We start from the raw sequence: 227,121 nt of genomic DNA, 5'->3' as shown, positions 1-227,121 counted from the left end.
GCCGTGTGGTGCCGGGCGCCGGGGTCGTCTCGTGGGCGGTCATCTGCACCTACCCCTTATCGCGATTATTAGTTGCATTTGATTCCGGGCTCCACCATACTCGAACCATCGCTAATGCAACTCGTCGTTGCATGTATCGAATGGGGGAGTGACCGATGTCCAACACGGTGACAGCCGGGGAGCAGCAGGCGGGGGCCGGCCGGGACGGGGCCGCGCGGTCCGGAAGCCGGTCGGTGGCGGCGGGTGTGGCCGGGGTGGCGTACCTGGCCTCCTGGGCGGCCGGCCTGGTCGCGATGAGCGTGCGCCCGCTGAACGTGCCGATCGACGCGTCCAGCCCTCAGGTGGTGGCCGGGTACGCGGGTCACCTGGCGGCGGCGACCGTGCAGAACCTCCTGAGCGAGGGGCTGCCCGCGATCGCGCTTGCCGTGGTGGTGCTCTGGCTCGGCCGCGCCGTACCGGCGGGTGCCACGCGTGGCGTCGTGCTGTGGACCGGCATCGCCGCCGTGGCCGTGTCGCTGGCGCAGTGCGTTCTGGGCCTGATGCTCACCGCCTGGGCGCTGCCGGACCACCGGACCGGACTGGCGGGCGGGCTCTTCGTCGCCGTCAACCACCTGGACGGTGTGAAGATGCTGCTGCTCGCCGCCCTCGCCCTGGCCGCCGGACGAGGCGGGGCGCTGCCCCGCTGGGTCGGCGTCGTCGGAGTGGTCCTGGCGCTCTCCCTGGCCGCCTCCGGAATCGGCTATCTGCTGCTGCTCAACGGTCTGGGCGACGCGGCGTTCGTCTCCGGGCCGATCCTGCTGGTCTGGGTCTGTGCGGCGGGCCTGACCGCCCGTCGCCGGTGACTGCTGGGGACTGGTGACCGCCCGTCGCCGCTGACCGCTTGGCCCTGGTGACCACCCGTCGCCGGTGGTCCCGTCGCCCGGCCCCGGGGTTACGCCGGATGGCCGGGTGCGCGGCCTTCTCATCCACGTCGAAGGGTGCGCTTACCGAGGTCTGCTTATCATTCCAGAGCAAGCGCGGGACCCCGGAAGGGCGCGCGCCCCAACCCAAGGAGAACGTGCGCATGGCCCGTCCAGCGGTTCTTGCGGCGTCGCCCGAATCCCCGGGCCTGTCGGTGGCCCGACTGCGGGCGGTCCCGCCGGAGCGGCGGGTCCCGCTGACTGTTTTCGTGACCGTGCTGCTCCTCCTGCTGGTCCAGTGGGCGGCCTTCTTTCCCGGACTGCTCAGCCCGGACTCGTACACCTATGTCTGGGAGGTGACCACCGGCCACTGGATCTCGGACCACTCCATCGCCTACGACGCACTGCTCTGGCTCTCGCTCAAGGGGACGGGAGGCATCTGGGCGCTGACCCTCGCCCAGGCCGTCGCCGCTGCCGCCGTCACCGCCTACACCGCCGGGGGACTGCACCGGCTCGGCGCGCGGGGACGCTGGATCTGGGCGTCGGCGGTGCTGCTGGCGGTACTGCCGTCCACGGCGAGCTTCACCATGTTCGTCTGGAAGGACGTCGCCTTCTCGCTGAGCGCGCTGCTCGCCTTCGGGGCGTGCGTCCACCTGCTGGCACGGTTCCTGGAGGCCCGGCGGACCGGGCAGCGGCCCCGGCCGGCCCGGCTCGACCTGGGGATGCTGGGCCTGGGCTTCGCCGGGCTGGCGCTGTTCCGCAACAACGGCCTGCCGGTGGTCCTGGTCGCCGCGGTGGCGCTGCTGGTCTTCCTGCCGGGGATGCGCAAGGCGGTCCTGCTGGTCACCGCGGCGGCCGTGGCGCTCTACGCCCTGCTGGGGTTCGGGGTCTACCCGGCGGCCGGTGTCCGGTCGCCCCAGGGCGACTCGGTGTACGCACTGAACTTCGTGGAGATCGGCGTCGTCTACAAGGTGGACCCGAGCAGCTTCACTGCCGCTGACCTGCAACTGATGCAGAAGGTTGCCCCGCTGTCGCACTGGCGGCAGGACTCGGACTGCAGCTACGCCGATTCGCTGATGTGGGCGCCGTTCAACCCCGCCGCCGCCAACCGTTACAGCAGCCAACTGCTCGGCCTGTGGGTCCGGGTAGTGGAGCGCACGCCGCTCCAGGTGGTCCGGGCACACCTGTGCATGACCACCGTCGCCTGGCTGCCGATCGCCACCACGGACCGGACGCTGACGTATGTCACGATGCCCACGCCCTCGGGCGGACTGCCCGGCAGCTGGAGCTATCACTCCAACGCGGCGGGGATCACCGGCACCCTGCACGGCAACCCCTACCTCCCGGCGCTGAGGTCCGCTCCGCTGTCGGCGACCCTGCACCGCGAACTGAACCGGGTCTACGTCGACAGCACCCTGCCCTACCCCTCCCGGGTGATCTGGCGCGGCGTGGACTGGTGTTATCTGACCTACGGGATCCTGCTCTTCCTGGCGTGGCGGCGACGGAACCGCGCGCTCTGCGCGCTGCTGGGGGTGAGCCTGGGTCTGCAGCTCACCGTACTGGCAGCGAATCCGTCCCAGCTGGCCCGCTACATGATCGCGCCGGTCTTCATCGGGCTGATGTGCCTGCCGCTGCTCGCCCCCCGGCGCCGGAACGGCCCGCCGTGGTCGACGACGCCGGACCAGGGGACGGCGGACCAGGGCACGGCGGAATAGGGCCGGTCGGCCCGCGAAGGCCGGCCGGACAGGCCCGGGGGCGGGGGCCGCGGAGCGGATGGGTGTCAGCCGCGCGAGACCTCGGGGGTGTGCGCTCGCGCCGTGTCGAGCAGGGCCTGGAGCATGCCGTCGACCAGCGGCCGCGGCCAGCGGCCGGAGGTGGTGAGGGCGCCGATGTGGCGGCGCGGGCTGGGGCCGTGCAGCGGAAGCGTGCTGACCGGTGGCAGGCCGTTGGCCGTGCGGGGGGTGCTGGTCAAGGTGGAGCGGGGGATCAGGCTGATGCCGATGCCTGCCGCCACCAGTGACTGGGCGAAGACGAAGTCGCTGGAGCGGCAGACCACGCGCGGCCGGAATCCGGCGACCGCCGCGTAGTGGGCCAGTGCGGTGCCGGCGACCTGGCAGCCGAGGATCCAGGGCTCGTCGGCGAGATCGGCCAGGGACAGCGAGGCGCGGTCGGCCAGCCGGTGCCCCGGGGGAAGCACGGCCAGCAACGGGTCGCTCAGCAGGGGGGTCCAGCTCAGCTGACCCTCCGGGGCGTAGGGGCCGTCGAAGTGGAAGGTCAGCGCCAGGTCGGTGCTGCCGTCCCGGACATGGGCGATGCTCTGGTCGAGCTCCGCCTCGGTCACGGTGATCTCGATGCCGGAGTGGTCGGCGGTCAGCTGGGCGAGCGCCCCGGGAAGCAGTAGCTGGCCACCCGAACTGAAGGTCTCGATGCACAGACTGCCGCTGCGACCGGTGACCAGCTCGCTGATCCGGGACTGGGCGCCGGCGAGTTCCAGGGCGACCGCGTCCGCGGCCTCGACCATGATCCGACCGGGTTGGGTGAGCTGGACTCCCCGGGTACTGCGCTCCACGACGGGCAGGCCGAGCGACCGCTCCAGCGCGGCGATCTGCTGCGACACCGCGGAGGGAGTGAGCAGCAGTGCGGTGGCGGCCTTGGCGAAGCTGCCCTGCCGGGCGACTTCCCGCAGGATGTGCAGGCGACGGACATCAACCATCAGTTTTCCTTAATGCCACACCAGTAAGTCATCACTTCTGCTGGTGACCCTATCGCCAGCAGGATGGGCCCATGAATCGCCGAGCCTGGCTACTTTTCGCACTGGTGTCCGTGCTGTGGGGCATCCCGTACCTGTTCATCAAGATCGCGGTGCAGGATCTGACGCCGCCGGTCGTGGTGGTCGCGCGCACCGGGATCGCGGCCGCGATCCTGCTGCCGGTGGCCTGGCGCAGTGGTGCGCTGCGTGCCCTGCGCGGACGGGCGCGCAGCATCGTCCTGCTGACGTTCACTCATATCACCGGCCCGTTCCTGTTGATCACCTATGGCGAGACGCACATTCCCTCCTCTCTCACCGCGCTGCTGATCGCCACCCAGCCGGTGCTGATCGCCCTCCTGGCGCTGCGTAGCGGGGACGCCTCGGAGACCGTGCGGGGCAGCCGGGCGGTGGGGCTCGGCGTCGGACTGGTCGGAGTCGCCGCGGTGGTCGGCATCGACCCGAGCGGTGACCGCCACCGCTGGCTGGGAGTGGGTCTGGTGCTGCTGGCGGCCTTGGGCTACAGCGCGGCCGCGCTGCTGGTCAAGAACAGGCTGTCGGACGTGCCGCCGCTCGGCGTGGTCGCGTCGACGATGACGCTGAACACAGTGGTGCTGCTCCCGGTGGCGCTGCTGATGGCGCCGACCCGGCTGCCGAGCGCGAGTGCGGTCGGATCGGTCGCGGTGCTGGGCGTGCTCTGCACGGCGACCGCGTTCCTGGCCTACTACCGGCTGATCGCGGAGGCGGGAGCGGGTCGCGCCTCGCTGATCAACTACGCGGACCCGGTGATCGCGGTGCTGCTCGGGGTGGCCCTGCTGCACGAGGCGCTGCACTGGACCGCGGTCGGCGGTTTCGGGCTGGTTCTGTTCGGCGGCTGGCTCGCCACGAGGCGGCGGGCCGCCGAGGCAGAGGCCGCGGCGGGCACGGAGGTCGTAGCGGACAGGGGAGTGCCGGCCGGAACGGGCGCCGGGGTAGAGGCCGCAGTGGACGCCGGAGGCGCCGAGCCGGCGTCGGTTCAGCTCGCCTGCACCACACCGTGATCCCGCCCGCCGCGCCGGGGTGGCTCGGCGCGGTTCAGACGGCGGCGGGCGTGCCCCCGACCGCCGAGGGGGCTGCCCCCGAGGCAGCCGGGACGGCTTCGACGGCGGGCCGCTGGCCCGGGATCGGCAGCTGCTGCGCCGGTGCCGGGTACGGGGTGGAGATCAGCGTGTACTCCCCGCCCAGGGCCGGTACGTCGATCCCGGTCGGCTCCTGGCCGAGGGCCAGCTGCATCGCGGCCCACGGGAAGTTGACGCCGCAGCGGGACAGCTGGTGCAGTCCGCCGGAGGGACGGGTGTTGATGTCCAGCAGCACCGGTACGCCCTGGTGGTGCCGGAACTGAACATTCGTCAGGTAGGCCAGACCGAAGGTCTCGACCAGCAGCCCGGCCGGCTCCAGGTACGCCGGGTCGAGGGTGAAACCGCGGCGGCGGCCCTCCTTGCTGCGGCCGATCGCAGCGCGCAGCCGGCCGTCCGGACCGGCCAGGCAGTCCACCGACACCTCGGGGCCGGCCAGATGCGGCATCACCAGCCAGTCCACCGGCCGCTCCTCCGGATCGGCGTCCAGAGCCTGCACCACCTGGTCCACCGACACCGTCCAGCTGGGCGCGCCGGCCAGCCTGGCCAGCGAGAACGGCGTGCGCGACAGCATCCGGAAGCCCTCGCCGCCCGCGCCGGTGACCGGCTTGAGGCAGGCCGCCCCGCCGTCCGCCTCGATCTGCTCGACCGCGTGCAGCAGTTCCGCGGAGTTCCGCACCCGCCACCACGGTGGTACCGGCAGGCCCACCGCCGCCAGCTCCTGGTAGGCCGCGGCCTTGTCGGCGAACAGCTCGATCGCCGCGGCCGGCGGGCTGAGCACGGTCGTGCCCACGGCCGTGAAGTCCTGCTGCCGGGCCGCCACCGCGTGCTGGTGCAGTCGGGGCAGGAACAGCTCGATGCCGTGCCGCGTGCAGTAGTCCAGCGCGAACTCGACGTACGCCGCCGGGGAGAGCCGGTCCGGTTCCAGTGAGGACACGTCGGCGGCCCGCAGCACCGGCGAGTCGGCATCGACGTGCGTGGCGTGCACGTCGAGGGCGATCCCGTCGCGGTTCTCCCGCAACAGCCCGATGAAGAAGGCGTTCTCGGCGTAGGTGCGGTTCAGCCAGATGCGCAGCGGGTGGTTCACAGCGGTGTCTCCAGGACGAAGGCCGGCAGGGCGGGGGGAGGCTTCGTGGTGACACTGGTCCACGGCATGCGCGAGGGCGGCGTCGCGTGCCGTGGCCGTGGTCGGGTGCGACCGGACGTGCTGCGGGGGCTGGGATACCCGCGCCGCGTGGGTCGTGGGCGTATCAGATCACGCCGGGGGGTGGTTGCGCGAGTGGCGGCGACGCCATCGTCCGGTGCGACATCCGTTGTTAACACAGGACGCCGGGGCCGGCCCCCGAGCGGCTGCTTTCCGGCAGTCGCCCGGCCCTTGTCCGGCCCCCGCACTGGGCCCCCGCCCGGTCCTGCGTCAGCTCTTCCCGGTGGGGAAGTCCTCCTCGCGGAACTCGGTGAATCCGGCGGGGTCGCCCTGCTCCCGGCCGCGCAGTTCGACCCGCCGGATCTTCCCGGAGACGGTCTTCGGGAGTTCGGCGAACTCCAGCCGCCGCACCCGCTTGTAGGGGGCGAGCCGCTCGCGGGCGAAGGCCAGGATGTCGCGCGCCGTCTCGGCGGTCGGCTGGTGTCCCGGCGCCGGCACCACATAGGCCTTGGGGACGGACAGCCGGACCGGGTCGGGCGCCGGCACCACGGCGGCCTCGGCCACCGCCGGGTGCTCCATCAGCACGCTCTCCAGCTCGAACGGCGAGATGCGGTAGTCGGAGGACTTGAACACGTCGTCGGTCCGGCCGACGTAGGTGACATAGCCGTCGGAGTCGCGGAAGGCCACGTCACCGGTGTGGTAGAAACCACCGGCCGTGGCCTCGGCCTGCCGGGCGGGGTCGTCCTGATAGCCCGTCATCAGGCCGAGCGGCGCGCTGTCCAGCGGCAGGCACAGCTCGCCCTCGGCGCCGTCGGCGGTGACCACGTCGCCGGTCAGCGGGTCGACCAGGGCGATCGTGTAGCCGGGCAGTGGCAGCCCCATCGAGCCCGGCTTCACCGCCAGCCCGGGCGGGTTGCCGATCTGCGCCGTGGTCTCCGTCTGCCCGAACCCGTCCCGCAGCAGCACGCCCCAGGCGTCGCGGACCCGTTCGATGATCTCCGGGTTCAGCGGCTCGCCCGCGCCCACGAGTTCGCGGACCGCCACCTTCCACCGCGTCAGGTCCTCCAGCACCAGCATCCGCCAGACCGTGGGCGGCGCGCAGAAGGAGGTCGCGCCGTACCGCACCATCGCGTCCAGCAGCGGAACGGCGGCGAAACGCGGCTGATTGACGATCAGGATCTCCGAGCCGGCGTTCCAGGGGGCGAAGAAGTTGCTCCAGGCGTGCTTGGCCCATCCGGGTGAGGAGACGTTGAGGTGGACGTCGCCGGGGCGCAGCCCGATCCAGTACATCGTGGAGAGGTGCCCGACCGGGTACGAACGGTGGGTGTGCTGGACCAGCTTGGGGCTGCTGGTGGTCCCGGAGGTGAAGTAGAGCAGCAGCGGGTCCTCGGCGCGGGTGACGCCCTCCGGGGTGAACCGGCCGCCGTCGTGGTCGTGCGAGTCCTCGTAGCGCAGCCAGCCCCCGGGTACGGGAGAGCCGTCAGCTCCGCCCGCGCCGACCGCGATCCCGGTCCAGTCCCCGGGGACCCCGGCGAAGCCTCCGGTCAGTGCCGCCTCGGCGACCACGAAGCGGACCGCGCCCCGGGCCACCCGGTCGGCCAGGTCGGCGGGGGAGAGCAGGGTACTCGCGGGGATGACCACCGCGCCGAGCTTGATCGCGGCGAGCATGGTCTCCCACAGCGCGACCCGGTTGCCGAGCAGCAGCAGAAGCCGGTCGCCGCGCCGCACGCCGTGCGCCCGGAGCCAGTTGGCGACCTGGTCGGAGCGGGCGCTGAGCTCGGCGAAGGTCAGCGCGGTCTCGGCCCGGACCGCGCCGTCGGCGGCGAGGTCGATGACCCGCAGTGCCACCGCGTCATTGCCCTCGGCCTCACGGTCGAACCAGTCCAGCGCCCAGTTGAAGTGCTCGGCGGTCGGCCGGGTGAAGGCCCGTGCGGCGGTCAGGTCGCCGCGCCGGGCCAGCAGTTCGTCCCTGGCCGCCCTGAACTCCTCGTAGGCAGCACTGGCACTGTTCCCGACCACGGCGCTCTCCTCCCCGGTCCCGCCCCGTCGCGGGTCCGCCTGCCGCACGGTGGCAGCAGCGCGCCCGGGCGGTCAAGCCCCCACGCGGGCCGGGCGTCAGGCCGGGGGAAGCTCGTCCAGGCCCTCGGCGACCAGCTTCGCCAGGCGGTCCAGCGCGGCGTCCGCCCCTTCGGCGTCGGAGGCCAGCACGATCTCCTCGCCGCCCTCCGCGCCCAGGCCGAGCAGCGCCAGCATCGAGGCGGCGTTCACCGGGGTGCCGCCGACCTTGGCGATGGTCACCGGCACGCCGACGGAACCCGCCGCGCGGACGAAGACGGCGGCCGGACGGGCGTGCAGGCCCTCGGGCCAGCCGACGGTGACGGTGCGCTCAGCCATGGGGAGGTGCCTTTCGCTGTGACTCCGGGAAGCGTGGACCGGATCATGCTGATCCGAGTTGTCTAGACCATTCTCGCACGTTCTCGACCGGCGTCGTCCCGCTCGCCCCACCTTGCCCGGACCCGTCCGCACCCGCACCCCGAATCCCGCACCGCGACGTAATCTGGCCGTTGTGACCGAAACGCAGGACCCGGCGCCCCGCTACCCCTCCCACTGGGAGGCCGACATCGTCCTGCGCGACGGCGGGACCGCCCAGATCCGTCCGCTCACCCCGGACGACGCGGCCCGGCTGGTCGCCTTCTACACCGAGGTCTCGGACCAGTCGAAGTACTACCGCTTCTTCGCCCCCTACCCCCGGCTCTCCGACCGTGACGTGCGGCGGTTCACCCACCACGACTACGTGAACCGGGTCGGCCTGGCCGTCCTGGTCCGTGACGAGATCATCGCCACGGTCCGCTTCGACCGGATCGACGAGACCGGCAGGCCCGCCGAGTCCGGCACCGACGCCGAGGTGGCCTTCCTGGTCCAGGACGCCCACCAGGGCCGCGGCATCGCCTCCGCGCTGCTGGAGCACATCGCCGCGGTGGCCCGCGAGCGCGGCATCCGCCGCTTCATCGCCGAGGTGCTGCCCGACAACCGCACCATGGGCAAGGTCTTCACCGACGCCGGATACACCCAGCACCGCAGCTTCGCCGACGGCGTGATGCACTTCGAGCTGGACCTGGAGCCCACCGAGCAGTCGCTCGCGGTGATGCGCTCCCGTGAACACCGCGCCGAGGCCAGGTCCACCCAACGCCTGCTCGCGCCGGGCTCGGTCGCGGTGATCGGCGCCGGACGCGACCCGCTCGGGGTGGGCCGCAGCGTGCTGCGCAACCTGCTGGCCGCCGGATTCACCGGCCGGCTTCAGGCGGTGAACCGCAACGCCGAGGCGACCGAGCTGGACGGCGTCCCGGTCCGGCGCAGCCTCGCGGAGCTGCCGGACCGGGTGGACCTCGCGGTCATCGCGGTGCCCGCCGAGCAGGTCCCCGCCGTGGTCGCCGAGTGCGGCGCGCAGGGGGTCCAGGGGCTGGTCGTGGTCACCGCCGGGTACGCCGAGACCGGGATCACCGGCCGGGCCCGCCAGCGCGACCTGGTCCGGCAGGCCCGTGCCGCCGGGATGAGGGTGATCGGCCCCAACGCCTTCGGGCTGATCAACACCGACCCGGCGGTACTGCTGAACGCGTCGCTCTCACCCCAGCTGCCGGCCCGCGGCCCGCTGGGGGTGTTCAGCCAGTCCGGCGCGATCGGGGCCGCGCTGCTGGAGGCCTCGCACCGGCGCGGCCTCGGCCTGTCCAGCTTCGCCTCGGCCGGCAACCGCGCCGACGTCTCCGGCAACGACCTGCTGCAGTACTGGGAGGAGGACCAGGCCACCCGGGTGGTGCTGCTCTACCTGGAGTCCTTCGGCAACCCGCGCAAGTTCAGCCGGATCGCGCGCCGGGTCGCCGCGGCCAAGCCGATCGTGGTGATCAAGGGCGGCCGGCACACCGGCAGCGTCCCGGCCGGTCACGCGGCGGCCGTCCCCAGGATCGACGACAGCACCGCGGACACCCTGTTCGCCCAGGCCGGGGTGACCCGGGTGGACACCATCACCGAGCTCTACGACACCGCCGACCTGTTCGCCCACCAGCCACTGCCGCGCGGTGACCGGATCGCCATCGTCGGCAACTCCGACTCGCTGGGCCTGCTCACCCATGACGCGGCCCTCAGCGCGGGGCTGCACCCGCTGCTGCCGCGCGACCTCACCACCGGCGCCACCCCGGAGGACCTCACCGCGGGCCTCGGCGAGGCGATCGACAGCCCGGACAACGACACCGTGGTCGCCGTGGTCATCCCGCCCATCGGCGCCGGCGGCTTCCCCCGCTTCCCCGGCTCCGGCCTGCTGACCCCGTCGGCGCCGCCCGTCGGGCCCGCCGGTGAGCCCGCCGGGGTCGCCCCGGCCGTCGAGGCGGCGCCGTTCGCCGCCGCGCTGTCGGCTGCGGCCGAGCGGGCTGCGGCCGCCGGCAAGCCGCTGCTGCTGATCCATCTCGCCCTGCCCGAGCTCGCCGCGCGCCTCAGCGGCGCGGTGCCGGGCTACCCGCGCCCCGAGCGCGCGGTGCGGGCCCTGGCCCACGCCACCCGCTACGCGGCCTGGCGCCGGGGCAGCGCCGACACCGGCCGGATCCCCGACCTCGACCGGATCGCCGAGGCGCCGGCGCGCCGCCAGGTCGCGGACGCGCTGCTCGCCACGACGGCGGTCGACCTGGACGAGGCCGCCACCGCGACCCTGCTCGGCCACTACGGGATCGACGTGCGGCGCACCCTCCCCGCGCCGGACGAGGACACCGCCGCCCGCGCCGCCGCCGTCCTCGGCTACCCGGTGGCGCTGAAGGCCACCAGTCCGGGCCTGCGGCACCGTCCGGACCTGGGGTCGGTCCGGCTCGACCTGGCCGACGAGCACGAGCTGCGCCGCGCCCATCAGGACACCACCGCCCTGCTCGGGCCGGACGCCGGGCTGGTGGTCCAGGCGATGACCGCGCGCGGCGTCGACACCACCGTCTCCGCCACCGTCGAGCCCGCGGTCGGCGCGATCCTCTCCTTCGGGCTCGCCGGGGCCGCCTCCGAACTCCTCGGCGACCTCGCCCACCGGCTGATCCCCGCCACCGATCGCGACGTCGCCGGGCTGATCCGGGAGATCAAGGCGGCCCCGCTGCTGTTCGGCTGGCGCGGGGCGGAGCCGGTGCACACCGACGCCCTGGAGGAACTGCTGCTGCGGGTGTCCCAGCTGGTCGACGACATCCCCGAGGTCGCCGCGGTCGACCTGGAACCCGTCGTGGTCGCCCCGCACGGGGTCGCCGTCCTCGGCGCGTCGGTGCGGCTGGCCCGGCTGCCCGCCCGCACCGACCTCGGCCCGCGCACCCTCGGCTGAGCACGGCTGTTCGCCGCCTGTTCCCCGCCACGGCGGTTCGGACGGCCCGGCGACCGCCGCCGCGACCGGCCTCGCCGTCCCGGGGAACCCGTGGCGCGATGGCGCGCGGTGTCACCAGTACGTGCCAGGATGGAGCCATGGCGAAGACCGGTACGACCACCACCCAGGGGCTGCGCTCCGCGATCGAGCGCAGCGGCTACTACCCGACCCTCGTCAGCGAGGCTGTGGAGTCGGCCGTCGGCGTCGAGCCGATCTCCGCCTTCCTGGTCCACCAGGAGACCACCTTCGACGCCAACGAGGTGCGTCGGCACGTCACCGTGCTGGTGCTCACCGACAGCCGATTCATCGTCAGCCACACCGACGAGCAGGGCGCCGACGACTCCTCCCCGGTGCCGTACGCGACCACCTCGACCGAGAGCGTCCGGATCGACCGGATCTCCTCGGTGGTGGTCAGCCGCGTGGTCGCCAACCCCGAGACCTACACCAGGGGCACGCTGCCGCGCGAGGTGGTGCTCACCATCGGCTGGGGCGCGGTGTCCCGGATCGACCTGGAGCCCGCCGCCTGCGGTGACCCCAACTGCGAGGCGGACCACGGCTACACCGGCTCCGCCACCGCCGACGACCTGTCGCTGCGGGTCAGCGAGGCGGGCGACGGCCCGGAGACGGTGGCGCAGGCGCTGTCCTTCGCCCACGCCCTGTCCGAGGCCACGGTGGCCGCAGGCGCCTGAGCGCGGCCGGCCGGACAGCGGCCCGGCGGCGATCACGCCCGCACCCGACGCCCCGGGCCGCATCACCCCCGCACCGTGTCTGCCCCATGCCTCCTGCCCCCCGCTTGCCCCACGCTTTCTCCCTGCCGCCGCCGACGCCACCGACGAAGACCTGATGACGAATCCCGTACTGCTCGACCCTGCCACCGCGCCCGTGCCCGCCTACGGCCGCGCCTCGCTCTCGGACCTGTTCCCCGCCGTCGCCGGCGGCCTCGGGGTGCCGAACGTCCCGGCCACCGGGCTGGTGCTGCCACCGGCGGACCGCGTCTGCGTGCTGCTGGTGGACGGCCTGGGCTGGGAGCAACTGCGCGCGCATCCGGCCGAGGCGCCCTTCCTGACCTCGCTGCTGCCGAGCTCGCTGGCCGGCACCGGGCAGCCGTTCACGGCCGGGTTCCCGGCCACCACCGCCACCAGCCTCGCTTCGGTCGGCACCGGTCTGCCGCCGGGCGAACACGGCCTGGCCGGGTACACCGTGCGGATACCGGGTGAGCGCCGGCTGATGAACCAGCTGCGCTGGCAGCCGCATGTCAGCCCGCGGTCCTGGCAGCCGCACCCGACCGTCTTCCAGGCGGCCGACCGCGCCGGGGTGGCCACCTACCAGGTCTCCTCGCCGAAGTTCGAGTACACGCCGCTCACCGAGGTCGCCCTCTCCGGCGGCAGCTTCCTGGGCCGGCTGCCGGGCGAGGAGCGGATGGACCTGGCCGCCGAGCGGCTCGGCTCCGCCGACCGCACCCTGGTCTACACGTACTACAGCGAGGTCGACGGGATGGGCCACCGCTACGGCGTGGACTCCGACGCCTGGCGCGGCCAGCTGATGATGGTCGACCGGCTGGCCCAGCGGCTGGCGGAGCAGCTGCCGCCGCGGTCGGTGCTCTACGTCACCGCCGACCACGGCATGGTCGACATCGCGGCGCGGGACCGGGTCGACTTCGACGAGGACCCGGAGCTGCGGGCCGGCGTCGCACTGCTCGGCGGCGAGGGCCGGGCCCGGCACGTCTACACCCTGCCCGGGGCCGAGGCCGACGTGCTCGCGGTCTGGCGCGCGCGGCTGGGTGCGCGGATGTGGGTGGCCGGCCGGGACGAGGCCATCGCGGCGGGCTGGTTCGGCCCCCGGGTCGAGGACCGGGTCTACGAGCGGATCGGCGACGTGGTCGCGGCGGCGCACGGCGACATCGCCGTGATCGCCACCCGGCGCGAGCCGGGGGAGTCGGCGATGATCGGTCTGCACGGCTCGCTGGCTCCGGCCGAGCAACTGGTCCCGCTGCTCGAAGTCCGGCGCTGAGCCGCCGCGACACACGCGACAGCCCCGCGCGGAACCCGCCGCGCGCACCCCACCGACCGCACGAAAGGTGTGCCCCCTTCTCATGGCTGAGCTGGTCTTCTTCTCCGGGACGATGGACTGCGGCAAGTCCACCCTCGCCCTCCAGATGGACCACAACCACGCCGCGCGCGGTCGTCAGGGCCTGATCTTCACCCGCAACGACCGCGCGGGCGCGGCCACCCTGTCCAGCCGCCTCGGACTGGCCACCGAGGCGGTCGAGGTCGGCGACGGCCTGGACTTCCACGCCCATGTGGTGGCCGAGCTCTCGGCCGGGGGCCGGTGCGACTACCTGATCTGCGACGAGGCACAGTTCTTCACGACCGATCAGGTCGACCAGCTGGCCCGGGTCGTGGACGACCTGGGAGTGGACGTGTTCACCTTCGGCATCACCACCGACTTCCGCACCCGGCTCTTCCCCGGCTCGCAGCGGCTGATCGAACTGGCCGACCGGGTGGAGGTGCTGCAGGTCGAGGCGCTGTGCTGGTGCGGTGCCCGGGCCACGCACAACGCGCGCACCGTGGGCGGGGTGATGGTGGTCGAGGGGGCCCAGGTGGTCGTCGGCGACGTGGCCGCCGGCAGCGACGAGATCGGGTACGAGGTGCTGTGCCGCCGGCACCATCGGCGCCGGACCACCGCGGCCACCTCAGGATCGGGCGCGCTCTCACCCGACGTACTGCCGTTCGAGCCCCAGCACTCGCGCTGACGGGGTTCCCGGCAATGATGCTGACGACGCGTCAGTCGGGGAGCCGGACCACGGCGAAGGGGCCGTCCTCGGTGTCGCGCAGCAGTGCGATCCGCCCGTACGGGGAGTCCGCCGGGGCGCTCTCGACCCGTCCGCCGAGGGCCACCGCCCGCGCCGCGGTGTCGTCGGCGTCCGTCACCGCGAAGAACACCCGCCAGCGCGGCCGCTCGGCGGTCGCGGGGGCCTGTCGGATCCCCGCCACGGTGTGGCCGCCGACCTTGAGCACCACATGGTCCTCGAAGCGCTCGACCTGCGCGCGTCCCGTCTCCACCGCGGCGGAGCCGAACGTCCCGGCGTAGAAGCGCGCGGCGCCGGTCGCCGCCGGGGTGGACAGCTCGGACCAGGCAACCGCTCCGGGCTCGCGCTGCCGCCGGAAGCCGGGGTGGTCACGGCCCTGCCAGACGCCGAACACCGCTCCGTCCAGGTCGGCGGCCACCACCAGGCGCCCAGCGCTGTCGGAGTCCAGCGGCCCCAGCGCCACGGTTCCGCCGTGCTCGCGGACCCGCTGGGCGGCCTCGTCGGCGTCGTCCGCGGCGAAGTAGGTGATCCAGTCGGCCGGGCGCTCCGCCCCGGGGGGCATCACCCCGAGCCCGGCCACCGGCAGGCCGCCCAGCAGCGCCCGCACGTAGGGGCCCAGGTCCTCGGGACCGGGGGTGAAGGTCCACCCCAGCAGCGCGCCGTAGAAGCGCTCGGCGGCGCCCAGGTCGTGCGTCAGCAGGCTCACCCAGCAGGGCGTGCCCTGTGCGTGCCGCAGTTCCGTGCCGGTCACGGCGACCTCCGGTCAGGGAGACGGGTTCGCGGATCGATCGGCGTCCACGAGAGTCCACGCCGATGGTGCCACCATCGGCGGTCCGCCGCGCCCCGACGTACCGGGACGGCCCGGTGAATCCGTACGAACGGCCTGCCCGGATCCGCGAGAATGGCCCGCATGGAGACCACACCACTCCCCGCGACCCCTGTGCCGTCCCGGCTGCCGTCACCGCTGATCGCGGCCGACGAGCTCGCCGCCGCGCTGGCCGGTGACCGACCGCCCGCGCTGCTGGACGTCCGCTGGCAGCTGGGCGGGCCGCCCGGGGCGGACGACTACGCCGCGGGCCACATCCCCGGCGCGCACTTCATCGACATGAACGCCGACCTGGCTGCCCCGGCCGGTCCCGGCGGCCGGCATCCGCTGCCGGACCCCGAGGTGCTGGGCGCCGCGCTGCGCCGCGCGGGCGTCGGCGCCGACCGCGAGGTCGTCGTCTACGACGGGGCGACCTCCGCCGCGGCGGCCCGCGCCTGGTGGCTGCTGCGCTGGGCCGGGCACCGCCGGGTCCGGGTGCTGGACGGCGGTCTCGCCGCCTGGACCGCCCTGGGCCTGGCCGTGGAGCAGCCCGCGCCGCCGGCCGAGCAGGGCGACTTCGTACCGGTGCCGGGCGCGCTGCCGACGGTCGACGCGGACGGTGCGGCGTCGCTCGCCCGCACCGGACTGCTGCTCGACGCCCGCGCCGGGGAGCGCTACCGGGGCGAGGTGGAGCCGATCGACTCCAGGGCCGGTCACATCCCGGGCGCGGTCAGCGCCCCGACCACGGAGAACCTGCGCTCCGACGGCCGGTTCCGGCCGGTGGACGAGCTGGCGGAGCGCTTCGGCGGGCTCGGCGTGAAGCCGGGGGTCGAGGTGGGCGTCTACTGCGGGTCCGGCGTGACCGCCGCGCACCAGCTGCTGGCGCTGGAGCTGGCAGGGGTGAGCGGGGTGCTGTACCCGGGGTCCTGGAGCGAGTGGTCCTCCCAGCCGGACCGGCCCGCCGCGACCAGCGCCCTGCCGGGCTGAGGCGGGGCCCCGGGGCGGATCCCGGGGGCGGATCCCGGGCGACGGCCGCGCGGCACCGCGCGGCCGTCCACGACGCGGTCGCCCCGGCCGACCGGCTAGTCCTGCTTCTTGCGGCGGGTGCCGAAGACGATCTCGTCCCAGCTGGGCACCGCGGCGCGGCGGCCGGGTCGGACGCCGTCGGCCTCGGCCTGGCGGTCGGTGCTGCCGATCAGCCGGTCCCGGTGCGGCGCGGCGGCGCGCGGCATCAGGATGTCGGCATACGCCGAACCCGCTCCGGCGGCGGCCGCAGCCGGGGGCTCGGCCTGCTCCGCCTCGACGGGGGCCTCGACCGGGGGAGCCGCCGGCGGGCTCGCCACGTCGAGGAGGCTGGTCAGCGAGTCGGCAGGGGGGAGCGCCGCCGCGGCGGGTTCGACCACCGGGCGGTCGGCAACGGGACGCTCCGGCATCCGCACCGGGGGGCGCTCGGGGGCCATCGGGCGCATGCCCATGCCCCGGTCCGCTCCGGGCAGCCGGGCAATCCTGGGCACGAACGGGAAGGTCGGCTCCTCCTCGGCGCGCTGCGGGCTCTCGCCGACCAGCGACCGGGCCTCGTCGTCCAGCGGCTGCACCAGCCGGCGCGGCGGGTCGTAGGTCCACCGGGCCTGCTGGGCCTGGCCGCCGGCCCGGAACACCAGCACGATCTCCCAGGTGTTGTCGTCACGGCGCCAGGAGTCCCAGGCCTCGCTGTCCTTCTCCGCGCCGCGCAGCACCAGCCGCTCCGCCACGGCGTCGCCGAGCTGAGGTCCGGTGCTCTCGCCCTGGCGGCGGACCGTGGTCTTACGGGCCCGCTCGGCCATGAACGCGCGCTCGGCCAGCACCGGGCCCTCGAAACGGCGTACCCGCTCGACCGAGATCCCGGCCAGCTGGGCGACCTCCTCGGCACTGGCGCCGGCTCGTATCCGGGCCTGGATGTCACGCGGACGGAGGTGGCTCTCGACGTCGATCTGGCCCAGCCGGGGCCGGTCGCCCCGCACGGCGGCACGCAGCCGCTCGTCAATCGGAAGGAAGTATTCCGTCGCGTCGGCAGCTTTGAGCACCAGTCGTGAACCGTCATTGCTGACGGCTACGACACGCAGTTCGGGCACGGTTACCTCCCGGGTGGTGCCTGCCGACGTCACCTGCGTCGCTGCTCCCGTAACGAGTGTGGCGTGCCGACGGGCGGCCCACCACAACATTGCAGAGTTACCTCTAGGCGCTGCCGACGGTCGGCACCGGCCACCCCGCCTCCGCCACCGTCCGTAAGAACGGCACGCCGAGGCGACCCGCAGTCGGGCTTCACGAACAGTACTCCATTCGTGGCACCCGAGTAGTGCGGCTCGCGCCTCAAGTCTCCCCTGAATGGCCGGATTCTCAAGGGTCGCCACTCCGATGGCGGACCACCGATCGGCGGACGGTGATCATCTTCACACCTTAGGCCTGGCTGGAACTGATCGGTCACTCGAACGGTCGTACCTCATGCAGTATGGAGAAAGGCGTATATCAAGGGGTATTGGTGGAGGATCAGCGGAAAACGGATGAAACGCCCAAGCGGAGGGCGCTCGACCTGAGCCTCGTTCAGGTCGCGGCGAGCGCGCTGGCGGCCGTGGTGGCTGCGATCCTGGCGTCCGAACTCGGGGTCTACGGGACCTTCGTGGGGGCGGCGGTGGTCAGCGTCGCGGCGACCACCGGCGGCGCGGTCTTCCAGCACCTGTTCCGCAGGACCGGCGAGGAGATCCGCAGCCGGGTGCCGGTGGTGGCCGACGCGGACCAGGAGCCGGCGATCGCGGCGCCCGAGGACCACGAGGCGGGCGGGCGGCGGGGACCGAAACCAGCCATGCGGGGCGCGGGCGACCGGACCCGGGCCTTCGACCCGTTCGACCCCGGCGGGGAGCACACCCGGATGATGGCCGCGATGGCGCCACCCTCCGGCGCGGAGTCGGTGACCGTCTACCGCGGCGCCAGGCCCCGCAGGGTCAGGACCTGGAAGACCTACGCGGCGACCAGCGTGCTGGTCTTCGCGCTGGCGATGACCCCGATCGTGATCACCCAGCTGGTCACCGGCCAGACCATCTCCGACACGGTCAGGGGCGGTCCGACCGGCGGTTCGGTGGACGCGCCGCCGCAGTCCGGCAACCACTCGCCGACCCCCGGCACCGGTGCGGCGACGCCCGGCCACCCGGCCGGCGACGGCGGGACCTCCGGCAGCGCGCCGAGCGGCTCGGGGAGTGCGACGCCGAGCACCTCGCCCAGTGCCACCCCCAGCACGACCCCCAGCCCCGGGCCGAGCGGCTCGGCCACACCGTCCGCCCCGGTGACCGGTACCCCGCCGGTCACCGCGGCCGCCGCGCCCCCGAGCGCCGGTCACACTGCGTAGCCACGCGGCCGTCGACGGGGAGCACGGCGGTCGGCGGTCCGGCTGTCAGGAGCCCAGTACCCGGCGCAGGTAGTCGTTGCCGAAGCGGCGCTCCGGGTCGACCTTGTCGCGCAGTGCGGTGAACTCGCCGAAGTGCGGGTAGACGCCGGCCAGGTACTCGGCGTCGCGGGTGTGCAGCTTGCCCCAGTGCGGGCGCCCCTGATGCGCCGTCATGATCTTCTCGACCTCGGTGAAGTAGCCCTGGTCCCTGGTCCCCCGGTACAGGTGGACGGCGATGTAGGCGGTGTCGCGCTCGCTCGCGGTGGACATCCAGAGGTCGTCGGCCGGGGCCACCCGCACCTCCACCGGGAAGCTGATCTTCCAGTCGGAGCGCTCCACCAGCGCCTTCAGCTCGCGCAGCACCCCGGTCACGGCCGCGCGCGACACCGCGTACTCCATCTCGACGAAGCGGACCCGGCGCGGGCTGGTGAACACCTTGTAGGAGACGTCGGTGTAGGTCCGCTCGGACCAGGCCTTGCTGGCCAGCTTGGCTATGCCGGGGATGGTGGCCGGGAAGCGGCGGCCGACCCGGCAGGCGCCCTCCCAGACGGTGTTCGACAGGAAGTCGTCGTCCAGCCACTTCCTGAACGGCGGCAGCGGTGCGCCCGGCCCCTCGCTGCGGTTGTTGCGCTTGGTGCTGCAGCCCTCGGTGTGCGGGAACCAGTAGAACTCGAAGTGCTCGTTCCCGGTGGCCAGTTCCTCGAAGCGGTCGGTCACCTCGGCGAAGCTCATCGGCTGCTCCAGCGCGGTGAGCCGGAAGGCCGGCTCCACGCCGAAGGTGATCGCGCTGACCACGCCCAGCGCGCCCAGGCCGAGCCGGGCGCCGGCGAACAGCTCGGCGTTCTCGGTCGGCGAGCAGGTGCTGACGGTGCCGTCGGCGAGGACGATCTCCAGTCCCTTGATCTGCGCGGCCAGCGAGGCCGAGGACCGGCCGGTGCCGTGGGTGCCGGTGCTGGTCGCCCCCGCGACGGTCTGCACCATGATGTCGCCCATGTTGGTGAGCGCCAGGCCCGCGTGCTCCAGCAGCAGGTTGAGGTTCTCCAGCGGCAGCCCGGACTCGACGGTGACGGTGCCGCCCCTGTGGTCGACCTCCCGGATGCCGGTCAGCCGGTCCGGGCGGACCAGGACGCCGTCGGTGGCGGCGATGGCGGTGAAGGAGTGCGCGCTGCCGACGGCTTTGACCGGCAGACCGTCCTCGGCGGCGGCGCGGACGGCGGCGGCCAGCTCCTCGACCGAGGCGGGGGACACGGTCCGGTGCGGCCGGGCGGTCTGGTTGCCCGCCCAGTTGCTCCAGGTGGTGCTCCCGGTGTCACCCGGGTTGGTGCTGCCGCTGGTCGTCGTCGACATCTGCACGCTCCTGCTGTTCCGGTGCCGCGCGGAGGCGGCGTGCCCCGAGGAACGCCGTGGCCGCGGCGAAGCCGCCGGCGGCCACCGTCACCCAGTAACCGGCCGAGGCGCCCGCACCGTCCACCACCCACCCGGCCGCCGAGGAGCCGAGGGCCACGCCGACGGCGAGGCCCGTGGTGGTCCAGGTCATCCCCTCGGTCAGCTTGGAGGCGGGGACGATCCGTTCCACCAGCCCCATGGTGGTGACCATGGTGGGGGAGATGGACAGCCCGGCGACGAACAGTGCCGCCGCCAGGGCCACGAGGTTCTTCACGAATAGGAGGGGCAGCATACTCACCGCCATGGTGACTATCCCCACCAGGAACCTCCTGGACAGCGGTCCGTGCAGTTTCAGCGCGCCGAAGACGATCCCGGCGACACAGGAGCCGAGCGCGTAGACCGCCAGCACCACGCTGGACAGCGCCTTGTGGTGCAGATGGTCGGCGAACGCCACGGTGACCACGTCCACCGAGCCGAAGATCGCGCCGACGCCGACGAAGGTGAGCACCAGCACCCACAGTCCCGGGGTGCGGACCGCGGACCCGTTGCGGGCCACGGCGCCCGGGTGCAGTGGCGGCTCGGTGCCGCGCTGCACCGCGAACAGCAGCACGCCGGCGGCCAGCAGCACTGTCGCCACCAGCGGCCCGGCCTCGGGGAACACCGCCGTACAGAGACCCACCGAGAGGATCGGGCCGATGATGAAGACGATCTCGTCGACCACCGACTCGAAGGCGTAGGCGGTGTGCAGCTGCGGTGAGCCCCGGTAGATCAGCGCCCACCGGGCCCGGACCAGCGAGCCCATGCTGGGCATGCAGCCGGCCACCGAGGCGGTGAGGAACAGCGTCCAGGCGGGCGCGTCGAAGCGGGCGCAGAGCAGCAGCGCCCCCATCGCGGCCACGGTGATCCCGGTCGCCCGCAGGCTCACCCGGGCCTGGCCGTAGCGGTCCACCAGCCGGGAGACCTGCGGGCCCAGTACGGCGGCCGACAGGGCGAGGGTCGCCGAGACGGCGCCGGCCAGGCCGTAGTCGCCGCGCAGGGTGGAGAGCATGGTGACGATGCCGATGCCGGTCATGGACAGCGGCATCCGGGAGACGAAGCCGGCCGCGGAGAAGCCCAGGCTCCCGGGGGCGTCGAAGATCCGGCGGTAGGTGGACAGCACGGTCACTCCGTAAGGGATGGGTACACCTCTGACAGGTTACGGGGGTGGTCAATCGTTTAACCAACGGGCGGGTGATGGCAGGATCGGTGCCATGTCCGCATCGCAGATCCGCCCGTACGACGCCCTGTTGCTGCTCTCCTTCGGTGGGCCGGAGGGCCCGGAGGACGTGGTCCCGTTCCTGCAGAACGTCACCCGGGGGCGCGGCATCCCGCGCGAGCGGCTGGCCGAGGTCGGGCAGCACTACTTCCTGTTCGGCGGGGTGAGCCCGATCAACGCGCAGAACCGCGAGCTGCTGGCGGCGCTGCGCAAGGACTTCGCCGACCAGGGGCTGGACCTGCCGGTCTACTGGGGCAACCGGAACTGGGCCCCGTACCTGGTCGACACCCTGCGGGAGCTGGCCGCGGACGGCCACCGCCGGGTGCTGGTGCTGGCCACCAGCGCCTACGCCAACTACTCGGGCTGCAGGCAGTACCGGGAGAACCTGGCCGCGGCGCTCGGCGAACTGCGGGCGGAGGGCGCTCCGGGCGCCGCCGAACTGCGGCTGGACAAGCTGCGCAACTTCTACAACCACCCGGGCTTCGTCCAGCCGATGATCGACAACACCCTGGCCGCGCTTGAGGAGCTCGACGAGGGCGTGCGCGCCGGCGCGCGACTGGCCTTCACCACCCACTCGATCCCCAATGCGCTGGCGGACACCTCGGGCGCCCCCGGCGACCCGGCCCGGGGCACCCCCGGTGGTGCATACGTGGCCCAGCACCTGGAGACCGCGCGGCTGGTCGCCGAGGCCGTCGCCGAGGCGACGGGTGTGGCCGACCGCCGCTGGGAGCTGGTCTACCAGAGCCGTAGCGGCTCCCCGCAGACCCCGTGGCTGGAGCCGGACATCTGCGACCACCTGGCGGCGGAGCAGGCGGACGGTGCCCCGGCGGTGGTGATGGTGCCGATCGGCTTCGTCTCCGACCACATGGAGGTCGTCTACGACCTCGACACCCAGGCCCGTGAGCAGGCCGAACAGCTCGGCCTGCCGGTCGCGCGGGCGCGTACGGTCGGCGCGGACCCGCGCTTCGTGGCCGGACTGCGTGCCCTGGTGCTGGAACGCGCCGCGAGCGCGCGCGGCGAGCACCCCGACCGTTGCGCGCTGGGCGTGCTGGGCGCCTCGCACGACCTGTGCCCGGTCGGCTGCTGCCCGGCCGCCCGTAACCCGCTGCCGGCCGCCGCCGGCGAGGACTGGACCGACTGACCCATCCGGCCGGACCGACCCCGGTCCGGCCGCCCCGGCCGGATCCCCGGCGCGACTGAGAGGCCATCCCGTGGACGACCTGAAGGCAGAACTGCTCGACATCGCCCTGGAGGCCGCTCGCGGGGCCGGCGCGCTGCTGCGCGACGGGCGTCCGGCCGACCTCGCGGTGGCGGCGACCAAGTCCAGCTCCGTGGACGTGGTCACCGAGATGGACCTCGCCGCCGAGAAGCTGATCACCGAGCTGATCGCGCGCCGCCGCCCGGACGACGGCCTGCTCGGCGAGGAGGGCGCTGCCAGCGTCGGCAGCAGCGGGGTGCGCTGGGTGATCGACCCGCTGGACGGCACCGTGAACTACCTCTACGGGCTCCCGGCCTGGTCCGTGAGCATCGCCGCCGAGCTGGACGGGCAGACCCTGGTCGGCGTGGTGGAGGTGCCGCCGCGCGGCGAGACCGTGCACGCCGTACGCGGCGCCGGCGCCTTCCTGAATGATCGTCAGATCACCTGCGGCGAGGCGCCGGCGATGGCGCAGGCACTGGTCGGCACCGGCTTCGGCTACCTCCGTGAGCGCCGGGTCAGGCAGGCCGCGGTGGCGCAGGAGCTGATCCCGCGGCTGCGCGACATCCGTCGTGGCGGCTCGGCGGCGATCGACCTGAGCGACGTCGCCTGCGGCCGACTGGACGGCTACTACGAGCGCGGGCTCAACCCCTGGGACCACGCCGCCGGGGTCCTGATCGCCTCCGAGGCCGGCGCGCTGACCGGCGGCCGGCCCGGCGACCCGGCCTCGACCGAGCTCACCGTGGCGGCGCCGGCCGGCCTGTTCGAGCCGCTCCAGCAGCTGCTGGAGGAACTGGGCGCCTGGCACGACTGAGCGGCCGCGGAGAAGGCGCCGACGCAGGGAAGGCGCCGCAGACCAAGACGCCCCGGACGGGTGCTGCTGTCCGGGGCATCGCGCTGTGCGGGTCAGGAGTGGTGCGGGTCAGGGTGGAGGGACGGGCGGGTCGGGGTGGGTGTCGGGGCGGAGCTGTGGAGGGAGGAGCTACAGGTCAGGCGGCTTGGGCCTCGGGCCGGGCCACCGTGATGCCGTGCTCTGCGGCCAGTCGGTGCAGATCGTCGAGCTCGGACTGTTCCACCTCGGCCAGGAAGTCGTCCCCCGACTCCAGGGCGCGGCGCAGGTCCTGCTCGGCGTTCCTTATGCGCTGAAGGATGCCGGCGGTGAAGGCGTCCATGAGGCAAGACCCCCTTGCTGATGTCGGGCGACCCCGGGAGAGAACCCGGTGCGGAAGGTCACACGGCGGGCGGGTGCGAGCTCGCGTTGCGGCGCAAGCGTGATCGCGGGTGTACAGACCGTCCTCCCCCAGCCCGTATCCCGGGAAACCTCGGGGATGCCGCCAAAATCCCGGGCGTCTTCGCGCACCCCCGCCCCACCCGTCCCCGCGGACCCGCTTACCGCTGCTTTACGGCCGCAGGAGGCAGGATGGGGTGGATATCCGAGAGGCGCCCGGGGACGGGCGCCGCCGGGCTGAAGCCTTCTGAAAGGACCACTGCGGTGCGGGTTCTCGTGGTCGAGGACGAGCAGTTGCTCGCCGATGCGGTCGCCACCGGTCTCCGGCGGGAGGCCATGGCCGTGGACGTGGTCTACGACGGCCAGGCGGCCCTGGACCGGATCGCGGTGAACGACTACGACGTGGTCGTGCTCGACCGGGACCTGCCGCTGGTCCACGGCGACGACGTGTGCCGCCGGATCGTGGAGGAGGGCCTGGCCACCCGGGTGCTGATGCTCACCGCCTCCGGGGACATCAGCGACCGGGTCGAGGGTCTGGAGCTCGGAGCCGACGACTACCTCCCCAAGCCGTTCGCCTTCAGTGAGCTGGTGGCCCGGGTCCGTGCGCTGGGACGGCGCGCGACCACCCCGCTGCCGCCCATCCTGGAGCGGGCCGGGATCAGCCTGGACCCGGGGCGGCGCGAGGTGCTGCGCGACGGCAAGCCGGTCGCGCTGGCGCCCAAGGAGTTCGCGGTGCTGGAGGTGCTGATGCGCTCCAACGGCGCGGTGGTCTCCGCCGAGCAGCTGCTGGAGAAGGCCTGGGACGAGCACACCGACCCGTTCACCAACGTGGTCCGGGTGACCGTGATGACCCTGCGCCGGAAGCTCGCCGAGCCGCCCGTGATCATCACCGTCCCCGGATCCGGCTACCGGATCTGAGTCATGGATGCCACCCCGCCCACCGCGTCGCGGCCCCACGCAGCAAGGCCCCAGTCGTCCCGGAGCTGGCCCGGCGAGGAGGTCAACCAGTCGCTGCTGCCGTTCCGGCCGACCCTGCGGATCCGGCTGACGATGTTCTACGGCGGGATGTTCCTGCTCGCCGGCCTGGTCCTGGTGCTGGTGATGTACCTGTTCGTGAGCCAGTCGTTCAACGCGGCCACGCACATGCCGAGCTTCAGCTTCGCGGGCAACATCACCGTGCAGACCCCCGACGGCCAGGTGCTGAACGGCCCGCAGCTGAACCAGTGGATCGCGGACTACCAGCACGCCCACGCCGCCCAGGCGCTGCACCAGCTGATCCTCAAGTCCATAAGCGCCCTGGTCGCCCTGCTGATCCTGGCGGTCGCCTTCGGCTACGCCATGGCCGGAAGGGTGCTCCGGCCGCTCGGCCGGATCACCAGGACCGCGCAGCAGGTCGCCAGTTCCGACATGCACCGCCGGATCGAGCTGGACGGTCCGGACGACGAGCTCAAGGAACTCGCCGACACCTTCGACGAGATGCTGGAGCGGCTGGACCGCTCGTTCGAGTCGCAGCGCAAGTTCGTCGCCAACGCCTCGCACGAGCTGCGCACCCCGCTGGCGATCAACCGCACCCTGCTGGAGGTCCAGCTCTCGGACCCGGGCGCCTCGGCCGATCTGCAACAGCTGGGCAAGACCCTGCTGGCCACCAACGAGCGCAGCGAGCAGCTGGTCGAGGGCCTGCTGCTGCTCGCCGCCAGCGACAACGAACTGACCGAGCGGCGGCCGGTGGACCTGGCCGAGGTGGCCCGGCAGGCGCTGGAACAGACCCGCGCCGAGGCCGTCGACCACGGCGTGCGGCTCACCAGCGACCTGCGACCGGCCGTGGTCGGCGGCAACGGGGTGCTGCTGGAGCGGATCGCGCTGAACCTGCTGCAGAACGCGGTGCGCTACAACCAGGCCGAGGACGCCTGGGTGGACGTCAAGGTCTCGACGGTGGAAGGGGCCGGCGAACTGGTGGTGAGCAACGCGGGCCCGGTCGTGCCCGGGTATGAGTTGGAGAACATCTTCGAACCTTTCCGCCGGGTGAAGGGCAAGGAGCGGACCCGCAGCGACAAGGGGGTCGGCCTCGGCCTGTCCATCGTGCGCTCGGTGGTCCGCGCGCACGGTGGCGCCATCGAGGCCTCTGCGCGCCCCGAGGGCGGCCTGGTGATGCGGGTGCGCATCCCGGCGGGCTGAGCCCGCCGCGGAGCCGTCCTGACCGGCTTCGGGCCCGTCGACCATTGCTGTTCTGGTCGGCGGGCCTTTTCTTATGCCATCCCTACCTGCGAAGACTCCTCTTGCCAGGCCCTGTTCGAACAACCTACGGTGGCGTAACCTACGGAAGCGTAGGTGTGAATGCCCGTACCGAGAGTTGGATGCCGTGACGATCGCCCCCTCCCGTCCCGCCGGATCCGCCGCCTGGACCGACGTCCAGCTGCTGCACGCCCTGGAGGAGGTCGTCGAGCGCGAACTCAACCGCCACCTCGGGGTCGCCAAGGAGTGGATGCCGCACGAGTACGTGCAGTGGAGCAAGGGGCGCGACTTCGACGGCATCATGGGCGGCGAGGCCTGGGCCGTGGATCAGTCCCCGGTGTCCGACATCGGCCGGGTCTCCCTGGTGGTCAACCTGCTGACCGAGGACAACCTCCCCAGCTACCACCACGAGATCGCCACCATGTTCGGCCGCGAGGGCGCCTGGGGCACCTGGGTGCACCAGTGGACGGCCGAGGAGGGCCGGCACGCGATCGTGATGCGGGACTACCTGCTCACCGCCCGCGCGGTGGACCCGGTGGCGCTGGAGCGGGCCCGGATGACCCATATGGCCGAGGGCTTCGAATCGGACAACAACCACTCGATGCTGCACTCGGTGGCCTACGTCGCGTTCCAGGAGCTGGCCACCCGCATCTCGCACCGCAACACCGGCCACCACTCCGGCGACCCGGTCTGCGACCGGATGCTGGCCCGGATCGCCACCGACGAGAACCTGCACATGGTCTTCTACCGGAACCTGCTGAAGGCCGCCCTGGAGATCGCCCCGGACCAGGCCATGCGCTCCGTCGCCGACGTGGTCACCGGCTTCCGGATGCCCGGCCACGGCATGCCCGGCTTCGAGCGCGCGGCCGCGCAGATGGCCATCGGCGGGATCTACAACCTGCGGATCCACCACGACGACGTGCTGCAGCCGGTGCTGCGCCACCTCAAGGTCATGGAGATCACCGGTCTGGGCCCGGAGGGGCAGCAGGCCCAGCAGGAGCTCGGCATGTACCTGGACGGGCTGGACGCCCAGGCCACCCGCTTCGACGAGCGCAGGGCGGCCCTGCTGGCCCGCCGGGCCGCCGCCGCGGCGCAGCGCGCCTGAACCGGCGGGCCCGAACGCAGAGCGCCCGGACGCAGAGCGCCCGAACCGATCCGTGTGCGATCGCGCAAGTTCACGTTGTACGGGTAAGTCCGGACTTTTCGGAACTGTGATGAACGTCACATTTCCAGCCGGGCGTGCGCGGTTTTCGGACGATCGCTGTGTGTCACCAGGATTGGGTCGGTGACACACGGTGAGAGTCGGATTCGACGGCTCCGCTCCGGCGTGAACTCGTGGTTTCCTTGCGCTGTCTGGGATCCACCGCACTCCGGAAGTGGGTTTCCGGAGCCCATGATCACGGTAAGTGCTCAGTGGGGCGCTGGTCGACCCGGGGTACCGGCCCGGCCGGGATGCCCGTCCGATCACCTCTTTGGGGGGTGCGGAGGGTGTCGATTGAGTAACGGGCCTTGAAGTAAGGCAAAATCTCGCCCTCGGGTCGGGCACAAGTCCGGCTTCCCGCGCGTTACGTGCGCTGGAGATACCCGCAGACACCCGAAGGGGGCCCGCGACATGGCTACTGATTACGACACCCCGCGCAAGACCGATGACGACCTCAACGAGGACAGCATCGAGGAACTGAAGGCCCGCCGGAACGAGAAGTCGACAAGCTCCGTCGACGTCGACGAGTTCGAAGCGGCCGAAGGTCTCGAACTGCCCGGAGCGGACCTCAGCAATGAGGAGCTCTCCGTCCGGGTCCTGCCTCGTCAGGCCGACGAGTTCACCTGCATGAGCTGCTTCCTGGTGCACCACCGCAGCCAGCTGGCGAGCGAGAAGAACGGAAACCCCATCTGCCGGGACTGCGCGGCCTGACGGTTTCGGGTAGGGAGGTCTTCATGAGCATGAGGCCGTTCCGACAGCGAAACCGAGGCGACCGAACCGCCGGGGACGCCCCACCCCCGGCGGCCGGGGTCGCCGACAGCACGACCGGCTGGACCGGCGGTACGGACGAGAGCACGGACGAGCTCGCCCGGATCGCCGCCGAGCTGGAGTTGTGGGACGGGTCCGCCCCCGCGGACACCGTCCCGCCGGCGGAACGCCGGAAACGTATGGCCGCCCTCTCCGGGGGCCTGAAGGGCACCCTGGGCGCCGGCTGGACCAAGGGGGCGTCCCTGGTCGGTACGGGCACCAGGAGTGGCGCCCTGCGCCTCGTGGACCGGCTGATGGACGCCGCACCGCGCATCCCGGTCCGCGACATCGCCACCCTGCGCGCCCAGCACCCGAACGCGCGGACCGCGGAGGACCTCGCGGACGCGATCACCTCGGGCGCGGTGAAGGCCTCGGCGTCGGTCGGCGCCTCCGCCGGCGCCGTCGCGATGCTCCCGGTGCCGCCGGCCATGCCGGTGGAGATAGCCGCGGAACTGCTCGCCGTGGCGGCGGTGGAACTCAAGATGATCGCCGAGCTGTACCAGGTCTACGGCCAGCCCGCGCAGGGCGGCGGGGTCGCCAGGGCCCGCGCCTACCTCGCGGTGTGGTCGCAGCGGCGCGGCCTCGACCTGTCCAGGCCGAGCACGATCGTGGCCCTGTCGGCGGGAAAGGAACTCCGCGGGCAGCTGCGCAAGCGGCTCACCCGCAGCGGGCTGCGGAAGCTGCCCTCGCTCACTCCGATGATGGTCGGCGCGGTGGCCGGCGCGACGGTCAACCGCCGTGACACCGCGAGGCTCGCTGCGGAGATCCGTCGGGACCTGCGGAGCCGGCCGCCGGGGGATCCTGGGTACTGGGGTGGGGCTGCGAGTTGAGCGTGGGAGCAACCACCGGAGGCGGGGGTGCTTGCCTGTTCAGCCGTGTACGGAGTGCTTGGTTGGCAGCGCACGTTGTTGATCGAACCGAGCCTCGCGCCCCTGCGGGGGTCGGGTCTAGGCGTTTTTTGCTTCCTGGAGGGCCTTGGCGAGGGCCTCGGGGGTACGGGTGGAGAGGTAGGCGTAGGGGGTGGGGTCCTCGGGGTCGGTGATCTCGACGCGGAGGGCGGTCGGGATGTATGAGCGGAGCAGCATGAAGGCGCGGGCGTCCGCCTTGCGGGTGCGCCAGGCGAAGGCCTCCTCGCGGTTCAGCGGGTGGGCGTCGCCCAGGGCCTCGACCGGGATCCGGGCCTCGCCCGCGACCAGCAGGCCCTGCACCACGCGGATCCGGGCCGAGCCGTAGCTGCTCAGCAGCACCGCCGCCGCGGCGCCGCCGGCGACCAGCGCGATCAGACCGGGGACCGTGCCGAACAGGTAGAAGATCAGCCCGAAGGACAGCCCGCTGCCCGCGGGGAGGAGCCACCAGGTGAGCGGTGCCGTGAGGCGTTCGTCGTACATGACCCCATTGTGAGTGCCGGATGAGGTGCTCCTGAACGCGGGGTATCGTCGCGCTCGTGAGCACCGAGACCTCCCAGTCCCCGCTGTCGCCGCCGCCCGGCGCACCGGCGCCGGTACGGCACCCCGAGGCGCCCGCCCCCGGCACCCTGATCGACCCGCACTACGAGCACTGCTTCGGCTGCGGGCCGCAGCAGCCGCACGGACTGCACCTGGCCTCGCGGGCCGGGACCGGCGTCGAGGTGTTCGCCGAGTTCACCGTCGGCGTGGCGCACCAGGGCGGCCCCGGGCTGGCCCACGGCGGGGTGCTGGTCACCGCGATGGACGACGCCCTGGGGACGCTCAACTGGCTGCTGCACACCGCCTCGGTGACCGCGCGGCTGGAGACGGACTTCCGCCGTCCGGTCCCGGTGGGCGCGACCCTGCACATCCACACCTGGGTGGACGCGGTGGTCGGCCGGAAGATCTACTGCCGCGGCGAGGGCCGCCTCGGCGCCCCGGACGGGCCGGTGGCGATAACCGCGCGGGCCCTGTTCGTCCAGGTCAAGCTGGACCACTTCACCACCCACGGCCGTCCCGAGGACATCAGGGCGGCCATGGAGAATCCCGATGTCTTCAAGCGAGCCCGTGCCTTCGAGGTGAATCCCTAAGTGAACTCCCACGCTCCCGTCGACGTCCTGCTGCACCGCCTGGACCCGGAGTTGCCCGCACCCGCCTACGCCCATCCGGGCGACGCCGGAGCCGACCTTCGCACCACCGTGGACGCCGAACTGGCGCCGGGGGAGCGGGCGGTGCTGCCCACCGGGGTCGCCATCGCGCTGCCGGACGGCTACGCCGCGTTCGTGCACGCGCGCTCGGGACTCGCTGCCAGGTGCGGCCTCGCACTGGTCAATGCCCCCGGAACGGTCGATGCCGGGTACCGTGGTGAGATCAAGGTGATCGTCGTCAATCTCGACCCGCGCGAGCGGGTGGTCTTCCGCCGCGGGGACCGGATCGCCCAGCTGGTCGTCCAGCGGGTGGAGAAGGTCCGGTTCCACGAAGTGGGGGAACTTCCGGGATCGGCACGTGCCATCGGTGGCTTCGGGTCGACGGGCGGCCATGCCGCGGTTAGCATTCCGGCGGCCGGGCAGGAAATCGCTTCGGTACCCGACCGGGAAGGACAGTGACCGTGTTCCGTCGTCGCGCCAAGAGCGAGGACGCTGTCGAGCAGGGCGAGAGCCCCGCTCCGGGCTCGGAAGAGCTCGTGGACAGCGAGGACGTCGCAGGTGTGGACTCCCTGGAGGAGGACGACGCCGAGGACGCCCGGGTGGGTCTCCCGCCCGCGCCGCGTCCGAACGGCCCCTGGGACTCCACCGAGGTGGAGGACGCCGCCGAGGGGCGGGTGGACCTGGGCGGCCTGCTGGTGCCCGGAGTCGAGGGCATGGAGCTGCGGGTCGAGGTGGCCGGCGACGCGATCGTCGCGGCGACCCTGGTCCTCGGCAACAGCGCCATCCAGCTGCAGGCCTTCGCCGCCCCCAAGTCCGAGGGCATCTGGGGCGAGGTCCGCGCCGAGATCGCGTCCGGCATCACCCAGCAGGGCGGTGTCGTGGACGAGGAGGAGGGCCCGCTGGGCTGGGGCCTGCGGGCCCAGGTCCCGGTGCAGCTCCCGGACGGCACGCAGGGCGTGCAGGTGGTCCGCTTCGTCGGCTGTGACGGTCCGCGCTGGTTCCTGCGCGGGGTGATCTCCGGCCAGGCCGCCGTACAGCCGGAGTCGGCCGGCGTGCTGGAGCAGGTGTTCCGGGAGACCGTGGTGCTCCGCGGCGAGTCGCCGATGGCTCCGCGCGACCCGATCGTGCTGAAGCTCCCCGAGGACGCGAAGATGGTCGCCGACGGGGTGCCGCAGCAGCAGGCGGCACCCACCGAGAACCGGTTCAGCGGTGACCCGCTGAACCCGTTCGACCGCGGGCCGGAGATCACCGAGGTTCGCTGATCACAGAGGTTCGCTGATCACCGAGGTTCGCTGATACAGAAGTCCGCTGACCGGCGACGCACAGGCCCCCCGCTCCGGCGGGGGGCCTGCCGCGTACCCGGGCCGGGGCCGGAACGGTGGTGATCGACACTGGCGCTCGGGGGCGATCGCGTCGCACTATGGCCCGATCCGGTGACCACGCGGGCGCCGGCACCACTCCGAGGGGGAGCGATGAGCGGGAGTACCGCGTCCGAGGGCGCGACCGGGGTACTGGCGGCCGGGACGGCCATGGTCGAGGTGCGGGAGGTGACCCGGACGTTCGGCGGTGGAGCCACGGCGGTGCACGCGCTGCGCGGGGTGTCCTTCAGCGCCGGGCGCGGCAAGCTGACGGCGCTCAAGGGCCGCTCGGGCTCCGGCAAGACCACCCTGCTGAACCTCGTCGGCGGCCTGGACCGGCCCAGCTCGGGCCGGATCATGGTCGACGGCAGGGACCTCTCCGAGCTCGGCGAGGCCGGGCTGCTGGAACTGCGCCGGGACCGGATCGGCTTCATCTTCCAGTCCTTCGGACTGATCCCGATCCTCACCGCCGCCGAGAACGTCGGCGTCCCGATGCGGCTGCGACGCGTCCCGGCGGCCGAGCGTGAGGAGCGGGTACGGGAACTGCTGGCCCTGGTCGGCCTGGCGGACCACGTCGACCAGCGCCCCGGCGAGCTGTCCGGCGGCCAGCAGCAGCGGGTGGCCATCGCCAGGGCGCTGGCCAACCAGCCCGCGCTGATCATCGCCGACGAGCCGACCGGCCAGCTGGACTCGGACACCGGACGGTCCATCATGCAGCTGCTGCGGGCCGTGGTCCGCAGTGAGGGCGTGACCGCGCTGGTCGCCACCCACGACCCGCAGTTGATGGAACTGGCCGACCGGGTGCTCGACCTGCAGGACGGTCACATCGTCGAGGCGTCCTGACCGTCCGTGCGGTCCCTGCCGTCCGTGCTGTCCGTGCCGTCACGGGGGTCGAGGTCGTCGGCACCGTCCCGGTCGTCCCGGCCGGCGGGGGTGGCCTCCCCCGGGTCCTCGGTGACGCCGAGCTCGGCCAGCAGCTCGGTCCGCAGGGCGGCGAAGCCGGCCGAGCTGCGGGGCCTGGGCTCCGGCAGCCGCACCTCGCGGGCCGGGCCGAGCCGACCGTCGGTCAGGACGATCACCCGGTCCGCCAGCCTGATCGCCTCGTCCACGTCGTGCGTCACCAGCAGTACGGCCGGGCGGTGGCGGCGGCACAGCTCGCGCAGCAGGGCGTGCATCCGGATCCGGGTGAGCGCGTCCAGCGCGCCGAAGGGCTCGTCCAGCAGCAGTAGTTGCGGCTCACGGACCAGGGCGCGGGCCAGCGCCGCGCGTTGCGCCTCGCCGCCGGACAGGGTGATCGGCCAGTCGCGGGCACGGTCGGCCAGGCCGACCTCGGCCAGCGCCGTCAGCCCGGCCTCCCGGGCGCCCGCTCGTGGCAGGCCGAGGACGACGTTGTCCAGCACCCGCTTCCAGGGCTGCAGCCGGTGGTCCTGGAACACCACCGAGCGGCGCTCGGGGACCAGCAGCTCGCCGGTGTAGTCCGGGTCGAGGCCCGCCATCGCACGCAGCAGGGTGCTCTTGCCGGAGCCGCTGCGGCCGAGCAGGGCCAGGAACTCCCCCTGGTGCAGTGTCAGGTCGATACCGGCCAGCACCTCCCGGCCGTCGAACGAGCGGTGCAGGCCGGTGGCCCGGACGGCGAGGCCGCTGGGCGCCGGGGCATCGGGCGCGGTGTCGTGGTGCGCAGTGCCGTGACGTGCGCTGTCGAGTGTGGTGGTCATGGTCAGGCTCCGTTGAATCCGCGGCGCCAGACCAGCAGGCGACGCTCCAGCAGGCGGACGACGGCGTCGGCGAGCAGGCCGAGCAGGCCGTAGATGAGCAGCCCGAGCACGATGATGTCGGTGCGGTACCAGGACTGGGCCTGGTTCATCAGGTAGCCGATGCCACTGGTCGCGTTGAGCTGCTCGGCGATGATGATTACCAGCCAGGCGCTGGTCAGCGCGAACCGCAGGCCGACCAGGAAACCGGGCACCGCGCCCGGCAGGATCACGTGCCGGATCAGGCCCAGCCGGCCCAGGCCCAGTACCCGGCCGGCCTCGACCAGCCGGCTCTCCACCCCGCGGATGCCCGCGTAGGTGTTGACGTAGACCGGGCAGGCGGCGGCGAAGGCCACCAGCGCGATCTTCGGGGCCTCGCCCACCCCGAACCAGATGATCATCAGCGGCAGCAGGCCGAGCACCGGCAGCGCCCGGACGATCTGCATGGTGGAGTCCACCAGCTCCTCGCCGATCCGGAACAGCCCGGCCACGACGGCCAGCAGCACGCCCAGGCCGACCCCGATCAGCAGGCCGACGGCGACCCGCTGCAGCGAGGCCAGCAGGTTGCTGCCCAGCTCGCCGTCGCCGGCCAGCTGCCAGCCGGCCGTGGCGACCTGCGCGGGCGTGGCGAGGATCCGCGGGTTGATCTGCCCCAGCGTCCCGAGCAACTGCCAGACGGCCAGCACCAGGGCGGGGCCGGCCAGCCGGCGCAGCCAGGGCGGCAGCGGCAGCCGCCGGCGGCGGGAGCTGCCGAGGGTCGCCGCGTCGACCAGACGGAGCGCCGGAGCGCCGGGCGCGGGAGCTGTGGTGGGTGCGGGTGGTGTGGTGGGTGCCGCGACGGTGGTCGCCATGGTCGGTCCGTCCCTTCCCGGTCAGTTCTGGTTGGCTGCGACGAGGGCGCTGAACTCCTGCTCGACGTCGGCCGGGAACTCGCCGCCGACGTCGACCTTCCCAGGGAGTTGACCGTTCGCCAGGAACAGGTCCGCCTGCCGCTGCTGGGCGCCGATCACGGTCTGGTCGACCGGAGCGAACCTGGTCTCGCCGGAGTTCTGCCAGACCAGCTTCCCCACGGCGGGGGTCTGCTTGTCGACCTTGACGTAGTAGGCGTCGATCCAGGCGTCCGGATGCGACCGGGCCCAACTGGTGGCCTTGATGATCCGGCTCACCAGGTCCTTGAGCGCGGTGCGTTCGGCCGCGTTGCCGAGGGCCTGACGGCTCGCCAGGTAGAAGGCGTACCCGGAGGACACCTGGGAGCCGTTGATCAGCTTTACCGCGTCCGGATGCGCGGAGGAGTAGCTGACCAGGTCCTGGGCGGCCACCGTGGCGGCGTCCACGGTCCCGGATTCGAGCACCGAGCCGATGTTCTGCAGCGGCACGTCCACCGGGGTGACGTCCTGCTGCTTGAGGCCGGCGGTGGCCAGTGCCTGGATCAGGAAGCCCTGGTTGGCGGTGCCCTTGGAGTAGGCCACCTTGCGGCCCTTGAGGTCGGCCAGGGTGTGGATGCCCGATCCGGCCCGGGCCAGCAGGGTGTACCCGGGGCCGACGGTGTGGCTGGCCGCCACCACGTCGATCGGGAGGCCGGCGGCGGCGGCGAAGATGGCCGGGGTGTCGCCCATCACGCCGAAGTCCAGCGCCCCGGCCGAGAGCGCCTGGTTGACCAGGGGGCCGCTGTTGAACTGGTCGAACTCCACCCGGTAGGGGAGATGGTCGAGTTCGCCCGCGCTCTGCAGCAGGGTGAGCACCTGCTTGCCCTGGTCGCCGACGCGGATGGTGACCTGTCCCGGCCCGTTGCCGCCCGCGTTGGCCGAGGCGGATCCGCCGCAGCCGGTGGTCAGGGACAGCAGCAGGGCCGCGAGGGCGGGCAGGGCGAGGGTTCTGGACAGTCCGGTACGCATGGTCGTCGTCCTTGGCTCGGTCGGGCGGGAGATGGGGGTCGGGGCCGGTCAGGCCGTGGCGGCGGTGTAGCGGTTGACGGGTCGGGCGAGCCCGTAGTGGTCGCGCAGGGTCGTCCCCTGGTACTCGTGGCGGAACAGTCCGCGTTCGCGCAGCAGCGGCACCACGTGCTCGGCGAACAGGTCCAGACCCTCGGGCAGGATCGGCGGCATCACGTTGAAGCCGTCCGCCGCGCCATGGGTGAACCAGTGTTCGATGTGGTCGGCGATCTGCTCCGGCGTACCGGGCAGCACCTGGTGTCCGCGCCCTCCGCCGAGTCGGCCGACGAGCTGGCGCAGCGTCAGCCCGTCGCGTTCGGCCAGGTCCCGGACCAGTTCGAACCGGCTCTTGGCGCCGTTGATGGCCGACACCGGCGGCAGCGGCGGAAGCGGGGCGTCGAGCGGGTGGTCGGTCAGGTCGACTCCGAGCAGCGTGGAGAGGGTGGCGATCGCCCGGGCCGGGTTGATCAGCTCGTCCAGCTCCTGGTCCAGCGCCTTGGCCTCGGCCTCGGTGGATCCGATGACCGGGACGATGCCGGGCAGCACCACGATCGAATCCGGGGTACGGCCGAGTGCGGCGGCCCGGCGCTTGAGGTCGGCGTAGAACTCCTGGCCCTCGTCCAGGGTCTGCTGCGCGGTGAACACCGCCTCGGCGTGCGCGGCGGCGAAGGCCCTGCCGTCCTGGGAGCTGCCCGCCTGCACCAGCAGCGGGCGCCCCTGCGGGCCGCGGGGGATGTTCAGCGGGCCGAGCACCTGGAAGTGCTCGCCGCGATGGTTGATCTCGTGCAGCTTCGACGGGTCGGTCAGCACGCCACCGGCCCGGTCCAGCACCAGGGCGTCGTCCTCCCAGCTGTCCCAGAGCGACTCGACCACGTCGAGGTACTCGGCCGCGCGCTGGTAGCGCACCGCGTGCTCCTGGTTGGCGGTGCGGTTGAAGTTGCGGGCGGCGCGGTCGCCGGCCGAGGTGACGATGTTCCATCCGGCCCGGCCGTTGCTGAGGTGGTCCAGCGAGGCGAACTGGCGGGCCAGGTTGTAGGGCTCGGTGAAGCCGGTGGAGACGGTGCCGATCAGCCCGATCCGCTCGGTGCTCACCGCGAGCGCGGCCAGCAGCGTGAACGGCTCGAAGTGGCTGATCCAGGCGTTGCCCCGGGCCGGGTCGGGCCCCTCGACGCCGTCGGCGAGGAAGACGGAGTCGAAGCCGGCCGCCTCGGCGGTGGCCGCGAGCCTCTGGAAGTGCGCCAGTGAGGAGAGGTGCTCGGGATTGGTGCGGGGGTGGCGCCAGGCGGCCTCGTGGTGGCCGACGCCCATCAGGAAGAGGTTGAGATGCAGTTGTCGGTCGGGTGCGGACATGCGGAAGCGCTCCGAAGGCAGGAGAGGGCACGGGATCGACCCGTGCGCGGGCAGGACGGGACGTGCGGATGCCCCGGGATGGTCACGGGGTGACGGGGTGACGGATCAGACCGGGCGGCGACGGCCCGGTCCGGGGAGGATGCTGATGATCCGGGCGATGCCACAGGTGCCAGAGATCCTGGTGGTGCCGGTGATTCCTGTGGATACCGCGGCGGTGGCGTCGGGTGCGAACGGCAGCTGCGGTCGGCGGTCCTCAGCGGGACGGGAGCGCCGGTGCCGCGTGGGGACTACCGGCAGCCGGGACAGTTCGAACAGCGCGTCGATGTCATGCGCAGATCGTCGCAACCAGCCTTCGGCCGGTCAATGGACGCGTGTTACGGCGGCATGGCGTTTCCGCGAACCGCCGCCACCCGGCCTCCGGGGCGGCCGGACGGGGGTGGTGGAACAGGCCGCGGGCGTGGCGGGCGTGGCTGTGGACGAGGCCGGGGGCGCGGGGCGGGCCCCGCGCCCCGGCGCGTGCGGCTGAGAGGTGTGTGGGGTGCTACCAGATCGCGGGCTTGCGGGCGGCCCACGGACGGGCCCGCTCCAGCTGGGCGGAGAGCGAGATCAGGGTCGCCTCGTCGCCGTAGCGGCCGCCCAGCATCACGCCGACCGGCAGGCCGTCCTCGGTCCAGTGCAGCGGCAGGCTGACCGACGGCTGCCCGGTGGCGTTGTAGAGCGGGGTGAACGGTGTGAACGCGGTGATCCGGGCGAACTCCAGCTCCGGGTCCTCGTCCGCGCGCAGGCCGCCGACCAGGGCGGGCGGCTGGGCCAGGGTCGGTGTGAGGATCACGTCGTAGTCCTGCTGCAGCGCCGCCACCAGCGCGCCGACCGCGCGGAAGGTGTAGAGCGCGGTGGCGAAGTCGGGCCCGGAGACGCCCAGGCCCTGCGCCCGCAGATGCCGGGTCAGCGGCATCAGCTGGTCCTCCAGCTCGGGGGCGACCGGACGCTGGGTCGCCATCACCCCCCACACCTGCTGGAACACCCGGCGCAGGGTGTCGTCGGCGGGCAGCTCCAGGGGTTCCGGGCGGTGTCCGAGCGAGGACAGCAGCTCGGCGGCGTTCTCGGTGGCGGTGACGCAGTCGCGGTGGACCTCCAGGCCGGGCACCGGCGGGGTCGTGATCACCGCGATCCGCAGGCTGCCCGGCTCGCGGTCGGCCTGGTCGGCGAAGGTCTCGCCGGGCGGCAGAGCCGGTGCCGTGTAGCAGTCGCCGGGCATCGCCCCGGCCATCACGTCCAGCAGCGTGGCGGCGTCGGCCACGGTACGGGCCAGCGGTCCGCTGGTGCTCAGGCCGCTGATGTCGTAGAGCGTCGGGCCGCTGCTCACCCGGCCCCGGCTCGGCTTGATCCCGAACAGCCCGCAGACCGAGGCTGGGATCCGGATGGATCCGCCGCCGTCGCTGCCGTGCGCTATCGGCGCCAGCCCGGAGGCCACCGCCGCGCCCGCGCCGCCGCTGGACCCGCCGGCCGAGTACTCCAGGCCCCAGGGGGTGCGGGCGGGCGGGGCGACCTGGTTCTCGGTGTAGCTGGGCAGCCCGAACTCGGGCGTGTTGGTCTTTCCGAGCATGACCGTTCCGGCCGCGCGCAGCCGGGTGACCACGTGGTCGTCGACGTCCGGGACGTGTTCGGCGAAGGCGGCGGAGCCCAGGGTGGCCCGCACCCCGGCGACGAAGTTGAGGTCCTTGACCGGGATCGGCACCCCGTGCAGCGGCGACAGCGGCCGGTCCTCGCGGCGCGCCGCCGCCACGTCCGCCTCGGCCTGTGCCGCCTGGCTCCGGGCCAGCTCCGGGGTGACCGTGATGTACGCGCCGACGGTGGCGTTGTGCCGGTCGATGCGGTCCAGGTAGTGGTCGGTCAGCTCGACCGGGGAGAGCTTCCCGGTGCTGATCAACTCGCCCTGTTCCCGTGCGGTCAGGTCGTGGAGCTGCGTCATTGCGGATCCCCTCGCATGGTTGCGGTACTCGCTCTGTCAGCGATCCTCGCACCGGCCGGGGGGAGTGGACCAGACCTTCGATCGGCGTAGTCGAGTTGTCAAGATGTCGCTAATCCGATGGCCGGACCCGTCCTCAGCTGCTGGTCCCGTGCTGGTGTTCCCGTACTCTCGGCGGGGGACGAGCTGACGAGGAATGACGGACATGGCACGCGGCAGGATGAGGATCTATCTGGGGGCGGCCCCCGGGGTCGGCAAGACCTGCGCCATGCTCGGTGAGGCACACCGCAGGCTGGGCCGGGGCACCGACGTGGTGGTCGGGTTCGTGGAGACGCACGGCCGCGAGCACACCGCCTCGCTCATCGACGGCCTGGAGGTGGTGCCCCGGAGCACCATGTCCTACCGGGGGAGCGACTTCCCGGAGATGGACGTCGACGCGGTGCTGGCCCGCCGTCCCGCCGTGGCCCTGGTGGACGAGCTGGCGCACACCAACATCCCCGGCTCGCGCAACGCCAAGCGCTGGCAGGACGTCCAGGAACTGCTGGACGCGGGCATCGACGTGATCTCCGCGGTGAACATCCAGCACCTGGAGTCGCTGCTGGACGCGGTCGAGGGCATCACCGGGGTACGCCAGCAGGAGACCGTCCCCGACGAGGTGGTCCGCCGCGCCGACCAGATCGAGCTGGTCGACATGACCCCGCAGGCGCTGCGCCGGCGGCTGGCGCACGGCAACGTCTACGCCCCGGAGAAGGTGGACGCGGCGCTGTCCAACTACTTCCGTCCGGGCAACCTCACCGCGCTGCGCGAACTGGCCCTGCTGTGGACCGCCGACCGGGTCGACGAGTACCTGCAGAAGTACCGCGAAGAGAACCACATCGACTCCACCTGGCAGGCCCGCGAGCGGATCGTGGTCGGCCTGACCGGCGGCCCCGAGGGACGGACCCTGATCCGCAGGGCGGCCCGGATCGCCGCCAAGGGCTCCGGCACCGAGATCCTCGCCGTCTACGTGGCCAGGAGCGACGGGCTGACCGGCGCCTCGCCGCAGGAGCTGACCGTGCAGCGGGCCCTGGTCGAGGACCTGGGCGGCAGCTTCCACTCGGTGCTCGGCGACAGCGCCGCGGACGCGCTGCTGGAGTTCGCCCGTGGCGTGAACGCCACCCAGATCGTGCTCGGCAGCAGTCGCCGCAAGGCCTGGCAGTGGGTCCTCGGGCCGGGCGTGGGCGCGACCGTGGCCCGCGAGTCCGGGGACATCGACGTCCACATCGTCACCCACGAGCACGTCGCCAAGGGCAAGATGCGGCCGATGGGCCGGATCGCCCGGCTGGGCTTCGCCCGCAGCCTGTCCGGCTGGCTGGTGGGGGTGGCCGGTCCGTTCGCGTTCACCTGGATCGTCACGGCGCTGGGCGGCAGTACCAAGTCCGGCAGCACCGACATGCTCTTCTACCTCGGCCTGACCGTGGCCGCGGCGCTGCTCGGCGGGCTGTTCCCGGCGCTGGTGTCGGCCCTGGTCGGCACGCTGCTGATCAACTGGTTCTTCACCCCGCCGCTGCACACGCTCAGCGTCAACGACCCGCAGAACCTGCTGGCCATCACGGTCTTCCTGGGCGTGGCCCTCTCGGTGGCCTACGTGGTGGACCTGGCCGCCCGCAGGACCGCCGAGGCGGCCCGCAGCCGGGCCGAGGCCGAGACCCTGAGCTTCCTCGCCGGCAGCGTGCTCAGCGGCGAGAAGGCGCTTCCGGCGCTGCTGGAGCGGGTCCAGGAGACCTTCCAGATGGAGTCCGTCGCGTTGCTGGAGCGGCACGAGGACTTCGGCCCGTGGAACTGCGAGGGCGCGGTCGGACCGCACCCGGTCAGCCGCCCCGAGGACGCCGACGTGGACGTCCCGGTGGGCGAGCGGCTGGCGCTGGCCCTGTCCGGACGGGTGCTGCCGGCCGCCGACCGACGGGTGCTGGGCGCATTCGCCGCCCAGGCCGCCGTGGTGCTGGACCGGCGCCGGCTGGGCGAGGAGGCGGCCAGGGCCCGCCGCCAGGCCGAGGGCAACCGGATCCGCACCGCGCTGCTGGCCGCCGTCTCGCACGACCTGCGCACCCCGCTCGCCGGCATCAAGGCGTCGGTGTCCTCGCTGCGTGCCGGGGACGTGTCCTGGAGCGCCGAGGACGAGGCCGAACTGCTGGCCGGCATCGAGGAGGGCGCGGACCGGCTGGACCACCTGATCGGGAACCTGCTGGACATGAGCCGGCTGCAGACCGGCACCGTGGTGCCGCTGGTGCGCGAGTTCGACCTGGACGAGGTGGTGCCGATGGCGCTGCTCGGCGTCCCGGCCGGGGCGGTGCGCAGCACCATCCCCGAGGACCTGCCGATGCTCTCCGGCGATCCCGGACTGCTCGAACGCGCGCTCGCCAACGTGGTCGAGAACGCGGTGAAGTACCAGGGCAAGGGCCAGGTCCTGGTCTCCGGAAGCGTGCTGCGACTGCCCGGCAGGGGCCGCCGGGTCGAGGTACGGGTGGCCGACCACGGACCGGGGATCCCGGACGAGGCGAAGGACAAGGTGTTCGAACCGTTCCAGCGCCACGGCGACGCCCCGCGCGGAGCCGGAGTGGGCCTCGGACTCGCGGTCGCCCGCGGTTTCGTCGAGTCCATGGGCGGTAGCCTCAGCGCCGAGGACACCCCCGGTGGCGGTCTGACCATGGTGTTCACCCTGCTCACCGTCGAGCAGCCGGTCCGCAGTCCCGAGCGTTCGAAAGGCAGCGTGGCATGAGTGGTGCGACCCGGGTCCTGGTCGTCGATGACGAACCGCAGATCGTCCGCGCCCTGGTGATCAACCTGAGGGCGCGCGGCTACGAGGTCGACGCGGCGCAGGACGGCGCGTCCGCGCTGGAGCTGGCCGCCGCGCGCCACCCCGACGTGGTGCTGCTCGACCTGGGCCTGCCGGACATGGACGGCACCCAGGTGATCCGCGGACTGCGCGGCTGGACCAAGATCCCGGTGATCGTGCTCTCGGCCCGGCACGCCTCGGACGAGAAGGTCGAGGCCCTGGACGCCGGCGCGGACGACTACGTCACCAAGCCGTTCGGCATGGACGAGCTGCTGGCCCGGCTGCGCGCGGCGGTGCGCCGGGCCGCCCCGGTCGGCACCGACCCGGACGAGGCGGTCGTCAACACCGCGTCGTTCACCGTCGACCTGGTCGCCAAACGGGTGCAGCGCGACGGCGCGGACGTCCGGCTCACGCCCACCGAGTGGCACCTGCTGGAGGTCCTGGTCCGCAACGCCGGCCGCCTGGTCAGCCAGAAGCAGCTGCTCCAGGAGGTCTGGGGCCCCGCCTACGGCACCGAGACGAACTACCTCCGGGTGTACATGGCCCAGCTGCGCCGCAAGCTGGAGGCCGACCCGGCGCATCCCCGGCACTTCATCACCGAACCGGGCATGGGCTACCGCTTCGAGCAGTGATCCGGGGCGGTCGGGACGGTACCCTTCGGTGCATGAGTGCTGACAACCGCGGTGACCGGCCGCAGGGCGGAATGCTGCGCCGGATGTTCGGCCGGCTCTCCGCCAGCAACGAGGAGCTCCAGGCCGAGGAGCTGCAGGCCGAGGAGCAGCGCAGGCGGGCGGTGGACGCGGGCTGCACCCCGATAGCGGCCTGCCAGGACCGCCAGGAGGTCACCGTGACCGGCACCCTGCGCGCGGTGACGCTGCGGCCGAGGGCCGGCGTGCCCGCCCTGGAGGCGGAGCTGTTCGACGGCACCGACGCCCTGGACGTGGTCTGGCTGGGCCGTCGCGCCATCGCCGGTATCGAGCCGGGCCGCCGCCTGGTGGCCCACGGCCGGGTCAGCCACGCCCGGGGACGCCGGGTGCTCTTCAACCCCCGGTACGAGCTGCGACCCGCCGGATCGGAGTAGGTCTGTTGACCAGAGGACGACACGCCGCCGCTGAGGAAGAGCTCTCGGAGGCGGACGCGGCAGCACGCGAGGCGGCCTCCAAGGAGGCCGCCGACACCCTGAAGAAGGCCTTCGGCGGGGTACGCGGCATGGTCGACACGACGGTTCCGGGCCTGGTCTTCATCGTGGCCTACAACCTGAGCCACCAGGTCGCCACCGCCTCCTGGTGCGCGCTGGGGCTGAGCGCCCTGCTCGCCGTGGTGCGGCTGCTGCGCCGGGAGACCCTGCAGCACGCCTTCAGCGGCGTGTTCGGCGTGGCCATCGGGGCGTTCATCGCGATGAAGTCCGGCAAGGCGGAGAACTTCTACCTGCCGGGGCTGCTCTGGAACGTCGCGCTGTGCGCGGCCTACGCCGTCTCGGCGCTGGTCCGCTGGCCGGCCATCGGGGTGATGCTCGGGCCGATCACCGGCGAGATGTTCACCTGGCGGACCCAGAACCCGGGCCGGATGCGCGCCTACACCAAGGCCACCTGGCTCTGGGCGGGGCTGATGGCGGTCAAGCCGGTGCTGCTGTTCCCGCTCTACTTCTCGCACAACGTCAACCTGCTGGGCTGGCTGAAGGTAGCGCTCGGCATCCCGCCGCTGCTGCTGGCGATCTACGTCACCTGGCTGATCCTGGCCAAGGCCCCACCGCCCATCAAGGCGGAGGAGGAACAGGCCGATCCGGAACCAGCCGTCGACGAAGAAGCGGTCACCAGCAGACCCTGAGTCGCACCACCTGAGGGGCGCGGGGAACTGCGCTGCCAACCAAGCACCTCCGTAGAGGCCTGGCAACACAGTTCCCCGCGCCCCGCTGCCCTTTCAGGCCGCCGTGGTCTGCAGCAACGCTTCGAGCTCTGCCTCGCGCTCGGCGTTGGCGACGAAGAGCAGCTCGTCGCCGCCCTCCAGGGTGTCGCTGCCGCTGGGCACCAGCACCCGGCCCTCGCGGATGATCGTGACCAGCGCGGTGTCCTCGGGCCACTGGACGTCGCCGACCCGGGTGCCCACCGCCGCGGCGTCGGCCGACAGGGTCATTTCGACCAGGTTGGCCTCGCCCTGGCTGAAGCGCATCAGCCGGACCAGGTCACCGACGCTCACCGCCTCCTCGACCAGCGCGGACATCAGCCGCGGCGTGGACACGGCCACGTCCACGCCCCAGGCCTCGTTGAACAGCCACTCGTTCTTGGGGTTGTTCACCCGGGCGACCACCCGGGGCACCCCGTACTCGGTCTTCGCCAGCAGCGAGACGACCAGGTTGACCTTGTCGTCCCCGGTCGCGGCGATGACGACGTTGCAGCGCTGCAGCGCCGCCTCGTCCAGCGCGGTGATCTCGCAGGCGTCCGCGAGCAGCCACTCGGCCTGCGGTACCCGTTCCACCGAGATGGACTTGGGGTTCTTGTCCACGAGCAGGACCTCGTGGCCGTTCTCCAGCAGCTCACCCGCGATGGATCGTCCCACCGCGCCGGCTCCGGCAATGGCTACCCGCATCAGTGCTCCTCCGGACCCTTCGCGAACACGGCCTCGACGGCGGCGAGGTCGTGGGTGCGCATCATCATGTGCACGAGGTCGCCCTCCTGCAGCACCGTCTCCGACGTGGGCAGGGTGCCCACCCCGAGGCGGGTGATGAAGGCCACGCGCACCTCGGCGGCCAGCTCCAGCTTGGACAGCCGGTGGCCGATCCAGGCGGGGGCGACCGGGACCTCGGCCAGCTGGACGGTGCCGCTCGCGTCCTGCCAGTGCGGCTCGGCGCCGCTGGGCAGCAGCCGGCGCAGCATCTGGTCGGCGGTCCAACGCACCGTGGCCACGGTGGAGATACCCAGCCGCTGGTAGACCTCGGCACGCCGCGGGTCGTAGATCCGGGCCGCGACGTTCTCGACGCCGAAGTTCTCCCGGGCCACCCGTGCGGCGATGATGTTGGAGTTGTCGCCGCTGCTGACCGCTGCGAACGCGCCCGCCTCTTCGATGCCCGCCTCGCGGAGCGTGTCCTGGTCGAACCCGACCCCGGTCACCCGCTTGCCCGCGAATCCCGAACCGAGACGGCGGAACGCCGTGGGGTCCTGGTCGACGATGGCGACCGAGTGCCCCTGCTTCTCCAGGGTGCGCGCGAGGGCAGAGCCCACGCGACCGCAACCCATGATGACGATGTGCACGCCCGTCCTTCCGGAGTGATGTCCCGGCTCGATCTTGACACCGGCTTAGCGGGTGCCCGCACCAGGGTCGCACCCTCGCGCGCCAATGACACAACCGCCGTACCCTCCGAACCGGGGTGCCTACACCCGCCAATGTGCTGGTTGTGGCGCTGCGACAGCCCGAACGGCCGCTGGAGGGCGAGCGAACTCACAGCGCGACGAAACCAATCCGCAATCTTCCGGAGATCGATTCGGGTTGTTCGGCAGGTGTTTGGCTGCCAGATGCAGAGAAATCGTAGGCGCTAAGTCCGTTTCGGCCACTGGATCGATGGTCCGCCGCGCGCTGCGCCCCGGCGTGTGGGCGGTCTCGGTACCCTGGCTGCACTCAGCCGATGCCGTGAAGTCCGGCACTGCGGCGACCGACAGCAAGGACAGCCAAGCGTGACACCCCCTGGCAGGACCCCCGCGGCAACCGACGCACCCTCGCTGGTCGGGCAGCGGTTCGAGGTCGAGGTGGGCCCGGTCGCCCACGGCGGCCACTGCGTGGCCCGGCACGACGGCCGGGTGCTGTTCGTCCGCCATGCCCTGCCGGGTGAGCGGGTGCTCGTCGAGGTGACCGACGGCACCGAGGCGTCCCGGTTCCTGCGGGCCGACGCGGTGGAGGTGCTGCAGGCGTCCAAGGACCGGGTCAAGCCGCCCTGCGCCTTCGCCGGCCCCGGCCGCTGCGGCGGCTGCGACTGGCAGCACGCCACCCCGGGTGCCCAGCGCAAGCTCAAGGTGCAGGTGCTCACCGAGCAGTTGCGGCAGCTGGCGAAGCTGACCCCGGCCGAGGCGGGCTGGGACGGCAGCGTGGAACCGGTCGGCGGCAAGCTGCCGGCCGGTGTGGTGCCGCAGTGGCGGACCCGGGTGCAGTACGCGATCGACCCGGTCAGCGGTGAGGCGGGGCTGCGTCGGCACCGCTCGCACGAGGTGCAGCCGATCGACCACTGCATGATCGCCGCACCGGGCGTCAGCGAGCTGGGCGTGGAGGCGCGGTCCTGGAACGGGATGGCGTCGGTGGAGGCCGTGGCGGCGACCGGTTCCTCGGACCGCCAAGTGATCCTGACCCCGCGTGAGGGCGCGCGGCTGCCGATCGTGGAGCTGGACCGCCCGGTCTCGGTGCAGCGGATCGACGACCACGGGGGCGTGCACCGGGTGCACGGGCGCGCCTTTGTGCGCGAGCGCGCGGCCGGCCGGACCTGGCGGGTCAGCGACGGTGGCTTCTGGCAGATCCACCCGGAGGCGCCCGACCTGCTGGTCTCGGCGGTGCTGGAGGGTCTGGACCCGCAGGAGGGCGAGAACGCGCTGGACCTCTACTGCGGGGTCGGGCTGTTCGCCGGGGCGCTCGCGGACCAGCTCGGCGAGGACGGCGCGGTGCTCGGCATCGAGTCCTCCAAGCAGTCGGTGGCGGACGCCCGGCACAACCTCGCCGACCTGATCGGTGACGGCCGGGTCCGGATCGAGTGCGACCGGGTCGAGCGGCTGCTGCCGCGTACCGGGATCACCGAGACCGATCTGGTGGTGCTGGACCCGCCGCGCTCCGGCGCGGGCCGGGACACCGTGCGCCACCTGGCCGGTCTCACCCCGCGCCGGATCGCCTACGTGGCCTGCGACCCGGCGGCGCTCGCCCGTGACCTGGCCTTCTTTGCCGACGCCGGCTACCGCCCGGTCAGCCTGCGGGCGTTCGACCTGTTTCCGATGACGCACCACTTCGAGTGCGTGGCCGTCCTGGAGCCCGTGGCGGGATAGTTGCCTGCGCGTCAGCCCTTGCGTGCTAGCGGAATCGCGCTAGCTTGGAGGTATGACGAAGAAGCAGCTGAACGTGAGGGTGGACGCCACCACCGCGGAGATTGCCCGGGCCAGGGCGGAACAGGAGGGGATCAGCATGAACCAGTACATCGAGAAGCTGGTCCAGCAGGACATGGGCGAGACCGGGCGGGTCTTCCTGGACGCGGCCGCGCAGTTCATGAAGGAGTACGAGGCCGCCTTCCTCGCCGAGTTCGGTGAGCACGAGGCGACGGGCCGACGCCGTTGACCGTGAACGTCGAGATCGACCTGTCCTGGCTGCTGATGGCGGCCGAGCAGTACACCCCCGGTGACCCGCGGGTCACCGACTACGGCTCCCTGGTCGCGGCGGTGACCAGGCATCAGGCCGAGATCTTCGACGTCCTGGTCTACCCGGAGCCGGAGGACCGCGCGGCGGCTCTGATGCACCAGCTCATCCGGGTGCCCGCACTCGAACGCAACAACGAGCTGTTCGCCACCGCCGTCGCGTTCGCCTACCTGGTCGCGGGCGGCGCCAACGTCGCCACCACCACCCGCGAGATGCGCAGCCTGGCCCGCGCGCTGCGCGAGGGCCGGATCGGCGTGGACGGCGTGGCCGAACGGCTGGCCGGCTGGATCGTCGACCAGCTGCCGGACCCGGCCGGCGAGGACGGGACGGAGGGATCCGACGGCTCCGAGGGCGAGGGGGACGGCGAGTCGTCCTAGCCCGGGCCCCATCTCTGCCGACTGAACGGCCGAAGACGAGTCAACGACCGAACGACCGAAGGGCGAGGAACGGCGCGTGCTGCAGGACATCGTGGAGTACCTGGTCTGCCCCCACTGCCGGGAGCCGCTCGGGTACACGCCGGACGGTGGGGCGCTGCGCTGCGCCGATGGGCACTCCTTCGACATCGCCCGGCAGGGCTACGCCAGCCTGCTGCCCGGTGACGCGCACACCGGAACCGGGGACACCGCGGCCATGGTCGCGGCACGGGACGCCTTCCTCGGGTCCGGTCACTACGCGCCGATCGCCTCGGCGCTGGCGGCCGCCGTCCCCGGGCACGTCGACTGTGTGGTGGACCTGGGCGCGGGCACCGGTCACTACCTGGCGGCGGTGCTGGACAGCCGTCCGTCGGCGCGCGGGATCGCACTGGACATCTCCAAGTTCGCGCTGCGCCGGGCCGCGCGGGCCCATTCCCGGCTGGGTGCGGTGGTCTGCGACGCCTGGCGGCCGCTGCCGCTGCGGGACGGCTCCGCCGACGTGGTCCTGAACGTCTTCGCGCCGCGCAACGGCGCCGAGATCCGCCGGGTGCTGCGGCCCGGCGGCACCCTGCTGGTGGTCTCGCCCACGCCCCGTCACCTGGAGCCGCTGGTGCGGGAGCTGGGCCTGCTGGGTGTGGACGACCGCAAGGACGAACGGCTGGCGGCGGCGCTCGGGCCGCACCTGGACGCGGCCGGAAGCAGCGAGCACACGTTCCCGCTGCTGCTGGACCACCAGGCGGTGCGCACGGTGGTCGGGATGGGCCCCAGCGCCTGGCACACCGACCCGACCGCTCTCGCCGCGCGGATCGACGCGCTGCCCGAGCCGGTCCCGGTCACCGCGTCGATCACCCTCAGCGTGTTCACCCGAACCGGCGAACCACGCGCCGCGCACGGATGAATCGGCGTCAGGAGGGACGTTTCGCCTGCTCAGCGTGGGTGGAGCTGCGTTAGCGTCGCCGGGGTGAGCCAGCCCACCGCGCGCCCCAGCAACCCGCCCGCCGCCTCGGCCGGCAGCCCCGCCGGCAGGCCGGGCGGTGGTCCGCCGCGGGCGACGGTCTGCGAGCTGAGGCTCGGCGCGTTCAAGTCCTACGCCGGATCGGTGCTGCCGCTGGCCCCCATCACACTGCTGCACGGTGCGTCCGGAGCGGGCAAGTCCAACGCCCTGGACGGGCTGGCGGCACTGTCCGGACTGGCCGGGGGCGCCGAGCTGCCGGACGCGCTGGCGGGGGTGCGCGGCGGCCTGGCCGGCTGCGTCCCGCACGGCCAGCAGGGGTTCCGGCTGGGCTGCGCGGTGGCGGCACCGGGCGGCGGCACGGTACGGCTGGAGGTCGCGGTCCGGGTGGACGGCGGGCCGAGGATCGTCGCCGAACGGCTCACCGAGCAGTCGCCGGACGGCGGCGCACCCCGGGTGCTGCTCGCCACCGGTGCCGAGGACCCGGCCCGGAGCCGGATCAACGCGCTCTGGCACAGTGATGGACGCCAGGGTGACATCCGGGCCCCGCTGTCGGCCACCGCACTGCTGACCGCGCAGCTGCCGCTGCGGGTGGCGGGCGCCAACCCGGCCGAACGGCGGGTGCTGGCCGGCGCCGAGGCGGTGCTGACCGCGCTGCGCGAGGTGTTCCCGGTCGATCCGGTGCCCGCGCTGATGCGCGGCTGGGTGCCGGCCGCGGACGACTCCCGGCTGCGGACCTCGGCCCAGAACCTCTCGGCCGTCGTCGCCCGGATCCAGGGCGAGTGCCGGATCAGGTACGGCGTGCTGGTGCGCAGCATGCGGGCCGCGAGCCCCTATCCGGTGCGCGAGCTGCGGGTGCTGCGGGAGTCCCGGGACGGCGTGGAGCGGGTGATCGCGGCCCTGGACGAGGGCACCGCGGACCTGCTGAGCAGCGGGCTGCTGCGGCAACTCGCCTTCACCACGGTGCTGCTGACCGGCCCTGGGGTGCTCCAGATGGAATCGGCGGCCGAGGTGCCCGATCCGGAGCGGCTGCTCACCGTGCTGGCTGAGGATCTGGACGCGGGCCTGGGGGACGAACAGGTCGGAGAACTGCTCAGGGTCGCCGGGGAGGTGGTGGCGCGCGGCCATGTACGGCTGCTGGCGACGGCGCGGGAGGTTCCGGTCGCGGCGGCCAAGGAGGGGGCGCTGGCGCTGCGCTGCCGGCGCGACCCGGCGACCGGGTGCAGCGTGCTGGAGTCCGACACAATGGGCGTATGAGCGATCAGGAACGCCCGCTGGACGTCGCCGAACTGCAACGGCGGCTGCTGGACTTCGCGGTGGCCCGCGACTGGGGGCCGTACCACACACCGAAGAACCTGGTCGCGGCGCTGAGCGTGGAGGCGTCGGAACTGCTGGAGATCTTCCAGTGGCTGACGCCGGAGCAGGCGGCCGCGGTGATGCGGGAGCCGGAGCGGGCGCACCGGGTCGAGGACGAGGTCGCCGACGTGCTGGCCTATCTGCTGCAGTTCTGCACAGCGGTCGGGGTCGATCCGCTGGCGGCGCTGGCGGCCAAGATCGAGCGCAATGAGCTGCGCTTCCCGGTGGGCCGCACGCCGCCGCTGGACGGGGTCTGAGCGACGCCCCCGACCCCTGGTCTCACCCGGGCGGGTGACGGAGTTTTCCCCACCCCCGGAGTTGTCCCCAGGCGGTCGCCGATCGCGCTTCCCGGTCGCCGTCCCGGGCCACGCTGGTCCCCTGACGGAACGTCCGTCAGGAGAGACGGGTGTGGAAAGGGGAGTGGCGGCATGGACGCACAGCGGCTGATCAAGGTGAACAGGAACGCCCTCGCCGAGGCGCGGAGCATCCCTCCGGCCCTGGTCGAGGCATGGCAGGCCTGCGTGTTGACGGAGGCCGTGGCGGCGGTGGCGGCGGTGGAGCTGACCCAGGCGGCGCTGCTGCAGGGCAGCGGCTGCGGCCCCGCCGAGATCGCCCGGGCCCTCGGTGAGGCCGCCGAACACGCCGCCGCCTGTGTCGGCCCACCGCCACCTGAGGACTGGGCCGGCCCCAGTCGCGCCGAGCGGCTCGGCGAGACCGGGGACCTCGCCACCACGGTGCGGGAGCTGCGGCTGCTCATCCACGAGACCGCCGAGGCGTTGATCGTCCTCGCCTGTGGCGCGGTCGAGCAGGAGCTCTACTGGCGCTGCATCGACTCGGTGGACGCCGTGGCGGAGTGCCAGGACCTGACGACCGAGCTGCTCCGGGCACTCGACCCGGGCCGGACCGTGGCGCTGCGCTGGGAGGCGCCCAGCCCGCAGCCCGCGGACTGCGGGGGCGAGCTGTGAGCGGCCTCCCGGCGCGGCCTCCCACGCCGCTCCCGCTCCCGGCCCTGCCCGGGCGCCTGCTCTCGGCCCTGCTCCTGCTCCCGGTGCGCCTGCTCCTGTTCCTGCTCCTACTGCTCGGACCGCTGCTGCGGCTCCGCGCCCGGGTCGGACTGCGGGCCATGCGGAGGCGGCGCCTGCAGCTCGGCGTCCAGCTGCACGATGTCGGCGCTCAGCGCCGCGAGCAGTTGCTCCATCTGGGCCAGCAGGTTCTGTGGTGCGACTGGTGCCTCGGACATGGTGGGTGCGCCCCTCCTGGGTGCTGCGGACGGGGCGGCGGACTGTGCCGGTCCCGAGCGCCCAACGACCAGGGACGGCGCCTGGTCACCGTGCGTCACACCCACGGGGGACGGCACCGCCGGTCGCGCCGCTCGGCCCACGCCGTCGGCTCACACCGTGGCGGGAGGCGCGCAGCCGCGCGCAGGCCTGCGGTCCCGCGCGGCGGCGCGGTCCCACAGGCCCTCCAGCTGCGACCGGGGATCAGTTGTGCGGGGGTCAGTTGTGGGTGTGCAGCTCGGCGTTGAGGCCGCCCCAGGAGCCGGAGCGGGCGATGACCTCGACCGCGCCACTCTGCGAGTTGCGCCGGAACAGCAGGTTGTCCTGCCCGGACAGGTCCACCGCCTTGGCGACCTTGCCGTCCGGGAGGGTGACCCGGGTACCGGCGGTCACGTAGAGGCCGGCCTCGACCACGCAGTCGTTGCCCAGCGAGATCCCGATCCCCGCGTTCGCGCCCAGCAGGCAGCGCTCGCCCACCGAGACGACCTGCTTGCCGCCGCCGGACAGGGTGCCCATGATCGAGGAGCCGCCGCCGATGTCGCTGTGGTCGCCGACCACCACTCCGGCCGAGATCCGGCCCTCGACCATCGAGGTGCCGAGGGTACCGGCGTTGAAGTTGACGAAGCCCTCGTGCATCACCGTGGTGCCCACGGCGAGGTGCGCACCCAGGCGGACCCGGTCGGCGTGCGCGATGCGCACCCCGCTCGGCGCGACGTAGTCGGTCATCCGGGGGAACTTGTCGATGCCGTAGACGGCCAGCTGGCCGCCCTCCGCGCGCACCGCCAGCCGCGCTGCCTCGACGCCGTCCACCGGCACCGGGCCGATGCTGGTCCAGGCGACGTTGGCGAGCAGGCCGAAGAGGCCGTCCAGGTTCTGTCCGTGCGGCTGCACCAGGCGGTGGCTGAGCAGGTGCAGGCGCAGATAGGCGTCGTGGGCGTCCAGCGGCTTCTCGTCCAGCGACGCGATCACGGTGCGCACCGCCACGACCTCCACGCCGCGCCGGGCGTCCGTGCGCAGCGCGGCGGCTGCGCCCGCGCCGAGCGCGGCGACGGCCTCGTCGGCGGACAGCCGTACCGTGCCGGTCGGGCCGGGCGCGGCGGCCAGGGACGGCGCCGGGAACCAGGTGTCCAGCACGGTGCCGTCGGCGGCGATGGTGGCAAGTCCGGCCGCGACAGCGCCGCGGTCGGAGAGGGCAGAGGAGGAGGCAGTCTCGTTCGTCACCCCTGCACGGTAACGAATCCTGCCCCCGGCCGCCGAACCGTACCGGTGGGCGGACAGTGCGCGGTGGATGACCGGATCGGTCCGCCTCCGGACCCGATCGGGCCTTTCGATCCGTCATCCGCCCAGGCCAGACTGATGGACATGACCCGAGCACTGATTGTCATCGATGTCCAGGAGTCCTTCCGTGCCCGCTCCGAGTGGGAGCTGATCAACAACCCGAAGATCGCCGAGCCGGTCGGCCGACTGGTCCGGCTCGCACGTGAGGCCGGGGATCTCGTCGTCTGGGTGCTGCACAGCGAGCCCGGCAGCGGCGATGTCTTCGACCCGGCCCTGGGCCATGTCCGGCTGATGGACGAGCTGGATCGCCACGACGACGAGCCGCTCGTCCTCAAGACCTCGCACAACGCCTTCACCAGCACCAACCTGCAGCAGCAGCTCACCGAGCGCGGCATTCGCGAGCTGACGGTCTGCGGGATCCGCACCGAGCAGTGCGTGGAGACCACCACCCGGGTCGGCAGTGACCTCGGCTACCAGGTCACCTTCGTCCCGGACGCCACCGCCACGAACCCGATCACCCGCGGCGGGGTGACGCTCAGCTCCGACGAGATCGTCCAGCGCACCGTCTTCGCCCTGGCCGACCGCTTCGCGACCATCGCCACGGTCGACGAACTGGAGCGTGCGGCAGCGGATGCGGCACGATGACCGCACCATGACCCATGTGCTCTTCCTGCTCGTGCCCGGCGTGCATCTGCTCGATCTCGCCGGGCCCGCACAGGTCTTCTCCAGCGCCGCCGACCACGGCTATCCCTACACCCTGGGCTATGTCGCCGAGCGGCAACTGGTCCCCAGCGCCCAGGGCGCCGTGCTGCAGGCCGGGACGGAATGGCCGGACCTGGCAGTCGGTGACCTGATCCTGGTCCCCGGCTGGCGCGTCGACGGTCCGGCCGCCATGCCCCCCGGTCTGATCGGCCCGGAGCCGGTGCGCCGGCTCCGGGAGCACCACGCCGCGGGCGGCACCGTCGCCAGCGTCTGCGCCGGGGCGGAGGCCCTGGGCCGGGCCGGACTGCTCGACGGCCGGCGCTGCACCACCCACCACGACCTCCAGGACGATCTCGCCCGGAACCACCCCCGGGCCACTGTGGTCCGCGACGTGCTGTTCACCGAGGACGACCGGGTGGTCACCTCCGCCGGTATCGCCAGCGGCATCGACCTGGCGCTGCACCTGGTCGCCACCGCGCACGGGCCCGCGGCGGCTGCCAGGGTCGCCCGCGACATGGTCGTCTACGCCCGCAGAAACGGTCATGAGCCGCAGCAGAGCGCGATGTTCAGGTACCGCTCGCACCTCGACGACACGGTCCACCGCGCCCAGGACCTGATCGACGACCACTACGACTCGCGGCTCCCGCTGGCCGAACTCGCCACCCGTGTCGGCGTCAGCGACCGCACCCTGACCCGGATGTTCACCCGTGCCACCGGACTCACACCGCTGCGCTACCAGCAGACCCTGCGGCTGGAGCGCGCCGAACACCTGATCGCCCACGGGGCGACGGTCGAACGCGCCGCGCACACCGTCGGTTTCGAGGACCCGCGGATGCTGCGCCGCCTCCGCGCCCGCACCTGACGCCCGGCTGTCCGGCGGGTGTCGGCCGGTGGTTGCGGCGAGGCCTACTCTGCTGACATGGAACCTGCCGGCAGGGAGAACGGTCTGATCGACTTCGTCACCGCCGCGCCGGTCGCCGGGGCGGACGAACCCGCGTGGATCCATGGCTCACCGTCGCGGCGGCACAGCAGCGACCCGCCGATCCAGGTGCACGCGCACGACCGGCACACCTTCCTGCTGCGGCAGAGCCAGTCCGTGAACTACGAGGGGCCGTTCGTCTTCCTCTTCCTGGGGAACGAGCGGGCGCTGCTGCTGGACACCGGCGCCACGGCGGACCCGGAGCGGTTCCCGCTGCGCCGGACCGTGGACGGCATCGTCGCGGACTGGCTGGTCGAGCACCCGCGCACCGACTACCGGCTCGTCGTCGCGCACACCCACGGCCACGGCGACCACATCGCCGGCGACCCGCAGTTCGCCGACCGGCCCGGGACCACCGTGGTCGGCGTCGACGCGGCCTCGGTCGCGGAGTTCTACGGTTTCAGGACCTGGCCCGAGGAGGTGGTCGGCTTCGACCTCGGCGGCCGGGTCCTGGAGCTCACCGGTATTCCGGGCCACGAGGACTCCTCGATCGCCGTCTACGACCCCTGGTCCGGCTTCCTGCTCACCGGCGACACCGTCTACCCCGGCCGGCTCTACACCACCGACTTCCCGGCCTTCGTGACCAGCCTGGACCGGCTGGTCGAGTTCGCCGGAGCCCGTACCGTGACCAGGGTGCTCGGCTGTCACATCGAGATGACCCGTACTCCCGGCCGTGACTACCCGACAGGCTCCGTCTACCAGCCGGACGAGCCGCCGCTGCAGCTGACGACGGACCAGCTCGTCGCCGTGCGGGACGCCGCGCGCGCGGCCGTCGGCCGCCCCGGAGTGCACCGCGGCGACACGTTCGTCATCTGGAACGGGCCCTGCCACGTCGAGCAGGGCAGACAGCTGGTCCGCGCGATCACCGGCCGGCTCCGCGACCGGCTGCGCCGCAGTGGTGGCCGCTGACGCGGCCGGGGCCCGGGAAGTGGTCGCCCACCCGGGCCCCGGCCGCCGAGCGGAGCCGGTCCTGGTCAGCCTTCGGGCTTGACCTCGGTGTCGACGAAGTCGCCGATGGCCCCGAAGACCGTCCCGGGCTGCTCGATGTGCGGGAAGTGCCCGGCCTCCGGGACAGGCCGGAAGGTGCCGCGGGGGAAGGCGTCGGCCAGGGCGCGCTCGTACTCCAGCGGCACGATCCCGTCCTGCTCGCCGGCGAGCACCAGCACCGGGACGGTGACCCGGTGCAGCCGGCCGCGCAGCTTCGGGTCGTGGCAGAACGGGTCGCCCGCGTAGACCGCCAGGGTCCGCTGGTTGGCGGCCATCCCGGCCTTCTGCTCCTCGCTCAGCGTGGCCGGGTTGAGGCGCAGGTCCGGGTTGTGGAAGGCCAGTTCGCCGGTCCTGACCGGTCCGAGGTTCGCGGGGTTCGCGATCTCCAGCGGGGGCTCGGGGGTGATGCCGGTGGAGCCGAGCAGGACCAGGGCGCTGATCCGGCCGCGGTTGTCGCGCAGTCCCATCTCGGCGGCGATCCAGCCGCCGACCGAGCTCCCGGCCACCATCACACCGTCCAGGCCGAGCTCGTCGAGCAGGTCCAGGTAGGCCGAGGCCAGGTCGGCCACGCTGTCCGCCCACTCCGGGCGGGGCGTGCCGTCGAATCCGGGGTGGGTCGGGACGACCACGTACGCGTGCTGGGACATGCCGGCGGCGAAACCGGCCATCGAACGCGGTCCGGCGCCTCCGTGCAGCATCAGCACACCGGTGCCGTCGCTGTTCTCGCCGAACTCCTGGACCGTGACGGTCAGGCCGTCGCGGAGGCTGATGGTGCGGGTCGTGCTGGCGGGGGCGGAGACAGTCATGGTGAAGATTCCCTCATTGGATCGGTGGGTTGGATCGATGAGTTGGATCGATGAGTTGGATCGGTGGCGGCCGGGCGACCCGTGGCCGTCTCCGGCGGGGCTGCACCCAGATCGTGGTCGGCTCGCTTTGTGAGAGCCAACTGTCATTACTGTAGGCGGCCCGCTCGGTCTATGCAAGTGAACTCTCATGGAGAGAGTTGACTCGCCTCGTGATCCCGGGGGAAGGGGAGCACCGCCTGCCGACTTGTGCGCGCATCGCGGCATGGCGATGATCGTGTCCAACGCGGTGGACGGCAGGTCGTCCACCGCCGTCCGCAGGACCGGCGCGCCGCCGGGCTGCCGGGACTGTCGACACGGGGAACGCACGCTCCGCACCTCTGAGTTGGTGTTGTGGCGTCGGGCTGCATGGGGGAAGGGACGGCGCGCGTGCAACCGTTGGAGACAGGGGACCCTGCGGCGATCGGCTCGTACCGATTGCTGGGGCGGCTGGGTGCCGGCGGAATGGGCCGGGTCTATCTGGGGCGCAGCCCCGGCGGGCGCACCGTCGCGGTGAAGACGGTGCGCGCCGAACTGGCGTCCGACGTCGAGTTCAGGGACCGGTTCCGGCGCGAGGTCGCGGCCGCGCGCACGGTGGGCGGGGCCTGGACCGCACCGGTGCTGGACGCGGACACCGAATCGCTCTCGCCCTGGGTGGCCACCGGCTACGTGGCGGGTCCGGCGCTGTCGGACGCGGTCGCGGATTTCGGAGCGCTGTCGGAGCACGGGGCGCGGGTGCTGGCCGCAGGTCTGGCGGAGGCGTTGGCGGCCGTGCACGGACGCGGGCTGATCCACCGTGACATCAAGCCGTCCAATGTGATGCTGTCGCCGGACGGCCCGGTGCTGATCGACTTCGGCATCGCCCGGGCCATGGACGTCACCAGCGTGGGCCTCACCAGTACCGGCGTGGTGGTCGGGTCGCCCGGCTACATGTCGCCCGAGCAGGTCCAGGGCCTCCGGCTGGGCGCCGCGTCGGACGTCTTCCAGCTGGGCACGGTGCTGGTCTACGCGGTGACCGGGCGAGGGCCGTTCGTCGCGGACAGTGCAGCCGCCCTGCTCTACAAGGTGGCCCACGGGGAGCCGGAACTGGGCTCCATGCACGGCGAGTTGCGGACCCTCGCCGAAGCCTGCCTGGCCAAGGATCCGGCCGCCCGTCCCAGCCCGCAGCAGATAGCCGCGCGACTGGCACCCGGGGGCGCCTCCACGTTGATCCGCCAGGGCTGGCTGGCCGAGCCGCTGATGGCACAGCTCAGCCGCCGGATGGTCGAACTGCTCAACCTGGAAACGGTGCTGCCCGTCCCGGGTGCGCAGCAGCCACCGGCGCAGGCCGCCCCGGGGCAGGGCGAGCCGGGGCAGGGCGAGCCGCCCCGCACGTCGATGCCGCATCCGCTGACGCACCGCGAGCCCGATCCCCGCGACACGCCGCCGCCGGACCCTCGCGTACCGCAGTACGCGATGACCGGGGGCGACTCGACCCTGGCCCTGCGGGCCGGCGAACCCGTCGCCGACGGGCCGTCGTCGTCGCCGGTGACCGGCCAGGAACCTTCGGCGGGCAATGACCTCAAGTACACCCTGTTCGCGGTGCTTCTGATCGTCGCCGTGGTGGCTGCCCTCATCGCCGTCAATGCTCTCTCCTCCAACGGCGACTCGGGAGGCGGTCAGGCGAAGTCGGTGGCGGCGGTGGTGGCGTAGCGGCTCATCACCTCGGTGACCGTCTGCGGGGTCATGCCCTGGCCGTCGGCGATCGTGTCGCGCAGGTCCCGGAAGTACTGCACATAGAGATCCGGGGTGAAGGTGTTGACCATGACCATGGGCTGGTCGCCGGGGTTGGCGAAGGTGTGCGGGACGCCGGGGGGAACCATCACCAGGGTGCCGGCGGGAGCGTCGTAGTCGGTGTCTCCGACGGTGAACCTGGCTGTGCCGGAGACCACGTAGAAGCCCTCGTCGTGCTGGGCGTGGCGGTGCTGGGGCGGCCCGGCGGTGTGCGGGGCGAGCGTGATCTCGCCGATCCCGAGCCGGTGCGCGGTGGTGGCGCCGTCCTCCAGGATGCGGATCCGGGCGGGCCCCAGTTCGATCACCTCGCCACCGTTCGGGGGGACGATCGAGACGTCGGTCATGGCCTGCTCCTTTGCGAGAGTTGACTTTCGCGACTGTAGGCTGCCGCACGGCATCGTGCAAGTGCTCTCTCATAATCAGGGTTGACTTGCTATCCTGGCCGCATGCAGAAGGGCGCACCGATGACACCGCAGACCACGACCGGCCGTACCAACCAGAAGCTGCGCACCCGCGCCGCGATCCTGGGGGCCGCCGTCGAACTGATGCGCACCGGGGGTGAGGTGGCCATGCCCGATGTCGCCAGGGTCGCCCTGGTGTCCGAGGCCACGGCCTACCGCTACTTCCCGGACCTGGCCAGCCTGTTGAAGGAGGCCATGGCCGGGCAGTGGCCCACCCCCGAGGAGGCGCTGGCCTCCGTCGCCGACTCCCGCGACCCGGTCGAACGCGTGGCCGCCGCGACCGAGCACCTGCTGCGCCTGGTCCTGACCTACCAGGGCGCGACCCGGGCCATGATCGCCGCCACCATCACCCGCCCCGCGGCCGTCGGCGCCCGCCCCGCTCTGCGCCTCGGCCTGATCGACCACGCCCTCGCCCCGTTGGCGGACACCCTCGGGGCCACCGACCCGGCCGCTCTGGCGCGGTTGAAGAACGACCTCGTCGTGGTCGTCAGCGCCGAGGCCCTGTTCACCCTGACCGACCTGTGCGGGATGGACGCCGACGCCGCCGTCGCCAGCGCGGTGCACACCGCGACCACCCTCACCCGGGCCGCCGTACAGGCTCAGGCCGAAACGGCCGCGCGCACCGCCGTGGATCACTGACGCCGTGGATCGCTGACGCCGTGCATCACTGACGCCATGCCTCGCTGACGCCGCGTCGGCACCCCTGCGGTGACGTCGGCGCCATGCGGGTACGTGCGACCCGAATGGCCCTCCGCGCGGGCAGCGGGACGGGGTCGAGCCGAGAGTGGACCCAATGGCGCCGGTTCCGCGGGCGCATCGTCATCGGGTGACGGCCTGCCCCCTGCGGCCCCGGGAGACCCCGTGTCCACCTATCTGTTCAGCCTTGCCACGTGGGCGTTCCGCCGCCGTCGCCTGGTCCTCGGTCTGTGGCTGGTCGCGGCGGTCGCCACAGTCGTCCTCTCGGTCGCCAGCGGTGGCAAGACCAACGACAACTTCACCATTCCCGGCACCGAGTCGCAGCAGACCGCCGACCTGCTCAAGGCGAAGCTCCCGGCCCTGGCCGGCGGCCAGACGCAGGTCGTCTTCGCCACCCACGGCGCCGTCAGGGTCACCGACCCCGGGCCGATGGCCGGCATCGAGGCCGCGGTGGCGAACCTGGCCGAGGTCCCGCAGGTGGCCTCGGCCAGCAGCCCGTTCCAGGCGAACGCGGTCTCCCCGAACGGCCAGGTCGCGCTCGGCCAGGTGCAGTTCACCGCGGCTCCGGCGGACGTCAAGGACGCGACACTGAACGCGGTCCAGGCCGCTGTCACCCCGGCCAAGGCCGCCGGAGTCCAGGTCGAGTACTCCGGCAGCGTCTATCCGGGATGGCGGCTCGCCCCCTCGGAGCTCCCGGAGCTCATCGGCCTGGTCGTCGCCTTCGTCATCCTCCTGATCACCTTCGGGGCCTTCGTGGCCGCCGGGCTGCCGATCCTGATCGCGGTCATCGGTGTGGTCATCACCCTGACCGGGGTCACCGCCATCGCCTCGGTCGTCACCATCGCCTCGGCCTCGACGACCGTCGCCCTGATGCTCGGCCTGTCCTGCGGCATCGACTACGGCCTGTTCATCCTGTCCCGGCACCGCAACAACCTGCTCCAGGGCCGGGAACTGGAGGAGTCGGTGGGTCTGGCCGCCGGGACGGCCGGCGGCTCGGTGGTCTTCGCCGGCCTGACCGTGATCATCGCGCTCTGCGGCCTGTCCGTCGTCGGCATCCCCTTCCTCACCGTCATGGGACTGGCGGCGGCCGCCGCCGTGGGCATCGCGCTGCTGATCTCGCTGACCCTGCTCCCGGCCGTGCTCGGCTTCGCGGGGAGGAAGGTCACCCGCTTCATCGACTCGCCGCTGCGTCGGGGCCACCACGAGGACGTCGCGATGACGGCGGCCACCGAGCCGCACCGGACCTTCGGCGCGGCCTGGGCGCGCTTTGTCGTCCGCTACCGGGTGCCCACTCTCATCGGCGGTGTCGCGCTGCTGCTGCTTCTTGCGGTTCCGGCCCTGTCCGTGGTTCTGGGCCTGCCCAGCGGCTCCTCCAAGCCGACCTCCGACACCTCCCGCAGGGCCTACGACCTGACGACCGCGGCCTTCGGTCCGGGCTTCAACGGCCCGCTGCAGGTCGTGGCGGACGGTGTCACCTCGCCGGCCACGGCCCAGGACCTGGCGACCGCGCTCGCCAAGGTGCCGGGCGTCAAGGCGGCCACGCCGGCGGCCGTGACGAACGGCGTCGCCGTCATCCGGGTCGTCCCGACGACCGGCCCGAGCGACCCGGCCACCGCCGACCTGGTCAACCGCCTGCGTGACAACCGGGCCGTGATCGAGGGCACCACCGGGGCGAAGGTGCTCATCGGCGGCATCACGGCCTCGAACATCGACGTGTCCGCGAAGCTGTCCGCAGCCCTGCCGGTGTTCCTGGTGGCGGTGGTCGGCCTGGCCTTCATCCTGCTGACGTTCGCGTTCCGGACGATCCTGGTGCCGATCAAGTCGATCATCGGCTTCCTGCTGTCGGTGTCCGCCGCGTTCGGCATGCAGGTAGCGCTCTTCCAGTGGGGCTGGGGCCAGCAGGTCTTCGGCATCACCAAGGCCGAGACGATCAGCTTCCTGCCGATCATCATGCTGGCGATCATCTTCGGCCTCTCCAGCGACTACGAGGTCTTCGTGGTCTCCCGGATCAAGGAGGACTACACCAGGACGAACGATGCCCGGGGAGCGGTCGAACGCGGCACCGGGCAGGCCGCGCGGGTGGTCACGGCCGCCGCGCTGATCATGTTCTCGATCTTCGTGGCGTTCATGTTCAGCAAGGACCCCACCATCAAGGCGATCGGCTTCAGTTTCGCCGCCGGGGTGTTCCTCGACGCCTTCGTGGTACGGCTGACCCTGGTCCCCGCGGTGATGGCGATGGTCCGCGCGAAGCTCTGGTACCACCCGCAGTGGTTCGCCAAATACGTCCCCGACCCGGACATCGAGGGCGAGAAACTCCAGCACCGCCTGGCCCCGGTGGAAGACGTGACGTCCGGCCGCAGCGGCCGGTGAATCAGCGCGGCCGATCACCCGCGTCCGGCGATACTTTCATGCACGAGGTCAAGGTCAGCCCGCCCCTCGTTGGCGTATCGGCCTCGGGAGCAGCAAGGCGGGCCGTGGCCCTGCTGCCTGGCGCATCAGCGTTGCAGGAGGTCGAGGGCTTCGGTCCAGCGGTAGTGGTCGCGTCCTCCGCTCGCTTGGGGTGGGTGTGGCTTGTAGCTCCCGAATTGGACGCCCATGGCGACGAGTTGTTCACGGCTGCGGGTGTAGGCCGGGTGGGCGGCCTGGGCGGAGTTGATGTAGGGCAGCGCGACGGTGGGAATGCCGAGTCCGTAGGCCTCGGTGAGGATCGCCAGAGCCAGGGTGTCGGCGTGCCCGCTGGCCCACTTGGTGATCGTGTTGAGCGTGGCCGGCGCGACCGCGATGGCGTCGGCGGGCGGCAGCGGGCGGGGCTGGTCAGGGGTGCGCCAGGCCGAGCGGATCGGGTAACCGGTCTGGGCCTCGACGGCCGGCACGTCGAACAGCGCCAGGGCGTTGGGGGTGGCGATGACACCGACCTCCCAGTCGCTCTCCTGGGCAGCCTGGATGAGCTTGCCGACGTCGTCGGCGACACCGGAGGCGCAGACGACGACGTACAGGAACCGCTTGGCCTGCTCGGTCACACCGGCGCTCCCCACTCCCGGCACAGCTGTCTCAGTTCGGGCACCCTACCGGAGCGGTCACGTGAAGGTCTGCGGGAGGGGCGCGTTCTCGGAGGGCGCGCACAGCGCGTTCTTCCACCTCGGAGACCTGCGGGAATCTGCGAAGCTGCGCCGAGAGCTTCGATGCCGTGTGGGCGACGGCGAATCCACTACAGGAAGGGTGATCCCGTGGCGCGCACGGAGTTCTACGACGACCCGAAAGCCCCGAAGCCCAACAGCATGGTTGTTGCAGCCTCCGCCGTGGTGACGGACGACGCCGGGCACATCCTCCTGCAACGGCGGACGGACAGCGGGCCGTGGGCGCTCCCCGGCGGTGGGATGGAGCTGGACGACTCCCTGCCCGGCGCGGCAGTCCGGGAGGTCAGGGAAGAGACGGGCCTGGACGTGGAGATCACGGGGCTTGTCGGCACCTACACCGACCCACGGCACATCATCGCGTACACCGATGGGGAGGTGCGGCGGCAGTTCAACGTGTGCTTTACCGCGCGGGTAGTCGGCGGGTCACTCGCCATCTCGGATGAGTCCACCGAACTCCGGTGGGTAGCCCCGGAAGACGTGGTGGGCCTGCCCATGCACCACACGCAGCGGCTCCGGCTCCAGCACTTCCAAGAGGCAAGAGAGCATCCGTACTTGGGCTGACGAGGCCTCAGGCCGGCTGGGTCTCCCCGGAACGCATGAAAGGCCCCGGTCCCTCCCTCGCGGGAAAGCCGAGCCGGCAGCCGGTGCCTCGTGCCGGTCAGCGGGCCGTCGAGGCGGTGCCCTCGTCGCGGGGCTCCGGGGTGAAGGGGTCGCGCCGAGCGAGGGTCACCGAGAGGGGCAGCGACAGCCGTTCAGCTGCTCGGCGGCGGGCCCGTACCTGTGCTTTGGTCCGCGGCCGGAACGAGGGGAGGCGCGAGCAGCCGCAGCCGGGCCGCTCGTCGTAGCGCAGGCCCTCCGCGAGCACGGCGGCGACGACCGACCATGCGTTCGTGTCCGCCCGTCGGGGAGCGGCGAAGTCGTGGCCGGCGCAGATGAGTTGCCCGCGACAGTCCGGGCAGACGTGGCTGCGCGCGGGCCAGGGGTGGTGCTTGAAGGAGAGCCTGCACCCGACGCACACGTAGTGGAGCGGGTAGGGGTGCATGGCGTAGAAGCACATGGCTCGACACGGTACGGGACGCCTGGGTGAGATCCCACCGGGTTTCCGCTGCCGCCCAATGATCGGCGGCGGTGGGCGGGGTACTGAGCTGCTCATGGTGGGGCCGTGCTGGTGAGGTATCCCCGACCGAGAGGTCACCCCGGAAGGCCCGGCAACCCGGCCGTCAGCAGAAAAGCCAGTGGGCTGCGCCGCTCCGTCCGGCGATACTCGGTCGTGTGTTCCTGACGATCAGTACCTCCGGCTCCTCCGAGCGACCCGCCACCGACCTGGGCTTTCTGCTGCACAAGCATCCCGGCAAGGCGCAGTCGTTCGCCACCTCGCACGGCCTCGCGCATGTCTTCTACCCCGAGGCCACCGACGAGCGCTGCACCGCCGCGCTGCTGCTGGAGGTCGACCCCATCGGGTTGGTCCGGCGGGGCCGGGGCAAGGGCCGGGGCGGATCGCCCGACTTCGCGCTGGCGCAGTACGTCAACGACCGTCCGTACGCGGCGTCCTCGCTACTGGCGGTGGCTCTGAGCAGTGTGTTCCGGAGCGCCATGCGGGGCCGCTGCGACCTGCGGCCGGAGCTGGCGGCCGAGCCGCTGCCGCTGCGGATCGCCGTGCCCGCGCTGCCCGCGAAGGCGGGACAGGCCGGCGGACCGGATCTGGTCCGGCGCCTGTTCGAGCCGCTGGGCTGGCAGGTCGAGGCCGAACCGGTGCCGCTGGACCCGCAGTTCCCGGACTGGGGCGACTCGCACTACGTGAGGCTGGAGCTGAACGGCACGCTGCGGCTCGCCGACGCGCTCAGCCAGCTCTACGTCCTGCTGCCGGTGCTGGACGACGCCAAGCACTACTGGGTGTCGCCGGACGAGGTCGACAAGCTGCTGCGGGTGGGCGAGGGCTGGCTGGCCGAGCATCCGGAGCTGGCCCTGATCACCCGTCGCTACCTGGCCCGGCGCTGGTCGCTGGCGCGCAGCGCGATGGAGCGGCTGGAGCTGGCCCGGCTCGCCGAGGCCGACGACCGCGAGGTCGAGGAGATCGACAACGCGGTCCCGGAGGAGCCGGCGGAGGAGGCCGAGCCCAAGCCGACCCCGCTCGCGGTGCAGCGCCGCGAGGCGGTCCTGGAGGTGCTCCGGTCCACCGGGGCCACCCGGGTCGTGGACCTCGGCTGCGGCGAGGGGAGTCTGGTCGGCGCGCTGCTGCAGGAGTCCCGGGTCACCGAGGTCCTGGGCGTGGACGTGTCCTCGCGCGCCCTCGGCATCGCCGCACGCCGGCTGCGCCTGGACCGGATGACGGAACGTCAGGCCCAGCGGGTGCGCCTGGTGCAGGGCGCGCTCACCTACACCGACCCCCGGCTGGCCGGGTACGACGCGGCGGTGCTGTCCGAGGTGATCGAGCACGTCGATCTGCCCCGGCTTCCGGCCCTGGAGTACTCGGTGTTCGGCGCCGCCCGGCCGGCGACGGTCGTGGTGACCACGCCGAACGTGGAGTACAACGTCCGCTGGGAGAGCCTGCCGGCCGGGCACGTACGCCACGCGGACCACCGCTTCGAGTGGGACCGGGCCCAGTTCCGGGCCTGGGCCGGGAGCGTCGCCGACAGCTACGGCTACACCGTGGACTTCGCGGCGGTCGGTCCGGACGACCCCGAGGTCGGCCCGCCGACCCAGTTGGCCCACTTCACCCGCACCGAAGCGGCGGACCCCGCCCACGCCACCACCCCCACCGGCAACGACGCTGAGGCCACCCGAGACGCCGTCACCACCAACGGCACCGAGACCACCGACACCACCGAGGAGGGAGGCCACCGATGACCGACAACACCCCGACCCCCGCGCCGAGCGCCGCCCCCGCGCCGGGCACCGCCTCCGCGCCGGGCACCGCCCCCGCGCCGGGCACCGCCCCCGCGCCGGGCACCGCCCCCGCGCCGGGCACCGTCGCCGCGCCGGGCACCGCCGCCGCGCCGAGCACCACCCCCGGTGACGGCGCTTCCGCCGGCCGCGCGCTTGCCGTGCCCGACCTCTCGCTGGTCGTCCTGATCGGTACCACCGGCTCGGGCAAGTCCAGCTTCGCGGCCCGTCACTTCCTCCCCACCCAGGTGGTCTCCTCGGACGTCTGCCGGGGCCTGGTCTCCGACGACACCAACGACCAGTCCGCCAGCGCGGACGCGTTCGACGTGCTGCACTACATCGCGGGCAAGCGACTCGCGGCCGGCCGCCTCACCGTCGTCGACGCGACCAACGTGCAGCCGGAGGCCCGGCGACAGCTGGTCAACCTCGCCCGCGAGCACGACGTGCTGCCCGTCGCCATCGTCCTGGACGTCCCCGCACAGGTGTGCGCGGAGCGCAACGCCCGCCGCCCGGACCGGGCCGGCCTCGGCCCGCATGTGCTGCAGCGTCAGCAGCGGGAGCTGCGCCGTTCGCTGAGGGGCCTGGAGCGCGAGGGCTTCCGCAAGGTGCACGTCCTGCGTGGCGTTGCCGAGGTCGAGGCCGCGCGGATCGTCGAGGAGAAGCGCTACAACGACCTGCGCCACCTGACCGGCCCGTTCGACGTGATCGGCGACATCCACGGCTGCCGTTCCGAGCTGGTCACCCTGCTCGGGCGGCTCGGGTACGCGGTCACCCGGGACGCCGACGGCCGTGCCGTCGACGCGGTGCACCCGGACGGCCGGACCGCCGTCTTCGTCGGTGACCTGGTCGACCGGGGGCCGGACACCCCCGGTGTGCTGCGGCTGGTGATGGGCATGGTCGCGGCCGGCCACGCGCTCTGCGTGCCCGGGAACCACGAGAACAAGCTCGGCCGGGCACTGGCCGGCCGCAAGGTGACGGTCAGCCACGGCCTGCAGGAGTCGCTGGACCAGCTGGCCACGGAGCCGCCGGAGTTCGTCGCCGAGGTCCGGTCCTTCATCGACGGCCTGGTCAGCCACTACCTCCTGGACGGGGGACGGCTGGTGGTCTGCCACGCCGGGCTGCCCGAGAGGTACCACGGCCGTACGTCCGGCCGGGTCCGCTCGCACGCGCTGTACGGGGACACCACCGGCGAGACCGACGAGTACGGCCTGCTCGTGCGCTACCCGTGGGCGGACGAGTACCGGGGCCGCGCCCTGGTCGTCTACGGCCACACCCCCACGCCCACCGCGAGCTTCGTCAACAACACCATCTGCCTGGACACCGGCTGTGTCTTCGGCGGCACCATGACCGCGCTGCGCTACCCCGAGCGCGAGCTGGTGCAGGTCGAGGCCGAGCAGGTCTGGTACGAGCCGGTCCGCCCGCTGCTGACCGACGCGCCCGGTGGGCGGGAGGGACGGCCGCTGGCGATCGGCGACGTGCAGGGCCGGCGGATCGTGGAGACCCTGAACGGCCGGGTCGCGGTGCGGGAGGACAACGCCGCCGCCGCGCTGGAAGTGATGAGCCGCTTCGCGCTGGACCCCCGGCTGCTCGCCTACCTGCCGCCGACGATGGCCCCGGTCGCCACCTCCCATCGGGAGGGCTACCTGGAGCACCCCGCGGAGGCCTTCAAGGCCTACCGCGCGGACGGCGTCGGCGCGGTGGTCTGCCAGGAGAAGCACATGGGCTCCCGTGCCGTGGTGCTGCTGGGCCGGGACGAGGCGGCGCTGGAGAAGCGCTTCGGCGTCTCCACCGGCGGCGCGATCTGGACCAGGACCGGGCGGGCCTTCCTGGACGACGAGGCGGTGACCGGCGCGATCCTGGACCGGCTGCGGGCCGCGGCGCTGTCCTGCGGCCTGTTCGCCGACCTCGACAGCGACTGGCTGCTGCTGGACGCCGAGTTGATGCCGTGGTCGGTGAAGGCGACCGGACTGCTGCGCCGTCAGTACGCCGCTGTGGGCGCGGCCGCCGGTGCCGCCCTGCCCACGGCTCTGGCCGCGCTGGACGCCGCCCGCGCCCGGGGCGTCGGGGTGGGCGAGCTGGCGGAACGTCAGTCGGCACGCCACGCCGACGCGTCCGCCTTCACCGAGGCCTACCGGCGCTACTGCTGGCCGGTGGAGGGCGTGGACGGGATCAGGCTGGCCCCGTTCCAGATCCTCGCGGCCGAGGGGGCCAACCTGGCCACCCGTCCGCACGACGAGAACCTCGGCTGGATCGACGCCATGGTCGAGGCCGATGCCGGCGGGCTGCTGCAGCGGACCCGCCGGATGGTGGTCGACACCGGGGACGAGCAGTCGGTCGCCGAGGCGACCCGGTGGTGGCAGGAGCTGACCGACGCCGGGGGAGAGGGGATGGTGGTCAAGCCGCTGGCAGCGATGGTCCGCTCCGAGGCGGGGCGGCTGCTGCAGCCGGGGGTGAAGGTGCGCGGTCGCGAGTACCTGCGGATCATCTACGGCCCCGACTACACCCTCCCGGCCAACCTGGAGCGGCTGCGCTCGCGGACGCTGGGCCACAAGCGCTCACTGGCGCTGCGTGAGTACAGCCTCGGCCTGGAGGCGCTGGACCGGCTCGCAGCGAACGAGCCGCTGTGGCGGGTGCACGAGGCGGTGTTCGCGGTGCTCGCGCTGGAGTCGGAGCCGGTCGACCCCCGGCTCTGACCGGTCGGCCCAGGGGCGACGGCCGGTCGGGCCCAGGTGTTGGCCGGTCGGCCCCGGGTGCGGTGGACGAGGGTTCCGCCGCCCCGGGGCCGGGGCTCCGGCCGCGTGATCGCGAACCGGGCCGGGAAGCGCGCGGCGGGGGAACCGCGCACGCGGTCAGGCAGGCAGGCTCTCGCGCTCCTCCTGTGGTTCCTCCTCCGCAGGCTGCGCCCCGACCCGTCCGGCCACGGTGCGGCCCCAGGTCGTACCGGCCAGCACCAGGACCGCGCCGCAGATCCCGGCCGGGCCCGGCCGCTCGCCGCCGACCACGATCGCGCACACCGCCGCCCACAGCGGCTCGGTGCCGAGCAGCAGGCTGACCCGGGAGGGGGATGTCCGCCGCACCGCCCAGGCGTGCACGAAGAGGGCGAACACCGTGCACATCAGCGCCAGGTAGAGCAGGTCGCCCCACTGGTTCGGGCTGAACGACCGGGCCAGGGTCAGTGGTGAGGTTCCGGCGAACGGCGAGATCACCAGGAACACCAGGACGGACGCGCCGAGCTGCAGGAAGGTGAGCGACAGTGAACCGGTCCGCTGCACCGAGCGCATCCGATGGATCATCAGCAGGTGCACCGTGCGGGCCGCTGCCGCGATCAGGATCAGCAGGTCGCCGAGGGAGGGACGGGTGAATCCGCTGCCCTGGGTGAGCAGGCAGACGCCGACCACGGAGACCCCCGCCGCCGCCATGAACGCGTGCGGGAGCGGCGTGCGGGAGAGCCGGCTCTCGGCCAGCGGAGTGATGATCATGGTCATGCTGATGATCAACCCGGCGTTGGTCGCCGAGGTGTGCACCACCCCGTAGGCCTCCAGCATGAAGATCACGCTCAGCATCGCCCCCAGCACCGCACCGCCGCGGATCTCGGCCCGGGTCAGCTGCGCCAGCTGCCGCCGGCCGGCCACCAGGAGCACCGGCAGGGCCACCAGGAACCGCAGTGCCAGCAGCGCGACCACGGTGCCCTCGGTAGCGATGCTCTTCGTCGCGAGATAGCTGGACCCCCACACCAGCGCCACCAGGAGCATCGGCAGGTCGTACATCAGGAGTCGGCCGGCGGACTGCTGCCGCGCGGGGGCGGACCGGGACATGGGAGCCATCCTTGGGTCGGGGCGTACGGACGTACGGGAGGTGCAGACAGACAGGGCGCGCAGACATGCGGGGTGCGCAGACAGACGGGGCGCGCAGGGTGACGGGAAGGCCGGGGCGGTGGCCTTCCCGTCGTCGTGGGTGTGGGGGAGGGTCAGTCGGAGGTGGCGTGCAGGGCGCAGCCGACGAAAGCGCCGGTGGCCATGTTGATCACGCCGACGTTGGAGTCGACCGTGGTCGCCCGGGCGATCACCCCGCCGTAGCCGTTGACCACGGTGAACACCCCCCAGGCCACGTTCCACGGCACCGGCTCGCCGTCCTCGCCGGGGAACAGCTCGGGTACCGGGCGGATCCGCCGCTGCAGCACGAACGCGCCGTCCACGGCGTCCTTCAGCTGCTGCTGCCAGATCTCGGGGGTGGTGTCCTCGTGCCAGCCGAGCAGCACGCCCTGGCCGCCGTGCAGCAGCGTGGGCTTGAGGGCCAGGTCGTCCTGGTGCTCGGTCGCGTAGGCGAGCAGGTCCACCCGGGTGCCGTCCTCCAGGGTGACCTTCTCGTCGCGCACCATCCGGGTCCAGGGCAGGATCCGGTTCAGGCTCTCCCGCTCCTCGGCGGTGAACAGGTGCTGGTTGAGCTCGTCCGAGAGCATCGCCAGCGCGCCCTTGCTGGCGAACAGCTCCGAGTCCATCGGGGTGAAGATCTTCACCTCGCCGCGGGCGGCGGCGTCCAGGATCGGGTCCATCAGCTCCGGGGCTTCCGGGTACTCCAGCAGGTCCTCGATCAGGAACAGCCGGTAGACGATGTCCACCGCCCGCTCGCCCAGCCAGACCCGGCCGTCGCGCACCTCCAACTGCCCGATGTGGCAGGGAAGGGCGTCCAGCCCGAGCTCACGCCAGCGCTCCGCGTAATGGGCCATGTAGGGGCCGAGCGTCTCGAAGCTGCTGGGCCAGTCGGTCAGCGCGACCACCGGGAAGGAGTCGGGGGCGAAGCCGCTCTCCACGATGACGTTGTTCACCTGCTCGCGCATGGTGTCGACGTACTGGAGCCGCTGGGCCTCGGCGAAGTCGCCCAGCACCGGGTGGTCCAGCAGGGCCCGGCACATGTCGGCGTTGTCCATGCCGCCGAGGGTGCTGCCCATGTTGAACTCCAGCAGCCGGAAGCCCGACTCGTCGGTGTACATGTCGGCGCGGGCCTGCATGGTGACCGAGGTGCCCCGGCTGCGCATGATCGCCGAAACCTGGACGTCGGTCATGCCCACGGCCCTGGCGAAGGCGGCGAGGTCGCCGCCGTACACCCGCTCGGGCAGGCTCTTCAGCGCGGTGTGCAGGTTCAGCAGGTCGGACTCCAGCTGGATCCGCTCGGCGTGGCCCAGGAAGACCGGGCGGGCCAGGTAGCGTCCCATGTACTGCGCCTGCAGCAGCTTGGACTGTGGCTGGGTGCCTACGAGTTCGGGCGCCTTGGCGCCGCTGGTGACGACCGCGTCGATGTAGGCGGCGGTGATGTCCTCACGGTTCATGGCTGTCTGACCTCTCATCATCGGTTGGTGTGACGGACGGTGACGACGTGACGCAGGTCGTCGGTGAAGTCCACGGTGCGGCGGCGCAGCGGCAGTGGCAGCCCCTCGTCGGCGAGCATCGCCTCGGCCAGCGCCAGGGTCTCCGGGGCGGCGGCGTAGCGCGGGTAGAGCAGCCGGACCAGCATGTCCAGCACCTGGTCGCCGCGGAGCGCGCCGACGCCGGGCATCTCGGTGAAGAAGCGCCCGACGAAGGGCGCGGTCAGCTCCACCTGGTCGGGCTGCCAGAAGCCCTCGGCCAGGGCCCAGACCTGGTAGTTGGAGAGCTCCTCGGCGGTGGTGATCAGGTCCCAGGCGGCGCGCTTGGCCTCCGGATCGGGCCGGGCCGCACGGCACTTGGCGGCCCACTGCTCGCCCTCCGCGCTGGGGTCGGCCTGCTGGGCGGCGTCGATCCCGGCGCCGGTGAGCGCGCCGATCGCGGACAGCCGGTAGCGGATCCGCCAGCCGATTTCGGAGTCCAGCGCGATTCCGGCCGGGATCCCGGTGCCCTCGGCCCAGGCGCGGAGCTCCGCGGCGTCGGTGCCGCAGTCGACCAGGGTCCGGAAGGCGATCAGCCGCCGCTCGTCGCCGGGCTGGGTACGGTCCAGCAGCCCCCGGCAGGCCAGCCCGAGCCGGGCCAGCGCGTCCGGGCGCCCGGCCGGCTGGAGGAAGCGGTCCGCGACCTCGGTCCGGGCCTGCTGCAGCACCTCGGTGATGATCGGCAGCTCGGTCTCCACGGCCAGCATGTCGTTGGCCAGGCCGAGGTAGTCGGCGGCGGGGAAGGCGTCGTCCTGCACCGCGAGCAGCAGCGTGCCCCAGAGCATGGCCCGGTTGAGCGGGGAGAGCGTGGGCAGCAGTCCGGGCAGCGCCGCCTGCGACCGCTCGTCCAGCTGGATCTTGGCGTAGGCGAGGTCGCCGTCGTTGAGCAGCAGGAGTTCCGGGGCCGGCAGTCCGACCAGCCCGGGGACCTCGGTGCGGGCGCCGTCGACCTCGACCAGGACGGAGCTGTCCGCCTCGCCGTACAGGCCGATCCGCAGGGTGTGCGGGCGCAGCACCGGGTGCGAATCGGGGGCGGTCTGGTGCACCACCGCCGAGGTGATCAGGCCGTCGGCGACGGTGAGTTCGGCCCGCAGGGTGTTCACGTTGGACTCCCGCAGCCAGAGCGCGGCCCACCGGGTGAGGTCGGTCCCGCTGGCCTCCTGCAGTGCGGCCAGGAAGTCGGCGGAGTCGGTGGTCCCGTAGGCGTGCCGGGAGATGTAGGCGCGCAGTCCCGCCTCCAGTCCCTCCTCCCCGATCCGGGTGGCCAGTTGGCGCAGCACCGCGGAGCCCTTGAAGTAGGAGATCCGGTCGAACAGCGCCAGCCCGGCCATGGCGTCCGCCGCGTCGCCGTCCACCGGGTGGGTCGACGGGCGCTGGTCGGCGGAGTAGGCGAGGCCCTTGCGGGCGGCCGAGAAGGTGGTCAGCGCGCCCGAGTACTTGGTGAGCTGCGTGGTCAGCCGGTGGCCCATGTAGTCGGCGAACGCCTCGTTCAGCCACAGGTCGTCCCACCAGCCCATGGTGACCAGGTTGCCGAACCACATGTGCGCCATCTCGTGCGCGATGATGACCGCGCGGTCCTCCTTCTCGCCCGCGGTCGGCGTGGACTGGAACACGTAGTGGTCCCGGATCGAGACGCAGCCGGGGTTCTCCATCGCCAGACTGTTGAACTCCGGTACGAAGACCTGGTCGTAGCTGCCGAAGGGGTAGCGGGTGCCGAAGATCCGGTGGTACTCGTCCAGGCAGCGGCCGGTGATCTCGAAGACCTCCTCGGTGTCCGCGGCCAGCGCGTCCGCGATCGAGGCCCGGCAGTGCAGCCCGAGCGGGATGCCGTCGTGGACGGTGTGGAAGCCGCGGTAGGGGCCGGCGATGAGCGCGGTCAGGTAGGTGGACAGCGGCTCGGTCTCGGCCAGTTGCCAGTGTCCGGGCCCGACCTTGCTCGCCGTGCCGGTGCCGAGCACCTGCCAGTGGTCCGGCACGGTCACGTCGAAGCTGTAGCGGGCCTTGAGGTCGGGCTGGTCGAAGCAGGCGTAGATCCGCGGCGCGGCGTCGAGGAAGGCCTGGGCGTAGAGATAGACCTCGCCGTCCACCTGGTCCACGTAGCGGTGCAGACCCTGGCCTTCGTGCGAGTACTCCATCTCGGCGGTCACCACCAGCTGGTTCCGCGCCGCGAGCCCGGACAGCGGCAGCCGGCCGTCGTCGAGGTCCGCGACGTCCAGCGGGGTGCCGTTGAGCACGGCGGAGCGCAGGCTCCTCGGCTTGACGTCGAGGAAGGTGGTGGCGGCGGTGACGGCGGAGTCGAAGTCGATGGTGGTGGTGGAGTGAAACACCTCGTCGTCCGAGGTGAGGTCGAGTCGGATGTGGTAGGACCGCACCGTGAGGAGTGCGGCCCGTTCCACGGCCTCCGCTCGGGTCAGACTGGGCATGGCGGGACTCCCGCGAACTAGGCAGTGGCGTAAGGGCAGTGGCGTCAGGAGGGTGGCGTCAGGAGGGTGGGGATGGACGTGCTGGACGTCGGGGAGGGGTCGAAGTGGCGGAACGACGGGGTGGGACCGGGTCGGTCGTCTAGGCTGTGCGCTCGTGGACATCGACACGCCGGACCTGGCGGGCTTGCGAGCAGCGGTCTCCCGGTTCGCCGCCTACGGCAGCCCGGACCGGTCCTGGGCCGCGCTGCTGCGGAAGACCGAACCCCGGCTCGACCCCGCGCTGGCGGAGCACCGGGCCGCACTGCTGGCCTGGTTGAACGCCTGGGGCTGCCGGATCCGCTATCCCCGGCCGGGCGAGCCCGACGTCTTCGACGCGGGGCTCGCCGACTGGTGGGGCCGCTTCGGCGGGCGGCTGCCCGCCGCCGAGGTCTCGATGGCCGAGCTGACCGACCAGGACATCGACCGCCTGGGTGAGTGCTTCGCGGAGCTGAGCGCGATGCCGGCGGCCGCGCTGGCGAAGGGGGTTCGGCCGTTGGGGCCGACCGCCGCGGCCAAGCTGTTCCACGCGTTCCGCCCGCGGGCGGTGATGCCCTGGGACGAGGCCATCGCGGTGGGACTGCACGGCGCCCGCGGCGGCGCCGCGTTCGCCGCGCACCAGCGCCTGGGTCGGACCTGGGCCCGCGCCCTGCTGGCCGAGGCCGGCCTGGACGAGTCCGGGCTCGCCGAGCAACTGGGCCGCCCGGGGCGCCCGCTGGCCAAGATGCTCGACGACTACTGCTACCTCGTGCTGACCCGCGATGAGGTCATGGCCCGCGACGAGGCGTTGTCCGGCTGAGCGTGGTGCTGCCGCGGCCGGATGGCGGCGGCAGGGGCGCGGGCCCGCCGGGTCGGTCATGTCCGTACCGCCAGCAGCGCGTCGGCGGCCTGGCGGCTGGCCACGAACGCGGTCTTCGCCGCGCCGCCGCCCCCGCCGGTGAAGGTGAACAGGGTGTTGCCGTCGCCGACCGGCCGCAGGGCCAGGCCCGGGTCGTCGTGGTAGCAGTCGAAGGCCGTCACCGACCGCACCGCGGTGATCCGCGCCGCGGCCTCCCCGCTGAACCGGCTCCGGCCGCAGGCGACCACCCGTTCGGCCAGGGCGGAGTCCACCGACACCGTGTCGGGGTCGATGCCCCACTGGTTCCCCGGCAGGCCGAGCAGGAAGGTGTCGGCGTCCAGCGGGCGGCCGTACATCCCGGTGGTCTCGTCGACGAACACGCCGAGACCCGGCAGCCGCAGGGTGCAGACGGTGTACTGGATGACCTTGGTGCGCAGCGCCGCCTCGGGCAGGTTGCTGGCCTCCAGCAGCTGCGGGGTCCACGCGCCGGTGGCGAGGATCACCGCGTCGTACTCGTTGACCGAGCCGCCGGCCAGTCGTACGGCGGGCGCCTCGGTCACCGCGGAGACCCGTCCCCAGAGCACGGTGACGCCGCCGGCCGCGGTGAGCTCGCTCAGCAGCGCGTTCCGCAGCCGGGCCGGCGAGATGAAGCCGGCCTGACGCTCGGTCACCCCCAGGACCCCGTCGGGCAGCCCCCGGAAGGGATAGTCCGCAGTCAGCCGGTCCCGGTCGACGACCTCCGCCGACCCCGGCAGGAAGGTGTCCACGTACTTCAGGGCCGAGCCGATCTCCGAGCCCTCGGGGAGCAGGTAGACCGAGCCGATCTCCCGGTAGTCGCTCCACTCCCGCAGGGTGCTGCTGGAGCGGATCTCGGCCAGGCTCTCGGACGCCTGCCGGGCCGCCGTCAGGTCCGGGTCGAAGCCGCGCACCATCCCGCCGGACGCCCCGGTGGCGTCGTAGCCGGACCGCAGTTCGCCGACATACAGGTCCGTGCTGACCTGGGAGGTACGGGTGCGCAGCTGCCAGGCGAGCAGCGCACCGGCGACTCCGCTGCCGACGATGCCGATCCTCATGAGGTCCGCGCTTCCACCTGGAGCGCCTGCTCGGCCGCGTCCAGCGCGGCGGTGCAGTCGGCGACCTCGGTGCTGAGCGCGACGGCGAGCGCGATCCGGCCCCAGACCGTGCCCTCCGGCGGCGGCGAGTAGCTCTTGCCCGGCGTCGCCATGGCCACCGCCTTCACGATCCCGGCCGGCAGCCGGGCCTGGTCGAAGCCGACCGACTCGACCACGCTGTCCGGCTCGTCCACGTAGAAGAAGCGCACCCCGCCGACCAGTTGCCGGGTCGGCTGGAGGTTCGGCGTCAGCCCGCAGGCCGCCGCCGCGGCGGCCCGGCCCGGGTCGATGCCGGTGGCCAGCAGCCCCAGGAAGGGAATCAGGTCACCGCCGAGCCGGCCGTTGACCTCGATCAGCCGGGGACCGGCCGCGGTGAGCATGAACTCCGAGTGGGTCCAGCCGTCACGGAAGCCCAGCGCGGTGTGGGTGTCCTGCAGCGCCTGCTGGAAGTCGGGGTCCAGCAGCAGCGGGTCGGCGGCGTCCACATGGTGGCCCACCTCCTCCGCGTACGGGGGGTAGCCGACCACCTTGCGGCCCACGAACAGCGGGGTGACCTTGCCGTCCTGGACCACCGAGTCGACGCTGACCTCGTCGCCGACCACGCACTCCTCCACCAGCACCGGGTGGTCCGAGGCGTAGACCACCGGCTCCGGCGCGGGGGTGTCGCGGGTGAAGGCGAAGCGCTCCCTGAGCTCCTCCGCGTTCTCCACCCGCACCACGCCGAGGCTGGCGCCAAGACCGCGGGGCTTGAGCACCGCCGGGTAGCCGACCCGTTCCGCGGCGGCCAGCGCCTGGTCCAGGGTCTTGACCGGGAACGAGCGGGGCTGGGGCACCCCGGCCGCGTCCAGCGCGGCCCGGGTCTGCGCCTTGTCGCGCAGGCGCCAGACCACCTCCGGGTCGCCGTTCGGCAGGCCGAGCGCCTGGGCCACGTACGAGGTGGCCAGGATCCGGCTCTCGTCCCAGCAGAGCACCCCGCTGACCTGCTGCTCGCCGGACAGCCTGAGCGCCGCCTCGGCCATCGCCGGGCCGTCCAGGGTGGACGGCAGCACGGTCCAGCCGTCCAGGTACTGCTGCTCCCAGCTCGGCTCGGTGGAGTGGAACATGTGCACCCGGTACTCGGTGCTGATGGAACTGAGCAGGTACTCGCGGAACAGTTGCCAGCCGCTGGCGACCAGCAGCAGCAGGGGGCGCTCCGGAGCGCTGTCGGCGGTCATGTCGATACTCCCTCGCTGTGGGTCTCGCCTTCGGTGGTGGTGTCGTCGGCGGTCGTGTCATCGGCGGTCGTGTCGTCGCGGTAGTACCAGTACTCCGGCTCGATCATTCCGAACGGGTTCAGCGTGAATCCGCCCAGCGTGTTGGCCACCTCGAAGAGCCGCAGCGCGAAGTTGGGCACCAGCAGCACCGGCGCCTGCTCGGCGATGTAGTCCTGGTACTCGTACATGGCCTCCACGTCGTCGGTGACCAGGGTCCTGGCGATCAGCTCGTCGGCCCTGGGGTCGGTGTAGTGCCCGAAGTTGCCGCCGGCGTTGGTGGAGAACACGATCTCGCCGCTGGGGTGGTGGAACGCCCAGCCGCCGTTCCAGCAGGTCATCTCCCAGAGGCAGGGGGAGTTGGGCCCCGGTACGCAGGGCGCGTCCTCGGCGACCAGGATCGAGCCGTAGACCTCCTCGGTGCGCAGCCGGATGCCCACCGAGCCGGCGTCGTCGACCAGCTTGGCGACCAGCTGGGTCAGGGCCGGGCGGCCCTCGGCGTAGCGGAGCAGGATGTCCAGTTCGGTGCCGGCGGGTATGCCCTCGCCGGCCTGGCCGGGGCCGGTGCCCGGGTTGACGCAGACGGCCGGGGTGGTGCTGGTGTCCCAGCCGTTCTCCTCCAGCAGCCTCCGGGCCCGGCCGAGGTCGAACGGGAGCGGTCCGCCCGCGCGCTGCCGCGGCGAGACCAGGTCGGACGGCGGGTACATCGGTACCGGGCCGGTCTGCGCGAACGCGTAGCCCTGGTAGATGTCCCGGACCGCGGAGTCCTGGTCCATCGCGCTCTGCAGCGCCTGCCGGAAGTAGGTCTGCCGGAAGATCGCCCCGGCCACCGTCGGGTTGTTGAAGTTCATCGACATGTAGCGGATGCAGTAGGCCATCTGCGGGACCAGGGTGTAGTCCGCGCTGAGCGGGTTCTGCGATCCGGCGGTCGGGTCGGCGGTGCTGCCGCTGGCGAAGCCCAGCGGCAGGTAGCCGACCTGGACCCTGCCCGCACCGTGCGGCCCGGCCTTGAGCAGCTCGTACTGCTCGTCCTCGTGGTTGATCGGGATCTGCCGGAACTCGTCCAGGTAGGGCTTGTTGGGGCCGGAGTAGTGCTGGTTGGGGACGAAGGTGACCACGCCGTCGAGGGTGTAGCTCTTCAGCCGCCACGGGCCGCTGACCACGCTCCAGATCGGGCTGTCGGCCCACTTCGTGCGGTGGTCGTTGCCCTCCTCGACATGGTCGCCCTGCTCCTTCATCAGGTACGCGTAGACGGCCTCGACGTCGGCCAGGTCGCCGGAGGCGTTGGCCGGCCCAGCCTCGGTCCGGTCCCACGCCTTAGGCAGCGGGGTGATCGTGCTCAGCTGGTTGAACAGGACCCAGCGCTGCGAGTACTGCTTGTCGAAGGTGAAGTAGACGGTGTCCTCGGAGACCTTGCCGTAGGAGGTCAGGTTGTCCGGGAAGAGCCCGGGGACGTACTCCCCGTAGCGGTCGCCCTTGACCTTCATCAGATTGACCCAGAACAGCACGTTGTCCGCGCAGAGGATCTCGCCGTTGGACCACTTCCATGGCTTGACCGTGATGGTGACGGTCAGTCCGTCCTCGCTCCACACCGGCGGGGTGCCGATGCTGGTGTCGTAGTCGACGTCCGGGGAGCCGTTGGCGCCGAAGTAGTAGAGCGTGCGGAACATCAGCGCCTGGAACTCCAGGATGTTGCGGGTGCCCATCCGCTCGGCGGGGGTGAACGGGAAGATCACCGCGGGCGGGAAGCCGGGGGCGCAGGCCCAGGTGACCACGCCCCCCTGCCTGGGCTTCCCCGCCGGTTCGGGTTCGGCCGCGTTCGGCCGGGGGGCGGTCGTCGTCAGGGTCATCAGAACTCCAGGTAGTCCGAGGCGGGGGAGGTGGTGACCGGCTCCTCGCCGGGGAAGAGCTCGACCAGGCGGGAGACCCCGCGGGCGGCGTGCCGGCCGTAGCGCTCCCAGGCCTCTTCGAGGACGATCCGGCCCTCGTCGTCGAGGCGTGGGATGCTGCGGCAGTACCCGGAGATCACCTCGCCGGAGTCGCGCACCATGCAGTAGGCGAACTCCAGCGAGCCGTCGGCCGAGGCGCGGCCGGCCAGCGAGCCGCGGCGGGCCAGGCCGCCGGTGAACTCGCCCCAGAGCAGGTCGCCGTCCTGGTGGTAGGTGGCCACCCGGCCCTCCTCGCCCTCCAGTTGCGGGCGGAACCGGCGGCCGTCGTAGTTGATCAGCATGCGGAGGCCTCGCGGATCTCCAGGGTGCAGCACTTGGCGCTGCCGCCGGCCTTGAGCAGCTCGGACAGGTCGATCCCGATCGGCACGAAGCCGCGGTCGGCCAGTTCCTGGTGCAGGTGCACGGCCTGCGGCGCGAGCAGCACATGCCGGCCGTCGGAGACCGAGTTGAGGCCAAACACCGCCGCGTCCTCCTGGTTCGCCAGGATGGCGTCCGGGTAGAGGTCGCGGAGCACCTGCCGGCTCTCGGCGGAGAAGGCCTCCGGGTAGTACATGACCTCGTCGTGGTCCAGCACCGACAGGGCGGTGTCCAGGTGGTAGAACTCCGAGTTGACCAGGTGCAGGGTGACCACCTCGCGCCCGAAGAACTCGGCGGCCTCGGCGTGCGAGTCCGGGTGGGTGCGGAAGCCGGTGCCGGCCAGGACCCGCTCGCCGGTGAAGAGCAGGTCGCCCTCGCCCTCGTTGATGTGGACCGCGTCGCGCACGGTGAAGCCGTGGTGCTGGAACCAGGCCAGGTAGGCGGGGCCCTCGGGGACGCGCTGCGGGTAGCGGAAGCGGGCCGAGAGCACCCGTCCGTCGATCATGGTCGCGCCGTTGGCGGCGAAGACCATGTCCGGCAGGCCCGGCACCGGGGAGATCTCCAGCACCTCGTGGCCGAGGTCGCGGAGCAGCCCGCGGAGCTGCTCCCACTGGGTCAGCGCGAGCTCGGTGTTGGTGGGCTTGTCCGGGTGCATCCACGGGTTGATGGAGTAGTTGACGTCGTAGTGGGTCGGCGCGCACATCAGGAAGCGTCGCGGCCGGGCGGTGCGTCGGGGCGGGAGCAGGGTCGTCGATGCGGAAGGCTGGTGCACGGAGGTCCTCCGATGGTCGGTTTGTCGGGTCCGGACGGCGTGGGTCCGTCGATGGGGCCGGTTATCCGGCGAAGGTGACGTGGATCTTCGTGGCGAGGTCGTTCATGGTGTCGAGCGCGTCCTCCAGCGAGTCCCCGGTGGTCCCGAGGAAGCCGAGGATGGTGTTGCCGTGCGGGGGCCTGCGGATCAGGTCGCCGGGCCGGGCGGTGATCTTGAGCAGGAACACCTGGTCCGACTCGCTGACCTCGGCCGGCACCTCCACGTGCTCGACCACACCGGCGTCGCAGAGCAGGCACATCGCGGTGATGTGCGTCCCGTTGGGCCGGTAGTGCCGCACCGCGGGGCGCCGGCCGAGGCCGATGTCCACCACGGCCGCGATCGGGTCGTAGTCGGCGGTGGTACGGGCGATCAGGTCGAGCCCGCCGCCGCCGACCCGGGCGGCGATCTCCAGCAGGTACGGCCTGCCCTGGTGGAACCGCACCTCGGCGTGCATCGCGCTGCGGTACAGGCCCTGGGCGTGGGCGCCGGCGGTGACCACCTCGTGCACCGCGGCCAGGTCCTCCGGGCTCAGCGAGGTCGGGGCGTGGTGGACGTCGTCGTCGAAGGTGTCGCCCTCGGCGGTGATCCGGTCCACCACGGAACCGAGGTAGACCTCGTCGTCCCAGGCCAGGGCCTCGATCAGGTACTCCTTGCCGTCCAGGAAGGACTCCACCAGCAGCCCCTGCGGGCCCAGGTCGACCCCGTCCGGCTCGGCCAGTGACCAGAACATCGTGGTGATGCCCTCGGCGGCCTGGGCGTAGCGCCGCACCATCTCCTCGGCGTTGTCCACCCGGAAGACGAAGTTGCTGCCCGCGCCCATGGTGGGCTTGAGGATGACCGGGTAGCCGAAGTCGGCCGCCGCGGCCAGCGCCTCCTGCTCGCTCTCCACCAGCCGGAAGCCGGGGATCGGCGCGCCCGCCTTCTCGTGGGCCTGCCGCATCAGGTACTTGTTGCGGCTGGCACAGGCGGCCTCGACCCCGATGGTCGGCAGGCCGAGCGCCTCGGCGACCGCCGCGACGGTGATGACCGCGGCCTCGCAGAAGGTGATGACGCCGTCGAACTGCTCCTCCGCGTGCCAGGCGCGGGCCAGCTCGATGATGGCGGCGATGTCCTTGGTGCCGGCCAGCCGGTAGTGGTCCTCGGGCCAGAAGTCCTCGGTGCCTTCACCGTTGAGGACGAACAGGTCGACCCCGAGGTCCTGCACCTGCTGGTAGCGGGAGTGGTAGTAGGTCAGGTACTGCCGGGTTTCCATGGTGAGCAGCTTCATCGGGCTTCTCTCCTGCCGAGGAACATCGTGGAGACGATCAGGACGGTCGGGACGATGCCGATCAGACCGAGGGTCAGGAAGCCGGAGACCACTCCGACGTGGTCGACGACGGCGGCGACCAGCACCGTGCCCGCCGCGCTGAGCGCCAGTCCGAAGGCGTTGGCGGTGCCGAAGACCCGGCCGACCTTGTCGGCGTCGACGGCGCGCATCAGTTCGGTGCGGCTGGCCAGTCGGGCGAATCCGAAGGTGATGCCGCCGACCAGGATGCCGGGGACGATGGTCCACACCGCGATCGGCTGCACCAGCAGGGCCAGGCCGCAGCCCACGTAGCCGAACAGGATCAGATAGCGGTAGTTGACCTTGTCCTTGACCCGCTTGTAGAGCGTGGCGGCGATCATCATGCCGATGCCGGCGAGCGCGTCGACCACACCGAGCAGCCCGGTGCCCTGGTGGAACCGGTGGATCACGGCGACCAGCAGCAGTGTGTTGGTGACCAGGACCAGCACCGCGCCCAGCGAGAACAGGACGCCGAGCCGCAGCAGCGGGGCCTTGACGGTGACGGCCGGCTCGGCCGGTGCCGCCGCGTCGGTCCCGGGCTCCTCCGGCTCCGCCGCCGCGGCCGGGCGCCGGCCCATGGCGTAGAGGCAGAGCGCGGAGAAGACGAAGGTGATGCCGTTGAAGTAGAACATCGGCTGGAGGCCGACGTACTGCATCACGAAGCCGCCGACGACTCCGGAGGCCATCGCGCCGCCCTGGTAGGCGATGTCGAAGTTGGCCCCGAAGTGCCCGAGCCGGTCCGGCGCGATCCGCTCCTTGATCAGGGCGTTGCTGGCCGGCATGAACATCGCGGAGGTGACCGCGAGCAGCAGGCTGACGGCGTAGGCGCCGGCGATGCCGTTTCCGCCGAACAGCAGCCAGACCGGCAGCGCCAGCGCGGCGACCGCGCTGACCACGTCGGTGATGACACAGATGGTTCTGCGGTCGTACCGGTCGGCGAGGCGCCCGAAGAAGGACGACAGGGCGATCTGCGGCAGGGCGGTCACGATGAAGACCCACCCGACCGACATCGCCGTGCCCGAGGTCCTGAAGATGAGCAGCGACGCCGCGATGAGCTGGATGTTGTTGCCCAGGAGGGTCACGAACGTGGCGGGGAGGAAGAGGCGCTCGGCCCGGCTCGCTACCGTCCGGACGTCCGGCGCCAACGCGATGGTGGCGGTCAAGGGAGTCTCGATTCGTTGTGGTCCGTTGTCGGATCCGGTTCAGCGGGGGGTCATCCGGCGGAGCCGGTCAGCCGGGGCAGCGCGAACGGTGCGATGGCCGCCGGCGCGTCGGCCCCGAAGGCCAGGTCGACGCCGGCGCTGCGGGCCCGGTCGGTGACCTCGGTGAGGATCGGTGCCGCGCCGGCCAGCAGGGTGCGGACCTCCAGCAGCAGGTCCGCCAGGCCGGCCCGGTCGCGGCGGGCGGCGACGGCCACCGCGCTGTCACGCAGCCGTTCCAGCTGCCGGGCGATGGTCTCGGCGGCGCGCACCAGGCTGTAGTCGGACAGCTCGTAGCAGAGCCGGAACCGTTCGACCAGTGCCGCCGCCCGGCGGCGTCCTGCCTGGGAGGTCGGCAGCGGGGTGCCGCGGTCCAGGCCGTCGGTGGCCCGGGCCAGGGCGTCGGACAGCGCGCCCCAGGGCTCGATCAGCCGCTTCGCGGTCACGCTGCGCAGCTCGGCCCTGGTGAAGTTGGTGCGCTGGAACTCCGGTGCGGTGAGCGCCAGGTAGAAGCGGGCGATGTCCTGCGGAACCTCGGCCATCAGCTCGGCCGCGGTGATCAGGTGGCCGCGGCTGGTGGAGAACTTCTCGCCGTCCAGGTCATAGAACTCGTTGCAGACGCTGGTGTAGGGGGTGATGTAGCGGTTGCCGTGGGCCAGCAGGAAGGTCAGGTCCATCAGCCCCCAGTGGTACACGTTGTCGAAGCCGTGGAAGTAGACCAGCTCGGCGCCGTGCTCGGCCCGCCAGTGGGTGTCGGGCTCGTCCGCCGCCGCCGCGCCCTCGGCCTGCTCGATCGCCCAGGCGGTGCTGAGGATCGACGCGGGCATGGCCTCGATCCACGGGTACACGATCTGGCCGGAGACCTCGGGGAACGGGGCGGGGATGCCCCAGTCGCCGGGGATGGTCACCGGGATGTCCGGCAGCGGTCGCGCCAGCAGCTCACGGATCAGCTGCAGCGCGTGCGGCCGCCAGCGGTCCTGGCGCTCCTTGAACCAGGAGGTCAGCTGCTCGCGGTACTCCTCCATCGGGAGCACCAGGATCTCGACCTCGCGCAGGACCACCGGGTCGGCCGGGTCCATCGTGGAGTACGGATCCAGCAGGTCGTCGTAGCTGGTCGGGTGGCCGCAGTCCTCGCAGGCCCCGCCCCGCGAGGCGGACAGGCAGACCGGGCAGACCCCGCCGACGAAGCCGTCGTAGAGGAAGGTGCCGGAGTGCTTGGCGTACGGGAGGGTGACGGTCTTCAGCTGGAACCGGTCCGCCTGGTGCAGCCGGGTCATGAAGTCCAGCACGGTCTGCCGGTAGCGGTCGTCGATCGGCGGCATCCCGGTCATCGAGATGCCCATCAGCTCCAGCGATCTGGCGATCTCCGCCGTCGAGTTCGCGGTGAGCTGCTCGGGCGTGGTGCCGCGGCGTCTGGCGGTGGTCACCACGTAGCTCTGGCTGTCGTCGGTGCAGGTGGTGTAGACGACCGAGCGGCCGTTGGCCCTGAGGTAGCGGGCGTAGACGTCGCCGGCCAGGTAGGGGCCGGCCAGGTGGCCGACGTGCAGGTCGCCGTTGGGGGTCGGGGTCGCCGAGACGATGATCGTCCGGGGGCCGGGGGCGGTCATGACGCGTCCTGGTGCCGCGTCACAAAACCCTGCGCCAGCTCCTGGTCCCACCACAGCGCGTACATCTGGAACGGCTCGTCACCGTTGTTGACCACCTGGTGGTGGGTCTGCGGCTCGAAGTGGACCACGTCGCCGGCGGTGAAGGGGACCTTCTCGCCCTCGACGATCAGCTCGGCCTCGCCGGTGAGGGCGATCCAGATCTCGTACTCGTGGTGGCTGTGCGCGCCGGAGGCGGCGCCGGGGACGACCACGTTCCAGGAGCCCTCGAACGGGGCGTTCAACAGCGGCCAGGGGAACAGACGTTGTGCCAGCAGCTCGTTGTCGGACTTCAGTCCGGCACGGTCCAGACTGCGGATCTCCATCACAGCAGTGCTCCTTGGGTGGGTCGGGTGACGCTCTCCAGCAGCAGTCGGCCGGTGCGCCGGGCGAGCAGGTCCTGCACGATCTCCTGCGAGCGGAAGGCGACGACGCTCAGCAGCGAGTCGGCGATGCCGTGGGTGGCCTCGTTGACGCCCTGCAGGTAGACCGACGCGGTGTAGTCCTCCGGCAGCTCGACCCGGTACTGGCGGTCGACGCTGAGCGTGTCGATGCCGACGGCGGCGGCCAGGCCGGTGATCACGGCCGGCATCTCGCGGACGTAGCCGGTGCCCAGCAGCACCACGTCGCACCGCAGTTCGGTGGTGCTGCCGTTCTTGCGGTCGAAGACGTCGAGGACGACCTCGTCCTCCTCCATCCGGGCGGAGACCACCTCGGACAGCGAGGTGATGTGCAGCCGCTCGGTGCCGGTGAGCCGCTCCAGATAGGTCTCGCGGTAGAGGTTCTCCAGCATCGGCGTGGTGACGCCGGCGTAGTTGCTGCGGTGCATCCCCTTGAGGATCAGCTCGCGGGTCTCCGCCGGGGCGGAGTAGAACTCGTCGATGAAGGAGTTGTAGTAGAGCAGGTTGATGAACTTGCTGACCTCGTAGATGGGCAGGCCCACCGAGCGGGCGATCATCGTGCACTCGGCCCTGGGGAAGTCCTTGTGGACCGACCAGAGCATCTCGGCGGCGCTCTGCGCCCCGCCGATCACGGCGATCCGGTGCGCGCCGTCCGGGTCCAGCTTGCCGATCCTGGTGGCGAACTCGGTGCTGTGGATCACCCGTTCGGCGGGCAGCCCGGTGAACTCGGCGGGCACCAGGGCGTCCCGGCCGCCACCGATGACCAGGTCGCGGGCGACGATCTCGGCGCCGTCGGCGGTGCGGACGATCCAGCCGTCGACCTCCCCGCCCGCGGTGCGCCGGGGTTCGATGGCGGAGCAGCGCTTGCCGTACTGCACACGGACGTTGGGCAGAGTCTCGGCCACCCACTGGAGGTAACCGGATATCTCCAGCCGGTACGGGTTGGGGCTGCCCAGATTGATGAACTCGTCCAGATTGCCTATGGAGTGCTGGTAGTTGAGAAAGGAGTAGCGGCTGGTCGGATTCCTCGGGGTGACCAGGTCCTTGAGAAACGAGACCTGGCTCTGCGCCCAGGGCAGCAGCATCCCGCGCTGCCAGGCGGCGTCCTCGTTCTGCTCGATGACCAGGGTCCGGACGGCGAGCTCCGGGGCCAGTTCCTCCATGGCCACCGCCAGGGCCAGACTCGCGGGTCCGGCGCCGATGGCGAGGATTTCCACCTCTTGGCGATCCATTCGACCTCCTACGTTGACGGACGGGGGCCCCGCACGCGGTGTGGTGCGCGGGCCGGATTGAGAACTCAGCGGACCTGGGTGCGACCGGGGCCGGGGCCGGGCGACCGGCGGCGACAGAGGGTCCGTCGCCGCCGGCCGTACTGGTCCGGTCGGTGCGGGTCGTCCACACCCGGCTTGGCTGGGGCGGGCTGTCAGCCCTTGACCTCGTGCAGCATCGCCAGCATGAAGTCACGGGTGTCGAGGATGGCCTGGGTGAAGCCGGCCTCGATGTCGGCGCGGGAGACCTCGCCGGCCGCGAGCAGCTTCTCGACCGTCTCGCAGGTGGCCCGGGCGTGCTCCTCCTCGCCACTGGAGTCGAGGTGGATGTCGAAGAACAGGGTCTCGGCGGTCTTCTCCGGGTACCGCTCCAGCAGCGGAAGGCTGATCAGCGACAGCTGGAAGTCCGACTCGACCTCGACCGCCAGGGCGTAGCCGATGGCGTGGCCCAGCTCGGCCTGGTAGCCCGCGCTGTTCTTGGCGACGAACTCCTGTGCCGACTCCGGCATTTCTCCGAGATCGAAATCGAGGCTCTCCATGAACCGCTTGAAGATTCCCCAGTGGCTGCTCGGGGTGTTCTCCTCGCGGATGATTCCCTTGATGTACTCGCGGTACCAGTCGTTGTCGGTGGCGCGCAGGGTTTCCGGGAGGACCTTCTTGTTGAATCCGTAGTTGGAACCCCAGTAGTAGGCGCTCAGGAACTTCGCAAGTTCCGTTTCGGACAGAGTGTTTCCGAGCACCTCGACATGCATCTCATTGTCGATGTGCCCGTGGCCGCGGGCGCCGGACTTGATGAGCCGGTTCAGCCACTCCAGAGAGGACGGGTCGGCGCGGTCGTCGATTCGGCGGCCGTAGAGCCACTCCAGGTATTCGACGGTGGACTCGAAGGACTGAACGCTGGTCTCGGCCAGCAGGGAAAGCGCGGGGCCGCGCTCCAACTGCGTGTCGGTCATCGTGCTGTGCTCCTTGTTCGGTGGGGTGCGGGAGGGATGTGCTCGTGACGTTCCCGAGCCGGCCGACGGACGACTGCCGGCCGGCGCATCGCGTCACCATGGGCGACTTGTCCGGCTATTGCCGGATAAGTCGTCAGTTTGAGGGCATGCGTTCCCGAAGGATTCATGCGGGAGGTGTGTGCCTCGCGTGGAGGCGGAGGTGGAGCGGGGTGGTGCGCCTGCGGGGCGGAGCCGCCGCGGCCTCAGGTCAGGCGGACGGCTGGGTGCCGCTCACGGGCTGGCTGCCGCCGACGGGCTGGGTGTCGCCCCACTGCGAGTCGGCCACGGTCCGGACCTGCTGGACAGGTGCCCGGTGTGCGCCGGAATTCACGGATTGGACGGGGACGGCGATCGCGAGCGCAGCTATGCTGATCCCTGCGATCTTCGCGACGACATTCAGTGCGCGCTTGCTGTGTGCAGTACTCACTTGTCTTACCCCCGGAGTAGAAGAATGATGGCCTTCCGCTTTTGTCGCTCAGGCGACCGCACCGGCGCTTCCGGGCCCTGACCCGTGTTCTGCGCCTGAATCAATCGTGGCACTGCGTCAGGTCGGACCCCATTGGTTGAGGGAGTGCTGTCCACGCATTGCGCAATCACGCAGGGGGTGCACATGTGTACATCGGCGGGCATATCGGGCGGTCCAGGGGCCGGCGAGCTGTGCGACGAGGGGCTCCGGCGCTACGCGGAGGCCATTGAGACCGGCTTCATCGGGGTCAGCATGGCCCCGGAGTGCCTGATCCACTTCGGGCTGGTCTCGCTGGCCGACGACGGCGTGCTCGTCCCGGTACCCCCGACGACCGCGGCGACCCTGGTCCTCAATCCGCTGCGCCGTGCGGCGCTGGACCAGCTGGAGGTCATCGCCGCCGCGGAGAAGGCGTTCGCCGCCGCCGACCGGGTGCACGCGGTGGCCGAGCGGCACCGCGCCCCCGACGTCCGGTTGATACAGGGCGGGGACACCATCAGTTCGATCCTGCAGGCGGCCGTCGACGGCTGCCAGGACGAGCTGCTCACCATCCAGCCCGGCGGCAGACGCCCGCCCGAACTCCTGGAGCGGGCCCTCCAGAAGGAGTTGATCGCGCTTCGGCGCGGAGTGAAGCAGCGGATCATCTACCAGCACACGGTCCGCAGCCACGAGCCGACGCTGGACTACATCCGCGGCATCTCCGAGGGCGGCGCCCAGGTCCGCACCGTCGACGAGGTCATCGACCGCCTGATCATCTGCGACAGCACGGTCGCCTACATCCCCACCGGACCGCAGCGGGGCCAGGAGGCGCTGGAGGTGCGCCACCCGGCGATCGTCCGGTTCCTCGAAGGGGTCTTCAACAACGTCTGGAACCGGGCCCATCCCTTCGACATGCCGACCCCGGGGGCGGCCAAGCCGCGCATCGTCGCCACCGAGATCCAGAAGGCGATCATGCGGATGCTGGTCCAGGGCCACACCCAGACGAAGATCGCCCGGGAGCTGGGCATGAGCGCACGGACCGTCACCAGCCTGGTCGGCAAGATCTCGGAGGAGCTGGAGAGCGCGAGCCCGACCCAGCTCGGCTACCTCATCGCCACGCACGGACTGCTGGACCAGGAGCCGGGCGCGGTGTGAGCTCCGCGGGCACGGCATTCCATCAGTGCTGTGGGGCTGAGTACTTGAGTTGACTCAGGACTTGCGCCTAGCATGTCGTGCGCCGCCCCCCTGCACTGCCGCCCTGAACCGGCGCAGTGGGTGCGAGTCCCTGGGACGTACCGCACACAACCCGTCCCCGGGCAGCGATTTCTCCGGTCTTCCGGACCACTCAGGCACCTTGCCACACCTTTTCCTGCTGACACCCGCCCGCGTCCGTACGCGGGCTGATGCCACGTCAGCCTCTGCCGAGCTGGTCCCGATCCGAGAGGCAGTACCCCATGGCCCTGTCCGACACGTCCGTGCCCCGACTCCTGATCCGCTATCCGGTCCGCATCATGGTGGTCTCCGCCGGCTTCACGGCGCTCGCCGCCGCCGCGCTGGCCGCCTCCGTCCTCTTCTTCGGCCACGGCGGGCCGCCCGGCGCGGCCGCCGGGTCCCACCCCGTCGCCGCTCCGGCGCTGCCGGCGGTGTTCCGGCTGCTGACCGCGGTCGCCGTGATCGGTGGCCTGGCCCACCTCGGCGGCCGGCTCGCCCGGCGGGTCGGCCAGCCCTCGGTGGTGGGCGAGATCACCGCGGGCATACTGCTCGGCCCGTCGCTCCTGGGCCACTTCCTGCCCTCGGTGAGCCGGGCGCTGTTCCCGCTCGGCATCCGGGCCGACCTCTCCTCGCTGGCGCAGGTCGGGGTGATGCTCTTCATGTTCGCGGTCGGCGTCGAGTTCGACCCCGGGATCCTGCGGCGGCAGCGCGGCGCGATCAGCATGCTGAGCCAGGCGACGATGGTCGTGCCCTTCGCGGTCGCGGTCATGGTGGTGCCGATGCTCTACACCCAGCTGGCCGGCGCCGGTGCGAGCCGGAGCACCTTTGTGATCTTCATGGGCACCGCGATCAGCATCACCGCCTTCCCGGTGCTGGCCCGGATCGTCCAGGACCTGCGACTGACCGGGACCCGGCTCGGCAACCTGGCGATGATCTGCGCCTGCGTCAACGACGTGATGGCCTGGTGCGCGCTGGCGGCGGTGATGAGCGTGATCACGGCGGGGAGCGCGGTGGGCGCCCTGTGGCGGCTGCCGGCCGTCGCGGTCATCGCGACGCTGCTGCTGCTGGTCGTCAAGCCGCTGCTGCAGCGGGCGTCGGACCGGCTCGCCGGACGCAAGGCGTCGACCGCCGCCCGGCTGGTCCCGGTGCTGCTGCTGGTGTTCAGCCTGGCCGCGCTCACCGACCGGATCGGCGTGAACACCATCTTCGGCGCCTTCGTGGCCGGTCTGATCCTGCCCCGTGGGTCAGCCTTCCTCGGTGACGTACCGGAGCGGCTGGGCCAGTTGAACCGGGCCCTGCTGCTGCCGGTGTTCTTCGCCTCGACGGGCCTGGCGCTCGACCTCACCGGCGTCTTCACCAGGACGTCCTACCTGCTCACCGCCGCTCTGATCCTGCTGCTCGCGGTCGGCACCAAGCTGGGCAGCGCCACCCTCTGCGCGCGGGCCGGCGGGATGTCCTGGCGCGACTCACTCGGTCTCGGGATGCTGCTCAACGCCCGTGGGGTGACCGAGATCGTGGTGCTCACCACCGGGCTTCAGATCGGTGTGATCAACCGCACCGCGTTCACCATCATGGTGCTGATGGCGCTGGTCACCACCGGCATGACCGCCCCGCTGCTGCGCCGCCTCGGCCACGGCGCGCCCCTGTCGTCCTGAACGCGTCCCATCGACTCGATCTCTTCAGGCCTCGAATTCTTCCGACCTCGATCCCGCAAGGAGTTCCGCATGGACGTCATGACGGCCATCCTCACGCGTCGCAGCGAGCAGGTGCTCGCGGCTCCGGCACCGGGCGACGCCGAGTTCACCTATCTGCTGCAGGGCGCCACCGCCGCCCCCGACCACGGCAACCTCCGCCCCTGGCGCTGGATCCTGCTGCGCGACGACGACCGGGACATCCTCGGCTCCTGCCTGGCGGCCGAGGAGGACCAGCTGCCCGCCGACCAGGTGCGGGCCCGGCTGAGGCGCGCCCCGCTGGTGGCGGCGCTGGTCTTCGCCCCGCAGGAGGGTCACCGGATCCCCGAGTGGGAGCAACTGGCGGCGGCCAGCTGCATGGCGCACTCGCTGATGCTGCTGCTGCACGCGCGCGGCTACGGCAGCATCTGGCGCACCGGCCGGCTGACCCGCAGCCTCGCGGCGGGCGAGCTGCTCGGGCTCTCCGGTGCCGAACGGCTGCTCGGCTCGCTGGACATCGGTACCCCGGACCCGGCCAGGGCGCGTTCGCCACGCCGTCCGCTGGTCGAGGTCGGCGACCGGGTCACCACCTTCGAATCGGTCCGGGCCCGGCAGGTCGCCGCTGTCTGATCTCGGACTCTGATCCCGGTCGCGCGGCGGGGCCCCGCACGGGGTGCGGAGCCCCGCGGCGGCGCGCGTGGAAGTGGGGAGTGGGCCCGGATGGCGGATGCTCCGCATAATCATGCCTATCTATGTATACAATTCCTGGGTCAATGCCCCCGTCATCCCAGGAGTCCGACCATGGCCTCGAATCTGCGGCACCGGCACTTCCTCAAGGAGCTGGACTTCACCCCCGAGGAGTTCCGCTCACTGCTCGACCTCTCGGCCGAGCTGAAGGCGGCCAGGAGTGCGGGCACCGAGGAGCCCAGGCTTCAGGGCAAGCACATCGCCCTGGTCTTCGAGAAGAGCTCCACCCGGACCCGCTGCGCCTTCGAGGTCGCCGCGGCCGACCAGGGTGCGCGCACCACCTACCTCGACCCCAGCGGCTCCCACCTCGGCAGCAAGGAGTCGGTGAAGGACACCGCCCGGGTGCTCGGGCGGATGTTCGACGGCATCGAGTACCGGGGCTACCAGCAGGCGGTCGTGGAGGAGCTGGCCGCCCACGCCGGGGTCCCGGTGTGGAACGGCCTGACCGACGAGTGGCACCCGACCCAGACCCTCGCGGACTTCCTCACCGTGCTGGAGCACGGTTCCAAGCCGCTCGCCGAGACCGCTCTCGCCTATCTGGGCGACGCCCGCAGCAACATGAGCCACTCGCTGCTGGTCGCCGGTGCGCTGCTGGGCGTGGACATCCGGCTGGTCGCGCCGAAGCAGCTGTGGCCGGCCGAGGAGGTCCAGGCCCAGGCCCGGTCCATCGCCGGGTCCACCGGTGCGCGGATCACCATCACCGAGGACGTGGCCGAGGGCGTGCTCGGTGCGGACTTCGTCTACACCGACGTCTGGGTGTCGATCGGCGAGCCCAAGGAGTTCTGGGCGGAGCGGATCGCGCTGCTCCGTCCCTACCAGGTGTCCATGGAGACGCTGCGGGCCACCGGCAACCCCGGCGCGAAGTTCCTGCACTGCCTGCCGGCCTTCCATGACCTGGAGACCGAGGTGGCCCGCCAGGTCCACGCCGACACCGGGCTGACCGAGCTGGAGGTCACCGACGAGGTCTTCGAGTCGGCGCACTCGCTGGTCTTCGACCAGGCCGAGAACCGGCTGCACACCATCAAGGCCGTGCTGGTCGCGACCCTCGCCGGCTGACCCCGCCGGTGATGACGGAGTAGAGCGTGTAGATCGGCACCGAGGCCACCAGGAGGGCCAGCGCGACGAAGAACACGATCATCGCCACGGTGCCGGTCACGTCCATCAGCCAGCCCGCGGCGTCGCCCAGGCCGTTCAGCAGTTGGTGCATCGGTCGCATCCTCGTCTCGGTCGGTCCGGCCGTCCCCCACGGTAGACCCCGTCCGCCGCGCGCGCCGCAGTGCGTCGCCGTGCGGGCGGGGATGCACTATGGTTATCTCGACATCAAGATATCCTCGGTCTGACGCACAGGGAGACAGTCGTGTCCGCCAACAGCTTCGACGCCCGCAGCTCGCTGCAGGTGGGCGACGAGTCGTACGAGATCTTCAAGCTGGACAAGGTCGAGGGCTCCGAGCGCCTTCCCTACAGCCTGAAGGTGCTCCTGGAGAACCTGCTGCGCACGGAGGACGGCGCGAACATCACCGCCGCCCACATCCGCGCGCTCGCCGACTGGGACGCCACCGCCCAGCCCAACCAGGAGATCCAGTTCACGCCCGCCCGCGTGATCATGCAGGACTTCACCGGCGTCCCCTGCGTCGTCGACCTGGCCACCATGCGTGAGGCCGTCAAGGAACTGGGCGGCGACCCGGCGAAGATCAACCCGCTGGCGCCGGCCGAGCTGGTCATCGACCACTCCGTCATCGCCGACAAGTTCGGCACCAAGGACGCGTTCACCCAGAACGTCGAGATCGAGTACGGCCGCAACAAGGAGCGCTACCAGTTCCTGCGCTGGGGCCAGACCGCGTTCGACGAGTTCAAGGTCGTCCCGCCGGGCACCGGCATCGTGCACCAGGTCAACATCGAGCACCTGGCCCGCACCGTCATGGTCCGCAACGGCCAGGCCTACCCCGACACCTGCGTCGGCACCGACTCGCACACCACCATGGTCAACGGCCTGGGCGTGCTGGGCTGGGGCGTCGGCGGCATCGAGGCCGAGGCCGCGATGCTGGGCCAGCCGGTCTCCATGCTGATCCCGCGCGTGGTGGGCTTCAAGCTGAACGGCCAGCTCCCGGCCGGCGCCACCGCCACCGACCTGGTGCTCACCATCACCGAGATGCTGCGCAAGCACGGTGTGGTCGGCAAGTTCGTCGAGTTCTACGGCGCGGGCGTCACCTCCATCCCGCTGGCCAACCGCGCCACCATCGGCAACATGTCGCCGGAGTTCGGCTCCACCTGCGCCATCTTCCCGATCGACGCCGAGACCATCAGCTACCTCAGGCTGACCGGCCGCTCCGAGCAGCAGCTCGCCCTGGTCGAGGCCTACGCCAAGGCCCAGGGCCTGTGGCACGACCCGTCGGTCGAGCCGGTCTACTCCGAGTACATCGAGCTGGACCTGGCCACCGTGGTCCCCTCCATCGCCGGCCCGAAGCGCCCGCAGGACCGCGTGGTGCTGGCCGAGGCGGCCGAGAAGTTCCGCACCGCCGTGCGCGACTACATCTCCACCGACGACGAGGCGGGCAAGGAGTCCTTCCCGGCCTCCGACGTCCCTGCCGTCGGTAACGGCATCCACAAGCCGACCCTGGTCACCGCCGCCGACGGCTCGACCTACGAGATCGACAACGGCGCGGTCGTGATCGCCTCGATCACCTCCTGCACCAACACCTCCAACCCCTCGGTGATGCTGGGCGCCGCCCTGCTCGCCAAGAAGGCCGTGGAGAAGGGCCTGCACGCCAAGCCGTGGGTCAAGACCACACTGGCCCCCGGGTCCAAGGTCGTCATGGACTACTACGAGAAGGCCGGCCTCATCCCCTACATGGAGAAGCTGGGCTTCAACCTGGTCGGCTACGGCTGCGTCACCTGCATCGGCAACTCGGGCCCGCTGCAGGAAGAGGTCTCCGCCGCGGTCAACGAGCACGACCTCGCGGTGGTCTCGGTGCTCTCCGGCAACCGCAACTTCGAGGGCCGGATCAACCCCGACGTCAAGATGAACTACCTGGCCTCGCCGCCGCTGGTGGTCGCCTACGCCATCGCCGGCAACATGAACGTCGACATCACCCGCGACGCGCTGGGCACCGACGCCGAGGGCAAGCCGGTCTACCTCGCCGACATCTGGCCGTCGGAGCAGGAGATCGCCGAGGTTGTGGCCTCGTCCATCGACCAGGACATGTTCACCAAGGACTACTCGGACGTCTTCGCGGGCGACCAGCGCTGGCAGTCGCTGCCGATCCCCACCGGCAACACCTTCGAGTGGGACAGCGAGTCCACCTACGTCCGCAAGCCCCCGTACTTCGAGGGCATGGCGCACCGGCCGAGCCCGGTCACCGACATCTCCGGCGCCCGGGTGCTGGCCAAGCTGGGCGACTCGGTCACCACCGACCACATCTCCCCGGCCGGCAACATCAAGCCGGGCACCCCGGCCGCGCAGTACCTCACCGAGCACGGCGTGGAGAAGCGCGACTTCAACTCGTACGGCTCGCGCCGTGGCAACCACGAGGTGATGATCCGCGGGACCTTCGCCAACATCCGCCTGCGCAACCAGATCGCGCCGGGCACCGAGGGCGGCTACACCCGGGACTTCACCCAGGCCGACGCACCGGTGTCGTTCATCTACGACGCCGCGCAGAACTACCAGGCCGCGGGCACCCCGCTGGTGATCCTGTCGGGCAAGGAGTACGGCTCGGGCTCGTCCCGCGACTGGGCCGCGAAGGGCACCGCGCTGCTCGGCGTCAAGGCCGTCATCGCCGAGTCCTACGAGCGCATCCACCGCTCCAACCTGATCGGCATGGGCGTGCTCCCGCTGCAGTACCCGGAGGGCGCCAGCGCCGACTCGCTCGGCCTGACCGGCGAGGAGACCTTCTCCATCACCGGCGTCACCGCGCTGAACGACGGCGGCATCCCGGAGACCGTGAAGGTCACCGCAGGGGACATCACGTTCGACGCCAAGGTGCGCATCGACACCCCCGGCGAGGCGGACTACTACCGCAACGGCGGCATCCTGCAGTACGTGCTGCGCTCGCTGATCGCCAAGTAGGCGCACACAGCGGCAGTCGCCCGTGACCGCGTACCCTCCCCGGACGGTGCGCGGTCACGCGCATGTCCGGGGCCGGTACGCGGGTCAGTCGGTCATCAGCAGCCGGTGGATGCGGCGGCCGTCCCCGGTGAGGACGAAGGTCAGCCTGCCCGGGCCGTTGTAGCCGCCGGTGGTGGCGATGTCGACGGTCAGCACCGGGTGCTCCTCCAGGGCGACATGACGGATCGTCAATCGTCCGTCCAGGCCCATGAACTCGCTGCTGTTCCAGAACTCCACCCGGTCCCGGCCGACGAAGACCCGGCCCCAGTCGTCGATGGCGCAGTCGTCGATGGCGCCGTCCGTGGCGAAGAGGTCGGCGAACGCCCGCGCGTCGCCGCGCCGGACCGCGTCGACCAGCTGCCGGACCGGCCCCTCGGGGAGTTCCGGCCCGGTGTCCCGCTCCTCGATGCTCATACCCGCAGTACTCATATCCGCAGTCTCCCCGCGCGGGCGCCGCGCCGCCTCGGTCCGCGGACCTAGGCTCCGGACCTACTCTCCGGGCCGAGGCCCGGCTCAGGTGCGCAGGTAGCCGCGCAGCAGTCGCTTGCACTCGGCGATCAGCACCGGGTCGCCGTCCGGGTCGACCCGGAACGCCAGCCGCAGGATGGCGTCCGCGCACTCCAGCGCGATCCGCAGGGCCAGCCGGGGGTTGGGCCGGGGGTCCGCCGGGTCCTGGCCCTCCTCGGGGAGCAGGCCGGACGCCAGCGTCCAGAGCCGCTCGGCCACCGCGTTGTTGTTGTCCAGGACGGCGTCCAGCAGGTGGATGCTGGCCTCGTCCTCGATGCCTATCGCGCCGAAGTCCACCACGCCGAAGCCGGGCACGGACCGGCGCATCGCGACGTACTCCTCGATCGCCAGGTCCACCAGCGCGCCCACGTCGGCCGGCTGTGCGGCCTCCAGCCGGCCGGAAAGGCGCGCGACGAAGTGCTCCAGGTTGCGTTCGGCCAGCGCGCCGAGCAGCCCCTCGATGCCGGGGAAGAACTGGTAGAGCGTGCCGATCGGCACCTGCGCCCGGCGGGCCACCTCCTTGGTGGTGAGCCCGGTGTAGCCGACCTCGTCGAGGAGTTCCGCGCAGGCGTCCAGGATCCGCTCGAACCGTTCCAGGCTGCGGCGCTGGACGGGGCGTCGGCGTACTGCGGTGTGCATGCTCCCACTCTGCCGGATCAGGTGTAGCGTTGGCGAGCAGATAACGCGAGTACTACTCATGTTCATCAGGAGCGGCCCATGAACCCCACGCCCCGGCTTCCCGACTCCTTCCGCTGGGGCGCCTCGACCGCCGCGTACCAGATCGAGGGGGCCCCGGCCGAGGACGGCAAGGGTGCCTCCATCTGGGACGAGTTCACCGCCCGGCCCGGGGTGATCCGCGACGGGCACACCGGCGACATGGCCTGCGACCACTACCACCGCTACGCCGAGGACGTGGCCCTGATGAAGGGCCTCGGTCTGGACGCCTACCGCTTCTCGCTCTCCTGGCCGCGGATCCAGCCGTCCGGCGCCGGCCCGGTCAATGTCCAGGGACTGGACTTCTACGACCGGCTGGTGGACGAGCTGCTGGCGAACGGCATCGAGCCGACGCCGACGCTGTACCACTGGGACCTGCCGCAGGCCCTGGAGGACGCCGGCGGCTGGCTGCACCGCGACACCGCCCAGTGCTTCGCCGAGTACGCCGCGGTCGCCGCCGGGCGGCTGGCGGACCGGGTCAGCACCTGGATCACGCTGAACGAGCCCTTCGTGCACATGGCGTACGGCTACGCCTTCGGCGTCCACGCCCCCGGCCGGGCGCTGATGCTGGACGCGCTGCCGGTCGCGCACCACCAACTGCTGGGCCATGGGCTGGCGGTGGCCGCTCTGCGCGGGCAGGGGGCGGAGCGGGTGCTGATCGCCAACAACTGCACCCCGGTCCGGCCGGCCGGCGGGAGCCCGGCGGACCTGGCCGCCGCCGAGGCCTACGACACGCTGCACAACCGGCTGTTCAACGACCCGCTGTTCCTCGGCCGCTATCCCGACCTGTCCGCCTACGGCGTCGGCGACCCGTCCTGGGGCGGCGTGGTCCGGGACGGCGACCTGGCGGCCATCGCCGCGCCGCTGGACGGGCTCGGCCTGAACTACTACAACCCGAGCTGGATCAAGGCTCCGGACAACAAGGCTCCGGACAACAAGACGCCGGACAACAAGACGCCGCAGGCCACGGACTCCGGGCTGCCCTTCGAGCTGGTCGAGCCGGACGCGGACGCCTACCCGCGGACCGCCTTCGGCTGGCCGGTGGTGCCGGAGGGCCTGACCGAACTGCTGCTGCGGACCCGGGAGCGCTACGGCGCGGCGCTGCCGCCGGTGTGGATCACCGAGAGCGGCTGCTCGCAGCCGGACGAGCTGGTCGGCGGGGTGGTCGACGACCAGGCCAGGATCGCCTACCTCGGGTCGCACCTCGACGCGGTGGCCGCGGCGGTGGCGCAGGGCGTGGACGTGCGCGGCTACTTCACCTGGTCGCTGCTGGACAACTTCGAGTGGGCCGAGGGCTACCACCAGCGCTTCGGACTGGTGCACGTGGACTTCGCCACCCAGGTCCGCACCCCGAAGGCCTCCTACGCCTGGTACCGCGACAAGATCGCCGCCCACCGGCGCGGCGCGGCCGCCGGCGGCGCACCGAAGTGACGCGGGTCCGGGCCGCGTCCCCGGATGCCGCGTCCGAATGCCGGGTGCCGATGCTGGGTGCCCGGCTAAAACATGAGAGGAACTCATGTCTCCGGATAGCGGCTGGCCCCGGCATAGGTTTGGCAACGATCCCCCTTCAGCCTTGACGGGAGAACGGGGTATTGGCTGAGCTTAGGCTTCACAAGTTGTAGTCGAGCTCCGCCGCAACACCGCGGCAGGGCCCTGGCCGAGCCGGGGTCCGGGAGGGTGAATCATGTCCGTGGAGACGCCGGGATCGCAGTCGTCACTGCACCGCGCCAATCTGGAGCGCGTGCTGAAGGCAGTCCGGATGGCGGGGTCGCTGACCCAGGCGGAGATCGCCCGGACCACCGGACTGTCCGCCGCCACCGTGTCCAACATCGTGCGTGAACTCAAGGAGGCCGAGACCGTCGTCGTCACGCCGACCTCCTCGGGGGGTCGCCGGGCGCGCAGCGTCTCGCTCAGCGCGGACGCCGGCATCGTGGTGGGCGTCGACTTCGGCCACTCCCACCTGCGGGTCGCGGTGGGCAACCTGGCCCACCGGGTGCTGGCCGAGGAGAGCGAGCCGCTGGACACCGACGCCTCCGCCGACCAGGGCTTCGGCCGGGCCGAGCAACTGGTGGGCCGGCTGCTGGCGCAGACCGGCTTCCGCACCGACAAGGTCATCGGCGTCGGCCTGGGCGTACCGGGCCCGATCGACGGGGAGACCGGGGCGCTCGGCTCCACCGCGATCCTCCCCGGCTGGACCGGCATCGCCCCGGGCCGGGAGCTGGCCGGCCGGCTCGGCATGGCGGTGTACGTCGACAACGACGCCAACCTGGGCGCCCTGGGCGAGCTGGTCTGGGGCGCCGGGCGCGGACTGTCCGACCTGGCCTACATCAAGGTCGCCAGCGGCGTCGGCGCGGGGCTGGTGATATCCGGCCAGATCTACCGGGGGCCCGGCGGGACCGCGGGCGAGATCGGCCACATCACCCTGGACGAGTCCGGCCCGGTGTGCCGCTGCGGCAACCGCGGCTGCCTGGAGACCTTCGTCGGCTCCCGGTACGTGCTGAACCTGCTCAGCGCCAGCCACGGGCCCGACCTGACCCTGTCCAAGGTGGTGCAACTGGCCCAGCGCGGCGATCTGGGCTGCCGCCGGGTGCTGGCCGACGTGGGGCGGCAGATCGGCACCGGGGTCGCCAACCTCTGCAACCTGCTCAACCCGCGCCGGGTGATCCTCGGCGGCGACCTCGCCGAGGCCGGTGACCTGGTGCTGGACCCGATACGCGAGTCGGTGGCCCGCTACGCCATCCCGAGCGCCGCCCGGCAGCTGACCGTGGTTCCCGGCACACTGGGTGGGCGCGCCGAGGTTCTTGGAGCCTTGGCGTTGGTAATGTCCGAAATGAGCGATTCCGGGGCATTGCCCGCCGTTGAGAGCAGGGACACCACCCGTTCGGTTGCAGTCCTGCCTTCAGGAAGATAACGAATGGGTTCGGATTCGGGGTAGCTAGGTTTTACTTATTGACGTCAGACTCGCCTGGGAGGTTGACTCCCAGTCACCTCGGTCGCAAAGCAGCGGCCGCGTCAGGGAGGCACCCCAAAACATGAACACGACTCTGCGTCGCACCGTGGTCGCTACCGCCGCGGTATCCATGGCACTCGGCATGGCAGCCTGTGGCAAGGCCGGAAGCTCCAGCTCCTCCTCGTCCTCCTCTGCCGGCTCCTCCTCGTCGGCCGCCGCTGGTGGCGGCACCGGCACCATCGGCCTGCTCCTCCCGGAGAACCAGACCACCCGCTACGAGAAGTTCGACAAGCCGCTGATCGAGGCCAAGATCAAGGAGCTGGCCCCGAACGCGACCGTCGTCTACGACAACGCGGCCGGCAGCGCGGCCACCCAGGCCCAGCAGGTCACGTCGATGATCAACCAGGGCGTGAAGGTCCTGATCCTGGACGCCCAGGACTCCGCCGCCATCAAGAGCTCGGTCCAGGCCGCGGTCGCCAAGGGCATCAAGGTCATCGCCTACGACCGGCTCGCCCAGGGCCCGGTCTCGGCCTACGTCTCCTTCGACAACGAGAAGGTCGGCGAGCTGCAGGGCCAGGGCCTGCTGGACGCCCTCGGCGCCAAGGCCACCCCGACCGCCAAGGTCGTCGAGATCGACGGCGACTCGGCCGACCCGAACGCCGCCGACTTCAAGAAGGGCTTCCAGACCGCCGTCGCGGGCAAGGTCGACATCGCCTACGACGCCTCCGGCCTGTGGAAGCCCGACGTCGCCGCCCAGAAGGCCGCCGCCGCGATCACCCAGCTCGGTGCCGCGAACATCGCCGCCTTCTACTCGGCCAATGACGGCATGGCCGCCGGTATCGTCACCTCGATGAAGAACGCGGGCCTGTCCGCGCTGCCCATCGGTGGCCAGGACGCCCAGCTGGACGCCATCCAGCGGATCATCTCCGGCACCCAGAGCTACACCGTCTACAAGGCGTACAAGCCTGAGGCCGACGCCGCCGCCACGATCGCCGTGGACCTGCTGAACGGCCAGTCCATCACCGGCGTGGCCACCACCACCAAGACCAGCGGCTCCGGCGACCAGGTCCCCTCCGACCTGCTCACCCCGGTCCTGGTGACCAAGACCAACGTCGAGTCCACCGTCGTCGCCGACGGCCTCTACAGCGCCAGCGACATCTGCACCTCGGCCTACGCGGCCGCCTGCACCGCCGCCGGCATCAAGTAGGTCCGACGCAACCGCGCCCCGCACGGGAATTCCCGAGCGGGGCGCCGCGCGGGACCATGGAGGAAGCTCGCCGCCAGTGAGCCGGCGCCCTTCTCCCGTCCTGGGGTCCCGCGCGACCGTCCGTTCCAGTCTGTGTATCTGCCCGCCCGCGCCAGGGACAGCGCGGCGGGCCACCCGAGGCACCGGGTGGCAGTTATTCCCGGGGGGAACCCCCGGCCCCCAAGGAGTTGGTTCACGTGACAAGCGCACCCGTTCTGGCGTTGCGCGGGGTCTCCAAGCGGTTCGGAGCCGTCCAGGCTCTGACCGACGTCGACCTGGAGGTCCACAGCGGCGAGGTCGTCGCCCTGGTCGGCGACAACGGCGCCGGAAAGTCGACCCTGGTCAAGACCATCGCCGGAGTCCACCCGATCGACGAGGGCGTCATCGAGTGGGAGGGCAAGCCGGTGAACATCCACCGGCCGCAGGACGCCCAGCACCTCGGTGTCGCGACCGTCTACCAGGACCTGGCGCTCTGCGACAACCTCGACGTCGTCAGCAACCTGTTCCTGGGGCGCGAGCTGCTGCGCCGCGGCGTGCTGGACGAGGTGGCGATGGAGCAGAAGGCGCTGGAGCTGCTGCAGACCCTCTCCATCCGCATCCCCAGCGTCCGCATCCCGGTCGCCAGCCTCTCCGGCGGTCAGCGCCAGGTGGTCGCCATCGCCCGTGCGCTGGTCGGCGACCCCAAGGTGGTGATCCTGGACGAGCCCACCGCCGCCCTCGGCGTCGAGCAGACCGCGCAGGTCCTCGACCTGGTCGAGCGGCTCCGCGAGCGCGACCTCGGCGTCATCCTGATCAGCCACAACATGGCGGACGTGCGCGCCGTCGCGAGCACCGTGTCGGTGCTGCGGCTCGGGAAGAACAACGGCTCCTTCCCCGTGCAGGAGACCAGCCAGGAGACCATCATCGCCGCGATCACCGGCGCCACCGACAACGCGGTGACCCGTCGTCAGGCACGTACGACGGAGGCGTCGAAGTGAGCAACGGAACCGACCTCAACACGCCCGCCGTACCGGTCACCGACCCCCGGCTGCTGGTCCGCGAAGAGGGCTTCAAGGGCTACCTCACCGAGTTCAAGCGCAAGATGCGCGGCGGCGAGCTCGGCTCGCTGCCGGTCGTCGTCGGGCTGATCATCATCTGGGTGGTCTTCGGCGTCCAGAACAAGACCTTCCTGACCGCGGCCAACTTCGAGACCATCGCCTACTACATGGTGGGCATCGGCACCCTGGGCATCGGCCTGGTGTTCGTGCTGCTGCTTGGTGAGATCGACCTGTCGGTCGGCTCGGTGAGCGGGCTGTCCGCCGCGATCTTCGCGGTGCTCTCGGTCACCCACGGCATGAACATCTGGCTGGCCGGGCTGCTGACCCTGCTCACCGGCGTGGGTATCGGCGCCCTGCAGGGCTGGATCTTCGCCAAGATCGGCGTGCCCGCCTTCGTGGTCACCCTGGCCGGCTTCCTCGGCTGGCAGGGCCTGATGCTCTGGCTGCTCGGGAACACCGGCACCATCAACCTGGCCGACACCGGCTTCATCCACATCCTCGGCGGCAGCTCCTTCTTCCTCGGCGGGGACGTCGCCGGTGGCTACCTGCTGGCCGCCCTGGCCGTGGCCGCCATGCTCGGCGGCTCGCTGCTGGAGCAGAACCGCCGCCGCAAGGCCGGCGTGCCCTACCGCCCCACCAGCGAGATCGCGCTGCGCAGCGGTCTGCTCGCGGTGGCCGCCTTCCTCGCGGCCTACGTGCTCAACCAGCACGCCGGCGTGCCCAACGCCCTGGTGCTCTTCCTGGTCTGCCTGGTGATCGCGGACTTCGTGCTGCGCCGCACCTCCTACGGCCGCAAGGTCTTCGCGGTCGGTGGCAGCATCGAGGCCGCCCGTCGCGCCGGTATCAACGTGGCCATGATCCGGATCTCGGTGTTCGCGATCTGCGGCGGCTTCGCGGCCCTCGGCGGCCTGGTCATCGCCGCCCAGATCACCTCCGCCAACCAGGCCGGCAGCGACCCGATCAACCTGATGCTGGCCATCGCGGCCGCGGTCATCGGCGGCACCAGCCTCTTCGGCGGTCGTGGCACCGTCTGGTCGGCGCTGCTCGGTGTGCTGGTGATCCAGTCCATCAAGACCGGCCTCGACCTGCTCGGCCTGGCGAACTCGGTCGAGTACATGATCACCGGTGGCGTGCTGCTGGCCGCGGTGATCATCGACTCGGTGGCCCGCCGGACCCAGAAGTCCGCAGGGCGCGCCTAGTCGTCCCGTACCCGCCGGCCCAGCCGACCCGGGTCGACCTCTGAGGGGGAGGTCCGCACGGGTGCGGCCGGTGGAACCGACTGCCCGGCACCGAATCGCTCCGGTGCCGGGCAGTCTTCGTGCGTGTACTCCCGGATATCCGGTGATTTCCGCCCGGACTCCTCGTTCCGGGACAAGACGCCGCGGCCGGTCCCCACCTCGGACCGGCCCGTCTAGACTCAACCTCTCAGCTCAGCGACGAAGGAGGAACGGGTGGCCCTGCTGACCCGCATTCGGGGACCCCGCGACCTGGACCGGCTCACCCCAGGACAGCTCACCGTCCTGGCCGAGGAGATCCGTGGATTCCTGGTCGAGGAGGTGTCCAAGACGGGCGGCCACCTCGGTCCCAACCTCGGCGTGGTGGAACTGACCATCGCCCTGCACCGGGTGTTCGACTCCCCGAAGGACCGGGTGCTGTTCGACACCGGTCACCAGAGCTACGTGCACAAGCTGCTCACCGGCCGTCAGGACTTCTCCCGGCTGCGGGTCAGGGGCGGCCTGTCCGGCTACCCGTCCCGGGCCGAGTCCGAGCACGACGTGATCGAGAACTCGCACGCCTCCACCGTGCTGGGCTACGCCGACGGCCTGGCCAAGGCCAACCAACTGCAGGGCCTGACCGACCACAGCGTGGTCGCGGTGATCGGTGACGGCGCGCTGACCGGCGGCATGGCCTGGGAGGCGCTGAACAACATCGCCGAGGCCCAGGACCGCCCGCTGGTGATCGTGGTCAACGACAACGGGCGCTCCTACTCGCCCACCATCGGCGGCATGGCCAACCACCTGGCGACGCTGCGCACCACCCAGGGCTACGAGCGCTTCCTGTCCTGGGGCAAGGACGCGCTGCAGCGCACCCCGGTCGTCGGCCAGCAGATCTTCGAGACCCTGCACGGCGCCAAGAAGGGCCTCAAGGACTTCATCGCCCCGCAGGGCATGTTCGAGGACCTCGGCCTGAAGTACATCGGCCCCATCGACGGCCACGACGCCCAGGCGCTGGAGTCCGCGCTGAAGCGGGCCAAGGGCTTCGGCGGCCCGGTCATCGTGCACTGCCTCACCCAGAAGGGCCGCGGCTACCAGGCCGCCGAGCAGAACGAGGAGGACCGCTTCCACGCCGTGGGCGTGATCCACCCCGACTCCGGCCTGCCGGTGAAGAGCTCCGTCGGCCAGGACTGGACCTCGGTCTTCGGCGAGGAGATGGTCGCCCTCGGCCGCGAGCGCCGCGACCTGGTCGCGATCACCGCCGCCATGCTGCACCCGGTCGGCCTCGCCCCCTTCGCCAAGGAGTTCCCCGAGCGGACCTTCGACGTCGGCATCGCCGAGCAGCACGCGGCGGTCAGCGCGGCCGGTCTGGCCACCGGCGGGCTGCACCCGGTGGTGGCGGTCTACGCGACCTTCCTGAACCGCGCCTTCGACCAGGTGCTGATGGACGTCGCCCTGCACCGCTGCGGGGTCACCTTCGTGCTGGACCGGGCCGGGGTCACCGGCACCGACGGCGCCAGCCACAACGGCATGTGGGACATGTCGATCCTGCAGGTCGTCCCAGGCCTGCGGCTCGCCGCGCCGCGCGACGCCGACCAGCTCCGCGCCCAGCTGCGCGAGGCCGTCCTGGTCGACGACGCGCCGACGGTGGTGCGCTACTCCAAGGGCACGGTCGGCCCGGCGATCCCGGCCGTGGGCCGGATCGGCGGCATGGACGTGCTGCGGGACGGCGGCGAGGCGGTCGGCGCGGTGCGCGCGGACGTGCTGTTCGTCTCCGTCGGCGCGATGGCCGGGACCTGCCTGCAGGCGGCCGAGCTGCTCGCCGCCCGGGGCATCAGCAGCACGGTGGTCGACCCGCGCTGGGTGAAGCCGGTCGACCCGGCGCTGCCCGCGCTCGCCGCCGAGCACCGCGTGGTGGTCACGGTCGAGGACAACGGCCGGGTCGGCGGTGTCGGTGCGACCATCGCCCAGGCGCTGCGCGACGCGGGCGTGGACGTGCCGCTGCGCGACTTCGGCATCCCCCAGGAGTTCCTGGACCACGCCAGCCGCGACCAGATCATGGAACAGATCGGCCTCACCGCCCCCGCCATCGCCGAACGCGTGGCGGCCCTGGTGGTCAAGCAGCACGCCGGCGGGATCACCGTCTGACAGCTCCCCGACGGGGCTCCCGGGGCGGCGCGCACGCCACCCCGGGGGAGGCCGTCAGCCCGGCGGAGGCTGTCACCCCGGGGGAGTAGGCGGCCGCGCGTGCGCCCCGGGGATCCCCGGGGCGCATAGGGTGAGGCGTGCTGATTCTGCCCGGCGAGCGGCGCTACTGGGGGCGGCTGGTGCCGGTCCTGGCGGTGCTGGCCGCGGCCACCCACGCCGCCTCCTTCGCCCGCGCGGTGTGGAGCCCGGACGAGGGCTACCTGGCGACGCAGGCGCGGATGCTGGCCCGGGGCGGGGTGCTCTACGGCACCGTGGTCGACCGCAAGCCGCCGCTGCTGCCCTGGCTCTACCAGGGGGCGTTCGCGCTGTCCGGTTCGACGTCGCTGTGGCCGGTGCGGGTGCTGGCGATCGGCGCGCACCTGGCCACCGCCGTACTGCTGGCGGCCGTCGCGCGCGGACGCTGGGGGGACCGGGCCGGGGCCGCGGCCGGGGTGCTGTACCTGCTGCTGTCGGTCGGGCTGTCGCCCGAGGACACCCAGGCGGCCACCTTCGAGGTGTTCATGCTGCCGGCCACCGCAGCTGCCTTCTGGCTGGCGCAGAACCGCCGCTGGGCCGCTGCGGGGGCCGCGGCGGCGGTGGCCGCGCTGACCAAGCAGACCGGCGGCGCGGTGCTGATCCCGGTGCTCTGGCTGCTCTGGCGGGACAGCCGCCACCGCGCCGACGGCGGCGGGGCGGACGCCGCTCCCCGTACCGACGTCAGGACCGCTCTGCCCGCGCTGATGCTGGGCTTCGGACTGCCGGTGCTGGCGGTGGCGCTGGCCACCGGGCCGCGCGGCTTCCTGTTCTGGGTGGTCACCGGGAGCAGCGGCTACGCCTCGCTGGACGGCGCCTGGCTGCCCATGGCCGGACGGGCGCTGGGCAACGCCGGGATCCTGGCCCTGGCCGCGCTGGGCCTGCTGGTGCCGCTGGGACTCTCCCTGGCGCACCGGGCGCGCACGGCACGCCGACGCCGGCCGCCGCGCGAGGCTGCGCACCTCCACACTGTGCACCCCCACGCTGCGCACCCCCACGACGTGGACCTCTGGGTGTGGCTGGCCGCCAGTGCCCTCGGGGTGGCCACCGGACTGCACTTCTTCGGCCACTACTACCTGCAGCTGGTCCCACCGCTGGTGCTGCTGGGCGTCGCCGCGGTGGCGCGCGGCGCGGCGCGCTGGCGGCCGTTGCTGGCGTACACGGCGGTGGCGGGCGCGGTGTTCTGCGGGCTCGGCTTCCTCTGGCCGCAGCAGGCGCTGCGGCACGCCGTCTCGGTGGCCGCCGAGGTCGACCGGATGACCGCCCCGGGGCAGCCGGTCCTGGTCTGGGGGATGCACCCGGAGGTGTACTGGCTGGCCGACCGTGCTCCGGCCAGCCGCTACCTGACCGCCGGGCTGCTCACCAACTTCGCCGGCGGACGCGACCCGAACAGTGTCGGCGTCGACCGGGGCGTGCCCGGGGCCTGGGCGGTGTTCGACCACGAGATGGCCGCGCATCCGCCCGCCCTGGTCGTCGACGACTCCGGCACCGCGCCGTACGCGCCCCGCTTCATCGCCCCGATCCGGGAGCTGCTGGCCGCGCACTACACCCGGGTCGGGACGGACGGCACCGCGGTGCTCTACCGGCTGCGCGATCGGCCGGGGGGACAGCCGGGCAGAACCGCACCCGGTTCTCCCGGACCGTGAAACCCGTGGCATCCTGTCGGATGCCATCCTTTCGGGTGCATGGTTCGAATGGGAGATGAGAGCAGACGTGAAGAGCTCCGCCACTAAGAGCGACAGGCCGTCCTCGGACGCGGCGGCCCGCGGCACCGGGTCGTCGGTCCGGCGCTGGGCCGTCATCGGCAGCGGCGTGCTGGCCGTCTTCGTCGCCGCGGGTCTGGTCGGAGCCGTGGTCCGGGACCACAAGGCGAAGGTGCTCGCCCCGCCGGCCTCCGCCGCGGGCCCCAGCGCCCTCGCCGTCCCCGTGTACGGGAAGGCGCCGGTCACGCTCACCGTCTTCGAGGACATGCGCGACCCCGGCAGCGCCGCCTTCGCCAGGACCTACGACCCGATGCTGGCGCAGCTGGTCGCCTCCGGCACCGTCAACGTGTACTACCGCGAGGTCGCCGGAGTGGACGCCGCACAGGGCGGCAGCGGCTCGCTGCGGGCCGGCAACGCCCTCGGCTGCGCCCAGGACGCCAAACTCTTCAGCGACTACCGGGACGTGCTGCTGCAGAACCAGCCCGCGGTGTCCGACGACTCCTACGCCTCCGACGACCGGCTGATCAGCCTCGCCAGGAAGGTGAAGGGCCTGGACACGGATGTCTTCCGCGGCTGCGTCGACGGCAGCGACCACACCGTGTGGGTGAAGGACTCCACCAAGGACTTCAAGGCGGCCCAGCTGGGCTCCGCCCCGGTACTGCAGATGCAGGTGACCGGTCAGGACCAGCCGCAGACCCTGGTCGGCGGCGGCAGCTCGCTCACCCCGCAGCAGATCACCGCCCAGGTGATCGCCGCGGCGCAGGTCGCACCGGTGGCGAGCCCGTCCCCGTCCCCGTCCGCGTAGGGTCCTCGCCGTTGTTCTGACCCGTCCTCACCGGGAGGACGGATGAGCCAGGGGGAGCGCAGATGAGTACTGTCCAGCCGTCCGGAGTGTGGGCGACGGCCGTGGGGGTGGCCCGGATCCGGGCGCTGGAGAGCGCCCGGGGTGAGGCCGCGCTGTTCCGTGATCCGCTGGCGGCGGCCTTCGCCACCGCGGGCGGGCTGTCGCTGAGCCCGCGTACTGCGGAGACCCCGGAGCGGGAGCGTTCCGAGGCCGAGCAGGCGGCGTGGCGGCGCTGGACCGGGGTGGCCTTCTCGATCGTGGTCAGGACCAGGTTCCTGGACGACCTGCTGGACGCGGCGACCGCGGCCGGGGTACGCCAGGTGGTGCTGCTGGGCGCGGGCATGGACAGCAGGGCCTACCGGCTGGACTGGCCGGCGAAGACCAGGTTGTTCGAGGTCGACACGGCGGAGCCGCTGGAGTTCAAGGAGTCGGTGCTGCGGGCCGAGCGGGCCGAACCGGCCTGCGAGCGGATCACCGTTGCGGTGGACCTGCGCGACGACTGGCCGGCCGCGTTGCTCGGGGCCGGGTTCGACCCCGGCGCCGCCACCGTGTGGATCGCCGAGGGGCTGCTGATCTACCTCCCCGAGGAGGCCGTGGCCGTACTCCTCGGCCGCGTCGGGGAGCTCTCCGCGCCGGGCAGCCGGATGGGCCTCACCCTGGGCGGCCGTGGCGTGCTGGAGCGTTTCTCCCAGGACCGGGGGACACCCGCCGCGATGTGGGTGTCCGAGATGCCGGAGGATCCGGTCGGCTGGCTGGCCGGCCTCGGCTGGGACGCCGAGGCGTTCACCCTGCGCGAGCGCGGCGCCGCCTACGGCCGTCCGTTCAGCGAACCGCCGCAGCGCGACGAGGGCCCCGGCGGGCTCATCTCGGCGGTGCTGCGCACCCGGGACACCGACGCCCGGAGCTGAAAGCGCGACAGGGGCGTGGTGCCCCGTCCCGTCGAGCCGGGCGCGCTGGTCGCGCACCCGGCTGACGGAGCGGGGCCCACGCCCCTGTCAGGCATTACCGGTCAGGCTCGCCTCAGGCCGGGACGCTGGCGACGCCGGGGGCGAGGAACGGCTTGCCGTTGACCCGCTCGGAGACGCCGCTGCGGTCCAGGTAGGGGGTGATCCCGCCGAGGTGGAAGGGCCAGCCCGCACCGGTGATCAGGCAGAGGTCGACGTCCTGCGCCTCGGCGACCACGCCCTCCTCCAGCATCAGCGCGATCTCCTGCGCCACCGCCGTCAGGGCCCGGTCCAGGACCTGCTCCGGCGTCAGCACCACGTCGCCGACCTGCAGCAGGGCCGCGACCTCGGGGTCGATCTCCTGATGGCCGGACGCCCAGGTGTAGAAGCCGCGCTTGCCGGCCTTGACCACCCGCGCCAGGTTCTCGGAGACCGCGAAGCGCTCCGGGAAGGCTGCGTGCAGGGTCTCCGACACGTGCAGCGCGATGGCCGGGCCGACCAGCTCGATCAGCACGATCGGGGACATCGGCAGGCCCAGCGGCTCCACGCCCTTCTCGACCGCGTCGATCGGGGTGCCCTCGTCGATGACGGTCTGGATCTCGCCCATGAAGCGGGTCAGGATCCGGTTGACCACGAACGCCGGGGCGTCCTTGACCAGCACGGCGGTCTTCTTCAGCGACTTGGCCACGCCGAACGCGGTGGCCAGCGAGGCGTCGTCGGTGCTCTCGCCCCGGACGATCTCCAGCAGCGGCAGCACCGCGACCGGGTTGAAGAAGTGGAAGCCGACGACCCGCTCGGGGTGCTGCAGCTTGGAGGCCATCTCGGTGACCGACAGCGAGGAGGTGTTGGTCGCCAGCACGCAGGTCGGCGAGACCACGGCCTCGACGTCCGCGAACACCTGCTGCTTGACGCCCATCTCCTCGAACACGGCCTCGATCACGAAGTCCGCGTCGCCGAAGGCGGCGGCCTTGTCGAGCGAGCCGGTGACCAGGCCCTTGAGGCGGTTCGCGGCGTCCTGGTTGAGCCGGCCCTTGGCCTGCAGCTTGTCGATCTCGCCGTGGACGTAGCCCACGCCCTTGTCGACGCGCTCCTGGTCGATGTCGGTGAGCACCACCGGCACCTTGAGCTGACGGGCGAACAGCAGCGCCAGCTGCGAGGCCATCAGGCCCGCGCCGACCACGCCGACCTTGGTGACCGGACGGGCCAGCGACTTGTCCGGCGCACCGAACGGGCGCTTGCCGCGCTTCTGCACCAGGTTGAAGGCGTAGATGCCGCTGCGCAGCTCGCCGCCCATGATCAGGTCGGCCAGCGCCGCGTCCTCGGCGTCGAAGCCCTTCTGAAGGCTGGCTGCGTCCTTGAGGGTGGCGTCCTTGGCCGCGGCGATGATGTCCAGCGCCCGGTACGGGGCCGGAGCGGCGCCGTGCACCTTGGAGTCGGCAATGGCCCGGCCGGCCGCCACGGCGGCGTCCCAGGCCTCGCCACGGTCGATCTCGGGGCGCTCGACCACGGTCTCGCCCTTGAGCACGGTGGCCGCCCAGAGCAGCGACTGCTCCAGGAAGTCGGCCGGCGCGAAGATCGCGTCGGCGATGCCCAGGTCGAACACCTGCTTGCCCTTGAGCTGGCGGTTCTGCGAGAGCGAGTTCTCGATGATGACCGAGATCGCCTTCTGCGGGCCGATCAGGTTGGGCAGGATGGTGCAGCCGCCCCAGCCGGGGACCAGGCCGAGGAAGCACTCCGGCAGCGAGAACGCCGGGACGCCGGTGCTGACGGTGCGGTAGTCGCAGTGCAGGCCGACCTCGACGCCGCCGCCCATCGCCGCGCCGTTGTAGAAGGCGAAGGTCGGGACGGGCAGGGCGGCGATCCGCTTGAAGACGTCGTGGCCGCCCTTGCCGATGGCCAGCGCGTCGCTGTGCTCCTTGAGCACCTCGACGCCCTTGAGGTCGGCGCCGACCGCGAAGATGAACGGCTTGCCGGTGATGCCGGCGGCGGCGATCTCGCCGGCCGCGGCCTCGCGCTCGACCTGGTCCAGCGCCTCGCTCAGCCTGGCCAGTGAGCCCGGGCCGAAGGTGGTGGGCTTGGTGTGGTCGAAGCCGTTGTCCAGCGTGATCAGCGCGAAGCGGCCGGTGCCCAGCGGCAGGTCCAGGTGCCGGACGTGGGCGGAGGTGACGACCTCGTCCGGGAAGAGCTCGTGAGCGCGCTTCAGCAGCGCGGTGGTGTCGGTCATCACTTGCTTCCCTCAATGAAGTTGGGGTTCTCCCAGATGACCGTTGCGCCCATGCCCATGCCGATGCACATGGAGGTGAGGCCGTAGCGGACCTCGGGACGCTCCTCGAAGCGCCGCGCCAGCTGCGTCATCAGGCGCACGCCGGAGGAGGCCAGCGGGTGGCCGTAGGCGATGGCGCCGCCGTACGGGTTGACCCGCTCGTCGTCGTCGGCGATGCCGAAGTGGTCCAGCATCGACAGGACCTGCACGGCGAAGGCCTCGTTGATCTCGAACGCGCCGATGTCGGCGATCGTCAGACCGGCCTTGGCCAGCGCCTTCTCGGTGGCCGGGACCGGGCCGATGCCCATGACCTCGGGCTCGACGCCGACGTAGGCGTAGGAGACCATGCGCATCTTGACCGGCAGGCCCAGCTCGCGGGCCACGTCCTCGGCGGCGATCAGCGAGGCGGTCGCGCCGTCGTTCAGACCGGCCGCGTTGCCCGCGGTGATCCGGCCGTGCGGGCGGAACGGGGTCTTCAGGCCGGCCAGCGACTCCATGGTGGTGCCCGGGCGCATCGGCTCGTCGACCGTGGCCAGGCCCCAGCCGGTCTCGCCGGCCGCCTCGTTGGTGCGGCGCACCGCGACCGGCACCAGGTCGGGCTGGATCATGCCGTTGGCGTACGCCTTGGCGGCCTTCTCCTGGCTGCGGACCGCGTAGGCGTCGCAGCGCTCCTTGGTCAGGTGCGGGAAGCGGTCGTGCAGGTTCTCCGCGGTCATGCCCATGAACAGCGCCGACTCGTCGACGACCTTCTCGGACAGGAAGCGCGGGTTGGGGTCGACGCCCTCACCCATGGGGTGGCGGCCCATGTGCTCGACACCGCCGGCGATGGCGATGTCGTAGGCGCCGAAGGCGATGCCGCCGGCCACCGAGGTGGCGGCGGTCATGGCGCCGGCGCACATCCGGTCGATGGAGTAGCCGGGCACCGTCTTCGGCAGGCCCGCCAGCAGCGCGGCGGAACGGCCCAGGGTCAGGCCCTGGTCGCCGATCTGGGTGGTGGCGGCGATGGCGACCTCGTCCACGCGGGCGGGGTCGAGGCTCGGGTTGCGGCGCAGCAGTTCGCGGATCGCCTTGATCACCAGATCGTCGGCGCGGGTCTCCGCGAAGATGCCCTTCGGTCCTGCCTTGCCGAACGGGGTGCGGACGCCGTCGACGAAGACGACGTCCCTTGCGGTACGAGGCACGGTGGCTCTCCTCCCAAGTCCCCTTGTGGGGCCCAAATGACGTAGCGGCCCAGCTGGACCGAGAAGGACGCCCGTGGCCGACCACGGTGTCCTGGAACAGATGCTACCCGCTAGTAACACTTGTGAGTAGCCCCGTCCCCGGCAACCCCGCCCGCGGGTCCCGGCGGGGCCAGGAGCGGCGGGTGGAGCGGGTCGGGGTGGGGATTCCGGCGGAGGCCGGGGCCAGGGGTCGCGGCAGGTCAGGCCGGTGTCGTGAAGGCCCGGGCCAGGGCCGGGGCGGTCAGCTCCACCTGCCAGCCGCGGGCGCCGTGGCCGCGCAGCGCCTCGGCGATCGCCTCCACGGTGGCCGGGGCCGGCGGGGTCCAGGAGACCCGCCGCACCAGCTCCGGCGACAGCAGGTTCTCCTGCGGGAGGTTCAGCGACCCGGCCAGCTCGACCACCGCCTCCCGGGCGGCCGACAGCCGCGCCGCCGCCAGCGGGTCCTTCTCCGCCCAGGAGCGCGGCGGCGGCGGACCCTCGTGCGGGGCGGAGGACGGCGGCAGCTGCGCCTCGGGCACGGCGCGGGCGGTGTCGACGGCCCCCAGCCACTGCTCCAGCGCCCGGCGGTGGATCCGCGGACCGAAGCCGGGCACCCCCTGCAGGCTGTGCACGTTCAGCGGCATCGCCAGCGCGGCCGCGACGATCGCGGCGTCGGAGAGGATCCGTCCCGGCGAGACGTCGCGCTCCCTGGCCACCTTGTCCCGGGTCTGCCACAGCTCCCTGACGGCGGCCAGCTGCCGGCGCCGGCGCACCTTGTGGACGCCGGAGGTACGGCGCCAGGGGTCCACCCGCGGCGGCGGCGGAGGCGCGGCGACGATCGCGGCGAACTCCTCCCGGGCCCACTCCAGCTTTCCCTGCTCCGCCAGCTCCCGCTCCAGCGCGTCCCGCAGGTCCACCAGCACCTCGACGTCCAGGGCGGCGTAGCGCAGCCAGGGCTCGGGCAGCGGGCGGGTGGACCAGTCGACGGCCGAGTGGCCCTTCTCCAGGGTGTAGCCGAGCACGCTCTCCACCATCGGGCCGAGGCCCACCCGGGGGAAGCCGGCGATCCGTCCGGCCAGCTCGGTGTCGAACAGCAGGCCGGGCCGCATGCCCAGTTCGGCCAGGCAGGGCAGGTCCTGGGTGGCGGCGTGCAGCACCCACTCGGTGTCGGCCAGGGCCGCGCCGAGGGCGGACAGGTCGGGGCAGCCGACCGGGTCGATCAGGGTGCTGCCGGCGCCCTCGCGGCGCAGCTGGACCAGGTACGCGCGCTGTCCGTAGCGGTAGCCGGAGGCCCGCTCGGCGTCGATGGCCACCGGGCCGGTCCCGGCCGCGAACCGGGCCACCACCTCGGCGAGCGCCGCGGCGTCCGCGACCACGGGCGGGATGCCCTCGCGCGGTTCCAGCAGCGGGACCGGGGCGTCGGCCGGAGCTTCGGCCTGGACGTCGGCCGCTGCCCCCGCCCCTGCCTCGGCCTTCGCGGCGGCGGCGCCGTCCGCGGCTGCACGGTCCGAGGCCGCGTGGGCGCCGTCGGCGACGACTGCCTCGGCGGCGTGGAGCGCGGATTGGGCTTCGGCGGTGTCGGTGGTGGCTTCGCGGGCGTCGGTCACCCGGCAAGCCTACGCCCGTACGCCCCACCGACCGGAGGAGGAACGTTCCCTCGGAGGATGGGGCGCGGGTCGTGGCGACGACCCGGGGGCCGGCTCGGCGGGGCGTCGGGCCGCCGCCGGCGTCAGGTCGGGATCAGTGGATGATGCCGGTGCGCAGCGCCACGGCGACCATGCCGGCCCGGTCGCCGGTGCCCAGCTTGCGGGCGATCCGGGCCAGGTGGCTCTTGACCGTCAGCGCGGACAGGCCCATGGCGACGCCGATGGCCTTGTTCGACTGACCTTCCGCCACCAGGCGCAGCACCTCCACCTCGCGGCCGGACAGCTCGCGGTAGGCCGGCGGCGGGGGAGTGCCCGGCGCGCCCACCGCTCCGGGCGCGCCGCCGGGGCCGGTCGGTCCGCCCGGCATGCCCGGACGGCGCAGGTGGCCCGGCAGGCCGGGCCGGGTGCCCAGTCCGCTGCCGCCGTTCACCCCGGGCATGCCCGGCCGCTGCGGCAGCCCGGCGTTGACCCGGGTGCCGGTGACCACGTACCCCTTCACCCCGCTGGCGAGCGCGCTGCGGACCGCGCCGATGTCGTCGGCGGCGGACAGGGCCAGGCCGTTGGGCCAGCCCGCGGCCCGGGTCTCGGCGAGGATGGCCAGCCCCGAGCCGTCCGGGAGGTGGACGTCTGCGACGCAGATGTCGCGCGGGGTGCCGACCCGGGGACGGGCCTCGGCGAGGGATGAAGCCTCGATCACGTCGCGAACGCCCAGGGCCCACAGATGACGGGTGACAGTGCTGCGGACCCGAGGGTCCGCGACGACCACCATCGCAGTGGGCTTGGTCGGACGATAGGCGACCAGGTTTGCGGGGTGCTCGAGAAGAACAGACACCAGGCCTCCTGAGGGGATGGCGCGAAGACCCGGCCGACAGGCGCCGATGGGAGGGGTCCTCGTGTGGAAAGGGTCACTGACTGCTTCGGCACGATCAGGGTTGGGCTTTAGCGAATGATCACGATTGAGTGAGCGACAAATCGGGCGGTTCGTGCAATTTGGCCAACTCGATCGAGCGTAAGTCACTCTAAAGTGATCAAAAGTGGTCGACACGCCGAACGGCCGCCCGAGATGTCTGGATTTCTGAGAGCGTGAACCGAGGTGCGAGCACGATCCGGGTGCCGGCGGAACCGGAGTGCCGGCCACACCCGTGTGCGAGCAGGACCCGCCTTCGCATGTGGGCTGAGGTGCGGGCGTGGGCTGAGGTGTGGGCGCGGACCGGCCTGCGGAGGAAAGGCGGGCTCAGCTCGACCGGCGGCGGGTGGGCATCGGCACCACGCCGCTCGGCGTGTCCAGCGGCCGGCTCGGCGCACCGGGCCCCGGCGTCGGCGGCAGCCCGGCGCACAGGCACAGCAGCTCGCACCAGGCCCGCAGGTGCTCGGCGAAGCCGCCGCCGGTCGGCGTCCAGGAGGCCCGGATCTCGATCTCGGTCGAGCTCTCGCGGTCCGCGAGCGCGCCGAAGTACTGCGAGGAGCACCGCGACACCGTGCCACTGGGCTCGATGTAGCTCGCGCCCTGCTGCTCCAGCGCGTCCGTCAGCCAGGACCAGCCGACCTCGGAGAGCATCGGGTCCCCGCCCATCTCCGGCTCCAGCTCGGCACGCCCCAGCGTGACCAGCCGGAACTCGCCGTTCCAGGCGTCGTGCCCGTTCGGTTCGTGCAGCAGTACCAGCCGGCCGTCGGCCAGGTCCATGCCGTCCACCTCGACCGTGGCGGTGAGGGCGAAGGCGTAGGGGGCGAGCTTGCGCGGGGCCGGAGTGTCCCCGATCACCACCTCGGGACGCAGCCGCGCACCGCGCAACTGCTCCACTGCCGCCCGGAAGGCCGACGGAACGCCGAGAGCGCCGTCCTCGCTCGCTTGGTTCCCGCTGACCGCTGCCATGCCGGAAGACTAAGACGCGGGCACCTCCCGATGGCGGAGGCACCACGGGCGCGGCGCGGGTCGGCTTCCCCGCGTGCGAGGATTTGACCCGTGACCGAGACCAGCAGCGTGAGTGAGAGCAAGGGGCCGCAGGGCGGCCAGGGCCGTAGCGGGGTGCAGGACTCCGCGTTCCTGCGCGCCTGCCGGGGCGAGGCGGTGCCGCACACGCCGGTGTGGTTCATGCGCCAGGCGGGGCGTTCGCTGCCGGAGTACCTGAAGATCCGCGAAGGCATCCCCATGCTGGACTCCTGCATGATGCCGGAGCTGGTCAAGGAGATCACCCTGCAGCCGGTGCGCCGCCACAAGGTCGACGCGGCCATCTACTTCAGCGACATCATGGTGCCGCTCAAGGCCATCGGCGTGGACCTGGACATCAAGCCCGGCATCGGGCCGGTCGTGGCCAACCCGATCCGCAGCCGCGCGGACCTCGCGCAGCTGCGGGCGCTGGAGCCGGACGACGTCTCCTACGTGACCGAGGCCATCGGGCTGCTGGTCGCCGAGCTGGGCGCGACCCCGCTGATCGGCTTCGCCGGTGCCCCGTACACGCTGGCCAGCTACCTGGTCGAGGGCGGCCCGTCGAAGAACCACGAGCACACCAAGGCGCTGATGTACGGCGACCCGGAGCTGTGGCAGGAACTGCTGGACCGGCTCTCGGAGATCACCGCGGGCTTCCTCAAGGTGCAGATCGAGGCCGGCGTCTCGGCGGTGCAGCTGTTCGACTCCTGGGTCGGCGCGCTGGCGCCCGAGGACTACCGGACCCGGGTGATGCCGGCCAGTGCGAAGGTCTTCGACGCGGTCGCCGGATACGGCGTGCCGAGGATCCACTTCGGCGTGGGCACCGGTGAACTGCTGGGCCTGATGGGCGACGCCGGCGCCGACGTCGTCGGGGTGGACTGGCGGGTCCCGCTGGACGTCGCGGCGGGCCGGGTGGCGCCGGGCAAGGCGCTGCAGGGCAACCTCGACCCGACGCTGCTCTTCGCCCCCGAGGCGGCGGTGCGGCAGAAGGCCGACGAGGTGCTGGCGGCCGCCGCGGCCAGCGGTCGCGGCCACATCTTCAACCTCGGCCACGGGGTGCTGCCCAGCACCGACCCGGACGCGCTGTCCCGCCTGGTCGCCCACGTGCACGAGCACGGGCGCTGACGACGCGACAGCAGGCCATCCCTGGGGGCGCCGGGCAGACTGCCCGGCGCCCCCAGCGTTCGCGGTGAACTGAGACGGTCGGCGTGGTCGCCGACGCGGTCAGGACTCCGCGTCGGCCGCCCCGTCGGTCTGCGCTGCTGACTCGATCTCCGCCGCTGACCCGGTCTCCGGAGCGGGCCCGGTCCCCGGCCCGTCGAGGAGCGCGGTGCGGCCGGGCCGGCGGAACCTGCGGACCAGCCAGGCGATCAGTGCCAGCGGCAGCAGGAACGGGAGCGCGGCCGAGAGGCCGACCAGCAGGCCCCGGACGGCGACGTAGAGCGCGTGCCAGCCGCCGCGCAGGGCGTCCATCATGGCCGAGCCGGTGCCCTTGCCCGGAGCGGGCGCGGCCGCCGTGGCGTTGGCGTAGAGCTGCAGCGTCACCGTCGACATCGCCGTCTGCGACTGCAGCGCCTGCTGCTGGGCCTCCAGCGACTCCAGGTCGGACTCGCGCTGGGTCAGGTCCTGCTCCAGCGCCGTCACGTCGGTGATGTTCTGGGCCCGGTCGTACAGCGCCCGCACCCGGTCAAGGCTGGCCTGGGCGGACTTCACACGGCTGTCGATGTCGACGACCTGCTGGGTGACGTCCTGCGCGGCCTGCTGCTGTCCCAGCACCTGGCCCAGGCCGAGCAGTTGCTGGTAGACCGGGCCGAACGAGGCGGCCGGGACCCGCAGCACCAGCTGGGCCGTGTCGCCGCTGGAGTCGGTGGGCTGCGGCAGCGGCTGCTGCGGCTGCTGGGCGGTGGCACCGGAGCCCGCCTCGGAGCCGTACACGGGGGTGGGCACGCCCACGCCCGGGAGGTAGCCGCCGGTGCCGGTCACCTCAGAGTCGAGGTAGCCGCCCACCGCCGCGGCCAGCGCCGTGGCCCGGGCCGCGGCGGCGTTCACACTGCCGGTCCGCAGCTGGATCTGGCCGGTGTAGATCATGGACCGGGCCGCCTGCGCGGCCTGGATCTGCCCGGCCGTGAGCACGCCGGCGCCGCCCGGCGCCTTCGCGGCCGGGGCGGCGGCGTCACCCCCGGTACCGGCCGCCCCGACACCGGCCGCCCCGTTCGCCGCCGCCCTCGGCGCGGCCGCCGGGTTGCCACCCGCCGAGGCGCTGCTGCCGGAACCGGACCCGCTGCACGCCCCCAATGCCAGCCCTCCGGCCAGCATCAGCGCGCCCAGTGCCGTCGCCGACCGTCTTGCTCCACCGTTCCGGCTGCCTGTTCTGCCCCTCATCGCTGCCCCCTCGGCGCGACGGCCCGCGCGGTGCGGCCCGTCCGGCGATTGGACCGTCCGACCGGTGCCCGGGTTCCCGACGCCGCGTCACATCGAGGTCACGATCCGGGCGCTGCGGGTGCTCCAGTGGCGTGTGCGAGCGTGTGCGAGAGTGAGGGACATGCACAGTGACGCCCTGCCCCCTGTCGTCGCGCCCGGTGCCGACCTGCCCCATGTGGTCGTGGTGGGCGGCGGCATCGCCGGCCTCGCCGCCGCGGCCCGCCTCAGCGGTGCGGACGGCGGCACCCCGAGCGCCCGGGTCACCCTCCTCGAAGCCGGGGAGCGGCTCGGCGGCAAGCTCCGCTCCGGCGAGCTCGACGGAATCCCGGTCGACCTGGGCGCCGAGTCGATGCTGGCCCGGCGCCCCGAGGCGGTGGCACTGGCCCGCGCGGTCGGTCTCGGGACGGCGCTGCAGCCCCCGGCCACGGCCAAGGCGGCGATCTGGACCAGGGGCGGGCTGCGCCCCATGCCGACCGGGCACGTCATGGGCGTTCCCGGGGACCTGGACGCGCTGGCCGCCTCCGGGGTGGTCTCGCCGGCCGGGATGGCCCGGATCGCCGAGGACCTGACGATGGCGGCGAGCGAGGTGGGCGCGGACGTCGGGGTCGGCGCGTACGTCGCGGCGCGGCTCGGCCGCGAGGTGGTGGACCGGCTGGTCGAGCCGCTGCTCGGCGGCGTCTACGCCGGCCACGCCGACCTGATCTCGCTGCGCGCGGCGGTGCCGCAGCTGCTGCCGCTGGCGCAGCGCGGCGGGTCGCTGATCGCCGGGGTGCGGGAGCTGCAGGCCGCCGCCCCGGCCAACCCGGCGCCGGTGTTCCAGGGCATCGACGGCGGCATCGGGCGGCTGCCGCTCGCGGTCGCCGAAGCCTGCCGGGCAGCGGGGGTCGAGCTGCGCCTCGGGACCGGGGCGACTGCGCTGCGGCGCACCCCGGACGGCTGGACCGTGCAGACCGGCACCGGGTTGTTGCCCGCGGACGCCGTGGTGGTCGCGGTGCCCGCGCCGGTCGCGGCCCGGCTGCTGGCCGCCGAGGTGCCGGGGGCCGCGACCGAGCTGGCCGCCGTCGAGTACGCCGGGATGGCGCTGGTGACCCTGGCCTTCCGCCGCGCCGAGCTCGGACCGCTGCAGGGCAGCGGCTTCCTGGTGCCGCCGGTGGACCGGCGCACGATCAAGGCGTCCACCTTCTCCAGCAACAAGTGGGGCTGGCTCGCCGCGGCCGCGCCGGACAGCTTCGTGCTGCGCACCTCGGTCGGCCGCCACCACGAGGAGCAGGACCTCGACCTGGACGACGCCGAGCTGGTCGCCCGTTCGCTGCACGACCTCCACGAGGCGGCCGGCATCGCCGCCGTCCCCTACGCGAGCACGGTGACCCGCTGGCGCGCGGGGCTGCCGCAGTACCCGGTCGGCCACCTGGACCGGGTGGCCAGGATCGAGAAGCACCTGGCCGACGTCCCCGGTCTGGCGCTGTGCGGGGCCGCGTACCAGGGTGTGGGGATCCCCGCCTGCATCGCCTCCGGCCGGCGCGCGGCGGAGCTGGTGCGGGCGGACCTGGTGCAGGGAGCACTCCGCACGGAAGGGACAATGGAGCCATGACGGAGAGCAACGACACCAAGAGCGCCGAAACAAAGAAGAAGGCGCGGGACCTCAACGAGGTCATCCGCTACACCCTCTGGTCGGTCTTCCGGCTGAAGGACGTGCTGCCGGACGACCGCCGGGGCCACGCGGCCGAGGTCGAGGAACTGTTCGCACAGCTCGCGGAGAAGGACGTCACCGTCCGCGGCACCTACGACGTCTCCGGGCTGCGCGCCGACGCGGACCTGATGATCTGGTGGCACGCCGAGAACAGCGACGACCTGCAGGAGGCGTACAACCGCTTCCGTCGCACCGCGCTGGGCCGCGCGCTGGAGCCGGTCTGGTCGAACATGGCGCTGCACCGCCCGGCCGAGTTCAACAAGTCGCACATCCCGGCGTTCCTGGCCGACGAGACGCCGCGTGACTACATCTGCGTCTACCCCTTCGTCCGCTCCTACGAGTGGTACCTGCTGGAGGACGCCGAGCGCCGCCGCCTGCTCTCCGAGCACGGTCAGCTGGCCCGGGGCTACCCCGACGTGCGGGCCAACACGGTCGCCTCGTTCGCGCTGGGCGACTACGAGTGGCTGCTGGCGTTCGAGGCGAACGACCTCTACCGGATCGTGGACCTGATGCGCGACCTGCGCGCCTCGGAGACCCGCCTCCACGTCCGCGAGGAGGTCCCCTTCTTCACCGGCCGCCGCCGCCCGATCGGCGAACTCCTGGCCGGGCTCGCCTGAACACCCCGCCTGTCGCACCGGCACCCCGCCTGTAGTACAGGAAGCCGCACCGGCCCTTGATCCGGTGCGGCTTCCCGGCTGGTGCGGGCGACGCCGTTCAGCGGCGCAGCCGCCGCGAGCGCCCGGGACCGGCGATGGCATGGGCCAGGAACGAGACGGCGACGCCGGCGACGAAGAGCACCAGTGGCCCCAGCAGCGGCGGATAACTGCCGATCAGGTTGCCCTGGATGGTGCTGTCGGCCCAGGCGAGCGTGGCCGCCGCGCCGAGTGCCAGGGTCAGCAGCAGGGCCCAGGCCATCAACCGGTTGGCCTGCCGTCGGCGTCTGGCGGCGGTGCACCGCCAGGACTCGGTCGTGTCCGGCCGGTGGCGGCTGCGCGCCGCGCTCCAGAGCTGGTTGACCGAGGCCAGTCCGACGATGGCAGTGGACGTGATGAAGGCCGCGTCGAGGCTCATCCGTACCTCCGAAAGCCGCGAGGAGCCGGGTCCCCCGCACCCGGCTCCTTGACGCTGAGCATGTCCTCTGGCCGTGCGACGGGGAAGAGTCACCCCCCGTTTTCAGAGCTAGATTTGAGCTTTCAACGAGCCCGCTGAGCGACTTGCTCCGTTAGGCCCCTTTCGCGTCCGCGCGGTCATGTCATACTCCGCGCCTGTTCCGGCCCCGTTCACCTTTGCTCTGCGCTGTCATATCGTTCTCGTGACGACAGTCGCAACTGTGCGATGCGAGTGATGGGAGCGATGGCGGATGAGCCCGTTTCGAGGATCCGTGCCGTTCACCGAGGACTGGCGCCACTTCCGGCTGACCCGGGCCGACGGCGTGGCCACGGTGACCCTGGACCGCCCCGAGAAGCTGAACGCGCTGACCTTTGAGTCCTACGCCGACCTGCGCGACCTGCTGACCGAGCTGCCGCACCGCGGCGACACCCGGGCGCTGGTGCTGCGCGGCGAGGGCCGCGGCTTCTGCTCGGGCGGGGACGTGGACGAGATCATCGGCGCCACGCTGGCGATGCGGCCCGACGAACTGCTCGACTTCACCCGGATGACCGGGCAGGTGGTGCGGGCGATGCGGGAGTGCCCGGTCCCGATCGTCGCGGCGATCCACGGGATCGCCGCCGGGGCCGGCTCGGTCCTGGCGCTGGCCGCCGACTTCCGGGTGGTCGCCCGCTCGGCGCGGTTCGCGTTCCTGTTCACCAGGGTGGGGCTGGCCGGGGCGGACATGGGCTCGGCCTATCTGCTGCCCCGGCTGGTCGGCCTCGGCCACGCGACCAAGCTGCTGATGCTCGGCGACACCGTCGACGCCGCGACCGCGGACCGCTACGGCCTGGTCAGCGAGCTGGTCGCGGACGAGGAGCTGGACGGCGCGGTCACCGCGCTGGCCCGGCGGCTGGCCGAAGGCCCGGCCTTCGCCCTGGCGCAGACCAAGGCGCTGCTCACCCAGGAACTGGACATGAGCCTGGCCTCCTCGGTCGAGCTGGAGGCGATGACCCAGGCGCTGCTGATGAAGAGCGCCGACTACGCCGAGTTCCACGCCGCCTTCACCGCGAAGCGCGCCCCGCGGTGGCAGGGCCGCTGATCGGGCGACAGCCGAGCACGGATAGCGTACTGGTGACGGACGTACTGATAACGCTATACGGTGGGAGTGCGGCCCGGGCGGGCCGGGAGGGAGGTGCGCGGTGCGGATCGCCGTGACCGGCGGAGGCCCCGGTGGGCTCTACTTCGCCGCACTGGTCAAGCAGGGGGACCCGGCGCACGAGGTGACCCTCTGGGAGCGCAACGCCCCGGGCGACACCTTCGGCTTCGGCGTCGTCCTCTCCGACGAGACCCTGGGCGGCATCGAGGACGCCGACCCGGTGGTGCACCGGGCGCTCGCGGACGGCTTCGCCCGCTGGGACGACATCGACATCCACGTGTCCGGGCAGGTGTTCACCAGCGGCGGGCACGGCTTCGCGGCCACCAGCAGGGCCCGGCTGCTCGGCATCCTGCAGGACCGCTGCCGTGATCTCGGCGTCGACCTGCGCTTCGGCACCGAGGCCCCGCCCGTCGCCGAACTCGCCTGCGGCCACGACCTGGTGGTCGCCGCGGACGGGGTCGGATCGGCGACCAGGACCGAGCGGGCCGAGGCCTTCCGGCCCGGCCTGCGCCGGCACCGCTGCCGCTACATCTGGCTCGGCACCGACCTGCACCTCGACGCCTTCCGCTTCGAGGTGCTGCAGACCGAGCACGGCGTCATGCAACTGCACGGCTACCCCTACTCGGCCGACGCCGGCACGGTCATCGTGGAGATGCGCGAGGAGGTCTGGCGCCGGGCCGGCTTCGACCGGATGGACGAGCGGCAGAGCATCGCCGCGTGCGAGAAGCTCTTCGCCGACCTGCTGGCCGGTCACCCGCTGCGCGGCAACGACTCGCGCTGGATCGCCTTCACCACGGTCCGCAACGAGCGCTGGTACGACGGCAACGTGGTGCTGCTCGGCGACGCCGCGCACACCGCGCACTTCTCCATCGGGTCGGGCACCAAGCTCGCGATGGAGGACGCCCTGGCCCTGGCCGCCGCCCTGCGCGAGCACCGGGACCAGCCGGTCGCGACGGCCCTGGCCGCCTACGAGGCGGAGCGCCGTCCAGTGGTGGAGTCCACCCAGCGCGCGGCCACGGCCAGCCTGGAGTGGTTCGAGAATCTGGGCCAGTACCTGGGCCAGCCGGGCTGGCAGTTCGCCTTCAACCTGCTCACCCGCAGCCGCCGGATCACCCACGACAACCTGCGGCTGCGGGACCCGGCGTACGTGGCCGCGGCGGAGGCGGAGTTCGCCGAGGCGGGCACCCCGCCGATGTTCACCCCGTTCCGGCTGCGCGGTCTGACGCTGCGCAACCGGGTCGTGGTCTCGCCCATGGACATGTACTCCGCGACCGACGGCACCCCGGACGACTTCCACCTGGTGCACCTGGGCGCCAGGGCGCTGGGCGGGGCCGGGCTGGTGATGACCGAGATGGTCTGCGTCAGCGCCGAGGGCCGGATCACCCCCGGCTGCACCGGGATGTACGCGCCGGAGCACGAGGCCGGCTGGCGCCGGATCACCTCCTTCGTGCACGAGCGCAGCGGGGCGGCGGTCGGGCTGCAGCTGGGCCACTCGGGACGCAAGGGCGCGACCCGGCTGATGTGGGAGGGGATGGACCAGCCGCTGCCCGGGGAGCAGGGCTGGCCGCTGGTCGCGGCCTCGCCGCTGGCCTACCGTCCGGGCCTGAACCAGGTTCCGGAGGAACTGGACGCCGACCGGATGAGGGCGATCCGCGACCGCTTCACCGCCTCCGCGCGGATGGGCGCGGCGGCCGGCTTCGACCTGCTGGAACTGCACTGCGCGCACGGCTACCTGCTGTCCGGCTTCCTGTCCCCGCTGACCAACCGGCGCACCGACGGGTACGGCGGGGATCTTCCGGGGCGGCTCCGGTTCCCGCTGGAGGTCTTCGACGCGGTACGGGAGGTGTGGCCGGAGCAGCGGCCGATGACGGTCAGGATCTCGGCCACCGACTGGGCCGAGGGCGGCAACGGCGTCGAGGAGGCGGTGGAGATCGCCCGCGCGTTCGCCGCGCACGGCGCGGACGCCATCGACGTGTCGACCGGCCAGGTCACCCCGGACGAGCGGCCCGAGTACGGCCGCTCCTACCAGACGCCGTTCGCGGACGCGATCCGCAACCGGCTCGGGGTGCCGGTGATCGCGGTCGGCGCGGTGTCGTCCTGGGACGACGTCAACTCGCTGCTGCTGGCCGGCCGCGCCGACCTGGTCGCGCTGGGGCGGCCACACCTCTACGACCCGCACTGGACGTTGCACGCGGCCGCGGAACAGGCCTATGCCGGCCCGGGCGTGGACTGGCCGGTCCAGTACCGCGCGGGCAGCCGCAGGCCCCAGACCGGCAGGCGCCTCTAGGCACGCGAGCAACCCCGTTACTACCTCAGGGGCGCGGGGAACCGTGTGCAGATGAGCAACCACCTACAACCTGGGGGCGCGGGGAACTGCGCTGCCAACCATGCACCTCCGTGGAGGGCTGGCAGCGCAGGAAGTTGATCAAGCAGAGCCCCGCGCCCCTGAGGTAGGTGCGTGGCCGGCGTCGTGCGTTCAGTGGCCCTTCACGATGTCGGAGACATAGGCGGCGGCCGGGCCGCGTAGGCGGGAGTCGAGGTCGTGGAAGACGCGGGCGGCCCGCACCCCGGGCCAGTCCGCGGGGAGCAGCTCCGGCGGCAGCCCGGGGTCGAGGTAGGGCAGCCGGCGCCAGCTGTCCACCGCGCGCAGGTGGTCGGCGAACGCCTCCTCCGCCGGGAGGTTCCTGCGCCGGTTCCAGCGGGTCAGCACCGGTTCGTTCAGGTCCAGGAACTCCTCGTGGGACCGCGCCAGTTCGGGCAGGTCCCACCAGCGGCGCACCGCCTCCGGTGTGGCCTGGAAGGCCAGGTGCTCGGCGCGGAACAGGTCGGTGTACTCGGTCAGGCCGAGCCGCTCCAGGACGTGCCGGGTCTCCTCGTAGAGGTGCGCGGGGGCCAGCCACACCCCCGGCGACGCCGTCCCGTACCCCAGCCGGGCCAGCCGTGAGCGCAGCAGGTGCCGCTTGTTGCGCTGGCTCTCGGGCACCGAGAACAGCGCCAGCACCCAGCCGTCGGCGAGCCTCGGCGTGCGCTCGGCGTAGATCCTGCGGTCGCCGTCGGCCAGCAGCTGCCGCGCGGCGTCGGACAGCGCGTACCCCGCGACGCCGCCCAGCGGGGTGGCCACCAGGAAGCCGCGCCGCTTGAGCCGGGACACGGCGGACCGCACCGGCTGCGCCTCCACGCCGACCGTGGCCATCAGCCGGATCAGGTCGCCCACGGCGATCCACCCGCCGAGGTCGCGTCCGTGCGCGCCGAAGAAGGTGACGAGCAGTGAGCCGGGCGCGTCGGCGGTGACGACCGGGGGCGTGGTCGGGGTCGGAGCGGTCATACGGTCACTTTAGAGAGCGCAGCTTGAAGCGCTGCAGTTTGCCCGTGGGTGTGCGCGGCAGCGCGTCGCGGAACTCGATCGCCCGCGGGTACTTGTAGGCGCTGATGGCGCCCTTCACGAAGTCCTGCAGCGTCTTGACGGTGGCCTGGTCCGGCGGGACCCCGTCGGCCAGGACGACGAAGGCCGTCACCAGCTGGCCGCGCGCCGGGTCCGGCACGCCGATGACGGCGGCCTCGCGGACGTCGGGGTGGCGCAGCAACGCCTCCTCGACCTCGGGCCCGGCGATGTTGTAGCCCGAGGAGATGATCATGTCGTCGGCCCGGGCCTGGTAGTGGTAGCGCCCCTCCGGATCGCGGATGTAGGTGTCGCCGGTGAGGTTCCAGCCGTCCCGCACGTAGTCGCGCTGGCGCGGGTCGTCCAGGTAGCGGCAGCCGGTCGGGCCCTGCACGGCCAGCAGGCCCGGCGTCCCGTCCGGGACCTCCGCGCCGTCGGCGTCGACGACCCGGGCCCGGAAGCCGGGGACCGGCGTCCCGGTGACGCCCGGACGGGCGTCCTCGTCGGCGGCGGAGATGAAGATGTGCAGCAGCTCGGTCGCCCCGATGCCGTTGATCAGACGCAGGCCGGTGCGGTCGGACCAGGCCTGCCAGGTGGCGGCCGGCAGGTTCTCGCCGGCCGACACGCAGCGCCGCAGCGAGCTGAGGTCGGCCTCGTCCAGGTGGTCGAGCAGGACCCGGTAGGCGGTCGGCGCGGTGAACAGCACGCTGATCCGGTGGCGCTCGATCAAGGCGGGCAGGGTGGTCGGGCCGGGTGCCTCCAGCAGCACGCTGGAGGCACCGGCCCGGAGCGGGAAGACCACCAGGCCGCCCAGTCCGAAGGTGAAGCCGAGCGGCGGGGTGCCGGCGAACACGTCGTCGGGGGTGGGCCTCAGCACGTGCCGGGAGAAGGTGTCGGCGATGGCCAGCACGTCGCGGTGGAAGTGCATGCAGCCCTTGGGCCGGCCGGTGGTGCCCGAGGTGAAGGCGATCAGCGCGACGTCGTCGCTGGACGTGGGGACCGCGGTGAACGGGGCGCCGGACTGCTTGGCGGCCCGGTCCCGCAGCTCGTCGAACCCGGTCACCCGCAGCGGTGGGGCCTCGACCGCGAGCAGCTCGTCCAGCACCCGGGAGTCGCAGAGGGCGTACCGCACGTCGGCGATCTCGACCATGGTGGCCAGCTCGCCCCGGCGCTGGGCCGCCAGCACGGTCACCGCGACCGCTCCGGCCTTCATCACCGCGAGCCAGCAGGCCACCAGCCACGGAGTGGTGCTGCCGCGCAGCAGCACCCGGTTGCCGGGCCGCACGCCCAGTTCCTCGGTGAGTACCCGCGCGATCCGGTCGGTGTGGTCGCGCAGCTCGCCGTAGCTCCAGCCGCCGCCGTCCTCGGTCCACAGGCACGGCCGCTCGGCGCCGTGCTCGGCGATGGTGCGGTCCAGCAGTTCGGCCCCGCAGTTGAGCCGGTCCGGGTAGCGCAACTCGGGCAGGTCGAACCGCAGTTCGGGCCAGTCGTCGGCGGCCGGCAGATGGTCGCGGGCGAAGCCGTCGAGGTGTGCGGAGGGGAGCAGGTGCATGGTGGGTGGTACCCCCTCACCGTGGCGGGACCGGGTGGGTCCCGACTGCCGAAGGTGCTCAGCGTCGAACGCTTCGGTGTCGGACCGTTCGGATCCGGGACGTGCCCGGCGCCGGACGGCCTCGGCGCCGGACGTGCTCCGCCAGGCTAGCGCGTTGGTGACGGCAGTCAACCATCCGCGATATGAATGGGGAAGGCGGGGAACGCGACCGCCGGGACGGAGGGAGTCCGATGACGGCGTTCAGGCTCGACAAGGAGCAGCAGGCCTTCTGCGCCGAGGTGCGCGCGCTGGCCGTGGACCGGCTGCTGCCGCTCGCGGCGGCGGGTGAACCGGGGCGGGTGAACCGGCCGTTGCTGGCGGAGCTGGGGCGGCTGGGCCTGCTCGCCCGGTTGTTCCCCGGTGTCGGCGGTGGCATGGGCGGCGCGGGCGGCGACTCGGTCGGCGGGGGAACCGGGCACGGGCTGCGGCAGGCGGCCGCGCTCGACCTCTGCCTGCTGCGCGAGTCGCTGGCCCGGGTGTGCACCGAGGCGGAGACCGCGCTGGCGCTGCAGGGACTGGGCGCCTACCCGGTGCTGCAGAGCGGGACCGAGGCGCAGATCGCGGCCTGGCTGCCGGAGGTGGCGGCGGGCCGCGCGGTCGCCGCGTTCGCGCTGTCGGAACCGGGTGCGGGCTCCGACGCCGGTGCGCTGGAGCTGGCCGCGGTGCCGGACGGCGCCGGCGGCTGGCGGCTCAGCGGCGAGAAGCTGTGGATCTCCAACGCCCCCGAGGCCGACCTCTACACCGTCTTCGCCAGGACCGGCCCGGACGCGGGTGCCCGGGGGGTGACCGCCTTCCTGGTCCCGGCCGGCCGGCCGGGGCTCAGCGGGGAGCCACTGGCGATGCTCTCCCCGCACCCGATCGGGCGGCTGGTCTTCGACGGGGTCCCGGTCGGCCGGGACGACCTGCTCGGCGAGCCCGGCCAGGGGTTCCGGGTGGCGATGCGCACCCTCGACCTGTTCCGCCCCAGCGTCGGCGCCTTCGCGGTGGGCATGGCCCAGGCCGCGCTGGACGCCGCCCGCGACCACGCCGCCCAGCGGCAGGCCTTCGGCGGCCCGCTGCGCGACCTGCAGTCGGTCGGGCACCGGCTGGCCGAGATGGCGACCAGGACCGAGGCCGCCCGGCTACTGGTCCACGCCGCCGCCGCCGCGTACGACGAACCGGGGGAGAAGCCCACCGGCCTGCACGGCCCCACCGGACGAGCCGCGATGGCCAAGCTCTTCGCCACCGAGACCGCCCAGTACGTGGTGGACGCCGCCGTGCAGATCCACGGCGCCCGGGCACTGCGTCAGGGGCACCTGCTGGAGCACCTGTACCGCGAGGTGCGGGCGCCGAGGATCTACGAGGGAGCATCCGAGGTGCAGCTCAGCATCATCGCCCGGGAGCTGTACCGGTGAGCCGGGTCTGTGTGGTCACCGGCGGCAGCCGTGGCATCGGGCTCGCGGTGGCGGAGGACCTCTCCGCCGCCGGGCACCGGGTCGTCCTGGCCGCCCGCGACGCCGGGGCGCTCCGCGCGGCGGCGGACCGGCTGCCGGGGCCCAGCCTGGCCGTCCCCGTCGACCTGACCCTGCCCGGGGACGTGGACGCCCTGTTCACCCGGGTCGAGGAGGAGTGGGGACCGGCCGAGGTGCTGGTCGCCGCAGCCGGCGCGGGCGCGGCGGCCCCGCTGGAGCGGACCACCGACGAGATCTGGGAGGCGCAGCTCGCGGTCAACCTCACCGCCCCGTTCCGCTGCCTGCGCCGGGCGCTGCCCCCGATGCGGGCGGCGGGCTGGGGCCGGATCGTGGTGATCGCCTCGGTCGCGGCCAAGGTCGGCCAGCCGTACGTGTCGGCCTACAGCGCGGCCAAGCACGGCGTCCTCGGCCTGGTCCGGGCCAGTGCCGCGGAGCTCGCGGGCACCGGGGTGACCGTGAACGCGGTCTGCCCCGGCTACGTGGACACGCCGATGACCGACGCCACCGTTGCCGCGATCGTGGAGCGCACCGGCAGGACCGAGGAGCAGGCCCGTGCGGTGCTCGCGGGCATGCAGCCGATCGGCCGTCTGATCCGGCCGGCCGAGGTCGCCGCGGTGGTGCGACTGCTGCTGGAGCAGGAGTCGCTGAACGGCCAGGGCATCACCGTCGACGGAGGAGGAGTCCAGTCATGACGCTGAAGCGGATCAACCCACCCGAGCTGGCTCCGCCCAGTGGCTTCAGCCACGCGGTCACCGCGACCGGCGGGACCCTGGTCTTCCTGGCCGGCCAGACCGCGCTCGACCGGGCCGGCACGGTCCGCGGCGACGGCGTGGTCGAGCAGTTCGACCGCGCCCTGGCCAACCTGCTGACCGCCCTCTCGGCGGCCGGCGGTGAGCCGGCCCAGCTGGCCCGGCTCACCGTCTACGCCACCGACCCCGAGGACTACCGTGCCCATGCGGCCGAGATCGGCCGCGTCTGGCGCGAGCGGGCCGGCCGCGACTACCCGGCGATGGCCCTGATCGGCGTCGTCCGCCTCTGGGACCAGGAAGCCCTGGTCGAACTGGAGGCTATCGCCGTCCTGCCCTGACCGACCGCCCCACGCCGTCGGTGGGTACGCTGCGCCGATGAAGAGCGGGGCGATGAAGAGCAGGGTGGGGTTGGTGGCGGTGTCGGCCCTGGGGGGCGGACTGTTCGGACTGGCGACCTCGCTGATCCCGTCACCGTCGGGAGTCGGGGTCCTCTGGGTCGGCAACCTCGCCAGCCCCTGGCTGGCGCTGGCGTTCCTGTGCGGTTGGGCCTGCGGTTGGGCCCAACGGTCACGGCTGTGGGCGTCGGCATCGGGCGTTGCCGCCGAGGTCGCGTGCGTGGTCGGCTTCTACGGTCGCTTTCTCCTCGTCGACCAGCACCCCGGGCCGCGAGGACAGCACACTGCACTGCCGGCCAGGGTGTCGGACAACCTGGGGCAGTGGCTGGTGTTCATCGCCCCCTGGGTTCTGGCGGCGCTGGCGGCCGGCACCGCCTACGGCCTGATCGGCCACCTCTGGGGACGGGGCCGACGGCTTCCCGCAGGGCTCGCGCTGGGGATGCCCTTCCTGGCCGAACCCTGGGTCTGGCGCGAGGCGCTGGGCTATGACCAGGGCTCCTGGCTGCTCTGCGCGGCCGAGACCGCCGTCGGCGTGGCCATCGTCCTCGCGGTCCTGGCAGCCTGGCGCCGGGCATCCCGGGCGCCGTCACCGCACACCGCCTGACCGCGAACCCTCGGGTGGCCGCCCCGCGCGGGCGCGGGGCGGCCACCCTCCCGGCTACGCGCCCTTGGGGCGCAGCGTCAGCGAGATGGAGTTGATGCAGTAGCGCTGGTCGGTGGGAGTGCCGTAGCCCTCGCCCTCGAAGACGTGGCCCAGGTGGGAGCCGCACTTCGCGCAGCGGACCTCGACCCGGCGCATCCCCATGGTGGTGTCCTCGATGTACTCCACCCGCTCCTCGGCCAGCGGGGAGAAGTAGGACGGCCAGCCGCAGTGGCTGTCGAACTTGGTCTCCGAGCTGAAGAGCTCGTTGCCGCAGGCGCGGCAGGAGTACACGCCTTCGGTCTTGGTGTCGGTGTACTCGCCGACCCCGGGGCGCTCCGTCCCGGCCTGGCGGAGGACGGCGTACTCCTGCGGCGTGAGCTGCTCGCGCCACTCGGCGTCGGACTTCTCGATCTCGTACGGCATACCGGCCTCCGGTGCGAGGGGTGCTGACTGTCGGGGACTCAGGAGCTCAGGAGCTCAGGAGCTCAAGTGCTCGGGAGCTCAGGCGAGGTGGGCGAGGATCTCGGGGCCGAGCGAGGTGACGTCCCCGGCGCCCATGGTGAGAACAAGGTCACCGTCCTTGGCCATTCCCGCGATCAGGCCGGGGACCTCGGCCAGCGAGTGGGCCGGGACGACGTCCGTGCCGTGGCGCCGGGCGGAGTCGATGACCAGGTCGCTGGTGACGCCGGGGACCGGGTCCTCGCGGGCGGGGTAGATGTCGAGGACGACCACCGCGTCGGCGCGCGACAGTGCCTCACCCATCTCCGCGCCGAGCTGCTGGGTGCGGCTGAACAGGTGCGGCTGGAAGACGACCAGCACCCGTCCCTCGCCGGCGGCGCCGGTGATGGCGTCCAGGTCGGCGGCGATCTCGGTGGGGTGGTGCGCGTAGGAGTCGATCACCTGGACGCCGCGCGCCTCGCCCTTGAGCTGCAGCCGGCGGCGGACGCCCTGGTAGCCGCCCAGGGCCCGGGCGAGTTCGGCGGCCGGGACGCCCATGGCCGCGCCGGCGGCGAGCGCCGCGACCGCGTTGTGGGCGTAGTGGCGGCCGGGCACGGAGACGGTGAAGGTCAGCTCCGCGCCGTCGATGCGGACGGTGACCTCGCTGGTCATCCCGCGCGGGGTGATCCGCAGGATGCGGACGTCCGCGGCCTCGGACTCGCCGACCCGGACCACCGTCAGGTCCGCGCGCCCCGACACCCGCGCGGCCAGCTCGGCCGCACCCGCGTGGTCCACGTCCAGGACCAGCGTGCCACCGGGCACGATCCGGGCCACGAAGGCCTCGAACGACTCGTAGATCTCGTCCATGGACGCGTAGTTGGCGTGGTGGTCCAGCTCCACGTTGAGGACGATCGCGACCTCGGGGGAGTACTTCTGGAAGCTGCGGTCGCTCTCGTCCGCCTCGGCGACGAAGATCTCACCGGTGCCGTGGTGGGCGTTGCTGCCGGGCTCGTCGAGGTCGCCGCCGATGGCGAAGGACGGGTCGAGGTCCAGGCCGGTGAGGCTGACCGCGAGCATGCTGGTGGTGGTGGTCTTGCCGTGGGTGCCGGCCACGGCCAGGGCGCGGCGGCCGGTCATCAGTGCGGCCAGCGCGTCGGCGCGGTGGATCACCGGCAGGCCCCGCTCGACGGCGGCGACCAGCTCGGGGTTGTCCGCGCGGATGGCGCTGGACACCACGATGCAGCTGGCGCCGGCCGGCACGTGCTCGGCGGCGTGCCCGGTGAAGACCTCGGCGCCGAGCTGCTTGAGCGCCAGCACCACCGCCGATTCCTTGGCGTCGCTGCCGGACACCGTCGCCCCGCGCAGGGCCAGGATCTTGGCGAGGCCTGACATGCCCGCGCCGCCGATCCCGATGAAGTGCGGTGCGGCGAGGTCCGCGGTGCTCGCGGAGGCGCTCTGCTGGGCAGGGGACGTCACTGGTGCTCTCCCGAGTTCGGGGCGGGGCGGTCGGTCGAGCAACGATTCTGCCAGTCCCGAGGGCCCCCTTCCGCGCGGCTCGGCCCGACCCCGCCGGGCGGCGGTCTTGTTGGACGGCGGTCCTGTCGGACGGCGGTCTTGTTGGACGGCGGTCTTGTCGGACTCAGTCCTGCTGGGCAAAGAGCTGCAGCACCGGGACGCCGACCTTGTGCCGGGCCTGCGAGGCCCAGTCACGGTGGAACAGGCCCTCGATCCAGTGCGGGGCGGCCAGCACGATGACCTCGTCCGCGCTGACGTCGTCGACCACCTCGCGCAGCCCCTGCAGCGGGTTCTGCTCGACCACCCGTCCGTTGGCCTCCGCACCGGCCGTGCGCAGCTGCTCCAGCGTGTGTTCGAGACCGGCCGCGGCGGCGTCCACCGCGTCCTCGCCGCGCGGCTCGTCCCGCTCGTGCGCGGCGCGGTCCAGGTAGCCGAAGGCGACGTCGTCCACCGCGCGCAGGAACTCGTCCTGCTTGCCGCGGGGCTGCATCAGCACGTGGAAGTGGACCTTCTCGTCGCCGTGCAGGGTGGTGATCAGCTCGATGTCGGCCTCGGACAGTGCCTTCTCGATCAGCAATACGGTCGTGAACACGCGCGTCCCTTCTCGTCCGGTCCCCCGGCACCACTGTTCGGATAATGCCCGGCGGAGAGGCCGGCCACCGGCTGCCCGGATGATCTGCTTCCGCTACCCGGCAGACTTCACGCTACGGGCGTAGCGGGCGAAGAGGAAACCTTTCTCCTCAAGGAGTGACACCAGTTCCATCCGTCCCGCCGCCGCGGTGGGACCGTGGCTGATCCTGGGTGCGTCCCCGGCGGCCAGCAGCGGCGCCAGCGAGAGGCACAGTTCGTCCAGCACGCCGGCTGCGGCCAACTGGCCCAGCAGACTCGGGCCGCCTTCGGTGAGCAGCCGGGTCCACCCGCGCTCGGCGAGCACCCGTACCAGCGCGACCGGGTCGACCCGCTCGTCGCCGGCCAGCACCACCTCGGCGGCCTGCTCGGCGGCCTTGAGCGCGGCGGCCGGGGCGGCGCCGCAGGTGATCACCAGGGTGGGCGTCAGCGGCTCGGTGAACAGCGGGGCGTCCAGGTCCAGGTCCAGCCGGGTGCTGACGACCGCGATGGTGGCGGCCGGAGTCTGTCCGCGGGCGGACCGTGCGGCGGCGAAGCCGGCCCGGGCCCGGGCCGGGCGGTAGCCCTCGGCCCGGACCGTCTGGGCACCCACCACCACCACGTCCGCCAGCGCGCGCAGCACGCCGAAGATCCGCTTGTCCGCCTCCGAGGACAGCCCCTCGGACAGACCGTCCAGCCGGGCCGCCCCGTCCAGGCTGGAGACCATGTTGGCGCGCAGCCAGGGCACCCCCCGGTCGGTGGCCTCCGGATAGGCGTAGGCCTCGGCCAGCCCCTCCAGGGTGGTGAGGTCGGTCACATCCGGGCCCTCAGGCAGCAGTCGACGCATAGTGGGGAGTCTTCCACGCGGACGCGGACCGTACTCTTGGTAGCCGTGCCTGCCGCTGAACCGTCCCTCGCCCACGCGCCCGTGTCGCTCTCCGCGCGGCGGCCCGTCGTGCCCGCCGACCGCATGGTCGCGGAGATGGTGCCCCCGCCCCGGTTCCAGGGCGCGCGCTTCAGCACCTACATCCCCGACCCGACCCAGCCCAGCCAGACCGAGGCGGTCCGGGTGCTGGAGTCCTTCGCCTCCTCGCTCGGTGCCGCCGAGCCGGCGAAGAAGCGCTGGTTCGGACGCTCCGCCCCGGCGCCGACGGGGCCGGTCGGGATCTACCTCGACGGCGGCTACGGCGTCGGCAAGACCCATCTGCTGGCCTCGCTGTGGCACGCGGCCCCCGGTCCTAAGGCCTTCGGCACCTTCGTCGAGCTGACCAACCTGGTCGGCGCGCTGGGCTTCGCCCAGGCCGTCCAGGCGCTGTCCGGCCACCGGCTGCTCTGCATCGACGAGTTCGAGCTGGACGACCCGGGCGACACGGTGCTGGTCTCGACCCTGCTGAGCCGGCTGGCCGAGGCCGGGGTGAAACTGGCCGCGACCTCCAACACGCTGCCCGGCAAGCTGGGCGAGGGCCGCTTCGCCGCCGCCGACTTCCTGCGCGAGATACAGGGCCTGTCCGCGCGCTTCCGCAGCGTCCGGATCGACGGCCAGGACTACCGGCACCGGGGACTGCCGGAGGCCCCGCCGCCGTACGCCGACGACGAGGTCACCGCGATGGCCGGGCGAATAGGCGGCGGCGCCTCGCTGGACGGCTTCGACGCGCTGCTGGAGCACCTCGCGGTGGTCCACCCCAGCCGGTACGGGGCGCTGCTGGACGGCGTCGAGGCGGTCTGCCTGACCGGTGTCGCCCCGGTCCAGGACCAGGGCACCGCACTGCGCCTGGTGGTGCTGGCGGACCGGATGTACGACCGGGAGCTGCCGGTCATCGCCTCCGGCGTGCCGTTCGACGAGATCTTCAGCGCCGAGATGCTGAACGGCGGCTACCGCAAGAAGTACCTGCGGGCCGTCTCCCGCCTGGTCGCGCTGGCCCGCGACAGCGGCCGCGTCGCGGTCGGGTAGCCGCTGCGGCTCTAGTGGAGGCTGCGCCTGCCGCGTGGAGGCCGCGCCTGGCCGGTTCGGGGCCGGATTGTCAGTGCCGGGTCGTACCGTGGATGCCGTGAGACCCATCACCGATCTTGAGCGAACAGTGGCGCCCTTCGAGGTCGTCAGTCCCTACCAGCCCAGCGGCGACCAGCCCACCGCGATCGCCGACCTGGAACGCCGCATCCGCGCGGGCGAGAAGGACGTGGTCCTGCTCGGTGCGACCGGCACCGGCAAGTCCGCGACCACCGCGTGGATGATCGAGCGACTGCAGCGGCCCACCCTGGTGATGGCGCCGAACAAGACCCTGGCCGCGCAGCTCGCCAACGAGTTCCGCGAACTGCTGCCCAACAACGCCGTCGAGTACTTCGTCTCGTACTACGACTACTACCAGCCCGAGGCGTACATCGCCCAGACCGACACCTACATCGAGAAGGACTCCTCGATCAACGAGGAGGTGGAGCGGCTCCGCCACTCCGCCACCAACTCGTTGCTGACCAGGCGCGACGTCATCGTGGTCGCCTCGGTGTCGTGCATCTACGGCCTCGGTACCCCGCAGGAGTACGTCGACCGGATGGTCCGGCTCAAGGTCGGCGAGGAGATCGACCGGGACGCGCTGCTGCGCCGGTTCGTCGACATCCAGTACGCCCGCAACGACGTCGCCTTCACCCGGGGCACCTTCCGGGTCCGCGGCGACACCATCGAGATCTTCCCGGTGTACGAGGAACTCGCGGTCCGGATCGAGATGTTCGGCGACGAGATCGAGGCGCTCACCACGCTGCACCCGCTCACCGGCGAGGTGATCAGCGAGGACCGGGAGCTCTACGTCTTCCCCGCCTCGCACTACGTGGCCGGCCCGGAGCGGATGGAACGCGCCATCGCCGGGATCGAGGCCGAGCTGGAGCAGACGCTGGCCACCATGGAGAAGCAGAACAAGCTGCTGGAGGCCCAGCGGCTGCGGATGCGCACCACCTACGACATCGAGATGATGCGGCAGATCGGCAGCTGCGCCGGCATCGAGAACTACTCGCGCCACATCGACGGCCGCGACCCCGGCACCGCGCCGAACACCCTGATGGACTTCTTCCCGGAGGACTTCCTCCTGGTCATCGACGAGTCCCACGTCACCGTGCCGCAGATCGGCGCGATGTACGAGGGCGACGCCTCGCGCAAGCGGGCCCTGGTCGAGCACGGCTTCCGGCTGCCCTCGGCGATGGACAACCGCCCGCTGAAGTGGGAGGAGTTCCTGGAGCGGATCGGTCAGACGGTCTACCTGTCGGCCACCCCCGGCCCCTTCGAACTGTCGCGCGGCAACGGCCAGGTCGACCAGATCATCCGTCCCACCGGCCTGATCGACCCGGAGGTGGTGATCAAGCCGACCGAGGGTCAGATCGACGACCTGATCCACGAGATCCGGCTCCGGGTGGAGAAGGACGAGCGGGTGCTGGTCACCACGCTCACCAAGAAGATGTCCGAGGACCTCACCGACTACATGCTCAACCTGGACATCCGGGTGCGGTACCTGCACAGCGACATCGACACGCTGCGCCGGGTCGAGCTGCTGCGCGAGCTGCGGGCCGGCGAGTACGACGTACTGGTCGGCATCAACCTGCTCCGCGAGGGCCTGGACCTGCCCGAGGTCTCGCTGGTGGCGATCCTGGACGCGGACAAGGAGGGCTTCCTGCGCTCCGGCACCTCGCTGATCCAGACCATCGGTCGTGCCGCCCGAAACGTCTCCGGGCAGGTCCACATGTACGCGGACCGGATCACCCCGGCGATGGAGAAGGCCATCGACGAGACCAACCGCCGCCGCGTCATCCAGCAGGCCTACAACACCGAGCACGGCATCGACCCGCAGCCGCTGCGCAAGAAGATCGGCGACATCCTCGACTCCATCGCCCGCGAGGACATCGACACCGGCGAACTGCTCAGCACCGGTTACCGCCAGCAGGGCGGGGTCCGCGGCCAGAAGGCCCCGGTGCCGGCGCTGGGGGCGTCCCGGCAGAAGAAGGACAGCAAGGGACTGCCGGCCGCCGAGCTCGCCGACCTGATCGCCGAGCTGACCGAGCGGATGCACACCGCGGCGGCCGAGCTGCAGTTCGAGGTGGCCGCCAGGCTGCGGGACGAGGTCAACGAGTTGAAGAAGGAGCTGCGCCAGATGCGTGAAGCCGGCCAGGCCTGACGGCGGGCCGCCGCCGTCCTGGGGAGTGCGTAAGGTTCTGCTGGGGGACGGCTGTGCGGTCCCAGGAGCGGGGAGGATGCCCATCATGTCGGTGAGTCTGAGCAAGGGTCAGAGCGTCAGCCTGCAGAAGTCCGGCGGCGGGGCGCTCACCGTCGTGCGGATGGGCCTGGGCTGGCGTGCGGCCTCCCGCAAGGGGTTGTTCGGCCGCAGGGCCCGGCAGATCGACCTGGACGCGTCGGCGGTGATGTTCGCCGACCACCAGCTCTCCGACGTGGTGTTCTTCCAGCACCTGGTCAGCAACGACGGTTCGGTACGGCACACCGGCGACAATCTGACCGGCGGCGCCGGCGGTGAGGACGACGAGTCGATCCTGGTCGACCTCTCCCGGGTGCCGGCCGCCGTCAGCCAGATCGTCTTCACGGTCAACTCGTACACCGGCCAGACCTTCCAGGAGGTCGAGAACGCGCACTGCCGGCTGGTCGACGAGAGCACCGGCCAGGAGCTGGCCCGCTACAGCCTGAGCGGGGGCGGTGCGCACACCGGCCAGGTGATGGCCAAGGTGCAGCGGGACTCCGACGGCGGCTGGCAGATGTCCGCCATCGGCGCCCCGGCGCGCGGGCGCACCTTCCAGGACATGCTCCCGGCCATAAAGCCCTACCTCTGAGGGTGGCCCCGGCGTTTCTTACCCTTCCTTTACCCCACTGTTACAGTGGGCGGACGGAGGGGAGTACTCCCTGGAACGGCATCTCCGTCAGCACGGCAGTGCCTGGATCGGCTGCCCGGGGGTGCCGGCTCGTTCTCGGTGCCCGGCTTCGGGCGGGTGGGCGGGCGGAGGAGACCTCCGGCAGACCGAGACCGACTGCCGGAGGAACAGCATCATGGATGTCTCCATGGCCCTGTGGGCCACCACCGTCGGGGTGCTCGTCGCCCTGATCGCCGCCGACTTCTTCGTCGGGGGCCGAAAGCCGCACGAGGTCTCGCTCCGGGAGGCGGGGACCTGGACGGCCGTCTGGATCGTGCTGGCGCTGCTGTTCTGCGGCTTCCTGTGGTGGCACTCCGGCGCCACCCCGGCCGGGCAGTTCCTCGCCGGCTATGTGACCGAGAAGTCGCTGAGTGTCGACAACCTGTTCGTCTTCGTCCTGATCATGGCCAGGTTCTCGGTGCCCGCCGCCTACCAGCAGCGGGTGCTGATGGTGGGCGTGCTGATCGCGCTGGTGCTGCGGGCCGGGTTCGTCGCGGCCGGGGCCGCGATCATCGCCGGGTTCTCCTGGGTGTTCTTCCTCTTCGGCGGCTTCCTGATCTGGACCGCCTGGAAGCTGGTCAAGGAGGCCCGGGCCAAGGGGGTTGGCGCGGGTGGACCGCCGTCCGAGTTCGAGGAGAACCGGCTGCTGAAGGCAGTCGGGCGGCGCTTCCCGGCGACCGACCGCTACCACGGCACCGCACTGTTCGTCCGGGAGCACGGCCGCCGGCTGATGACGCCGATGCTGGTGGTCATGCTGGCGATCGGCAGCACCGACGTGCTGTTCGCGATGGACTCCATCCCGGCGATCTTCGGCCTCACCCAGGACCCGTACATCGTCCTCACCGCCAACGCCTTCGCCCTGATGGGGCTGCGGCAGCTGTACTTCCTGATCGGCGGCCTGCTGACCCGGCTGGTCCACCTGTCCTACGGGCTGTCGGTGATCCTCGGCTTCATCGGCGTGAAGCTGCTGCTGCACGCGCTGCACGAGGCCGGCGCGCACTGGGCGCCGCAGATCGGCATCCCCTTCTCGCTGGGCTTCATCGTGCTGGTCCTCGCGGTGACCACGGTCACCAGCCTGCGGGCCTCGCGCGCACCGGAGCGGCAGCGGGAAGAGGCGGAGCGGCAGCGGGAAGAGGCGGAGCGGCAGCGGGAAGAGGCGGAGCGGCAGGGCGAGGCGGCGCGGGGGCGTGCAGACGGGGCAGAGGGGGAGCGTGTCGGCGCACGGCGTGGCGGGGGCGGTGGTTACGGATGTGGATGACCTGTGCTGAAGTGGGCATGCCCATGGAACCGATGGAACGCATCTGGTATGCCGGTCCTGGCTCCCGCGGACCCGCCGGGCGCTAGTCTCGACCTGTGGTGGATCAGACGGTGCCAAGTCAGGCTGTGCCCGGTCAAGGGCGGGCAGGCCGCGGCGAGTTGCTCGAACGGGACGCCGAACTGGAGGCCGCCCGGACGGCGTTGGAGAGCCTGGCGGCACACGCTGTGCCCGCGGGGCCGGACGAGCGGCTGCTCGTCTACACCGGGGCGGCCGGGCTGGGCAAGACCAGCCTGCTCGCCGCCGTGCGCCGGGCCGCCGAGGACGCCGGCCTGCTGGTGCTCGCCGCCCGGGGTGGCGAGCAGGAGCAGCTGGCCGCCTTCCACGTGGTGCGGACCCTGCTGAAACCCCTGCTGCTGGCGGAGGGCGACCAGGGGCGGCGCGAACTGCTGGGCGGCTGGAACGAGATCGTCGGGGCGGCCGTCGGCCTCCCCGTGCTCGGTGCGACCCCCGCGCCGCCCGACCCGCAGGGTGTCCGGGACGGCCTGGACTGGGTGGTCACCAACCTGGCCTTCGCCCGCGGACCGCTGGTGCTGCTGGTGGACGACGCGCACTGGGCCGACGCCGAGTCGCTGTCCTGGCTGGCCTCCTTCGCCTCGCGGGTGGAGAACCTGCCGCTGCTGGTGGTGGTCGCCTACCGACCGGATGAACTCCCGGAGGGGGCGGAGGCGTTCCGGGGCATGGCCGGCAGCACCGGGCTGACGCCGATCGGGCTGACCCCGCTCACCCCCGAGGCGGTGGCGGCGCTGGTACGCCGGATGTTCCAGGGCCCGGAGCGGGACGTCCGGGTCGACGACGCCTTCTGCCGCGAAGTCTGGGCGGTGACCGGCGGCAACCCCTTCGAGACCGTGGAGCTGCTGGCCAAGGCACAGGAGCGGGGCCTGGCCCCGGTCCAGGAGTCCTGTCCGCTGCTGCGGGAGGTCGCCCACGCGACCCAGGGCAGCGGGCTGGTGGCCCGGCTGGAACGCCTCGGCCAGTCGGCGGTGCGGATGGCCTGGGCGGTGTCGGTGCTGGGCATCCACACTCCGCTGGAACTCGCCGCCTCGGTCGCCTCGCTCACCCCGGCCGACGCCGCCGACGCGGCCGACCGGCTGCGAGCCGCCCGCATCCTGACCGGACACCAGATCCTGGAGTTCATCCATCCGCTGATCGCCACCTCGGTGTACCGGGGCATCCCGGAGGATCTGCGCGCCGGAATGCACGGCAGGGCCGGCTGGGCGGTGCTGGGCGCCGGGCGCAGTCCGGTCACCGCCGCCCGGCACTGGCTGGAGATCCCGCCTCAGGGCGACAGTGCCGTGGTCGAGCAACTGCGTTCCGCCGCGCGGCTGTTCATGCAGGCCGGCGCACCCGAGACGGCGCAGCGCTGCCTGGCCAGGGCGCTGCGCGAGCCCCCGTCCCCGACCCAGCGGGCAGAGGTGCTGTTCGAACTGGGCTGCTCCACCCTGCTCTACGACCCGGCCTCGACAGTGGGCCACCTGCGCGCGGCACGTGCCGAACCGGTGCTCTCCGAGCAGTTGCAGGAGGGCATCACGGTACGGCTGGCCCAGTCGCTGGCGCACAGCAACAACCTGCTGGAGGCCTCCGAGACGATGGCCCGGGCGGTCGCCGAGGCCACCGACAAGCAGGCCCGGCTGCGGCTGCTGGTGTGGAACTTCATGTGGTGTGCCTTCGACGCCGACGAACGCGGCTCGGAGGAGCGTTCGCAGCGGCTCGCCGACCTCGCCCTGGAACTGGAGTACGGCACCGAGCACATCGACGTGGCCGGCCGCTATGTGCTGGGCCTGCGTGCCTGGGACGCGGTGGTGCGCGGCGAACCCGTTGAAACGGTTCGCCACTACGCGGACCTGGCGCTGGCGGAGGGTCTGCACTGGGCGGACCAGCAGTGGGGCTTCGAGGTCCCGGTGCTGGCCGCGCTCACCTACATGTACACGGACCAGGCGGACCGGGCCGTGGAGCTGTTCGAGAAGGGCATCGCCGAGTTCGAGGAGGCCGGCTGGCGCGGGGCCCATCTGGCCTTCGCGCACACCATCCGCGGCTATGTCCACTACCGCTGCGGCAACCTGGCCGACGCCGAGCGCGGCGCCCGGGAGGGTCTGGCGATCGCCAACCGCGTGGGCGAGGGCCTGCCGGTGCACTGGTACGCCGTCGGGACCCTGATCGCGGTGCTGCTGGCGCGCGGGGGAGTGGACGAGGCGGCGGAGCTGGCCCGGCGCTACCGCTTCCACGCCCCGTACTCGGCGGCCGTGGTCTTCCCGGACGCCCAGACCGTACGCGGCGGACTGCTGCTCGCCCTGGGCGAGTTCGCCGAGGCCGAGGCCGAACTCGCGGCGGCGGGAAGCCGCCTGGACGGCCGCGCGATGCGCAACCCCGGCTGGTGCGGCTGGCAGCGCGGCCTGGCGCACGCCCACGACGCGCTGGGCGACGGCGAACGGGCCCGCGCCGGCGCCGCCGACGCGCTGCGGCGCGCCGAGCGGTTCGGTGCCGCCTCGGCGCGCGCGACGGCGTTGCGCAGCTGCGCCCGGTTCGCCCCGCCGGAGCAGCGGGTGGAGCTGCTGGAGCAGGCGCTGGAACAGTTCGAGCGTTGCTCCGCCCCGTTCGAGCACGCCCGCGCGGCCCTCGACCTCGGGGTGGCGCTGCGTGAGCAGGGCCGGCACCGGGAGGCCGGCGTGCGGCTGCGCAGCGCCGCGGAGCTCGCCGAGGCCTGTGCCGCGGACGGACTGGCCGCGACGGCCCGGCTGCTGCTGGCGGCGGAGCACTGACCGCCGGGGCGGCGGACCGCCGCCCCGGGGTGTGCCGGTCCGCATCGGACCGGGATGCGGACCGGCGTCGGATCAGCCGCCGGCCGGGAAGGTCCACTGGCTGGCCCGGCCCGAGCAGCTCCCTGCCACCAGGCCCGATCCGGAGGTCCGGAAGCACTTCTTCCCGGTCTGGATGTCGGAGATGGTGCCGTTCGGGTTCGTCGACCACTGCTGCGCCGCTCCGCCGGTGCAGGTCTTCAGCAGCAGGCTGCTCCCGGACACGGCCGCGCAGAGCTTCCCCTTCTGCAGGAAGGTGCCGTCGAAGCTGAACTGCTCCCCGGCCGAACCGTCGCAGGCGGCCATGCCGAGTTTCACGCCGTTGCTGCTGCTGTCGGCCGGGTCGTTGACACAGGTGCCGGTGCCGGCGTTCTTGTACTGGCCCACGGTGATGGTGGGGGTGGCGCCGCCGTAGCACCCGCCGGTCTTGGTGTTGAAGATCGGCGTCGCGTCGTAGGGCTCGTTCTTCGGGGGGTCGATCACCACGGGTTCGAGGGACGGGCTGTTGTCGGCGTTGTAGTTGGTCAGGGCGTTCTCGCACTCGATCGCCTTGATCGGGTTGCCGCCCTGGCCGCCCAGCCAGAGGTCGAAGTGCCAGAGGCCGGGGCCGCCGTTGGGGCCGTGGCCGTTCCAGTCGGCACTGCACTCCTCGCAGCTGTCCTCCATGAGGAAGTACTTCTTCACCCGCTCCACCCAGATCCTGGTGCCGGGCTTGATCTCCGAGCTGTCGCTGGCGAAGGTGATCGGGTCGGCGTAGGTACCGGTGCCGCCCGCCGTGCTGTGGATCTGCGGGTAGGAGATCGCGCCTCCGGGCGGGGTGTTGTCCCACCAGCCGTAGAACGTCAGAAACGACTGCTGGGTGGTCGACGCCCCCGCCGTCGCGCCGCCCGCGAACAGGGCGGCGACGGCGAGCAGCAGGGCGGTACACAGGGTGGCCAGGCTGGTGCCCAGCGCTCGTCTGCTCACGATGCCTCTTCCTCGACTGGGAACTGACAGGTGTTCACCACAGTGAGTGCAGCATCGTTCCTGTGTCGGAACCGCGTCAAGATTCTGGTTAGTAAAGTTTTCTAACTAGAATCCGCTGAGCGCCCGGGCCTCCGCTTCGAGCTCGGCGGCCGGGACGATACCGGGCACGCGCGGCGGGTCGGCCGGGGCCAGCAGCCGGCTCGGGGTGCCGTCGACGCCCACCGGGACGACGCCGTCCAGGGTGATCCGGCGGACCACCCGGGGTGCGTCGCCGAAGTCGTTCACCGCGTAGTGCTGGGTGCTCCGGTTGTCCCAGATGGCCACGTCGCCGACCTCCCACTGCCAGCGCACCACGTTCTCCGGTCGCTCGACGAAGCGCTGGAACAGCGCGATCAGCTCCCGGCTGTCGTCCGAGGACAGCCCCACCAGGCTCTGCGTGAACGCGCCGAGCAGCAGCGACTTCTCGCCGGTCTCCGGGTGCACCCGGACCACCGGGTGCTCGGTCTTGAACGACGTGGACACGAACACCTGCCGGAACAGCTCGGCCACCTCCTGGTTCTCGGCCAGGTCGGCGCGCAGGCCGAGCCGGGCGGCGTAGTCGAAGTCGTTGGTGTGCACGGCGCGCAGGTTCTCGGCGAGGAGCTTCAGCGGCTGCGGCAGCGAGCGGTATGCGGCGGCGGTGTTGGCCCACAGGGTGTGCCCGCCCTGGGGCGGCAGCTCGACCGCACGCAGGATGGACGCCTTGGGGTAGGCGGGGACGAAGGTGACGTCGGTGTGCCAGTTGTTGGCCCGGACGCCCTTGGTGGCGTCCAGCTCGAACACGTAGCGCCCGTCGGCGGCCGGGACGATCGGGTGGGCGACGGGGTCGCCGAGGAGGCGGGCGAAGGCTTCGTGGGTGGCGTCGTCGAGGTGGTGCTGGCCCCGGAAGAACAGCACTTTGTGCTGTCGCAGGGCGGACTGGATCAGGTCGACGGTCTCGGCGGTCAGCTCACCGCTGAGCGTGACGCCGTGGACGACGGCTCCGATGCGTCCGGTGACGCGGGTGAGCTCGAGGTCGGCGGTCATGGCGGAGGTCCCTTCGGCTGCGGTGCGCGATTCGGTGGGGTTGCCAACCATCTTGCGCCCGAACTGTTGCACCGTCATGGCCTGTGCATGAATCCGTTCCGGGGAGAGGGATTGCCCGGGATCGCGACACCGGGTGGGCCGGAGGAGAGAAAGGCCGATTGGTTGCTTTGCGGCTTATCGCATAACTTCATATCGGGCAGGAGGTACGAAGTCAGGCGAAAGGGGCAGAGCGATGGCAGTGCTGGAGATGGTGGGATTCGCGCTGGCCGTGATGGCGTTGTGCGCGGGACTACTGCTGTTCCTGATCGGCGGCGTGAACTACCGCAAGCGCTGAGGCACGCAAGCGGCTGAGGAGCCGGAGACGCAAGGCGGCCCCGCACCGGATCCGGTGCGGGGCCGCCTCGACGCGCGGTGATCGTCAGATCACACGGATGTTCTCGGCCTGCGGGCCCTTCTGGCCCTGCGTGACGTCGAACTCGACCTTCTGGCCCTCAAGGAGCTCACGGAAGCCGTTGGCGTTGATGTTCGAGTAGTGAGCGAAGACGTCGGCGCCGCCGCCGTCCTGCTCGATGAAGCCGAAGCCCTTCTCGGCGTTGAACCACTTCACGGTGCCGCTGGCCATATGGGTCTCCTTCTGTTCAGGGGCTGGTTCCAGGATCCGCACGGTACGGACCCCGTGTCGCCGGAATGATCACCCTGGTCACGAAGAGACCTGCGAAAGCACGAACGCCCGTGATCGCGATCACGGGCGGCCAAAACTTAGGGAACCACGCACTGCAACTGATCTAGAGAATACAGGGCACGTCCCCGGTGCAGTCAACAGATCCGAGGTCTCTGTGACCGGGCGCGACACGCCCCGTGATCTCGCCGTGTGGTTGTTTCCCTGTCCGTCGTGTACGGTTTTGACCTGTAGTAGTCGTGGTTCTCGACGTTCGTACGCCCGTGATCCCGATCGCGGGCTTTTTTGCTGTCTGCGATCTCCTCTGGGTGGGCGTGCGGCATCGGAGATTCGGACACCGCACGGTGCGGGTCCTACACGACTGCAGAGGAGAACGAGAGACATGGCCACCGGAACCGTCAAGTGGTTCAACGCCGAAAAGGGCTTCGGCTTCATCGAGCAGGACGGCGGCGGCGCCGACGTCTTCGCCCACTACTCGAACATCAACGCCAGCGGCTTCCGCGAGCTCCTTGAGGGCCAGAAGGTCGAGTTCGACGTCACGCAGGGCCAGAAGGGCCCGCAGGCCGAGAACATCCGCCCGCTGTAAGGCCGCAGGCCTCAGCGTGTGACGCGTGAACGCCCCCGTACCGGGTCCTACCGGTACGGGGGCGTTGTGCTGTCCGGCTATCCGTTTCCGTGCGGTGGATGGAGCAGCCGGCCCAGGCCGGCCGCGTCCAGTACCTTCTGCAGCGGGGCGCGGATCTGGATCAGGTAGAACACCACGCCCCGATCCGTCGCCCGTCGCTGGGCGGCCAGCAGGGCGCTCAGCCCGCCCGCGTCGCAGAAGCCCAGCAGTGCCACGTCCACCTCGATCCGGCGGATTCCGCGGTCGGCCAGCAGGGGTGCCAGGGCGTGTGCCAGCAGTGGACCGGTGTCGAGGTCCAGTTCCCCGGAGAGCAGCAGCTGCGCGGTTGGGCGCCCGTCCCAGTGCAGGGCCAGGACGACCAGCTGGGAGTCAGCGGTCACGGTGGCCCCCACTGCCAACTAGACGAAATCCCAATGTAGTTGGGCATGGCCGAGCTGGATACGGCCGGAGCGGAATATGCCGCTGTCAGGTCTGGATCGGCTTCGTCGGCCCGGTCGGCCCGGTCGGCCCGGTCGGTCCGCCGATGACCTGTGCGGCGACCTCGCAGGCGCTCGCCGCGCTGCCGCCGGTGAGCAGGTAGTGCGCGGCCAGTGCGCGCAGCATCGACCGCAGCTGCGCCTGCTCGGCGGGCTCCAGCGGGGCCAGTACCGTCGCTTCCGCCGCCTCGATCGCCCGCTCGCACGAGGCCAGCCGCTCCTGTCCGGCCGCGGTCGCCCGGATCAGCCGGCTGCGCCGGTCCGCGGGGTCGGGGATGCGTTCGACCAGACCCGCCTTCGCCAGGTCGTCCACCAGGTAGACCATCACGGTCCGGTCGACGCCCAGCTGGCGGGCCAGCTCGGTCTGGTTCCGCGCGCTGCAGTGGGCCGCGCCCGACAGCGCCTCGAAGCCGCGGTGGAAGTGCGGGATGTCGGCGACGGCCTGCGCCATCGCCTCCCCGTAGGCGCGGAAGCACTGGGCCAGCAGCCACCCCAGGCTGTTCTCCAGGCCCGGCGGCAGGGGCGGGGGCGGGTTCGTGGTCACGGAGCAAGCCTAACCGAGGGATGGGTTGACAGATAGTCTGTCGCACAGACAGTCTGTTGGTCATACGAGTGGCACGACAACCTTCTGAATCGAGGCCCGCCATGGCGCACCTTCTGCATGTCGACTCTTCCGCCCTGACCGCCGGATCCGTCTCCAAGGAGGTCTCCGCGACCTTCCGCAAGGCCTGGCAGGAGGTGCACCCCGAGGGCACCGTCACCTACCGCGACCTGGGCCTGGAGCCTGTTCCGGTGCTGCTGGAGGCCGGGATCACCGCGCCCTTCACGCCGGAGGAGTCCCGGACGCCGGAGCAGGCGGAGGCTTTCGCGCTGCGCAGCGAGCTGGCCGGGGAACTGCTTGAGGCCGACGCGTACCTGTTCAGCGTGCCGATGTACAACTGGGCCGTGCCCGCGAGCTTCAAGGCGTGGCTGGACCAGGCCCTGATCGCCGGGCGCGTCCTGGACTTCCAGAACCCGCCGCTGGCCGGCCGTCCGGCCACGGTGGTGCTGAGCTACGGCGGCGGCTACGACGAGGGCACCCCGCGCGAGGGCTGGGACGCCGTCCAGCCGTACCTGGAGATCGTCCTGGGCAAGGCGCTGGGCCTGGACGTCACCTTCATCAAGGCGCAGCTCACCCTCGCCGAGCGGAACCCGGCGATGGCCGAGCTGATCCCGGCGTCGAAGGAGCAGCGCGAGGCCGCGCACGCCACGGCGGACAGCCACGCGCGCACCCTCGCCGCCGCGTTCGCGGGCTGACCCCGGGGCGTGGGGCTGCGCCGTCCCCCCGGCGTCCGATCGCCCGGCGTTCTGTCGGGCACTGTCCTGCCCGGTGCCGTCCTGTCGGGCGCTGACCTGCCCGGTGCCGTCCGGTCAGGTGCTGAGGAGGCGGCGCAGGCCTGCCGCGGTGAGCACCTTGCCCAGGAGTGAGCCGACCTGGGTGAGGTGCAGCGGCACCCCGAGGCCGGCGGCCTGCCGGTAGGCCTCGACCAGCGCGCCGAGCCCGCTGGAGTCGCAGAAGCTCACCAGGGCCACGTCGATCTCGATCCGGCGGACCGCCGGGTCGCTGAGGATCCGGGTGACGGCGGGGCGCAGCACGGCGCTCGCGTCCAGATCCAGATCGCCGGAGAGCAGCAGCTGGGCCATGCTGCCGCCCTCCGGCACGAGTACCACGACGGTCACGCTCTCGCCCATCGGCAACCGGTCCCCCTGAAGTCTCAACGGCGCGGGCCATCAAGGTAGTTGGACGAGTGCCGACTGCACACGGATTCTTCGCGATTCGCAGCGGATCGTGGCTCGGCCGTTACCAGCCGCGGGCCCGCCACTGGGCCAGCTGCGGTCGCTCGGCGCCGAGCGTGGTGTCGTTCCCGTGGCCCGGGTAGATCCAGGTCTCGTCCGGCAGCACGCCGAAGACCTTCGCCTCCAGGCCGTCCATCAGCGAGGCGAAGTCCTCGGGGCTGGTGGTCCGGCCGGGGCCGCCGGGGAACAGGCAGTCACCGGTGAACAGGTGCGGATGGCCTTGGGGGTCGTCGTAGAGCAGCACGATCGCGCCGGGGGTGTGCCCGACCAGGTGATGGACGGTCAGCTCGACCTGTCCCACCCGCACGGTGTCGCCCTCGTCCAGCGGCAGGTCCGTGGCGACGTCGATGCCGGGGGAGTCCAGGCGGCCGGCGGCGGTGCGGGCCCCGGTCGCCGCGACGACCGCCGCGAGCGCGCCCCAGTGGTCGAAGTGCCGGTGCGTGGTCACCACCGTGTCGAGGTCGCTGCCGACCGTCTCCAGCAGCACGGGTGCGTCGGCGGCGGCGTCGATCAGCAGCTGCCGGCCGGTGGCCTGGCAGCGCAGCAGGTAGGCGTTGTTGTCCATGGGTCCGACGGCGACCTTGGTGATCACCAGGTGCGGAAGCTCCCGCACCGCGGGGGTCCCGCCGACCTTCACTGCTCCGTGATACGACATGGCCTCAGCCTAGACCGTGCCCACCGCCCCGGTCCGGCCGAGGGCGGACTGCGCAAGGCCCTGCGGGAGCGGGAGTTCGGGGCTCGGGGCGCGACAGGCGGACCGTCGGAGCGTGTCCGGCGCGGCGCGGCGTCGTTGCACTCACAGGGGTGTACGGCATGCTGGTTCGGGTTCACCCGTACGGGTGAGGCATCTCGATTGCCTATAAAATCGAACACGTGCTCCCATGGTGGGTGCAAGGCAGGGAGACCGCGGGCCGAGCGCCTACGATGGGGGCCTTACGGTCCCCGAGCATCCCTGTGCCGTCCCCGTACGTCGGGCGGCCCGGATCGCCCCATCCAGGACCGCCCGACTTCCCCTCTTTCCCGGAAGGCGCAGAAGCGTGGCAGACCGCCTCATCGTTCGCGGTGCTCGCGAGCACAACCTCAAGAACGTCTCGCTCGACCTGCCCCGCGACGCCCTCATCGTCTTCACCGGCCTCTCCGGGTCCGGTAAGTCCTCGCTCGCCTTCGACACGATCTTCGCCGAGGGCCAGCGCCGCTACGTCGAGTCGCTCTCCTCCTACGCCCGGCAGTTCCTCGGGCAGATGGACAAGCCCGACGTCGACTTCATCGAGGGCCTGTCGCCGGCCGTCTCCATCGACCAGAAGTCCACCTCGCGCAACCCGCGCTCGACCGTCGGCACCATCACCGAGGTCTATGACTACCTCCGGCTGCTGTTCGCCCGGATCGGCCACCCGCACTGCCCGGTGTGCGGGCGCCCGATCGCCCGGCAGTCGCCGCAGCAGATCGTCGACAAGGTGCTGGAACTGCCCGAGGGCACCCGCTTCCAGCTGCTCAGCCCGCTGGTCCGGGCGCGCAAGGGCGAGTTCGTCGACCTCTTCGCCGACCTGCAGACCAAGGGGTACTCCCGGGCCCGGGTCGACGGCGTGACCGTCCAGCTCAGCGAGCCGCCGACGCTGAAGAAGCAGGAGAAGCACACCATCGAGGTGGTCGTCGACCGCCTCACCGCGAAGAAGAGCGCGCAGCGCCGGCTGACCGACTCGGTCGAGACCGCGCTGACGCTCTCCGGCGGCACGGTGGTGCTGGACTTCGTGGATCTGCCCGAGGACGACCCCGAGCGTGAGCGGATGTACTCCGAGCACCTCTACTGCACCTACGACGACATCTCCTACGAGGAGTTGGAGCCGCGCTCGTTCTCCTTCAACTCCCCGTTCGGCGCCTGCCCCGAGTGCACCGGCATCGGCACCAGGATGGAGGTCGACCCCGAGCTCATCGTCCCCGACGAGGAGAAGACGCTGGAGGAGGGCGCGATCCACGCCTGGTCGCTGGGCCACACCAAGGAGTACCACCAGCGGCTGATCGCCGCGCTCGGCAAGGAGCTCGGTTTCCGGCTGGACATCCCCTGGGCGGGGCTGCCGCAGCGGGCCAGGAAGGCCCTGCTGTACGGGCACAACTCCCAGGTGGAGGTGAAGTTCCGGAACCGCTTCGGCCGCGAGCGCTCCTATGTGACGGGCTTCGAGGGCGCGGTGCCCTTCGTCAGGCGGCGGCACTCCGAGTCCGAGACGGACAGCAGCCGGGAGCGCTTCGAGGGCTACATGCGCGAGGTCGACTGCCCGGCCTGCCACGGCACCCGGCTCAAGCCGGTGGTGCTGGCGGTCACCATGGCGGGCAGGTCGATCGCCGACGTCGCGGCGATGTCGATCAGCGACTGCGCGGAGTTCCTCGGCGCGATGGAGCTGTCCGACCGCGAGAAGACCATCGCCGAGCGGGTGCTCAAGGAGGTCAACGAGCGGCTCCGGTTCCTGGTCGACGTCGGCCTGGACTACCTGTCGCTGAACCGGGCGGCGGGCACCCTCTCCGGCGGCGAGGCGCAGCGGATCCGGCTGGCCACCCAGATCGGCTCCGGCCTGGTCGGCGTGCTGTACGTACTGGACGAGCCCTCGATCGGGCTGCACCAGCGCGACAACCACCGGCTGATCGAGACCCTGGTCCGGCTGCGGGATCTGGGCAACACCCTGATCGTGGTCGAGCACGACGAGGACACCATCCGCACCGCCGACTGGGTCGTGGACATCGGCCCCGGCGCCGGTGAGCACGGCGGCCATGTGGTCCACTCCGGCTCCCGCGAGGGCCTGCTGGCCAACAAGGAGTCGCTGACCGGGGCGTACCTCTCCGGCCGCCGCAGCATCCCCACGCCGGAGCTGCGCCGCCCGATCGACCCGGCCCGGCACATCACCGTGCACGGCGCGCGCGAGCACAACCTCAAGGACGTGGACGTCAGCTTCCCGCTGGGGACCCTGACGGCGATCACCGGCGTCTCCGGCTCCGGCAAGTCGACGCTGGTCAACGACATCCTCTACACCCACCTCGCGCGTGAGCTGAACGGCGCCCGCAGCGTCCCCGGCCGGCACACCCGGGTCACCGGCACCGAGCTCGTCGACAAGGTCGTGCACGTCGACCAGTCCCCGATCGGCCGGACCCCGCGCTCCAACCCGGCGACCTACACCGGTGTCTTCGACCATGTGCGCCGGCTCTTCGCGGAGACCACCGAGGCGAAGGTGCGCGGCTACCTGCCCGGCCGGTTCTCCTTCAACGTCAAGGGCGGCCGCTGCGAGAACTGCGCCGGCGACGGCACCATCAAGATCGAGATGAACTTCCTGCCGGACGTCTACGTCCCCTGCGAGGTGTGCCACGGGGACCGCTACAACCGGGAGACCCTGGACGTCCACTTCAAGGGCAAGTCCATCGCCGAGGTGCTGGACATGCCGATCGAGGAGGCCCTGGGCTTCTTCGAGGCGGTCCCGCCGATCGCCCGCCATCTGCGCACGCTGACCGACGTCGGCCTCGGCTACGTCCGGCTGGGCCAGTCCGCGCCGACGCTGTCCGGCGGTGAGGCACAGCGGGTCAAGCTCGCCTCCGAGCTGCAGAAGCGCTCCACCGGCCGCACGGTCTACGTCCTGGACGAGCCGACCACCGGGCTGCACTTCGAGGACATCAGCAAGCTGATCACGGTGCTGACCGGACTGGTCGACAAGGGCAACACCGTGATCGTGATCGAGCACAACCTCGACGTGATCAAGACCGCGGACTGGGTCGTCGACATGGGCCCCGAGGGCGGCGGCGGTGGCGGTCAGGTCGTCGCCGAGGGCACCCCGGAGCAGATCGCGGCCGTGGGGGAGAGCCACACCGGCAAGTTCCTCCGCGACATCCTCGGCGACCGGGTCTTCGACGACCCCTCGGCCGGGAAGCCCAAGCGGAAGCCGGCGGCGAAGGCGGCGGTCACCAAGGCGGCGGTCAGCAAGGCCGCGGCCGTCAAGGCTCCGGTGAAGAAGGCGGCGGCGAAGAAGGCTCCGACGAAGAAGGCGGCCGCGAAGAAGGTCTGAGGGGACGTGTGAGGGGGGACAGCCTGTGAGGCGGCACAGGATGACGGCCTAGGGTGGCCCCAGGGCGCAACCTGGTCCCCTCTCCGGGCGTTGTGTCCGGTGTCCCCCTGTCCCCGGCCTGATGGAGCAGTCACCCCCATGTCGCAGCCCGCCACCTCCCCGAGTCCTGACACCGCAGCGGCCGCCGACTGCGCGGGCTGCTCCGCACCGTCCCGGCGCGGCGTGCTGCGCGGGGCGGCCGCCGTGGGGGTGGTCGGTGCGGCCGGGGTCGCCCTGGCCGCCTGCTCCACATCGAGTGCCTCGGACAGCTCCGCCGCCTCGGGGCCGGTCACGCTCGGGCCGGTCAGCGCCGTCCCGGTGGGTGGCGGGACGGTCTACCGCTCGCAGCAGATCGTGGTCACCCAGCCCACGGCCGGTACGTACAAGGCCTTCAGCGCCGTCTGCACCCACGCCGGCTGCATCGTCGACGGGGTGTCCAGCGGCACCATCCAGTGCCCCTGCCACGGCAGCGCCTTCCACATCACCGACGGCTCGGTCGCCAACGGCCCGGCCCAGACCCCGCTGCCCGCCTACCCCGTCACGGTTCAGGGCGGGAAGCTGGTCGTCACGACCTGAGCGTTCTTAGTGATGTCGCTGTCGGTGCCCAGGATGTTCGACACCGGGCCGTGGGGCCCGGTCTTCGGGGCGGCGTACCTGGTGGTGGTGCTGGTGCACACGGTGGGTTTCCTGGGCACCTCGGGCCGCCAGGGCATCACCCGGATCGGGCCGCTCAACCTGTGCGGCGCGCTGGTGGTGCTCGCGGCCGGAGCCGAGCCCGGGACGCTGCGGATGTGGCTCCTGGCCGAGTCGCGCACCCCGGCGGGCGTCGCGACGGCGGGCTGACACCGCAGCAGGCTGAGCCGGGCGCCGGCCCGCTGCCGGTACTCGCACAGGCTTGCGATGAAGCCGTGCTCGCCACACGGATGCGTACCAGCGCGGCGAGTGGTCGACTCTGACCCGGTGAACCTGTGCGGTCGGAGCGCGAGGCGTCCCTGGTCGCCGTCCCACCGTCCCGGGAACCAGGGCGGGATGGATCACCCATGGTGGGACGCGGACAGCGCTACCTAGCCTGATCATCCCGACCAGCTACCGAACACCGGCTGCTCCGGTCGGAGCGGTGGGTCAGGTCATCTTCCACGACTGCGCCTGACCGCCCCACTCGCGCACGCCGACCCGCCCGAGTCGGCAACGATTCGCACCACATCCGGTCTTCCTGTAAGGAATCCCTCATGCGCAAGCAACTCGCCGTCGCCGCCGCCGGCATCGTCATCGCCGCGGGCCTCGGTCTCGGCACTGCCTCCACCGCTTCCGCCATGACCAACAGTTCGGACTGCGGCTACTACAGCACCAGCGAGCCTCAACTGAGCATCAACGACTCCGGCGCCTCTGTGAAGGCGCTCCAGTGCGAACTGAACACTTCCATGGCCAACACCAGTCTCTCGGTGGACGGCGTCTTCGGCAGCAACACCTACAACGCCGTCATCAAGTTCCAGGGCTGCGCTCATCTGGCGAAGGACGGCATCGTCGGACCGAAGACCTGGCAGCAGCTGGACTGGTGGAGCGTCTACGGCGGCGGCCCCATCTGTTGATCCACTCTCCGGGTCCGCTGCCTCAGCCGCCGGATTCGGATGGCGCGGTCTCGGTGATCAGCCCGAGTCCGACCGGGCGCTTGGGCTTGGAGCGCATGCCCTCGACGTGCTTGGGCGCGAAGCCCAGGTCGAGGGCCTGACACGGCTCGCGCGCACGCCGTGGTGTCCCGTCAGTATCCGTCCCAAAGTGCAGGTCAGAGGCTTGGGATGATACGGGGACGCTGCGAGAAGCGATCTTGGTTGACTGTGCGTGAGACGACAGGAAGCATCTCCACCGACCGGAGGAGCCCCCGAGTTCACGTGGCGGCCTCGTCATTCTCCCTACCCACGACGGGAAGTTACCCATGCGTAAGCGCCTTGCGGCCCTGGCCGCCGCTGCTGCTCCGCTCGTTGCCCTCGCCCTCGGTGTCGCCCCCGCGCACGCCAACGGGTACGTCAATGCGGTCTTTGAGGGGAGTTCCTACTGCCTGGACATTCCCAGCAACAACGCCGTTGTGGGTCAGCAACTCCAAGCCTGGCAGTGCAACAACAGCGACGCGCAGGCGTGGAGCTACATCTCCACGGACGCCACTCACTTCGAGCTCCAGTCGAAGACGAACCCCAGCCTGTGCGCCAACGACTGGCAGGGTGGTGACGTGTCCGGCAACGACATCAAGCTCTACAACTGCAACGGTGATGCTGACGGCACGTGGAACTGGGTTGGCAGCCTGAAGTGGCTGGAGCCGATCCAGCCGCGGTCGGCGGTCAACACCTGCCTGAACATCTGGGGCGGCCTGGCCAATGGCAACCCGGCGAAGCTGTACCAGTGCGCGGGCGTCAACAACGAAGACCTGGTCTTCACCAATGCCTGACATCATCGGCTGAGCGGCGTCAGTCGTTCCCATCTTGACCCGCGCGATGCCCCGCAGGCCGCAGCCTGCGGGGCATCGCGCGTGTGAACGGGCGCCGGGCTGGTACGGCACAGCGAGAGGCGCTGGCGTCTCATGGAGATGGCGGGCAGTTCTCAACTTCTACGCGACCGCGCGTCTCAAAGTGCTGGTCAGAGGCGTGGGACAGGGGGGACCGTCTCACGATCCGCGCCATGGTGCGGAAGGACCGGTGTGCCAGGCCACAGTTGCCTGAGACGGCAGCGACGCCTGCCGAGCCGCAGTCCAAGGGGGATGTACCACCAATGGAGTCTGATTGCCTTTCGGACCGAACAGGCCAGGCAGCCGCAGCCTGGCTGGCACGAGAGCTGCAAGTCCTGAAGTCCGCATCCGGGTTGAGTTTCGCTCAGATCAGCAAGCGCACCCACTACGCGAAATCTTCATGGGAACGGTGGGTCAACGGAAAGATGCTGCCACCACGCAGTGCGGTCGAGACATTTGCGAGCGTGACCGAGGGCAACGGCGAAGTCCTCCTGGAGCTGTGGGACCTGGCTACCCAGCAGCACCAGGCTGTGACCGAGGCACCGGAATCGGTTCGCGAACCGGTGGCCGAGGCCTCGATCGCCCCGCCGGTAATGGGTGCCGTGGGGGTCTGGCGGTCTCTGATGCAACCGGTCCTCGACCTGGTGAGCGACATGACCGATGCCCTCAGCACGGGTGTCGGGGAGGGTACCTGTTTGGTAGTTGAGTTCCGCCGCGCCCAGCCCGACGTGTTCGGTTGGCGAGGAAGCCTCTCGCTCTCCAGGGTCACGCCTGAAAGCCGGCGAGGTTCGGCAGTGGAGCACAAGGCGTGCGAGTCCCGTGTCGATGCGGCAGCGGCTGTCGCCCCGGTGCCCTGCTGACGCGTGGACGGGGCCCCACGCCAGCGAGGCAGCCGGAAGGGTGCTGGGGCCCGACGCATCGATATCAACAGCGACGTTCCGAAAACGTCCCACAGGATGGATCGCCTCGGACAAGTCGACGCTGTGCCGCTCCGGAGCGCTACTGTCGTCAGTGTCTCGGCTGATCCGTTTGCAGGGGAGAAATGGCATGTCACGACCTCGTAGGTGCTGGCCGGCGGCCGCCTGCACGGTTGGGGGCGACTGATGGCCGACCCGTCCACCTACCGACCCGCGCCCGGGCAGATCCCGACCTCCCCCGGCGTCTACAAGTTCCGTGACGCCAACTCCCGGGTGATCTACGTTGGTAAGGCGAAGAGCCTGCGCCCGCGGCTGTCGTCGTACTTCCAGGATCTGGCGAACCTGCACCCGCGGACCCGGCAGATGGTGACCACCGCCGCGTCCGTGGAGTGGACCGTGGTCGGCACCGAGGTCGAGGCGCTGCAGCTGGAGTACAGCTGGATCAAGGAGTTCGACCCGCGCTTCAACGTCAAGTACCGCGACGACAAGAGCTACCCCTCGCTCGCGGTGACGCTGAACGAGGAGTTCCCCCGGGTCCAGGTGATGCGCGGGCCGAAGAAGCGCGGGGTGCGCTACTTCGGCCCGTACGGGCACGCCTGGGCGATCCGCGAGACGGTCGACCTGATGCTGCACGCCTTCCCGGTCCGCACCTGCTCGGCCGGGGTGTTCAAGCGCGCCGAACAGGTGGGCCGGCCCTGCCTGCTCGGGTACATCGACAAGTGCTCGGCGCCCTGTGTCGGCCGGATCTCGGCCGAGGACCACCGCGAACTCGCGGAGGAGTTCTGCGACTTCATGGCCGGCCGGACCGGCGCCCACCTGCGCCGGCTGGAGCAGGAGATGAAGCAGGCGGCGGCCGCGATGGAGTACGAGCGGGCCGGACGGCTGCGCGACGACATCGAGGCGCTGAAGCGCGCCATGGAGAAGAACGCGATCGTCCTCGGCGACGCCACCGACGCCGACCTGCTCGCCGTGGCCGAGGACGAACTGGAGGCCGCGGTCCAGATATTCCACGTCCGCGGCGGCCGGGTGCGCGGTCAGCGCGGCTGGGTCACCGACAAGGTCGAGGCCGTCGACACCGCCGGTCTGGTCGAGCACGCCCTGCTGCAGCTGTACGGGGAGGAGACCGGTGAGGCGGTGCCGCGCGAGGTGCTGGTGCCGGCCCTGCCGGACCCGGTGCAGCCGCTCGCCCAGTGGCTCAGCGACCGCCGGGGGAGCAGCGTCGACCTGCGGGTGCCGCAGCGCGGCGACAAGCGCGAGCTGATGGTCACCGTGGAGCGCAACGCCGCCCAGGCGCTGGCCCTGCACAAGACCAGGCGCGCCTCCGACCTCACCACCCGCAGCGTCGCGCTGCAGGAGATCGCCGACGCCCTCGGGCTGGACACCGCCCCGCTGCGGATCGAGTGCTACGACATCTCGCACCTGCAGGGCGAGGACGTGGTCGCGTCCATGGTGGTCTTCGAGGACGGCCTGGCCCGCAAGAGCGAGTACCGGCGCTTCGCGATCAAGAGCTTCGAGGGGCAGGACGACGTCCGCTCCATGCACGAGGTGATCACCCGGCGGTTCCGGCACACCGAGGCGAAGCCCGACCGGGACGAGGAGACCGGCAGGCCGCGCCGCTTCGCCTACCCGCCGCAGCTGATCGTGGTCGACGGCGGCGAGCCGCAGGTCGCGGCCGCGCAGCGGGCGCTGCAGGAACTGGGCGTCACCGACGTGGCGCTGTGCGGGCTGGCCAAGCGGCTGGAGGAGGTCTGGCTCCCGGAGGAGGACGACCCGGTGATCCTGCCGCGCAGCTCCGAGGGCCTCTACCTGCTGCAGCGGGTCCGCGACGAGGCGCACCGCTTCGCCATCGCCTACCAGCGCCAGAAGCGCTCCAAGCGGCTCACCACCGGTGGCCTCGACGCCGTCCCGGGCCTGGGGGAGACCCGCAGGCAGGCGCTGCTGAAGCACTTCGGCTCCCTGAAGCGGCTGCGTACCGCCACCGTGACAGAGATCTGCGAGGTCCCCGGCGTGGGGCTGCGCACCGCGGAGGCCGTTGTGGCAGCGTTGGCCACCCGTACACCTTCCGCTCCTGTCGTCAACACCTCCACCGGGGAGATCCTTGACGAGAGCGACACGGCGGATGGCGTCACCAGGGCTGACCTGGCCACTCGACAGGGTGAGGGTCAGCCTGACGGGAAGCCGACAGCGGTCGGGGACGTTGTTCCCAGTACCGGCAGCGGCACCAACGAGCATGGGGAGAACACGTGAGTATGTCCGGCGGTGAGATCGTCCCCGAGCTGGTGATCATCTCCGGGATGTCCGGGGCTGGTCGCAGCACGGCGGCGAAGTGCCTGGAGGACCTCGGCTGGTTCGTCGTCGACAACCTGCCGCCGTCGTTGATACCGACCATGGTCGACCTCGGTGCGCGGTCCCAGGGCGCGGTGGCCCGGATAGGGGCCGTGGTGGACGTGCGCGGGCGCAGCTTCTTCGACGACCTGCTGGCCTCGCTGGAGGACCTGGAGAAGCGCGGGGTCCGGCTCCGGGTGGTCTTCCTGGAGGCCTCGGACGACGCGCTGGTACGGCGGTTCGAGAGCGTGCGCCGACCGCACCCGCTGCAGGGCGACGGCCGGATCGTCGACGGCATCGAGCAGGAGCGCACCCTGCTGCGGGACCTGCGCGGTGAGGCCGACCTGGTGATCGACACCTCCGGCCTCAACGTCCACGAGCTGCGCGCCAAGATGGACGCCCAGTTCTCCGACGACCAGGAGCCGCAGCTCAGGGCCACGGTGATGTCCTTCGGCTTCAAGTACGGCCTGCCGGTGGACGCCGACCTGGTGGTGGACTGCCGCTTCCTGCCCAACCCGCACTGGGTCCCCGAACTGCGTTCCCGCACCGGCACCGACGAGGACGTGGCCGGCTACGTCTTCGACCAGCCGGGAGCCAAGGAGTTCCTGGACCAGTACGGCGATCTGCTGCGCATTGTGACCGACGGCTACCGCCGGGAGGGCAAGCGGTATATGACAGTTGCCGTAGGCTGCACCGGTGGGAAGCACCGCAGCGTGGCCATGTCCGAGCGGCTGGCGAAGCGTCTGATCGCCGACGGTCTGGAGACGGTGCTGGTGCACCGGGACATGGGGCGCGAGTAGTCGGCGACGCCTGACCGGGCAGACAGGCAGGCAGCACCGGCAGGACAGCACGCCGGCAGGGCAGCGCACAGCAGGACAGCGAGGGGCATGGGTGGCGTCACACATCGTTGCCGGACGGCAGGTCCGCCGCCGGGGGGCCCCGAAGATCACCGCGCTGGGCGGCGGGCAGGGGCTCGCCGCCTCGCTGCGGGCGCTGCGCAGACTCACCGGTGATCTGACCGCCGTGGTCACCGTCGCCGACGACGGCGGCTCCAGCGGGCGGCTCCGGGCCGAGCTGGGCGTGCTCCCGCCGGGCGACCTGCGCAAGGCGCTGGCCGCGTTGTGCGGGGACGACGACTGGGGCCGGACCTGGTCCGAGGTGATCCAGCACCGGTTCCAGAGCGACGGCGACCTGCACGGCCACGCGGTCGGCAACCTGCTGATCGTGGCCCTGTGGGAGAAGCTCGGCGACCCGGTGGAGGCGCTGGCCTACGTCGGCACCCTGCTGGGCGCGCAGGGCCGGGTGCTGCCGATGTCCTCGGTCCCGCTGGACATCGAGGCCAGCGTGCGCGGCGTGGACCCGGCCGAGCCGGAGCGGCTGGACACCGTGCGCGGCCAGGCGAAGGTCGCGGTCACCCCGGGCGAGGTCGAGTCGGTGCGGCTGCTGCCGCAGGACCCGCCGGCCGTGCCCGAGGCGGTGGCGGCCGTCCGCGACGCCGACTGGGTGGTGCTCGGTCCCGGCTCCTGGTTCACCAGCGTGCTGCCGCACCTGCTGGTGCCGGACCTGCGCGACGCCCTGGTGGGCACCCGGGCCCGGAAGGTGCTGGCGCTCAACCTGGTGGCCCAGCCCGGTGAGACCGAGGGCTTCTCGCCGCAGCGTCACCTGGAGGTGCTGGAGGCGCACGCCCCCGAGCTGACCGTGGACGTGGTGCTCGCGAACCGGGCGACGGTCGCCGACCCGGAGGCGCTGCGCAGTGCCGCGAAACGGCTCGGTGCCGAACTGGCACTCGACAACGTCGCGGCCCCGGACGGGAGTCCACGACACGACCCGGAGCTTCTGGCCGCAGCGTACGACCGGATCTTCCGAACACATGGAAGGATCGCGCCATGGCGATGACGGCAGCGGTGAAGGACGAAATCAGCCGGCTCCCCGTCACCCGGGCATGCTGCCGCAAGGCGGAGGTCTCGGCGATCCTGCGGTTCGCGGGCGGTCTGCACATTGTGAGCGGACGCATCGTGATCGAGGCGGAGCTGGACACCGGCGTTGCGGCACGGCGACTGCGCAAGGACCTGCTGGAGATCTTCGGACACTCCTCGGATCTGGTGGTGATGGCCCCCGGCGGTCTGCGACGCGGCAGCCGGTACGTGGTGCGGGTGGTGAAGGACGGCGATCTGCTGGCCCGGCAGACCGGGCTGGTGGACGGGCGCGGACGCCCGATCCGGGGGCTTCCCCCGGCGGTGGTCTCCGGGGCGACCTGTGACGCGGAGGCGGCCTGGCGCGGCGCCTTCCTGGCGCACGGCTCGCTCACCGAGCCCGGCAGGTCCTCCTCCCTGGAGATCACCTGCCCCGGCTCGGAGGCGGCGCTGGCCCTGGTCGGCGCGGCCCGGCGGCTGGGCATCTCGGCGAAGGCCCGCGAGGTGCGCGGCGTGGACCGGGTGGTGATCAGGGACGGTGACGCGATCGGCGCCCTGCTGACCCGTCTCGGCGCGCACGAGTCGGTGCTGGCCTGGGAGGAGCGGCGGATGCGCCGCGAGGTCCGGGCGACGGCCAACCGGCTGGCGAACTTCGACGACGCCAACCTGCGCCGCTCGGCGCGGGCCGCCGTCGCGGCCGGTGCCCGGGTGCAGCGTGCCCTGGAGATCCTCGGCGAGGAGGTCCCGGAGCATCTGGCCGCGGCCGGACGGCTGCGGATGGAGCACAAGCAGGCCTCGCTGGAGGAGCTGGGCTCGCTCGCGGACCCGCCGCTGACCAAGGACGCGGTGGCCGGCCGGATCCGGCGGCTGCTGGCGATGGCGGACAAGCGCGCCTCCGAGCTGGGCCTGCCCAGCACCGAGCACAACCTGTCCGAGCCGGACTCGTACGGCCACGGCTCGATGTCGCACGGCTCGATGTCCCACAGTGCGGGCTCCTACGCCTCGCTGTCCCACGGCCAGGGCGGGTACGGCCCGGGGTCCTACGGCTCCGCGCAGCACGGCGGGCAGCCCTACGGGGGCGAGTCCTACGACGGCGAGGCGTACGCGACCGAGTCCTTCGCGGCGCAGCCGTACCCCGCCGAGCCCTACGGGACGGAGCAGCTGGCCGCCCGCTGAGCGGCGGTGCCCCGCCCCGGGACGCGCTGTCCCGGGGCGGTGCCGCAGTTGTGCGGCCGGTCGGATGTGCTCTCCGCCACCCCCGCGGGGTAGGGTTTTAAGCGGTCGGGGACATCCCATTCCAGCTCGTCGACGCAGCGCGTCGGCGTATCAGCGAGGAGATCGGTTCGTGACGATCCGGGTAGGCATCAATGGGTTCGGCCGCATTGGTCGCAACTTCTTCCGTGCGGTTCAGGCCCAGGGCGCGGACATCGAAATCGTCGGTGTCAACGACCTGACCGACACCAAGACCCTGGCACACCTGCTCAAGTACGACTCGACCATGGGCACCCTCCAGGCCGAGGTCACCCACACGGACGACACCATCACCGTCGACGGCAAGACCTTCAAGGTCTCCGCCGAGCGGGATCCCGCCGCCCTCGGCTGGGCCGCCCTGGGCGCCGACATCGTGATCGAGTCCACCGGCTTCTTCACCAAGGCCGAGGCCGCGAAGAAGCACATCACGGCCGGCGCCAAGAAGGTCCTGATCTCGGCCCCCGCCTCCGACGAGGACATCACCATCGTCATGGGCGTGAACGACGACAAGCTGGACGTCGCCAAGCACGACATCATCTCCAACGCCTCCTGCACCACCAACTGCGTGGCGCCGATGGCGAAGGTCATGCACGAGGCCTTCGGCATCGTCAAGGGCATGATGACGACGGTTCACGCGTACACCAACGACCAGGTCACCCTGGACTTCCCGCACAAGGACCTGCGCCGCGCCCGCGCCGCCGCCCTGAGCATCATCCCGACCTCCACCGGCGCCGCCAAGGCCACCGCGCTGGTGCTGCCGGAGCTCAAGGGCAAGCTGGACGGCACCTCGCTGCGCGTCCCCGTCCCCACCGGCTCGATCACCGACCTGGTGGTCGACCTGGAGCGCGACGTCACCAAGGACGAGGTCAACGCGGCCTTCCTGAAGGCCTCGCAGGGCTCGCTCAAGGGCTACCTGTACTACAACGAGGACGAGATCGTCTCCCGCGACATCGTCAACTCGCCGTACTCCTGCATCTTCGACGCGCCCATGACGATGGTCCAGGGCAACCAGGTCAAGATCTTCGGCTGGTACGACAACGAGTGGGGCTACTCGAACCGTCTCGTCAACCTGACCACCCTCGTCGGTGGCCAGCTCTGACCTGCACGGCAGCACGCGCTATCTGAGCAGGGTCCGGACTGGAACAGGTCCGGACCCTGTCCGTGTCGCGCCGGTTCCCCCTTCCCTGGCCCCCACCACCCCCGGAGAGTCCTGACCGTGCAGACCATCGACGACCTCGACGTCGCCGGCAAGCGGGTTTTCGTCCGCGCCGACCTCAACGTGCCGCTGTCCGGCACCGACATCACCGACGACGGCCGGATCCGCGCCGTCGCCCCGACCATCGCCAAGCTCGTCGCCGCGGGCGCCAAGGTGATCGTCGCCTCCCACCTGGGCCGTCCCAAGGGCGCGCCCGACCCCCAGTTCAGCCTCGCCCCGGTGGCCGTACGCCTCGGCACGATCCTGGGCCAGGACGTCGTGTTCGCCACCGACACCGTCGGCGACAGCGCCGCCCAGGCCGTGGCCGGCCTCCAGGACGGCGGCGTGGTGCTGCTGGAGAACCTGCGCTTCAACGCGGGCGAGACCAGCAAGGACGACGCCGAGCGCGGCGCCTTCGCGGACCGGCTCGCCGCTCTCGCCGACCTCTACGTCGGCGACGGCTTCGGCGCGGTGCACCGCACGCACGCCTCGGTCTACGACCTGCCGGCCCGGCTCCCGCACGCGGTGGGCCTGCTGATCGCGACCGAGGTGGCCGTGCTCAAGCGCCTCACCGAGCAGGTCGACCGCCCGTACGTGGTGGTGCTCGGCGGGGCCAAGGTCTCCGACAAGCTCGGTGTGATCGACAACCTGCTGGGCAAGGCCGACCGGATCCTCATCGGCGGCGGCATGGCCTACACCTTCCTCGCGGCCAAGGGCCACGAGGTCGGCAAGAGCATCCTGCAGGCCGACCAGATCCCGACCGTGCTGGAGTACCTGGACCGCGCCGAGAAGAACGGCGTGGAGTTCGTGCTCCCGGTCGACGTGGCCGTCTCGGCCGACTTCCCGGACACCAGGACGCACGCCCCGGTCGCGGACTTCGAGATCGTCGCCAGCGACGCGATCCCCGCCGGCAAGGAGGGTCTGGACCTCGGTCCGGAGACCCGGAAGCTGTTCGCGGCCAAGCTGGCGGACGCCAGGACCGTGTTCTGGAACGGCCCGATGGGCGTGTTCGAGCACCCGACCTTCGCCGAGGGCACCAAGGCCGTCGCCCAGGCGCTGGCCGACGGCGACTCCTTCTCGGTGGTCGGCGGCGGCGACTCGGCCGCGGCCGTCCGCATCCTGGGCTTCGACGAGAAGAAGTTCGGGCACATCTCGACGGGTGGCGGCGCCAGCCTCGAATACCTGGAGGGCAAGACCCTCCCCGGCCTCGCCGCACTGGAGAACTGACACCATGACCCACTCCCGTACCCCGCTGATGGCGGGCAACTGGAAGATGAACCTCAACCACCTTGAGGCCATCGCGCACACGCAGAAGCTGGCGTTCGCGCTGACCGACAAGGACTACGCCTCGGTCGAGGTCGCCGTCCTGCCGCCGTTCACGGACCTGCGTTCGGTGCAGACCCTGATCGACGGCGACAAGCTGAAGATCAAGTACGGCGCCCAGGACATCTCCGCCCACGACTCGGGCGCGTACACCGGCGAGATCTCCGGCCCGATGCTGTCCAAGCTGAAGTGCACCTACGTGGCCGTCGGCCACTCGGAGCGGCGCCAGTACCACGGCGAGAACGAGGCCGTCGTCAACGGCAAGGTGCAGGCCGCCTTCCGGCACGGGATCGTCCCGATCCTCTGCGTGGGCGAGGGTCTGGACATCCGCAAGGCCGGCAACCAGGTCGCCTACACGCTGGCCCAGGTCGACGGCGCCCTGGAGGGCGTGCCGGCGGCCGACGCCGAGCGCATCGTCATCGCCTACGAGCCGGTGTGGGCCATCGGCACCGGCGAGGTGGCCACCCCCGAGGACGCCCAGGAGGTCTGCGGGGCGATCCGGGTGCGGCTCGCCGAGCTCTACAGCCAGGAGCTGGCGGACAAGGTCCGGGTCCTCTACGGCGGTTCGGTGAAGGCCTCGAACGCGGCCGGGATCATGGCCAAGCCGGACGTGGACGGCGCCCTGATCGGCGGCGCGGCCCTGGACCCGGAGGAGTTCGTGAAGATCGTCCGTTACCGGGACCAGGCAGTAGGCTGACGGCAGTCTAGAGTGTGTGGGTCGGGACGGCGGTTGAGGACCGCCGACCCGGCCCTGCCGCACTACCGCACTGCTTCACAATCGGTAAGCATTAGCCCCGCACGCCACAGACCCCGTTCACGAGAGATTGGTCCCGCCGTGATCCTCGGCTTCTCGATCGCGCTGATCTTCTTCAGCCTGATGATGGTTGCCCTCGTCCTGCTGCACAAGGGCAAGGGTGGCGGCCTGTCCGACATGTTCGGTGGCGGTATGTCCTCCACAGGCGGTGGCTCCGCGGTGGCAGAGCGCAACCTCGACCGCATCACCATTTTCATGGGTATCGGCTGGTTCGCCTGCATCATCATCCTGTCGCTGCTACTCAAGGCCAAGACCGGTTCCTGAGCGCGGTCCCCGCTCGAAAGCTGACGGACCGTCGCCCCGCCGCCTATCATGGTGACCAGGTTGTCACCGGTGGCGGTGTCGGGCGGCACTTATGCGGTCCGTACACTGGGACGACTCCGTCGGAGAAGGGGGGCGACGGGACACTGTGGGGGCCGGGCCTCGGGGGCACGGTTTCTTCCCAGGTGACTATCGCATCGCACCAGCACGCAGGGAGTCAGACCGTGGCAAGTGGCAACGCCATTCGTGGCAGCAGGGTCGGGGCAGGTCCCATGGGGGAGGCCGAGCGCGGCGAGTCCGCTCCTCGGCTCCGGATCTCCTTCTGGTGTGCCAACGGACACGAGACCCGTCCGTCCTTCGCGTCCGACGCGCAGATCCCGGAGACCTGGGACTGCCCGCGCTGTGGCTTCCCGGCCGGACAGGACGAGGAGAACCCGCCGGCCCCGCCGCGTACCGAGCCGTACAAGACCCACCTGGCGTACGTCCGCGAGCGGCGCAGCGACGCCGACGGTGAGGCGATCCTCGCCGAGGCGCTGGCCAAGCTGCGCGGCGAGATCTGACCAGCAGCAGCGGTAACAGCAGCAAGAGCAGTACGGCAGGAACTCCGGCGCAGTGGTCACCGCGCGGCAGGGCGCTGTCGGCACCTCCTCACCCGGTGCCGGCGGCGCCCTTCGAGTTGTCACGGCACCGTTCGCGGGGGTCGTGCTTGCCGCAGGCCATGAGCAGTGGCGGGTGTGCGGTCTGCACCGGACCGGGCAGGACCCTCAGGTCCGGCCGGTGAGCACGCCGGCCCGCGCCGCCAGCACGGCGCGCCGGCACTCGGCCGGGCCGCCCCAGGCGGTGCGAAGCACCCGGGCGCGGCGGATCCACAGCGACAGGTCGAACTCGTCGGTGTAGCCGATGGCGCCGTGCAGTTGCAGCGCGGCGCGGGCCGCCGCGTAGCCGGCCTCGCCGCAGGCGGCCTTGGCGGCGGCGACGTCGGCGGTCGCGCCGGGTCGGCCGTCCTCGAGCGCCACCGCCGCGGCGTGGAGCAGCGGTTCGGCGAACTCCAGCTGCAGCAGCACGTCCGCCAGCCGGTGCTTGACCGCCTGGAATCCGCCGATGGGCGTGCCGAACTGGACCCGGGTGCCGACGTACTCGACCGTCCCGGCCAGCAGTCGGCGGCCGGTGCCCAGGGCCAGCGCGGCAGTGGCCAGCGCGCCGACCCCGGCCGCTTCGGCGGCCGCCGCCGCGACCTGCGGGCCGGTCGCGAGCGGGGTGCCGTCGCCGGGGCGGCCGAGCAGGCGGGCCGGGTCCAGCGAGCACAGCAACGGGCCCTGGGAGGGGGCCTCCGCCAGGGTGTCGCCGTCGACCCGCAGCACGGTGCCGGCCAGGTCCGGGTCGGCCGCGTACCCGCCGTCGGCGGGGGCCGCGCGGAGCGGCGAGGGCTCGGGCGGGGAAGGCCGGAGCGGCGAAGGGTCGTGCCGGAGGCTGAGTGGGGGGACGGTGAGGGCGGCTTCGCCGGAGGCGGCTCGGGGGAGCCAGCGGGCGGCGGGTGCCGCCACCCCGGCCCGGTCCAGCAGCACGCTCGCGGCGAGACTCTCGGCGACCGGCCCGGGGACCGCATGGCGACCCAACTCCACGCAGGCGACCATCAGTTCGACCGGCAGCAGACCGACGCCGCCATACTCCTCGGGCACCGCGAGGGCGAACACCCCGGCATCGCCGAGCCGGCGCCACAGCGCCCGCGCCGGAGCCGGGTCCCCGGCCGCGCGGGCCCGGATCACCGCCGGGGTGTCGGCGGCGCCGAGGAGCGCGTCCAGGCTGGCGGCGAAATCCCGCTGCTCGGTGTCGAGGAGGAATCTCATCCGCGCCGTCCCTTCGGCAGGCCGAGCAGCCGCTCGGCGACGATGTCCCGCTGGATCTCGTTGGTGCCGCCGTAGATCGGTCCGGCCAGTGCGAACACATAGCCGTCGGCCCAGTCGTCGCGGCCGTCCGGGCGGTCCAGCAACTCGCCGTCGGGACCCAGCAGGTCCAGCGCGGTCTCGTGCAGGGCGATGTCCAGCTCGGACCAGTAGATCTTGTTGAGGCTGGACTCCGCGCCGACGGCCGCACCCTCGGCGATCCGCGAGGCGGCCGCGAACGCGGACAGCTGGTAGGCCCTGGCCCGGATCACCGCGTCGGCGACGCGCTCGGCGAGGGCGGTGTCGGCCGGGTCGCCCAGCCGCCGCCAGAGCGCGACCAGCCGGTCGGCGGCGGCCAGAAAGCGGCCGGGGCTGCGCAGGGTGAGCCCGCGCTCGTTGCCCGCCGTGCTCATCGCCGCGCGCCAGCCCTGGCCGGCCGTGCCGATGACGTCCCGGTCCGGGACGAAGACCTGGTCCAGGAAGAGCTCGGCGAAGGCGGGCCGGCCGTCCAGCCGTCCGATCGGACGGACCGTCACCCCCGGTGCGTCCAGCGGGAACATCAGGTAGGTCAGGCCGCGGTGGCGGGCCCCGGACTCCTCGACCGGAGTGGACCGGAACAGGCCGAAGGCGTTATCCGCGAAGGCCGCCCGCGAGGACCAGGTCTTGGACCCGTCCAGCAGCCAACCGCCGTTCGTACGGCGGGCGGTGGAGCGCAGCGCGGCCAGGTCGCTGCCCGCGCCCGGCTCGGACCAGGCCTGCGCCCAGACCACCGTGCCGTCGGCCATCTCCGGCAGGATCCGGGCGCGCTGCTCGGCGCTGCCGTGTTCGAACAGGGTGGGGGCGAGCAGGTTGATGCCGTTCTGGGTGACCCGCCCCGGGGCCCCCGCGGCGTAGTACTCCTCCTCGAAGGTCAGCCACTGGAGCAGGGTGGCGCCGCGTCCGCCGTACTCGCGGGGCCAGGAGACCACGGCCCAGCGGTCCGCCTGCAGCTCCCGTTCCCACTCCCGGTGGGCGGCGAAGCCGGCCTCGGTCTCCAGCGAGGGCAGGCGCCCGGCGGGGACGTGCTTCGCCAGCCAGGCCCGCGCCTCCGCGCGGAACTCCTGCTCTGCCGTACTGAACTGAAGATCCATCAGTTGCCCGCCCGCTGTTCTCGGACAGGCTGTTCTGCGGGACGCTGTGCCGCCGCCTTCATCGAGGCGGCGTCCATGCCGCCCAGCGAGTCCTTGGCGGTCTCGGCGTTGTGCGCGTGGGCGAGGTGGTGCAACCCGAACACCGAGTCCAGGCCGCTGTGCAGGCCCTGAAGGTCCTCGGCCTGGTTGACGGCGCGCTTGGTGAGGGCCAGGCCCATGGCCGGCATCTCGGCGATCCGGGCGGCCAGCGCCATCGTCGCCGCGTGCAGGTCGGCGCGCGGCACCAGCCGGTTCACCATGGCCAGCTCGTAGGCCCGTTGGGCGGTCATCCGGTCGCCGGTGTACAGGAACTCCTTGGCGATCCGCGGCGGCAGCACCCAGGGGTGGGCGAAGTACTCGACACCGGGGATGCCCATCCGGACCACCGGGTCGGCGAAGAAGGCGTCCTCGCTGGCGACGATCAGATCGCACACCCAGGCGAGCATCAACCCCCCTGCCACGCACGCCCCGTGGACCGAGGCGAGGAGCGGCTTGGGCAGTTCGCGCCAGCGTCGGCACATGCCGAGGTAGACCTCCGACTCGCGGGCGAAGCGGCTCTCCGCGCCCTGCCGCGCGGAGTGGTCCCACCACAGCGACGCCCGCCGCTCGAACGGCAGGTGCGCGTCCCGTCCGGGCGTGCCGATGTCGTGGCCGGCCGAGAAGTGCGGGCCCGCCCCGCGCAGCACCACGACCTTCACCTCCGGGTCCTCGGCGGCCCGGTAGAAGGCCCGGTCCAGGGCGTAGGTCATGGCGGAGTTCTGGGCGTTGCGGTACTCGGGGCGGTTCATGGTCACCACGGCCACCGGGCCCTGGCCTTCGTACAGGACCACCTCTGTGCTGTGCTCGGTCACGGCGCCTCCACCTTCCCTAACAAGTGTTTGGTAGGTTAACGTGCGGGAAGTCAGCCGTCGAGACATCCGGGAGCCACGCAGATGACGACACCGGCCTACCTCCCCGGGCACGGACTCCTGGCCGGACGCGGCGCGGTGATCACCGCGGCCGCAGGCGCCGGGATCGGTGGGGCGACCGCCCGCCGCTTCCTGGAGGAGGGCGCCGAGGTGGTCCTCGGTGACGCCCACGCCCGTCGGCTGCAGGAGACCGTCGACGCCCTCGGTGCCGAGTTCGGCGAGAAGCGCGTCGCCGGAACCCCCTGCGACGTGACCGACGAGCAGCAGGTCGGCGCGTTGCTGGCGCTCGCCGAGGAGCGGCACGGACGGCTGGACATCGTGGTCAACAACGCCGGCCTGGGCGGCACCGCCCCGCTGGTGGAGATGACCGACGCGCAGTGGGACAAGGTCCTCGACGTCACCCTCACCGGCACCATGCGCTGCACCCGCGCCGCGCTGCGCCGGTTCCGCGCCACCGGCGCCGGGGGCGTCGTGGTCAACAACGCCTCGGTGGTGGGCTGGCGGGCCCAGGCCGGACAGGCGCACTACGCGGCGGCCAAGGCGGGGGTGATGGCACTGACCCGCTGCGCGGCGGTCGAGGCCGTCGAGTACGGGGTACGGGTCAACGCCGTCTCCCCGAGCCTGGCCATGCACCCGCACCTGGTGAAGGTCACCACCCCCGAGCTGCTCGCCGAGCTGACCGCGGCCGAGGCCTTCGGGCGCTGGGCCGAGCCCTGGGAGGTGGCCAACGTGATCGTCTTCCTGGCCAGCGGTTACTCGTCCTATATGACCGGCGAGGTCGTCTCGGTCAGCAGCCAGCATGCGTGAGGACGGCTCCGATCGCGGCGACAATGGCGGCAGACGTCAGATGCGAGGAGAGACCCGATGACCCCCCGTGCCAACGGCGGCCGAACCACTGCCCCCGGAGACCGATCCGGCGCCGCGAAGCCCGCCACCGGTGCCCCCACCGCCGGTGCCTCCGCCGCAGGTGCGGCCACCGCCGCGGCGCCTGCGGCCGGAGCGGCCACCGGCACCCGGCGGGACGAGCTGCTGGCCACCGCCGCCCAGGTCTTCGCCCGCCAGGGCTACGACGCCACCACGGTTCGGGAGATCGCCGACGCCGCCGGGATCCTCGCCGGCAGCCTCTACTACCACTTCGACTCCAAGGAGTCGATGCTGGACGAGATCCTGTCCGGCTTCCTCACCGAGCTCTGGGCCGGCTACGACAGCGTCCTCGCCGCCGGCCTCGGACCCCGGGAGACCCTGGAGGCGCTGGTCGTCGAGTCGTTCCGGGAGATCGACCGGCACCGCGACGCCGTCGCCATCTACCAGCGCGAGCGCCACCTGGCCGGAGAGCCCCGGTTCGCGTACATCGCCGACTCGATGACCCGCTTCGAGACCGCCTGGCTGGGCACCCTGGAGCGCGGGGCGGCCGAGGGAGTGTTCCGCACCGACCTGGACCTCCGCCTGGCGTACCGGTTCGTCCGCGACACCGTCTGGGTCGCGGCGTCCTGGTACCGGCCGGGCGGGAAGCACGAGGCGGGCGAGATCGCCCGCCAGTACCTGAGCATGCTGCTGGACGGGCTCACCGCCCGCTGAGCGGCCCTCAACTCTCGCAGGAGGAGCGAACGCCATGCCCGAGGCCTACATCGTCGAAGCCGTCCGCACGCCCGTGGGCCGCCGCCGGGGCGGCCTGGCGCAGGTGCACCCCGCCGACCTCGGCGCGCATGTGCTGAAGGCGCTGGTCCAGCGCTCCGGGGTCGACCCGGCGCTGGTCGAGGACGTGGTCTTCGGCTGCCTGGACACGGTCGGCCCGCAGGCCGGCGACATCGCCAGGACCAGCTGGCTGGCGGCCGGGCTGCCCGAGGAGGTGCCGGGCGTCACCATCGACCGGCAGTGCGGGTCGTCCCAGCAGGCGGTGCACTTCGCCGCGCAGGCGGTGATGTCAGGCACCAGCGACCTGGTGGTGGCCGGCGGCACCCAGAGCATGTCGCAGATCCCGATCGCCTACGCCTCGCGGGAGGCGGCCGTGCCGCTCGGCCTGACCGACGGCCCGTTCGCCGGCTCGGTGGGCTGGCGCGAGCGGTACGGCGACCAGCCGGTGAACCAGTTCCACGGCGCCGAGATGATCGCCGCCAAGTGGGACATCTCCCGCGAGGACATGGAGCGCTTCGCGCTGCGCTCGCACCGGCGCGCGGCGCGGGCCGTCGACGAGGGCCGCTTCGAGCGCGAGATCGTCCCGTACGGCGAGGTCCGGCACGACGAGGGCCCGCGCCGGGACACCAGCCTGGAGAAGATGGCCGGCCTCGCCGCGCTCACCGAGGGCGGCCGGCTCACCGCCGCCGTCTCCTCCCAGGTCTCCGACGGCGCCTCGGCGATGCTGCTCGCGTCGGAGCGGGCGGTCCGCGAGTACGGCCTCACCCCGCGCGCCCGGGTGCACCACCTGTCGGTGCGCGGCGAGGACCCGATCCGGATGCTCTCCGCGCCCATCCCGGCCACCGCGTACGCCCTGAAGAAGGCCGGGATGACCATCGACGCCATCGACCTGGTCGAGATCAACGAGGCGTTCGCCCCGGTGGTGCTGGCCTGGCTGAAGGAGACCGGCGCGGACCCGGAGAGGGTCAACGTCAACGGCGGCGCCATCGCCCTCGGCCACCCCCTGGGCGCCACCGGCGTCCGGCTGATGACCACCCTGCTGCACGAACTGGAGCGCACCGGCGGCCGCTACGGCCTGCAGACCATGTGCGAGGGCGGTGGCCAGGCCAACGTCACCATCATCGAACGCCTGTAGCCCGCCGAGGCCAGGCGTCGTCGTCGTGTCCAACGAATGTTTTACAAATGTTGGACACGCGCCTAGGCTGATGCCATGGCGACGACGATAGGGTTCCGGCCGACCGAGGAAGACGAGAAGATCATCAAGGCCGCGCTACGGGAGGGCGAGCGCACCAGCGATGTGATCCGCCGCGCGCTCAGGCTTCTGGAACGCGAGGCGTGGCTGGAGCAGGCGCGCTCGGACATGGAACGTCTCGCGGACGAGGACCTCAACGCCGAAGGCGATGCCTGGTGATCCGTGGAGCCGTGTACCGAGTGGATTTCGGCGACGCCAAACCGGGTCACGAGCAACGCGGCCGCCGCTACGGCCTGGTGATGAGTCCCAGCTCGGGCAGCTGGACGGTGGCGACGGTCATCCCGACCTCCACGAGCGCCCAAGCTTCGGTGTTCCGGCCGGAATTGGAGATCGACGGCCAGGCGACCCGGTTGCTCGTCGACCAGATCCGCACGGTGGACGTGACGTTCGTCCACGGCGACGCGGTGCACTACCTCGACCGTGACGAAATGGCAGAAGTGGAGCATGCGCTCAGCCGGTATCTGGGCCTGTAGTCTCCGTCCGGACGCCCTTGCCCAGAGCGGCCAGGTGAATGGCTTCCCGGTGGATGGCTTTGCGGATGATCGCGGACTGGGCGCCGCCCCCGCGTGCCGCTGCCTCCTTGATGATGGCCAGGTCCGCGGGATCGGCATAGACGGTCAGGCGCGTGAGGCTCATGCGCCTATGGTGCCGCAGGTACGCGTTGGGCTGCCGCGACTTATGCGCTGCAGCCGTCGGGCGTCGGTAGGCGGTTGGTCAGGACGTCCGCGGCCTCCGTCATGATCGCGTGGATCAGGTCCTGGACCGAGGGCAGGTCGTCGATCAGGCCGGCGACCTGGCCGGAGGCCATCACGCCGAGGTCGGTGCGGCCGTCCACCATGGCGGCCCTGAGCAGCATCGGGGTGTTGGCGGCGAGCAGGACCTGGCTCCAGGTCAGGTCGTGGCCGTGCTTCATGGCCAGGCCGTCGCGGACCATCGCGCGCCAGCTCATGCCCGAGTCCGCGCGGAACGCCGCCGCGTGCCGCAGCGCGCGGGCCAGCGCACGGGTGCGCCCCGAGCGTTCGAGGGCGTCGACCAGCTCGCTGCGGAGCATCCGGTGCGGCAGGCCGTCGACCTTGGTGGTGACGGTGACGTCCTGGACGCCCGCGGCGAGGTAGCGGGCCTTGACCGGCTCGGGGACGGTGCTGTCCGAGGTCAGCAGGAAGCGGGTGCCCATGGCGATGCCCGCCGCGCCGTGGGCGAGGGCCGCGACCAGGCCCCGGCCGTCGCGGAAGCCGCCCGCCGCGATCACCGGGATGTCCACGGCGTCCACCACCTGCGGCAGCAGCACCGTGGTGGCCACCGCACCGGTGTGCCCGCCGCCCTCGCCGCCCTGGACCAGGACCGCGTCCACGCCCCAGGCGGCGACCTTCTCGGCGTGCCTGCGCGCGCCGACGGAGGGGATGACCACCACGCCCGCGTCCCTGAGCCGCGCGATCAGCTCGCGTGAGGGCGCCAGCGCGAAGGAGGCCACCCGCACGCCCTCCTTGACGATGATGTCCGCGCGTTCCCCCGCGTCGCCCGCGTCGGCGCGCAGGTTCACCCCGAACGGGGCGTCGGTGCGCTCCTTCACCTCCCGTACCGCGGCCCGAAGCCGGTCCGGGGACATGGTCGCCGAGGCGAGGATGCCGAGGCCGCCCGCCCGGGCCGTGGCGGTGACCAGACGCGGTCCGGCGACCCAGCCCATGCCGGTCTGCACCACCGGGTGCGTGACGCCCACGAGCCGCGTCAGCGCGGTCTCCAGGCGCGGGACGCCGGCGCGGCCCCGGCGGGTGCCGGAGCTGCATCGGGCGTCGTGGTCGGCTGCCTGTTCCCGGCCGGTGTCAGCGCCGTGGCTGGTGCCGGCGTGGTCGGCGTCGGGGTCCGGGCGGTGGTCGGCGTGGTCGGCGGGGGTCATGGGCGTACCTCGCGGTCGCGGGCGCCGCGCGGGTCCAGGACCTCGCGGATCAGCCGCAGTTCCTCGGCCGAGGGGTCGCGGGTGAACGGCACGCCGGCGTCCGGGAGCGCGAGCGGGAAGCCGGTGGCGGCCGCGACCTGGTCCACGGTCACCCCGGGGTGCACCGAGCACAGCCGCATCGCCCGGTCGGGGCCGCCGAAGTCCAGCACCGCCAGGTCGGTGACGACCCGGCGCAGGTCGTGGAACCGTCCCGCCGCACCGTCCAGCCGGTGCTGGCCGACCCCGCAGACCACGTCCACCCGCTCGACGAACACCCGGCTGCTGTGCCGGGGGATCCAGTAGCTGGTCGGGTTGTTGGCGGTGTTGCCGGGGGCGCCGCGGACCCCCAGGAGCTGGCGGTCGGGCCGGGACCAGTCCCCGATGCAGGAGATGTTCTGGTTGCCGTGGCGGTCGATCTGGCTGGCGCCCATCATCACGTGGCGGTGGCCGCCGGCGACCATCTCCAGATGCCGCCGGTAGGGGAGCCAGCCCTCGACCGCGGCCGGTGCCGCGCCCAGCGCGGGGACGTCGGCGGCCAGCATCGCCTCGCCGTCGGTGATCAGCAGCTCGGGCGCGAAGGTGAGCCTGGCGAGCCGGGCGCCCAGCGTGGAGACCGTGCCCATGGCGGCGGCCAGCACCTCGCCGTCGCCGCGCCAGGCCTCGGCACAGGCGATGACGCAGTACTCGGCGCGGGTGGCGGCGACGGTGGCGGTGGTCATCGGCTCTGCTCCGTTCGGAACGCCGCCACGGCGGCCTGGTAGTACGCCTCGTCCCCGGACAGGAAGCGGCGCCCGAACGCGGCCCAGGCGGCCGGGTCGGCGGCGGCCTGCGCATAGGCGCGCTGAAAGGCCTCGTCGCGCCCGTAGTCGGGGTCGCAGGAGGTGAAGTGCGCCCCGTTCGGCGCCTCGACGACCCCGCTGACGGAGTGCCGGGAGACCAGCAGCGAGGCCGGGCCGCCCTCCTTGAGCAGCTCGCCGGTCTCCACCACCCGCTCGCAGCTGAGGTACGCGGTGTCGGCGGCGCCGACGAACAGGTCGTCCATGTACGGGTCGGGGCCCAGGTACTGGCCGTTGCCGGACCGGTCGGCGCGGTTCAGGTGCACCAGCGCGGCGTCCAGACGCAGCGCGGGCATCGCCACCAGCTCCTCGCCGTCCGGGTACGGGGAGGTCACCGTGCGCAGTTCGGGGTTGATCCGCAGCACGTCGGAGCCGAGCCCGGCCCGGGTGGGCAGGAACGGCAGCCGGTGCGCGGCGGCGGTGAGCCCCTGGACGAACATCCCCTCGTCGTACTCGCTCAGCCGCAGCGACCCGCGCTCGCGGGCGGCGCGGTAGTGCGGCTCCAGCGGGATCGAGTCCAGCGTCACGAAGGCGGTGACCAGGTGCCGGATCCGGCCGGCCGCCGCCAGCAGGCCGACGTCGGGGCCGCCGTAGGCGACCACGGTCAGGTCGGTCAGCCCGGACCGCAGGACCGCCCGGACCAGGGCCATCGGCTTGCGCCGCGAGCCCCAGCCGCCGATGCCCAGGGTCATCCCGTCCGAGAGCCGTGCGACGACCTGGTCGGCTGTCATCCGCTTGTCCATCAGCGTCCTCCGCCGTGCTGGGTCGCGTTCTGACCGGTCGTCACAAAGGCGTCGCGGTGGGCGTCGGAGACTCCGGCCAGGTTGGCCTCGAAGGTGAAGCCCTGCTCGAAGCGGTAGCTCCGGCGCACGTCGACCGGGTCGATGCCGTTGATGGCCTCCTTGGCGAGGCGCAGCAGATAACCGTCCTTGGCGGCGATCTCGCCGGCCAGCTCCAGCGCCGCGTCCCGCAGCGCGGCGCGCGGGACCACCCGCCAGACCGACCCGTGCCGGTACAGCTCCTGGGCGGTGACGGTGCGTCCGGTGTAGTACAGCGGCCGCATCAGGTGCGGCGGCACCAGCCGGGCCAGGTGGGTGGCTGCTCCCAGCGCGCCCCGGTCCAGCTCGGGCAGGCCGAAGGTGGCGTCCTCGCTGGCCACGACCGCGTCGGCGTTGCCGACCAGCCCGATGCCGCCGCCCAGGCAGAAGCCCTGAACCGCGGCGATCACCGGCACCTGGCACTCGTACACGGCCGCGAAGGCCTCCGCGCAGCCGCGGTTGGCACCGATCAGGGCCTGTGGGCCGGGATCGCGCTGGATCTCCTTGATGTCGACGCCGGCGTTGAAGCCGCGCCCCGGGGCCTCCAGCACCACCACCCGCACGGCGGGGTCCTGCCCGGCCTCGCGCAGCGCCCGGGCGAGCTCGTACCAGCCGGCCACGGGCAGGGCGTTGACCGGAGGGAAGTCGACGGAGACGACGGCGACGCCGTCCTGGGGGAGCGAGGTGGAGACACCCATGGGATTCTCGGCTACCTTTCCACCAAACGTTAGTTAGGTGGCACCATAACAGCGGAACCGACAGTGCGGGAGGGACAGTGCGGAGGTGCGCCCGATGAACGAACCGGCCGGCAGTGGGGAACTCGCGGGACGGGTGGCCGTGGTCACCGGCGGGACCCGGGGCGTCGGCGCGGGCATCGTGGGCTCGCTGCTCGCGGCCGGTGCGGAGGTGGTCGCGGTGGCCCGCAGGGCCCCGGCCGAACCGGTCGAAGTCGCGGGCCGCAAGGCCGGGTTCCGGCCCCTGGACGTGCGCGACCCGGCGGCGTCGGCGGAACTGCTGGAGCAGGTCGCCGCCGAGTACGGGCGGCTGGACCTGCTGGTCAACAACGCCGGCGGGACGCCGTACCTGCCGCTGGCGGAGGGGGAGGCCGAGCGGCACCGGCGCATCCTGGAGCTCAACCTGGTCGCGCCGCTGCTGCTGTCCCGTGCCGCCTACCAGGTGATGCGGGGTCAGCCGGAGGGCGGATCGATCGTCATGATCGGCAGCGTCAGCGGCCAGCGCCCTTCGCCCGGCAGTGCCGCGTACGGGGCCGCCAAGGCGGGGCTCGACCACCTCGCCCGCAGCCTGGCCGTGGAGTGGGCGCCGACGGTACGGGTCAACACCCTGGTGCTGGGGATGGTCAGGACCGAGTCCTCGGAGCTCCACTACGGCGACGAGGACGGCATCGCGGCGGTGGGACGCACGGTCCCACTGGGACGGCTGGCCCGGCCGGAGGAGGTCGGCGACGCCTGCGTCTTCCTCGCCTCGCGCCGGGCCGGATACATCAGCGGTGCCTCGCTGCTGCTGCACGGCGGCGGCGAACGCCCCGCCTTCCTCGACGCCGCCACCGTCAACCGCCGGACCGAATGACCGCCACCCGAACGACCGCCCCGTCCGACCGCCCGCCCGACTGCCCAGCCGAATGACCGCCCGACCGAACAGGAGAGTTCGCCCATGCCCGGACTGGCTCAGGGTCGCACTGTGATCGTCACCGGCGCCGGACGCGGCCTCGGCCGGGCCCACGCCCTCGCCTTCGCCGCCGAGGGCGCCAACCTCGTCGTCAACGACCTCGGCGTCGGCCGGGACGGCGAGCCCTCCGCCGACAGCCCGGCCGCCGCCGTGGTCGCCGAGATCCGGGCGCTGGGTGGCAGCGCCGTCGCCCACGGCGGCGACATCGCCTCCGAGCAGGGCGCGGCGAGCCTGGTCGCCACCGCCCTGGACGCCTTCGGCCGGCTCGACACCCTGGTCAACAACGCCGGCTTCCTGCGCGACCGGATGCTGGTCAACCTGGACGGCGACGACTGGGACGCGGTGATGCGGGTGCACCTGAAGGGGCACTTCCTGCCGCTGCGCCACGCTGCGGCACACTGGCGGGCCGAGGCCAAGGCCGGACGGACGGTCGCCGCGCGGATCGTCAACACCAGCTCGGGGGCGGGGCTGCTGGGCAGTGTGGGCCAGGGCAACTACTCGGCGGCGAAGGCGGGCATCCTCGGGCTGACCTTCGTCGCGGCGGCGGAGTTCGCCGCGTACGGCGTCCAGGTGAACGCGATCGCCCCGGCGGCGCGGACCCGGATGACCGAGGGGGCGATCGACGCCGAACTCGCCGAGCCCGAGGACGTGTCGCCACTGGTGGTGTGGCTGGGCAGCGACGCCAGCGCCGGGGTGACCGGGCGGGTGTTCGAGGCCGAGGGCGACCGCATCACCGTCATGGAGGGCTGGCGCGCCGGCCCCACCGCCCGCAACGGCGCCCGCTGGTCCCCGGCCGAGGCGGGCGAGGCGACACGGAAGCTGCTGGCGGCAGCGGACCCGCCCCAACCGGCGTACGGGGCCCGCTGATCCATGCCGCCGTGCCGGAGTCTCCTCCGGATCCGCCCCCAGGGCCCGGCGCCCGCCGATCCTGCCGTCTCCCTCGAACCCCAGGACGCGCGCGGCCGGGGCCGTCGGCTCAACGGACCACGGAGGTGGTCCACGTGCTCTCGTCGGTACCGAGCGGAGTGATCCGCGTCAGCAGCCCCTGCAGGCCGCCGGCGGCGACCATCGCCGCCGGCATGGTGGCGCCGGGCTGGCCGTTGACGCAGAGGTCGACGCCCTTGATCGTGCGGCAGAACTCACCCGGATCATGGGCAGGCGGAGTGCCCTTGTTCACGCTCATCCGCCAGCCGAACTGGTAGCCGTCCAGGGCGTAGCCGACGCCAAGCCCCCAGGGGCCGCCGTTGACGTCCATCGAGGGTCGGCTCAGGCTGATCCCCTCGAACTTCGCGCCGGCCGGGAGCCCGGTGACGTAGTAGGGAAGGGGTATGGCGCGGTTCCCAACGCCGACTCCCTCGGCGATGCGCGCCATGGTCGCCTGGACGCCCTGCATCGGCAGGTAGTAGCCGTGGATCTCGGCCCACTGACCGGTCCCGGTCTTCCAGCGCAGCGTCATGTCCCCGTTGTTGGTGGGGTCGCTCCGGTCCGCGGTGACCCAGTACGCCGGTGACCCGTGGACGTCGGGGGCGGACACCGCGTACTGAGTCCGCCCGTCGGCCGCCTTGTCGACGGTGGGCGTGACGCCTGCGGGGTAGAGGTTCAGCCAGATGTGCGGGTTGTCGTCACCCGCGGCCTTGAGCGGCCCGAGTGCCAGCGAGTCGATCCCGTGGTCGAAGCCCGAGTCGTAGCCGGCCTCGGGAGCCACGTAGGGCGGCAGCCAGCCGAAGTGCGCGACCCCGACGAGCGGGTCGTTCGCCGCGACAGCGGGGGCCGTGGGGCGCGCGGGTGTGGTGGCCGACGTCGCTGGAGTGGCCACCGCACCCGTCCCGTGCGGAAGGCTGATCGCGGTCACGGTCACCACCGCCACGAGCGCGACCGTCGCACCCGTCGTGGCGGCCCGGCGCCGGCGCAGCCGTCGGCGGCCCACAACGAGCGCTGCGCCCGGGTCGACACGGCTCGGGGGAGCGGGTGAATCGGCCAGGAGCGTCAGCTCCGCCGACAGTTCGGATTCCGTGCACTGCTCGGTACTCATGCCTCCAGGCCTCCTGCCAGGACGTTCTGCCGGTGCGACTGCAGCGCTCGGCGCAGGGCGTCGAGGCCGCGCGCGGTCTGGCTCTTCACGGTGCCTTCCGAGCAGTTCAGCGCCTCGGCTGTCTGCCCCACCGTCAGATCGCAGTAGTACCGAAGGACCACGGTCGCCCGTTGACGGGCGGGCAGCTCGGTCAGCGCCTGCCGCAGGTCGAGGATCGCGTCCAGGTCCGGCTCGGGCAGGCCGGCCCGGTCGTCCTCCACGCGACGCAGCAGCACCCGTCGCCAGGGCGAGCGCTGTTCCGCGAGGAAGGTGTTCACCAGCGTCGTCCGGGCGTAGCCGTCGACGTTCTCCACGCCACCGGCTCGGTGCCAGTGCGTGTAGAGCTTGGTGATCGTGCTCTGGGTCAGATCGTCCGCCCGGTGCCAGTCGCCGGACAGCAGATAGGCGACCTTGCGCAGCCATGGTGACTTCGTGCTGACGAATTCGGTGAACTCGATGTCCCGCCTGCGTTCCGCCATGGGCCCACCCCCTTTTCTGCCTCTCTAATGCCGCTGAGCCCGAAAGGGTTGCATGACGACGGCCCCGTTCCTCCGCCGGTTTCGGCGGGAGGCACGGGGCCGTCGTCACTGGTGGCCCGGGAGGGCACGGGATTCCGTCAGGCGGAGGACGGGGGGTAGAGCTGGGGCGGGATCTTCGCCGCCGCCGCGCGGTCCAGCAGCCAGAGGGTGCGCTGCTGCCCGTAGGCGCCGGAGGCCGGGGCCTGGATCTCGCCCGGGCCGGACAGGGCCAGGGCGACCGCCTCGGCCTTGTCCTCGCCCGCCGCGAGCAGCCACACCTCGCGGGCCGCGCGGATCGCCGGGAGGGTCAGCGAGACCCGCACCGGCGGCGGCTTCGGCGCGCCCCGCACCCCCACGACGGTACGGGAGGTCTCCCGCACGCCGGGGTGTTCGGGGAACAGCGAGGCCACATGGGTGTCCGGGCCGACGCCGAGCAGCAGCACGTCGAAGGCCGGCACGCCGACCCGGTCCTCCGGACCGGCCGCCTTGGCCAGCTCGGCCGCGTACCGCTCGGCCGCCGCCTCGGCGTTGCCGCCGTCCACGCCGTCCGAGGCCGGCATCGGGTGCACCCGCGCCGGGTCGAGCGGAACGGCGTCGAGCAGCTCGTCCCTGGCCTGGGTGACATTGCGCTCCGGGTCGCCCTCGGGCAGGAACCGCTCGTCGCCCCACCACAGGTCCAGCCGGGACCAGTCCACCGCGTCCCTGGCCGGGGACGCGGCCAGCGCGGCGAGCAGCGCGTTGCCGTTGCGCCCGCCGGTGAGCACCACCGAGGCGCTGCCGCGCGCGGACTGGGCGTCCACGATCCGGGTGATCAGCCGGGCCGCCGCGGCAAGGGCCATGAGCTCCTTGTCGCGGTGGACCACGAGTTGAGGCGCCGTCACTTCTGGGTCCGGTTCGCCGAGGCGGCGGACTTCCGGGCCGGCTTGGCCTGGGCGTCCGCTTCGGCCGGAGCCTCCGCGCCCGCCTTGGCAGCGCCCTCCTGGGCGGAGGACGCCTTGGCCGCCGGGGCCTTGGCGGCCGGCCGGCGCGGGTCGATGACCTCGTGCCCGGCCGGGGGCGCGTCCTGGCGCAGCCGGTCCACGCCGTAGCGGACCGCAGAGGCGTAGATGTCGTCCGGGTCCAGCCGGCGCAGCTCCTCGGCGATCAGCTCGGCCGTCTCGCGGCGCTTCAGCGCCACCATCCGGTCCGGCTGGTCGGGCATGGACAGCTTCGCCATCAGCCCGTCCGAGCGCTCCAGGGTGACGTCGCCGCCCGCGGTGTGCAGCCGTACCGCGGTCAGCCCCGGGCCGTCGCTGACGACCCGCTCGACCTTGACGTTCAGCCGGTCGGCCAGCCACAGCGCGAGCAGTTCCGCGCTGGGGTTGTACGACTCGCCCTCGACCACGGCCGCGGCCACCTTGGCGTGCCGCTGGTCCAGCGCCGCCGCCAGCATGGAGCGCCACGGGGTGATCCGGGTCCAGGCCAGGTCGGTGTCGCCGGGGGTGTACGTCGCGGCGCGGGTGGCCAGCTGCTCCACCGGCGACTCGGCCGAGACCGCGTCGGTGATCCGGCGCTGGGCCAGCGCGCCCAGCGGGTCCTTGGCCGCGTTGTCGGGCGCGTTCTCGGGCCACCAGACCACGACCGGGGCGTCCGGGAGCAGCAGCGGCAGGACCACCGACTGCGCCTGCGCGGCGAGTTCGCCGTGCAGCCGGAGCAGCACGGTCTCGCCGGTGCCGGCGTCGGAGCCGACCCGGATCTCGGCGTCCAGCCGGGCCTCGGCGCGGGCGCGCGGGGAACGGCCGGGGCGGCGGATCACCGCGAGGATCCGCGAGGGGTGCTCGCGCGAGGCCTCGCCGGCCGCCTTGAGGGCGTCGTAGGCGCTGCCCTCGTCGGTGACGATGACCAGGGTGAGCACCATGCCGATCGCGCCGGTGCCGATGGCCCGGCGGGCGTCGACCAGTCCTGCGTTGATCTTGCTGGAGGTGGTGTCCGTGAGATCGATCTTCATGGCCGGCGCCAGCTCCTACCGTCTCGTGCGAGCATCTCGTCCGCCTCGGCCGGGCCCCAGGTGCCCGACTCGTACGGGGCGGGCTTGCCGTGCTTCTCCCAGTACGCCTCGATCGGGTCGAGGATCTTCCAGGACTCCTCCACCTCCTGGTGGCGGGGGAAGAGGTTGGCGTCGCCGAGCAGCACGTCCAGGATCAGCCGCTCGTAGGCCTCCGGGCTGGACTCCGTGAAGGACTCGCCGTAGGCGAAGTCCATGCTCACGTCGCGGACCTCCATCGAGGTGCCCGGGACCTTGGAGCCGAACCGCAGCGTCACGCCCTCGTCCGGCTGCACCCGGATCACCAGGGCGTTCTGCCCCAGCTCCTCGGTGGCGCTGGAGTCGAACGGCAGGTACGGGGCGCGCTGGAAGACCACCGCGATCTCGGTGACCCGGCGTCCCAGCCGCTTGCCGGTGCGCAGATAGAACGGGACGCCGGCCCAGCGCCGGTTGTTGATCTCGAGCTTGATCGCGGCGTAGGTGTCGGTGGTGGAGTTGGGGTCGATACCGTCCTCCTCCAGGTAACCGGGCACCTCCTCGCCGCCCTGCCAGCCGTGCGTGTACTGGCCGCGCACGGTGTGCCGGCCCAGGTCCCGGGGGATCCTGACCGCGGACAGCACCTTGAGCTTCTCGGCGACCAGGGCCTTCGGGTGGAAGGACGCCGGCTCCTCGATGGCGGTCAGCGCCAGCAGCTGCAGCAGGTGGTTCTGGATGACGTCACGGGCCGAGCCGATGCCGTCGTAGTACCCGGCGCGACCGCCGATGCCGATGTCCTCGGCCATGGTGATCTGCACGTGGTCGACGTACGACCGGTTCCAGATCGGCTCGAACATCGAGTTGGCGAAGCGCAGCGCCAGGATGTTCTGGACCGTCTCCTTGCCCAGGTAGTGGTCGATCCGGAAGACCTCGTCGCGCGGGAACACCGAGTGCACGACCGCGTTGAGCTCCTGAGCGCTCTTCAGGTCGTGGCCGAACGGCTTCTCGATGACCGCGCGCCGCCAGGAGCCCTTCGGCGGGTCGGCCAGGCCGTGCGCCTTCAGCTGCTGGACCACCTGCGGGAAGAACTTCGGCGGGACGGACAGGTAGAAGGCGAAGTTGCCGCCCGTGCCCTGCGCCTTGTCCAGCTCCTCGATGGTCTCGCGCAGCTTCTCGAAGGCGTCGTTGTCGACGAACTCGCCCTGGACGAAGCGCATGCCCTTGGCGAGCTGCTGCCACACCTCCTCGCGGAAGGGGGTGCGCGCGTGCTCCTTGACGGAGTCGTGGACGACCTGGGCGAAGTCCTCGTGCTCCCAGTCGCGGCGGGCGAAGCCGATCAGCGAGAAGCCCGGCGGCAGCAGGCCGCGGTTGGCCAGGTCGTAGACCGCCGGCATCAGCTTCTTGCGCGACAGGTCGCCGGTGACGCCGAAGATGACCAGGCCGGACGGCCCCGCGATCCGCGGGAGCCGTCGGTCGGCCGGGTCACGCAGCGGGTTGATCCACCTGTTCAGGTCGGCCTCGTCCTCCAGGACGGTGCCGTCGAGGCTGGAAGCCACGAGATCGGACACTGCTTCGTCAGTCACTTGGCGGCACCGTCCTTTGCACTGGACTTCTCCGGGGCGAACTTCAGCAGCGACGTGGACACGGTGTCGAGCAGCTCCTTCCAGGAGGTCTCGAACTTCTCCACGCCCTCGTCCTCCAGGACCTGGACGACGTCGTCGTAGGAGACGCCGAGCGCGGCCAGCGCGTCGATGTCGGCCTGCGCCTGGGCGTACGAGCCGGTCACCGAGTCGCCGCGGACCACGCCGTGGTCGGCGACGGCGTTCAGGGTGGCCTCGGGCATGGTGTTGACCGTGCCCGGCGCCACCAGCTCGACCACGTACAGGGTGTCGTCCAGGGACGGGTCCTTGACGCCGGTCGAGGCCCACAGCGGACGCTGCGGCTTGGCACCGGCCTCCGCCAGCGCCTTCCAGCGGTCGGAGGGGGCGGTGCGGCCGTCGGCCGAGCCGAAGACCTCCTCGTAGGCCTGGTAGGCCAGCTGGGCGTTGGCGACCGCGGCCTTGCTCTTGGCGGCCTTGGCGGCGTCGGTGGCCAGCTTGTCGAGGCGCTTGTCGACCTCGGTGTCGACCCGCGAGACGAAGAAGGAGGCGACCGACTCGATCGAGGACAGGTCGTGGCCGGTGGCCTTGGCCTGCTCCAGACCGGTCAGGAACGCGTCCATGACGCCCCGGTAGCGGTCCAGCGAGAAGATCAGCGTCACGTTGACGCTGATCCCCTGGCCGATCACGGCGGTGATCGCGGGCAGGCCCGCCAGCGTCGCCGGGATCTTGATCAGGGTGTTGGGACGGTCCACCAGCCAGGCCAGCTGCTTGGCCTCGGCGATGGTGGCCTCGGTCTGGTGCGCCAGCCGCGGGTCCACCTCGATGGACACCCGGCCGTCGCGGCCGTTGCTCGCGTCGTAGACCGGACGGAGCACGTCGGCGGCCTCGCGGACGTCGGCGGCGGTCATCATCCGGACCGCCTCGTCCACGGTGACCCCGCGCACGGCGAGGTCGCGCAGCTGCGCGTCGTAGGCGTCGTCGCTGCCGCCGATGGCCTTCTGGAAGATGGTCGGGTTGGTGGTGACCCCGACGACATGCTTCCCGCGGACCAGTTCGGCGAGGTTGCCGGAGGTCAGGCGCTTGCGGCTGAGGTCGTCCAGCCAGATCGCCACGCCTTCGTCGCTGAGGCGCTTCAGGGCGTCAGTCATGATCGTCGTCACTTCTCTCTTTGGCTCTGTTGGTTCAGCTGGACGGCTCGGCTCGCTCAACGACCGTTGGCGACGTCGGCGAGGGACTCGTGGGCGGCGGCGACCACGGCCTCGGGGGTCAGGCCGAACTCGCGGTACAGCACCTTGTAGTCGGCCGAGGCACCGAAGTGCTCCAGGCTGACGATGCGTCCGGCATTGCCGGTGTAGCGGTACCAGGTCAGCGCGATCCCGGCCTCGACCGCGACCCGGGCCCGGACCGCGGGCGGCAGCACGCTGTCCCGGTAGGCCAGGTCCTGCTCCTCGAACCACTCGACGCAGGGCATCGACACCACCCGGGTGGGGATGCCGGCGGCCTGCAGGGTCTCCCGGGCCGCGACCGCGAGCTGCACCTCGGAGCCGGTGCCGATGAGGACCACCTGGGCCGCACCGCCCTCGGCCTCGAACAGCACGTAGCCACCGCGGGCCGCGTCCGGGTTCGCCTCGTAGCTGGGGACGTTCTGGCGGGTCAGCGCCATTCCGTGCGGGGCGGGCTTGTCCGCGTGCCGGCGCAGGATCTCGCGCCAGACGGCGGCGGTCTCGTTGGCGTCGGCCGGACGGACCATGTTCAGCCCGGGGATGGCGCGCAGCGCGGCCATGTGCTCGATCGGCTGGTGGGTCGGGCCGTCCTCGCCCAGGCCGATGGAGTCGTGCGTCCACACGTAGGTGACCGGCAGCTTCATCAGCGCGGCCAGCCGCACCGCCGGGCGCATGTAGTCGGAGAACACCAGGAAGGTGCCGCCGTAGACGCGGGTGTTGCCGTGCAGCGCGATGCCGTTCATGGTCGAGCCCATGGCGTGCTCGCGGATCCCGAAGTGGATCGTGCGGCCGTACGGGTCGGCACCCGGCAGCGGGTTGCCCACCGGCAGGAACGAGGAGTTCTTGTCGATGGTGGTGAGGTTGGAACCGGCCAGGTCGGCCGAACCGCCCCACAGCTCCGGGATGACCGCGCCCAGCGCCTTCAGCACCTCGCCGGAGGCCTTGCGGGTGGCGACGTCCTTGCCGGCCGCGAAGGACGGCAGCGCCTTCTCCCAGCCGTCGGGCAGCTCGCCGGCCGTGATCCGGTCGAACTCGGCCGCGCGCTTCGGGTTGGCCAGGCGCCAGTCCGCGAAGCGCTTGGACCAGGCGGCGTGTGCCTCGTGGCCGCGGTCGCCGACCTGGCGGGCGTGCGCCAGCACCTCGGCCGCGACGTCGAAGGACTTCTCCGGGTCGAAGCCGAGCACCCGCTTGGTGGCGGCGACCTCGTCCGCGCCGAGCGCGGAGCCGTGCGACTCCTCGGTGCCCTTGGCGTTGGGGGCGGGCCAGGCGATGACGGTGCGCATGGCGATCATCGAGGGGCGCTCGGTCTCGGCCTTGGCGATGACCATGGCCTCGTGCAGCGCCGTGGGGTCGATGTCGCCGCTGGGGGACGGGGCGACCCGCTGGACGTGCCAGCCGTAGGCCTCGTAGCGCTTGAGCACGTCCTCGGAGAAGGCGGTCTCGGTGTCGCCCTCGATCGAGATGTGGTTGTCGTCGTAGAGGAAGACCAGGTTGCCCAGCTTCTGGTGGCCGGCCAGCGAGGAGGCCTCGCCGGAGATGCCCTCCTCCAGGTCGCCGTCGGAGCAGATGCCCCAGATGGTGTGGTCGAACGGGGAGGCGCCCGCGGGCGCCTCCGGGTCGAACAGGCCCCGCTCGTAGCGGGCGGCCATGGCCATGCCCACGGCGTTGCCGACCCCCTGGCCGAGCGGCCCGGTGGTGGTCTCGACGCCCGCGGTGTGGCCGTGCTCGGGGTGGCCCGGGGTGAGTGAGCCCCAGGTGCGGAAGGACTTGAGGTCCTCCAGCGACAGCCCGTAACCGGAGAGGTACAGCTGGATGTAGAGGGTCAGGCTGGTGTGTCCGGGGGAGAGGACGAAGCGGTCGCGCCCGGTCCAGGCCGGATCGGCCGGATCGTGCTGCAGGAAGCGCTGGAAGATCAGGTACGCGGCCGGGGCCAGCGACATCGCTGTGCCCGGGTGCCCGTTCCCCACCTTCTGCACGGCGTCCACCGCCAGCACTCGGACCGTGTCCACCGCCCGCTGGTCGAGCTCGGTCCACTCAAAGGTGTTACTCGGCGTCGCACTCACCCTGAATCAGGGCTCCTTCCGTATCGTCATTCGACCCCGTGCCGCAGACCGTCGACGGTGGCGGACCCTGGTCACAGAGCGTTGACCCGCTGTACGAGGCGAGCCTACCGCTCATGCGTACGCTCGTTCTCGGGTCAGCCCAACAGGCGGACACTGCGTCCAGTCCCGGAAGCCGCTCCGCCGCCGGTCCGGACGGGTTTTCGGCCCGCTCCTGATCGGCTCGGACAGCCGTTCGACGACGCCTGGCGACCAGCAGCCCGTCCACGTTGCCAGCCTGAGGGATCGTCCGGGGAACCGCCCGCTGAACGGGGCAACACGGTTACCCCAACCAGGACCCGCCGCCGAAGCGGTCATGGGCAGCGTCTAAGGTGGCGTGGTACGCGCAGGGCCGCCGGTTCTCCTTCCGGGCGCCTGCGGATCTCCACCAACCCAGGGGTGTTCGTGACCGCCGTCGATTCCCGCCCAGCCGGGCTGGTCAAGGCGAACCCCGGGCACCGGCCGCTGCCGGCCCGTGTCGGGGCCTTCATCGCACTGACCAAACCGCGGATCATCGAACTGCTGCTGATCACCACCGTTCCGGTGATGTTCCTGGCGCAGCGCGGTGTCCCGGACCTCTCGCTGGTCCTGTACGTCGTGATCGGCGGCTACCTCTCCGCGGGCGGCGCCAACGCGCTGAACATGTACATCGACCGGGACATCGACGCGCTGATGCACCGCACCGAACGGCGTCCGCTGGTGACCGGCATGGTGTCGCCGCGCGAGTGCCTGGCCTTCGGCATCGCGCTGGCGATCGGCTCCACCGTCTGGCTGGCGCTGCTGGTGAACCCGCTGTCGGCGGGGCTGGCGCTGGCGGCGCTGCTGTTCTACGTCTTCGTCTACACCCTGGGCCTGAAGCGCCGCACCGCGCAGAACATCGTCTGGGGCGGGATCGCCGGCTGCATGCCGGTCTTCGTCGGCTGGGCGGCGGTGACCGACACGCTGGGCTGGGCGCCGGTGGTGCTGTTCCTGGTCGTCTTCTTCTGGACGCCGCCGCACACCTGGCCGCTGTCGATGAAGGTGAAGGACGACTATGCCAACGCCGGCATCCCCATGCTGCCGGTGATCGCCACCAACGAGGCGGTCGGTAAGCAGATCGTGGCCTACAGCTGGGTGATGGTCGCGGTGTCGCTGGCGCTGTGGCCGGTGGCGCACACCAGCTGGCTGTACCCGGTGGCCGCGGTGCTGCTGGGCGGCTTCTGGCTGAAGGAGGCGCACGGCCTGCTGGCCCGCGCCCGGGCCGGGGTGATCGGCGCCAAGCTGAAGGAGATGCGGCTGTTCCACTGGTCCATCACCTATCTGACGCTGCTCTTCGTCGAGATCGCGATCGACCCCTTCCTCCGGTAGTCCTCCGCTGGTCCTCCGGACAGACCTCGCGGAAGCAGTCGCCCCCGTGTGCCGCGTGGCACACGGGGGCGCTGTCGTCAGGAGGGCTACCCGTGGGTAGCATCAGCGGTATGAGCCAAGAGACCACCTCCGCCGCCGGCTCGGCCTCCGCCGAGCGCCGTGCCAAGCGCATCGCCAAGCACATCCGCGCCTTCGCCGCCGCCCACGGCGGCAGCGCCGACGGCGTGGTGGAGTACGTGGGCGGGATCTCCACCCGCATCGTGCTGGTCGGCGCGGACGGTGCCTGGGGCGACCAGGTCGCCCCCACCCATGCCGTCGCCACCCGTGCGGCCGAACTCTCCGGCATCACCGTGCACGAGTCCTTCGAGGGCGAGCTGGGCCTCAAGGTCCGCACCGGCGCCTACGAGTGGAAGCGCATGGCCGGCCTGCAGCTCGGTGGCTCGCAGCGGGTCTGAACCAATGAGAAACGGTCCGCCGGCGGGGCCGGCGGACCGTTTCTCATGTGCGGAGTGGTACTCAAACGGATTGCCGGCCGGGCGATCCTGGATTCCGTCCCGGCGGAAGCAGCGATTTCGCCTCTGCGACCGCCGATGTCAGGACCCTGCGCAGGAGCGTGGACCCGGGCCGCTCGACGAATCGGTTGACGCACCATGCGAGCGCGGCCATTCCGACGACGAGCAGGGCGACCAGGGCAAGCGGCGGTATGCGGTGCTGGAGTCGCGAGATCACATTCCAGCCGATGTACTCATGCAGCAGATAGAGCGGATACGTCAGGGCGCCGGCCGACGGGAGCCAGCGCCAGGCGATCCGGTCGAACCAGCCGAGAGCCACTCCGGCCATCAGGGCGAAGAACGCCACCAGGAACACGGCCGTGCCCCAGGTCGGGATGGTGTGGCGCATATAGCCCTCGGCACGGACATGCTCCAGGAGCAGGTAGTGCTGTCCCATCAGGAAGCTGAAGGCGACGATCCCCCACAGCAGCGCGGTGGAGCGGAACTTCCACATCAGGAAGAACGCCATGCCTGCGATGAAGTACCAACTGACGTCGGGCATCACCACGAGATCCAGCAGCGGGCTGCTGATTCCCCCGGCGACTATGGAGGCGCAGGCCCAGAGGCAGCAGAAGATGACGACTCGGCGATACGTCAGACCCTTCCAGACCACCAGGGCGAAAACGAGATAGAAGCGCAGTTCCGTCCAGAGTGTCCAGTAGACGCCGTCAACGTCGGATATGCCCACAGGTTCCTGCATCATCGTCAGATTGGTGCCCACATCGCTGAGGGAGAGCCGGTGGTACGGGCCGGGGATGAAGGTCAGGACGACGGTGGTGAGGAGAACGGCGAACCAGTAGGCGGGGTAGAGGCGAATCGTGCGCGATACGAAGAACGAACCCAGTCCGCGCCCCCAGCAGCTGAGGCAGATCACAAAGCCGCTGATCAGGAAGAACAGGTAGACCCCGAGCCAGCCGTAGGAGGCAAGCCGGTACAGGTGCGGGAAGAGCTGTTGGACGGGGCGGTCCCAGCCTCGCCCGAAGGCCAGATAGTGGTAGCCCACCACCATCAGTGCTGCCAGCAGACGAAGCCCGTCAAGTACGGCGATGCGTCCGCCTCCGGGGCGGCTGCTCGGGCGCCCTGCGGCGATTCGAACTCCTGGTGAACTTCTGGTGAGGTCATCGAGCATGATGACGAGGATACGGATGGGTCCAGGGCCGTCGAGCAGAGCCCTCGGACCTGGGGTGGGTCCCGCACCGCATCGCGCTGCGGGACCCACCTGGCCGTCCGGTTCAGCGCGTGGCGGTCCACCAAGGACCGAAGGCCAGCTCCCCGTTCCTTCTGAACCTGGCTGTGCGCAAATGAAGGTGTGTGTCGATGCCCTGGACGGCGACAACGAGTCGGCCGGATTCGTCCAGGGTCGCCGAAGGCGCGTGAACGTAGGGGACTCCGCCGATGTCCTGCCAGTCGGGGCTCCAGGGAGCGCCGGTCAGCGACTGCCGGGACACACTGAGGCCGCCGGCGCCGTTTCCGGTGACCAGGACGACGCTGTCGCCGTCCGGGGACAGCACGGTCACGATGCGGCCGTACCCCCCGACGCCCCCGAGGAACTCGGGCTGCGGGTTCCAGGTGCCCTTGGCCTTGCGCTGCCTGTACCCGACGATCCATCCGGTGCCGGGCTGACGGGCGAACATCGCAAGCCGCCCGTCCGGTTGTTCGACCAGAGCCAGCGGTGCGGACGACTTGTTGATCAGGGTCGCGTAGTCCTGCCGGAACGGGTGTCCCTGGGCGGGCTGCGACCAGCGAAGGATTCCGACCTTGGTGTTCGCGTAGATCTCAAGCTCTCCTCGGGAGGTGGTGATCAGGCCGGCGCCCTCCTGGCTGCCACCGCCCAGGTCCTCCCAGGGTCCCCATCCATGCGTGTCCCGAGCGCGACTGCTCAGACCGGTACCGAAGTTGCGCACGACGAACCGTACGCCGCTGCCGGCCGTCGCGATCGCCTGCGGCATGCCGATCTCGCGCAGTTTGACGGCCGGTGTGGGGTTCGGCCCACCGAGCTTCTCCCATGCGCCGAAGCCACCTCCCACCGTGCTCTGGGAGATCGCCATGACACAGCGCACATGGTCTTCGGGTTTGGGGCCGAGTCGAGTGCTGACGCCGACGGCGTGGAGACGTCCACTCACGTCGCGCACCGCCTCGAGATGCGGGAGGCACTCGCCCATCTCCTCCAGCGGCCACTGACCCAGCGGCTTCGGTTCCGACCACGACCCCCCATCGGCCGTTCCCGTCCAGCGCACAGGGATTCCGTTGCGCACGCCGAAGGCCACCAGGCCGCCACCGTGCTCGGCCTGGAGCCAGGTCGTGCTGCCCAGCCAGCGATGGGTCGTGCTCTGTCCGTACCAGCGGTTGTAGGCGCGATTGCCCAACTGGCGGTCGCCGCGGTACATGTGGTCAGGATGCAGGTCCTGACCGGTTCCCCCGTAGATGTCGATATGGGCGAACTTCTCAGCCGCGGCGGAGGCGCTGAGGTTGTCCGGCCACAGCTTGTTGCCGTAGCCGACATAGCTCTGCACCTGCACCGGCACGTCGTGGCCGGCCGCGTTGTAGCGCCGAAGCGCCTCCAGGGCGAAGAGGGCCGACGCGGTGTGGTCCTGGTGGTCGCAGTACTGGGCAGTGGTGGTGCCCGCGTCGTAGCTGGTGTGCCAGGGGTCGGGGTCCAGGATGCGTACGGTGGTCGGCCGGTGGCTGTCCAGTAGTTCGACCAGGGTGCCCAGCAGTCCCTCCCGGGTGATCCGACCGCTGCCCGAGCCCTCGGGGATCACGCTGTGGGTCGGGCACAGCGCCACGACGGAGTCCGCCTCGCCGTTCCAGAGCGTGCGCAGGACCAGGGGGACCCCGTCAGCCTCGCTCATACGAAGGTTGAGGAAGACCAGGGTGATCCCCCCGGCCCGGTCCAGCGTGCTGATCTCGCCGATCAACCCGTCCCCGGCCTTGAACGTCTCGTCCCGCCAGGGCTGGTCGGCCGGCTCCGGGCACCCTGCGGCCGCTGCGTACGCGGTTCGGATCCCCCACTGCCTGCCTCGGGCATAACCCTCGAAGTCCTGGGGCCGGCTCAGTCGGTCGGCCTGGTTGGTCGGGATGTTCCTGCCGTCGGCCTCGCCGGCGGTCAGGTAGACACTGACGATCCGGGCTCCGGAGCGCACCGCGTGGAGAAGGTCAGGGGACATGAAGTAGAGATCGTCGTCGGTGTGCGCGCAGATGTGCAGCACTGTGCGGTCGGCTGCTGCCCGACTCGTGGCTGCAGCCTGGTGCGTCGTGGATGCAGAGCGACTAAGCAGTCCCATGGATGTCCTTACGTTCTAGACATATCGCGAGTTGCGTACGCTGTTGGATTCGAACTGACTCGGCGTCGGGAAGTAACTGGCGAGGAAGACCGTAAGGATCTCCGCCTGCTCCTCCTCGCTGACATCGCCGTCGTGGAAGTCGTTGAGGCAGAACACGTCCTGGGCGCGCTTCGACAGCAGGGCGTTCAGCTTGGGATGCTGTTCGCGCAGGCCGATGTTGACGAAACCGCTGGCGATGGTTCCGGGCACGGCCTTTCCTGCGGCCAGCGCGTAGCTGTGGTGCAGGGAGGACGGGATGGCGAGGTCGGTGGGGCTCCGGAACTGCGCCGCCGCGGTGGCTGCCACCTGTTCCGGGAAGCGCTGCTCCAACTCCTCGAGGACGGACCGCAGCAGCGGATGCGGAGTGTGCAGGTACGTGTTGGACACATAGCGCCCGAATGCCTGGTGAACCAGTTCTCGGTTGTTCTTCGCCGCGGCGAAGAAGCGCTCTTCCGTGTCATCCGCCGGGAGCGGCGGGACGGTGGTCTGCGAGCGGAACACCTTCGGCTCTCCGACACCGCTGAAGAACGCCTCCGGCTTGATCGGGCGGCCGAAGAACACATCGTCGTTGAGATAGAGGATGTGTTCGGAGACGCCGGGGATCCGGTGCAGCCGGCTCTCGATGGCGTGGGAGTTGAACGTGGGCAGCTTCCCGGTGTCCCCGAAGATCTCGCGATGGCTCACCACCCTGACCCTGGGATGTGCGGTGTCGAGCCACGACGGCGTCTGGTCGTCGGTGACCAGGTAGATGGTGCGGATCCAGGGTGCGTACATGTCCAGGGAGCGGAGCGAGTAGCGCAGCTCCTCCCGGTCCCGGAACCGTGCGGCGTGGCCCGAGGACTCGGAGGTGTCCTCGCCGCGAGCTCGCAGCGCCTCGTTCCGGCGTTCGTTCCAGGCGGGGTCCTGGTCGTTCACCCAGGTGTAGACGGCATCGACGGGGAAGTCGACGTCGTCCAGCAGGCTGACGGTGAACGCCTCGATCGTGGTGTAGTCCTTGTCGCCCAGACGCACGGTGGCCGGCCGCTGCAGAGCCGCGAGCGGGAGGTCCGGGCCGAACACGGTACCGCCGGTGATGACGACGGTGTCGGAGAGCTCGGCGCCCTCCTCGCCTGTCTCCGGGTCGAGTTCGGTGGTGATCTCCTGCTTCCAGAAGGCCACGGTGCACCCGTAGACCTCGCCCAGCCGGATCGTCCGCGAGCGGGTGACCACCGGTTCGAAGAGGCGCAGCCCGGGCAGCTCCTGCAGTGAGTCCGGGTTCAGCAGGGAGGCCAGGGACGTGGCACTGACCGCGCCCCGCTTGTTGAGCAGCGCCGCGTAGACCGGCCGGTCGCGGTAGCGCTCGACGAGTGCGCTGATGAACTTCTTCTGGTACTCGGCCGCGATGGCGACGCTGTGCCGGAGGAGCCGGGTCCTGGTGTAGACGTAGGGGATGCCCAGTTCCGTTGCCAGATCGACGACCAGGTCGAGATTGGCCTGCATCAGTTCGAACGGAAAGAGTTCGTCGTCGACCCGGCAGATCTGACCGCCGGCCCGGACGATACTGCCGTCGTGCAGGGCTTCGAGGCGGACTTCCTGAGCCTTCTGGTCGAGGTGGCGAACCCCGAGCGCCGCGGCGGGCTTCGATGCGGGGGTCGGCCCGCCGCCGGCGTTGACCGCGGCGAGCGTGAGCATCCGCGCGGCGCGCTGTCCTTCGCGAACGCCGGATCGGCGGTCCTGCTCCAGCGACTCCAGCAGCCCGTGCCACTGCGCGGTGATCTTCTCCGCCGAAAAGCGCTGGATATTGCGGATACCGGCCTCGCCGAAGGCGCGTCGCTTGGCGGAGTCGCCCATCAGGTCGTCAAGCGCTGCCGTCAGACCGTCCAGGTCGTCGACGGGGACCAGGGTCCCGTCGACGCCGTCGGTGATGATCTCCCCCGGCCCGTTGGGGCAGGCATAGGAGACCACGGGTACTCCGGAGCCCAGCGATTCCATGAGCACCAGCGGGAAGGCCTCGTTGCGCGAGGTCATCAGGGACAGCGAGGCCTTGGCGAACTCCTCCGGCATGTCCTGGGTGCTGCCGAGGAACTGCACCTGGTCGCGGATCCCCAGCTCGATGGCCAGCTGGCGCAGGGGTTTGGCCTTGGGACCGTCGCCGAGGATGCGCAGGCTCCAGTCCGGGTGCCGGTCGGCGACCGCCGCGAAGGCACGGATGGCGTGGTCGATCTGCTTCTCGGCGACCAGTCGACCCGCGGTCAGGATCGTGCGGGACTCGCCGCTCGATCGCGGCCGGAACCCCTCGGGCTGGGGGTTGCCGATGGTGGCCAGCAGGGGCGCCGCGTCGCCGAGGGATTCCGCGAACCAGACCCGGGTCGGTTCGGTGAGGGCGACCATGGCGTCCAGCAGCGGAGCGCAGGTCATGAGTGGTGCGCCACTGGGGCCGCGCAACTCCGACACCCGGTGTTCCTGGGCGAGGCGCAGGATGTGTTCGGGGGCGAATCGAGTGAGCAGCGCCATGAGGGAGGGCGTGGTGGCGATCACCGCGTCAGTGTCCGTAGTCGCCAGGTGGGTTCGCAGCTCAACGTCGGACAGACGGTTGAACATGCCTTCCCAGGCGGGGTCGACCACCTCCGACGGGAGCGCGGCCAGGCCGGAGAACAGGGACTGCGGCTGGTCGCTCGGCCTGACCGGGCGGGGCTCCGGACCTGTGTTGTCGACCAGGTAGCGGACCTGGAACGTGTCGCCGGCGGTGAAGAAGCGCTCACTGCTGGTCTTGAAGATGCTCAGCACCTCCACCTGGTGCTTCCGCGCCAGCAGGTCCGCCAGCGTGAACACGACACGCTCGGTACCGCCCATGGCGTCGGCGGTGGTGAGCAGGAATGTGATCTTCACAGAGAGCGTCCCGTCGAGGTGGGGGCCGGGGCGGCGATGCCTTGGGCTGGGTAGGAACGGAGTTGCAGCGTCATCGTCCGGGAGAAGCGAGGACGGGCGTGCCAGATCGCGCCGTCGGCGGCGACGCCGGAGACCCGCGGGAGGGTCATGAACCGGCCTGGGGCGTACAGGTCGTGGGCGCGTCGCTGCAGCGGGAGACGGCGCCCCTGGCCGGCCTGGACGGAGAACTCCCAGGTGCGGGCCCCGGAGGAGCGGGTGAACACGTCTCGCAGCGGCACGGTTGACCGAAGCAGTCCGTCGTGGCCCGGAAGCTCCTCGAAGGGCAGGGTCAGCCGGGTGCCGTCCGTGACGAGCAGCAGCTGAGCACCCTGGGCGGGCAGCGCCAGCAGCCGGAAGTCGACGGACAGGGAAGTGAGTCCGGTCTTCACTCGGACGAGCTCCGCGGACGCGACCGGCGGGGCCACGCTCAACCTCAACTGTCCGGTCGAGGTCAGCCCGGTGCGGTACCGGGTTCCAGTGCGCGGACAGACCTTGAAGCTCCCGGCCGGGCCCTTCACCGCTGTGGGGCGGCCGGGGCCGATCAGGGCCAGCACCGCAGGGGTGCCGTCGGGTCCGACCAGTTCGACCGATATTCGCCAGCGGCCTGGAGCGACGGCCAGGCCGCCTATCCGTTCGCCGAGCAGGAGTGTGGCCTCGACACCGGACACACCGTCAGGGCCCGGGCGGAGCCGGGCATCGACCCGCAGTCGGGTGCTCCCGTGCTCCAGGACGAGCTGCGCCGTCTCCGCGCGGCGCGCGGACCGGGGGAGCGGAGCGAGGACGTTCAGGGTGTGCCCGTCGAGAACGGCGGCGTACTCCACCTCAGCCACCGTCCCCGCGCTGAAGGGGGCGCGCAGGTTGTGCACCAGGGCACGGCTGCCCTCGCTGACACCCACGACGACACGTCGCTGCACGTAGTCGCGCTTGCCGGCCAGGGGAGACCTGTTCCAGACGATGCGGGCTGAGCGGCTGACCACCTTCAGCGCGTGGGTGTGGCGACTCACAGTGCTCTCCATGGGGTCAGGCCGGGTACAGGCCTGCTACCTGACTGCTGGCTGAGGTGGATCCCGCCGTCCAGCCCGACGACCGCGACGCAGATGCGGCCGCCGGCGTCCAAGGCGGCAACCGGAGCGTGAACCAGGAATTGATCGGTGTCCGTCCAGGGCGCGCCGCTGTCGCCGCCGGCGCTGCGCCACGCGACGTTACCATGGAGGTTCCTGTGTGCCAGGAATGTGCCATCGTCCGTGGTCACCGCGGCGATGGGTCCGGTTCCGCCGTGGCCGCCCTCGCCGACCGGCTTCAGGGTGAATTCGGCGGAGCCCGAGCGGGGCAGGGCCAGCGACATGACCTGAGCGGTACCGGCCTCGCGATACAGCAGCGTGAATTCCTGGGCTGCGGACTCCGTCATGGTGACCGGGCTGGCGGGCGGGGGGACGTCAAGGCGGACGGTCGGCCCGAGGGGCTGGCCCGGCGCGGCCTGGGACCAGCGGAGGATGCCGGTCCTGGTGGGCGCGATCAGTTCGACGCCGCCGTCGGCACGGGTGAAGGCGGTCAGGGCGTCCTGGACGTCGCGGCCCTTCAGATCGTGCCAACCACCCCAGGAACCGCCCGGGGGGCGGTTGGCGAAGCTGACGCCGTGGGCAAAGTTGCGGACGAACACATGCAGCATGCCGCTGCTGTCGAATGCGGCGACGGGAGTGCCGACCTCCCTGGTCAACGCCTGCGTTTGGGTATGGCCCTGCGGGTTGCCGAGGCTCGTCCACGGGCCGAAGGCGCCGCCGGGTTCCTCCTGGGAGCAGAGCACCACCTGAACCCGCACATGGCCCCGGGAAGCCGATGCCGTGCGGGCCAGCGCGACCAGATGGATCCGTCCCTCGCCGTCCTCCGCCACGGCGAGGGAGGGCATGATCACGGCTCCGGGCAGGTTCGTCGGAACGTCCACCGGTCCGGACCAGTCTGCCGAGTCTCGTTGCGACTGGGTCCGGATGCTGACGCCCCCGTTGCGCACGACGAAGGCCCACAGTCGGCCGTCCCGGTCACGACGGAGCCAGTCCGCGCCCAACTCGTAGCGAGGCCAGATGCTTTGACCGTAGCCTCGGCTGGCCGCACCGTCGAAGACCTGGCGGTCTCCGCACATTCCGTCGGTGCAATCCGGGACGGCGCCGCCGTACACGCTCAGGAGCGCCAGTTTCTGTGCGTACTCCTGCTCGGAGAGATTGGCAGGCCAGCTGGTGTTGGCGTATGCCCGAAAGGGAACGACCAGGGGTGCCGCGCCGGTTTCCGCGCGGTGGACGGCCAGTGCGGCGAGCGCGAACTCTGCCGTAGCGGTGTGGTCCTGGTGGTCGCTGGAAGTGACGCCGCGGGTGGCGCTGTAGGACGCGTGTTCCGGGTCGGGGTCCATCGTGTGGACGACCGTCGGCTGATGCTGCTTCAGCAGCACCGCCAACGCGTCGATGAGGTCCTGCCTGGTCCACTGCTGGGACCGGCTGAGCGGGGAGTCCCTGGTGACCAAGGTGGAGAGGGTGGACTCGACCCCGTTCCAGAGCAGCCGCAGCCGCTGCGCGCTGGTCGGGCCGTGCAGGATCCCGGCCTCCCGCTGTGCGGCGATGCGGGTGCTGAAGAAGTAGATCCGCACGCGCGGCGCGGCCAGCAGGATGTCTCGCTCGACCATGACGTTCGGCGTGACCTGCACGACTTCGCGACGCCAAGGGGAGCGGCGGTCCCCGGTCGCCATGTCGGCGTAGGCGGCGCGCAGCCCGTTCTGCCGGGCCTCGGCGTAGCCGGGGAAGTCGACCGGGGTCTTCCGGCGCTGCGGATCGCGGGTGTCGGCGTTCCGCCCGTCCGCCTCTCCCGCTGCCAGGTAGACGCTGGTGACGTCGGCTCCGGCGCGGATGGCGAGTTGGAGGTCCGGGTTCATGAAGTACAGGTCGTCGTCGGGATGAGCGCACAACTGCATCAGCCCGGCTGAGCCCTGGCGGGGTGCGGCGCTGCCCGGGGCAAGTGCGATGACCTTTCGCGGCAGCGGAAGCGCTCGGCCCCGCTCACGTGCCGAGCGGACGGCATCGAGTGCCACCGCGACGCCGAGTGCGGTGGACACCCGCAGCGCTGTGCGCCGCTTCCAGTCACTGTTCATGCAGGTTTCCACTGCCTTCGGGCGATTCGAACGGGATGTGAGATTTTCATGACGTCTTGGTCACGCTGATAGAGGATACGTTCATCTTCAACCCGCCTCTGCAGGTGCTGAAATCGGGATGAGTCGCCCCCTGGGCCCGGTGGGCGCTGTGAGGTCCCCAGCTCAATACGGTGAACATGATATGAATGTTGCCCGTAGGCAACGTGCAGTTCTGTCGAACGGTCTTGTTGCGTACATTTAATGATCTTGTCGGCACGGCCTATCTGCGCACGTGCCTGTGTTGCAGCCGGGGGACAAGCCATGAACGACGGGAACCACTCACGAGTGGACTCGCAGGCGAGCCCTGCGGGCAGTCTGGTGAACCGGAACCCCGAGGCCTCCACGCTGGTGCGGGTCTACCGCAGGGCGCTCACCGAAGACACCCGGCGCAGGATAGCCAGACGCGTCTCGCATGACGCCAGGACCCAGGTCATGGAGGCGATAGCCTCCGCCACGGCCCTTCGGCGCCAGGCGGGGCAGCTTCGCACCAGGCTCAGGATCCGCTCGAACCCCGGGCTGTTCAAGGGCGCAGGGCGCCGGGCGATCACCGCCGCCGGTGTGCCGCGCGTGGCCTTCGTCGTCGACGGCCTCTCCCCGCTCACCGCCTACCGGACCAACCGGGCGTCCGTCACCGACGCCCTGGACGCCGCCGGGATCGACTACTTCTGCGTGCGCGGGGGAAACGACCTCGCCCCCAGCGTCGGTATCCCGGAGAGCCAGCGCCGCTCCGCGCTGCGCGCGCTCGCGGCCCTCTGCCGGGAGCGTCCCGGCTATCTCGCCGTCATGCCGCAGGGCAACACCACGCCGAAGCACGTGGAACCGACGCAGCGTCAGTCCGCTTGGCGCAAGATCGACTCCGTCCCGGTGTTCCGGCTCACCTGGTTCCTCGCCGACCCCACCGGCCGCCTGGTCATGGGGCCCGAGCACGGTTGCGACATCGAGTTCTGGACCGAGCGCGACGGGGAACTGATCGCGCCGCGAAGCAACCGCAGCGCCGTGCAGCTCCGGGTCGACGGCAACCCCGTCGATGTCCCCGGGGACACCTTCACCCGGCTCGTGGCCCAGGACTCCCTGGGTGGCGCGACCGTGCGCTCCCGGGAGGAGTTCGCGGTCCCCGTCCCGAACGACATCCGCTTCCCCATCGACGCCGTCTTCACCTGGGTGGACGGCGCTGACGAGAAGTGGCAGCTTCGCCGGGCCGAGTACGCCGGGGAGCTTGCCACCGAGAGCCATGAGGAAGCCGCCAACGACGCCCGTTACCTGAGCCGGGACGAACTGCGCTACTCGCTGCGTGCCCTGGAGCTCAACGCCCCGTGGATCCGCACGGTCTACCTGGTCACGGACGATCAGGTGCCCGACTGGCTGGTCTCGGAACACCCCCGGCTGCGGGTGGTGAGCCACCGGGAGATCTTCAGCGACGCCGGGCTGCTGCCCACGTTCAACTCCCATGCGATCGAGTCGCAGCTGCACCACATCGAAGGCCTCTCCGAGCAGTTCCTCTACTTCAACGACGACGTCTTCCTCGCCTCGCCGCTGACGCCCAACGCCTTCTTCCATTCCAACGGCATCAGTCGGTTCTTCCCGTCCCCCGCGCTGGTGCCGCACGGCACGCCCTCCCACCTGGACGCCCCGGTGGCGGCGGCGGGGAAGAACAACCGCCGGCTGATCGAAGCCGAGTTCGGCACCACGTTGATCGCGAAGATGAAGCATGTCCCGCACGCGCTGAGACGCAGTGTCCTAGCGGAGATCGAGGAGCAGTTCGCGGAGGAGTACCAGCGGACCGCACGGTCGCGCTTCCGTAGCCCGATGGACCTCTCCGTCGCCTCCTCGCTGGCGCACTACTACGGCTACCACACCGGGCGGTCGGTACCGGGCGAGCTGCTCTACGACTACATCGACCTGTCGCACCGGACCGCGACCCGCCGGCTCGGCCGGGCCATCGCCGACCGCGACCTGCAGGTGTTCTGCATCAACGACACCGTCTCCACCTCGGCGCAGGCGCAGGCGCAGACGCAGTTGCTGACGCCCTTCCTGGAGGCGTACTTCCCGGTCGCGAGCAGCTTCGAACGCTGCTGATCCGGTGGAGAGCTGAGCCCCGACAACGCAAGCCCTGCAGGTGAGGCCCCGTGCGGACGTCCGCACGGGGCCTCACCTGCAGGGCTGTCAGACGCCGGCCAGATCGCCGGCGACCGCCTCGATGTTCGCGGGGCGGGGCAGCGCGCCGACGGCGGGTCGGGTGCGCAGGGACAGGTGCAGCCGCAGCACGGCCACCCAGACCAGGGCCGCGCCCAGGAGGTGCACGCCGACCACGAGTTCGGGCAGGTGCGTGAAGTACTGCACATAGCCGATCACGGCCTGGGAGAGCAGCACCAGGACGAACTCCACCGCGCGGCGCCGGGGGGCGGCCGGTGCGTCCACCGCGAGCAGCACGAACACCATGGCCAGGGCGAGGCCGATGGTGACCATGGCGAAGTCGGCGTGGAACTGGGTGACCTTCTCCCAGTCGAAGGGCATCCGCTTGACCGCGGTGCCGTCGCCCGAGTGCGGGCCGGTGCCGGTGGCCAGGGTGCCGGCCACGATCAGCAGCGCGGTCACCCCGATGGTCAGCCGGGACAGCTGGATCACCGGGCGGCCCACGGTGCGGACCGGCTCGCCGTCGCCCTCGCGGGAGCGCTGCCACATCGTCAGGGCGCTCAGGATCAGCACCGGGGACGCCAGGAAGTGCACCGCGACCACGAAGGGGTTGAGGTGGGTGAGCACGGTCACACCGCCCCACACCGCCTCGAACACGGTGACCCAGAACTGGGCCCAGCCCAGCCGGGTCAGGCTGCGGCGCCACGGCTTGGCGCAGCGCGCGGCGATGATGGCCGCCCCGATCACCACGCACAGCACGTCGGTGAGCATCCGGTTGCCGAACTCGATGATGCCGTGGACGCCCATCGCGGGCGTCGTGGCGATGCTGCCGCCGGTGCAGGTGGGCCAGGTCGGGCAGCCGAGGCCGGAGCCGGTCAGCCGGACCGCGCCGCCGGTGACGACTACCAGCACGCTCATCACCAGCGTCGCGAACGCGGTCCAGCGGACGATCCGGTCCGAGACGGTGACGCGCTCGGCGAGGAGGGAGAAGGGGGTACGCACGGATTCATCGTAGATTGCGTGCCGGGCGATCTTTCGCCGCCCCCCGCGGGGGACGACGAAGGGCGCGGGGAGCCGCAGTGCTGCGGCTCCCCGCGCCCCGGATTCGTGCGGGCGCGCTACCGGTCAGTGGCGACCGGCGGCCGAACGACGGCGCAGTGCGAAGACCGCGCCGCCGCCGGCGACGATCAGGGCCGCGCCGATGCCGGCGATGGTGCCGCTGCTGCTGCCGCCACCGGTCTCGGCCAGGCTGGTGCTCGGCGAGGCCGACGCCGAGGCGCTGGTGGTGGCGTCCACCGAGGAGCTGGGCTTGGCGCTGGGGGAGGTCCCGCCGGTGCCGCCACCCGTGGTGGTGCCCGTGGTGCCGCCGGTGGTGGTGCCGCCCGTCGTCGTCCCGCCGGTGGTGGTGCCGCCGGTCGTGCCGCCACCCGTGGTGCCGCCCGTGGTCCCGCCGGTCGTGCCGCCGCCGGTGGTGGCGCCGGTCGTCGTGCCGCCGGTCGTCGTGCCGCCGGTCGTCGTGCCGCCGGTGGTGGTGCCGCCGGTCGACTGGGTGGGGGCGCACTTGTTCACGCCGCCGTTCCACCACGCCAGCTTGGCGCTGCCGATCACGGCCTGGTCCGGACCGACCGGCAGCTTGCCGTGGCCGGGCTGGTCGCCGCCGTCGAAGATGGTGGCGCCCTTGTAGAGGTCGACCTGCGCGAAGCAGCCCTCGGCCGGGACCTTGGTGGACAGGGTGCCGGTCTGACCGTTGCTCAGGTCGACGGTCGAGTAGTCGACGAAGGTCTGGACGCCGGAGGTCTCCCAGGTCGGGCCCTCGGTCAGGTACGAGGCCAGCGAGACCTGGCAGGTCCGGTCCTTGGCGGCGGTGACGCTGATGGTGACCTTGCCGTCCGCGGTGGCGAACAGCTCGGGGAGGCGGCCGTTCGGCGTGAAGGGCACGCCGTTGATGGTGAAGCTGCAGGCGGCAGCGGTGTTCGCGCCGGTGCCGTGCATGCCGTGGGACTCGGCGGCGGAGGCGGTGCCGGCCGCGGCCAGGCCCAGCGCGAGCGCGGCCGAGCCGACGCCGGCTATGCGCACCAGGGAGGCGGTACGACGAGAGTGGGACACGAATTCCCCTTGAGGAGGTCAGGCCAGGATGAATGGAGCCCTGGGGTGACCGGCGTGGTCCCTTGGTCCGGTACCACGGGTATCAGTGGCGGAATTGTGTGCGCCTCCCCCAGCAGCTCCACACATAGTCAATTTCCCCAGTGGTCTTGTCAATTCATGGGAAAAGCGACATAGCTGCCCAATCGATTCGCCGCGCATGCGGACCGGAACCCGCGGCGCTCGGGCGCGCGGCCTGCCGCACGGTCAACCAGCCAGCGGGGCACCGGGGTTGGCCGTACGGGCGGTGGATCTGGAGCCCTGTGTTCCGATCGTGCAACGGCTGCTCCCCAAGGGCCACTCCCGAACGGCTACTCCCACCCGAACGGCTACTCCCAGCGGAAGAAGCGCGCGGCGGCGGCCAGGGCCACGACCGCCCAGGCGGCCAGGATGCCCAGGTCGGCCCAGGGCAGCGCGGCGCCCTGCTGGAGCACCGAGCGCAGCCCGTCGGACAGCGCGCTGATCGGCAGCGCCTCCAGCGCCGGGCGCACCGCGGCGGGGAACTTCGCCAGCGGCACGATGACCCCGCCGGCCAGCAGCAGCAGGATGAACACCAGGTTGGCGGCGGCCAGGGTGGCCTCGGCCCGCAGGGTGCCGGCCATCAGCAGGCCGAGGCCGGAGAAGGCCGCCGTGCCCAGGAGCAGCAGCAGGGCCACCGCGACGGGGTTGCCGTGCGGATGCCAGCCGAGCCCGAAGGCGATCGCCGACAGCAGTGCGACCTGCAGCACCTCGGTGATCAGCACGCTGCCGGTCTTGGCGGTCATCAGCGCCCAGCGCGGCAGCGGGCTGGCGCCCAGCCGCTTCAGTACCCCGTAGCGGCGTTCGAATCCGGTGGCGATGGCCTGGCCGGTGAACGCGGTGGACATCACCGCGAGGGCGAGCAGTCCGGGCGCGAGGAAGTCCACCCGGGCCCCCGGTCCGGTGGTGGCGACGATGTCGACCGCGCTGAACAGCACCAGCAGCACGCTGGGGATGATCACGGTGAGCAGCAGCTGCTCGCCGTTGCGCAGCAGTAGCGACGTCTCCAGGCCGGTCTGCGCGCGCAGCATCCGGCCGATCGGTGCGGCGCCGGGCCGGGGGGCGAGGCCGCCCGCCGCGGGGCCGCCCGTCGCCGGGCCGCTCGGTGCGTCGCTGCTCGGTGCGTCGCTGCTCGGTGCGTCGCTGGTGGGCGAGTGGCTGGTCATCCGCGCAGGTCCCGTCCGGTCAGTTCGAGGAAGACGTCTTCGAGGGTGTGCCGCTCGACCGCGAGCCGCTCCGGCATCACCCCGGCCTGCGCGCACCAGGTGGTGACGGTGGCCAGCAGCTGCGGATCCACGGTGCCCTCGACCAGGTAGCTGCCCGGGCTGGGCTCGGTCGCGTCGCTGCCGTCCGGGAGCGCCTTGAGCAGCGTCTGCAGGTCCAGGCCGGGGCGGGCCTGGAAGCGCACGGTGTTGCCCGCGTCGCCGCGGCACAGCTCGTCGGGGCTGCCCTCGGCGATCACCCGGCCGCCGTCGACGATGGCGACGTGGTCGGCCAGCTGCTCGGCCTCGTCCATGTGATGGGTGGTGAGCACCACGCTCACGCCGTCGGCGCGCAGGTCGCGGACCAGGTCCCAGGTGGCGCGGCGGGCGTGCGGGTCGAGTCCGGCGGTGGGCTCGTCCAGGAAGACCAGTTCCGGGCGGCCGACCACGGCCATGGCCAGCGCCAGCCGCTGCTGCTGCCCGCCGGAGAGCCGGCGGTAGCTGGTGCGGCCGCAGGAGTCCAGGCCGAGCCGTGCCGCCAGGGCGTCCACGTCCAGCGGGTGCGCGTGCAGTCGCGCGGTGTGCCGGAGCATCTCCAGGGCGCGCGCGCCGGGATAGACGCCCCCCGACTGCAGCATCACCCCGATTCGTGGACGCAGCCGGGCGGCGTCCGCCACCGGGTCCAGGCCCAGTACCCGCACCGTTCCGGCGTCGGGGCGGCGGTAGCCCTCGCAGGTCTCGATGGTGGTGGTCTTGCCGGCCCCGTTCGGGCCGAGGACGGCGGTGACGCTGCCACGGCGGACGGTGAGGTCGAGGCCGTTCACGGCCGTCGTGTCGCCGTACCGCTTGACCAGCCCGGTCACCAGGACGGCGGGCTCTTGGGAGTGCATGGCGAAGAGTCTACGAGGGCGCTGTTTGCGCTGGTCAGGTTAGGCAGTCCTTAGTGATTCATCAGACAGCGGCGGATCTCGGAGGGGAGTTGTTCCTGCGGGATGAATTACGCAACAATGGTGTTGTGAAAAACATGCGGGAGATCAGCGGGGGGATCGAGGCGGTCGCGACGACCGCCCATGCCTCTGTGCCCGCACCCTCCGTCCCCGAGTCCGCCGTCTCCGGAACGGTACTGCCCGGGTCCCTGCCGGCCGGGTCCGTGACCTCCGGCGCTGCTGCTCACGCGCACGTGGCCGTGGGGTCCTCGCGGGACCGGGTCGCCCGCTCCATCCTGGACCACGGCCCGAGCAGCGCCGCGGACCTCGCCGTCCGGCTGGGCCTGACCCAGGCGGCGGTACGCCGCCACCTGGATTCGCTGCTGGCCTCCGGGCTGGTCACGGCCCGTGAGCAGAAGGTCTACGGGCACCGCGGCCGGGGCCGTCCGGCCAAGGTGTTCCTGCTCACCGACTCCGGTCGGGACGCCTTCTACCAGGCCTACGACCAGCTGGCCGCCGACGCGCTGCGCTTCCTCGCGGAGGCCGCCGGTGGTGGCGAGGCCGGCCGCGAGGCGCTGGCGGCCTTCGCCCGGGCCCGGCTGGCCAAGGACGCGGTGCGCTACCGCGCCGCGCTCGCCGAGGGTCAGGCCAAGGGCGACGGCAGTCCCGCCGAGGCACTCGCCGGGGCGCTGTCCACGGACGGGTACGCTGCCACGGTGCGGCGTGCCCCTCTCGGAGAGCAGCTCTGCCAGCACCACTGCCCGGTCGCGCACATCGCCGAGCAGTTCCCGCAGTTCTGCGAGGCCGAGACCGAGGTCTTCTCGCAGCTGCTGGGCACCCATGTGCAGCGGTTGGCCACCATCGCCCACGGCGACGGCGTGTGCACCACTTTCGTGCCCAGCGCCTCCACCCCTTCTTCTCACGCCAATGACAGTTCGCCAGTCTCCGGGAGGAACCCCGAATGACCACCACCGCTCACCCGGAGCTTGAGGGCCTGGGCACCTACGAGTTCGGCTGGTCCGACTCCGACGCCGCGGGCGCTGCCGCCAAGCGCGGGCTGTCCGAGGCGGTCGTCCGTGACATCTCGGAGAAGAAGTCCGAGCCCGAGTGGATGCTCAAGCTGCGCCTCAAGGGCCTGAAGCTGTTCGACAAGAAGCCCATGCCGACCTGGGGTTCCGACCTCAGCGGGATCGACTTCGACAACATCAAGTACTTCGTGCGCTCCACCGAGAAGCAGGCGGAGTCCTGGGAGGACCTGCCCGAGGACATCAAGAACACCTACGACAAGCTGGGCATCCCGGAGGCGGAGAAGCAGCGCCTGGTCGCCGGTGTCGCCGCCCAGTACGAGTCCGAGGTGGTCTACCACCAGATCAACAAGGAGCTGGAGGCGCAGGGTGTCATCTTCCTCGACACCGACACCGCGCTGAAGGAGCACCCCGAGCTGTTCCAGGAGTACTTCGGCACCGTCATCCCGGTCGGTGACAACAAGTTCGCCTCGCTGAACAGCGCCGTGTGGTCCGGCGGCTCCTTCATCTACGTGCCGAAGGGCGTGCACGTCGAGATCCCGCTGCAGGCCTACTTCCGGATCAACACCGAGAACATGGGCCAGTTCGAGCGGACGCTGATCATCGTCGACGAGGACGCCTACGTCCACTACGTCGAGGGCTGCACCGCGCCGGTCTACTCCTCGGACTCGCTGCACAGCGCCGTGGTCGAGATCATCGTGAAGAAGGGCGGCCGCTGCCGCTACACGACCATCCAGAACTGGTCGAACAACGTCTACAACCTGGTGACCAAGCGCGCCGTCGCCTACGAGGGCGCCACCATGGAGTGGGTCGACGGCAACATCGGCTCCAAGGTCACCATGAAGTACCCGGCCGTCTACCTGATGGGCGAGCACGCCAAGGGTGAGACCCTGTCGATCGCCTTCGCCGGCGCCGGGCAGCACCAGGACGCCGGGGCCAAGATGGTCCACATGGCGCCCAACACCTCGTCCAACATCATCTCCAAGTCGGTGGCGCGAGGCGGCGGCCGCACCTCGTACCGCGGCCTGATCGAGATCGGCGAGGGCTCCAAGGGGGCCAAGTCGAACGTGCTCTGCGACGCGCTGCTGGTGGACACCATCTCCCGCTCCGACACGTACCCCTACGTGGACGTGCGCGAGGACGACGTCTCCATGGGCCACGAGGCGACCGTCTCCAAGGTCAGCGAGGACCAGCTCTTCTACCTGATGAGCCGGGGCATGACCGAGTTCGAGGCGATGGCGATGATCGTCCGCGGCTTCGTCGAGCCGATCGCCAAGGAACTGCCGATGGAGTACGCGCTGGAGCTCAACCGGCTGATCGAGCTGCAGATGGAAGGCTCCGTGGGCTGACCGCCCGGCAGTCTTCGGATCCTCCCACCTACCGTGAAAGAGAGCAGTACGACAGCTATGGCTGACACGCCTTCGAACGCCGCCGGCACCACTCCCGGCGGCTCGACCACGGCCGGCTCCATCGAGGTCGGCACCGCCGGCGCCGGTGCCCAGCTGGCCGGGCCCGGTACCGGTCGCGACACCGTCGCGGTCCAGCCCGTCGACGCCCGCGCGCAGGCCGTCGCCTCCTACGACGTCGCGGACTTCGCGGTCCCGACCGGTCGCGAGGAGAACTGGCGGTTCACCCCGCTGCAGCGGCTGCGCGGGCTGCACGACGGCAGCGCCGTCGCGGACGCCGACGCGCTCAAGGTCGACGTGAGCGCCCCGGCCGGTGTCGTGGTCGAGCTGGTGGACCGCACCGACCCGCGGGTCGGCAGGGCCGGCAAGCCGGTGGACCGGGTCGCCGCCCAGGCGTTCAGCGGCTTCGAGAAGGCCGGCCTGGTCTCGGTGCCGCGCGACACCCAGCTCACCGAGCCGATCCGGATCACCGTCCACGGCCAGGGCGGCACCGCCTACTCCCACCAGGTGATCGAGGTCGGCGCGTTCTCCGAGGCCCAGGTCGTCATCGAGCACACCGGTGACGCCGTGCTGGCCGCCAACGTCGAGTTCCTGATCGGCGACGGCGCCAAGCTCACCGTGGTCTCCATCCAGGACTGGGACGGCACCGCGGTCCACGTCGGCCAGCACACCGCGCTGGTCGGCCGGGACGCCTCGTTCAAGTCCGTGGTGGTCACCTTCGGCGGCGACCTGGTCCGGCTGCACCCGCGCGTGGTCTACGGATCCACCGGTGGTGAGGCCGACCTGTTCGGGCTGTACTTCGCCGACGCCGGCCAGCACCTGGAGCACCGCCTCTTCATCGACCACGACACCCCGCACTGCCGCAGCAACGTCGCCTACAAGGGCGCGCTGCAGGGCCGCGACGCCCGCGTGGTCTGGGTCGGCGACGTGCTGATCCGCGCCGCCGCCGAGGGCACCGACACCTACGAGCTCAACCGCAACCTGGTGCTCACCGACGGTGCGCGGGTCGACTCGATCCCCAACCTGGAGATCGAGACCGGCGAGATCGTCGGCGCCGGACACGCCTCCGCGACCGGCCGCTTCGACGACGAGCAGCTGTTCTACCTGCAGTCCCGCGGCATCCCGGCCGACGAGGCGCGCCGCCTGGTGGTGCGCGGCTTCTTCGCCGAGCTGGTCCAGCAGATCGGCCTGCCCGAGCTGCAGGAGCGGCTGCTGGCCACCATCGACGCGGAGCTGGAGGGGACCGTCGCATGAGCTTCGTGCGTGTCGCCGCTCTGAGCGAGCTTGAGGCGGACACCCCCAAGCGCGTCGAGATAGACGGCGTCCCGGTGTCGCTGGTGCGTACCGAGGGCGAGGTGTTCGCGATCAACGACATCTGCTCGCACGCCAACGTCTCCCTCTCCGAGGGCGAGGTGGACGACTGCTCCATCGAGTGCTGGCTGCACGGGTCGAGCTTCGACCTGCGCACCGGCAAGCCCTCCGGGCTGCCCGCGACCCGGCCCGTTCCCGTGTACCCCGTAAAGATCGAAGGGGACGATGTGCTCGTCTCCGTCACCCAGGAGTCCTGAGCCCATGGCAACCCTTGAAATCCGCGACCTGCACGTTTCCGTCGAGGCCGAGACCGGTCCGCGCGAGATCCTGCGCGGGGTCGACCTCGTCGTGAAGCAGGGCGAGACGCACGGCATCATGGGCCCCAACGGCTCCGGCAAGTCCACCCTGGCCTACTCTCTGGCCGGACACCCCAAGTACACGATCACCAGCGGCACCGTGCTGCTGGACGGCGAGGACGTGCTCGCGATGACCGTGGACGAGCGGGCCCGGGCCGGTCTCTTCCTGGCCATGCAGTACCCGGTCGAGGTCCCCGGCGTCTCGGTCTCCAACTTCCTCCGCACCTCGGCCACCGCGATCCGCGGTGAGGCGCCCAAGCTGCGCACCTGGGTGAAGGAGGTCAAGGCGGCCATGGCCGACCTGCAGATGGACCCGGCCTTCGCCGAGCGCAACGTCAACGAGGGCTTCTCCGGCGGCGAGAAGAAGCGCCACGAGATCCTCCAGATGGAGCTGCTCAAGCCCAAGGTCGCGATCCTCGACGAGACCGACTCCGGCCTCGACGTGGACGCGCTGCGGGTGGTCTCCGAGGGCGTCAACCGGGTACAGGCGGGCGGCGAGGTCGGCACCCTGCTGATCACCCACTACACGCGCATCCTGCGCTACATCAAGCCCGACTTCGTGCACGTCTTCGCGGCGGGCAAGATCGTCAAGTCCGGTGGCCCGGAGCTCGCCGACGAGCTGGAGAACGAGGGCTACGAGAAGTACGCGAAGGGTGGCTCCGCGAGCGGAGCGAACCAGACGGGCGGCGTCGAGTGACCCATACCTCTCTCTCTGTTCCCGGCATCACGGCGCTGGACACCGACGCGATCCGCAAGGACTTCCCGGTCCTGCAGCGGCTGCTGCACGGTGACAAGCCGCTGGTCTACCTGGACAGCGCGGCCACCTCGCAGAAGCCCCGCCAGGTGCTCGACGCCATGAACACGTACTACGAGCAGCACAACGCCAACGTCCACCGCGGCGTGCACACGCTCGCGGAGGAGGCCACGGCGCTCTACGAGGGCGCCCGTGACAAGGTCGCGTCCTTCATCAACGCGCCCAGCCGGGACGAGGTGGTCTTCACCAAGAACGCCTCCGAGTCGCTCAACCTGGTCGCCAACATGCTGGGCTGGGCCGACGAGCCGTACCGGGTGGACGCCGACTCCGAGATCGTGATCACGGAGATGGAGCACCACTCCAACATCGTGCCGTGGCAGCTGCTGTCGCAGCGCACCGGCGCGAAGCTGAAGTGGTTCGGTCTGACCGACGACGGCCGGCTCGACCTGTCGAACATCGACCAGATCATCACCGAGAAGACCAAGGTCGTCTCGTTCGTGCTGGTGTCCAACATCCTGGGCACGGTCAACCCGGTCGAGACCATCGTCCGGCGCGCGCAGGACGTCGGCGCGCTGGTGGTCATCGACGCCTCGCAGGCCGCCCCGCACATGGCGCTGGACGTGCAGGCGCTGGAGGCCGACTTCGTCGCCTTCACCGGGCACAAGATGCTGGCCCCGACCGGCATCGGCGTGCTCTGGGGCCGCCAGGAGCTGCTGGAGGACCTGCCGCCGTTCCTGGGCGGCGGCGAGATGATCGAGACCGTGTCGATGAGCTCGTCCACCTACGCCCCGGCGCCGCACAAGTTCGAGGCCGGCACCCCGCCGATCTCGCAGGCGATCGGGCTCGGCGCGGCCATCGACTACCTGACCGCGCTCGGCATGGACAACATCGCCGCGCACGAGCACCAGATCGTCGAGTACGCGCTGCGCCGCCTGCAGGAAGTCCCCGACCTGAAGATCATCGGCCCGACCACGGCCGAGGCCAGGGGCGCGGCGATCTCCTTCACGCTCGGCGACATCCACCCGCACGACGTCGGTCAGGTGCTGGACGAGCACGGCATCGCGGTCCGGGTCGGCCACCACTGCGCGCGGCCGGTCTGCCTGCGCTACGGAATTCCGGCGACCACGCGGGCGTCGTTCTATCTGTACTCCACCGAGGCTGAGGTGGACGCGCTGATCGACGGTCTGCACCACGTGCGGAACTTCTTCGGCTGAAGGGCGGCGGGAGACCATGAAGCTGGACTCGATGTACCAGGACATCATCCTGGACCACTACAAGCACCCCCACGGCAAGGGCCTGCGGGACGGCGACGCCGAGGTGCACCACGTCAACCCCACCTGCGGTGACGAGATCACCCTGCGGGTGCGGCTGGACGGCGGCACCATCGCCGACATCTCGTACGATTCGCAGGGCTGTTCGATCAGCCAGGCGAGCGCCTCGGTGCTGAACGACCTGCTGGTCGGCAAGCAGCTGGGGGAGGCGCAGCGGATCCAGGAGGCCTTCCTGGAGCTGATGCAGAGCAAGGGCCAGTCCGAGGGTGACGAGGAGGTCCTGGACGACGCGGTCGCGTTCGCCGGGGTCTCCAAGTACCCCGCGCGGGTGAAGTGCGCCCTGCTCAGCTGGATGGCCTGGAAGGACGCCACGGCGCAGGCCCTGGCCGGTACCCCTGTGAGGGAAAGCGCATGAGCGAGACGACTGACACGGCCGCGACTGACACGGCCGCGGCGGAGACGCCGGCGGCGGAGAGCACCTTCGTCGGGACGACCGCGGGCACCGTTGCCGTGGACGACCTGATGGAGGCCCTGATGGACGTGGTCGACCCCGAGCTGGGGATCGACGTGGTCAACCTGGGCCTGATCTACGGTGTGCACATCGACGAGGGCGACGTCGCCACCATCGACATGACGCTGACCTCGGCGGCCTGCCCGCTGACCGACGTCATCGAGGACCAGGCCCGCACCGCGACCGACGGTCTGGTCCAGGACCTGCGGATCAACTGGGTCTGGATGCCGCCGTGGGGCCCGGACAAGATCACCGACGACGGCCGGGACCAGCTCCGCGCCCTGGGCTTCAACGTTTGATGACAGCTTCAGCTGAATAGTCCGTATTCCCACCGCCGCGTGGTTTCATCCCTTCCGGGGAATGAACCGCGCGGCGGTGGTGTATGGGCTGCCCAGCAGCAAGGCTGTACCGACCGTCAGTCGGTCCTGCGGAGTGATGCGGCGGCGAGGGCGAGGCAGGCGGTGGCGGCGACGGCGGCGAAGAGGCTGACGGCCGGGAGGATGCCCCGGTGCTGGGCGAGCAGGCCGACCCCGATGATGGGCACCGAGCTGCCCAGATAGACGATGACCCACAGGGTGCTGAGCTGACCGGCGCGGCCGGCCGGGTCGAGGGCGGCGGTGGCCCGGGTGAACAGGGCGCGGAAGGCCAGGCCCTGGCAGGTGCCGGCGAGCAGGCTGCCGAGGAACAGCAGGGCCGGGACGTGGGTGTAGCCGGCCAGGACGACCAGGCCGAGGCCGAGGGCCAGGCCGGTCATGCCGAGGGCCGGGACGGCCCGCCCCCGGGTGGGCCGGGCGAGCAGCTGGGCGGTCGCCGAGGAGCCCAGCAGCAGCGCCGCGACCAGCGCGCCGACCAGCGGGTTGCGGGTGTGCAGCAGATTCGCCGCGTACGAGGGCGCGAGGCTGAGATAGACGCCGAAGACGGCGTAGCTGACGAAACCGGTGGCGGCGGCCAGCAGGAACGGGCGGCGGCCGCGTACCGGCAGGCTCAGCGCGCGCGGACGCAGCGCGACGGCGCGGGCGGCGCGGGCCGGGGGCACGACCGGCGCGACCGGCGCGACGGGTGCGACGGGTGCCGCGTGGTGGTGGCCGGGGCTGCGCGGGTGCAGCAGCGCGAGCGGGACGCAGAGCACGAGCAGCGCGCAGGCGTGGATCAGGAACGGGGTGAGCACCGGATCGCCGCCGGGGACGGCCTTGGACAGGGCCGCGCCGAGCAGCGGGCCGAGGGCGACACCCCCGGCCGAGGCGGCCAGGGTGAGTTTGGCGGCGAGGGCCGGGCGGTCGGGCAGCAGGTCGCCGAGGGCGGCTCCGGCCGCCCCGGTGGCCAGGGCGACGGCGACGCCCTGGACGGCACGTCCGGCGGCGAGCTGTCCCAGGCTGCCGGCGGTGGCGAAGACGGTGTCGCCCAGGGCGGCCAGGACGACGGCGGGCAGCACCACGGCACGGCGTCCCAGCAGGTCGGACCAGTGGCCGACGGCCGCGAGCACCGGGACCAGGGCGAAGACGTAGGTGGTGAAGAGCAGCGTGGTGTCCAGCGCGGTCAGGTGCAGCCGCTGCTGGAGGACCGGGTAGAGCGGGGTGGCCAGATTGGCACCGGCCAGGAGCAGCAGCAGGATCGCCGCGGACAGTCCGACCCGGACGCCTCGGACGGCGTTCCAACGGCTCAGAGCGGGTGTGCGCAGCAGCTCGCGCGGGGTGAGCTCGCGGGGAAGGAGGGACTCCGACAGCCGGGTTGCGGCAGGGGAGAGTTCCGCCATGGCAGGGGTCTCCTGGCGTACGGGCTCCGGGGCAGGGCGGCGGGGTGTGCCGACCGGGGTCCGGGTGGAGCGGGGGTGCGGATACGAGCGGAGCGTCGTCGCTCCGGGGCCCCGGCCGCGCTGGTGTGCGCAGGGGCCTCGCGGAGGATACGTGCTGGGTGCGGCGGAAGGGAAAACGGCGGGGGCGCGCGGGGGTGTGGAGGCGGTTTCGGGACGCTGCGGTGGAGCCGCTGCGGATAGTGTCAGCAGGGGAAGTGACGGGAGGTCCGTCGCACCCCCCTCAGTGGAGAGAGAGTGTCGGCATGGCGGGTCCGAGCCGTAAGAAGAGTGACAAGCCGTCGGCAGGCCGGGCCGAGGCACCGGTTCCGCTGCCCGCCGACGTGGACCTGGGGACCCTCTACGGAGCCCCGGGCTCGGCGGCGCTGCCCGAGCTGGACGACGCCTTCGACGACCTCGGGGCCGAGGAGGACGGCGAGCTGGTGATCGTCCCGCCGGTGCGGCTGCTGGACCGGGCCGAACTGGCCGCGACCGCGCTGCGGGTACCGCTGTTCGACCGGGCGATCCGGCTGGCCCGCTGGATCGCGCCGATGCGTCCGGTGGACCAGTGGGGCGAGCTCGGTGCCGAGCTGGAGGCGCTGGCGGCGGTGGAGCTCGGTCTCGGCGCGGGCGACACCGGGGTGGGCGAGGTCGCCCAGGCCTGGTCGCTGGCGGTGGACCTGGAGCTGATCGAGGTGAGCGACGCGGCCGAGGGGGAGGGCGAGCCCGGCAGCGAGGTGGCCCGTCCCGGCGCGGCACTGGAGGAACTGGCCGGGGGCGACCCCGACGTGGTGCTGGAGGCGTGGGAGACCGCGACCTCCATCGTGGCCGGGACCACCGTGGAGGCCGACTTCGAGCCGGGCGGGACCGAGGGGCCCGGGGCCGGGGAGCCGGAGGGCGGCCCGGCCGAGGACTCCGGCCCGGGGTCAGCCGAAGCCGGGGAAGAGGCGGAGGAGGCGGACCTGGAGGAGTCCGAGGAGGAGTACGCCCAGCTGGAGGAGGCCCGCGAGCAGGCCCAGGCGCTGCTGGACGACGCCCTGCAGGTGCTCTACGAGGCCAGCGCCTTCGCCGACACCCAGGCGGGAGAGACCATCCCGCTCGGCGTGCTCGCCGCGCTGCTGGTCGTGCCGGACGGCGAGGAGCCGACCGAGGAGATGCTGGGCGACATCACCGCCGTCATGGTCGCGCTCGACCCGATGCTGCAGGATCTCGCCGACATCGGGATGCTCGACTACAGCCCGATCGACCCGTCGCTGTTCGAGGAAGCCGAGGGCGATGCCGGGGACGGCGGGGAGGCCGGCTCCGCCGCGCTGCTGCTGCCCACCGAGCCGTTCGACCCGGAGGCCCCGGTCGACGCGACCGAGGCGGCCCGCTTCGGCCTGGCCCGGCTGACCCCGCTCGGCGTCCACGGGGTGCGCCAGTGGCTGCTGGACGAGGGCTACGACGCCCCGCTGATCGGCGACCACGCCCAGGGCACCGGCGCCGAGCTGCTCACCGGCATCTGCGAGTCGGCGAACGTGCTCCCCGAGGAGGAGATCAAGGTCTGGCTGGAGGGCCGCGACCCGGTCGCCGCCGCGGCCGAGCTGCTCGCCGCCGCCGACGGCAACGACCTGGTCGCCCCGATCCGGCGGCTGTTCTGCACCCTGGCCCTGGAACTCCTCGGTGAGCCCGCCGCCCCCGCCGTGCGCGAGGTGCTGGGCGACCCGTACCTCACCGGCCTGGCCACGGCCTGGCTGAACGAGCAGGCCGGGGCCGACCTCGCGGCCCCGGAGCGCCCGGTGGTGCTGTGGACCACCGTCGACGCGCTGGCGGCCCGGTTGATCGACTCGGGCGCCGAGGACGAGCACTTCCGTGAGCTGGTGGTGGCGCTGACCTCGGACCAGCCGGCCGCGCCGCTCTTCGCCGAGCTCTGGCGGGTCGATCACCCCTACACCACGGCCGTCCTGGACGCGGTGGGGGAGCAGCACCCGGACAAGGCCACGGCCAAGGAGGCCCGCAAGGCCGCCTACAAGGCCCGCTCCCGGGCCGGCTCCCAGCGCGGCTGAGGACGTCGGAACCGACGTGGGGCGCGCCTCCCCGTCGCGGATGCCGACCGGGGGCGCCCGAGGTCCGGTGTGGACCGGGGGGCTCCCCCGGTCCGGCACGGACGCGGGGTGCCCCCGCCCGGGTACGGAGGCCCCGAGATGTGGGGGCCCGGGGCGCCGGGCCTGGGGCGCCGCGGCCGGGCTCTGCCCTGGCCGGGCTCAGAGCACTGCCGGGGCGAGTTCGTCGGTGCTGGTCGGGGAGTCGGCCCGGATCCGGTCCTGGGGGCGGCGGACCAGCAGGTAGCCGATACCGGTGACACCGACGATGCCGACGCCCAGCAGTGCCGCCCACACCTGGTACCAGGGCGCGCCGACGGGCGCGAGGATGGTCCGCGGCCAGCAGATGTTGACCACCTCCAGCCCGGTCCACAGCACCGCGAGCGCGTTCAGCAGGGTCCCGAAGCGGCCGTAGCCGACCTCGCCTGAGGGCGTCCAGGTACCGCGTACCCGGGCGATCAGGGAGACCAGGGTGAGCAGGAAGAACGGCACGAAGGTCGCCGCACTGCCGAAGGTGATCAGGCTGCCCATCGCCGCGCTCTTCAGCCCCAGCGGCAGTGCGGCGCAGCTGACCACGGTCGCCGCGACCAGGCCGCCGATCGGCGCCTTGTGCCGGTTGACCTTGCGGACCTGGCGGGAGAACGGGAAGACGTCGTCCCGGGCCAGCGAGTACAGCCCGCGTGCCGCCCCGCCCTGGGAGGCCATCAGGCAGGCGGTGAAGCTGACCAGGACGACCAGGACGAAGGGCTTGTCGGCCCAGCCGCCGAAGCTGTGCACCACGGCCGTGGTGACCGGGTCGAGGTCCTTGCCGGACACGACGTCGGCCGGGTTGGGGTGCGCGAGTTCGACCGCGACCGCGTTCAGGATGACCACCGAGCCGACGCTCAGCAGCGCCCACCACATCGCCCGGGGCACCTGCCGGGCGGCGTCCTTGGTCTCCTCGGCGGTGGACACGCAGGCGTCGAAGCCGATGAAGGCCCAGCCGCCGACCGCGATGACGGCCAGGAACGCGCCGAAGGTGCTGGTGCCGACGGCTGCCGGGGCGCCGAGGGTGTTGGTGAGCAGCGCGAAACCGTGCTGCCGGAACACCAGCAGCAGCGAGACCCCGACCAGCACGGACGCGACCGCCTCGGCGGCGATGCCCAGCGAGACGAACCAGCGCAGCATGTTGATGCCGTAGGCGTTGACCAGCGTGCAGAACAGCATGAAGCCGAAGGAGACCAGCACCAGCTGGGCGGGCGTCGGGGTCACCCCGAACAGCGCGAACACCCAGGGTGAGGCGAGATAGGCGACCGTGGTGTTGGCGAACATCACTGCGAACTGCCACATCCAGCCGCTGAGCCAGGCGAAGGAGGGGTTGGTCAGCCGCCGGCTCCACTGGTAGGCGCCGCCGGCCAGCGGCCACTGCGAGGCCAGTTCGGAGTAGACGCAGACCACCAGGGCCTGCCCGAGCAGGCAGATCGGCAGCGCCCAGACCCAGGCGGTACCGGCGATGCCCATCCCGACCTGGGCGACGGCGTACAGGCCGACGACGGGGGAGACGACGGCGAAGCCCATCGAGATGTTGCCGAGGATGTTCAGGCTCCGGCGTAGCTCCTGGCGGTAGCCGAGGGCCTCCAGGCGGGCCGCGTCGTCCTGCCCGGAGGTGTCCGGTCCCGTGGGCCCGTCGGCCGTGGGGTGTTCGCTCATGGTTCCACCGTGTCCCTGTCTCAAGTCCCAACCTAAAACTAACTTAGTTAGTCTGGCTCGATGGAAAGGGACGATAGCTCTCCGGACGCGTGTGCGGAAGGGCCGAGACCAAGCGGTAACGTGACGCGGGCAGTCGAGGGAAGGGGCGGGGCCGTGGGACGACCGAGTCGTGCACTGCTGAGCCGGGGCGCGATCGCCCGGGCGGCGCTGGAGGTCGTGGACGAGGCGGGCCCGGACGGTCTCACCATGCGGGCGCTGGCCGAGCGGCTCGGGGTGAAGGCCGCCTCGCTCTACAACCACGTGGCCGGCAAGGACGAGCTGCTGGACGTGCTCGCGGAGCTGGTCAACCAGGAGATCGACCTCGGTCCGCTGGAGGACGCCGACGTCCCGGCCGGTCTCGCCGCCTATGCGCGCGGCTACCGCGCCGTGTTCCTGCGGCATCCCAACACCATCGCCCTGCTGGCCCGCCGCCGGGTCGAGGCGGAGGGCCAGCTGCGCGGCTACGACGCCCTGCTCGCCGCGCTGGGCCGGGCCGGTCTCGCGCCGGCCGACGCGGTGGAGGCGGCGGCCGCGCTGGACTACCTGGTGCTGGGATCCGCACTGGAGACCTTCACCGCAGGATTCACCCGCCCACCGGACGGCTACCGGCCGCACTACCCCGCGCTGGCCGACTCGCTGGAGGCGGCGGCCGCCCGTGGCGGCGGACCGTCCGGTCTCGACGACCGCGGCTTCGAACTCGCCCTGCGGCTGCTGCTGGACGGCCTGCAGGCGCGTGCCACCGGGTCGGGTGCGGCGGGTTCGGCTCAGTAGCCGGTTACTACGGCGTCGGGTTCGGCGTCGGCGTCACCGTGACGGTGAACGGGGTGTACTGCGGTCCGTGGCAGTCCCAGGGGTTGGTGACGCCGAGCAGCCCCCCGGCCAGCAGCGTGCCGGGGACGGCGTCGCGGTCGACCGTGAGGCTGGGTCGGATGTAGTCGTCGCGCCAGGTCAGCGGCGATCCGGCGGTGGTGCAGCTGAGCACCGTCTGCGCCGCGTCGGCGGTGCAGCCGTAGGGCGCCGGCGCGGCCCAGTGGGTCCGCGCCGGGGCGGTCATGCTGATGGCGGTGGTGCCCGAGTAGGCGTTCGACGGGCCCGCGTTGTGGGCGGACACGCCGAAGGTGACGGTCGCTCCCGGGGCCGCCGACACCGGCTCGTCGAGCAGGATCGACAGCGTGACCTCCGGGTCACCGGTCACCAGGTCGTAGCGGACGGTGGCGTGGTCGGGTCCGGTGAAGCTGGAGACGTCGCAGTGCTCGGTGGCGTTCGGCGGGTCCTCGGGGTGCACGTCCAGGGTCAGCGTGGTCGCGGCGGTGGCCCCTGCGGGCAGGCCGGCCGGGACGGTGTACTGGCCGCCGGTGCCGAACAGGGTCAGCCCGGTGCCCGGGTCGGCCGAGATCGAGTTGGGCGCCGGGAGGTGGACCACGACCAGGGTCGGGTCGGTGGTCGCGGTGGCGCCGGTGTTGGTCACCCGCACCCCCAGGGTGGGCCTGGCGCCGGGAGTGACCGGGGTGCCGGGCCACTCCAGCGCGACCCGCACCGGGCCGGTGGCGCTGTCCCCGGGCGGCGGGACGCAGTGGTCGGGATTCGGTGCGGTGGTGGGTGCGGCGGCGGATGCGGGCGTCGACAGGGCGATCGGCCTGGTGGACGGCTGGTGGGCCGCTCGGTGCGCGGGTACGCTACCGCGCCCGCCACCGGGGGCCGCCGCACGGGCCGCGCCCACCGGGAGCAGCAGGAGCAGGGCAGCGGTCCCGGCGGCGGCAGCCCGCCGCCGCAGGAGCGACCGCGCGGCGCGGTCAGGCGTCAGGGGCACCGTCACTGGGAACACCTCTTAGCAACAGGGCCGCGGTGCGGGAGTCGACCTCCCGGCGGAGCCACGGCACGGACTGCATCGGACAGGACGCCATCGGACGGGACGCCATCGGACGGGACGTCATCGGACCGGACGCCATCGGCCAGCCTCGCTGCCGCAATGCCAGGGAATGCCGGGAAGCCCCGGACGATGATCGATCGTCATCCGATCGGCCTACTCCGTCCGGTCGCTTCGGTGCCCTGCCGAGGCGAAGCTCCGTAGGCTGGAGGTCTCGGCCGGACCGCCTGGGCCGGACGGAGCAGACCGAGCAGCACCAAGCAGCAGAAGGGGGAGTCGGCGTGCAGTACAGGGGCGGCACCGGCGGCAACTTCGAGGGGCCACGCGACATCTGGCGCGAACTCGCCCAGGCGGACCTGCAGAACCTCGGCAGACGGGGTTTCCGCGTCTACGGCCCCACCGCGCCGCTGCTGGACTCGCCGACGCTGGCCTCGTGGGAGCGGCACAACGACCGGCTGGTCAAGGTCGAGCTCTCGCACGGGTCGCCGTTCGCCGCCGAAGGCCCCTATGTGTCGGTGCAGACCCTGGTCGCCGACGCCGGCCACCGGCGGCGCTCGCTGCAGGACGTGATCGAGGACGAGCGGGACCGCCTCTACGAGCACGCCGGGATCGACGACGGCGACGGCCCGGTGCTGGCGGTCGAGTCCGAGCCCTGGCTGACCATCGACGGCATCCCGGTGCGGGCCGAGCTGCGCGGCGAGGGCCGGCTGTGGGCGGCGCGGCTCGATGTCGGCGGGCCGGACTGCCCGCTGCGCAGCCGTGGCGGCGAACCGGTGACGCTCACCGTCACCGGGCGCGGCATCGCCCCCGAACGGATCGCGCTGCGCACCGTCGAGGACCTGCAGCCCTACGCCATCGGACGGCAGGAGATCCTGCAGGCACTGACCGAGCGCCGCCAGGCGCAGGCCGCCGAGCGGGCGGAGCAGGCCGCGAACCGGCCTCCGGCGCCGGCCGGACTGGACGCGCACCGGCGGCTGGTCGAGTTCTCGGTCCAGCACGCCCTGCGGATCGAGGCCGCGGCCCGCTCCGGCCACGAGCCCCGGGAACCGCGCGACCCGGAGGGCCGGGCCGGGCGCGGCGAGCTGTGGGAGGACGCGGTCCGGCAGCAGATGCGGCTCGCCGGGGAGGACCGTGACGTGGCGAACGAGGCGGTGACGGCGCTGGTCAACCAGATGGTCCGGCTCGCGGAGCGCGCCGCGTGGTTCCCGGGGACCGAGGACGGCCGCGCGGCGGTGGAGGAGAGCATTCGCTACACCGTCTTCGAGAGCGAGGTTCCCAGCGCCGCGGCGCAGCGGGCCTGGCGCCGCGACACCAGCTGGGGCGCGCCGGACAACTCCACGGAGTGGATGGACAACTGGCAGAGCTGGCTGATCGAACGCGCCGAGGCCTCGCGCTGACGACCCGTCCGGTCAGCCCGGGGCGGGGAGCCGGAGCTGGAGCATGGCCAGGAGCCGCTGCTCGGGATTGCCGAGGTCGAGACCGGTGAGCTGCTCGGCCCGGCGCACCCGGTAGCGCAGGGTGTTGGGGTGGACGTGCAGCCGCGCCGCCGCCGCGCGGACGTCGCCGAAGGCGTCCAGCCAGGCCAGTACCGAGGCGGCCAACTGGCCCCGGTGCTCCGCGTCGTGCAGCAGCAGGGCGTCGAGCCGGGGGTCGCGGACCGAGGGATTGGCGGCGAGCAGCGCCAGCGTCTCGCCCAGCAGCACCTGCGCCTGCACCTCCGCCAGTGTGGCCACCTCCGCGCCGACCAGCCCGGCCGCCATCGCGTCCAGCACCCGGTCCGCCTGCCGCCGGGAGGCGCTCGCACCGGAGAGCGTGGGCACGACGGTGCCGACCGCACCGCGCAGCGGGAAGCCGAAGTGGCGGCCGGCCGCCTCCGAGGTCTCCTGGGCCCAGCCGCGCAGCACCTCGGGAGCGACGCCCCGGGGCAGCTCCGGCAGCAGCACGTACACCCGGTCGTCGACCGGGCCGACCAGCGCACTGCGGTGCCGCGCGGCGGAGTGCACGGCGATCAGGTTGACCGCCTCGCCGCGCCGGGTCGGGCCGAGTTCGGCGGGGAGGACGAAGCCGAGGACGGCGGCCGGGCGGCGGACGTCCAGGGCCTGGTGCCCGGCCAGCGACTGCGGCCCGGTGGTGCCGTCCAGCAGCCCGGCCAGCAGGCTGCGGGTGAGCCGCAGGTCCGCGCTGAGCTCGCGGCGCCGGCGCACCAGGTGCAGCGCGGCGACCCGGGCCGCGCCGAGCAGGGCCTGGTCCGCGTGCTCGGTGAAGGGGGTGGAACCCTCCTGCACCCAGATGGTCCCCAACTGCCGCTCCCCGGAGCGGATGGCGACGACCAGGCGGCGGCGCAGTCCCAGCTCCGGATGTGCATCGATGGCCACCACCGCGTCGGAGGCCCGGAGTTGCTGGAACACGCCCCAGGCGCGCAGTTGCGCGAGATAGGGCTCGGGGCCCTGCCAGCCCAGGATGGTGAGCCGGCGCAGGTCGTCCACCTCGTCGGAGTCGGCGGAGCGGGAGTAGGCCAGGATCCGGTTGGCGGTGTCCTCGATGCTGACGATCCCGCCGGTGAGCACGGCCGTGGTCTGGGCCAGCGCGAACAGGTCGCCCTCGCCGGTCTCGGGGTCGGGCCGGGCCGGCTGGACGGTGGCGAGGGCGGCCCGGGTGAGGGCGTCGAAGTGGCCCCAGCGGACATCGGGGCCGACCGAGAGCAGCGCGACGCCGGCCTCCTCGGCGGCCTCCCGCAGCGCGGAGGTGCGGGCTGACGGGTCCAGCTTCACCGCGACGGCGGCGGCCCGGTCGCGTCCGGCGGCGCGGAGTACCGGGAGGGCGGCGCGTCCCCGGACCCCGAGCGCCAGCACCAGGTCGCCGGGCGGCGCCGAGGGCGGGTCCTCCGGGTCGAGCAGGGTGATCCCGGAGACGACGGTGTCCAGGCCGAGGACGCCGGGGGCGCACTGCAGTTCGGCCAGCGGCTCGCCGAGGGACATCAGCAACTGCCGCAGGGTGATCCCGCCCGGGGGCGGTGGCACGTCGGCGTCAGGGCCGCCATCCGGGGGTGGGGCCGGGGCTGGGGGAGTGCCGGTCACCTGGTGCCGCCTGACTGAGGAGGGTTGTCCGATCGGCCAAAGCCGCTGCCAGGATCCTATCCGTTCGGCTGAATCGGGGCCCGGCCGTGCGGCTCTACGGTGCTCTCACAAGCTCAAGAGTGATGAGGAGAAGCCGCGTGTTGGACGCTGTGACCCAGATCCCCGCGCCGGTCAACGAGCCGGTCCACAGCTACGCCCCGGGGACCCCGGAACGGGCACGGCTGGAGGCCGAGCTCAAGCGGCTCGGCGGGCAGGGCCCGGTGGAGCTCACCATGGCCGTCGGCGGGGTCCGCCGCCTGGGCCGGGGCGAGCCGATCGACGTCGTCCAGCCGCACAACCACGCGGCGGTGCTCGGCACCATGCGCAACGCGACCCGCGAGGACGCCCAGGAGGCGGTGGACGCGGCCCTCGCCGCCGCCCCCGCCTGGCGGGCACTGTCCTTCGACGACCGCGCCGCGATCTTCCTCCGGGCGGCGGACCTGCTCTCCGGCCCCTGGCGGGAGACCCTGGCCGCGGCGACCATGCTGGGCCAGTCCAAGACCGCGCAGCAGGCCGAGATCGACACCCCCTGCGAGCTGGTCGACTTCTGGCGCTTCAACGTGTACTTCGCGCGGCAGATCCTGGCCGAGCAGCCGCAGTCCTCGCCGGGCGTGTGGAACCGCAGCGACCACCGGCCGCTGGAGGGCTTCGTCTACGCGATCACGCCGTTCAACTTCACCGCCATCGCCGGGAACCTGCCCACCGCGCCCGCGCTGATGGGCAACACCGTGGTCTGGAAGCCGTCGCCGACGCAGCAGTTCGCGGCGCAGCTGCTGATGGACCTGCTGGAGGAGGCCGGGCTCCCGGCCGGTGTCATCAACATGGTGACCGGTGACGGACTGGCGGTCTCCGAGGTCGCGCTGACGCACCGTGACCTGGCGGGTGTTCACTTCACCGGCTCCACCGCCACCTTCCAGCACCTGTGGAGCACGGTCGGCGCCAACATCGCCGGCTACCGCACCTACCCGCGCCTGGTCGGCGAGACCGGCGGCAAGGACTTCCTGGTCGCCCACCCCAGCGCCGACCCGGCCGTGCTCAAGACCGCGATGACGCGCGGCGCCTTCGAGTACCAGGGCCAGAAGTGCTCCGCGCTGTCCCGTGCCTACGTCCCGGCCTCGCTCTGGGCGCAGATCAAGGACGAGTTCCGGGACGAGGTGGAGTGGCTCACCATGGGCGACGTCACCGACCTGGCCAACTTCATGGGCGCCGTCATCGACGCCCGCGCCTTCGCCAAGAACGCCGCCGCGATCGACCGTGCCGTCGCCGACCCCCGGGTCGAGGTGCTGGCCGGCGGGACCTACGACGACTCGGTCGGCTACTTCGTCCGCCCGACCGTGCTGGTCTGCGCCGACCCGGAGTCCGAGTACTTCCGCGACGAGTACTTCGGCCCGGTGCTGGCCGTGCACGTCTACCAGGACGACCGGTACGAGGCCGTGCTGGAGCAGCTCGACTCGGTCTCCTCCTACGCGCTGACCGGCGCCGTGATCGCCCGCGACCGCGCCGCCGTCGCCGCGACCATGGAGAAGCTGCGCTTCGCGGCCGGCAACTTCTACGTCAACGACAAGCCGACCGGTGCGGTCGTCGGGCAGCAGCCCTTCGGCGGCGGCCGGGCCTCCGGCACCAACGACAAGGCGGGTGCCGCGCAGAACCTGTTGCGCTGGACCTCGACCCGCTCCATCAAGGAGACCTTCGTCCCGCCGACGGACTACCGCTACCCGCACATGGGCTGACGTTCCATCAGTCGACTCCTGCCGTGCCCCATCGCGGGGCACGGCACCCCTCCCTGCCCGAAATCACCTGTCCTGCCCTGGAGTTGGCATGCTCCGCACCACCCTTCTCGCCGCATCCCGTTCGCCCCGTGCCCGTTCGGTCGTCGAGCAGCTCCCGCCCACCCGCGCCCTGGTCCAGCGCTTCGTCGCCGGTGACCGGCTGGACGAGGCCGTCGCCGTCACCGACGAACTCGTCGGCGCCGGGCGCCGGATCACCCTCGACCACCTCGGCGAGGACACCCGGGACGCGGCCCAGGCCGCCGGAACCGCCGCCGCCTACGAGGCGCTGCTGGCCGCGCTCAAGGAGACCGGCCTCGCCGAGCGCGCCGAGGTCTCGGTCAAGCTCTCGGCGGTCGGCCAGTTCCTGCCGCAGGACGGCGAGCGGATCGCGCTCGACAACGCCCGCCGTATCTGCGCGGCCGCCGCCGACGCGGGCACCACGGTCACCCTGGACATGGAGGACCACACCACCACCGACTCCACCCTCGGCATCGCCCGCGAACTGCGTGCCGACTACCCGTGGCTGGGCGTCGTGCTGCAGGCCTACCTGCACCGTACCGAGTCCGACTGCGCCGACTTCTCGGGCCCCGGCTCGCGGGTCCGGCTGTGCAAGGGCGCCTACCAGGAGCCCGCCTCGGTCGCCTTCCAGGGCAAGCACGAGGTCGACCGCTCGTACGTCCGCTGCCTCAAGGTGCTGATGGCGGGCGAGGGTTACCCGATGGTGGCCTCGCACGACCCGCGCATCATCACGATCGCGGGCGAACTCGCCCAGCGCAACGACCGCAAGCCCGAGAGCTTCGAGTACCAGATGCTCTACGGCATCCGCCCCGAGGAGCAGCAGCGCATCGTCGCCTCCGGCGCCACCATGCGCATCTACCTCCCCTACGGCGGCGAGTGGTACGGCTACTTCATGCGTCGCCTCGCCGAGCGCCCGGCCAACCTCGCCTTCTTCCTCCGCGCCCTGGCCACCAAGAACTGACGCCCGGCCGGAATTCCGACGCAGCCCCGCCCACCTGCCAGAGCAGGCGCGCGGGGCTGCGTCGTGCCGGATCGCGTCCGGGGGCCGGACGGAGGGTCAGAGGGCGTGGGCGGCGGGGACGGTCATGCCTCGGGCGGTCTTGGCGTCCTCGTACTGCTCGATGGCGGTCATCACCCACTCGCCGGTGAGCATGCGGATGAGCTTGCACACCATCACGCCGGTGTGCGGCTCGGCGTGGGTGAGGTCGAAGCGCACCAGCTCCGCTCCGGTGGTGGCGTCGATCAGGCGGCAGTAGGCCTTGGCGACCTCGGTGAACCGCTGTCCCGAGTAGGAGTTCACGGTGAAGACCAGGCCGGTGACCTGGGGCGGGAGGCTCTGGAGGTGGACCGTGATGGTCTCGTCGTCGCCCGCGCCGTCGCCGGTCAGGTTGTCCCCGGCGTGCTGGATCGCGCCGTCGAACGCCTGGAGGTGGCTGAACATCACGGTTTCGAGGTGCTTGCGGTGCGCGTCGAAGGCGAGGACGGAGGCGTCGAGGTCGATGTCCCGGCCGCGGTGGGCGGGTTCCCAGCCGAGGCCCATCCGCACCGAGGAGAGGAACGGCCTGCCGTTCTTGGTGAGGGAGACGGAGCCGCCCTTGGCGAGGGACACCCGGCCCTTGTCGAGGGTGACCTTGGCCGGCTCGGGGATCGCTGCGGGCGCGGGCGGGGCGGGCGCGGCGGCGGTGTACGTCGGTGCGGGCGCGGGTGTCGGCGCGTACATCGGGGCGGGCGTCGGGGGCGCGGGCGGCTGGGGCGTCGGTGCGGGGGCGGCCGGTGCTGATCCGGCCGGTGCGCCGAAGGGGAACGGGACGGGGGCCGGGCCGGCGATGTTCCAGTCGTCCGCCTCCGGGGAGGGGAACGGGATCGGCGCGCCGGGCTGGAACAGCGGCGCGGCGCCGGGCTGCGCCGCCGGCGGGGTGGCGGGCTGGAACGGGGCGGCAGGGGTCGGCTGCTGCAGCGGCGGCGGGGTGCCGGGCAGGAACGGGGCGGCCGGGTCGGCCTGGAACGGGGCTGCGGGGCTGGGCTGGAACGGGGCGGTGGCAGGCGGTTGGGCCGGCAAGGTGGTCGCCGGCTGGAACGGGGTCGGAGGGGTCGGCTGCAGCGGCGGCGGGGTGCCGGGCAGGAACGGGGCGGCCGGGTCGGCCTGGAACGGCGCTGCGGGGCTGGGCTGGAACGGGGCCGGAGGGCTGGGCTGGAGGGGCGGGGCGGCGGACGGGAAGGGGGCCGCAGGCGCTGGCTGGACCGGCGGGGTGGGGGCGGGCTGGGGGGCGTCGTCGACGGAGACGCCGAAGTCGGTGGCGATGCCGGCGAGCCCGTTGGCGTAGCCCTGCCCGACCGCGCGCAGTTTCCACTCCGGGCCGCGCCGGTACAGCTCCACCACGATCAGCGCCGTCTCCTGGCTGAGCCGGGGTGGGGTGAAGGTCGCCAGCACCGCTCCGCTCGCGGTGTCGCGGACGGTGGCGGTCGGCTCGGTGCCGGCGAAGGTCGCGTGCTGGTCGTCCAGGCTGGCGGTGATCACGATCCTGGCGACGTCGGCGGGGACCATGCCGGTGTCCACGGCGATGCCCGCCTGGCTGTAGCTCACCCCGGGGCCGTTCGGCGCGTTGAAGAACACCATGTCGGCGTCGGAGCGGACCTTGCCGGAGCCGGCGAGCAGCAGCGCGGAGACGTCCAACTGCCTGGCCGCGACGACCTCCACGGCGACGTGGCGGCTGCTCAGCGGTGTGTTGCCGCCGGGGGTGAGGACGGTGGTCACGGGTGGCCCTCCCAGGCGTTCGTGGTGCCGGACGGCTGCCCGGCGGTCGGCGGGCAGGTGAGTGTACCGGACCACGGTATCCGCCAGGAGGGTGGACGACGCCGTCTGCCACGGCCGCCCGGCACCCGGCCGGGGCGACGTGTCCGCGGGTCGCCGCGCCCGCGCCCGGCCCCGGCTCTGGCGGCCTCTGCGGGCCGGCGCACCCGCGCCCGGACCCTGCCACCGCCGGCGCGGCGGCTAGCGGGGCGGCTCGACGGTGGTGAACGGGCCGCCGAGGTAGGTGTGTTCGGGGCTGCCCGGGACCAGCTCGCCGTGCTCGGCGAGGACCTGGGCGGCGTAGCTCTCGGAGTCGTCCTGGGGCCGGTAGCCGAGGGCACGGGCCGGGGCGAGGTCCCACCAGCCGCGGGTGTTGGCCGAGATGCCGTAGACGACGGTGTGCCGGACGTCCGGCGCGGTCAGCGCGGCGTGGACGAGGCGGGCGGCGTCGGCCGGGCTCAGCCAGGTCTCCAGCATCCGGGTGTTCAGCGGAGTCGCGAAGCAGGAGCCGATCCGGATCGACACCGTCTCCACCCCGTACTTGTCGGCGTAGAGCGAGGCCAGTGACTCCCCGAAGCACTTGGACAGGCCGTAGTAGGTGTCCGGCCGCAGCGGGGTGTCGACCGGCAGCACCGCCTTCTCCGGGTCCGGTGGGCGGGGCACGAAGCCCACCGTGTGGTTGCTGCTCGCGAAGACCACCCGGCGGACGTTCTCGGCGCGGACGGCCTCGTAGAGGTGGTGGAGGCCCTCGATGTTGGCGGCGAGGATCCGCTCGAAGCTGTCCTCCAGCGACAGTCCGCCCAGGTGGACCACGGCGTCGACGCCGCGCACGGCCTCCCGTACGGCGGCGGCGTCGCGCAGGTCCACGGTGAGTGCCTCCGGCGCGCCGGGGACCGGGGCGATGTCGCTGAGGCGCAGGTCGTAGCCGTAGCCGGGCAGGGAGGCCCGGAGGAAGCTGCCGACTCCTCCGGCGGCGCCGGTGAGCAGGACGGTCTGCGGTTGGGTCATCGGGCGTCCCCCGGCCGGGCGAAAGAGCATGGACAAGAATGTGGATTGGATTCACATATATGGCTAGCCTAGGAGTCGCTGCTCTGCGCAGTCAACAGCCACGCCGTCAACAATCCCGCCGTCAACAACCCCGCCGTCCATCGCACGATCCCGCCCGGAACGAGGACTGATCCGCATGCGCACCACCGCCTTCCTCTACCCCTGGGACGTCATCGGCGACCCCGACGCGCCCGTGCGGCTGGCCCGGCTCGGCCTCGACGGCGTCACCCTGGCCTCCGCCTACCACAGCACCCGTGCGCTGACGCCCCGTCACCCGGTGACCAGGATCGTCACCGCGCCCTCCTCGGCCGTCTACTACCCGCCGGCGCCCGGACGCTGGGAGGGGAAGGCGCTGCGCCCGTACCCGCAGGACTGGATGGCGGTCGCGGACGCCTGGGGCGAGGCGGCGTCGATGCTGCGGGACGCCGGTCTCGACGTCGCGAGCTGGGTGGTGCTGGCGCACAACTCCCGCCTGGGCGGCGAGAATCCGGACAGCTCGGTACGCAACGCGTACGGGGACCGCTACCCGTGGGCGCTGTGTGTCGCCCGCCCCGAGGTGGTGGCGTACTGCGTGGCGCTGGCGGCCGAGGCCGGCGCCCGGCCGGGCGCCTCGGGCGTCGACCTGGAGTCCTGCGGCTGGTACGGGATGGCGCACCTGCACGCGCACGACAAGATCGGCGGGGTGCCGCTGGACGGTGCGGCGCAGTACCTGATGTCGCTGTGCTTCTGCGACGTCTGCCGCGCGGGCTACGCGGCGGCGGGCGTGGCCGACCTGGACGCGGCGGTGCGGGCGGCACTGGAGCCGGTGTGGGCCGGGCGGTGGCGGCCGGAGCACGACGAGTGGGCCGGGGTGCGCAAGCTGCTCGGTCCGGACCTGGCCGAGTTCAGCCTCGGCTACCGGAACGGGCGGGCCCGGGTGCTGCAGGCGGCGTGCGTCGCCGCGGTGCGGTCCGAGGCGCCGGGGCTGCGGGTGATGCTGCACGCCGATCCGGCGTCGCACCGGGTCGGCTCGAACGCCGGGGTGGAGGCCGAGTGGCTGCTGACCGAGGGCGGCGCCGACGGTCTGGTGCTGCCCTGCACCGGATCCACGGAGGCGCTGGACGCGGCTCCCCGGATCCCGGGGCGGACCCTGGCCGCGAATCTGACGGTGGTCGGCGGGATGGGCGGCGACCCGTCCGCCGGGGTCCCCGCCGGGGCGGACGAACTCCGGCTCTACCACGCCGGTCTGGCCTCGGACCGCGACCTCTCCCGGCTCCGCCTGCCGCCCCGCGCCCCGGGCGCTCGGCCCGGGCACTGACCGCCAACCGGCTCACGCCCACGCACCGACCGCCGCCGGGCTCAGGCCCGGGCTCGACGGCTGGTCCGCAGGGGCGGCTGCTCCTGGTGCGCGGGTTCCCGCCTGCCGGCCGCCGCCGCTGGGGCGGTCAGTGGCCGAGGGTGGAGCCGGGTCGGATGATCATGATGACCGTGACCGCGGCCCAGAGCAGGTTGAAGATCCCGACGAACATGGCCAGCTGCTTGGTGTCCTTCACGGACGCCCCGGCGCCGTCGCGGCCGCCCTCGATCAGCTCGGCCTGGCGGGGCAGCACCAGTGCGCCCAGCACCACGGCGGCGAGCACGGTGAGCACGATGGAGACGATCACCCAGGTCTGGCCGGTCACCTTCATCACCCCGGCCACGGCGAAGCCGAACATCGGCACGGCGACGCCGACCAGCGCATAGACCTTGCAGATGCGGTGCAGCACGCCCATGGTCACCTCGGCGTCCCCGGTGCCGGGGGCGGCCAGTGCCCGCCGGGCGACCGGCGGGAACATGCTGGCCGCGACGGCGACCGGGCCGATGGCGACGATGGCGGCGAGGATGTGCAGGGCCAGGAAGAACTTAGTCACCCGGCGAGTCTAGGCACCCCGTCCCGGCGCTCCGCCGGGGCCCCCGTCACAGGTGGCGGGTGGCCAGCGTGAGCCGGTCGCGGGCCTCGAACAGCGCGTCGCGGATCATCTGTTCGCGGCCCGGGGTGAGCCGGGCGACCGGGACCGAGCAGCTGACGGCGTCCCGGGCCGGGGTGCGGTAGGGGATGGCGATGCCGAAGCAGCGCAGCCCGAGGGTGTTCTCCTCGGCGTCGATCGAGTAGCCGCGCTCGCGGATCTCGTGCAGGTCCTCGATCAGGGCGTCGATGTCGGTGTGGCTCCGCTCGGTGAGCGGTTCCAGCTTCGCCGGGAGCAGTGCGCGCACGGCGTCGTCGCTGAAGGTGGCCAGCAGCGCCTTCCCCAGGGAGGTGGTGTGCGCGGGGAGCCGGCGGCCGACCCGGGTGAAGGGGCGCAGGTAGTGCTGGGACTGGCGGGTGGCCAGGTAGATGACGTCCGCGCCGTCCAGGCGGGCCAGGTGGATGGTCTCGGTGGTGTCGTCGGCGAGCCGGTCCAGGGTGGCCCGGGCGGCGGCGACGACCTCGTCCCCGTCGATGTAGGAGGTGCCGACCAGCAGCGCCCGCACCCCGATGCCGTAGCGGGTCCCGGTGGACTCGGTCTCCACCCAGCCGAGTTCGACCAGGGTGCGCAGCAGCATGTAGAGGCTGCTCTTGGGGTAGCCCACGGCCTCCTGGACCTCGGCCAGGCTGTGCATGCCCGGCCGGCCCGCGAAGTACTCCAGCAGTTCGACCGTCCGCACGGCGGACTTGACCTGCGAGCCGCCCGCGTCGACGGCGGCGGGACGGGGCGAGGACTGGGCCATGAGGGTTGACCCCTTTTCTGCGTGGGACGTATGGTCAGGAGCGTTCAGCATAGTGGACAGCGTTCATCATATGGAACGCTCGTGCAGGGAGGCCGCCCGAGATGAACACCCCCCCAGTGTGGAGTGTCGACGCCCGTACCGGAGCCCGGACGGCGGAGATCGCCGTCGAGGCGGACAGTGCGGCCGTCGACCTCGCGGTGCGGGACGCCCACGCGGCGCACCCGGCGCTGGCCGACCGCGGCCGCCGGGCGGCGTTCCT

Annotated in this window: 203 protein-coding genes and 3 pseudogenes (2 of these 206 only partly in view); 111 read left to right on the top strand and 95 right to left on the bottom strand. The window is 71.9% G+C overall.

Annotation, left to right across the window (positions count from 1 at the left end):
• On the bottom strand, positions 1 to 43 hold the 5' portion of the coding sequence (locus ABH925_RS03755) for a TetR/AcrR family transcriptional regulator (RefSeq protein ID WP_370145309.1). 599 nt of this gene lie to the left of the window's left edge; the window shows 43 of its 642 coding nt (coding positions 1–43); it begins with the start codon at positions 41 to 43; the stop codon falls past the left edge of the window.
• 112 nt (positions 44 to 155) lie between these two features.
• Here ABH925_RS03755 and ABH925_RS03750 point away from each other — a divergent pair, with 112 nt between their 5' ends.
• Positions 156 to 842: a hypothetical protein gene (locus ABH925_RS03750; protein ID WP_370145308.1), complete on the top strand. Its 687-nt coding sequence runs from the start codon at positions 156 to 158 to the stop codon at positions 840 to 842.
• A gap of 221 nt (positions 843 to 1,063) precedes the next feature.
• Positions 1,064 to 2,614: a DUF6020 family protein gene (locus ABH925_RS03745; protein ID WP_370145307.1), complete on the top strand. Its 1,551-nt coding sequence runs from the start codon at positions 1,064 to 1,066 to the stop codon at positions 2,612 to 2,614.
• A 65-nt stretch (positions 2,615 to 2,679) separates the two neighbouring features.
• Here ABH925_RS03745 and ABH925_RS03740 read toward each other — a convergent pair whose 3' ends face one another.
• The gene (locus ABH925_RS03740; protein WP_370145306.1) at positions 2,680 to 3,612 is read right to left on the bottom strand and encodes a LysR family transcriptional regulator; all 933 of its coding nucleotides are present in this window, start codon (positions 3,610 to 3,612) and stop codon (positions 2,680 to 2,682) included.
• A gap of 71 nt (positions 3,613 to 3,683) precedes the next feature.
• Here ABH925_RS03740 and ABH925_RS03735 point away from each other — a divergent pair, with 71 nt between their 5' ends.
• A complete protein-coding gene (locus tag ABH925_RS03735; RefSeq protein WP_370145305.1) occupies positions 3,684 to 4,685 on the top strand; it encodes a DMT family transporter in 1,002 nt (333 codons plus the stop codon).
• 34 nt (positions 4,686 to 4,719) lie between these two features.
• Here the strand turns inward: ABH925_RS03735 and ABH925_RS03730 are convergent, their stop codons facing one another.
• From ABH925_RS03730 to ABH925_RS03720, 3 genes are all read right to left on the bottom strand, one after another.
• Positions 4,720 to 5,847 carry an ATP-grasp domain-containing protein gene (locus ABH925_RS03730; protein WP_370145304.1) on the bottom strand — a complete coding sequence of 376 codons (1,128 nt, stop codon included), beginning with the start codon at positions 5,845 to 5,847 and terminating at the stop codon, positions 4,720 to 4,722.
• 327 nt (positions 5,848 to 6,174) lie between these two features.
• Complete coding sequence (locus tag ABH925_RS03725) at positions 6,175 to 7,923, bottom strand: AMP-binding protein (RefSeq protein ID WP_370145303.1); 1,749 nt, start codon at positions 7,921 to 7,923, stop codon at positions 6,175 to 6,177.
• A 96-nt stretch (positions 7,924 to 8,019) separates the two neighbouring features.
• Positions 8,020 to 8,298, bottom strand: coding sequence for an HPr family phosphocarrier protein (locus ABH925_RS03720; protein WP_370145302.1), 279 nt, complete (start codon positions 8,296 to 8,298; stop codon positions 8,020 to 8,022).
• 172 nt (positions 8,299 to 8,470) lie between these two features.
• Here ABH925_RS03720 and ABH925_RS03715 point away from each other — a divergent pair, with 172 nt between their 5' ends.
• The 4 genes from ABH925_RS03715 (at position 8,471) to ABH925_RS03700 (ending at position 14,033) form a co-directional block, all read left to right on the top strand.
• The gene (locus ABH925_RS03715; RefSeq protein WP_370145301.1) at positions 8,471 to 11,242 is read left to right on the top strand and encodes a GNAT family N-acetyltransferase; all 2,772 of its coding nucleotides are present in this window, start codon (positions 8,471 to 8,473) and stop codon (positions 11,240 to 11,242) included.
• Between the two features lie 137 nt (positions 11,243 to 11,379).
• The gene (locus tag ABH925_RS03710; protein WP_370145300.1) at positions 11,380 to 11,970 is read left to right on the top strand and encodes a DUF5998 family protein; all 591 of its coding nucleotides are present in this window, start codon (positions 11,380 to 11,382) and stop codon (positions 11,968 to 11,970) included.
• 154 nt (positions 11,971 to 12,124) lie between these two features.
• Entirely contained in the window at positions 12,125 to 13,291 is a 1,167-nt protein-coding gene (locus ABH925_RS03705) for an alkaline phosphatase family protein (RefSeq protein ID WP_370145299.1), read from the top strand.
• Between the two features lie 82 nt (positions 13,292 to 13,373).
• A complete protein-coding gene (locus ABH925_RS03700) occupies positions 13,374 to 14,033 on the top strand; it encodes a thymidine kinase (RefSeq protein WP_370145298.1) in 660 nt (219 codons plus the stop codon).
• Between the two features lie 31 nt (positions 14,034 to 14,064).
• Here ABH925_RS03700 and ABH925_RS03695 read toward each other — a convergent pair whose 3' ends face one another.
• Positions 14,065 to 14,841, bottom strand: a complete 777-nt coding sequence (locus ABH925_RS03695; RefSeq protein ID WP_370145297.1) for a VOC family protein — start codon at positions 14,839 to 14,841, stop codon at positions 14,065 to 14,067.
• Positions 14,842 to 15,000: 159 nt separating this feature from the next.
• Here ABH925_RS03695 and ABH925_RS03690 point away from each other — a divergent pair, with 159 nt between their 5' ends.
• A complete protein-coding gene (locus ABH925_RS03690) occupies positions 15,001 to 15,882 on the top strand; it encodes a sulfurtransferase (protein WP_370145296.1) in 882 nt (293 codons plus the stop codon).
• A 95-nt stretch (positions 15,883 to 15,977) separates the two neighbouring features.
• On the opposite strand, the gene sepH is transcribed toward ABH925_RS03690, so the two are convergent.
• Positions 15,978 to 17,039, bottom strand: a complete 1,062-nt coding sequence (sepH, locus tag ABH925_RS03685) for a septation protein SepH (protein ID WP_370145295.1) — start codon at positions 17,037 to 17,039, stop codon at positions 15,978 to 15,980.
• Between the two features lie 374 nt (positions 17,040 to 17,413).
• Here sepH and ABH925_RS03680 point away from each other — a divergent pair, with 374 nt between their 5' ends.
• Positions 17,414 to 18,274 (top strand): hypothetical protein, encoded by an 861-nt coding sequence (locus ABH925_RS03680; RefSeq protein WP_370145294.1) that lies wholly within the window; start codon positions 17,414 to 17,416, stop codon positions 18,272 to 18,274.
• Positions 18,275 to 18,319: 45 nt separating this feature from the next.
• On the opposite strand, the gene ABH925_RS03675 is transcribed toward ABH925_RS03680, so the two are convergent.
• Both ABH925_RS03675 and ABH925_RS03670 read right to left on the bottom strand, forming a co-directional pair.
• A complete protein-coding gene (locus ABH925_RS03675; RefSeq protein WP_370145293.1) occupies positions 18,320 to 19,660 on the bottom strand; it encodes a D-arabinono-1,4-lactone oxidase in 1,341 nt (446 codons plus the stop codon).
• Positions 19,623 to 20,858 (bottom strand): MFS transporter, encoded by a 1,236-nt coding sequence (locus ABH925_RS03670; RefSeq protein WP_370145292.1) that lies wholly within the window; start codon positions 20,856 to 20,858, stop codon positions 19,623 to 19,625. The genes ABH925_RS03675 and ABH925_RS03670 overlap by 38 nt, the downstream gene beginning before the upstream one ends.
• A gap of 91 nt (positions 20,859 to 20,949) precedes the next feature.
• Between ABH925_RS03670 and ABH925_RS03665 the strand changes: the two genes are divergently transcribed.
• Together ABH925_RS03665 and ABH925_RS03660 are read left to right on the top strand one after the other, a co-directional pair.
• Positions 20,950 to 22,095: a ferrochelatase gene (locus ABH925_RS03665; protein WP_370145291.1), complete on the top strand. Its 1,146-nt coding sequence runs from the start codon at positions 20,950 to 20,952 to the stop codon at positions 22,093 to 22,095.
• A 70-nt stretch (positions 22,096 to 22,165) separates the two neighbouring features.
• A complete protein-coding gene (locus ABH925_RS03660; RefSeq protein WP_370145290.1) occupies positions 22,166 to 22,963 on the top strand; it encodes an inositol monophosphatase family protein in 798 nt (265 codons plus the stop codon).
• Between the two features lie 175 nt (positions 22,964 to 23,138).
• Here the strand turns inward: ABH925_RS03660 and ABH925_RS03655 are convergent, their stop codons facing one another.
• Positions 23,139 to 23,321, bottom strand: coding sequence for a hypothetical protein (locus ABH925_RS03655; protein ID WP_370145289.1), 183 nt, complete (start codon positions 23,319 to 23,321; stop codon positions 23,139 to 23,141).
• Between the two features lie 320 nt (positions 23,322 to 23,641).
• On the opposite strand from ABH925_RS03655, the gene ABH925_RS03650 reads away from it, so the two are divergent.
• The 5 genes from ABH925_RS03650 to ABH925_RS03630 all read left to right on the top strand — a co-directional run bounded on the left by ABH925_RS03650 (position 23,642) and on the right by ABH925_RS03630 (position 28,447).
• Positions 23,642 to 24,295, top strand: a complete 654-nt coding sequence (locus ABH925_RS03650; RefSeq protein WP_370145288.1) for a response regulator transcription factor — start codon at positions 23,642 to 23,644, stop codon at positions 24,293 to 24,295.
• Positions 24,296 to 24,298: 3 nt separating this feature from the next.
• Positions 24,299 to 25,552, top strand: a complete 1,254-nt coding sequence (locus ABH925_RS03645) for a sensor histidine kinase (RefSeq protein WP_370145286.1) — start codon at positions 24,299 to 24,301, stop codon at positions 25,550 to 25,552.
• 184 nt (positions 25,553 to 25,736) lie between these two features.
• Positions 25,737 to 26,714, top strand: coding sequence for an acyl-ACP desaturase (locus ABH925_RS03640; RefSeq protein ID WP_370145285.1), 978 nt, complete (start codon positions 25,737 to 25,739; stop codon positions 26,712 to 26,714).
• 507 nt (positions 26,715 to 27,221) lie between these two features.
• Positions 27,222 to 27,521 carry a DUF4193 domain-containing protein gene (locus ABH925_RS03635; RefSeq protein WP_030258984.1) on the top strand — a complete coding sequence of 100 codons (300 nt, stop codon included), beginning with the start codon at positions 27,222 to 27,224 and terminating at the stop codon, positions 27,519 to 27,521.
• Between the two features lie 23 nt (positions 27,522 to 27,544).
• Positions 27,545 to 28,447 (top strand): hypothetical protein, encoded by a 903-nt coding sequence (locus ABH925_RS03630; protein WP_370145284.1) that lies wholly within the window; start codon positions 27,545 to 27,547, stop codon positions 28,445 to 28,447.
• A 117-nt stretch (positions 28,448 to 28,564) separates the two neighbouring features.
• Here ABH925_RS03630 and ABH925_RS03625 read toward each other — a convergent pair whose 3' ends face one another.
• Complete coding sequence (locus ABH925_RS03625; RefSeq protein ID WP_370145283.1) at positions 28,565 to 29,005, bottom strand: DUF3093 domain-containing protein; 441 nt, start codon at positions 29,003 to 29,005, stop codon at positions 28,565 to 28,567.
• A gap of 56 nt (positions 29,006 to 29,061) precedes the next feature.
• Between ABH925_RS03625 and ABH925_RS03620 the strand changes: the two genes are divergently transcribed.
• The 4 genes from ABH925_RS03620 to ABH925_RS03605 all read left to right on the top strand — a co-directional run bounded on the left by ABH925_RS03620 (position 29,062) and on the right by ABH925_RS03605 (position 31,910).
• Positions 29,062 to 29,652 carry a PaaI family thioesterase gene (locus ABH925_RS03620; RefSeq protein ID WP_370145282.1) on the top strand — a complete coding sequence of 197 codons (591 nt, stop codon included), beginning with the start codon at positions 29,062 to 29,064 and terminating at the stop codon, positions 29,650 to 29,652.
• Positions 29,653 to 30,168: a dUTP diphosphatase gene (gene dut / locus ABH925_RS03615; protein WP_370145281.1), complete on the top strand. Its 516-nt coding sequence runs from the start codon at positions 29,653 to 29,655 to the stop codon at positions 30,166 to 30,168.
• Between the two features lie 2 nt (positions 30,169 to 30,170).
• The gene (locus tag ABH925_RS03610; protein ID WP_370145280.1) at positions 30,171 to 30,971 is read left to right on the top strand and encodes a DUF3710 domain-containing protein; all 801 of its coding nucleotides are present in this window, start codon (positions 30,171 to 30,173) and stop codon (positions 30,969 to 30,971) included.
• A 210-nt stretch (positions 30,972 to 31,181) separates the two neighbouring features.
• A complete protein-coding gene (locus ABH925_RS03605; protein ID WP_370145279.1) occupies positions 31,182 to 31,910 on the top strand; it encodes an ABC transporter ATP-binding protein in 729 nt (242 codons plus the stop codon).
• Here the strand turns inward: ABH925_RS03605 and ABH925_RS03600 are convergent.
• The 5 genes from ABH925_RS03600 to ABH925_RS03580 all read right to left on the bottom strand — a co-directional run bounded on the left by ABH925_RS03600 (position 31,889) and on the right by ABH925_RS03580 (position 38,071).
• Positions 31,889 to 32,782: an ABC transporter ATP-binding protein gene (locus ABH925_RS03600; protein WP_370145278.1), complete on the bottom strand. Its 894-nt coding sequence runs from the start codon at positions 32,780 to 32,782 to the stop codon at positions 31,889 to 31,891. The two genes, ABH925_RS03605 and ABH925_RS03600, sit on opposite strands and share 22 nt — an antisense overlap.
• A gap of 2 nt (positions 32,783 to 32,784) precedes the next feature.
• A complete protein-coding gene (locus ABH925_RS03595) occupies positions 32,785 to 33,669 on the bottom strand; it encodes an ABC transporter permease (protein ID WP_370145277.1) in 885 nt (294 codons plus the stop codon).
• A 21-nt stretch (positions 33,670 to 33,690) separates the two neighbouring features.
• Positions 33,691 to 34,713: an aliphatic sulfonate ABC transporter substrate-binding protein gene (locus ABH925_RS03590; RefSeq protein WP_370145276.1), complete on the bottom strand. Its 1,023-nt coding sequence runs from the start codon at positions 34,711 to 34,713 to the stop codon at positions 33,691 to 33,693.
• A gap of 48 nt (positions 34,714 to 34,761) precedes the next feature.
• Positions 34,762 to 36,099 carry an LLM class flavin-dependent oxidoreductase gene (locus ABH925_RS03585; RefSeq protein ID WP_370145275.1) on the bottom strand — a complete coding sequence of 446 codons (1,338 nt, stop codon included), beginning with the start codon at positions 36,097 to 36,099 and terminating at the stop codon, positions 34,762 to 34,764.
• 541 nt (positions 36,100 to 36,640) lie between these two features.
• A complete protein-coding gene (locus tag ABH925_RS03580; protein ID WP_370145274.1) occupies positions 36,641 to 38,071 on the bottom strand; it encodes an amidase in 1,431 nt (476 codons plus the stop codon).
• A 202-nt stretch (positions 38,072 to 38,273) separates the two neighbouring features.
• Between ABH925_RS03580 and ABH925_RS03575 the strand changes: the two genes are divergently transcribed.
• The 4 genes from ABH925_RS03575 to ABH925_RS03560 are packed head-to-tail and all read left to right on the top strand — an operon-like array spanning position 38,274 to position 42,710.
• Positions 38,274 to 40,826 (top strand): ATP-binding protein, encoded by a 2,553-nt coding sequence (locus ABH925_RS03575; protein WP_370145272.1) that lies wholly within the window; start codon positions 38,274 to 38,276, stop codon positions 40,824 to 40,826.
• Positions 40,823 to 41,515, top strand: a complete 693-nt coding sequence (locus ABH925_RS03570; RefSeq protein WP_370145271.1) for a response regulator — start codon at positions 40,823 to 40,825, stop codon at positions 41,513 to 41,515. The genes ABH925_RS03575 and ABH925_RS03570 overlap by 4 nt, the downstream gene beginning before the upstream one ends.
• A gap of 32 nt (positions 41,516 to 41,547) precedes the next feature.
• Positions 41,548 to 41,964: an OB-fold nucleic acid binding domain-containing protein gene (locus ABH925_RS03565; protein ID WP_370145270.1), complete on the top strand. Its 417-nt coding sequence runs from the start codon at positions 41,548 to 41,550 to the stop codon at positions 41,962 to 41,964.
• Positions 41,965 to 41,969: 5 nt separating this feature from the next.
• Positions 41,970 to 42,710 carry a DUF3159 domain-containing protein gene (locus ABH925_RS03560; RefSeq protein ID WP_370145268.1) on the top strand — a complete coding sequence of 247 codons (741 nt, stop codon included), beginning with the start codon at positions 41,970 to 41,972 and terminating at the stop codon, positions 42,708 to 42,710.
• 93 nt (positions 42,711 to 42,803) lie between these two features.
• Here ABH925_RS03560 and ABH925_RS03555 read toward each other — a convergent pair whose 3' ends face one another.
• Entirely contained in the window at positions 42,804 to 43,469 is a 666-nt protein-coding gene (locus ABH925_RS03555; RefSeq protein WP_370145267.1) for a TrkA family potassium uptake protein, read from the bottom strand.
• Positions 43,469 to 44,131: a TrkA family potassium uptake protein gene (locus ABH925_RS03550; protein ID WP_370145266.1), complete on the bottom strand. Its 663-nt coding sequence runs from the start codon at positions 44,129 to 44,131 to the stop codon at positions 43,469 to 43,471. Before ABH925_RS03550 ends, ABH925_RS03555 begins: the two co-directional genes overlap by 1 nt.
• 420 nt (positions 44,132 to 44,551) lie before the next feature.
• On the opposite strand from ABH925_RS03550, the gene ABH925_RS03545 reads away from it, so the two are divergent.
• From ABH925_RS03545 to ABH925_RS03515, 7 genes are all read left to right on the top strand, one after another.
• The gene (locus ABH925_RS03545; protein ID WP_370145265.1) at positions 44,552 to 45,898 is read left to right on the top strand and encodes a class I SAM-dependent RNA methyltransferase; all 1,347 of its coding nucleotides are present in this window, start codon (positions 44,552 to 44,554) and stop codon (positions 45,896 to 45,898) included.
• Positions 45,899 to 45,950: 52 nt separating this feature from the next.
• Positions 45,951 to 46,184, top strand: coding sequence for a toxin-antitoxin system HicB family antitoxin (locus ABH925_RS03540; protein ID WP_370145263.1), 234 nt, complete (start codon positions 45,951 to 45,953; stop codon positions 46,182 to 46,184).
• 35 nt (positions 46,185 to 46,219) lie between these two features.
• Entirely contained in the window at positions 46,220 to 46,639 is a 420-nt protein-coding gene (locus ABH925_RS03535; RefSeq protein ID WP_370145420.1) for a fic family toxin-antitoxin system, toxin component, read from the top strand.
• Between the two features lie 76 nt (positions 46,640 to 46,715).
• A complete protein-coding gene (locus ABH925_RS03530; protein WP_370145261.1) occupies positions 46,716 to 47,573 on the top strand; it encodes a methyltransferase domain-containing protein in 858 nt (285 codons plus the stop codon).
• Between the two features lie 63 nt (positions 47,574 to 47,636).
• The gene (locus ABH925_RS03525; protein WP_370145260.1) at positions 47,637 to 48,884 is read left to right on the top strand and encodes an AAA family ATPase; all 1,248 of its coding nucleotides are present in this window, start codon (positions 47,637 to 47,639) and stop codon (positions 48,882 to 48,884) included.
• A complete protein-coding gene (locus ABH925_RS03520) occupies positions 48,881 to 49,240 on the top strand; it encodes a nucleotide pyrophosphohydrolase (RefSeq protein WP_370145259.1) in 360 nt (119 codons plus the stop codon). Before ABH925_RS03525 ends, ABH925_RS03520 begins: the two co-directional genes overlap by 4 nt.
• 171 nt (positions 49,241 to 49,411) lie before the next feature.
• The gene (locus tag ABH925_RS03515) at positions 49,412 to 49,948 is read left to right on the top strand and encodes a DUF6099 family protein (protein ID WP_370145258.1); all 537 of its coding nucleotides are present in this window, start codon (positions 49,412 to 49,414) and stop codon (positions 49,946 to 49,948) included.
• 107 nt (positions 49,949 to 50,055) lie between these two features.
• On the opposite strand, the gene ABH925_RS03510 is transcribed toward ABH925_RS03515, so the two are convergent.
• Both ABH925_RS03510 and dapD read right to left on the bottom strand, forming a co-directional pair.
• Complete coding sequence (locus tag ABH925_RS03510) at positions 50,056 to 50,223, bottom strand: hypothetical protein (RefSeq protein ID WP_370145256.1); 168 nt, start codon at positions 50,221 to 50,223, stop codon at positions 50,056 to 50,058.
• A 256-nt stretch (positions 50,224 to 50,479) separates the two neighbouring features.
• The gene (dapD, locus tag ABH925_RS03505; RefSeq protein ID WP_370145255.1) at positions 50,480 to 51,481 is read right to left on the bottom strand and encodes a 2,3,4,5-tetrahydropyridine-2,6-dicarboxylate N-succinyltransferase; all 1,002 of its coding nucleotides are present in this window, start codon (positions 51,479 to 51,481) and stop codon (positions 50,480 to 50,482) included.
• A 141-nt stretch (positions 51,482 to 51,622) separates the two neighbouring features.
• On the opposite strand from dapD, the gene ABH925_RS03500 reads away from it, so the two are divergent.
• Genes ABH925_RS03500 through ABH925_RS03490 form a run of 3 tightly spaced genes read left to right on the top strand, consistent with a single transcriptional unit; the run spans position 51,623 to position 54,128 of the window.
• Positions 51,623 to 52,183, top strand: coding sequence for a cysteine hydrolase family protein (locus ABH925_RS03500; RefSeq protein WP_370145254.1), 561 nt, complete (start codon positions 51,623 to 51,625; stop codon positions 52,181 to 52,183).
• A 7-nt stretch (positions 52,184 to 52,190) separates the two neighbouring features.
• The gene (locus tag ABH925_RS03495; RefSeq protein WP_370145253.1) at positions 52,191 to 53,102 is read left to right on the top strand and encodes a GlxA family transcriptional regulator; all 912 of its coding nucleotides are present in this window, start codon (positions 52,191 to 52,193) and stop codon (positions 53,100 to 53,102) included.
• Between the two features lie 57 nt (positions 53,103 to 53,159).
• A complete protein-coding gene (locus tag ABH925_RS03490; protein WP_370145252.1) occupies positions 53,160 to 54,128 on the top strand; it encodes an MBL fold metallo-hydrolase in 969 nt (322 codons plus the stop codon).
• A 65-nt stretch (positions 54,129 to 54,193) separates the two neighbouring features.
• Here ABH925_RS03490 and ABH925_RS03485 read toward each other — a convergent pair whose 3' ends face one another.
• Positions 54,194 to 55,012, bottom strand: coding sequence for an alpha/beta fold hydrolase (locus ABH925_RS03485; protein WP_370145251.1), 819 nt, complete (start codon positions 55,010 to 55,012; stop codon positions 54,194 to 54,196).
• A 426-nt stretch (positions 55,013 to 55,438) separates the two neighbouring features.
• On the opposite strand from ABH925_RS03485, the gene ABH925_RS03480 reads away from it, so the two are divergent.
• Positions 55,439 to 56,740 carry a serine/threonine-protein kinase gene (locus ABH925_RS03480; protein WP_370145250.1) on the top strand — a complete coding sequence of 434 codons (1,302 nt, stop codon included), beginning with the start codon at positions 55,439 to 55,441 and terminating at the stop codon, positions 56,738 to 56,740.
• Here ABH925_RS03480 and ABH925_RS03475 read toward each other — a convergent pair.
• The gene (locus tag ABH925_RS03475) at positions 56,707 to 57,165 is read right to left on the bottom strand and encodes a cupin domain-containing protein (RefSeq protein ID WP_370145249.1); all 459 of its coding nucleotides are present in this window, start codon (positions 57,163 to 57,165) and stop codon (positions 56,707 to 56,709) included. The genes ABH925_RS03480 and ABH925_RS03475 overlap by 34 nt on opposite strands.
• A 102-nt stretch (positions 57,166 to 57,267) precedes the next feature.
• Here ABH925_RS03475 and ABH925_RS03470 point away from each other — a divergent pair, with 102 nt between their 5' ends.
• The gene (locus tag ABH925_RS03470; RefSeq protein ID WP_370145248.1) at positions 57,268 to 57,921 is read left to right on the top strand and encodes a TetR/AcrR family transcriptional regulator; all 654 of its coding nucleotides are present in this window, start codon (positions 57,268 to 57,270) and stop codon (positions 57,919 to 57,921) included.
• A 222-nt stretch (positions 57,922 to 58,143) separates the two neighbouring features.
• The gene (locus ABH925_RS03465; protein ID WP_370145246.1) at positions 58,144 to 60,348 is read left to right on the top strand and encodes an MMPL family transporter; all 2,205 of its coding nucleotides are present in this window, start codon (positions 58,144 to 58,146) and stop codon (positions 60,346 to 60,348) included.
• A gap of 125 nt (positions 60,349 to 60,473) precedes the next feature.
• Here ABH925_RS03465 and ABH925_RS03460 read toward each other — a convergent pair whose 3' ends face one another.
• Complete coding sequence (locus tag ABH925_RS03460; RefSeq protein WP_370145245.1) at positions 60,474 to 60,998, bottom strand: flavoprotein; 525 nt, start codon at positions 60,996 to 60,998, stop codon at positions 60,474 to 60,476.
• Between the two features lie 207 nt (positions 60,999 to 61,205).
• Here ABH925_RS03460 and ABH925_RS03455 point away from each other — a divergent pair, with 207 nt between their 5' ends.
• Complete coding sequence (locus tag ABH925_RS03455) at positions 61,206 to 61,676, top strand: NUDIX hydrolase (RefSeq protein WP_370145244.1); 471 nt, start codon at positions 61,206 to 61,208, stop codon at positions 61,674 to 61,676.
• 97 nt (positions 61,677 to 61,773) lie between these two features.
• Here ABH925_RS03455 and ABH925_RS03450 read toward each other — a convergent pair whose 3' ends face one another.
• Positions 61,774 to 62,172 carry a hypothetical protein gene (locus ABH925_RS03450; protein WP_370145242.1) on the bottom strand — a complete coding sequence of 133 codons (399 nt, stop codon included), beginning with the start codon at positions 62,170 to 62,172 and terminating at the stop codon, positions 61,774 to 61,776.
• A 215-nt stretch (positions 62,173 to 62,387) separates the two neighbouring features.
• Between ABH925_RS03450 and ABH925_RS03445 the strand changes: the two genes are divergently transcribed.
• A complete protein-coding gene (locus tag ABH925_RS03445; RefSeq protein ID WP_370145241.1) occupies positions 62,388 to 63,962 on the top strand; it encodes a 3' terminal RNA ribose 2'-O-methyltransferase Hen1 in 1,575 nt (524 codons plus the stop codon).
• Positions 63,959 to 66,691, top strand: a complete 2,733-nt coding sequence (locus ABH925_RS03440; RefSeq protein ID WP_370145240.1) for a polynucleotide kinase-phosphatase — start codon at positions 63,959 to 63,961, stop codon at positions 66,689 to 66,691. The genes ABH925_RS03445 and ABH925_RS03440 overlap by 4 nt, the downstream gene beginning before the upstream one ends.
• A gap of 156 nt (positions 66,692 to 66,847) precedes the next feature.
• Here ABH925_RS03440 and ABH925_RS03435 read toward each other — a convergent pair whose 3' ends face one another.
• The 3 genes from ABH925_RS03435 to pepN all read right to left on the bottom strand — a co-directional run bounded on the left by ABH925_RS03435 (position 66,848) and on the right by pepN (position 71,822).
• Entirely contained in the window at positions 66,848 to 67,813 is a 966-nt protein-coding gene (locus tag ABH925_RS03435; protein ID WP_370145238.1) for a DMT family transporter, read from the bottom strand.
• A gap of 152 nt (positions 67,814 to 67,965) precedes the next feature.
• Positions 67,966 to 69,324 (bottom strand): hypothetical protein, encoded by a 1,359-nt coding sequence (locus tag ABH925_RS03430; protein WP_370145237.1) that lies wholly within the window; start codon positions 69,322 to 69,324, stop codon positions 67,966 to 67,968.
• Between the two features lie 17 nt (positions 69,325 to 69,341).
• The gene (gene pepN, locus ABH925_RS03425) at positions 69,342 to 71,822 is read right to left on the bottom strand and encodes an aminopeptidase N (protein WP_370145236.1); all 2,481 of its coding nucleotides are present in this window, start codon (positions 71,820 to 71,822) and stop codon (positions 69,342 to 69,344) included.
• Positions 71,823 to 71,976: 154 nt separating this feature from the next.
• On the opposite strand from pepN, the gene ABH925_RS03420 reads away from it, so the two are divergent.
• A complete protein-coding gene (locus ABH925_RS03420) occupies positions 71,977 to 72,657 on the top strand; it encodes a hypothetical protein (RefSeq protein ID WP_370145235.1) in 681 nt (226 codons plus the stop codon).
• A 56-nt stretch (positions 72,658 to 72,713) separates the two neighbouring features.
• On the opposite strand, the gene ABH925_RS03415 is transcribed toward ABH925_RS03420, so the two are convergent.
• From ABH925_RS03415 to ABH925_RS03360, 12 genes are all read right to left on the bottom strand, one after another.
• Positions 72,714 to 73,769, bottom strand: a complete 1,056-nt coding sequence (locus ABH925_RS03415; RefSeq protein ID WP_370145234.1) for an NAD(P)/FAD-dependent oxidoreductase — start codon at positions 73,767 to 73,769, stop codon at positions 72,714 to 72,716.
• On the bottom strand, positions 73,766 to 75,022 hold the full coding sequence (locus tag ABH925_RS03410) for an ATP-grasp domain-containing protein (RefSeq protein ID WP_370145233.1): 1,257 nt from the start codon (positions 75,020 to 75,022) through the stop codon (positions 73,766 to 73,768). The genes ABH925_RS03415 and ABH925_RS03410 overlap by 4 nt, the downstream gene beginning before the upstream one ends.
• Entirely contained in the window at positions 75,019 to 76,908 is a 1,890-nt protein-coding gene (locus ABH925_RS03405; protein WP_370145232.1) for an ABC transporter substrate-binding protein, read from the bottom strand. Before ABH925_RS03405 ends, ABH925_RS03410 begins: the two co-directional genes overlap by 4 nt.
• Positions 76,908 to 77,288 carry a hypothetical protein gene (locus ABH925_RS03400; RefSeq protein WP_370145231.1) on the bottom strand — a complete coding sequence of 127 codons (381 nt, stop codon included), beginning with the start codon at positions 77,286 to 77,288 and terminating at the stop codon, positions 76,908 to 76,910. The genes ABH925_RS03405 and ABH925_RS03400 overlap by 1 nt, the downstream gene beginning before the upstream one ends.
• Entirely contained in the window at positions 77,282 to 78,067 is a 786-nt protein-coding gene (ddaH, locus tag ABH925_RS03395) for a dimethylargininase (protein ID WP_370145419.1), read from the bottom strand. The genes ABH925_RS03400 and ddaH overlap by 7 nt, the downstream gene beginning before the upstream one ends.
• A 130-nt stretch (positions 78,068 to 78,197) precedes the next feature.
• Entirely contained in the window at positions 78,198 to 79,442 is a 1,245-nt protein-coding gene (locus tag ABH925_RS03390) for an ATP-grasp domain-containing protein (protein ID WP_370145229.1), read from the bottom strand.
• Positions 79,439 to 80,662 (bottom strand): MFS transporter, encoded by a 1,224-nt coding sequence (locus tag ABH925_RS03385; RefSeq protein ID WP_370145227.1) that lies wholly within the window; start codon positions 80,660 to 80,662, stop codon positions 79,439 to 79,441. The genes ABH925_RS03390 and ABH925_RS03385 overlap by 4 nt, the downstream gene beginning before the upstream one ends.
• A 50-nt stretch (positions 80,663 to 80,712) precedes the next feature.
• Positions 80,713 to 82,305 (bottom strand): class I tRNA ligase family protein, encoded by a 1,593-nt coding sequence (locus tag ABH925_RS03380; RefSeq protein WP_370145225.1) that lies wholly within the window; start codon positions 82,303 to 82,305, stop codon positions 80,713 to 80,715.
• A complete protein-coding gene (locus tag ABH925_RS03375) occupies positions 82,302 to 82,667 on the bottom strand; it encodes a cupin domain-containing protein (protein ID WP_370145223.1) in 366 nt (121 codons plus the stop codon). The genes ABH925_RS03380 and ABH925_RS03375 overlap by 4 nt, the downstream gene beginning before the upstream one ends.
• The gene (locus ABH925_RS03370; RefSeq protein WP_370145222.1) at positions 82,667 to 83,974 is read right to left on the bottom strand and encodes a SidA/IucD/PvdA family monooxygenase; all 1,308 of its coding nucleotides are present in this window, start codon (positions 83,972 to 83,974) and stop codon (positions 82,667 to 82,669) included. Before ABH925_RS03370 ends, ABH925_RS03375 begins: the two co-directional genes overlap by 1 nt.
• A 191-nt stretch (positions 83,975 to 84,165) precedes the next feature.
• Positions 84,166 to 84,963: a hypothetical protein gene (locus ABH925_RS03365; protein WP_370145221.1), complete on the bottom strand. Its 798-nt coding sequence runs from the start codon at positions 84,961 to 84,963 to the stop codon at positions 84,166 to 84,168.
• Positions 84,964 to 85,210: 247 nt separating this feature from the next.
• Positions 85,211 to 85,333 carry a hypothetical protein gene (locus ABH925_RS03360; protein WP_370145220.1) on the bottom strand — a complete coding sequence of 41 codons (123 nt, stop codon included), beginning with the start codon at positions 85,331 to 85,333 and terminating at the stop codon, positions 85,211 to 85,213.
• A gap of 279 nt (positions 85,334 to 85,612) precedes the next feature.
• Between ABH925_RS03360 and ABH925_RS03355 the strand changes: the two genes are divergently transcribed.
• The 4 genes from ABH925_RS03355 to argF all read left to right on the top strand — a co-directional run bounded on the left by ABH925_RS03355 (position 85,613) and on the right by argF (position 90,129).
• Positions 85,613 to 86,599 (top strand): LuxR C-terminal-related transcriptional regulator, encoded by a 987-nt coding sequence (locus ABH925_RS03355; RefSeq protein ID WP_370145219.1) that lies wholly within the window; start codon positions 85,613 to 85,615, stop codon positions 86,597 to 86,599.
• A 299-nt stretch (positions 86,600 to 86,898) separates the two neighbouring features.
• Positions 86,899 to 88,311: a cation:proton antiporter gene (locus tag ABH925_RS03350; RefSeq protein WP_370145218.1), complete on the top strand. Its 1,413-nt coding sequence runs from the start codon at positions 86,899 to 86,901 to the stop codon at positions 88,309 to 88,311.
• 69 nt (positions 88,312 to 88,380) lie between these two features.
• Positions 88,381 to 88,956 carry a nitroreductase family protein gene (locus ABH925_RS03345; RefSeq protein WP_370145217.1) on the top strand — a complete coding sequence of 192 codons (576 nt, stop codon included), beginning with the start codon at positions 88,381 to 88,383 and terminating at the stop codon, positions 88,954 to 88,956.
• A gap of 171 nt (positions 88,957 to 89,127) precedes the next feature.
• Entirely contained in the window at positions 89,128 to 90,129 is a 1,002-nt protein-coding gene (gene argF / locus ABH925_RS03340; RefSeq protein WP_370145215.1) for an ornithine carbamoyltransferase, read from the top strand.
• Here argF and ABH925_RS03335 read toward each other — a convergent pair.
• Positions 90,095 to 90,280, bottom strand: a complete 186-nt coding sequence (locus ABH925_RS03335) for a hypothetical protein (RefSeq protein ID WP_370145214.1) — start codon at positions 90,278 to 90,280, stop codon at positions 90,095 to 90,097. The genes argF and ABH925_RS03335 overlap by 35 nt on opposite strands.
• Positions 90,281 to 90,430: 150 nt before the next feature.
• Here ABH925_RS03335 and acnA point away from each other — a divergent pair, with 150 nt between their 5' ends.
• Positions 90,431 to 93,139, top strand: a complete 2,709-nt coding sequence (gene acnA / locus ABH925_RS03330; RefSeq protein ID WP_370145213.1) for an aconitate hydratase AcnA — start codon at positions 90,431 to 90,433, stop codon at positions 93,137 to 93,139.
• A gap of 84 nt (positions 93,140 to 93,223) precedes the next feature.
• On the opposite strand, the gene ABH925_RS03325 is transcribed toward acnA, so the two are convergent.
• The gene (locus tag ABH925_RS03325) at positions 93,224 to 93,607 is read right to left on the bottom strand and encodes a hypothetical protein (protein WP_370145212.1); all 384 of its coding nucleotides are present in this window, start codon (positions 93,605 to 93,607) and stop codon (positions 93,224 to 93,226) included.
• 84 nt (positions 93,608 to 93,691) lie between these two features.
• The gene (locus ABH925_RS03320) at positions 93,692 to 94,324 is read right to left on the bottom strand and encodes a TetR family transcriptional regulator (RefSeq protein ID WP_370145210.1); all 633 of its coding nucleotides are present in this window, start codon (positions 94,322 to 94,324) and stop codon (positions 93,692 to 93,694) included.
• A gap of 78 nt (positions 94,325 to 94,402) precedes the next feature.
• Here ABH925_RS03320 and ABH925_RS03315 point away from each other — a divergent pair, with 78 nt between their 5' ends.
• The 9 genes from ABH925_RS03315 to ABH925_RS03275 all read left to right on the top strand — a co-directional run bounded on the left by ABH925_RS03315 (position 94,403) and on the right by ABH925_RS03275 (position 106,521).
• A complete protein-coding gene (locus ABH925_RS03315; protein WP_370145209.1) occupies positions 94,403 to 95,830 on the top strand; it encodes a GH1 family beta-glucosidase in 1,428 nt (475 codons plus the stop codon).
• Between the two features lie 259 nt (positions 95,831 to 96,089).
• Entirely contained in the window at positions 96,090 to 97,310 is a 1,221-nt protein-coding gene (locus tag ABH925_RS03310; protein WP_370145417.1) for an ROK family transcriptional regulator, read from the top strand.
• 121 nt (positions 97,311 to 97,431) lie between these two features.
• A complete protein-coding gene (locus tag ABH925_RS03305; protein WP_370145208.1) occupies positions 97,432 to 98,556 on the top strand; it encodes a sugar ABC transporter substrate-binding protein in 1,125 nt (374 codons plus the stop codon).
• 236 nt (positions 98,557 to 98,792) lie between these two features.
• Positions 98,793 to 99,572, top strand: coding sequence for an ATP-binding cassette domain-containing protein (locus ABH925_RS03300; RefSeq protein ID WP_370145207.1), 780 nt, complete (start codon positions 98,793 to 98,795; stop codon positions 99,570 to 99,572).
• A complete protein-coding gene (locus ABH925_RS03295) occupies positions 99,569 to 100,831 on the top strand; it encodes a sugar ABC transporter permease (RefSeq protein WP_370145206.1) in 1,263 nt (420 codons plus the stop codon). The genes ABH925_RS03300 and ABH925_RS03295 overlap by 4 nt, the downstream gene beginning before the upstream one ends.
• Before the next feature lie 252 nt (positions 100,832 to 101,083).
• Complete coding sequence (gene dxs / locus ABH925_RS03290; protein ID WP_370145205.1) at positions 101,084 to 102,994, top strand: 1-deoxy-D-xylulose-5-phosphate synthase; 1,911 nt, start codon at positions 101,084 to 101,086, stop codon at positions 102,992 to 102,994.
• A gap of 137 nt (positions 102,995 to 103,131) precedes the next feature.
• The gene (locus ABH925_RS03285) at positions 103,132 to 104,712 is read left to right on the top strand and encodes a glycosyltransferase family 39 protein (protein ID WP_370145204.1); all 1,581 of its coding nucleotides are present in this window, start codon (positions 103,132 to 103,134) and stop codon (positions 104,710 to 104,712) included.
• 67 nt (positions 104,713 to 104,779) lie between these two features.
• Positions 104,780 to 105,574: a DsbA family protein gene (locus ABH925_RS03280; protein ID WP_370145203.1), complete on the top strand. Its 795-nt coding sequence runs from the start codon at positions 104,780 to 104,782 to the stop codon at positions 105,572 to 105,574.
• 62 nt (positions 105,575 to 105,636) lie between these two features.
• On the top strand, positions 105,637 to 106,521 hold the full coding sequence (locus ABH925_RS03275; protein WP_370145202.1) for a class I SAM-dependent methyltransferase: 885 nt from the start codon (positions 105,637 to 105,639) through the stop codon (positions 106,519 to 106,521).
• A gap of 112 nt (positions 106,522 to 106,633) precedes the next feature.
• Here the strand turns inward: ABH925_RS03275 and ABH925_RS03270 are convergent, their stop codons facing one another.
• The 5 genes from ABH925_RS03270 to ABH925_RS03250 form a co-directional block, all read right to left on the bottom strand.
• Positions 106,634 to 108,781: a 3-hydroxyacyl-CoA dehydrogenase NAD-binding domain-containing protein gene (locus ABH925_RS03270; RefSeq protein ID WP_370145201.1), complete on the bottom strand. Its 2,148-nt coding sequence runs from the start codon at positions 108,779 to 108,781 to the stop codon at positions 106,634 to 106,636.
• On the bottom strand, positions 108,781 to 110,001 hold the full coding sequence (locus ABH925_RS03265; protein WP_370145199.1) for an acetyl-CoA C-acyltransferase: 1,221 nt from the start codon (positions 109,999 to 110,001) through the stop codon (positions 108,781 to 108,783). The genes ABH925_RS03270 and ABH925_RS03265 overlap by 1 nt, the downstream gene beginning before the upstream one ends.
• Positions 110,002 to 110,240: 239 nt before the next feature.
• Positions 110,241 to 111,425 (bottom strand): HRDC domain-containing protein, encoded by a 1,185-nt coding sequence (locus ABH925_RS03260; RefSeq protein WP_370145415.1) that lies wholly within the window; start codon positions 111,423 to 111,425, stop codon positions 110,241 to 110,243.
• Positions 111,426 to 111,759: 334 nt separating this feature from the next.
• Positions 111,760 to 112,497, bottom strand: coding sequence for a LuxR C-terminal-related transcriptional regulator (locus tag ABH925_RS03255; protein ID WP_370145198.1), 738 nt, complete (start codon positions 112,495 to 112,497; stop codon positions 111,760 to 111,762).
• Positions 112,498 to 112,899: 402 nt separating this feature from the next.
• A complete protein-coding gene (locus ABH925_RS03250; RefSeq protein WP_370145197.1) occupies positions 112,900 to 113,538 on the bottom strand; it encodes a DUF3000 domain-containing protein in 639 nt (212 codons plus the stop codon).
• Positions 113,539 to 113,646: 108 nt separating this feature from the next.
• On the opposite strand from ABH925_RS03250, the gene hemE reads away from it, so the two are divergent.
• Positions 113,647 to 114,717 carry a uroporphyrinogen decarboxylase gene (gene hemE / locus ABH925_RS03245; protein WP_370145413.1) on the top strand — a complete coding sequence of 357 codons (1,071 nt, stop codon included), beginning with the start codon at positions 113,647 to 113,649 and terminating at the stop codon, positions 114,715 to 114,717.
• A gap of 99 nt (positions 114,718 to 114,816) precedes the next feature.
• Here hemE and ABH925_RS03240 read toward each other — a convergent pair whose 3' ends face one another.
• Positions 114,817 to 115,974, bottom strand: coding sequence for a DUF4349 domain-containing protein (locus ABH925_RS03240; RefSeq protein WP_370145196.1), 1,158 nt, complete (start codon positions 115,972 to 115,974; stop codon positions 114,817 to 114,819).
• Positions 115,975 to 116,134: 160 nt separating this feature from the next.
• Here ABH925_RS03240 and hemG point away from each other — a divergent pair, with 160 nt between their 5' ends.
• Both hemG and hemQ read left to right on the top strand, forming a co-directional pair.
• Positions 116,135 to 117,604 (top strand): protoporphyrinogen oxidase, encoded by a 1,470-nt coding sequence (gene hemG / locus ABH925_RS03235; protein ID WP_370145195.1) that lies wholly within the window; start codon positions 116,135 to 116,137, stop codon positions 117,602 to 117,604.
• Positions 117,601 to 118,320 (top strand): hydrogen peroxide-dependent heme synthase, encoded by a 720-nt coding sequence (hemQ, locus tag ABH925_RS03230; RefSeq protein WP_370145194.1) that lies wholly within the window; start codon positions 117,601 to 117,603, stop codon positions 118,318 to 118,320. The genes hemG and hemQ overlap by 4 nt, the downstream gene beginning before the upstream one ends.
• A gap of 97 nt (positions 118,321 to 118,417) precedes the next feature.
• Here hemQ and ABH925_RS03225 read toward each other — a convergent pair whose 3' ends face one another.
• The gene (locus tag ABH925_RS03225; protein ID WP_370145193.1) at positions 118,418 to 118,774 is read right to left on the bottom strand and encodes a hypothetical protein; all 357 of its coding nucleotides are present in this window, start codon (positions 118,772 to 118,774) and stop codon (positions 118,418 to 118,420) included.
• A 289-nt stretch (positions 118,775 to 119,063) separates the two neighbouring features.
• Between ABH925_RS03225 and ABH925_RS03220 the strand changes: the two genes are divergently transcribed.
• Positions 119,064 to 119,891, top strand: coding sequence for an enoyl-CoA hydratase family protein (locus ABH925_RS03220; protein ID WP_370145192.1), 828 nt, complete (start codon positions 119,064 to 119,066; stop codon positions 119,889 to 119,891).
• A 100-nt stretch (positions 119,892 to 119,991) separates the two neighbouring features.
• Entirely contained in the window at positions 119,992 to 122,235 is a 2,244-nt protein-coding gene (locus tag ABH925_RS03215; protein ID WP_370145191.1) for a bifunctional salicylyl-CoA 5-hydroxylase/oxidoreductase, read from the top strand.
• 189 nt (positions 122,236 to 122,424) lie between these two features.
• Here the strand turns inward: ABH925_RS03215 and ABH925_RS03210 are convergent, their stop codons facing one another.
• Together ABH925_RS03210 and ABH925_RS03205 are read right to left on the bottom strand one after the other, a co-directional pair.
• Positions 122,425 to 123,273 (bottom strand): PaaX family transcriptional regulator C-terminal domain-containing protein, encoded by an 849-nt coding sequence (locus ABH925_RS03210; protein WP_370145190.1) that lies wholly within the window; start codon positions 123,271 to 123,273, stop codon positions 122,425 to 122,427.
• 4 nt (positions 123,274 to 123,277) lie between these two features.
• Positions 123,278 to 124,879 carry an AMP-binding protein gene (locus tag ABH925_RS03205; protein WP_370145189.1) on the bottom strand — a complete coding sequence of 534 codons (1,602 nt, stop codon included), beginning with the start codon at positions 124,877 to 124,879 and terminating at the stop codon, positions 123,278 to 123,280.
• 230 nt (positions 124,880 to 125,109) lie between these two features.
• Between ABH925_RS03205 and ABH925_RS03200 the strand changes: the two genes are divergently transcribed.
• Genes ABH925_RS03200 through ABH925_RS03185 form a run of 4 tightly spaced genes read left to right on the top strand, consistent with a single transcriptional unit; the run spans position 125,110 to position 128,117 of the window.
• On the top strand, positions 125,110 to 126,312 hold the full coding sequence (locus tag ABH925_RS03200; protein WP_370145188.1) for an acyl-CoA dehydrogenase family protein: 1,203 nt from the start codon (positions 125,110 to 125,112) through the stop codon (positions 126,310 to 126,312).
• Positions 126,309 to 127,061 carry an SDR family NAD(P)-dependent oxidoreductase gene (locus ABH925_RS03195; protein ID WP_370145187.1) on the top strand — a complete coding sequence of 251 codons (753 nt, stop codon included), beginning with the start codon at positions 126,309 to 126,311 and terminating at the stop codon, positions 127,059 to 127,061. Before ABH925_RS03200 ends, ABH925_RS03195 begins: the two co-directional genes overlap by 4 nt.
• The gene (locus tag ABH925_RS03190) at positions 127,058 to 127,456 is read left to right on the top strand and encodes a RidA family protein (protein WP_370145186.1); all 399 of its coding nucleotides are present in this window, start codon (positions 127,058 to 127,060) and stop codon (positions 127,454 to 127,456) included. Before ABH925_RS03195 ends, ABH925_RS03190 begins: the two co-directional genes overlap by 4 nt.
• Positions 127,457 to 127,493: 37 nt before the next feature.
• Positions 127,494 to 128,117 carry a hypothetical protein gene (locus ABH925_RS03185; RefSeq protein WP_370145185.1) on the top strand — a complete coding sequence of 208 codons (624 nt, stop codon included), beginning with the start codon at positions 127,494 to 127,496 and terminating at the stop codon, positions 128,115 to 128,117.
• A gap of 54 nt (positions 128,118 to 128,171) precedes the next feature.
• Here the strand turns inward: ABH925_RS03185 and msrB are convergent, their stop codons facing one another.
• From msrB to ABH925_RS03165, 4 genes are all read right to left on the bottom strand, one after another.
• The gene (gene msrB / locus ABH925_RS03180) at positions 128,172 to 128,579 is read right to left on the bottom strand and encodes a peptide-methionine (R)-S-oxide reductase MsrB (RefSeq protein ID WP_370145184.1); all 408 of its coding nucleotides are present in this window, start codon (positions 128,577 to 128,579) and stop codon (positions 128,172 to 128,174) included.
• 78 nt (positions 128,580 to 128,657) lie between these two features.
• A complete protein-coding gene (gene murC, locus ABH925_RS03175) occupies positions 128,658 to 130,070 on the bottom strand; it encodes a UDP-N-acetylmuramate--L-alanine ligase (protein WP_370145182.1) in 1,413 nt (470 codons plus the stop codon).
• Positions 130,071 to 130,233: 163 nt separating this feature from the next.
• Entirely contained in the window at positions 130,234 to 130,701 is a 468-nt protein-coding gene (locus ABH925_RS03170; RefSeq protein WP_370145181.1) for an indole-3-glycerol phosphate synthase, read from the bottom strand.
• 93 nt (positions 130,702 to 130,794) lie between these two features.
• On the bottom strand, positions 130,795 to 131,562 hold the full coding sequence (locus ABH925_RS03165) for a pyrimidine reductase family protein (RefSeq protein ID WP_370145179.1): 768 nt from the start codon (positions 131,560 to 131,562) through the stop codon (positions 130,795 to 130,797).
• Positions 131,563 to 131,685: 123 nt separating this feature from the next.
• Between ABH925_RS03165 and zapE the strand changes: the two genes are divergently transcribed.
• From zapE to ABH925_RS03140, 5 genes are all read left to right on the top strand, one after another.
• Entirely contained in the window at positions 131,686 to 132,666 is a 981-nt protein-coding gene (zapE, locus tag ABH925_RS03160; RefSeq protein ID WP_370145411.1) for a cell division protein ZapE, read from the top strand.
• 97 nt (positions 132,667 to 132,763) lie between these two features.
• Positions 132,764 to 134,869, top strand: a complete 2,106-nt coding sequence (gene uvrB, locus ABH925_RS03155; RefSeq protein WP_370145177.1) for an excinuclease ABC subunit UvrB — start codon at positions 132,764 to 132,766, stop codon at positions 134,867 to 134,869.
• 85 nt (positions 134,870 to 134,954) lie between these two features.
• Entirely contained in the window at positions 134,955 to 135,533 is a 579-nt protein-coding gene (locus ABH925_RS03150; RefSeq protein ID WP_370145176.1) for a TerD family protein, read from the top strand.
• Positions 135,534 to 135,747: 214 nt separating this feature from the next.
• A complete protein-coding gene (locus ABH925_RS03145) occupies positions 135,748 to 136,869 on the top strand; it encodes a TerC family protein (RefSeq protein ID WP_370145175.1) in 1,122 nt (373 codons plus the stop codon).
• A gap of 125 nt (positions 136,870 to 136,994) precedes the next feature.
• The gene (locus ABH925_RS03140; protein WP_370145174.1) at positions 136,995 to 139,685 is read left to right on the top strand and encodes an AAA family ATPase; all 2,691 of its coding nucleotides are present in this window, start codon (positions 136,995 to 136,997) and stop codon (positions 139,683 to 139,685) included.
• A 72-nt stretch (positions 139,686 to 139,757) separates the two neighbouring features.
• Here ABH925_RS03140 and ABH925_RS03135 read toward each other — a convergent pair whose 3' ends face one another.
• From ABH925_RS03135 to ABH925_RS03125, 3 genes are all read right to left on the bottom strand, one after another.
• The gene (locus ABH925_RS03135; protein ID WP_370145173.1) at positions 139,758 to 140,687 is read right to left on the bottom strand and encodes a ricin-type beta-trefoil lectin domain protein; all 930 of its coding nucleotides are present in this window, start codon (positions 140,685 to 140,687) and stop codon (positions 139,758 to 139,760) included.
• Positions 140,688 to 140,792: 105 nt separating this feature from the next.
• Positions 140,793 to 141,752, bottom strand: a complete 960-nt coding sequence (locus ABH925_RS03130) for a TauD/TfdA dioxygenase family protein (protein WP_370145172.1) — start codon at positions 141,750 to 141,752, stop codon at positions 140,793 to 140,795.
• Positions 141,753 to 142,170: 418 nt separating this feature from the next.
• On the bottom strand, positions 142,171 to 142,374 hold the full coding sequence (locus ABH925_RS03125; protein ID WP_370145171.1) for a cold-shock protein: 204 nt from the start codon (positions 142,372 to 142,374) through the stop codon (positions 142,171 to 142,173).
• A gap of 439 nt (positions 142,375 to 142,813) precedes the next feature.
• On the opposite strand from ABH925_RS03125, the gene ABH925_RS03120 reads away from it, so the two are divergent.
• Positions 142,814 to 143,017: a cold-shock protein gene (locus ABH925_RS03120; RefSeq protein ID WP_370080745.1), complete on the top strand. Its 204-nt coding sequence runs from the start codon at positions 142,814 to 142,816 to the stop codon at positions 143,015 to 143,017.
• Positions 143,018 to 143,094: 77 nt separating this feature from the next.
• On the opposite strand, the gene ABH925_RS03115 is transcribed toward ABH925_RS03120, so the two are convergent.
• Both ABH925_RS03115 and ABH925_RS03110 read right to left on the bottom strand, forming a co-directional pair.
• A complete protein-coding gene (locus tag ABH925_RS03115; protein ID WP_370145170.1) occupies positions 143,095 to 143,436 on the bottom strand; it encodes an STAS domain-containing protein in 342 nt (113 codons plus the stop codon).
• An 85-nt stretch (positions 143,437 to 143,521) separates the two neighbouring features.
• Positions 143,522 to 144,076 (bottom strand): MarR family winged helix-turn-helix transcriptional regulator, encoded by a 555-nt coding sequence (locus ABH925_RS03110; protein WP_370145169.1) that lies wholly within the window; start codon positions 144,074 to 144,076, stop codon positions 143,522 to 143,524.
• A 101-nt stretch (positions 144,077 to 144,177) separates the two neighbouring features.
• On the opposite strand from ABH925_RS03110, the gene ABH925_RS03105 reads away from it, so the two are divergent.
• Entirely contained in the window at positions 144,178 to 144,828 is a 651-nt protein-coding gene (locus ABH925_RS03105; protein ID WP_370145168.1) for an FMN-dependent NADH-azoreductase, read from the top strand.
• A 114-nt stretch (positions 144,829 to 144,942) separates the two neighbouring features.
• Here ABH925_RS03105 and ABH925_RS03100 read toward each other — a convergent pair whose 3' ends face one another.
• Positions 144,943 to 145,263 (bottom strand): STAS domain-containing protein, encoded by a 321-nt coding sequence (locus ABH925_RS03100; RefSeq protein WP_370145167.1) that lies wholly within the window; start codon positions 145,261 to 145,263, stop codon positions 144,943 to 144,945.
• Between the two features lie 109 nt (positions 145,264 to 145,372).
• Positions 145,373 to 146,023, bottom strand: a complete 651-nt coding sequence (locus ABH925_RS03095; RefSeq protein WP_370145166.1) for an MBL fold metallo-hydrolase — start codon at positions 146,021 to 146,023, stop codon at positions 145,373 to 145,375.
• 382 nt (positions 146,024 to 146,405) lie between these two features.
• On the opposite strand from ABH925_RS03095, the gene uvrA reads away from it, so the two are divergent.
• The 15 genes and pseudogenes from uvrA (at position 146,406) to ABH925_RS03020 (ending at position 162,503) form a co-directional block, all read left to right on the top strand.
• Positions 146,406 to 149,408 (top strand): excinuclease ABC subunit UvrA, encoded by a 3,003-nt coding sequence (gene uvrA, locus ABH925_RS03090; RefSeq protein ID WP_370145165.1) that lies wholly within the window; start codon positions 146,406 to 146,408, stop codon positions 149,406 to 149,408.
• Between the two features lie 138 nt (positions 149,409 to 149,546).
• Positions 149,547 to 150,023, top strand: coding sequence for a Rieske (2Fe-2S) protein (locus ABH925_RS03085; protein WP_370145164.1), 477 nt, complete (start codon positions 149,547 to 149,549; stop codon positions 150,021 to 150,023).
• Between the two features lie 12 nt (positions 150,024 to 150,035).
• On the top strand, positions 150,036 to 150,290 hold the full coding sequence (locus tag ABH925_RS03080) for a hypothetical protein (protein WP_370145163.1): 255 nt from the start codon (positions 150,036 to 150,038) through the stop codon (positions 150,288 to 150,290).
• A 386-nt stretch (positions 150,291 to 150,676) separates the two neighbouring features.
• Positions 150,677 to 151,036: a peptidoglycan-binding protein gene (locus tag ABH925_RS03075; protein WP_370145162.1), complete on the top strand. Its 360-nt coding sequence runs from the start codon at positions 150,677 to 150,679 to the stop codon at positions 151,034 to 151,036.
• 344 nt (positions 151,037 to 151,380) lie between these two features.
• Positions 151,381 to 151,887 (top strand): RICIN domain-containing protein, encoded by a 507-nt coding sequence (locus ABH925_RS03070; RefSeq protein ID WP_370145161.1) that lies wholly within the window; start codon positions 151,381 to 151,383, stop codon positions 151,885 to 151,887.
• Between the two features lie 230 nt (positions 151,888 to 152,117).
• Positions 152,118 to 152,804 (top strand): helix-turn-helix domain-containing protein, encoded by a 687-nt coding sequence (locus tag ABH925_RS03065; protein ID WP_370145160.1) that lies wholly within the window; start codon positions 152,118 to 152,120, stop codon positions 152,802 to 152,804.
• Positions 152,805 to 153,047: 243 nt separating this feature from the next.
• Positions 153,048 to 155,108: an excinuclease ABC subunit UvrC gene (uvrC, locus tag ABH925_RS03060; protein ID WP_370145159.1), complete on the top strand. Its 2,061-nt coding sequence runs from the start codon at positions 153,048 to 153,050 to the stop codon at positions 155,106 to 155,108.
• 2 nt (positions 155,109 to 155,110) lie between these two features.
• Complete coding sequence (rapZ, locus tag ABH925_RS03055; RefSeq protein ID WP_370145410.1) at positions 155,111 to 155,986, top strand: RNase adapter RapZ; 876 nt, start codon at positions 155,111 to 155,113, stop codon at positions 155,984 to 155,986.
• A 10-nt stretch (positions 155,987 to 155,996) separates the two neighbouring features.
• On the top strand, positions 155,997 to 157,082 hold the full coding sequence (gene yvcK / locus ABH925_RS03050; protein WP_370145409.1) for a uridine diphosphate-N-acetylglucosamine-binding protein YvcK: 1,086 nt from the start codon (positions 155,997 to 155,999) through the stop codon (positions 157,080 to 157,082).
• Positions 157,073 to 158,035, top strand: a pseudogene (gene whiA, locus ABH925_RS03045) (DNA-binding protein WhiA); the annotation flags it as partial. The gene yvcK and the pseudogene whiA, both read left to right, overlap by 10 nt.
• Positions 158,036 to 158,444: 409 nt before the next feature.
• Positions 158,445 to 159,449 carry a type I glyceraldehyde-3-phosphate dehydrogenase gene (gene gap, locus ABH925_RS03040; protein WP_370145158.1) on the top strand — a complete coding sequence of 335 codons (1,005 nt, stop codon included), beginning with the start codon at positions 158,445 to 158,447 and terminating at the stop codon, positions 159,447 to 159,449.
• Between the two features lie 117 nt (positions 159,450 to 159,566).
• Positions 159,567 to 160,772: a phosphoglycerate kinase gene (pgk, locus tag ABH925_RS03035; RefSeq protein ID WP_370145157.1), complete on the top strand. Its 1,206-nt coding sequence runs from the start codon at positions 159,567 to 159,569 to the stop codon at positions 160,770 to 160,772.
• A gap of 4 nt (positions 160,773 to 160,776) precedes the next feature.
• Entirely contained in the window at positions 160,777 to 161,565 is a 789-nt protein-coding gene (gene tpiA / locus ABH925_RS03030) for a triose-phosphate isomerase (RefSeq protein WP_370145155.1), read from the top strand.
• Positions 161,566 to 161,703: 138 nt separating this feature from the next.
• Positions 161,704 to 161,946 (top strand): preprotein translocase subunit SecG, encoded by a 243-nt coding sequence (gene secG, locus ABH925_RS03025; RefSeq protein WP_370145154.1) that lies wholly within the window; start codon positions 161,704 to 161,706, stop codon positions 161,944 to 161,946.
• A gap of 221 nt (positions 161,947 to 162,167) precedes the next feature.
• Entirely contained in the window at positions 162,168 to 162,503 is a 336-nt protein-coding gene (locus ABH925_RS03020; protein WP_123501027.1) for an RNA polymerase-binding protein RbpA, read from the top strand.
• 204 nt (positions 162,504 to 162,707) lie between these two features.
• On the opposite strand, the gene ABH925_RS03015 is transcribed toward ABH925_RS03020, so the two are convergent.
• From ABH925_RS03015 to ABH925_RS03005, 3 genes are read right to left on the bottom strand one after another with little or no spacing between them, the layout of a single operon-like run.
• A complete protein-coding gene (locus ABH925_RS03015; RefSeq protein ID WP_370145153.1) occupies positions 162,708 to 163,790 on the bottom strand; it encodes an acyl-CoA dehydrogenase family protein in 1,083 nt (360 codons plus the stop codon).
• Positions 163,787 to 164,956 carry an acyl-CoA dehydrogenase family protein gene (locus ABH925_RS03010; protein ID WP_370145152.1) on the bottom strand — a complete coding sequence of 390 codons (1,170 nt, stop codon included), beginning with the start codon at positions 164,954 to 164,956 and terminating at the stop codon, positions 163,787 to 163,789. The genes ABH925_RS03015 and ABH925_RS03010 overlap by 4 nt, the downstream gene beginning before the upstream one ends.
• The gene (locus ABH925_RS03005; RefSeq protein ID WP_370145151.1) at positions 164,956 to 165,846 is read right to left on the bottom strand and encodes an enoyl-CoA hydratase; all 891 of its coding nucleotides are present in this window, start codon (positions 165,844 to 165,846) and stop codon (positions 164,956 to 164,958) included. The genes ABH925_RS03010 and ABH925_RS03005 overlap by 1 nt, the downstream gene beginning before the upstream one ends.
• 81 nt (positions 165,847 to 165,927) lie before the next feature.
• Here ABH925_RS03005 and ABH925_RS03000 point away from each other — a divergent pair, with 81 nt between their 5' ends.
• The 5 genes from ABH925_RS03000 to ABH925_RS02980 all read left to right on the top strand — a co-directional run bounded on the left by ABH925_RS03000 (position 165,928) and on the right by ABH925_RS02980 (position 169,263).
• A complete protein-coding gene (locus tag ABH925_RS03000) occupies positions 165,928 to 166,710 on the top strand; it encodes an SDR family oxidoreductase (RefSeq protein WP_370145150.1) in 783 nt (260 codons plus the stop codon).
• 57 nt (positions 166,711 to 166,767) lie between these two features.
• Positions 166,768 to 167,481: a TetR/AcrR family transcriptional regulator gene (locus tag ABH925_RS02995; RefSeq protein WP_370145149.1), complete on the top strand. Its 714-nt coding sequence runs from the start codon at positions 166,768 to 166,770 to the stop codon at positions 167,479 to 167,481.
• A 34-nt stretch (positions 167,482 to 167,515) separates the two neighbouring features.
• A complete protein-coding gene (locus ABH925_RS02990) occupies positions 167,516 to 168,673 on the top strand; it encodes an acetyl-CoA C-acetyltransferase (RefSeq protein WP_370145148.1) in 1,158 nt (385 codons plus the stop codon).
• A gap of 75 nt (positions 168,674 to 168,748) precedes the next feature.
• Positions 168,749 to 168,949 carry a hypothetical protein gene (locus ABH925_RS02985; RefSeq protein ID WP_370145147.1) on the top strand — a complete coding sequence of 67 codons (201 nt, stop codon included), beginning with the start codon at positions 168,749 to 168,751 and terminating at the stop codon, positions 168,947 to 168,949.
• 20 nt (positions 168,950 to 168,969) lie between these two features.
• Positions 168,970 to 169,263, top strand: coding sequence for a type II toxin-antitoxin system PemK/MazF family toxin (locus ABH925_RS02980; protein WP_370145146.1), 294 nt, complete (start codon positions 168,970 to 168,972; stop codon positions 169,261 to 169,263).
• Here ABH925_RS02980 and ABH925_RS02975 read toward each other — a convergent pair.
• The 5 genes from ABH925_RS02975 to ABH925_RS02955 form a co-directional block, all read right to left on the bottom strand.
• Entirely contained in the window at positions 169,241 to 169,426 is a 186-nt protein-coding gene (locus ABH925_RS02975) for a CopG family transcriptional regulator (RefSeq protein ID WP_370145145.1), read from the bottom strand. The two genes, ABH925_RS02980 and ABH925_RS02975, sit on opposite strands and share 23 nt — an antisense overlap.
• A 40-nt stretch (positions 169,427 to 169,466) precedes the next feature.
• The gene (locus tag ABH925_RS02970; RefSeq protein WP_370145408.1) at positions 169,467 to 170,531 is read right to left on the bottom strand and encodes an NAD(P)H-dependent flavin oxidoreductase; all 1,065 of its coding nucleotides are present in this window, start codon (positions 170,529 to 170,531) and stop codon (positions 169,467 to 169,469) included.
• A 149-nt stretch (positions 170,532 to 170,680) separates the two neighbouring features.
• Positions 170,681 to 171,442: a CoA-transferase subunit beta gene (locus ABH925_RS02965; RefSeq protein ID WP_370145144.1), complete on the bottom strand. Its 762-nt coding sequence runs from the start codon at positions 171,440 to 171,442 to the stop codon at positions 170,681 to 170,683.
• A complete protein-coding gene (locus ABH925_RS02960) occupies positions 171,439 to 172,302 on the bottom strand; it encodes a CoA transferase subunit A (protein ID WP_370145143.1) in 864 nt (287 codons plus the stop codon). Before ABH925_RS02960 ends, ABH925_RS02965 begins: the two co-directional genes overlap by 4 nt.
• Entirely contained in the window at positions 172,302 to 173,075 is a 774-nt protein-coding gene (locus tag ABH925_RS02955) for an enoyl-CoA hydratase family protein (protein ID WP_370145142.1), read from the bottom strand. The genes ABH925_RS02960 and ABH925_RS02955 overlap by 1 nt, the downstream gene beginning before the upstream one ends.
• A 94-nt stretch (positions 173,076 to 173,169) precedes the next feature.
• Between ABH925_RS02955 and ABH925_RS02950 the strand changes: the two genes are divergently transcribed.
• Positions 173,170 to 173,964, top strand: a complete 795-nt coding sequence (locus tag ABH925_RS02950) for an SDR family oxidoreductase (protein WP_370145141.1) — start codon at positions 173,170 to 173,172, stop codon at positions 173,962 to 173,964.
• 84 nt (positions 173,965 to 174,048) lie between these two features.
• Positions 174,049 to 174,930 (top strand): SDR family oxidoreductase, encoded by an 882-nt coding sequence (locus tag ABH925_RS02945; protein ID WP_370145140.1) that lies wholly within the window; start codon positions 174,049 to 174,051, stop codon positions 174,928 to 174,930.
• A gap of 109 nt (positions 174,931 to 175,039) precedes the next feature.
• On the opposite strand, the gene ABH925_RS02940 is transcribed toward ABH925_RS02945, so the two are convergent.
• From ABH925_RS02940 to tkt, 7 genes are all read right to left on the bottom strand, one after another.
• Complete coding sequence (locus tag ABH925_RS02940; protein WP_370145139.1) at positions 175,040 to 176,095, bottom strand: hypothetical protein; 1,056 nt, start codon at positions 176,093 to 176,095, stop codon at positions 175,040 to 175,042.
• Entirely contained in the window at positions 176,092 to 176,613 is a 522-nt protein-coding gene (locus ABH925_RS02935) for a SigE family RNA polymerase sigma factor (RefSeq protein ID WP_370145138.1), read from the bottom strand. The genes ABH925_RS02940 and ABH925_RS02935 overlap by 4 nt, the downstream gene beginning before the upstream one ends.
• A gap of 137 nt (positions 176,614 to 176,750) precedes the next feature.
• Entirely contained in the window at positions 176,751 to 177,533 is a 783-nt protein-coding gene (gene pgl / locus ABH925_RS02930; protein ID WP_370145137.1) for a 6-phosphogluconolactonase, read from the bottom strand.
• Positions 177,530 to 178,639: a glucose-6-phosphate dehydrogenase assembly protein OpcA gene (gene opcA / locus ABH925_RS02925; RefSeq protein WP_370145136.1), complete on the bottom strand. Its 1,110-nt coding sequence runs from the start codon at positions 178,637 to 178,639 to the stop codon at positions 177,530 to 177,532. Before opcA ends, pgl begins: the two co-directional genes overlap by 4 nt.
• Positions 178,636 to 180,162, bottom strand: a complete 1,527-nt coding sequence (gene zwf / locus ABH925_RS02920; RefSeq protein ID WP_370145407.1) for a glucose-6-phosphate dehydrogenase — start codon at positions 180,160 to 180,162, stop codon at positions 178,636 to 178,638. Before zwf ends, opcA begins: the two co-directional genes overlap by 4 nt.
• Before the next feature lie 68 nt (positions 180,163 to 180,230).
• The gene (gene tal, locus ABH925_RS02915) at positions 180,231 to 181,400 is read right to left on the bottom strand and encodes a transaldolase (protein WP_370145135.1); all 1,170 of its coding nucleotides are present in this window, start codon (positions 181,398 to 181,400) and stop codon (positions 180,231 to 180,233) included.
• 56 nt (positions 181,401 to 181,456) lie between these two features.
• The gene (tkt, locus tag ABH925_RS02910) at positions 181,457 to 183,538 is read right to left on the bottom strand and encodes a transketolase (RefSeq protein WP_370145134.1); all 2,082 of its coding nucleotides are present in this window, start codon (positions 183,536 to 183,538) and stop codon (positions 181,457 to 181,459) included.
• Positions 183,539 to 183,979: 441 nt separating this feature from the next.
• Between tkt and ABH925_RS02905 the strand changes: the two genes are divergently transcribed.
• Both ABH925_RS02905 and ABH925_RS02900 read left to right on the top strand, forming a co-directional pair.
• Positions 183,980 to 184,921, top strand: a complete 942-nt coding sequence (locus ABH925_RS02905; protein WP_370145133.1) for a heme o synthase — start codon at positions 183,980 to 183,982, stop codon at positions 184,919 to 184,921.
• A 110-nt stretch (positions 184,922 to 185,031) separates the two neighbouring features.
• On the top strand, positions 185,032 to 185,376 hold the full coding sequence (locus ABH925_RS02900; RefSeq protein ID WP_370145132.1) for a hypothetical protein: 345 nt from the start codon (positions 185,032 to 185,034) through the stop codon (positions 185,374 to 185,376).
• A gap of 61 nt (positions 185,377 to 185,437) precedes the next feature.
• On the opposite strand, the gene ABH925_RS02895 is transcribed toward ABH925_RS02900, so the two are convergent.
• The 5 genes from ABH925_RS02895 to ABH925_RS02875 form a co-directional block, all read right to left on the bottom strand.
• Complete coding sequence (locus tag ABH925_RS02895) at positions 185,438 to 186,601, bottom strand: acyltransferase family protein (protein WP_370145131.1); 1,164 nt, start codon at positions 186,599 to 186,601, stop codon at positions 185,438 to 185,440.
• Positions 186,602 to 186,704: 103 nt separating this feature from the next.
• On the bottom strand, positions 186,705 to 188,756 hold the full coding sequence (locus ABH925_RS02890; protein WP_370145130.1) for a PIG-L family deacetylase: 2,052 nt from the start codon (positions 188,754 to 188,756) through the stop codon (positions 186,705 to 186,707).
• 15 nt (positions 188,757 to 188,771) lie between these two features.
• Complete coding sequence (locus ABH925_RS02885) at positions 188,772 to 191,663, bottom strand: stealth conserved region 3 domain-containing protein (protein ID WP_370145129.1); 2,892 nt, start codon at positions 191,661 to 191,663, stop codon at positions 188,772 to 188,774.
• Entirely contained in the window at positions 191,660 to 192,706 is a 1,047-nt protein-coding gene (locus tag ABH925_RS02880) for a hypothetical protein (RefSeq protein ID WP_370145128.1), read from the bottom strand. The genes ABH925_RS02885 and ABH925_RS02880 overlap by 4 nt, the downstream gene beginning before the upstream one ends.
• A complete protein-coding gene (locus ABH925_RS02875; protein WP_370145127.1) occupies positions 192,703 to 194,835 on the bottom strand; it encodes a PIG-L family deacetylase in 2,133 nt (710 codons plus the stop codon). The genes ABH925_RS02880 and ABH925_RS02875 overlap by 4 nt, the downstream gene beginning before the upstream one ends.
• A gap of 300 nt (positions 194,836 to 195,135) precedes the next feature.
• On the opposite strand from ABH925_RS02875, the gene ABH925_RS02870 reads away from it, so the two are divergent.
• A complete protein-coding gene (locus tag ABH925_RS02870) occupies positions 195,136 to 196,950 on the top strand; it encodes a stealth family protein (RefSeq protein WP_370145126.1) in 1,815 nt (604 codons plus the stop codon).
• Between the two features lie 87 nt (positions 196,951 to 197,037).
• On the opposite strand, the gene ABH925_RS02865 is transcribed toward ABH925_RS02870, so the two are convergent.
• From ABH925_RS02865 to ABH925_RS02850, 4 genes are all read right to left on the bottom strand, one after another.
• Positions 197,038 to 198,009, bottom strand: a complete 972-nt coding sequence (locus ABH925_RS02865) for a heme A synthase (RefSeq protein ID WP_370145125.1) — start codon at positions 198,007 to 198,009, stop codon at positions 197,038 to 197,040.
• Positions 198,010 to 198,132: 123 nt separating this feature from the next.
• Positions 198,133 to 199,113: a hypothetical protein gene (locus tag ABH925_RS02860; protein WP_370145124.1), complete on the bottom strand. Its 981-nt coding sequence runs from the start codon at positions 199,111 to 199,113 to the stop codon at positions 198,133 to 198,135.
• Positions 199,114 to 199,478: 365 nt separating this feature from the next.
• A complete protein-coding gene (locus ABH925_RS02855) occupies positions 199,479 to 200,198 on the bottom strand; it encodes an ABC transporter permease (RefSeq protein WP_370145406.1) in 720 nt (239 codons plus the stop codon).
• A gap of 131 nt (positions 200,199 to 200,329) precedes the next feature.
• Positions 200,330 to 201,259 carry an ABC transporter ATP-binding protein gene (locus tag ABH925_RS02850; protein ID WP_370145123.1) on the bottom strand — a complete coding sequence of 310 codons (930 nt, stop codon included), beginning with the start codon at positions 201,257 to 201,259 and terminating at the stop codon, positions 200,330 to 200,332.
• Between the two features lie 134 nt (positions 201,260 to 201,393).
• Here ABH925_RS02850 and ABH925_RS02845 point away from each other — a divergent pair, with 134 nt between their 5' ends.
• From ABH925_RS02845 to ABH925_RS02810, 8 genes are all read left to right on the top strand, one after another.
• On the top strand, positions 201,394 to 202,260 hold the full coding sequence (locus ABH925_RS02845; RefSeq protein ID WP_370145405.1) for a helix-turn-helix transcriptional regulator: 867 nt from the start codon (positions 201,394 to 201,396) through the stop codon (positions 202,258 to 202,260).
• Positions 202,257 to 203,669, top strand: a complete 1,413-nt coding sequence (gene sufB / locus ABH925_RS02840) for a Fe-S cluster assembly protein SufB (RefSeq protein WP_370145122.1) — start codon at positions 202,257 to 202,259, stop codon at positions 203,667 to 203,669. The genes ABH925_RS02845 and sufB overlap by 4 nt, the downstream gene beginning before the upstream one ends.
• Positions 203,670 to 203,726: 57 nt before the next feature.
• On the top strand, positions 203,727 to 204,980 hold the full coding sequence (gene sufD / locus ABH925_RS02835) for a Fe-S cluster assembly protein SufD (RefSeq protein ID WP_370145121.1): 1,254 nt from the start codon (positions 203,727 to 203,729) through the stop codon (positions 204,978 to 204,980).
• Positions 204,977 to 205,294, top strand: coding sequence for a non-heme iron oxygenase ferredoxin subunit (locus ABH925_RS02830; RefSeq protein ID WP_370145120.1), 318 nt, complete (start codon positions 204,977 to 204,979; stop codon positions 205,292 to 205,294). Before sufD ends, ABH925_RS02830 begins: the two co-directional genes overlap by 4 nt.
• A 4-nt stretch (positions 205,295 to 205,298) precedes the next feature.
• A complete protein-coding gene (sufC, locus tag ABH925_RS02825; protein WP_370145119.1) occupies positions 205,299 to 206,090 on the top strand; it encodes a Fe-S cluster assembly ATPase SufC in 792 nt (263 codons plus the stop codon).
• Positions 206,087 to 207,361: a cysteine desulfurase gene (locus tag ABH925_RS02820; protein WP_370145118.1), complete on the top strand. Its 1,275-nt coding sequence runs from the start codon at positions 206,087 to 206,089 to the stop codon at positions 207,359 to 207,361. Before sufC ends, ABH925_RS02820 begins: the two co-directional genes overlap by 4 nt.
• Positions 207,362 to 207,377: 16 nt before the next feature.
• A complete protein-coding gene (gene sufU, locus ABH925_RS02815; RefSeq protein ID WP_370145117.1) occupies positions 207,378 to 207,833 on the top strand; it encodes a Fe-S cluster assembly sulfur transfer protein SufU in 456 nt (151 codons plus the stop codon).
• 107 nt (positions 207,834 to 207,940) lie between these two features.
• Positions 207,941 to 208,228, top strand: coding sequence for a metal-sulfur cluster assembly factor (locus ABH925_RS02810; protein ID WP_370145404.1), 288 nt, complete (start codon positions 207,941 to 207,943; stop codon positions 208,226 to 208,228).
• A 116-nt stretch (positions 208,229 to 208,344) separates the two neighbouring features.
• On the opposite strand, the gene ABH925_RS02805 is transcribed toward ABH925_RS02810, so the two are convergent.
• Positions 208,345 to 209,682, bottom strand: coding sequence for an MFS transporter (locus ABH925_RS02805; RefSeq protein ID WP_370145116.1), 1,338 nt, complete (start codon positions 209,680 to 209,682; stop codon positions 208,345 to 208,347).
• A 302-nt stretch (positions 209,683 to 209,984) separates the two neighbouring features.
• Here ABH925_RS02805 and ABH925_RS02800 point away from each other — a divergent pair, with 302 nt between their 5' ends.
• Positions 209,985 to 211,763 carry a hypothetical protein gene (locus ABH925_RS02800; protein WP_370145115.1) on the top strand — a complete coding sequence of 593 codons (1,779 nt, stop codon included), beginning with the start codon at positions 209,985 to 209,987 and terminating at the stop codon, positions 211,761 to 211,763.
• A 198-nt stretch (positions 211,764 to 211,961) separates the two neighbouring features.
• Here the strand turns inward: ABH925_RS02800 and ABH925_RS02795 are convergent, their stop codons facing one another.
• Positions 211,962 to 213,488 (bottom strand): APC family permease, encoded by a 1,527-nt coding sequence (locus ABH925_RS02795; protein WP_370145113.1) that lies wholly within the window; start codon positions 213,486 to 213,488, stop codon positions 211,962 to 211,964.
• 153 nt (positions 213,489 to 213,641) lie between these two features.
• Here ABH925_RS02795 and ABH925_RS02790 point away from each other — a divergent pair, with 153 nt between their 5' ends.
• Positions 213,642 to 214,298: a TetR/AcrR family transcriptional regulator C-terminal domain-containing protein gene (locus ABH925_RS02790; protein ID WP_370145112.1), complete on the top strand. Its 657-nt coding sequence runs from the start codon at positions 213,642 to 213,644 to the stop codon at positions 214,296 to 214,298.
• Between the two features lie 7 nt (positions 214,299 to 214,305).
• Here ABH925_RS02790 and ABH925_RS02785 read toward each other — a convergent pair whose 3' ends face one another.
• Positions 214,306 to 215,343 (bottom strand): hypothetical protein, encoded by a 1,038-nt coding sequence (locus ABH925_RS02785; RefSeq protein WP_370145111.1) that lies wholly within the window; start codon positions 215,341 to 215,343, stop codon positions 214,306 to 214,308.
• Between the two features lie 332 nt (positions 215,344 to 215,675).
• Between ABH925_RS02785 and ABH925_RS02780 the strand changes: the two genes are divergently transcribed.
• Entirely contained in the window at positions 215,676 to 216,791 is a 1,116-nt protein-coding gene (locus ABH925_RS02780; RefSeq protein WP_370145110.1) for a hypothetical protein, read from the top strand.
• 12 nt (positions 216,792 to 216,803) lie between these two features.
• On the opposite strand, the gene ABH925_RS02775 is transcribed toward ABH925_RS02780, so the two are convergent.
• A complete protein-coding gene (locus tag ABH925_RS02775; RefSeq protein WP_370145109.1) occupies positions 216,804 to 218,414 on the bottom strand; it encodes a PucR family transcriptional regulator in 1,611 nt (536 codons plus the stop codon).
• Positions 218,415 to 218,611: 197 nt separating this feature from the next.
• On the opposite strand from ABH925_RS02775, the gene pruA reads away from it, so the two are divergent.
• Positions 218,612 to 220,240: an L-glutamate gamma-semialdehyde dehydrogenase gene (gene pruA, locus ABH925_RS02770; protein ID WP_370145403.1), complete on the top strand. Its 1,629-nt coding sequence runs from the start codon at positions 218,612 to 218,614 to the stop codon at positions 220,238 to 220,240.
• 88 nt (positions 220,241 to 220,328) lie between these two features.
• Complete coding sequence (locus ABH925_RS02765) at positions 220,329 to 221,258, top strand: proline dehydrogenase family protein (RefSeq protein WP_370145108.1); 930 nt, start codon at positions 220,329 to 220,331, stop codon at positions 221,256 to 221,258.
• Between the two features lie 96 nt (positions 221,259 to 221,354).
• Here ABH925_RS02765 and ABH925_RS02760 read toward each other — a convergent pair.
• From ABH925_RS02760 to ABH925_RS02750, 3 genes and pseudogenes are all read right to left on the bottom strand, one after another.
• A pseudogene (locus ABH925_RS02760) lies at positions 221,355 to 222,119 on the bottom strand (TerD family protein); the annotation flags it as partial.
• Positions 222,120 to 222,596: 477 nt separating this feature from the next.
• Positions 222,597 to 222,995, bottom strand: a pseudogene (locus ABH925_RS02755) (TerD family protein); the annotation flags it as partial.
• 294 nt (positions 222,996 to 223,289) lie between these two features.
• A complete protein-coding gene (locus tag ABH925_RS02750; protein WP_370145107.1) occupies positions 223,290 to 224,096 on the bottom strand; it encodes an NAD-dependent epimerase/dehydratase family protein in 807 nt (268 codons plus the stop codon).
• Positions 224,097 to 224,271: 175 nt separating this feature from the next.
• Between ABH925_RS02750 and ABH925_RS02745 the strand changes: the two genes are divergently transcribed.
• Positions 224,272 to 225,432, top strand: coding sequence for a hypothetical protein (locus ABH925_RS02745; RefSeq protein ID WP_370145106.1), 1,161 nt, complete (start codon positions 224,272 to 224,274; stop codon positions 225,430 to 225,432).
• Positions 225,433 to 225,559: 127 nt separating this feature from the next.
• Here ABH925_RS02745 and ABH925_RS02740 read toward each other — a convergent pair whose 3' ends face one another.
• Both ABH925_RS02740 and ABH925_RS02735 read right to left on the bottom strand, forming a co-directional pair.
• Positions 225,560 to 226,024 (bottom strand): hypothetical protein, encoded by a 465-nt coding sequence (locus tag ABH925_RS02740; RefSeq protein WP_370145105.1) that lies wholly within the window; start codon positions 226,022 to 226,024, stop codon positions 225,560 to 225,562.
• A 46-nt stretch (positions 226,025 to 226,070) separates the two neighbouring features.
• Positions 226,071 to 226,862 (bottom strand): IclR family transcriptional regulator, encoded by a 792-nt coding sequence (locus ABH925_RS02735; RefSeq protein ID WP_370145104.1) that lies wholly within the window; start codon positions 226,860 to 226,862, stop codon positions 226,071 to 226,073.
• Between the two features lie 101 nt (positions 226,863 to 226,963).
• On the opposite strand from ABH925_RS02735, the gene ABH925_RS02730 reads away from it, so the two are divergent.
• Positions 226,964 to 227,121, top strand: the 5' end (the start) of a protein-coding gene (locus ABH925_RS02730) for an aldehyde dehydrogenase family protein (RefSeq protein ID WP_370145103.1). It continues 1,402 nt past the right edge of the window; 158 of the gene's 1,560 nt are visible here — the first part of the coding sequence; it begins with the start codon at positions 226,964 to 226,966; its stop codon lies off the right edge, out of view.

It is taken from the genome of Streptacidiphilus sp. EB129, from assembly GCF_041262645.1.
Lineage (GTDB): Bacteria > Actinomycetota > Actinomycetes > Streptomycetales > Streptomycetaceae > Streptacidiphilus.
Note: the sequence above shows the minus strand (reverse complement) of the source record. Positions and strands in the feature narration are given on the sequence as shown.

Bases quoted from the DNA above. Each gene is read 5' to 3' on its own strand.
- ABH925_RS03750 (WP_370145308.1), top strand. From the start codon at position 156: ATGTCCAACACGGTGACAGCCGGGGAGCAGCAGGCGGGGGCCGGCCGG.
- ABH925_RS03745 (WP_370145307.1), top strand. From the start codon at position 1,064: ATGGCCCGTCCAGCGGTTCTTGCGGCGTCGCCCGAATCCCCGGGCCTG.
- ABH925_RS03740 (WP_370145306.1), bottom strand. From the start codon at position 3,612: ATGGTTGATGTCCGTCGCCTGCACATCCTGCGGGAAGTCGCCCGGCAG.
- ABH925_RS03735 (WP_370145305.1), top strand. From the start codon at position 3,684: ATGAATCGCCGAGCCTGGCTACTTTTCGCACTGGTGTCCGTGCTGTGG.
- ABH925_RS03720 (WP_370145302.1), bottom strand. From the start codon at position 8,298: ATGGCTGAGCGCACCGTCACCGTCGGCTGGCCCGAGGGCCTGCACGCC.
- ABH925_RS03710 (WP_370145300.1), top strand. From the start codon at position 11,380: ATGGCGAAGACCGGTACGACCACCACCCAGGGGCTGCGCTCCGCGATC.
- ABH925_RS03705 (WP_370145299.1), top strand. From the start codon at position 12,125: ATGACGAATCCCGTACTGCTCGACCCTGCCACCGCGCCCGTGCCCGCC.
- ABH925_RS03700 (WP_370145298.1), top strand. From the start codon at position 13,374: ATGGCTGAGCTGGTCTTCTTCTCCGGGACGATGGACTGCGGCAAGTCC.
- ABH925_RS03690 (WP_370145296.1), top strand. From the start codon at position 15,001: ATGGAGACCACACCACTCCCCGCGACCCCTGTGCCGTCCCGGCTGCCG.
- ABH925_RS03675 (WP_370145293.1), bottom strand. From the start codon at position 19,660: ATGTCGACGACGACCAGCGGCAGCACCAACCCGGGTGACACCGGGAGC.
- ABH925_RS03665 (WP_370145291.1), top strand. From the start codon at position 20,950: ATGTCCGCATCGCAGATCCGCCCGTACGACGCCCTGTTGCTGCTCTCC.
- ABH925_RS03655 (WP_370145289.1), bottom strand. From the start codon at position 23,321: ATGGACGCCTTCACCGCCGGCATCCTTCAGCGCATAAGGAACGCCGAG.
- ABH925_RS03645 (WP_370145286.1), top strand. From the start codon at position 24,299: ATGGATGCCACCCCGCCCACCGCGTCGCGGCCCCACGCAGCAAGGCCC.
- ABH925_RS03635 (WP_030258984.1), top strand. From the start codon at position 27,222: ATGGCTACTGATTACGACACCCCGCGCAAGACCGATGACGACCTCAAC.
- ABH925_RS03630 (WP_370145284.1), top strand. From the start codon at position 27,545: ATGAGCATGAGGCCGTTCCGACAGCGAAACCGAGGCGACCGAACCGCC.
- ABH925_RS03625 (WP_370145283.1), bottom strand. From the start codon at position 29,005: ATGTACGACGAACGCCTCACGGCACCGCTCACCTGGTGGCTCCTCCCC.
- ABH925_RS03605 (WP_370145279.1), top strand. From the start codon at position 31,182: ATGAGCGGGAGTACCGCGTCCGAGGGCGCGACCGGGGTACTGGCGGCC.
- ABH925_RS03600 (WP_370145278.1), bottom strand. From the start codon at position 32,782: ATGACCACCACACTCGACAGCGCACGTCACGGCACTGCGCACCACGAC.
- ABH925_RS03595 (WP_370145277.1), bottom strand. From the start codon at position 33,669: ATGGCGACCACCGTCGCGGCACCCACCACACCACCCGCACCCACCACA.
- ABH925_RS03590 (WP_370145276.1), bottom strand. From the start codon at position 34,713: ATGCGTACCGGACTGTCCAGAACCCTCGCCCTGCCCGCCCTCGCGGCC.
- ABH925_RS03585 (WP_370145275.1), bottom strand. From the start codon at position 36,099: ATGTCCGCACCCGACCGACAACTGCATCTCAACCTCTTCCTGATGGGC.
- ABH925_RS03580 (WP_370145274.1), bottom strand. From the start codon at position 38,071: ATGACGCAGCTCCACGACCTGACCGCACGGGAACAGGGCGAGTTGATC.
- ABH925_RS03575 (WP_370145272.1), top strand. From the start codon at position 38,274: ATGGCACGCGGCAGGATGAGGATCTATCTGGGGGCGGCCCCCGGGGTC.
- ABH925_RS03570 (WP_370145271.1), top strand. From the start codon at position 40,823: ATGAGTGGTGCGACCCGGGTCCTGGTCGTCGATGACGAACCGCAGATC.
- ABH925_RS03565 (WP_370145270.1), top strand. From the start codon at position 41,548: ATGAGTGCTGACAACCGCGGTGACCGGCCGCAGGGCGGAATGCTGCGC.
- ABH925_RS03555 (WP_370145267.1), bottom strand. From the start codon at position 43,469: ATGCGGGTAGCCATTGCCGGAGCCGGCGCGGTGGGACGATCCATCGCG.
- ABH925_RS03540 (WP_370145263.1), top strand. From the start codon at position 45,951: ATGACGAAGAAGCAGCTGAACGTGAGGGTGGACGCCACCACCGCGGAG.
- ABH925_RS03535 (WP_370145420.1), top strand. From the start codon at position 46,220: ATGGCGGCCGAGCAGTACACCCCCGGTGACCCGCGGGTCACCGACTAC.
- ABH925_RS03520 (WP_370145259.1), top strand. From the start codon at position 48,881: ATGAGCGATCAGGAACGCCCGCTGGACGTCGCCGAACTGCAACGGCGG.
- ABH925_RS03515 (WP_370145258.1), top strand. From the start codon at position 49,412: ATGGACGCACAGCGGCTGATCAAGGTGAACAGGAACGCCCTCGCCGAG.
- ABH925_RS03510 (WP_370145256.1), bottom strand. From the start codon at position 50,223: ATGTCCGAGGCACCAGTCGCACCACAGAACCTGCTGGCCCAGATGGAG.
- ABH925_RS03500 (WP_370145254.1), top strand. From the start codon at position 51,623: ATGACCCGAGCACTGATTGTCATCGATGTCCAGGAGTCCTTCCGTGCC.
- ABH925_RS03495 (WP_370145253.1), top strand. From the start codon at position 52,191: ATGACCCATGTGCTCTTCCTGCTCGTGCCCGGCGTGCATCTGCTCGAT.
- ABH925_RS03490 (WP_370145252.1), top strand. From the start codon at position 53,160: ATGGAACCTGCCGGCAGGGAGAACGGTCTGATCGACTTCGTCACCGCC.
- ABH925_RS03485 (WP_370145251.1), bottom strand. From the start codon at position 55,012: ATGACTGTCTCCGCCCCCGCCAGCACGACCCGCACCATCAGCCTCCGC.
- ABH925_RS03475 (WP_370145249.1), bottom strand. From the start codon at position 57,165: ATGACCGACGTCTCGATCGTCCCCCCGAACGGTGGCGAGGTGATCGAA.
- ABH925_RS03470 (WP_370145248.1), top strand. From the start codon at position 57,268: ATGCAGAAGGGCGCACCGATGACACCGCAGACCACGACCGGCCGTACC.
- ABH925_RS03450 (WP_370145242.1), bottom strand. From the start codon at position 62,172: ATGTGCTTCTACGCCATGCACCCCTACCCGCTCCACTACGTGTGCGTC.
- ABH925_RS03440 (WP_370145240.1), top strand. From the start codon at position 63,959: ATGACCGACAACACCCCGACCCCCGCGCCGAGCGCCGCCCCCGCGCCG.
- ABH925_RS03435 (WP_370145238.1), bottom strand. From the start codon at position 67,813: ATGTCCCGGTCCGCCCCCGCGCGGCAGCAGTCCGCCGGCCGACTCCTG.
- ABH925_RS03430 (WP_370145237.1), bottom strand. From the start codon at position 69,324: ATGAACCGTGAGGACATCACCGCCGCCTACATCGACGCGGTCGTCACC.
- pepN (WP_370145236.1), bottom strand. From the start codon at position 71,822: ATGCCCAGTCTGACCCGAGCGGAGGCCGTGGAACGGGCCGCACTCCTC.
- ABH925_RS03415 (WP_370145234.1), bottom strand. From the start codon at position 73,769: ATGAGGATCGGCATCGTCGGCAGCGGAGTCGCCGGTGCGCTGCTCGCC.
- ABH925_RS03410 (WP_370145233.1), bottom strand. From the start codon at position 75,022: ATGACCGCCGACAGCGCTCCGGAGCGCCCCCTGCTGCTGCTGGTCGCC.
- ABH925_RS03405 (WP_370145232.1), bottom strand. From the start codon at position 76,908: ATGACCCTGACGACGACCGCCCCCCGGCCGAACGCGGCCGAACCCGAA.
- ABH925_RS03400 (WP_370145231.1), bottom strand. From the start codon at position 77,288: ATGCTGATCAACTACGACGGCCGCCGGTTCCGCCCGCAACTGGAGGGC.
- ddaH (WP_370145419.1), bottom strand. From the start codon at position 78,067: ATGTGCGCGCCGACCCACTACGACGTCAACTACTCCATCAACCCGTGG.
- ABH925_RS03390 (WP_370145229.1), bottom strand. From the start codon at position 79,442: ATGAAGCTGCTCACCATGGAAACCCGGCAGTACCTGACCTACTACCAC.
- ABH925_RS03380 (WP_370145225.1), bottom strand. From the start codon at position 82,305: ATGACCGCCCCCGGCCCCCGGACGATCATCGTCTCGGCGACCCCGACC.
- ABH925_RS03375 (WP_370145223.1), bottom strand. From the start codon at position 82,667: ATGGAGATCCGCAGTCTGGACCGTGCCGGACTGAAGTCCGACAACGAG.
- ABH925_RS03370 (WP_370145222.1), bottom strand. From the start codon at position 83,974: ATGGATCGCCAAGAGGTGGAAATCCTCGCCATCGGCGCCGGACCCGCG.
- ABH925_RS03365 (WP_370145221.1), bottom strand. From the start codon at position 84,963: ATGACCGACACGCAGTTGGAGCGCGGCCCCGCGCTTTCCCTGCTGGCC.
- ABH925_RS03355 (WP_370145219.1), top strand. From the start codon at position 85,613: ATGTGTACATCGGCGGGCATATCGGGCGGTCCAGGGGCCGGCGAGCTG.
- ABH925_RS03350 (WP_370145218.1), top strand. From the start codon at position 86,899: ATGGCCCTGTCCGACACGTCCGTGCCCCGACTCCTGATCCGCTATCCG.
- ABH925_RS03345 (WP_370145217.1), top strand. From the start codon at position 88,381: ATGGACGTCATGACGGCCATCCTCACGCGTCGCAGCGAGCAGGTGCTC.
- argF (WP_370145215.1), top strand. From the start codon at position 89,128: ATGGCCTCGAATCTGCGGCACCGGCACTTCCTCAAGGAGCTGGACTTC.
- ABH925_RS03335 (WP_370145214.1), bottom strand. From the start codon at position 90,280: ATGCACCAACTGCTGAACGGCCTGGGCGACGCCGCGGGCTGGCTGATG.
- ABH925_RS03325 (WP_370145212.1), bottom strand. From the start codon at position 93,607: ATGAGTACTGCGGGTATGAGCATCGAGGAGCGGGACACCGGGCCGGAA.
- ABH925_RS03320 (WP_370145210.1), bottom strand. From the start codon at position 94,324: ATGCACACCGCAGTACGCCGACGCCCCGTCCAGCGCCGCAGCCTGGAA.
- ABH925_RS03315 (WP_370145209.1), top strand. From the start codon at position 94,403: ATGAACCCCACGCCCCGGCTTCCCGACTCCTTCCGCTGGGGCGCCTCG.
- ABH925_RS03305 (WP_370145208.1), top strand. From the start codon at position 97,432: ATGAACACGACTCTGCGTCGCACCGTGGTCGCTACCGCCGCGGTATCC.
- ABH925_RS03275 (WP_370145202.1), top strand. From the start codon at position 105,637: ATGAGTACTGTCCAGCCGTCCGGAGTGTGGGCGACGGCCGTGGGGGTG.
- ABH925_RS03270 (WP_370145201.1), bottom strand. From the start codon at position 108,781: ATGACCGACACCACCGCGCTGCTGAAGCGCGCTCACGAGCTCTTCCCG.
- ABH925_RS03250 (WP_370145197.1), bottom strand. From the start codon at position 113,538: ATGGCAGCGGTCAGCGGGAACCAAGCGAGCGAGGACGGCGCTCTCGGC.
- ABH925_RS03240 (WP_370145196.1), bottom strand. From the start codon at position 115,974: ATGAGGGGCAGAACAGGCAGCCGGAACGGTGGAGCAAGACGGTCGGCG.
- hemG (WP_370145195.1), top strand. From the start codon at position 116,135: ATGCACAGTGACGCCCTGCCCCCTGTCGTCGCGCCCGGTGCCGACCTG.
- hemQ (WP_370145194.1), top strand. From the start codon at position 117,601: ATGACGGAGAGCAACGACACCAAGAGCGCCGAAACAAAGAAGAAGGCG.
- ABH925_RS03225 (WP_370145193.1), bottom strand. From the start codon at position 118,774: ATGAGCCTCGACGCGGCCTTCATCACGTCCACTGCCATCGTCGGACTG.
- ABH925_RS03220 (WP_370145192.1), top strand. From the start codon at position 119,064: ATGAGCCCGTTTCGAGGATCCGTGCCGTTCACCGAGGACTGGCGCCAC.
- ABH925_RS03210 (WP_370145190.1), bottom strand. From the start codon at position 123,273: ATGACCGCTCCGACCCCGACCACGCCCCCGGTCGTCACCGCCGACGCG.
- ABH925_RS03205 (WP_370145189.1), bottom strand. From the start codon at position 124,879: ATGCACCTGCTCCCCTCCGCACACCTCGACGGCTTCGCCCGCGACCAT.
- ABH925_RS03200 (WP_370145188.1), top strand. From the start codon at position 125,110: ATGACGGCGTTCAGGCTCGACAAGGAGCAGCAGGCCTTCTGCGCCGAG.
- ABH925_RS03190 (WP_370145186.1), top strand. From the start codon at position 127,058: ATGACGCTGAAGCGGATCAACCCACCCGAGCTGGCTCCGCCCAGTGGC.
- ABH925_RS03185 (WP_370145185.1), top strand. From the start codon at position 127,494: ATGAAGAGCGGGGCGATGAAGAGCAGGGTGGGGTTGGTGGCGGTGTCG.
- msrB (WP_370145184.1), bottom strand. From the start codon at position 128,579: ATGCCGTACGAGATCGAGAAGTCCGACGCCGAGTGGCGCGAGCAGCTC.
- ABH925_RS03165 (WP_370145179.1), bottom strand. From the start codon at position 131,562: ATGCGTCGACTGCTGCCTGAGGGCCCGGATGTGACCGACCTCACCACC.
- zapE (WP_370145411.1), top strand. From the start codon at position 131,686: ATGGTCGCGGAGATGGTGCCCCCGCCCCGGTTCCAGGGCGCGCGCTTC.
- ABH925_RS03150 (WP_370145176.1), top strand. From the start codon at position 134,955: ATGTCGGTGAGTCTGAGCAAGGGTCAGAGCGTCAGCCTGCAGAAGTCC.
- ABH925_RS03145 (WP_370145175.1), top strand. From the start codon at position 135,748: ATGGATGTCTCCATGGCCCTGTGGGCCACCACCGTCGGGGTGCTCGTC.
- ABH925_RS03130 (WP_370145172.1), bottom strand. From the start codon at position 141,752: ATGACCGCCGACCTCGAGCTCACCCGCGTCACCGGACGCATCGGAGCC.
- ABH925_RS03125 (WP_370145171.1), bottom strand. From the start codon at position 142,374: ATGGCCAGCGGCACCGTGAAGTGGTTCAACGCCGAGAAGGGCTTCGGC.
- ABH925_RS03120 (WP_370080745.1), top strand. From the start codon at position 142,814: ATGGCCACCGGAACCGTCAAGTGGTTCAACGCCGAAAAGGGCTTCGGC.
- ABH925_RS03105 (WP_370145168.1), top strand. From the start codon at position 144,178: ATGGCGCACCTTCTGCATGTCGACTCTTCCGCCCTGACCGCCGGATCC.
- ABH925_RS03100 (WP_370145167.1), bottom strand. From the start codon at position 145,263: ATGGGCGAGAGCGTGACCGTCGTGGTACTCGTGCCGGAGGGCGGCAGC.
- ABH925_RS03095 (WP_370145166.1), bottom strand. From the start codon at position 146,023: ATGTCGTATCACGGAGCAGTGAAGGTCGGCGGGACCCCCGCGGTGCGG.
- ABH925_RS03085 (WP_370145164.1), top strand. From the start codon at position 149,547: ATGTCGCAGCCCGCCACCTCCCCGAGTCCTGACACCGCAGCGGCCGCC.
- ABH925_RS03080 (WP_370145163.1), top strand. From the start codon at position 150,036: ATGTCGCTGTCGGTGCCCAGGATGTTCGACACCGGGCCGTGGGGCCCG.
- ABH925_RS03075 (WP_370145162.1), top strand. From the start codon at position 150,677: ATGCGCAAGCAACTCGCCGTCGCCGCCGCCGGCATCGTCATCGCCGCG.
- ABH925_RS03070 (WP_370145161.1), top strand. From the start codon at position 151,381: ATGCGTAAGCGCCTTGCGGCCCTGGCCGCCGCTGCTGCTCCGCTCGTT.
- ABH925_RS03065 (WP_370145160.1), top strand. From the start codon at position 152,118: ATGGTGCGGAAGGACCGGTGTGCCAGGCCACAGTTGCCTGAGACGGCA.
- uvrC (WP_370145159.1), top strand. From the start codon at position 153,048: ATGGCCGACCCGTCCACCTACCGACCCGCGCCCGGGCAGATCCCGACC.
- rapZ (WP_370145410.1), top strand. From the start codon at position 155,111: ATGTCCGGCGGTGAGATCGTCCCCGAGCTGGTGATCATCTCCGGGATG.
- tpiA (WP_370145155.1), top strand. From the start codon at position 160,777: ATGACCCACTCCCGTACCCCGCTGATGGCGGGCAACTGGAAGATGAAC.
- ABH925_RS03015 (WP_370145153.1), bottom strand. From the start codon at position 163,790: ATGAGATTCCTCCTCGACACCGAGCAGCGGGATTTCGCCGCCAGCCTG.
- ABH925_RS03010 (WP_370145152.1), bottom strand. From the start codon at position 164,956: ATGGATCTTCAGTTCAGTACGGCAGAGCAGGAGTTCCGCGCGGAGGCG.
- ABH925_RS03000 (WP_370145150.1), top strand. From the start codon at position 165,928: ATGACGACACCGGCCTACCTCCCCGGGCACGGACTCCTGGCCGGACGC.
- ABH925_RS02995 (WP_370145149.1), top strand. From the start codon at position 166,768: ATGACCCCCCGTGCCAACGGCGGCCGAACCACTGCCCCCGGAGACCGA.
- ABH925_RS02990 (WP_370145148.1), top strand. From the start codon at position 167,516: ATGCCCGAGGCCTACATCGTCGAAGCCGTCCGCACGCCCGTGGGCCGC.
- ABH925_RS02985 (WP_370145147.1), top strand. From the start codon at position 168,749: ATGGCGACGACGATAGGGTTCCGGCCGACCGAGGAAGACGAGAAGATC.
- ABH925_RS02975 (WP_370145145.1), bottom strand. From the start codon at position 169,426: ATGAGCCTCACGCGCCTGACCGTCTATGCCGATCCCGCGGACCTGGCC.
- ABH925_RS02965 (WP_370145144.1), bottom strand. From the start codon at position 171,442: ATGACCACCGCCACCGTCGCCGCCACCCGCGCCGAGTACTGCGTCATC.
- ABH925_RS02960 (WP_370145143.1), bottom strand. From the start codon at position 172,302: ATGGACAAGCGGATGACAGCCGACCAGGTCGTCGCACGGCTCTCGGAC.
- ABH925_RS02955 (WP_370145142.1), bottom strand. From the start codon at position 173,075: ATGGGTGTCTCCACCTCGCTCCCCCAGGACGGCGTCGCCGTCGTCTCC.
- ABH925_RS02950 (WP_370145141.1), top strand. From the start codon at position 173,170: ATGAACGAACCGGCCGGCAGTGGGGAACTCGCGGGACGGGTGGCCGTG.
- ABH925_RS02945 (WP_370145140.1), top strand. From the start codon at position 174,049: ATGCCCGGACTGGCTCAGGGTCGCACTGTGATCGTCACCGGCGCCGGA.
- ABH925_RS02940 (WP_370145139.1), bottom strand. From the start codon at position 176,095: ATGAGTACCGAGCAGTGCACGGAATCCGAACTGTCGGCGGAGCTGACG.
- ABH925_RS02935 (WP_370145138.1), bottom strand. From the start codon at position 176,613: ATGGCGGAACGCAGGCGGGACATCGAGTTCACCGAATTCGTCAGCACG.
- opcA (WP_370145136.1), bottom strand. From the start codon at position 178,639: ATGAAGATCGATCTCACGGACACCACCTCCAGCAAGATCAACGCAGGA.
- tal (WP_370145135.1), bottom strand. From the start codon at position 181,400: ATGACTGACGCCCTGAAGCGCCTCAGCGACGAAGGCGTGGCGATCTGG.
- ABH925_RS02900 (WP_370145132.1), top strand. From the start codon at position 185,032: ATGAGCCAAGAGACCACCTCCGCCGCCGGCTCGGCCTCCGCCGAGCGC.
- ABH925_RS02895 (WP_370145131.1), bottom strand. From the start codon at position 186,601: ATGCTCGATGACCTCACCAGAAGTTCACCAGGAGTTCGAATCGCCGCA.
- ABH925_RS02890 (WP_370145130.1), bottom strand. From the start codon at position 188,756: ATGGGACTGCTTAGTCGCTCTGCATCCACGACGCACCAGGCTGCAGCC.
- ABH925_RS02875 (WP_370145127.1), bottom strand. From the start codon at position 194,835: ATGAACAGTGACTGGAAGCGGCGCACAGCGCTGCGGGTGTCCACCGCA.
- ABH925_RS02870 (WP_370145126.1), top strand. From the start codon at position 195,136: ATGAACGACGGGAACCACTCACGAGTGGACTCGCAGGCGAGCCCTGCG.
- ABH925_RS02855 (WP_370145406.1), bottom strand. From the start codon at position 200,198: ATGCTGCGCGCGCAGACCGGCCTGGAGACGTCGCTACTGCTGCGCAAC.
- ABH925_RS02850 (WP_370145123.1), bottom strand. From the start codon at position 201,259: ATGCACTCCCAAGAGCCCGCCGTCCTGGTGACCGGGCTGGTCAAGCGG.
- ABH925_RS02845 (WP_370145405.1), top strand. From the start codon at position 201,394: ATGCGGGAGATCAGCGGGGGGATCGAGGCGGTCGCGACGACCGCCCAT.
- sufB (WP_370145122.1), top strand. From the start codon at position 202,257: ATGACCACCACCGCTCACCCGGAGCTTGAGGGCCTGGGCACCTACGAG.
- sufD (WP_370145121.1), top strand. From the start codon at position 203,727: ATGGCTGACACGCCTTCGAACGCCGCCGGCACCACTCCCGGCGGCTCG.
- ABH925_RS02830 (WP_370145120.1), top strand. From the start codon at position 204,977: ATGAGCTTCGTGCGTGTCGCCGCTCTGAGCGAGCTTGAGGCGGACACC.
- sufC (WP_370145119.1), top strand. From the start codon at position 205,299: ATGGCAACCCTTGAAATCCGCGACCTGCACGTTTCCGTCGAGGCCGAG.
- sufU (WP_370145117.1), top strand. From the start codon at position 207,378: ATGAAGCTGGACTCGATGTACCAGGACATCATCCTGGACCACTACAAG.
- ABH925_RS02810 (WP_370145404.1), top strand. From the start codon at position 207,941: ATGGAGGCCCTGATGGACGTGGTCGACCCCGAGCTGGGGATCGACGTG.
- ABH925_RS02805 (WP_370145116.1), bottom strand. From the start codon at position 209,682: ATGGCGGAACTCTCCCCTGCCGCAACCCGGCTGTCGGAGTCCCTCCTT.
- ABH925_RS02800 (WP_370145115.1), top strand. From the start codon at position 209,985: ATGGCGGGTCCGAGCCGTAAGAAGAGTGACAAGCCGTCGGCAGGCCGG.
- ABH925_RS02795 (WP_370145113.1), bottom strand. From the start codon at position 213,488: ATGAGCGAACACCCCACGGCCGACGGGCCCACGGGACCGGACACCTCC.
- ABH925_RS02765 (WP_370145108.1), top strand. From the start codon at position 220,329: ATGCTCCGCACCACCCTTCTCGCCGCATCCCGTTCGCCCCGTGCCCGT.
- ABH925_RS02750 (WP_370145107.1), bottom strand. From the start codon at position 224,096: ATGACCCAACCGCAGACCGTCCTGCTCACCGGCGCCGCCGGAGGAGTC.
- ABH925_RS02745 (WP_370145106.1), top strand. From the start codon at position 224,272: ATGCGCACCACCGCCTTCCTCTACCCCTGGGACGTCATCGGCGACCCC.
- ABH925_RS02735 (WP_370145104.1), bottom strand. From the start codon at position 226,862: ATGGCCCAGTCCTCGCCCCGTCCCGCCGCCGTCGACGCGGGCGGCTCG.